This is a genomic window from Mycolicibacterium gadium, from assembly GCF_010728925.1.
Lineage (GTDB): Bacteria > Actinomycetota > Actinomycetes > Mycobacteriales > Mycobacteriaceae > Mycobacterium > Mycobacterium gadium.
In genome coordinates this window covers 230,687-458,654 of sequence record NZ_AP022608.1, presented here as the reverse complement: position 1 = coordinate 458,654, position 227,968 = coordinate 230,687, and the positions used below count along the sequence as shown (strand labels likewise).

The 227,968-nt window shown below is 65.6% G+C and carries 219 protein-coding genes, 1 tRNA gene, 1 other RNA gene and 9 pseudogenes (2 of these 230 cut by a window edge); 104 read left to right on the top strand and 126 right to left on the bottom strand.

Going from position 1 to position 227,968, the window contains the following annotated elements:
• Positions 1-433 carry the 3' end of an AMP-dependent synthetase/ligase gene (locus G6N36_RS02185; protein WP_163690320.1) on the top strand. 1,370 nt of this gene lie to the left of the window's left edge, so the window shows 433 of its 1,803 coding nt (coding positions 1,371-1,803); the start codon falls outside the window, past its left edge; it ends in the stop codon at positions 431-433.
• Here G6N36_RS02185 and G6N36_RS02180 read toward each other — a convergent pair.
• From G6N36_RS02180 to G6N36_RS02165, 4 genes are all read right to left on the bottom strand, one after another.
• The gene (locus tag G6N36_RS02180; protein ID WP_163684558.1) at positions 430-1,557 is read right to left on the bottom strand and encodes a glycosyltransferase family 4 protein; all 1,128 of its coding nucleotides are present in this window, start codon (positions 1,555-1,557) and stop codon (positions 430-432) included. The two genes, G6N36_RS02185 and G6N36_RS02180, sit on opposite strands and share 4 nt — an antisense overlap.
• Positions 1,558-1,577: 20 nt before the next feature.
• A complete protein-coding gene (locus G6N36_RS02175; protein WP_179964698.1) occupies positions 1,578-2,303 on the bottom strand; it encodes an eCIS core domain-containing protein in 726 nt (241 codons plus the stop codon).
• A gap of 143 nt (positions 2,304-2,446) precedes the next feature.
• A complete protein-coding gene (ripC, locus tag G6N36_RS02170; protein ID WP_163684557.1) occupies positions 2,447-3,601 on the bottom strand; it encodes a peptidoglycan hydrolase RipC in 1,155 nt (384 codons plus the stop codon).
• 151 nt (positions 3,602-3,752) lie between these two features.
• Complete coding sequence (locus G6N36_RS02165) at positions 3,753-3,983, bottom strand: hypothetical protein (protein ID WP_163684556.1); 231 nt, start codon at positions 3,981-3,983, stop codon at positions 3,753-3,755.
• Between the two features lie 122 nt (positions 3,984-4,105).
• On the opposite strand from G6N36_RS02165, the pseudogene G6N36_RS02160 reads away from it, so the two are divergent.
• Positions 4,106-5,935 (top strand): annotated as a pseudogene (locus G6N36_RS02160) (DEDD exonuclease domain-containing protein); the annotation flags it as partial.
• Here the strand turns inward: G6N36_RS02160 and trpD are convergent.
• Entirely contained in the window at positions 5,873-6,949 is a 1,077-nt protein-coding gene (gene trpD / locus G6N36_RS02155; RefSeq protein ID WP_234809656.1) for an anthranilate phosphoribosyltransferase, read from the bottom strand. The pseudogene G6N36_RS02160 and the gene trpD overlap by 63 nt on opposite strands.
• 49 nt (positions 6,950-6,998) lie before the next feature.
• On the opposite strand from trpD, the gene ctaE reads away from it, so the two are divergent.
• Genes ctaE through qcrB form a run of 4 tightly spaced genes read left to right on the top strand, consistent with a single transcriptional unit; the run spans position 6,999 to position 11,411 of the window.
• A complete protein-coding gene (gene ctaE, locus G6N36_RS02150; RefSeq protein ID WP_083125452.1) occupies positions 6,999-7,610 on the top strand; it encodes an aa3-type cytochrome oxidase subunit III in 612 nt (203 codons plus the stop codon).
• A gap of 47 nt (positions 7,611-7,657) precedes the next feature.
• Complete coding sequence (gene qcrC, locus G6N36_RS02145) at positions 7,658-8,494, top strand: cytochrome bc1 complex diheme cytochrome c subunit (RefSeq protein WP_163684554.1); 837 nt, start codon at positions 7,658-7,660, stop codon at positions 8,492-8,494.
• Positions 8,491-9,699 carry a cytochrome bc1 complex Rieske iron-sulfur subunit gene (qcrA, locus tag G6N36_RS02140; RefSeq protein ID WP_163684553.1) on the top strand — a complete coding sequence of 403 codons (1,209 nt, stop codon included), beginning with the start codon at positions 8,491-8,493 and terminating at the stop codon, positions 9,697-9,699. Before qcrC ends, qcrA begins: the two co-directional genes overlap by 4 nt.
• A complete protein-coding gene (gene qcrB, locus G6N36_RS02135) occupies positions 9,696-11,411 on the top strand; it encodes a cytochrome bc1 complex cytochrome b subunit (RefSeq protein ID WP_179964697.1) in 1,716 nt (571 codons plus the stop codon). The genes qcrA and qcrB overlap by 4 nt, the downstream gene beginning before the upstream one ends.
• Before the next feature lie 7 nt (positions 11,412-11,418).
• Here qcrB and G6N36_RS02130 read toward each other — a convergent pair whose 3' ends face one another.
• From G6N36_RS02130 to ctaC, 4 genes are all read right to left on the bottom strand, one after another.
• Positions 11,419-12,120: a DUF2561 family protein gene (locus tag G6N36_RS02130; protein ID WP_163684551.1), complete on the bottom strand. Its 702-nt coding sequence runs from the start codon at positions 12,118-12,120 to the stop codon at positions 11,419-11,421.
• Positions 12,120-12,947 (bottom strand): MmpS family transport accessory protein, encoded by an 828-nt coding sequence (locus tag G6N36_RS02125; RefSeq protein WP_163684550.1) that lies wholly within the window; start codon positions 12,945-12,947, stop codon positions 12,120-12,122. Before G6N36_RS02125 ends, G6N36_RS02130 begins: the two co-directional genes overlap by 1 nt.
• 206 nt (positions 12,948-13,153) lie before the next feature.
• Positions 13,154-13,573: a cytochrome c oxidase subunit 4 gene (locus G6N36_RS02120; protein WP_083125446.1), complete on the bottom strand. Its 420-nt coding sequence runs from the start codon at positions 13,571-13,573 to the stop codon at positions 13,154-13,156.
• Positions 13,574-13,588: 15 nt separating this feature from the next.
• Positions 13,589-14,650 carry an aa3-type cytochrome oxidase subunit II gene (gene ctaC, locus G6N36_RS02115; protein WP_443678311.1) on the bottom strand — a complete coding sequence of 354 codons (1,062 nt, stop codon included), beginning with the start codon at positions 14,648-14,650 and terminating at the stop codon, positions 13,589-13,591.
• Positions 14,651-14,728: 78 nt separating this feature from the next.
• On the opposite strand from ctaC, the gene asnB reads away from it, so the two are divergent.
• Positions 14,729-16,672: an asparagine synthase (glutamine-hydrolyzing) gene (gene asnB, locus G6N36_RS02110; RefSeq protein WP_163684548.1), complete on the top strand. Its 1,944-nt coding sequence runs from the start codon at positions 14,729-14,731 to the stop codon at positions 16,670-16,672.
• 17 nt (positions 16,673-16,689) lie between these two features.
• On the opposite strand, the gene G6N36_RS02105 is transcribed toward asnB, so the two are convergent.
• Positions 16,690-17,673: a carbohydrate kinase family protein gene (locus tag G6N36_RS02105; protein ID WP_163684547.1), complete on the bottom strand. Its 984-nt coding sequence runs from the start codon at positions 17,671-17,673 to the stop codon at positions 16,690-16,692.
• A 146-nt stretch (positions 17,674-17,819) separates the two neighbouring features.
• Between G6N36_RS02105 and G6N36_RS02100 the strand changes: the two genes are divergently transcribed.
• Positions 17,820-18,494, top strand: coding sequence for an Rv0361 family membrane protein (locus G6N36_RS02100; protein WP_163684546.1), 675 nt, complete (start codon positions 17,820-17,822; stop codon positions 18,492-18,494).
• A gap of 1 nt (position 18,495) precedes the next feature.
• On the opposite strand, the gene G6N36_RS02095 is transcribed toward G6N36_RS02100, so the two are convergent.
• The gene (locus G6N36_RS02095; protein WP_163684545.1) at positions 18,496-18,858 is read right to left on the bottom strand and encodes an iron-sulfur cluster assembly accessory protein; all 363 of its coding nucleotides are present in this window, start codon (positions 18,856-18,858) and stop codon (positions 18,496-18,498) included.
• 128 nt (positions 18,859-18,986) lie between these two features.
• Here G6N36_RS02095 and G6N36_RS02090 point away from each other — a divergent pair, with 128 nt between their 5' ends.
• The 5 genes from G6N36_RS02090 (at position 18,987) to G6N36_RS02070 (ending at position 22,462) form a co-directional block, all read left to right on the top strand.
• A complete protein-coding gene (locus G6N36_RS02090) occupies positions 18,987-19,676 on the top strand; it encodes a DUF3043 domain-containing protein (RefSeq protein ID WP_163684543.1) in 690 nt (229 codons plus the stop codon).
• Between the two features lie 17 nt (positions 19,677-19,693).
• Positions 19,694-20,239, top strand: a complete 546-nt coding sequence (locus tag G6N36_RS02085; protein WP_163690317.1) for a bifunctional adenosylcobinamide kinase/adenosylcobinamide-phosphate guanylyltransferase — start codon at positions 19,694-19,696, stop codon at positions 20,237-20,239.
• A complete protein-coding gene (gene cobT, locus G6N36_RS02080) occupies positions 20,236-21,288 on the top strand; it encodes a nicotinate-nucleotide--dimethylbenzimidazole phosphoribosyltransferase (RefSeq protein ID WP_163684541.1) in 1,053 nt (350 codons plus the stop codon). Before G6N36_RS02085 ends, cobT begins: the two co-directional genes overlap by 4 nt.
• Positions 21,285-22,016, top strand: a complete 732-nt coding sequence (locus G6N36_RS02075) for an adenosylcobinamide-GDP ribazoletransferase (RefSeq protein ID WP_163684539.1) — start codon at positions 21,285-21,287, stop codon at positions 22,014-22,016. Before cobT ends, G6N36_RS02075 begins: the two co-directional genes overlap by 4 nt.
• Positions 22,017-22,123: 107 nt before the next feature.
• Entirely contained in the window at positions 22,124-22,462 is a 339-nt protein-coding gene (locus G6N36_RS02070; protein WP_163684537.1) for a DUF732 domain-containing protein, read from the top strand.
• A 51-nt stretch (positions 22,463-22,513) separates the two neighbouring features.
• Here the strand turns inward: G6N36_RS02070 and G6N36_RS02065 are convergent, their stop codons facing one another.
• Both G6N36_RS02065 and gcvT read right to left on the bottom strand, forming a co-directional pair.
• The gene (locus G6N36_RS02065; RefSeq protein WP_163684535.1) at positions 22,514-23,620 is read right to left on the bottom strand and encodes a branched-chain amino acid aminotransferase; all 1,107 of its coding nucleotides are present in this window, start codon (positions 23,618-23,620) and stop codon (positions 22,514-22,516) included.
• 22 nt (positions 23,621-23,642) lie between these two features.
• Positions 23,643-24,740, bottom strand: coding sequence for a glycine cleavage system aminomethyltransferase GcvT (gcvT, locus tag G6N36_RS02060; RefSeq protein WP_179964696.1), 1,098 nt, complete (start codon positions 24,738-24,740; stop codon positions 23,643-23,645).
• 45 nt (positions 24,741-24,785) lie between these two features.
• Here gcvT and G6N36_RS02055 point away from each other — a divergent pair, with 45 nt between their 5' ends.
• Together G6N36_RS02055 and G6N36_RS02050 are read left to right on the top strand one after the other, a co-directional pair.
• Complete coding sequence (locus tag G6N36_RS02055; RefSeq protein WP_163684533.1) at positions 24,786-25,871, top strand: adenylate/guanylate cyclase domain-containing protein; 1,086 nt, start codon at positions 24,786-24,788, stop codon at positions 25,869-25,871.
• A gap of 18 nt (positions 25,872-25,889) precedes the next feature.
• Positions 25,890-27,416: a leucyl aminopeptidase gene (locus tag G6N36_RS02050; protein ID WP_163684531.1), complete on the top strand. Its 1,527-nt coding sequence runs from the start codon at positions 25,890-25,892 to the stop codon at positions 27,414-27,416.
• Between the two features lie 98 nt (positions 27,417-27,514).
• Here G6N36_RS02050 and G6N36_RS02045 read toward each other — a convergent pair.
• Positions 27,515-29,265, bottom strand: a pseudogene (locus tag G6N36_RS02045) (SDR family oxidoreductase).
• A 38-nt stretch (positions 29,266-29,303) separates the two neighbouring features.
• The gene (locus tag G6N36_RS02040; protein ID WP_170311102.1) at positions 29,304-29,657 is read right to left on the bottom strand and encodes an oxidoreductase; all 354 of its coding nucleotides are present in this window, start codon (positions 29,655-29,657) and stop codon (positions 29,304-29,306) included.
• A 148-nt stretch (positions 29,658-29,805) separates the two neighbouring features.
• Here G6N36_RS02040 and sucB point away from each other — a divergent pair, with 148 nt between their 5' ends.
• The 5 genes from sucB to G6N36_RS02015 are packed head-to-tail and all read left to right on the top strand — an operon-like array spanning position 29,806 to position 35,030.
• The gene (gene sucB / locus G6N36_RS02035; RefSeq protein ID WP_163684527.1) at positions 29,806-31,632 is read left to right on the top strand and encodes a 2-oxoglutarate dehydrogenase, E2 component, dihydrolipoamide succinyltransferase; all 1,827 of its coding nucleotides are present in this window, start codon (positions 29,806-29,808) and stop codon (positions 31,630-31,632) included.
• Positions 31,633-31,656: 24 nt separating this feature from the next.
• Positions 31,657-32,565 (top strand): TIGR01777 family oxidoreductase, encoded by a 909-nt coding sequence (locus G6N36_RS02030; protein ID WP_163684524.1) that lies wholly within the window; start codon positions 31,657-31,659, stop codon positions 32,563-32,565.
• Positions 32,566-32,582: 17 nt separating this feature from the next.
• Positions 32,583-33,275: a lipoyl(octanoyl) transferase LipB gene (gene lipB, locus G6N36_RS02025; RefSeq protein WP_163684522.1), complete on the top strand. Its 693-nt coding sequence runs from the start codon at positions 32,583-32,585 to the stop codon at positions 33,273-33,275.
• Positions 33,272-34,273 (top strand): lipoyl synthase, encoded by a 1,002-nt coding sequence (gene lipA / locus G6N36_RS02020; protein WP_163684520.1) that lies wholly within the window; start codon positions 33,272-33,274, stop codon positions 34,271-34,273. The genes lipB and lipA overlap by 4 nt, the downstream gene beginning before the upstream one ends.
• Before the next feature lie 4 nt (positions 34,274-34,277).
• Positions 34,278-35,030: a DUF4191 domain-containing protein gene (locus G6N36_RS02015; protein ID WP_083125426.1), complete on the top strand. Its 753-nt coding sequence runs from the start codon at positions 34,278-34,280 to the stop codon at positions 35,028-35,030.
• Between the two features lie 89 nt (positions 35,031-35,119).
• On the opposite strand, the gene G6N36_RS02010 is transcribed toward G6N36_RS02015, so the two are convergent.
• Entirely contained in the window at positions 35,120-35,602 is a 483-nt protein-coding gene (locus G6N36_RS02010; protein ID WP_163684518.1) for an RDD family protein, read from the bottom strand.
• Positions 35,603-35,768: 166 nt separating this feature from the next.
• Here G6N36_RS02010 and glnA (G6N36_RS02005) point away from each other — a divergent pair, with 166 nt between their 5' ends.
• The 5 genes from glnA (G6N36_RS02005) to G6N36_RS01985 all read left to right on the top strand — a co-directional run bounded on the left by glnA (G6N36_RS02005) (position 35,769) and on the right by G6N36_RS01985 (position 40,029).
• Positions 35,769-37,205: a type I glutamate--ammonia ligase gene (glnA, locus tag G6N36_RS02005; protein WP_163684516.1), complete on the top strand. Its 1,437-nt coding sequence runs from the start codon at positions 35,769-35,771 to the stop codon at positions 37,203-37,205.
• Between the two features lie 95 nt (positions 37,206-37,300).
• On the top strand, positions 37,301-37,837 hold the full coding sequence (locus tag G6N36_RS02000; protein WP_163684515.1) for a DoxX family protein: 537 nt from the start codon (positions 37,301-37,303) through the stop codon (positions 37,835-37,837).
• 136 nt (positions 37,838-37,973) lie between these two features.
• Positions 37,974-38,321, top strand: a complete 348-nt coding sequence (locus tag G6N36_RS01995; protein ID WP_163684513.1) for a YciI family protein — start codon at positions 37,974-37,976, stop codon at positions 38,319-38,321.
• A gap of 18 nt (positions 38,322-38,339) precedes the next feature.
• A complete protein-coding gene (locus tag G6N36_RS01990; protein ID WP_163684511.1) occupies positions 38,340-39,581 on the top strand; it encodes an RNA polymerase sigma factor in 1,242 nt (413 codons plus the stop codon).
• A 1-nt stretch (position 39,582) separates the two neighbouring features.
• On the top strand, positions 39,583-40,029 hold the full coding sequence (locus G6N36_RS01985; protein WP_163684509.1) for an SRPBCC family protein: 447 nt from the start codon (positions 39,583-39,585) through the stop codon (positions 40,027-40,029).
• An 8-nt stretch (positions 40,030-40,037) separates the two neighbouring features.
• Here the strand turns inward: G6N36_RS01985 and G6N36_RS01980 are convergent, their stop codons facing one another.
• The 7 genes from G6N36_RS01980 to G6N36_RS01950 form a co-directional block, all read right to left on the bottom strand.
• A complete protein-coding gene (locus G6N36_RS01980) occupies positions 40,038-40,895 on the bottom strand; it encodes a TIGR03619 family F420-dependent LLM class oxidoreductase (protein ID WP_163684507.1) in 858 nt (285 codons plus the stop codon).
• Positions 40,892-41,521 carry a PaaI family thioesterase gene (locus G6N36_RS01975; RefSeq protein ID WP_163690315.1) on the bottom strand — a complete coding sequence of 210 codons (630 nt, stop codon included), beginning with the start codon at positions 41,519-41,521 and terminating at the stop codon, positions 40,892-40,894. Before G6N36_RS01975 ends, G6N36_RS01980 begins: the two co-directional genes overlap by 4 nt.
• An 18-nt stretch (positions 41,522-41,539) precedes the next feature.
• Entirely contained in the window at positions 41,540-44,503 is a 2,964-nt protein-coding gene (locus tag G6N36_RS01970) for a bifunctional [glutamine synthetase] adenylyltransferase/[glutamine synthetase]-adenylyl-L-tyrosine phosphorylase (RefSeq protein ID WP_163684504.1), read from the bottom strand.
• Between the two features lie 45 nt (positions 44,504-44,548).
• The gene (gene glnA, locus G6N36_RS01965; protein ID WP_163684502.1) at positions 44,549-45,889 is read right to left on the bottom strand and encodes a type I glutamate--ammonia ligase; all 1,341 of its coding nucleotides are present in this window, start codon (positions 45,887-45,889) and stop codon (positions 44,549-44,551) included.
• 100 nt (positions 45,890-45,989) lie between these two features.
• On the bottom strand, positions 45,990-46,439 hold the full coding sequence (locus G6N36_RS01960; protein WP_235689950.1) for a GNAT family N-acetyltransferase: 450 nt from the start codon (positions 46,437-46,439) through the stop codon (positions 45,990-45,992).
• On the bottom strand, positions 46,427-47,941 hold the full coding sequence (locus G6N36_RS01955; protein ID WP_179964695.1) for an alpha/beta hydrolase: 1,515 nt from the start codon (positions 47,939-47,941) through the stop codon (positions 46,427-46,429). Before G6N36_RS01955 ends, G6N36_RS01960 begins: the two co-directional genes overlap by 13 nt.
• 45 nt (positions 47,942-47,986) lie before the next feature.
• Positions 47,987-49,378: a WS/DGAT/MGAT family O-acyltransferase gene (locus G6N36_RS01950; protein ID WP_163684497.1), complete on the bottom strand. Its 1,392-nt coding sequence runs from the start codon at positions 49,376-49,378 to the stop codon at positions 47,987-47,989.
• Between the two features lie 157 nt (positions 49,379-49,535).
• Here G6N36_RS01950 and panB point away from each other — a divergent pair, with 157 nt between their 5' ends.
• Positions 49,536-50,372: a 3-methyl-2-oxobutanoate hydroxymethyltransferase gene (panB, locus tag G6N36_RS01945; RefSeq protein ID WP_163684496.1), complete on the top strand. Its 837-nt coding sequence runs from the start codon at positions 49,536-49,538 to the stop codon at positions 50,370-50,372.
• Here the strand turns inward: panB and G6N36_RS01940 are convergent.
• On the bottom strand, positions 50,369-51,148 hold the full coding sequence (locus G6N36_RS01940) for an enoyl-CoA hydratase/isomerase family protein (protein ID WP_163684494.1): 780 nt from the start codon (positions 51,146-51,148) through the stop codon (positions 50,369-50,371). The two genes, panB and G6N36_RS01940, sit on opposite strands and share 4 nt — an antisense overlap.
• 85 nt (positions 51,149-51,233) lie before the next feature.
• Here G6N36_RS01940 and G6N36_RS01935 point away from each other — a divergent pair, with 85 nt between their 5' ends.
• Entirely contained in the window at positions 51,234-52,703 is a 1,470-nt protein-coding gene (locus G6N36_RS01935; RefSeq protein WP_163684492.1) for a CYTH and CHAD domain-containing protein, read from the top strand.
• Between the two features lie 10 nt (positions 52,704-52,713).
• Here the strand turns inward: G6N36_RS01935 and G6N36_RS01930 are convergent, their stop codons facing one another.
• The 3 genes from G6N36_RS01930 to rnpB all read right to left on the bottom strand — a co-directional run bounded on the left by G6N36_RS01930 (position 52,714) and on the right by rnpB (position 54,943).
• Positions 52,714-52,920: a sigma-70 family RNA polymerase sigma factor gene (locus G6N36_RS01930; protein ID WP_163684490.1), complete on the bottom strand. Its 207-nt coding sequence runs from the start codon at positions 52,918-52,920 to the stop codon at positions 52,714-52,716.
• Positions 52,917-53,588, bottom strand: coding sequence for a GntR family transcriptional regulator (locus G6N36_RS01925; RefSeq protein WP_163684488.1), 672 nt, complete (start codon positions 53,586-53,588; stop codon positions 52,917-52,919). Before G6N36_RS01925 ends, G6N36_RS01930 begins: the two co-directional genes overlap by 4 nt.
• Positions 53,589-54,544: 956 nt before the next feature.
• An RNA gene (rnpB, locus tag G6N36_RS01920) (RNase P RNA component class A) lies at positions 54,545-54,943 on the bottom strand.
• Between the two features lie 21 nt (positions 54,944-54,964).
• Between rnpB and G6N36_RS01915 the strand changes: the two genes are divergently transcribed.
• The 5 genes from G6N36_RS01915 to G6N36_RS01895 all read left to right on the top strand — a co-directional run bounded on the left by G6N36_RS01915 (position 54,965) and on the right by G6N36_RS01895 (position 57,682).
• A complete protein-coding gene (locus G6N36_RS01915; protein WP_163684486.1) occupies positions 54,965-55,420 on the top strand; it encodes a helix-turn-helix transcriptional regulator in 456 nt (151 codons plus the stop codon).
• Between the two features lie 10 nt (positions 55,421-55,430).
• The gene (locus G6N36_RS01910; RefSeq protein ID WP_163684485.1) at positions 55,431-55,868 is read left to right on the top strand and encodes a VOC family protein; all 438 of its coding nucleotides are present in this window, start codon (positions 55,431-55,433) and stop codon (positions 55,866-55,868) included.
• A complete protein-coding gene (locus G6N36_RS01905; RefSeq protein WP_163684483.1) occupies positions 55,869-56,387 on the top strand; it encodes a methyltransferase family protein in 519 nt (172 codons plus the stop codon). It begins immediately after the preceding gene.
• Between the two features lie 78 nt (positions 56,388-56,465).
• Entirely contained in the window at positions 56,466-56,978 is a 513-nt protein-coding gene (locus G6N36_RS01900; RefSeq protein WP_163684481.1) for a methylated-DNA--[protein]-cysteine S-methyltransferase, read from the top strand.
• The gene (locus G6N36_RS01895) at positions 56,978-57,682 is read left to right on the top strand and encodes a 2OG-Fe(II) oxygenase (RefSeq protein ID WP_163684479.1); all 705 of its coding nucleotides are present in this window, start codon (positions 56,978-56,980) and stop codon (positions 57,680-57,682) included. The genes G6N36_RS01900 and G6N36_RS01895 overlap by 1 nt, the downstream gene beginning before the upstream one ends.
• Before the next feature lie 49 nt (positions 57,683-57,731).
• Here G6N36_RS01895 and G6N36_RS01890 read toward each other — a convergent pair whose 3' ends face one another.
• Both G6N36_RS01890 and G6N36_RS01885 read right to left on the bottom strand, forming a co-directional pair.
• Positions 57,732-58,367: a class I SAM-dependent methyltransferase gene (locus G6N36_RS01890; protein WP_163684477.1), complete on the bottom strand. Its 636-nt coding sequence runs from the start codon at positions 58,365-58,367 to the stop codon at positions 57,732-57,734.
• A complete protein-coding gene (locus tag G6N36_RS01885; protein WP_163684475.1) occupies positions 58,354-59,310 on the bottom strand; it encodes an NAD(P)/FAD-dependent oxidoreductase in 957 nt (318 codons plus the stop codon). Before G6N36_RS01885 ends, G6N36_RS01890 begins: the two co-directional genes overlap by 14 nt.
• Before the next feature lie 47 nt (positions 59,311-59,357).
• On the opposite strand from G6N36_RS01885, the gene G6N36_RS01880 reads away from it, so the two are divergent.
• The gene (locus tag G6N36_RS01880) at positions 59,358-59,933 is read left to right on the top strand and encodes a helix-turn-helix domain-containing protein (protein ID WP_163690313.1); all 576 of its coding nucleotides are present in this window, start codon (positions 59,358-59,360) and stop codon (positions 59,931-59,933) included.
• Here G6N36_RS01880 and G6N36_RS01875 read toward each other — a convergent pair.
• From G6N36_RS01875 to cobC, 5 genes are read right to left on the bottom strand one after another with little or no spacing between them, the layout of a single operon-like run.
• The gene (locus G6N36_RS01875) at positions 59,930-60,415 is read right to left on the bottom strand and encodes an SRPBCC family protein (protein ID WP_163684473.1); all 486 of its coding nucleotides are present in this window, start codon (positions 60,413-60,415) and stop codon (positions 59,930-59,932) included. The two genes, G6N36_RS01880 and G6N36_RS01875, sit on opposite strands and share 4 nt — an antisense overlap.
• A 60-nt stretch (positions 60,416-60,475) precedes the next feature.
• Positions 60,476-61,564: a bifunctional RNase H/acid phosphatase gene (locus G6N36_RS01870; RefSeq protein ID WP_163684471.1), complete on the bottom strand. Its 1,089-nt coding sequence runs from the start codon at positions 61,562-61,564 to the stop codon at positions 60,476-60,478.
• Positions 61,561-62,298 (bottom strand): zinc ribbon domain-containing protein, encoded by a 738-nt coding sequence (locus tag G6N36_RS01865; RefSeq protein WP_163684470.1) that lies wholly within the window; start codon positions 62,296-62,298, stop codon positions 61,561-61,563. Before G6N36_RS01865 ends, G6N36_RS01870 begins: the two co-directional genes overlap by 4 nt.
• Positions 62,288-63,430: a Nif3-like dinuclear metal center hexameric protein gene (locus G6N36_RS01860; protein WP_163690312.1), complete on the bottom strand. Its 1,143-nt coding sequence runs from the start codon at positions 63,428-63,430 to the stop codon at positions 62,288-62,290. The genes G6N36_RS01865 and G6N36_RS01860 overlap by 11 nt, the downstream gene beginning before the upstream one ends.
• A 26-nt stretch (positions 63,431-63,456) precedes the next feature.
• Positions 63,457-64,479, bottom strand: coding sequence for an Rv2231c family histidinol phosphate aminotransferase CobC (cobC, locus tag G6N36_RS01855; RefSeq protein ID WP_163684468.1), 1,023 nt, complete (start codon positions 64,477-64,479; stop codon positions 63,457-63,459).
• Between the two features lie 37 nt (positions 64,480-64,516).
• Here cobC and G6N36_RS01850 point away from each other — a divergent pair, with 37 nt between their 5' ends.
• Genes G6N36_RS01850 through G6N36_RS01840 form a run of 3 tightly spaced genes read left to right on the top strand, consistent with a single transcriptional unit; the run spans position 64,517 to position 66,496 of the window.
• On the top strand, positions 64,517-65,170 hold the full coding sequence (locus tag G6N36_RS01850; protein ID WP_163684466.1) for an HAD-IA family hydrolase: 654 nt from the start codon (positions 64,517-64,519) through the stop codon (positions 65,168-65,170).
• Entirely contained in the window at positions 65,163-65,669 is a 507-nt protein-coding gene (locus G6N36_RS01845; protein WP_163684464.1) for a low molecular weight protein-tyrosine-phosphatase, read from the top strand. Before G6N36_RS01850 ends, G6N36_RS01845 begins: the two co-directional genes overlap by 8 nt.
• Positions 65,669-66,496 (top strand): SURF1 family cytochrome oxidase biogenesis protein, encoded by an 828-nt coding sequence (locus G6N36_RS01840; RefSeq protein ID WP_163684462.1) that lies wholly within the window; start codon positions 65,669-65,671, stop codon positions 66,494-66,496. The genes G6N36_RS01845 and G6N36_RS01840 overlap by 1 nt, the downstream gene beginning before the upstream one ends.
• Here G6N36_RS01840 and G6N36_RS01835 read toward each other — a convergent pair.
• On the bottom strand, positions 66,450-67,415 hold the full coding sequence (locus G6N36_RS01835) for a cobalamin biosynthesis protein (RefSeq protein ID WP_163684460.1): 966 nt from the start codon (positions 67,413-67,415) through the stop codon (positions 66,450-66,452). The two genes, G6N36_RS01840 and G6N36_RS01835, sit on opposite strands and share 47 nt — an antisense overlap.
• A gap of 87 nt (positions 67,416-67,502) precedes the next feature.
• Between G6N36_RS01835 and G6N36_RS01830 the strand changes: the two genes are divergently transcribed.
• Positions 67,503-67,898, top strand: coding sequence for a VOC family protein (locus tag G6N36_RS01830; protein WP_163684457.1), 396 nt, complete (start codon positions 67,503-67,505; stop codon positions 67,896-67,898).
• On the opposite strand, the gene G6N36_RS01825 is transcribed toward G6N36_RS01830, so the two are convergent.
• The 4 genes from G6N36_RS01825 to G6N36_RS01810 all read right to left on the bottom strand — a co-directional run bounded on the left by G6N36_RS01825 (position 67,891) and on the right by G6N36_RS01810 (position 70,751).
• Entirely contained in the window at positions 67,891-68,961 is a 1,071-nt protein-coding gene (locus G6N36_RS01825; protein ID WP_163684456.1) for a DUF2855 family protein, read from the bottom strand. The genes G6N36_RS01830 and G6N36_RS01825 overlap by 8 nt on opposite strands.
• 10 nt (positions 68,962-68,971) lie before the next feature.
• Complete coding sequence (locus G6N36_RS01820; protein ID WP_235689949.1) at positions 68,972-69,625, bottom strand: nitroreductase family protein; 654 nt, start codon at positions 69,623-69,625, stop codon at positions 68,972-68,974.
• Positions 69,626-70,107: 482 nt separating this feature from the next.
• On the bottom strand, positions 70,108-70,419 hold the full coding sequence (locus G6N36_RS01815) for a hypothetical protein (RefSeq protein WP_163684453.1): 312 nt from the start codon (positions 70,417-70,419) through the stop codon (positions 70,108-70,110).
• Positions 70,416-70,751: an AbrB/MazE/SpoVT family DNA-binding domain-containing protein gene (locus tag G6N36_RS01810; protein ID WP_163684451.1), complete on the bottom strand. Its 336-nt coding sequence runs from the start codon at positions 70,749-70,751 to the stop codon at positions 70,416-70,418. The genes G6N36_RS01815 and G6N36_RS01810 overlap by 4 nt, the downstream gene beginning before the upstream one ends.
• 148 nt (positions 70,752-70,899) lie before the next feature.
• Here G6N36_RS01810 and G6N36_RS01805 point away from each other — a divergent pair, with 148 nt between their 5' ends.
• Positions 70,900-71,529: a hypothetical protein gene (locus G6N36_RS01805; protein WP_163684449.1), complete on the top strand. Its 630-nt coding sequence runs from the start codon at positions 70,900-70,902 to the stop codon at positions 71,527-71,529.
• 193 nt (positions 71,530-71,722) lie between these two features.
• Here G6N36_RS01805 and G6N36_RS01800 read toward each other — a convergent pair.
• A pseudogene (locus G6N36_RS01800) lies at positions 71,723-72,303 on the bottom strand (Fic/DOC family protein).
• A 62-nt stretch (positions 72,304-72,365) separates the two neighbouring features.
• Positions 72,366-72,548: an antitoxin VbhA family protein gene (locus G6N36_RS01795; protein ID WP_163684447.1), complete on the bottom strand. Its 183-nt coding sequence runs from the start codon at positions 72,546-72,548 to the stop codon at positions 72,366-72,368.
• Between the two features lie 517 nt (positions 72,549-73,065).
• Here G6N36_RS01795 and G6N36_RS01790 point away from each other — a divergent pair.
• The 3 genes from G6N36_RS01790 (at position 73,066) to G6N36_RS01780 (ending at position 75,294) form a co-directional block, all read left to right on the top strand.
• On the top strand, positions 73,066-73,551 hold the full coding sequence (locus G6N36_RS01790) for a Het-E N-terminal domain-containing protein (RefSeq protein ID WP_163684444.1): 486 nt from the start codon (positions 73,066-73,068) through the stop codon (positions 73,549-73,551).
• 139 nt (positions 73,552-73,690) lie between these two features.
• Positions 73,691-74,221: a hypothetical protein gene (locus G6N36_RS01785; protein WP_235689948.1), complete on the top strand. Its 531-nt coding sequence runs from the start codon at positions 73,691-73,693 to the stop codon at positions 74,219-74,221.
• A 110-nt stretch (positions 74,222-74,331) separates the two neighbouring features.
• Positions 74,332-75,294 (top strand): AAA family ATPase, encoded by a 963-nt coding sequence (locus G6N36_RS01780; RefSeq protein WP_163684442.1) that lies wholly within the window; start codon positions 74,332-74,334, stop codon positions 75,292-75,294.
• 119 nt (positions 75,295-75,413) lie between these two features.
• Here G6N36_RS01780 and G6N36_RS29720 read toward each other — a convergent pair whose 3' ends face one another.
• Positions 75,414-75,626: a hypothetical protein gene (locus tag G6N36_RS29720; RefSeq protein WP_235689947.1), complete on the bottom strand. Its 213-nt coding sequence runs from the start codon at positions 75,624-75,626 to the stop codon at positions 75,414-75,416.
• A 486-nt stretch (positions 75,627-76,112) separates the two neighbouring features.
• On the opposite strand from G6N36_RS29720, the gene G6N36_RS01775 reads away from it, so the two are divergent.
• The gene (locus G6N36_RS01775) at positions 76,113-77,867 is read left to right on the top strand and encodes a S8 family peptidase (RefSeq protein ID WP_235689946.1); all 1,755 of its coding nucleotides are present in this window, start codon (positions 76,113-76,115) and stop codon (positions 77,865-77,867) included.
• Between the two features lie 204 nt (positions 77,868-78,071).
• Positions 78,072-78,959 (top strand): hypothetical protein, encoded by an 888-nt coding sequence (locus G6N36_RS01770; protein WP_163690309.1) that lies wholly within the window; start codon positions 78,072-78,074, stop codon positions 78,957-78,959.
• A 173-nt stretch (positions 78,960-79,132) separates the two neighbouring features.
• Here G6N36_RS01770 and G6N36_RS01765 read toward each other — a convergent pair whose 3' ends face one another.
• The 6 genes from G6N36_RS01765 to G6N36_RS01740 all read right to left on the bottom strand — a co-directional run bounded on the left by G6N36_RS01765 (position 79,133) and on the right by G6N36_RS01740 (position 85,541).
• A complete protein-coding gene (locus G6N36_RS01765; protein WP_163684438.1) occupies positions 79,133-81,256 on the bottom strand; it encodes a heavy metal translocating P-type ATPase in 2,124 nt (707 codons plus the stop codon).
• A 76-nt stretch (positions 81,257-81,332) separates the two neighbouring features.
• Positions 81,333-81,662 carry a metal-sensitive transcriptional regulator gene (locus G6N36_RS01760; RefSeq protein ID WP_163684436.1) on the bottom strand — a complete coding sequence of 110 codons (330 nt, stop codon included), beginning with the start codon at positions 81,660-81,662 and terminating at the stop codon, positions 81,333-81,335.
• 70 nt (positions 81,663-81,732) lie between these two features.
• Positions 81,733-82,011, bottom strand: coding sequence for a YHS domain-containing protein (locus G6N36_RS01755; protein WP_163684434.1), 279 nt, complete (start codon positions 82,009-82,011; stop codon positions 81,733-81,735).
• 26 nt (positions 82,012-82,037) lie between these two features.
• Positions 82,038-84,320: a heavy metal translocating P-type ATPase gene (locus G6N36_RS01750; protein WP_163684432.1), complete on the bottom strand. Its 2,283-nt coding sequence runs from the start codon at positions 84,318-84,320 to the stop codon at positions 82,038-82,040.
• 40 nt (positions 84,321-84,360) lie between these two features.
• Entirely contained in the window at positions 84,361-85,332 is a 972-nt protein-coding gene (locus tag G6N36_RS01745) for a DUF8832 domain-containing protein (RefSeq protein WP_163684430.1), read from the bottom strand.
• Positions 85,329-85,541 (bottom strand): heavy-metal-associated domain-containing protein, encoded by a 213-nt coding sequence (locus tag G6N36_RS01740; RefSeq protein WP_163684428.1) that lies wholly within the window; start codon positions 85,539-85,541, stop codon positions 85,329-85,331. Before G6N36_RS01740 ends, G6N36_RS01745 begins: the two co-directional genes overlap by 4 nt.
• A 200-nt stretch (positions 85,542-85,741) precedes the next feature.
• Between G6N36_RS01740 and G6N36_RS01735 the strand changes: the two genes are divergently transcribed.
• Positions 85,742-86,491 carry an alpha/beta fold hydrolase gene (locus G6N36_RS01735; RefSeq protein ID WP_163690308.1) on the top strand — a complete coding sequence of 250 codons (750 nt, stop codon included), beginning with the start codon at positions 85,742-85,744 and terminating at the stop codon, positions 86,489-86,491.
• A 1,280-nt stretch (positions 86,492-87,771) separates the two neighbouring features.
• Here the strand turns inward: G6N36_RS01735 and G6N36_RS01730 are convergent.
• The 6 genes from G6N36_RS01730 to G6N36_RS01705 form a co-directional block, all read right to left on the bottom strand.
• Entirely contained in the window at positions 87,772-89,142 is a 1,371-nt protein-coding gene (locus tag G6N36_RS01730; RefSeq protein WP_163684426.1) for a hypothetical protein, read from the bottom strand.
• Positions 89,139-89,360, bottom strand: coding sequence for a hypothetical protein (locus G6N36_RS30200; protein WP_308205938.1), 222 nt, complete (start codon positions 89,358-89,360; stop codon positions 89,139-89,141). Before G6N36_RS30200 ends, G6N36_RS01730 begins: the two co-directional genes overlap by 4 nt.
• 330 nt (positions 89,361-89,690) lie before the next feature.
• On the bottom strand, positions 89,691-90,368 hold the full coding sequence (locus tag G6N36_RS01720) for a YcnI family copper-binding membrane protein (protein ID WP_163684423.1): 678 nt from the start codon (positions 90,366-90,368) through the stop codon (positions 89,691-89,693).
• 439 nt (positions 90,369-90,807) lie between these two features.
• Positions 90,808-91,374, bottom strand: a complete 567-nt coding sequence (locus tag G6N36_RS01715) for an MPT63 family protein (protein WP_163684421.1) — start codon at positions 91,372-91,374, stop codon at positions 90,808-90,810.
• A 390-nt stretch (positions 91,375-91,764) separates the two neighbouring features.
• Positions 91,765-92,484, bottom strand: a complete 720-nt coding sequence (locus G6N36_RS01710; RefSeq protein ID WP_163684419.1) for a DUF1326 domain-containing protein — start codon at positions 92,482-92,484, stop codon at positions 91,765-91,767.
• A gap of 274 nt (positions 92,485-92,758) precedes the next feature.
• Positions 92,759-93,367 carry a TetR/AcrR family transcriptional regulator gene (locus G6N36_RS01705; RefSeq protein ID WP_163684417.1) on the bottom strand — a complete coding sequence of 203 codons (609 nt, stop codon included), beginning with the start codon at positions 93,365-93,367 and terminating at the stop codon, positions 92,759-92,761.
• 20 nt (positions 93,368-93,387) lie between these two features.
• On the opposite strand from G6N36_RS01705, the gene G6N36_RS01700 reads away from it, so the two are divergent.
• Complete coding sequence (locus tag G6N36_RS01700; protein WP_163684415.1) at positions 93,388-94,848, top strand: hypothetical protein; 1,461 nt, start codon at positions 93,388-93,390, stop codon at positions 94,846-94,848.
• A 300-nt stretch (positions 94,849-95,148) separates the two neighbouring features.
• Here G6N36_RS01700 and G6N36_RS01695 read toward each other — a convergent pair whose 3' ends face one another.
• The 14 genes and pseudogenes from G6N36_RS01695 to G6N36_RS01630 form a co-directional block, all read right to left on the bottom strand.
• A complete protein-coding gene (locus G6N36_RS01695; protein ID WP_163684413.1) occupies positions 95,149-95,529 on the bottom strand; it encodes a BlaI/MecI/CopY family transcriptional regulator in 381 nt (126 codons plus the stop codon).
• 325 nt (positions 95,530-95,854) lie between these two features.
• A complete protein-coding gene (locus G6N36_RS01690) occupies positions 95,855-96,157 on the bottom strand; it encodes a rhodanese-like domain-containing protein (protein WP_235689944.1) in 303 nt (100 codons plus the stop codon).
• An 823-nt stretch (positions 96,158-96,980) separates the two neighbouring features.
• Positions 96,981-97,280 (bottom strand): hypothetical protein, encoded by a 300-nt coding sequence (locus G6N36_RS01685; protein WP_163684411.1) that lies wholly within the window; start codon positions 97,278-97,280, stop codon positions 96,981-96,983.
• 427 nt (positions 97,281-97,707) lie between these two features.
• Positions 97,708-98,976 (bottom strand): annotated as a pseudogene (locus G6N36_RS01680) (MFS transporter).
• Positions 98,973-100,082: a PLP-dependent cysteine synthase family protein gene (locus tag G6N36_RS01675; protein WP_163684409.1), complete on the bottom strand. Its 1,110-nt coding sequence runs from the start codon at positions 100,080-100,082 to the stop codon at positions 98,973-98,975. Before G6N36_RS01675 ends, G6N36_RS01680 begins: the two are co-directional and overlap by 4 nt.
• A 114-nt stretch (positions 100,083-100,196) precedes the next feature.
• A complete protein-coding gene (gene lpqS / locus G6N36_RS01670; RefSeq protein ID WP_163684407.1) occupies positions 100,197-100,610 on the bottom strand; it encodes a putative copper homeostasis (lipo)protein LpqS in 414 nt (137 codons plus the stop codon).
• A gap of 1,173 nt (positions 100,611-101,783) precedes the next feature.
• Positions 101,784-102,725 (bottom strand): M56 family metallopeptidase, encoded by a 942-nt coding sequence (locus tag G6N36_RS01665; RefSeq protein ID WP_163684404.1) that lies wholly within the window; start codon positions 102,723-102,725, stop codon positions 101,784-101,786.
• Positions 102,722-103,111, bottom strand: coding sequence for a BlaI/MecI/CopY family transcriptional regulator (locus G6N36_RS01660; protein ID WP_163684402.1), 390 nt, complete (start codon positions 103,109-103,111; stop codon positions 102,722-102,724). The genes G6N36_RS01665 and G6N36_RS01660 overlap by 4 nt, the downstream gene beginning before the upstream one ends.
• Before the next feature lie 343 nt (positions 103,112-103,454).
• Positions 103,455-104,201: a L,D-transpeptidase gene (locus G6N36_RS01655; RefSeq protein ID WP_235689943.1), complete on the bottom strand. Its 747-nt coding sequence runs from the start codon at positions 104,199-104,201 to the stop codon at positions 103,455-103,457.
• Between the two features lie 245 nt (positions 104,202-104,446).
• Entirely contained in the window at positions 104,447-104,620 is a 174-nt protein-coding gene (locus G6N36_RS01650; RefSeq protein WP_235689942.1) for a hypothetical protein, read from the bottom strand.
• Between the two features lie 686 nt (positions 104,621-105,306).
• Positions 105,307-106,212 (bottom strand): M56 family metallopeptidase, encoded by a 906-nt coding sequence (locus tag G6N36_RS01645; RefSeq protein WP_235689941.1) that lies wholly within the window; start codon positions 106,210-106,212, stop codon positions 105,307-105,309.
• Positions 106,209-106,634: a BlaI/MecI/CopY family transcriptional regulator gene (locus tag G6N36_RS01640; RefSeq protein WP_163684396.1), complete on the bottom strand. Its 426-nt coding sequence runs from the start codon at positions 106,632-106,634 to the stop codon at positions 106,209-106,211. The genes G6N36_RS01645 and G6N36_RS01640 overlap by 4 nt, the downstream gene beginning before the upstream one ends.
• Entirely contained in the window at positions 106,634-107,239 is a 606-nt protein-coding gene (locus G6N36_RS01635; protein WP_235689940.1) for a TlpA family protein disulfide reductase, read from the bottom strand. Before G6N36_RS01635 ends, G6N36_RS01640 begins: the two co-directional genes overlap by 1 nt.
• Before the next feature lie 17 nt (positions 107,240-107,256).
• Positions 107,257-107,754, bottom strand: a complete 498-nt coding sequence (locus G6N36_RS01630) for a hypothetical protein (RefSeq protein WP_163684393.1) — start codon at positions 107,752-107,754, stop codon at positions 107,257-107,259.
• 242 nt (positions 107,755-107,996) lie between these two features.
• Here G6N36_RS01630 and G6N36_RS01625 point away from each other — a divergent pair, with 242 nt between their 5' ends.
• A complete protein-coding gene (locus G6N36_RS01625) occupies positions 107,997-108,407 on the top strand; it encodes a cupin domain-containing protein (RefSeq protein WP_179964694.1) in 411 nt (136 codons plus the stop codon).
• Between the two features lie 492 nt (positions 108,408-108,899).
• Positions 108,900-110,312, top strand: a complete 1,413-nt coding sequence (gene ripA, locus G6N36_RS01620) for an NlpC/P60 family peptidoglycan endopeptidase RipA (RefSeq protein ID WP_163684390.1) — start codon at positions 108,900-108,902, stop codon at positions 110,310-110,312.
• A 113-nt stretch (positions 110,313-110,425) separates the two neighbouring features.
• Here the strand turns inward: ripA and G6N36_RS01615 are convergent, their stop codons facing one another.
• Positions 110,426-111,943, bottom strand: a complete 1,518-nt coding sequence (locus G6N36_RS01615; RefSeq protein WP_163690305.1) for a multicopper oxidase family protein — start codon at positions 111,941-111,943, stop codon at positions 110,426-110,428.
• Between the two features lie 351 nt (positions 111,944-112,294).
• Between G6N36_RS01615 and G6N36_RS01610 the strand changes: the two genes are divergently transcribed.
• Entirely contained in the window at positions 112,295-113,038 is a 744-nt protein-coding gene (locus G6N36_RS01610) for a response regulator (RefSeq protein WP_197746623.1), read from the top strand.
• On the top strand, positions 113,038-114,213 hold the full coding sequence (locus G6N36_RS01605) for a sensor histidine kinase (RefSeq protein ID WP_163690304.1): 1,176 nt from the start codon (positions 113,038-113,040) through the stop codon (positions 114,211-114,213). Before G6N36_RS01610 ends, G6N36_RS01605 begins: the two co-directional genes overlap by 1 nt.
• Positions 114,214-114,356: 143 nt before the next feature.
• Here G6N36_RS01605 and G6N36_RS01600 read toward each other — a convergent pair whose 3' ends face one another.
• The 3 genes and pseudogenes from G6N36_RS01600 to G6N36_RS01590 all read right to left on the bottom strand — a co-directional run.
• Positions 114,357-115,010 (bottom strand): DUF305 domain-containing protein, encoded by a 654-nt coding sequence (locus G6N36_RS01600; RefSeq protein ID WP_179964693.1) that lies wholly within the window; start codon positions 115,008-115,010, stop codon positions 114,357-114,359.
• Between the two features lie 202 nt (positions 115,011-115,212).
• Positions 115,213-115,401: a hypothetical protein gene (locus G6N36_RS01595; protein ID WP_163684384.1), complete on the bottom strand. Its 189-nt coding sequence runs from the start codon at positions 115,399-115,401 to the stop codon at positions 115,213-115,215.
• 133 nt (positions 115,402-115,534) lie between these two features.
• A pseudogene (locus tag G6N36_RS01590) lies at positions 115,535-115,678 on the bottom strand (class I SAM-dependent methyltransferase); the annotation flags it as partial.
• 199 nt (positions 115,679-115,877) lie between these two features.
• Here G6N36_RS01590 and G6N36_RS01585 point away from each other — a divergent pair.
• On the top strand, positions 115,878-116,672 hold the full coding sequence (locus G6N36_RS01585) for an alpha/beta fold hydrolase (protein WP_163684383.1): 795 nt from the start codon (positions 115,878-115,880) through the stop codon (positions 116,670-116,672).
• An 11-nt stretch (positions 116,673-116,683) separates the two neighbouring features.
• Here G6N36_RS01585 and ripC (G6N36_RS01580) read toward each other — a convergent pair whose 3' ends face one another.
• A complete protein-coding gene (gene ripC / locus G6N36_RS01580) occupies positions 116,684-117,796 on the bottom strand; it encodes a peptidoglycan hydrolase RipC (RefSeq protein ID WP_163684381.1) in 1,113 nt (370 codons plus the stop codon).
• Positions 117,797-118,239: 443 nt separating this feature from the next.
• Between ripC (G6N36_RS01580) and G6N36_RS01570 the strand changes: the two genes are divergently transcribed.
• The 8 genes from G6N36_RS01570 to G6N36_RS01535 all read left to right on the top strand — a co-directional run bounded on the left by G6N36_RS01570 (position 118,240) and on the right by G6N36_RS01535 (position 125,028).
• Positions 118,240-118,386, top strand: a complete 147-nt coding sequence (locus G6N36_RS01570) for a hypothetical protein (protein ID WP_163683889.1) — start codon at positions 118,240-118,242, stop codon at positions 118,384-118,386.
• Positions 118,387-119,192: 806 nt separating this feature from the next.
• On the top strand, positions 119,193-120,413 hold the full coding sequence (locus G6N36_RS01565) for a L,D-transpeptidase (protein ID WP_163684379.1): 1,221 nt from the start codon (positions 119,193-119,195) through the stop codon (positions 120,411-120,413).
• 90 nt (positions 120,414-120,503) lie between these two features.
• Positions 120,504-121,352 (top strand): F510_1955 family glycosylhydrolase, encoded by an 849-nt coding sequence (locus G6N36_RS01560; protein ID WP_163684378.1) that lies wholly within the window; start codon positions 120,504-120,506, stop codon positions 121,350-121,352.
• Between the two features lie 18 nt (positions 121,353-121,370).
• Positions 121,371-121,619 carry a hypothetical protein gene (locus tag G6N36_RS01555; RefSeq protein WP_163684376.1) on the top strand — a complete coding sequence of 83 codons (249 nt, stop codon included), beginning with the start codon at positions 121,371-121,373 and terminating at the stop codon, positions 121,617-121,619.
• A 340-nt stretch (positions 121,620-121,959) separates the two neighbouring features.
• The gene (locus G6N36_RS01550) at positions 121,960-122,106 is read left to right on the top strand and encodes a hypothetical protein (protein ID WP_163684374.1); all 147 of its coding nucleotides are present in this window, start codon (positions 121,960-121,962) and stop codon (positions 122,104-122,106) included.
• Positions 122,107-122,728: 622 nt separating this feature from the next.
• Positions 122,729-123,748 (top strand): L,D-transpeptidase, encoded by a 1,020-nt coding sequence (locus G6N36_RS01545; RefSeq protein ID WP_163684372.1) that lies wholly within the window; start codon positions 122,729-122,731, stop codon positions 123,746-123,748.
• Between the two features lie 400 nt (positions 123,749-124,148).
• Positions 124,149-124,370, top strand: coding sequence for a heavy-metal-associated domain-containing protein (locus G6N36_RS01540; RefSeq protein ID WP_179964692.1), 222 nt, complete (start codon positions 124,149-124,151; stop codon positions 124,368-124,370).
• Between the two features lie 106 nt (positions 124,371-124,476).
• Positions 124,477-125,028: a DUF8832 domain-containing protein gene (locus G6N36_RS01535; RefSeq protein ID WP_235689938.1), complete on the top strand. Its 552-nt coding sequence runs from the start codon at positions 124,477-124,479 to the stop codon at positions 125,026-125,028.
• Between the two features lie 578 nt (positions 125,029-125,606).
• Here G6N36_RS01535 and G6N36_RS29715 read toward each other — a convergent pair.
• Positions 125,607-125,753 carry a hypothetical protein gene (locus tag G6N36_RS29715; RefSeq protein ID WP_235689937.1) on the bottom strand — a complete coding sequence of 49 codons (147 nt, stop codon included), beginning with the start codon at positions 125,751-125,753 and terminating at the stop codon, positions 125,607-125,609.
• A 680-nt stretch (positions 125,754-126,433) separates the two neighbouring features.
• Positions 126,434-126,907 (bottom strand): hypothetical protein, encoded by a 474-nt coding sequence (locus tag G6N36_RS01525; protein WP_163684371.1) that lies wholly within the window; start codon positions 126,905-126,907, stop codon positions 126,434-126,436.
• A 393-nt stretch (positions 126,908-127,300) separates the two neighbouring features.
• Between G6N36_RS01525 and G6N36_RS01520 the strand changes: the two genes are divergently transcribed.
• The 9 genes and pseudogenes from G6N36_RS01520 (at position 127,301) to G6N36_RS01480 (ending at position 138,473) form a co-directional block, all read left to right on the top strand.
• The gene (locus tag G6N36_RS01520; protein ID WP_163684369.1) at positions 127,301-128,422 is read left to right on the top strand and encodes a tyrosine-type recombinase/integrase; all 1,122 of its coding nucleotides are present in this window, start codon (positions 127,301-127,303) and stop codon (positions 128,420-128,422) included.
• Positions 128,412-128,744, top strand: a complete 333-nt coding sequence (locus G6N36_RS01515) for a helix-turn-helix domain-containing protein (RefSeq protein WP_163684367.1) — start codon at positions 128,412-128,414, stop codon at positions 128,742-128,744. The genes G6N36_RS01520 and G6N36_RS01515 overlap by 11 nt, the downstream gene beginning before the upstream one ends.
• Before the next feature lie 107 nt (positions 128,745-128,851).
• Entirely contained in the window at positions 128,852-130,180 is a 1,329-nt protein-coding gene (locus G6N36_RS01510; protein WP_163684365.1) for a hypothetical protein, read from the top strand.
• A 127-nt stretch (positions 130,181-130,307) separates the two neighbouring features.
• Positions 130,308-130,664 carry a hypothetical protein gene (locus G6N36_RS01505; RefSeq protein WP_163684363.1) on the top strand — a complete coding sequence of 119 codons (357 nt, stop codon included), beginning with the start codon at positions 130,308-130,310 and terminating at the stop codon, positions 130,662-130,664.
• A gap of 2 nt (positions 130,665-130,666) precedes the next feature.
• Positions 130,667-131,218, top strand: a complete 552-nt coding sequence (locus G6N36_RS01500; RefSeq protein ID WP_235689936.1) for a hypothetical protein — start codon at positions 130,667-130,669, stop codon at positions 131,216-131,218.
• Positions 131,219-131,407: 189 nt separating this feature from the next.
• Entirely contained in the window at positions 131,408-137,251 is a 5,844-nt protein-coding gene (gene mobF / locus G6N36_RS01495) for a MobF family relaxase (RefSeq protein ID WP_163690302.1), read from the top strand.
• Positions 137,252-137,482: 231 nt separating this feature from the next.
• Complete coding sequence (locus G6N36_RS01490; RefSeq protein ID WP_163684360.1) at positions 137,483-137,719, top strand: hypothetical protein; 237 nt, start codon at positions 137,483-137,485, stop codon at positions 137,717-137,719.
• 2 nt (positions 137,720-137,721) lie between these two features.
• Positions 137,722-138,002 (top strand): annotated as a pseudogene (locus tag G6N36_RS30195) (hypothetical protein).
• A gap of 297 nt (positions 138,003-138,299) precedes the next feature.
• The gene (locus G6N36_RS01480) at positions 138,300-138,473 is read left to right on the top strand and encodes a hypothetical protein (RefSeq protein WP_179964682.1); all 174 of its coding nucleotides are present in this window, start codon (positions 138,300-138,302) and stop codon (positions 138,471-138,473) included.
• Between the two features lie 127 nt (positions 138,474-138,600).
• Here G6N36_RS01480 and G6N36_RS30310 read toward each other — a convergent pair whose 3' ends face one another.
• A complete protein-coding gene (locus G6N36_RS30310) occupies positions 138,601-138,744 on the bottom strand; it encodes a type II toxin-antitoxin system prevent-host-death family antitoxin (RefSeq protein WP_163684356.1) in 144 nt (47 codons plus the stop codon).
• Positions 138,745-138,894: 150 nt separating this feature from the next.
• On the bottom strand, positions 138,895-139,911 hold the full coding sequence (locus tag G6N36_RS29710; RefSeq protein ID WP_235689935.1) for an EspK C-terminal domain-containing protein: 1,017 nt from the start codon (positions 139,909-139,911) through the stop codon (positions 138,895-138,897).
• Between the two features lie 3,514 nt (positions 139,912-143,425).
• Here G6N36_RS29710 and G6N36_RS01465 point away from each other — a divergent pair.
• Genes G6N36_RS01465 through G6N36_RS01455 form a run of 4 tightly spaced genes read left to right on the top strand, consistent with a single transcriptional unit; the run spans position 143,426 to position 146,179 of the window.
• Positions 143,426-144,298 (top strand): helix-turn-helix domain-containing protein, encoded by an 873-nt coding sequence (locus G6N36_RS01465; protein ID WP_308205937.1) that lies wholly within the window; start codon positions 143,426-143,428, stop codon positions 144,296-144,298.
• 6 nt (positions 144,299-144,304) lie between these two features.
• Positions 144,305-144,487: a helix-turn-helix domain-containing protein gene (locus tag G6N36_RS01460; protein ID WP_163684352.1), complete on the top strand. Its 183-nt coding sequence runs from the start codon at positions 144,305-144,307 to the stop codon at positions 144,485-144,487.
• The gene (locus G6N36_RS30305; RefSeq protein WP_220096923.1) at positions 144,484-144,792 is read left to right on the top strand and encodes an Arm DNA-binding domain-containing protein; all 309 of its coding nucleotides are present in this window, start codon (positions 144,484-144,486) and stop codon (positions 144,790-144,792) included. Before G6N36_RS01460 ends, G6N36_RS30305 begins: the two co-directional genes overlap by 4 nt.
• Positions 144,779-146,179 carry a site-specific integrase gene (locus G6N36_RS01455; RefSeq protein ID WP_235689934.1) on the top strand — a complete coding sequence of 467 codons (1,401 nt, stop codon included), beginning with the start codon at positions 144,779-144,781 and terminating at the stop codon, positions 146,177-146,179. Before G6N36_RS30305 ends, G6N36_RS01455 begins: the two co-directional genes overlap by 14 nt.
• 52 nt (positions 146,180-146,231) lie before the next feature.
• Here G6N36_RS01455 and G6N36_RS01450 read toward each other — a convergent pair.
• The 6 genes and pseudogenes from G6N36_RS01450 to G6N36_RS01425 all read right to left on the bottom strand — a co-directional run bounded on the left by G6N36_RS01450 (position 146,232) and on the right by G6N36_RS01425 (position 151,221).
• Positions 146,232-147,093 (bottom strand): annotated as a pseudogene (locus G6N36_RS01450) (ATP-binding protein).
• Positions 147,093-148,742 (bottom strand): IS21 family transposase, encoded by a 1,650-nt coding sequence (gene istA / locus G6N36_RS01445; RefSeq protein WP_170311100.1) that lies wholly within the window; start codon positions 148,740-148,742, stop codon positions 147,093-147,095. Before istA ends, G6N36_RS01450 begins: the two are co-directional and overlap by 1 nt.
• A gap of 784 nt (positions 148,743-149,526) precedes the next feature.
• Positions 149,527-149,601, bottom strand: a tRNA-Val gene (locus G6N36_RS01440).
• A gap of 45 nt (positions 149,602-149,646) precedes the next feature.
• Positions 149,647-150,111, bottom strand: a complete 465-nt coding sequence (locus tag G6N36_RS01435; RefSeq protein WP_163684347.1) for a peroxiredoxin — start codon at positions 150,109-150,111, stop codon at positions 149,647-149,649.
• Positions 150,112-150,115: 4 nt separating this feature from the next.
• Positions 150,116-150,541 (bottom strand): DUF3052 domain-containing protein, encoded by a 426-nt coding sequence (locus G6N36_RS01430; RefSeq protein WP_163684345.1) that lies wholly within the window; start codon positions 150,539-150,541, stop codon positions 150,116-150,118.
• A 104-nt stretch (positions 150,542-150,645) separates the two neighbouring features.
• Positions 150,646-151,221, bottom strand: a complete 576-nt coding sequence (locus tag G6N36_RS01425; protein WP_179964691.1) for an Rv2240c family protein — start codon at positions 151,219-151,221, stop codon at positions 150,646-150,648.
• Between the two features lie 209 nt (positions 151,222-151,430).
• On the opposite strand from G6N36_RS01425, the gene aceE reads away from it, so the two are divergent.
• The 7 genes from aceE (at position 151,431) to G6N36_RS01390 (ending at position 161,053) form a co-directional block, all read left to right on the top strand.
• On the top strand, positions 151,431-154,220 hold the full coding sequence (gene aceE / locus G6N36_RS01420) for a pyruvate dehydrogenase (acetyl-transferring), homodimeric type (RefSeq protein ID WP_163684343.1): 2,790 nt from the start codon (positions 151,431-151,433) through the stop codon (positions 154,218-154,220).
• A gap of 141 nt (positions 154,221-154,361) precedes the next feature.
• Positions 154,362-155,627, top strand: coding sequence for a PucR family transcriptional regulator (locus tag G6N36_RS01415; RefSeq protein ID WP_163684341.1), 1,266 nt, complete (start codon positions 154,362-154,364; stop codon positions 155,625-155,627).
• 148 nt (positions 155,628-155,775) lie between these two features.
• Entirely contained in the window at positions 155,776-156,684 is a 909-nt protein-coding gene (locus G6N36_RS01410; RefSeq protein ID WP_163684339.1) for an ACP S-malonyltransferase, read from the top strand.
• Between the two features lie 83 nt (positions 156,685-156,767).
• Positions 156,768-157,067: a meromycolate extension acyl carrier protein AcpM gene (acpM, locus tag G6N36_RS01405; RefSeq protein ID WP_083125368.1), complete on the top strand. Its 300-nt coding sequence runs from the start codon at positions 156,768-156,770 to the stop codon at positions 157,065-157,067.
• Positions 157,064-158,314: a 3-oxoacyl-ACP synthase KasA gene (gene kasA, locus G6N36_RS01400; RefSeq protein WP_083125367.1), complete on the top strand. Its 1,251-nt coding sequence runs from the start codon at positions 157,064-157,066 to the stop codon at positions 158,312-158,314. Before acpM ends, kasA begins: the two co-directional genes overlap by 4 nt.
• 27 nt (positions 158,315-158,341) lie before the next feature.
• Entirely contained in the window at positions 158,342-159,595 is a 1,254-nt protein-coding gene (gene kasB, locus G6N36_RS01395) for a 3-oxoacyl-ACP synthase KasB (RefSeq protein WP_163684337.1), read from the top strand.
• 36 nt (positions 159,596-159,631) lie between these two features.
• Positions 159,632-161,053, top strand: a complete 1,422-nt coding sequence (locus tag G6N36_RS01390; RefSeq protein ID WP_163684335.1) for an acyl-CoA carboxylase subunit beta — start codon at positions 159,632-159,634, stop codon at positions 161,051-161,053.
• A gap of 44 nt (positions 161,054-161,097) precedes the next feature.
• On the opposite strand, the gene G6N36_RS01385 is transcribed toward G6N36_RS01390, so the two are convergent.
• From G6N36_RS01385 to G6N36_RS01370, 4 genes are all read right to left on the bottom strand, one after another.
• Positions 161,098-162,063 carry a DDE-type integrase/transposase/recombinase gene (locus tag G6N36_RS01385; RefSeq protein ID WP_163684333.1) on the bottom strand — a complete coding sequence of 322 codons (966 nt, stop codon included), beginning with the start codon at positions 162,061-162,063 and terminating at the stop codon, positions 161,098-161,100.
• Positions 162,064-162,098: 35 nt separating this feature from the next.
• Positions 162,099-162,533 carry a hypothetical protein gene (locus G6N36_RS01380; RefSeq protein ID WP_163684331.1) on the bottom strand — a complete coding sequence of 145 codons (435 nt, stop codon included), beginning with the start codon at positions 162,531-162,533 and terminating at the stop codon, positions 162,099-162,101.
• An 83-nt stretch (positions 162,534-162,616) separates the two neighbouring features.
• Positions 162,617-164,173, bottom strand: coding sequence for a glycerol-3-phosphate dehydrogenase/oxidase (locus tag G6N36_RS01375; RefSeq protein WP_163684326.1), 1,557 nt, complete (start codon positions 164,171-164,173; stop codon positions 162,617-162,619).
• Positions 164,170-164,751: a TetR/AcrR family transcriptional regulator gene (locus G6N36_RS01370; protein ID WP_163684324.1), complete on the bottom strand. Its 582-nt coding sequence runs from the start codon at positions 164,749-164,751 to the stop codon at positions 164,170-164,172. Before G6N36_RS01370 ends, G6N36_RS01375 begins: the two co-directional genes overlap by 4 nt.
• Before the next feature lie 59 nt (positions 164,752-164,810).
• Between G6N36_RS01370 and G6N36_RS01365 the strand changes: the two genes are divergently transcribed.
• Complete coding sequence (locus tag G6N36_RS01365; protein ID WP_179964890.1) at positions 164,811-166,391, top strand: FAD-binding oxidoreductase; 1,581 nt, start codon at positions 164,811-164,813, stop codon at positions 166,389-166,391.
• Positions 166,388-167,290 carry a diacylglycerol kinase gene (locus G6N36_RS01360; RefSeq protein WP_163684320.1) on the top strand — a complete coding sequence of 301 codons (903 nt, stop codon included), beginning with the start codon at positions 166,388-166,390 and terminating at the stop codon, positions 167,288-167,290. Before G6N36_RS01365 ends, G6N36_RS01360 begins: the two co-directional genes overlap by 4 nt.
• A 3-nt stretch (positions 167,291-167,293) precedes the next feature.
• Here G6N36_RS01360 and G6N36_RS01355 read toward each other — a convergent pair whose 3' ends face one another.
• The 6 genes from G6N36_RS01355 to G6N36_RS01330 all read right to left on the bottom strand — a co-directional run bounded on the left by G6N36_RS01355 (position 167,294) and on the right by G6N36_RS01330 (position 172,915).
• Positions 167,294-167,590 (bottom strand): DUF732 domain-containing protein, encoded by a 297-nt coding sequence (locus G6N36_RS01355; protein ID WP_163684318.1) that lies wholly within the window; start codon positions 167,588-167,590, stop codon positions 167,294-167,296.
• Between the two features lie 113 nt (positions 167,591-167,703).
• The gene (locus G6N36_RS01350) at positions 167,704-168,216 is read right to left on the bottom strand and encodes a DUF3145 domain-containing protein (RefSeq protein WP_163684317.1); all 513 of its coding nucleotides are present in this window, start codon (positions 168,214-168,216) and stop codon (positions 167,704-167,706) included.
• 116 nt (positions 168,217-168,332) lie between these two features.
• A complete protein-coding gene (locus G6N36_RS01345) occupies positions 168,333-169,157 on the bottom strand; it encodes a serine hydrolase domain-containing protein (protein ID WP_163684315.1) in 825 nt (274 codons plus the stop codon).
• Positions 169,158-169,166: 9 nt separating this feature from the next.
• Entirely contained in the window at positions 169,167-170,108 is a 942-nt protein-coding gene (locus tag G6N36_RS01340) for a homocysteine S-methyltransferase family protein (RefSeq protein WP_163684313.1), read from the bottom strand.
• Positions 170,105-171,184, bottom strand: coding sequence for a methyltransferase domain-containing protein (locus G6N36_RS01335; protein WP_163684312.1), 1,080 nt, complete (start codon positions 171,182-171,184; stop codon positions 170,105-170,107). The genes G6N36_RS01340 and G6N36_RS01335 overlap by 4 nt, the downstream gene beginning before the upstream one ends.
• Before the next feature lie 117 nt (positions 171,185-171,301).
• Entirely contained in the window at positions 171,302-172,915 is a 1,614-nt protein-coding gene (locus tag G6N36_RS01330; RefSeq protein ID WP_163684310.1) for a response regulator transcription factor, read from the bottom strand.
• Between the two features lie 84 nt (positions 172,916-172,999).
• On the opposite strand from G6N36_RS01330, the gene G6N36_RS01325 reads away from it, so the two are divergent.
• Positions 173,000-174,085 carry an S-(hydroxymethyl)mycothiol dehydrogenase gene (locus G6N36_RS01325; protein ID WP_163684308.1) on the top strand — a complete coding sequence of 362 codons (1,086 nt, stop codon included), beginning with the start codon at positions 173,000-173,002 and terminating at the stop codon, positions 174,083-174,085.
• Positions 174,082-174,708, top strand: coding sequence for an MBL fold metallo-hydrolase (locus G6N36_RS01320; protein WP_163684306.1), 627 nt, complete (start codon positions 174,082-174,084; stop codon positions 174,706-174,708). The genes G6N36_RS01325 and G6N36_RS01320 overlap by 4 nt, the downstream gene beginning before the upstream one ends.
• Positions 174,709-174,723: 15 nt before the next feature.
• Here the strand turns inward: G6N36_RS01320 and G6N36_RS01315 are convergent, their stop codons facing one another.
• Together G6N36_RS01315 and G6N36_RS01310 are read right to left on the bottom strand one after the other, a co-directional pair.
• Positions 174,724-175,455 (bottom strand): SHOCT domain-containing protein, encoded by a 732-nt coding sequence (locus G6N36_RS01315; protein ID WP_163684304.1) that lies wholly within the window; start codon positions 175,453-175,455, stop codon positions 174,724-174,726.
• A 36-nt stretch (positions 175,456-175,491) separates the two neighbouring features.
• Positions 175,492-176,163 carry a TetR/AcrR family transcriptional regulator gene (locus G6N36_RS01310; RefSeq protein WP_235689933.1) on the bottom strand — a complete coding sequence of 224 codons (672 nt, stop codon included), beginning with the start codon at positions 176,161-176,163 and terminating at the stop codon, positions 175,492-175,494.
• A gap of 92 nt (positions 176,164-176,255) precedes the next feature.
• On the opposite strand from G6N36_RS01310, the gene G6N36_RS01305 reads away from it, so the two are divergent.
• The gene (locus G6N36_RS01305; protein WP_163684302.1) at positions 176,256-177,203 is read left to right on the top strand and encodes an SDR family oxidoreductase; all 948 of its coding nucleotides are present in this window, start codon (positions 176,256-176,258) and stop codon (positions 177,201-177,203) included.
• A 60-nt stretch (positions 177,204-177,263) separates the two neighbouring features.
• Positions 177,264-178,352, top strand: coding sequence for a class I SAM-dependent methyltransferase (locus G6N36_RS01300; protein ID WP_163684300.1), 1,089 nt, complete (start codon positions 177,264-177,266; stop codon positions 178,350-178,352).
• 3 nt (positions 178,353-178,355) lie between these two features.
• Here the strand turns inward: G6N36_RS01300 and G6N36_RS01295 are convergent, their stop codons facing one another.
• Positions 178,356-179,318: a GlxA family transcriptional regulator gene (locus G6N36_RS01295; protein ID WP_163684298.1), complete on the bottom strand. Its 963-nt coding sequence runs from the start codon at positions 179,316-179,318 to the stop codon at positions 178,356-178,358.
• A gap of 92 nt (positions 179,319-179,410) precedes the next feature.
• Between G6N36_RS01295 and G6N36_RS01290 the strand changes: the two genes are divergently transcribed.
• Both G6N36_RS01290 and G6N36_RS01285 read left to right on the top strand, forming a co-directional pair.
• Positions 179,411-180,040: a DJ-1/PfpI family protein gene (locus tag G6N36_RS01290; protein ID WP_163684296.1), complete on the top strand. Its 630-nt coding sequence runs from the start codon at positions 179,411-179,413 to the stop codon at positions 180,038-180,040.
• The gene (locus G6N36_RS01285) at positions 180,037-180,351 is read left to right on the top strand and encodes a hypothetical protein (RefSeq protein ID WP_163690298.1); all 315 of its coding nucleotides are present in this window, start codon (positions 180,037-180,039) and stop codon (positions 180,349-180,351) included. Before G6N36_RS01290 ends, G6N36_RS01285 begins: the two co-directional genes overlap by 4 nt.
• On the opposite strand, the gene G6N36_RS01280 is transcribed toward G6N36_RS01285, so the two are convergent.
• The 3 genes from G6N36_RS01280 to G6N36_RS01270 all read right to left on the bottom strand — a co-directional run bounded on the left by G6N36_RS01280 (position 180,333) and on the right by G6N36_RS01270 (position 185,037).
• Complete coding sequence (locus G6N36_RS01280; RefSeq protein WP_163684294.1) at positions 180,333-182,087, bottom strand: acyl-CoA dehydrogenase family protein; 1,755 nt, start codon at positions 182,085-182,087, stop codon at positions 180,333-180,335. The genes G6N36_RS01285 and G6N36_RS01280 overlap by 19 nt on opposite strands.
• 28 nt (positions 182,088-182,115) lie before the next feature.
• The gene (locus tag G6N36_RS01275) at positions 182,116-183,882 is read right to left on the bottom strand and encodes an Hsp70 family protein (RefSeq protein WP_163684292.1); all 1,767 of its coding nucleotides are present in this window, start codon (positions 183,880-183,882) and stop codon (positions 182,116-182,118) included.
• A gap of 66 nt (positions 183,883-183,948) precedes the next feature.
• Positions 183,949-185,037 (bottom strand): NAD(P)H-dependent amine dehydrogenase family protein, encoded by a 1,089-nt coding sequence (locus G6N36_RS01270; protein ID WP_163684290.1) that lies wholly within the window; start codon positions 185,035-185,037, stop codon positions 183,949-183,951.
• A 111-nt stretch (positions 185,038-185,148) separates the two neighbouring features.
• On the opposite strand from G6N36_RS01270, the gene G6N36_RS01265 reads away from it, so the two are divergent.
• A complete protein-coding gene (locus G6N36_RS01265) occupies positions 185,149-185,910 on the top strand; it encodes a 3-oxoacyl-ACP reductase family protein (protein WP_163684288.1) in 762 nt (253 codons plus the stop codon).
• Here G6N36_RS01265 and G6N36_RS01260 read toward each other — a convergent pair.
• The 3 genes from G6N36_RS01260 to G6N36_RS01250 form a co-directional block, all read right to left on the bottom strand.
• Positions 185,900-186,715, bottom strand: coding sequence for a potassium channel family protein (locus G6N36_RS01260; RefSeq protein WP_163684286.1), 816 nt, complete (start codon positions 186,713-186,715; stop codon positions 185,900-185,902). The two genes, G6N36_RS01265 and G6N36_RS01260, sit on opposite strands and share 11 nt — an antisense overlap.
• A 47-nt stretch (positions 186,716-186,762) precedes the next feature.
• Complete coding sequence (locus G6N36_RS01255) at positions 186,763-187,824, bottom strand: glycoside hydrolase family 183 protein (RefSeq protein ID WP_235690209.1); 1,062 nt, start codon at positions 187,822-187,824, stop codon at positions 186,763-186,765.
• A 73-nt stretch (positions 187,825-187,897) separates the two neighbouring features.
• The gene (locus G6N36_RS01250; protein ID WP_163684284.1) at positions 187,898-188,434 is read right to left on the bottom strand and encodes a hypothetical protein; all 537 of its coding nucleotides are present in this window, start codon (positions 188,432-188,434) and stop codon (positions 187,898-187,900) included.
• A 138-nt stretch (positions 188,435-188,572) separates the two neighbouring features.
• On the opposite strand from G6N36_RS01250, the gene G6N36_RS01245 reads away from it, so the two are divergent.
• Genes G6N36_RS01245 through G6N36_RS01225 form a run of 5 tightly spaced genes read left to right on the top strand, consistent with a single transcriptional unit; the run spans position 188,573 to position 194,305 of the window.
• Positions 188,573-190,099, top strand: a complete 1,527-nt coding sequence (locus G6N36_RS01245; RefSeq protein ID WP_163690296.1) for an ABC transporter substrate-binding protein — start codon at positions 188,573-188,575, stop codon at positions 190,097-190,099.
• Complete coding sequence (locus G6N36_RS01240) at positions 190,096-191,064, top strand: ABC transporter permease (RefSeq protein WP_163684282.1); 969 nt, start codon at positions 190,096-190,098, stop codon at positions 191,062-191,064. Before G6N36_RS01245 ends, G6N36_RS01240 begins: the two co-directional genes overlap by 4 nt.
• Positions 191,061-191,936 (top strand): ABC transporter permease, encoded by an 876-nt coding sequence (locus G6N36_RS01235; RefSeq protein WP_163684280.1) that lies wholly within the window; start codon positions 191,061-191,063, stop codon positions 191,934-191,936. The genes G6N36_RS01240 and G6N36_RS01235 overlap by 4 nt, the downstream gene beginning before the upstream one ends.
• On the top strand, positions 191,933-193,540 hold the full coding sequence (locus G6N36_RS01230) for an ABC transporter ATP-binding protein (RefSeq protein ID WP_163684278.1): 1,608 nt from the start codon (positions 191,933-191,935) through the stop codon (positions 193,538-193,540). The genes G6N36_RS01235 and G6N36_RS01230 overlap by 4 nt, the downstream gene beginning before the upstream one ends.
• 24 nt (positions 193,541-193,564) lie before the next feature.
• Positions 193,565-194,305 carry an SDR family NAD(P)-dependent oxidoreductase gene (locus G6N36_RS01225; protein ID WP_163684276.1) on the top strand — a complete coding sequence of 247 codons (741 nt, stop codon included), beginning with the start codon at positions 193,565-193,567 and terminating at the stop codon, positions 194,303-194,305.
• 29 nt (positions 194,306-194,334) lie between these two features.
• Here the strand turns inward: G6N36_RS01225 and G6N36_RS29500 are convergent, their stop codons facing one another.
• The 3 genes from G6N36_RS29500 to G6N36_RS01210 all read right to left on the bottom strand — a co-directional run bounded on the left by G6N36_RS29500 (position 194,335) and on the right by G6N36_RS01210 (position 197,662).
• Entirely contained in the window at positions 194,335-195,999 is a 1,665-nt protein-coding gene (locus tag G6N36_RS29500; RefSeq protein ID WP_179964690.1) for a hypothetical protein, read from the bottom strand.
• 119 nt (positions 196,000-196,118) lie between these two features.
• Positions 196,119-196,310 carry a hypothetical protein gene (locus G6N36_RS01215; RefSeq protein ID WP_163684274.1) on the bottom strand — a complete coding sequence of 64 codons (192 nt, stop codon included), beginning with the start codon at positions 196,308-196,310 and terminating at the stop codon, positions 196,119-196,121.
• 71 nt (positions 196,311-196,381) lie between these two features.
• The gene (locus tag G6N36_RS01210; RefSeq protein WP_163684271.1) at positions 196,382-197,662 is read right to left on the bottom strand and encodes an acyl-CoA dehydrogenase family protein; all 1,281 of its coding nucleotides are present in this window, start codon (positions 197,660-197,662) and stop codon (positions 196,382-196,384) included.
• Between the two features lie 184 nt (positions 197,663-197,846).
• On the opposite strand from G6N36_RS01210, the gene G6N36_RS01205 reads away from it, so the two are divergent.
• Positions 197,847-198,008, top strand: coding sequence for a hypothetical protein (locus G6N36_RS01205; RefSeq protein ID WP_163683887.1), 162 nt, complete (start codon positions 197,847-197,849; stop codon positions 198,006-198,008).
• A gap of 23 nt (positions 198,009-198,031) precedes the next feature.
• Here the strand turns inward: G6N36_RS01205 and G6N36_RS01200 are convergent, their stop codons facing one another.
• Genes G6N36_RS01200 through G6N36_RS01185 form a run of 4 tightly spaced genes read right to left on the bottom strand, consistent with a single transcriptional unit; the run spans position 198,032 to position 200,483 of the window.
• On the bottom strand, positions 198,032-198,607 hold the full coding sequence (locus tag G6N36_RS01200; protein WP_163684269.1) for a carboxymuconolactone decarboxylase family protein: 576 nt from the start codon (positions 198,605-198,607) through the stop codon (positions 198,032-198,034).
• Positions 198,604-198,924: a carboxymuconolactone decarboxylase family protein gene (locus tag G6N36_RS01195; RefSeq protein ID WP_163684268.1), complete on the bottom strand. Its 321-nt coding sequence runs from the start codon at positions 198,922-198,924 to the stop codon at positions 198,604-198,606. Before G6N36_RS01195 ends, G6N36_RS01200 begins: the two co-directional genes overlap by 4 nt.
• 15 nt (positions 198,925-198,939) lie before the next feature.
• Positions 198,940-200,136 carry an RNA polymerase sigma factor gene (locus G6N36_RS01190; protein WP_235689932.1) on the bottom strand — a complete coding sequence of 399 codons (1,197 nt, stop codon included), beginning with the start codon at positions 200,134-200,136 and terminating at the stop codon, positions 198,940-198,942.
• Entirely contained in the window at positions 200,133-200,483 is a 351-nt protein-coding gene (locus G6N36_RS01185) for a YciI family protein (protein ID WP_163684267.1), read from the bottom strand. Before G6N36_RS01185 ends, G6N36_RS01190 begins: the two co-directional genes overlap by 4 nt.
• A gap of 166 nt (positions 200,484-200,649) precedes the next feature.
• Here G6N36_RS01185 and G6N36_RS01180 point away from each other — a divergent pair, with 166 nt between their 5' ends.
• Positions 200,650-201,555 (top strand): lytic transglycosylase domain-containing protein, encoded by a 906-nt coding sequence (locus G6N36_RS01180; RefSeq protein ID WP_163690294.1) that lies wholly within the window; start codon positions 200,650-200,652, stop codon positions 201,553-201,555.
• On the opposite strand, the gene G6N36_RS01175 is transcribed toward G6N36_RS01180, so the two are convergent.
• On the bottom strand, positions 201,556-202,248 hold the full coding sequence (locus tag G6N36_RS01175; RefSeq protein ID WP_163684265.1) for an HAD family hydrolase: 693 nt from the start codon (positions 202,246-202,248) through the stop codon (positions 201,556-201,558).
• A gap of 456 nt (positions 202,249-202,704) precedes the next feature.
• On the opposite strand from G6N36_RS01175, the gene G6N36_RS01170 reads away from it, so the two are divergent.
• The gene (locus G6N36_RS01170) at positions 202,705-203,715 is read left to right on the top strand and encodes a hypothetical protein (RefSeq protein WP_163684263.1); all 1,011 of its coding nucleotides are present in this window, start codon (positions 202,705-202,707) and stop codon (positions 203,713-203,715) included.
• Positions 203,716-204,271: 556 nt separating this feature from the next.
• On the opposite strand, the pseudogene G6N36_RS29705 reads toward G6N36_RS01170, so the two are convergent.
• Positions 204,272-204,610: pseudogene (locus G6N36_RS29705) on the bottom strand (STAS domain-containing protein); the annotation flags it as partial.
• A 94-nt stretch (positions 204,611-204,704) separates the two neighbouring features.
• A complete protein-coding gene (locus G6N36_RS01160) occupies positions 204,705-204,986 on the bottom strand; it encodes a GlsB/YeaQ/YmgE family stress response membrane protein (RefSeq protein WP_083125334.1) in 282 nt (93 codons plus the stop codon).
• 133 nt (positions 204,987-205,119) lie between these two features.
• Between G6N36_RS01160 and G6N36_RS01155 the strand changes: the two genes are divergently transcribed.
• From G6N36_RS01155 to G6N36_RS01145, 3 genes are all read left to right on the top strand, one after another.
• Complete coding sequence (locus G6N36_RS01155) at positions 205,120-205,788, top strand: LuxR C-terminal-related transcriptional regulator (protein WP_163684259.1); 669 nt, start codon at positions 205,120-205,122, stop codon at positions 205,786-205,788.
• Positions 205,789-205,948: 160 nt separating this feature from the next.
• Entirely contained in the window at positions 205,949-206,164 is a 216-nt protein-coding gene (locus tag G6N36_RS01150; RefSeq protein WP_163684257.1) for a hypothetical protein, read from the top strand.
• 141 nt (positions 206,165-206,305) lie between these two features.
• Positions 206,306-208,453 (top strand): SpoIIE family protein phosphatase, encoded by a 2,148-nt coding sequence (locus G6N36_RS01145; RefSeq protein WP_163684254.1) that lies wholly within the window; start codon positions 206,306-206,308, stop codon positions 208,451-208,453.
• A 34-nt stretch (positions 208,454-208,487) separates the two neighbouring features.
• Here G6N36_RS01145 and G6N36_RS01140 read toward each other — a convergent pair whose 3' ends face one another.
• The 5 genes and pseudogenes from G6N36_RS01140 to G6N36_RS30300 form a co-directional block, all read right to left on the bottom strand.
• Positions 208,488-208,955 (bottom strand): glucose-6-phosphate dehydrogenase, encoded by a 468-nt coding sequence (locus G6N36_RS01140; protein WP_163684253.1) that lies wholly within the window; start codon positions 208,953-208,955, stop codon positions 208,488-208,490.
• A gap of 260 nt (positions 208,956-209,215) precedes the next feature.
• Positions 209,216-209,836 (bottom strand): hypothetical protein, encoded by a 621-nt coding sequence (locus tag G6N36_RS01135; RefSeq protein WP_163684251.1) that lies wholly within the window; start codon positions 209,834-209,836, stop codon positions 209,216-209,218.
• 486 nt (positions 209,837-210,322) lie between these two features.
• Positions 210,323-211,639, bottom strand: a complete 1,317-nt coding sequence (locus tag G6N36_RS01130) for a hypothetical protein (RefSeq protein ID WP_163684249.1) — start codon at positions 211,637-211,639, stop codon at positions 210,323-210,325.
• 476 nt (positions 211,640-212,115) lie between these two features.
• Positions 212,116-213,099 (bottom strand): DUF2971 domain-containing protein, encoded by a 984-nt coding sequence (locus G6N36_RS01125; RefSeq protein ID WP_163684247.1) that lies wholly within the window; start codon positions 213,097-213,099, stop codon positions 212,116-212,118.
• A gap of 180 nt (positions 213,100-213,279) precedes the next feature.
• Positions 213,280-213,567, bottom strand: a pseudogene (locus G6N36_RS30300) (restriction endonuclease); the annotation flags it as partial.
• A gap of 448 nt (positions 213,568-214,015) precedes the next feature.
• Here G6N36_RS30300 and G6N36_RS01115 point away from each other — a divergent pair.
• From G6N36_RS01115 to G6N36_RS01100, 3 genes are all read left to right on the top strand, one after another.
• On the top strand, positions 214,016-214,300 hold the full coding sequence (locus G6N36_RS01115; protein ID WP_163684245.1) for a hypothetical protein: 285 nt from the start codon (positions 214,016-214,018) through the stop codon (positions 214,298-214,300).
• 325 nt (positions 214,301-214,625) lie between these two features.
• On the top strand, positions 214,626-214,832 hold the full coding sequence (locus tag G6N36_RS01110) for an excalibur calcium-binding domain-containing protein (protein ID WP_163684243.1): 207 nt from the start codon (positions 214,626-214,628) through the stop codon (positions 214,830-214,832).
• A gap of 984 nt (positions 214,833-215,816) precedes the next feature.
• The gene (locus G6N36_RS01100) at positions 215,817-216,662 is read left to right on the top strand and encodes an ABC transporter permease (RefSeq protein ID WP_163684241.1); all 846 of its coding nucleotides are present in this window, start codon (positions 215,817-215,819) and stop codon (positions 216,660-216,662) included.
• Here G6N36_RS01100 and G6N36_RS01095 read toward each other — a convergent pair.
• From G6N36_RS01095 to G6N36_RS01075, 5 genes are read right to left on the bottom strand one after another with little or no spacing between them, the layout of a single operon-like run.
• Entirely contained in the window at positions 216,659-217,204 is a 546-nt protein-coding gene (locus G6N36_RS01095; protein WP_163684239.1) for a DUF7088 domain-containing protein, read from the bottom strand. The two genes, G6N36_RS01100 and G6N36_RS01095, sit on opposite strands and share 4 nt — an antisense overlap.
• A gap of 5 nt (positions 217,205-217,209) precedes the next feature.
• Positions 217,210-217,980, bottom strand: a complete 771-nt coding sequence (locus G6N36_RS01090) for an ABC transporter permease (protein WP_163684236.1) — start codon at positions 217,978-217,980, stop codon at positions 217,210-217,212.
• Positions 217,977-218,903: an ABC transporter ATP-binding protein gene (locus tag G6N36_RS01085; protein WP_163684234.1), complete on the bottom strand. Its 927-nt coding sequence runs from the start codon at positions 218,901-218,903 to the stop codon at positions 217,977-217,979. The genes G6N36_RS01090 and G6N36_RS01085 overlap by 4 nt, the downstream gene beginning before the upstream one ends.
• Positions 218,900-219,688 (bottom strand): hypothetical protein, encoded by a 789-nt coding sequence (locus G6N36_RS01080; RefSeq protein ID WP_163684232.1) that lies wholly within the window; start codon positions 219,686-219,688, stop codon positions 218,900-218,902. The genes G6N36_RS01085 and G6N36_RS01080 overlap by 4 nt, the downstream gene beginning before the upstream one ends.
• A 14-nt stretch (positions 219,689-219,702) precedes the next feature.
• Positions 219,703-220,659, bottom strand: a complete 957-nt coding sequence (locus tag G6N36_RS01075; RefSeq protein ID WP_163690293.1) for a DUF1259 domain-containing protein — start codon at positions 220,657-220,659, stop codon at positions 219,703-219,705.
• Positions 220,660-220,802: 143 nt separating this feature from the next.
• Here G6N36_RS01075 and G6N36_RS01070 point away from each other — a divergent pair, with 143 nt between their 5' ends.
• The 3 genes from G6N36_RS01070 (at position 220,803) to G6N36_RS01060 (ending at position 223,157) form a co-directional block, all read left to right on the top strand.
• The gene (locus tag G6N36_RS01070) at positions 220,803-221,498 is read left to right on the top strand and encodes a response regulator transcription factor (RefSeq protein WP_163684230.1); all 696 of its coding nucleotides are present in this window, start codon (positions 220,803-220,805) and stop codon (positions 221,496-221,498) included.
• Entirely contained in the window at positions 221,482-222,552 is a 1,071-nt protein-coding gene (locus tag G6N36_RS30190) for a sensor histidine kinase (RefSeq protein ID WP_163684228.1), read from the top strand. Before G6N36_RS01070 ends, G6N36_RS30190 begins: the two co-directional genes overlap by 17 nt.
• Positions 222,553-222,836: 284 nt before the next feature.
• Positions 222,837-223,157: a PepSY domain-containing protein gene (locus G6N36_RS01060; RefSeq protein ID WP_163683885.1), complete on the top strand. Its 321-nt coding sequence runs from the start codon at positions 222,837-222,839 to the stop codon at positions 223,155-223,157.
• 295 nt (positions 223,158-223,452) lie between these two features.
• On the opposite strand, the gene G6N36_RS01055 is transcribed toward G6N36_RS01060, so the two are convergent.
• From G6N36_RS01055 to G6N36_RS01040, 4 genes are all read right to left on the bottom strand, one after another.
• Positions 223,453-223,875 (bottom strand): hypothetical protein, encoded by a 423-nt coding sequence (locus G6N36_RS01055; protein ID WP_197746598.1) that lies wholly within the window; start codon positions 223,873-223,875, stop codon positions 223,453-223,455.
• Complete coding sequence (locus G6N36_RS29690) at positions 223,872-225,995, bottom strand: integrase (RefSeq protein WP_163684226.1); 2,124 nt, start codon at positions 225,993-225,995, stop codon at positions 223,872-223,874. Before G6N36_RS29690 ends, G6N36_RS01055 begins: the two co-directional genes overlap by 4 nt.
• The gene (locus G6N36_RS01045) at positions 225,992-227,500 is read right to left on the bottom strand and encodes a hypothetical protein (protein WP_163684224.1); all 1,509 of its coding nucleotides are present in this window, start codon (positions 227,498-227,500) and stop codon (positions 225,992-225,994) included. The genes G6N36_RS29690 and G6N36_RS01045 overlap by 4 nt, the downstream gene beginning before the upstream one ends.
• Positions 227,501-227,736: 236 nt before the next feature.
• Positions 227,737-227,968: the final stretch of an integrase gene (locus tag G6N36_RS01040; protein WP_179964689.1), read on the bottom strand. It continues 938 nt past the right edge of the window; 232 of the gene's 1,170 nt are visible here — the last part of the coding sequence; its start codon lies beyond the right edge, outside the window — the gene reads right to left on this strand; it ends in the stop codon at positions 227,737-227,739.

Below are 227,968 nucleotides of genomic sequence, written 5' to 3'. Positions count from 1 at the left end.
CGTGGGCCGCAAGAAGGAAATCATCGTGACAGCCGGCGGTAAGAACGTCGCACCGGCAGTGCTCGAGGACCAGTTGCGCGCACACCCGCTGATCAGTCAGGCGATGGCCGTCGGCGACGCGAAGCCGTTCATCGCTGCGCTCATTGCCATCGACCCTGAGGCGTTTGACGTCTGGAAGGCGCATCACGGCAAAGACGCAAAGGCCTCGGTGGAGGACTTGACCGACGATCCCGACCTCGTCGCGGAGATCGACCTCGCCGTCAAGAACGCCAACCAGGCGGTGTCGAAGGCCGAGGCGATCCGCAAGTTCCGCATCTTGCCCGTCGACTTCACGGTCCTCACCGGCGAGTTGACACCGACGCTGAAGGTCAAGCGCAAGGTGGTGGCCGAGAAGTTCGCCACCGACATCGACGGTTTGTACGCGAAGGACTAGAGCAGGTCGGACAACCTGGCGGCCTGGTCCTTCCACTGCCAGTTGTCGACGGCCCAGCGCCGACCGGCCGCCCCCATCCGGGCGGCCCGGTCGGGATCGGCGAGCAGATCGCCGACGGTCGCCGCGATCGCCCCGACGTCCCAGCCGTCGACCACCGTGCCCGTCTCACCGTCGAGCACGGTCTCCGGCGCACCGCCTGACCTGCCGGCCACGACGGGCACTCCGCACGCCGACGCCTCCAGATAGACGATGCCCAGACCTTCGACGTCCAGGCCGGCTCCCCTGGTCCGGCACGGCATCGCGAACACGTCAGCCATCGCATGATGGGCTGGTAATTCCTCGCCAGGCACGCCGCCGGTGAACACCACATGATCGGACACTCCGAAGTCGTGCGCGAGGCGCCGCAGGGATTTTCCGTAGGGGCCACCGCCGACGATCACCAAAGCGGCACCGTGCACACGTTGCCGGATCGCGGGCAGCGCCCGGATCAACATGTCCTGGCCCTTGCGCGGCACCAGTCGCGACAGGCAGACCACGACGGGGCGACCGCCCAGCCCGTAGCGGGCCCGCAGCTGCGCGCGTGCGATCTCGTCCGGCACGAACCGCTCGGTGTCCACACCCGGCGGCAGATGCTCGAGCGCCGCATGCGGACCGAACGCCGATGCGAACCGCCGCCTGGTGTAGCGGCTGACGTATGTCACCGCGTCGGTCCCGGATCCGATGCGCCGCAACGCCGTTCGGGCCAGCGGGAGCATCGACCATCCCACCTCGTGACCATGGGTACTCGCGATCACCCGGGCGGCGCCCGCGTCACGGGCCATTGGCGCCATCAGCGCCAGCGGTGCCGCCGCGCCGAACCACACGGTGTCGGCGTGGTGGAGCTCGATGAGTCGCCGCATCCGGCCCGCGACCGACGGTTCGGGCAGCATCAGCGTGGTCGGATGCCGCACCACCTCGTAGTCGGCGGCCCGGTCGAACTCGTCGGAGCCCTTCCACTTCGGTGCGTACACCGTCAAAGTGTGGGCACCCGCGTCGACCAGGTGGCCCACGAATTCCTGCAGGTACGACTGAATGCCGCCACGTCTGGGTGGAAAGTCATTGGTAACCAGCAGGACCCGGCTCATAGCCCGTCACGTTATTCCCCCTACCTGCCGGGGTGGCGGTGCCCCCAGGTCAGCCACTGCCGCCATGCGGCTAGCACTGCGGTGAGGTCCGTTCCGAGGGCGTCTTGCACCGCAGCGGCGGCGTCGGGGTGGCCGTGTCCGCTGGCCCGCACGTAGAGGTCCTTCAGTGCTGCGGTGCCGTAGGTGTCAGCCACGAACCGGCTGAACCACCAGGCACGGTCGTAGGCCAGCGAGCGGTCGGGTCCGCTGAGCTCCGCGTCGGTCGGCAGTCCTGCCCCTGCCACGGCGTCGGCGTCCTCGGGCAGCGGCGTGGGCGGGCGGGCGACGAAGTCGGCCACGCCCTCGGTGAGCCACTGCGGCGCATCGGCTGCGGTCGCGTCGCGTGCCGCGTAGTGGAACAGTTCGTGGCGCAAAACGATTCGCAGCGATTCATCGCTCATCTGCGCAGCGCCGGGTGCGAACATGATCCGTTCGCCGGTGGTGGTGGCCGCGGTGTGGGAGTCGCCGCCGCCGACCGCGGCGAACTGTTCTTCGGTGCCCGCCGCCACCAGGACGATCTCGCGCGGCCAGTCAGGTCCCCAGAATCCGGTGACGGCGTCCGCCGCGTCGTCCAGCTCCGCGGAGATGCGACGCAGCAGTGGCGCGGTGCGCTCGCCGAGACCGATCAAGCGCACGGTGCGGCCGTCTCGCAGCGTCTGCGGGGTCGGCGCCGAGGAGGGCGTGGCGAATGACTCCGCAGCGGCCATAGGCGGATCGGGCTGAGTTGGTCCGGTGTTGCCGAGTAAAAGCAGTCCGCAGACCAGTTCGGCGATCAGGACCGCGGCGAGAGTGGTTCTCGTCTTTGCGTGCGAGAGGCGATCTGCTACTCGCCGGCGCTGATCCTCGACGGTCAGTAGCGGCGGACGTTGTAGATCGGCGCGTTGTCCACCGGGGCGACGCGCACCGGCGTGCCATAGGTCGAGGCGTGAACCATCATTCCGTTGCCGATGTAGATCGCGGTGTGGGATGCGTCGGAGTAGTAGTTGACGACGTCACCCGGCTGCATCTGGTCGACGGAAACCGGCGTTCCGCCGTTGGCCAGCGCCTGACTGGAGTGCGGCAGCGAGATGCCCGCCTGCTGGAACGACCACTGCACCAGCCCGGAGCAGTCGAACGCGTTGGGGCCGGATCCGCCCCACGAGTAGGGCGATCCGATGCGGCTCAGCGCGGCCTGGATGACGGTGGTGCCGTGGCCACCGACCGGCGGCGCCATGTCACCGGGCGGAATGCCGGGGGCCGGAACCGCGCCGGCGGGCGGCGGAGCGATGCCAGGAGGAGCGGCGGCGAGTATCGCCGGGTCGCCCGGGGGCGCCGCAGCGGGCGGCGGCGGGATCGGGGGCACGGGCGGCATGGCGGCCAGGGCCTCGCGCTGGTTCGGCGTCAACGCCTCGTACTGCGACTTGACGATCGCGATCTCGACCTGCAGCTTGCTCTGCTTGGACTGCAGATCAGCACGGACGGCGGCGGCCTGCTCGGCGGCGGTCTTCGCCTCGGCGGCCGACTTCGCCGACGCTTCCTCGGCGGCGGCGGCCTGTGCGCTGGCCTCCCGGAAGCTCTTCATCTGTGACGACATTTCAGCGGCCATCACCCGCTGTACCGACATCTGGTCGATGAGACCCTGCGGCGACGAGGCGGTCAGCAAGGCGTTCATGCCGTCGGGGCGGCCACCCATGTACTGCGACGCTGCGATCTTGTTGACTCCGGTCTGGAACGTCACCAGTGCAGACCTGGCGGAATCCAGCGCACCCGCGTCGGCGGCGTGCTTGGCCTCCGCGGCCTCTTGCGCCGCCAGCTTGTCGTTCAGATCCAGTTGCGCGGAATGCATGGCCTCGGTGGTCTGCTCGGCCTGCCGCGACAGTTCATTGAGCTTGGCCAGCGCGTCATCGGCCGGATCGGCCTGCACACCCGAGGCGAGAATTCCGCCGAACACCATGAGGCCGGCTATCGCACCGATTGCGGGTCGCTTAAGAACACGAGTGAACCATTGCGTGCGGTCGAGCCTCAAGATTGCGTCCTTCAACTGCCGTGACGGGCCATGTCGAGCTGCGCTTAGGTCTCAGACAGGTTACGAAACGGCATCGCTCTTGTCCAACAGAAGACGCAAATTTAACAGGCGGCGCCACACCTGCAACACCCGGCCCAACTGTGGCGTGTTGTCACGCCACGCCAGAGTTATTGCGGCCGTGGATCGGAACGAGTCGAAGACGTGGCGCCAACCCCACGTCAGCGAGTACCTCGAGCGCCCGACGTTCGTCGTCGAGCAAAGTTTCGGGGACGCCCAGTAGCACGCTGACGACGCAGTCCTGACAGCCGGGGCCCCGCACTGCGCAGTCATCGCAGTCGATGGTGACAGTGCCCGTGTCGGGCACCTCGTCGTTATCAAACATTCCGCAGTCCTCCTGCTCGGTGTTGCCCGCACGGTATCCGCGGGCACCGACAACCGACTTCGGTCGGCGTGGCAAAGCCCAGCCTGGCGGCATTTGTCGGTCCGGTTCCCTACCGTCAGCGCATGGGCCAGCTCAGCTTCGCTGACGTCGTGGGGGAACCTCCCGCCCGATGGGCAGGGGGACCGATGGCTTTCAACACCGATGTGTCATTGCGCGAAACGACGTTCGTCGTCGTCGACCTCGAGACCACGGGTGGCCGCGCCAGCGGCGAGAACCACGACGCCATCACCGAGATCGGTGCGGTCAAGGTGCGCGGCGGCGTGGTGCTGGGCGAGCTCGCCACCCTCGTCGACCCGGGCCGCAGCATCCCACCCCAGATCGTGTCGTTGACCGGCATCACCACGGCCATGGTGTGCGATGCCCCGACGATAGATTCGGTGCTCCCCGCGTTTCTCGAATTCGCGCGCGGAGCGGTGCTGGTCGCCCACAACGCCGGCTTCGACGTCGGGTTCCTGCGCGCGGCCGCCGAGCGCGCTGAGATCGTCTGGCCCCGGCCGCCGGTCTTGTGCACGGTGCGCCTGGCCCGCCGCGTGCTCACCCGCGACGAGGCACCCAGTGTGCGCCTCTCGGCGCTGGCCCGGCTGTTCAGGGCTTCCACCACCCCGACGCACCGCGCGCTCGACGACGCCCGCGCCACCGTCGACGTGCTGCACGGGCTCATCGAGCGCGTGGGCAACCAAGGCGTCCACACCTATACCGAGCTGCGGTCGTACCTGCCCGACGTGTCGCCCGCGCAGCGCCGCAACCGCCATCTCGCCTCGTCATTGCCCCGGCGGCCCGGCGTGTACCTGTTCCGCGGACCCGCGTCGGAAGTCTTGTATGTGGGCACTGCCGTCGATCTGCGCCGTCGGGTCGGCCAGTACTTCAACGGCGCGGACCCGCGTACCCGCATCAAGGAGATGGCGTCGCTGGCCACGGCGGTCGACCACGTCGAGTGCGCGCACGATCTGGAGGCCGGTGTCCGGGAACTGCGACTGCTCGCCGCGCACTCACCGCCCTACAACCGCCGCTCGAAGTTCCCGCACCGATGGTGGTGGGTGGTGCTGACCGACGAGGCGTTCCCACGTTTTTCCGTCGTCCGTTCGCCAAAGCACGCCTCCGCCGTCGGCCCGTTTCGCGCCCGCGCCGACGCGGTACAGACCGCCGCATTGCTGGCCCGCTTCACCGGCGTGCGGACCTGCTCGGCACGGCTGGGCCGCTCCGCGCTGCACGGTCCGAAGTGCCCCGAACACGAAGTCTCACCGTGCCCCGCCCCGCGCGACATCAATGCCGCCGAATACGAAGGCACGCCGACCCGGGCCCGCGACCTGATCGACGGCGCCGACAGCAGCGCGCTGGCCGACGTGCTGTCTCACATCACCGACCTCGCAAGCCGCGGGCGCTACGAAACCGCTGCGCGGTGCAGGGATCACGCCGCTACTGCCATCGACGTGCTCTGGCGTGGTCAGCGGCTACGCGCACTCGCCGACATCAGCGAGATCGTCGCGGCGCGTCCGGACGGCGCCGGCGGCTGGCGTCTCGCCGTCATCCGCCACGGGCAGCTAGCGTCGGCGGGTAACGCAGGCCGCGGCGTTCCGCCCATGCCGGTTGTGGACGCGATATGCGCTGGCGCACAAGCGATTCTGCCTAGTCAGGCGCCACTCGGCGGTGCACTCGTCGAGGAGACCGCACTCATCGCGCGCTGGCTCTCCCAGCCGGGTGTCCGGATCGTGCGCGCGGAAACCGGTTACGCCTCACCGGCGGGCTCGGCGGGTCGATTCGCGGGCTGGGCCGCGGCCGCGCGGTCGGCGCGCGTCGCCGCTGAACAACTGACCGAAACCCGTTCCGAATCAGAGCTTCTGACCGAACCCCACCCAACGCGCGAGCAACTTTTCGGCAGCCCCCGAGTCGATGGTCTCGGCAGCCCTCGCCAGGCCCGACTCCCACGCGGGCACCCATTGGGCGTCGCTGGCTAGCCCGGCATGGGCCACCATCGCGCCAGCCGCATTGAGCACCACAGCATCACGCACCGCGCCCTTGGCGCCGCCGAGCACCGCCCGCACCGACTCGGCGTTCGCCTCCGCGTCACCGCCGACGAGCTCGGACAGTTGCGCGCGGGCGAACCCGAACGCCATCGGATCGAACGTCAGCCGCTCGACAGTGCCGGCCTGAACTCGCCAGATGGTGCTCGTCGTGGTGGTGGTCAGCTCGTCAAGACCGTCATCGCCGTGCACCACCAGCACGCTGGAGCGGCGGGCGGCGAAAACGCCGGCCATCACCTCGGCCAGGTCCGCCCACGCGCAGCCGATCAGACCGGCCCGCGGCGAGGCCGGATTCGTCAGCGGCCCAAGCAGATTGAAGACGGTGGGCACACCGATCTCGCGCCGCACAACGCCAGCATGCCGGTAGGACGGATGGAATTGCGGCGCGAAACAGAATCCGATACCGACCTCAGCGACGCTGCGCGCGACATCCTCGGGACCCAGGTCGATCCGCACCCCGAGCGCCTCGAGAGTGTCGGCACCACCTGAGAGCGACGATGCGGCCCGGTTGCCGTGCTTGACCACCGGCACACCGGCGGCGGCCACGACGATCGCGGCCATCGTCGACAGGTTCACCGTGTTGGAACCGTCGCCTCCGGTGCCGACCACGTCGACCGTCTCGTTGCCGATCGTCTCCGTCGGAACCCGGCGCGCATGTTTGAGCATGATGTCGGCCATCTCGGCCACTTCTGCGGGCGTCGGGCGCTTCATTTTCATGGACACGCCGAAGGCGGCGATCTGAGCTGGAGTGGCCGCACCGGTCATGATCTGATCCATCGCCCAGCCGGCCTGCCCGGTGGCGAGCGCCTGACCTGTGGTTAGGCGGCCGAGGAGTTGGGGCCAGGTGGGGGAATCAGCGGAAGTCACGCGCTGATTATGACCAATTGCTCACCCGGGTGGAGTTCAACAACTACAAAGCGTCATACTTGCTTCTGTGACGAGCGCTGTAGGCACCTCGGGGACCGCTATCACGTCGCGAGTTCATTCCCTGAACCGGCCGAACATGGTCAGTGTCGGAACGATCGTCTGGCTCTCCAGCGAGCTGATGTTCTTCGCCGGGCTGTTCGCGATGTACTTCACCGCCCGCTCGCAGGCCGGGGGCAACTGGCCACCCGAGCCGACCGAGCTGAACCTGGTCCAGGCCGTTCCGGTGACGCTGGTGCTGATCGCCTCGTCGTTCACCTGCCAGATGGGCGTGTTCGCCGCCGAGCGCGGTGACGTCTTCGGGCTGCGTCGCTGGTATGTCATCACGTTCCTGATGGGTCTGTTCTTCGTCCTCGGCCAGGGCTACGAGTACATCCAGCTCGTCCACCACGGCACCACGTTGTCCAGCAGCGCCTACGGCTCGGTCTTCTACCTGGCCACCGGATTCCACGGCCTGCACGTCATCGGCGGGCTCATCGCATTCCTCTTCCTGCTGGCCCGAACCAGGATGAGTAAGTTCACGCCTGCTCAGGCCACCGCGGCGATCGTCGTCTCGTACTACTGGCACTTCGTCGACATCGTGTGGATTGCCCTGTTCGCCGTCATTTACTTCGTTCGGTGATCGGCTCGCCGATGCGTCCGCTGAGGGGTTCGAAGAGAAGGGGTTCGATGACCGAGAAGGCCACCGGAACCGGCAAACCGGCGACGATCAAGCGTCGTCGGCTACGCCGCCGCCTGTCAGCGGCGATGCTTCTGCTCGTCGGGCTGGGGTTCGCCGGTGGTCTGGCGGCGACACTGACCCCGACCCCGCAGGTCGCGGTCGCCGACGAGTCGCAGTCGGCTCTGCTGCGTACCGGCAAGGAACTGTTCGACACCTCTTGCATCACATGCCACGGTGCGAACCTGCAGGGTGTGGCCGACCGCGGACCCAGCCTCATCGGAGTCGGTGAAGCCGCCGTCTACTTCCAGGTGTCCACCGGCCGTATGCCCGCCATGCGTGGTGAAGCCCAGGCACCGCAGAAGCCCCCACAATTCGACGCCGAGCAGATCGACGCCCTCGGCGCATTCGTGCAGGCCAACGGTGGCGGACCCGTGGTGCCACGCGACGAGAACGGGGGTATCGCCAACGAGTCGCTGCTGGGCAGCGACGTCGCCCGCGGCGGTGACCTGTTCCGGCTGAACTGCTCGTCGTGCCACAACTTCACTGGCAAGGGCGGCGCGTTGTCGTCGGGTAAGTACGCACCCGACCTCTCGGGCGCCAATCCTGCCCAGATCTACACCGCGATGCTGACCGGACCCCAGAACATGCCCAAGTTCTCCGATCGGCAGCTGTCGCCGGAGGAAAAGCGGGACATCGTCGCCTACGTCCGGATGGCCAGCACGGCTCCTGACCCGGGTGGCTACGGACTCGGCGGTTTCGGCCCGACGTCCGAGGGCATGGCAATTTGGATCATCGGCATAGTGGCCGTCGTCATCGTGGCCCTGTGGATCGGAGCGCGAGCATGAGTGACGGCGACGGCAGCAACGATCACGTCAAGGGAACCGACACGCCCGGACAGCAGGGCGTCCCCGGACAGCCGACCGACGCCGAGCTCGCCGCGATGTCGCGTGAAGAACTGCTGGCGCTCGGCGGCAAGATCGACGGTGTCGAGATCGTCTACAAGGACGAGCGCTGGCCAGTTCCCGGGACCAGGGCCGAGAAGCGCGCTGAGCGCCTAGTCGCGTATTGGCTTATGCTCGGCGGTCTTTCGGGCCTCGCGCTGCTCGTGGTCTTCCTGTTCTGGCCGTGGGAGTACCGCAGCGGAGCCGACCCCGACCACCTTTGGTACGACCTCGCCACCCCCATGTACGGGTTGACGTTCGGGCTGTCGATCCTCGCGATCGGCATCGGCGCGGTGCTGTATCAGAAGAAGTTCATCCCCGAGGAGATCTCGATCCAGGAGCGCCATGACGGCAGCTCCCCCGAGATCCAGCGAAAGACGGTGGTTGCCAACCTCTCTGACGCCCTCGAGTCGTCAACCATCAAGCGGCGCAAGCTGATCGGCCTGTCGCTCGGAGTCGGCCTCGGCGCGTTCGGCCTCGGCACGCTGGTGGCGTTCGCGGGTGGTCTGATCAAGAATCCGTGGAAACCGGTGGTGCAGACCGCCGAAGGCAAGAAGGCCGTGCTCTGGACGTCCGGTTGGACGCCGCGCTTTGAGGGCGAAACCATCTTCCTTGCCCGCGCCACCGGCAACGGCACCTACGCCAAGATGCGCCCAGAGGACATCGACGCCGGCGGCATGGAGACCGTCTTTCCGTGGCGCGAGTCCGACGGTGACGGCACCACCGTCGAGTCGCATCACCGGCTGGCCGAAATCACCATGGGTGTGCGCAACCCGGTCATGCTGATCCGCATCAAGCCGATCGACCTGCCGAGGGTCGTCAAGCGAAAGAACCAGGAGAGCTTCAACTTCGGCGATCTGTTCGCGTACACCAAGGTGTGCTCGCACCTGGGTTGCCCGTCGTCGCTCTACGAACAGCAGACCTACCGCATCCTCTGCCCGTGCCACCAGTCGCAGTTCGACGCGTTGCACTTTGCGAAACCCATATTCGGCCCGGCTGCGCGGGCGCTGGCGCAGCTGCCCATCACCATTGATCAGGACGGATACCTGGTCGCCAACGGCGACTTCATCCAACCCGTCGGCCCGGCATTCTGGGAGCAAACAAATTGAGTCCGAAACTGCCAAAACCGCCAAGCATGGCCGAGATCGCGGCCGGCCAGGGTAACGCCATCGACTCGCGCTACCACCCATCGGCGGCCGTCCGCCGGCAGCTGAACAAGGTATTCCCGACCCACTGGTCGTTCCTGCTGGGTGAGATCGCGCTGTACAGCTTCATTGTGCTGCTGCTCACCGGTGTGTACCTGAGCCTCTTCTTCGATCCGTCGATGGCCGAGATCGTCTACGACGGTGTGTATCAGCCGCTACGCGGTATCGAGATGTCGAAGGCCTACGCGTCGACACTCGACATCAGCTTCGAGGTGCGCGGCGGCCTGTTCGTCCGCCAGGTCCACCACTGGGCGGCGCTGCTGTTCGCCGCGTCGATCATGGTGCACCTCGCCCGCATCTTCTTCACCGGCGCATTCCGCCGTCCCCGCGAGGCCAACTGGGTCATCGGCTCCCTGCTGCTGATTCTGGCGATGTTCGAGGGTTATTTCGGCTACTCACTGCCCGACGACCTGCTGTCCGGCATCGGCCTGCGGGCGGCCCTGAGCTCCATCACCCTCGGCATGCCGGTGATCGGAACGTGGCTGCACTGGGCACTGTTTGGCGGCGACTTCCCATGCGGTGGTGTGGGGTACCAGTGCGCGCAAGACGGCTACTGGATCCCGCGAATGTACTCACTGCACATCCTTTTGATCCCCGGGATCATTCTGGCGCTCATCGGGATTCACCTCGCGCTGGTGTGGTTCCAGAAGCACACCCAGTTCCCAGGTCCAGGACGAACCGAGTCGAACGTCGTCGGTGTACGGGTCATGCCGGTGTTCGCGGTGAAGTCCGGTGCGTTTTTCGCGATGACCACCGGCATCCTTGGCCTGATGGGCGGCTTGCTGCAGATCAACCCGATCTGGCAATTAGGCCCCTACAGGCCGGCGCATGTGTCGGCAGGCAGCCAGCCGGACTTCTACATGATGTGGACAGAAGGCCTGGCGCGTATCTTCCCCGCCTGGGAGCTGTACTTCCTCGGCCACACGGTGCCCGCACCGGTCTGGGTCGCGCTGATCATGGGACTCGTCTTCATGCTGCTGCCCGCGTGGCCGTGGCTGGAGAAACGGTTCACCGGCGACAACGCTCACCACAACCTGCTTCAGCGTCCTCGAGATGCACCGGTGCGCACCGCGATCGGCGCCATGGCGATCGCGTTTTACATGGTGCTAACGCTGTCGGCGATGAACGACGTCATCGCGTATAAGTTCCACATCTCGCTCAACGCGACGACGTGGATCGGCCGCATCGGCATGGTGGTCCTGCCGGCGATCGTGTATTACATCGCCTACCGCTGGGCCATCGGGCTGCAGCGCAGCGACCGCGCGGTGCTCGAGCACGGCATCGAGACCGGCATCATCAAGCGGCTGCCGCACGGCGCCTACATCGAGCTGCATCAGCCGCTCGGCCCCGTCGACGACCATGGTCATCCGATTCCGTTGGAGTACCAGGGCGCAGCGGTTCCGAAGCGGATGAACAAGCTCGGATTCGCAGGCGCTCCGGGCAGCGGCAGCTTCCTGTCGGCCGACCCGCTGTCGGAAAACGATGCACTCGTCGAAGCCGAGCACCACGCTCACCGCAAGGCGCTCACCGCATTGCGCGAGCACCAGGGCAGCAACGGCTCGTCGAACGGGTCGTCCAACGGCTCGTCCAATGGAGAGACGAACGGGCACCACTGAGCTGAAGTTACGCGCTCTCGCCGTCCAGCAGGGCGCGTAACTCGCGCAGGTAGAACCACGGGATCGCCGGCATTGCCAGCGTGACAAGCCCGCTCAGCACGAAGAAAACCCATGCGGCGGTGTCGCTTTCGATGGCCATCAAGTAGGTCGCCACGCCGATCACGACCATGGCGATGCCGATGGCGCACGCGATAAGGACAGCGCAGCGCAGCCACACCTGGTCGATGGCCGCCACCAGCGGAGCGGGCAGTGACGTGCTGTGCGTGACCGCAGCCGCGTAACCCGGGCCGTTGTGGATACGGCCCACCGGTGCCCCGGAGATGCGCAGCCTCTCACTGCGCGTCGCGTCACCGCGTCCGAGGTCCTCCCGGCCGGGAGCCGGTCGCGATGCGTCACGCGCAGGCGGTTCGGCGTCGGACATCGCGTCGCGGCGCGCGCGAATCAGCAGCGGCACCGCTCCGATGATCACCGCGGCGGAGACCGCGATCACGACGTAGAGCAGCCACGGGGTGCCCGAACTGTCCGCCGACTCCTGTTGGCCGCTCCCCAGATCGACGAGGGCCACCACGGCCGCGACAGCCGTGCCCAGCGCCACGAGCCATATCGCGGCACAGGCGCCCAGCAGGATGCGGTCGGTTCGGTCGAACCCGCCGGCGTCGAGGTCGGGGCGCACATGCAGGCTCCCCACGGGATCAGTGGTGTAGGGCATCAGCAGGCTGTCTGTGCGGAGTTATTGGTGTTGGACGACAACACGGTGCCGTCGCTCGTGGTGATCGAGCAGTTGAGCCTGCTCACGAGGAACAGGCTGGACGCCTGGACCGAGCCCACCTCGGACTGCGAGATCGGCGTCACGGTGAGTGACCACGGGATGTAGACGTTGCGCTGGGTGCGACTGCGGCCGGAAGCGTCGATATAGGTCACCGTGATGATGTCCCCCGGCGCCTTGGTTCCCGTGACCGAGTACGTGACCTGACGTGGTCCCGCGCGGGTGGTGGTCGGCGGTGGCGGCGGCGCGGTCTCAGGAGGCGGCGGAGGCGGCTCCGCGGGTGGCGGGGGCGGTGGCGGGACCGGCTCCTCGGTGACCGTCACGGTCTCCGGCGGCGGGGGCGGCTCGCTCGGCGGCGGTGGGGGCGGTGGCGGAGGCGGAGTGGTGGTGGTGATCTCGTCCTGCACCGGCGGCGGAGGCGATGTGGTCGTTGAGGTTTCGGGCTGCGAGAGGTTGTCGGTGTCGGTCCGGGTCACCAGGACGGACACGGAGACCACCAGCGCTATGGCGGCGACGATGGCCACCACCCCGACGACCCAGGGCCACCTCGGCGGCTCAGCGGGATCCAGCCGGTCGCTGGGCTCGTAGGTGTCGTAGTCGTACAGGCCGGAATCGGCGGGTACGTAGGGGCCGCTGGTGAACTGTTCGGACTCAGGAGCCGAGTAGGCCTGCGAGTAGGCGTCGGTCTCACTGCTCTCCGGCCCACCGGGGCTGCTGCCCTGACCAGGAAGATCGTCCCCTTCGTGATCCGGGGGGTTCGGCCCGCTCATTTGCGCCTATCCTTCTCGACTCACACCTGTGGCGTAATCGGCCGCGTGTCCGCGACAAGCGACTGACCGTGCCTCGGCAACATTATCCAACCACCCGTTCCGGATGGATCTCACAGCACGGATAACGGGCGAAGTAGTGCTCCGATTGTGACCTTGTCCCGGTGCGGCGTTCGCGACGGCCTGGGCCCACGCGAAGCCGGGGAGCGTCAGTGCTTCTCGGCTCCGGTGTAGTACTCGAACACCAGGCCCCCGACCGTCGTCAGCACGAAGCAGACGCCGGCCACGATCAGCCATGGGAGCCAGAGCGCGACCCCCACGGCCGTGATCGACGCCGACAGGGCGATGAAGATCGGCCACCAGCTGTGCGGGCTGAAAAAGCCCAGCTCGCCTGCGCCGTCACTGACCTCGGCGTCCTCGTAGTCCTCGGGCCTGGTGTCCAGGCGCCGAGCCACGAACCGGAAGAAGGTACCGGTGATCAGGGTCAGGCCCGCCGTCAGAATCAGCGCGGTGGTGCCGGCCCACTCGACGCCGCCGTACTGGAACATCGCCGTCAGCACGCCGTAGACAACCGCAGACAGGACGAAGAATCCGGTCAGGAACTCGAACAGCCTGGCTTCGATATGCATGTGGTGTCCCTACCCCTACTTGCTGGCCTGCGTTAGCTCGGGTGCCTGCTCACCGCGGCGGGTGTCGAACGGCTTTGTGGTGACCGCCAGGGGTTCCTGGTTGATCGCCTGCAGCGCCTCGGCGTTGGTCTTGCCGTCGACACGCTGCTCCAGATACGCCTTGAAGTCGTTGGGCGACACCACTCGCAGCTCGAAGTTCATCATCGAGTGATAGGTGCCGCACATCTCCGTGCACCGGCCGACGAACGCACCGTTCTGGTTGATCTCGCTGATTTGGAAGATGTTGTCGGAGTTGTTCGCCTCGGGATTGGGCATCACGTCGCGCTTGAACAGGAACTCCGGCACCCAGAAGCCGTGAATGACGTCCGCGGATGCGATCTGGAACTCGATGCGCTTGCCGGACGGCACCACCAGAACCGGGATCTCGGTGGACGAGCCCAGCGTCTCGACATCGTCGAAGTTCAGGTAGGTGCGGTCTTCGGGGTTCTTGCCTGCGATGGCGCCGAACTCGCCGCCTTCAGGTCCTTCGACGCCCTCCGGCCCCGATGCGAGCGCTTCCTTGCGCTCAGGGTCGGCGCCCTCGTAGCTGAAGGTGCCGTCCGCGTAGTTGACCTTCTGATAGCCGAACTTCCAGTTCCACTGGAATGCGGTGACGTCGATGACGACCTCGGGATTGGGCTCTTTTTGCAGCATCCGTTCCTGCACCACGACGGTGAAGTAGAAGAGCACCGAGATGATCAGGAACGGCACCACGGTCAGCACCAGCTCCAGCGGCATGTTGTAGCCGAACTGGCGCGGCAGCTCGGTGTCGCCCTTCTTGTGCCGGTGAAACGCCGAAGTCCAGAAGATCAGGCCCCACACGATCACGCCGACGACCAGCGAGGCGATCACGGAGCCGATCCACAGCTCGCGGTTCAGATGCGCCTCGGGGGTGATGCCGCGGGGCCAGCCGAGGCCGAGAACCGTAGACCAGTCACACCCGCTGAGCAGCACCGTCATGCTGCCGAGAACGACTGACAACGCCACCACCTTCACACCGCGAGGTGTCACGCTGGCGCCTCCTAGAAGTCGGGACAGAAAGCCGAATACTACGCAGCGTAGACCACCTCCGGACGCAGGTCTCGACACAGGTCAGTCATTAGGCATACTGGCGCGGTGTGCGGACTGCTGGCCCTGGTAACCGACCCGTCCGCTGAGGTGGCCGGCGACCTTGTCGCCGCGGTATCGGGCGCGTCGCACCTCATGCGTCATCGCGGCCCCGACGAACCCGGTACCTGGTCCGACGACGCCGAGCACCCCACCACCGTGCTCGGGTTCAACCGGCTGTCGATCATCGACATCGCCCACAGCCACCAGCCGCTGCGCTGGGGCCCGCCGGAGTCCCCGGACCGGTACGTCCTGGTGTTCAACGGTGAGATCTACAACTACCTCGAGTTGCGGGAGCAACTGAGCGCCGAGCATGGCGCCGTGTTCGCCACCGACGGCGACAGCGAGGCGATCGTCGCCGCCTATCACTACTGGGGCACCGAAGCGCTGACCCGGCTTCGCGGCATGTTCGCGTTCGCGCTGTGGGACACCGTCGAGGGCGAATTATTCTGCGCCCGCGACCCTTTCGGCATCAAGCCGCTGTACATGGCGACCGGTGGGGGCGGCACCGTATTCGGTAGCGAGAAGAAGTGCCTGCTGGATCTCGCCGGGGTCGTCGGTATCGATCTCGGTATCGACGAACGCGCCGTGCAGCACTACACGGTGCTGCAGTATGTGCCGGAACCCGAGACGCTGCACCGCGGTGTGCGCAGGCTCGAATCGGGCAGTTGTACCCGCGTGCGCCCAGGCAAGCCACCCGAGGTCACCCGGTACTTCACCCCGCGGTTCAGCGCGGTCGAGTTCACGTCCGGCGGCGAACGCGCACGCTACGACGAGATCACCGCCGTCCTGGAGGACTCGGTGGCCAAGCACATGCGCGCGGACGTCACAGTGGGCGCGTTCCTGTCCGGCGGAATCGACTCGACGGCGATCGCGGCGCTGGCCATGCGGCACAACCCGCGACTGATCACGTTCACGACGGGTTTCGAACGCGAGGGTTACTCGGAGGTCGACGTCGCCGTTGCCTCGGCCGAAGCCATCGGCGCGCGGCACGTCACCAAGGTGGTCAGCCAGGCGGAGTTCGTCGCGGCGCTACCCGAAATCGTCTGGTACCTGGACGAACCCGTCGCCGACCCGGCGTTGGTCCCGTTGTTCTTCATTGCCCGCGAGGCCCGTAAGCACGTCAAGGTCGTGCTGTCCGGTGAGGGCGCCGACGAACTGTTCGGTGGTTACACGATCTACCGGGAACCGTTGTCGCTGCGCCCATTTGACTATCTGCCGCGACCGGTGCGACGGTCCCTTGGCCGCGCGTCGCGACCGCTGCCCGACCGCATGCGCGGGAAAAGCCTGCTGCACCGAGGATCGCTGACGCTCGAGGAGCGTTACTACGGCAACGCGCGCAGCTTCTCGGACACACAACTGCGCGCGGTCCTGCCCGGCTTCCGCCAGGAATGGACGCACACCGACGTCACTGCGCCGGTGTACTCGGCATCCGACGGCTGGGATCCGGTGGCCCGTATGCAGCACATCGATCTGTTCACGTGGCTGCGTGGCGACATCCTGGTCAAGGCCGACAAGATGACGATGGCCAACTCACTCGAGTTACGGGTGCCGTTCCTGGACCCAGAGGTCTTCGCGGTGGCGTCGCGTCTTCCGCTGGACCAGAAGATCACCCGAACCACCACCAAGTTCGCGCTGCGCCGGGCACTGGAACCGATCGTGCCCGCGCACGTGCTCAACCGGCCGAAGCTCGGCTTTCCCGTACCGATCCGGCACTGGCTGCAGGCAGGCGAGCTGCAGGACTGGGCATATCGGACGGTCGCGACGTCACAGGCAGGCGAGCTAGTCGATCTCTCGGCGGTCACGCGGATGCTCGACGAACACCGCAGCGGCACAAGCGATCACAGCCGACGGCTGTGGACCGTGCTGATCTTCATGCTGTGGCACGCCATCTTCGTCGAGCACAGCGTGACCCCGCAGATCAGCGAGCCGACCTACCCCGTCCAGCTGTAGAAGGAAGCGCGACCCGACTATCTGTCGGCGCCAAGCGCCTCCGAGATCTCCGCGCCTGCCTCGGCGCCGTAGGCATCCGTCAGCCGCTGCACGGCCTCGTCGCGGTCCCAGCTCCACTCCTGCGGTCCCGGCGCCTCGAAGACGAGAACGGCGACCAGCGAGGCCAACTGAGCTGACCGCTCGTCGCTCAGCCCGGCACTGCGGCCGGTGAGGAATCCGGCGCGGAACGCATCGCCGATGCCGGTCGGGTCGGCCTGATGCTTCTCCGGGACGACGTCGACGTGGATGAAGGTGCCGGCCGAGCCGACGAGGTCGACGCCCTTGGGGCCCAACGTCGTGACGCGCATACCGATCTGGCTCATCACCTGAGCCTCGCTCCAACCCGACTTCTGCAACAGCAGATCCCACTCGTAGTCGTTGGTGAACAGGTACGTCGCGCCGTCGATGAGCTTGCGAATCTCCTCACCGGACAACCGGGCCAACTGCTGGGACGGGTCGGCAGCGAACGCCAGACCGAGCTTGCGGCACTCCTCGGTGTGCAGGAACATGGCCTCGGGGTCGTTGGCGCCGACGATCACCAATTCCGGTGTGCCGACCCGCTTCACGACGTCGGCCAGCGAAATGTTGCGTGCCTCCGACATGGCTCCGGGGTAGAAGGATGCGATCTGCGCCATGGCATCGTCGGTCGTACAGACGAACCGCGCGGTGTACGCGGTATCCGAAACGAGCACGCTGCCGGTGTCCACGCCGACGGCCTCGAGCCAGGTGCGGTACTCGTCGAAGTCGCGGCCGACTGCGCCGACGAGCGCGACGTCCCCACCCAGCACACCGATCGCGAAGGCCATGTTTCCCGCGACGCCTCCCCGATGGACCACCAGATCGTCGACCAGGAAGCTCAGCGACACCTTCTGCAGATGCTCGGGCAGGAGTTGTTCGGAGAATTTCCCGGGAAACCGCATCAGATGGTCGGTCGCAATTGACCCGGTTACCGCAATGGTCACGAAACGTCACACCCTTCGTTCGTTAAGCCGTCTACATAAACGTTACTCAGCGGGCCTCCGCCCAACGTGCGCTAACCTGCGTACGAGTGCCCGTTGGGCCACTGTAGACAGACCAATTCCGAAGCACACTTCTGGGGAGCAAATATATGTCCGGTCCGTACCCGCCCGAATACGGCGCTGGACCGGCCGGCCCGCAAATGTATCCGAACACGGGGCCGCAACCATTTCCCCAACAGCCCTTTGCGGAGCCCTATCCGGACAATGCGCAGCCTTCGTACCCGGGAATGCTCCCGCCGCCGGTGCAGTACCGGAAAAGGCGGCGCTGGCCGCTGATCGTGGGCGCGCTGATCGCTGTTCTCGTCGTCGCTGCCACAGTGACGGGGATCGTGCTAGCCGCCCGCGGCAGTGACGGGGCGTCGTCGGCTTCGGGCACGCTGTCCGACGATGCGGCCAAGACCGCGATTCAGCAGTACCTGGATGCGATGACCAACGGCGACGACGAGACCGTCGCCAGGCACACCTTGTGTGGGATGTTCGACGCGGTCAAGGAGAAGCGCTCCGACTTGGCGCTCGCCAGCCTGGCCAGCGACGCCTTCCGGCAGCAATACGGGCGCGCCGAGGTGACTTCGATCGACAAGATCGTGATGTGGTCACCCCATCAGGCGCAGGTGCTGTTCACCATGCGCGTCGAGCCGTCAGGCACCTCGCGCCGTGGCCAGCCACGCGCCGAAGGTGAACAGCAGGGCGTGGCCCAACTGCTCGCCCAGGGCGGCGAGGTGCTGGTCTGCTCTTATCTGCCGCGAACGGCCGGGCAGTACTGAATCAGTTGAACGAATCGCCGCAGGCGCAAGAACCGGTGGCGTTCGGGTTGTCGATGGTGAAACCCTGCTTCTCAATGGTGTCGACGAAGTCGATGACGGCCCCCTCGACGTAGGGCGCGCTCATCCGGTCGATCGTCAATGCCACGCCGCCGAACTCGGCGGTCACATCGCCGTCCAAGGTCCGGTCGTCGAAGAACAGGTTGTAGCGCAGTCCGGCGCAGCCACCCGGCTGCACGGCGATACGCAGGGCCAAGTCGTCGCGGCCCTCCTGGTCGAGCAGCGCCTTGGCCTTGGCTGCGGCGGCATCGGTCAGCTTCGCGCCATGGGTGGCGGTCTCGGTGGCCGACTCTCCCTGAACAGTCATTACGTCTCCTGTAAAGCCTCATCAAATGTGCGGCGTACTAGCTCAACGGTACCTTGTCCCGGCCCTATTCCCGAGTTTGTCCCCAGGTCCCGCCGGCCACGAATGCGGACGGAAGTAATCTGGCAGGCGTGAACCTGCTGGGCCGAAAGAAAGACAACTCGCGGACACTCGATTCGGATGTGTCCGAAGACACCCCCGACGCCGGCCTCGAGGACACTGCCACAGGCTCCGGGGAGTCCGGGACCACCGCGCCCAAGGGCCGTCCGACACCCAAGCGCAGCGAGGCCACGCGCAAGCGCGGGCCGGTGGCGCCTGCCCCGATGACCGCCGCCGAGGCGCGCAAACGCCGCAAGGAAGCGCGCACCAAGCTGAGCAAGGAAGAGCGCAAGGCCGAGAAGCTCACGCGTCGCGCCGACATGGCTCAGCGCCGCGAGAAGATGATGGCCGGCGATGACGCCTACCTGCTGCCCCGGGACAAAGGGCCGGTCCGCCGGTATGTCCGCGACATCGTCGACTCGCGCCGCAACGTGCTGGGCCTGTTCATGCCTGCCGCGCTCGGGCTGATCTTCGTGATGCTCTCGGTGCCGTCGGTGCAGGTGCAGCAGCTGATCTCCCCCGCGATGCTGGTGCTGGTCCTCATCATGGTGATCGACGGATTCATCCTGGGCCGCAAGGCCAACAGGCTGGTTGATGCAAAATTCCCGGAGAACACCGAATCCGGTTGGAAATTAGGCTTTTACGCGGCCAGCCGCGCCTCGCAGCTGCGCCGCATGCGCGCACCCCGGCCGCAGGTGGAACGCGGCGCAAGTGTCAGTTGACGAAACCTGACACCCTGGTGCGCATCCTGGTGCTCGGTGGCATCCGGTCGGGAAAATCGCAATGGGCGGAGTCGGCGATCGCCGAATCGGTCGATGCGACGGCGGCCGTGCGCTACCTGGCCACCGGCCCCGCGGCGGACGGTGACGTCGAGTGGTCGGCGCGAGTGGCGGCACACCGCCGGCGCCGGCCCGCGAACTGGTCCACGGTCGAAACCGCCGACGTCGCAACGCAGTTGCGCGAAGACTCCACCCCGACGGTCGTCGACGACATCGGAGCCTGGCTGACTGCGGCTATGGATCGAACGGGCGCGTGGACTGACGGATCGGTGTCGGCCCACGTCGACGACCTGGTCGATGCGGTGGACTCGTTCGGCTCTGCGTTGGCCCTGGTGTCTCCCGAGGTTGGGCTGACCGTCGTGCCCGCGACGACGTCGGGCCGACGGTTCGCCGACGAACTGGGCGCCCTCAATCAGCGACTCGCCGCGGTGTGTGACCGCGTGGTCCTGGTCGTCGCCGGGCAGCCCGTCACCGTCAAGGACGGCGCGCCGGGGGCAGGGGGATGACGGACTTCGAGACCGTCTCACCACCCGACCCCGACGTCGCCGTCGCTGCGCGCGCCCGCCAGCAGCGCTTGACCAAACCGCCTGGCTCGCTTGGCCGGCTCGAGGACCTCTCGGTCTGGGTGGCGTCATGCCAGGGTGCGTGTCCGCCCCGGCAGTTCGAGCGAGCCCGGGTGGTGGTGTTCGCCGGCGACCACGGCGTCGCGGCGGCCGGGGTCTCTGCGTTTCCCGCCGAGGTCACCGCTCAGATGGTCGCCAACTTCGATGCCGGCGGCGCCGCCATCAACATCCTCGCCGAAGCGGCGGGCGCGACCGTCCGCGTGGTGGATGTCGCCGTCGATTCCGACGAGCCGTTCGCGCCGTCCATCGGTGCACACAAGGTGCGCCGCAGCAGCGGCAACATCGCCGTCGAGGACGCGCTGACCGGCGACGAGGTGATAGCGGCGCTCGACGCCGGGCGCCGAATCGCCGACGAAGAGGTCGACTCGGGCGCGGACATTCTCATCGTCGGTGACATGGGTATCGGAAACACCACGCCCGCAACGACTTTGATCGCCGTACTGACCGACTCCGAACCGGTCGCGGTGGTCGGCCGGGGCACCGGCGTGGACGACGCCGGATGGGCCCGCAAGACCGCCGCCATCAGAGACGCCTTGTTTCGGAGCCGCGGTGCCCGCGATCCCGTTGCGCTGCTGCGGGTCTGCGGTGGGGCCGACCTGGCGGCGATGGCGGCATTCTGCGCACAGGCCGCCGTCCGGCGCACGCCCGTGCTGCTCGACGGCGTCGTGGTGACGGCCGCGGCGCTGGTGGCCGACAAGCTCGCACCCGGCGCCCGGCAGTGGTGGCAGGCCGGCCACCGGTCCACCGAACCCGCGCATGCGCAGGCGCTGTGCAAGCTGGAGCTCGAGCCGATCGTCGACCTGCAGATGCGTCTCGGCGAAGGCACCGGCGCCGCGGTCGCGCTGACGATCGTGCGGGCCGCGGTGGCGACGCTGGCGTCGATGGCGACGTTCGACGAAGCCGGCATCACCCAGGCACCCGCGAAGCAGTGATCCGTTCGGTCGCCGGGGCGCTGGCATTCGGGACCGTGCTCCCGGTGCGTTCGACGGCACCGTTCGGCCGGGGGGCGCTGTCCGCGCTGCCGTTGGTGGGCATCGCGCTGGGGGCCGTAGCCGCCGCAACGGTGTGGGCGTCGGAGTGGGCCTTCGGATCGGCGAATCCGTTGGGTGGCGTGCTCGCGGTCGCGGTGCTGCTGCTCGCCACCCGCGGGCTGCATGCCGATGGGCTCTCCGACACCGCCGACGGGCTCGGCTGCTACGGCCCGCCCGCCACGGCTTTGACGGTGATGCGCGACGGGTCGGCCGGGCCGTTCGGCGTCGCGGCGTTGGTGGTCGTCGTCCTGACGCAGGCATTCGCGTTCACGACCTGCGGCCCCGTCGCGGTGATCGTCGCGGTGACCGCGGGCCGGGTCGCCGCGGTGCTGGCGTGCCGGCGTTCGGTGCCCGCCGCCGCGGGGAGTTCACTCGGCAAGATGGTCGCGGGCACCCAGCCGATCGCGGTGGCCGGGCTGTGGGTGGTGGCGGTTGCGGCGGCGGCCCTCGTGGCCGGTCCGCGGCCGTGGCAGGGTCCGGTGGCCGTGCTGGTTGCGTTGGCCCTCGGCGCCGCGCTGGTCGCGCATTGCGTGCGCCGGTTCGGCGGTATCACCGGCGATGTGCTGGGAGCGGCGGTCGAGATCACGACGACGGTGGCCGCCGTCGGACTGGCGATCGGGCCGTCCTAGCGGCTCCAAGAATCTGTCAAGAATTCGTCAAGCGCGGTATCGGAGTCTCTTCCTACCCCACCGGGAAGATCGACCACCCGTCCGTCCTAAAACGAAGAGGAACCGCAATGCCCACCTTCCGTCACCTCACCGCGGCCATCGCCGCTGCCGCCGCCGCCTCCAGCCTGGGCATCGCCGCGCTCGTCGGCGCGGGCATGGCAGGAGCGACCACCACCGACGACATGTTCGTCAGCGTGCTCACCGACGAGGGCATCCAGCCGCCGTCGACCGAGGAGGCCGTCAGCCTCGCGTACGACGTCTGCGTGATGTTCGATCAGGGCCAGTCGCTGTACGACGCCGTCGGCTCCGTCTCTGACACCACCGACCTGGTGCAGGAGGATTCCGCGTTCTTCGTCGGCGCCGCCGTCGCCACCTACTGCCCCGAACACGAGGCCGCGCTCGGCTGACGCACTCTCAACAGACAGGCGGGGACCCCACGGTGGGGTCCCCGTCTCGTGTCAGTTCAGGCGCGCCATCCAGCCGTGCGTGTCGGCGAACATGCCGCGCTGGATTCCGGTCAACGTGTCGCGCAGCGCCATGGTGATCTCGCCGGGACCACCGTCGGCGATGGTGAACTCACCGTCGGCGTGCTTGACGTGGGCAACGGGTGTGATGACCGCGGCCGTGCCACACGCGAACACCTCGGTGATCTCGCCCGCCGCCACCTTCTTCTGCCACTCGTCGATGTCGATCTTGCGTTCCTCGACGGCAAATCCGGCGTCGCTTGCCAACTGCAGCAACGAATCTCGGGTGACACCGGGGAGTATCGAGCCGCTCAACTCGGGAGTGACCAGGCGCGCCGATCCCCCGGTGCCGAACACGAAGAACAGGTTCATTCCACCCATCTCTTCGACGTAACGGCGCTCCGCCGCGTCCAGCCACACCACCTGATCGCAGTCGTGCTCGACGGCCTGCGCCTGCGCGAGCAGCGACGCAGCGTAGTTGCCGCCGAACTTGGCCGCACCCGTGCCGCCGGGGCAGGCCCGCACGTACTCGGTCGACAGCCACACGCTGACCGGCTTGATGCCACCCTTGAAGTACGCGCCGGCCGGCGAGCCGATGACCATGTACCGGTACTCCTTGGCCGGCCGCACGCCGAGACCCGGTTCGGTGGCGATGGTGAACGGTCGCAGATACAGCGACTCTTCGCCGCCGGCCGCGGGCACCCACTGCTCGTCGACGGCGATCAGTTGGCGCAGCGACTCGATGAACACCTCTTCGGGCAGTTCGGGAATGGCCAGCCGCTTCGCCGAGGTCTTCAGCCGCCTGGCGTTGGACTCGGGCCGGAACGACACGATGGACCCGTCCGCCCACCGATACGCCTTGAGACCCTCGAAGATCTCCTGGGCGTAATGCAGCACGATCGCTGACGGATCGAGTTCGATCGGGCCGTACGGGACGACCCGCGCGTCGTACCAGCCTTTGCCTTCCGCGTAGTCGATCGACACCATGTGGTCGGTGTGGAACTGGCCGAATCCGGGATTGGCCAGTATCGATGCCCGTACCTCGTCAGTCGCCGGAGTTGCGTTGCGCTCTACCGTGAACTCGAGGGGGCCGTCAGTCATGCAGCGATTGTATATCCGCTGACTACCGAGTTTTCGGCTCGACGAACGGCGGCTTGACCACTTCGCATTCCAGCGCGCGCCCACGGACGTCGACCGACACGTGTTGCCCGTCGGCGATCTCGGCGTCGGTGTCGATGAGCGCGAGCGCGATGCCGACTTTCAAAGTCGGAGAGAAGGTTCCCGATGTCGTGACGCCGATCTGGCGGTCTCCGTCGAGCACGGTGAGGTCGGGCCGCAGTACTCCGCGGCCGACGGCCTTCAGCCCGCGCAGCAGCCGTCGCGGTCCGGCCTCCTTTTCCGCCAGCAGCGCGTCGCGGCCCCAGAACGCGTCCTTTTTCCAGCCGATGGCCCAGCCGCAGCGCGCCTGCAGCGGCGACAGGTCGAGCGACAGTTCATGGCCGTGCAGCGGATAGCCCATCTCGGTGCGCAGGGTGTCGCGTGCGCCCAGACCGGCCAGCTCTCCGGAGGCCGAACCGACCGCGTCGATGAGAGCATCGAACACGACGTCGGCACGATCCCACGGCGGCAGCAGCTCGTAGCCGTGCTCGCCGGTGTAGCCGGTGCGGCAGACCCGCACGGGGACACCGCGGAATTCGGCGTCGACATAACCCATGTAGTCCATGTCCGTGGCCAGCCCGAGCGCACCGAGGACCTCGGGCGACTTGGGTCCCTGCACCGCGAGCACGGCATACGACCGGTGCTCGTCGGTGATCGTGAGGCCCGCTGGCGCGCGATCTTTCAATGCGGCGACGACGGCGGCGGTGTTGGCCGCGTTGGGCACCAGGAAGATCTCGTCGTCGGAAACGTAGTAGGCGATGAGATCGTCGACAACGCCGCCGGAGTCGGTGCAGCACAATGTGTATTGCGCCTTGCCGGGTCCGATGCGGCGCAGGTCGTTGGTGAAGGCGGAGTTGACGTACTCGGCCGCGCCAGGGCCGCGCACCAGCGCCTTGCCGAGGTGGCTCACGTCGAAAAGCCCGACGGCGCTGCGCGTGGCGGAGTGCTCGGTGACGGTGCCCGCGTACGAGACCGGCATCAGCCAGCCACCGAACTCGGCAAAGCTGGCACCGAGTTGGCGATGACGTTCTTCGAGAGGGCCCTGCAAGACTTCGCTCGTCACGGAAATCCACCCTAATCGGATCGTCGACGCTGGCAGACTCGGGTAGTGGTCGATTTCGACGCGCTCGAAGCCGCAGGAATCGCCAATGCGCGCGGCCGGGCGGCTTTGATCGATTACCTGAACAAGCTCGGGTTCTCGGCCGACGAGATGGTCGAGGCCGAGCGCCGAGGCCGGCTGTTCGGCCTGGCCGGCGACGCGCTGCAGGGGCCGGGTCGTCCGATTCACAGTCTGCGGACGGCCGCCGACGCGCTGGGCGTGTCGCTGCCAGAGGTGGCGACCGCGTGGACCGCGTTGGGACTGACCATCGCCGACCCGGACGCGCTCACGCTGAGTCAGTTGGACGTCGACGGGCTGTGGACGTGGGTCGCGATCAAGGAGCTGGTCGGCGACGAGCCTGCGCTCGCCTTTCTGCGGACTCTCGGCAACGCGATGGCGCGGGTCGCCGAGGCGGGCGGGACGATGGTGCGGATGGCGCAACCCGACCTGCTGATGGCGATCAGTAACGACGAACTCACCACGGCGATGGCATATCGCGAAATCACGGAGATCACCCAGACCTTCGGCGTGTTGATCGATGCGGTTTTCCGACAGCACATCATCAGTGCCAGAACGCATTTCGAGGGTGTCATCACCGACGCGTCGGCGAGTGTGACATGTGGCGTCGGGTTCGCCGATCTCACCGGCTTCACCCAACTGACGCAGGTGATGGACCCGACCGAACTGTTGGATCTGCTCATGGAGTTCGGCGGCTCGGTGTCGGACATCGTGCATACCGACGGTGGCCGCGTGGTGAAGTTCATCGGGGACGAGGTCATGTGGGTGACCTCGACACCAGAGCTGCTGGTCAAGGTGGCGATCGACCTCGTCGAGCATCCGCGGGCCCGCGAGACCGGCCTGAAGGTGCGCGCCGGCCTCGGATACGGCTCCGTGCTGGGCATATACGGTGACTACTTCGGCAATCCGGTGAACCTGGCGGCCCGCCTTGTCGCGGCGGCGGCTCCCGGCCAGATCCTGGCCTCCTCCGACGTCCGCGACCAGCTGCCGGAATGGCCCGCCATTCCGCAGGAACCGTTGACACTCAAAGGTTTCGATGAGCCTGTCGCGGCCTACGACCTGCACCTTGCCCGATGAGCGATATGGTTATCGCTCGTGAGCCCAGCTAGCACCGGTTTTCAGGTCCCCACCGTCACCGTCAGTTCGTCGCTGCCCAAACGCAAGGTCGACGACTCCGTGCTGGTCGTCGCCGTGATCAGCGGCTCCGATGAGGACGCCAAGGCAACGGTGGTCGGCAACCCGTTCCTCGACGCCGAAGCGGTCGGTGAGATCGAGGTGGCCCTCGAGGCACTCGGCGCGAAGGGCGGCTCCGAACAGGTCACTCGGGTCGTCGCGCCGTCGCTGCCGGTGGCGAGCGTGGTAGCGGTCGGGCTCGGTAAGAACCGCGACGCGTGGCCCGCGGACACGATCCGACGTGCGGCCGGCGTCGCTGCGCGATCGCTCAACGGTGTCGAGAACGTCATCACCACGCTGTCGGACATCGATCTGGGCGCCGCGATCGAGGGGCTGATCCTGGGGGCCTACCGCTTCAACGACTTCCGCAGCGAGAAAACCGCTCCCAAGGACAACGGCCTGCGCGCCATCACGGCGTTGACGGCCGACAGGAAGACCAGGACCAAGGAGGCCGCGGCCAGGGCGACGGACATCGCCAGCGCCGTGGCGACTGCGCGCGATTTCGTGAACACTCCGCCCAGCCACCTCTTCCCCGCCGAATTCGCCAAGCGCGCGGAGGCTTTGGGCAAGGCAGCGGGCCTGGACGTCGAGGTGCTCGACGACAAGGCACTCGAGAAGGCGGGCTACGGAGGAATCATCGGAGTCGGCAAGGGCTCGTCGCGTCCGCCCCGGCTGGTCCGGCTCACTCACCGCGGGGGTAAGGGCAAGAAATCGAAGACGGTCGCGCTGGTCGGCAAGGGCATCACCTTCGATACCGGCGGCATCTCCATCAAGCCGGCCGCGAACATGCACCACATGACCTCCGACATGGGCGGTGCGGCAGCCGTCATCGCCACCGTGGTGCTGGCCGCCAAGCAGAAGCTGCCGATCGACGTCATCGCCACGGTGCCGATGGCCGAGAACATGCCGTCGGCGACCGCGCAGCGACCGGGCGACGTGCTCACCCAGTACGGCGGCATCACCGTCGAGGTGCTCAACACCGATGCCGAGGGCAGGTTGATCCTGGCCGACGCGATCGTGCGAGCCTGCGAGGACGACCCCGACTACCTGATCGAGACATCGACGCTCACCGGCGCCCAGACCGTTGCGCTGGGCGCGCGCACCCCTGGCGTGATGGGCAGCGACGAGTTCCGCGATCGGGTGGCTGACCGCAGCCAGCAGGCCGGTGAGAACGCGTGGCCGATGCCGCTGCCCGAGGAGCTCAAGGACGACCTCAAGTCGACGGTGGCCGACCTCGCCAACGTGAGCGGTTCGCGCTACGCCGGAATGCTGGTCGCCGGAACGTATCTGCGCGAGTTCGTCGCCGACGGGGTCCAGTGGGCGCACATCGACATCGCGGCGCCGGCATACAACACCGGCGGACCCTGGGGCTACACGGGCAAGGGGGGCACCGGCGTCCCGACGCGGACGATGTTCGCCGTCCTGGAAGACATCGCCGAGAACGGCTAACGTCCGAACCTACGGCGACCGTGGGTTACCCGGCAAACAATAGGCCGGTTGGGCGTGACACAACCCCACACTCGAGGCGGTGGCGGACGCTCGACGAACTAGAGAACCTTGCCGCGGGCGGTGCTGCGCATCACCTGCGGCAGCAGACGTGAAACGCCATAGAGGACGTAAGCCTCGGGCGCGACGGGCCGGATCACCTTGTTCTTGCGCACCGACGAGACAATGGCCTTGGCCACCTTCTCCGGGCCGTAACGCCTTGCAGAGAAAGCCTTTTCAATCTGCTTACGGCGCGCTTCGACCTTCGCCGTCTTGTTGGCGGGCACGTCGAACCGGGTCGTGTGGACGATGTTCGTATCGATGACGCCGGGGCAGATCGTCGTCAATCCGACGCCGGCCTGATCGAGTTCAGCGCGCAGACAGTCGCCGAACATGAACACGGCGGCCTTGCTGGTGGCGTAGGCATTCATCGACTGTTGTGGCGAGTACGCCGCCATCGACGAGACGTTGACGACGTGCCCACCTGTACCACGGTCGACCAACCTGCGCCCGAATGACCTGCAGCAGTTGACGACTCCGCCGAAATTGATGTTGAGCACGCGATCGTACTCGCTTCGGGGCGTGTCGAGGAACATGCCCGTGTGACCTACTCCGGCGTTGTTCACAACGACATCGGGGACACCGTGTTCGGCGCACACCTGCTCGGCGAACCGCTCGACGGCGTCGGCGTCGGCGACGTCGAGGGCGTACGGATGAGCCACCCCGCCCCGCGACATGATCGTGGCGGCAGTTTCCTTCACGCCCGCTTCATCGACGTCGCTGACCACCAATTCGGCTCCCAGCCGGGCGAATTCGAGGGCGGTCGCGCGACCGATACCGCTGCCGGCGCCGGTGACGGAAACCAGCGTGTCGCCGAACTCTTCGCGAGGACGGCCGGCCTGCGCACGTAGCAGCTCTCTACTCGGCGGCTTGCCCTCGAGGAAGTCGACGAGCTGGTGGACCGACCGCGCCAGCACCCCGGCATGTGACAGCGGCGCCCAGTGGCCCGACTTGATGTCACGTCGCCACAGTCGCGGCACCCACTTATGGGTGTCGTCGAAGACGTGTGGTCGCACGTGCGGATCTCTCGAGTTGACAATCACCTGAACCGGCACGTCGACGTAGTGGTCGGTTCTGGCGGAAACGATCGTGCGGAAATAGTTCGCCGGGTACACCTTCAGGCTGTTGACTGCATCGGACTTAAAGGTGGCCGAATGGTGCATCTGATCGGCGGGAATGCCATCCCGGGTCATGAGCGCGCGCGTAAGCCCCTCGGCGACGGCGAACCGCACTGCAAGCGGCGCCACCACGGGAATCGAGAACAAACCCATGTACGTGAATCGGGCCAGTTGGCTCAGTGCTTGCAGAAACCGCCGTGGTCGGTACGGCTGTTTGAGATTGCCAATGATGAACCGATTCACATGATCGCCGCTCGGGCCTGAGACAGACGTGAACGATGCGACGCGGTCACTGGCACCGGGGAGCGCAAGGTATTCCCACATACCCGCCGACCCCCAGTCGTGCGCCAGCACGTGCACCTTCTCGCCGGGTGCGAGGGCGTCGGTCACCGCGGCGAAATCGTCGGCGTAGCAAGACATCCGATACTGGGAGGTCGGTTTCGGCACCGATGAGTTCCCGGATCCGCGGTTGTCGTAGCGCAGAATGCGGAACCGGTCGGCCAACAGTGGAGCGACGCCGTCCCACAGCACATGGGAGTCGGGCCAGCCGTGCACCAGCACGATCGTTGGGCCATCGGGATTGCCTTCTTCGTAGACGCGATCTGAACGCCGCCGCTGCTGTCGACGAACTGCATCAAGCCTCCCGCGAGTTAGTGGGACCGCTGGTACCGTATCAGCCCTCGAGCTCCTCGCGGGCGGCACGTTTGCGTTCGATCCGGCGTCGAGCGTCGTAATCGCGCATCCGCTGCGGATACCCGACCTTCTGGACGTCGTAGACCGGGATGTTGAGCCGGTCCGACAGCCTGCGCGCTCCGGCGTCTCCCCCGGCACGTCGCCTCGTCCACTCACCGTCGGCAGCCACCAGCACGACCGTGACGTCGGTGACGGTGGTGCGCGGTTCTACGAATGCTTCGACACCGTGGTGGTCGGCAACCCACTGGCGGAGGTACTGCAGATCCGCGGCCGGGTCGTTCCCGCCGCCCTTTGACTTGCGCGCACCGCGCGCGAATCTGTCGAACATACCCACCTCGGGCCGCACTCCCTTCGTCTACCTCCTTCGATAGTGCCAGAGCATCGGCTCACCGAGTCTGCGGCGAAAGCTTGGTACAGACGTGACAGGATGGGAACAGATAAATCGACCACCTGCGACAGACCGTTCGAGGGAGCCCAAACGCATGGCCATCTCCGTTCAGATGCCCGCACTCGGTGAGAGCGTCACCGAGGGGACTGTCACCCGCTGGCTCAAGCAAGAGGGAGACACGGTCGAGCAGGACGAGCCGCTGTTGGAAGTGTCCACCGACAAGGTCGATACCGAGATCCCCTCTCCCGCGGCCGGTGTGCTGCAGAAGATCGTGGCCCAGGAGGACGACACCGTCGAGGTCGGTGGCGAGCTGGCCGTCATCGGCGAGGCGGGCGAATCAGGCGGCGATGACTCCGGATCCGACTCCGAGCCCGACGAGAAGCCTGCCGAGGAAGAGCCCAAGCCGGCCGAAGAACCTGACGCGCAGGAGGAGCCCGCCGCCGAGGAGCAGGAAGAAGAAGAAGAAGCGCCCGAGCCGGAATCCAAGCCCGAGTCCAAGCCGGCCGCCAAGTCATCGGGCTCCGCCACGTCGGTGAAGATGCCCGAGCTCGGTGAGTCGGTGACCGAGGGCACCGTGACCCGTTGGCTGAAGAAAGTCGGCGACACAGTCGAGGTCGACGAGCCGCTTGTCGAGGTGTCCACCGACAAGGTCGACACCGAGATCCCGTCGCCGGTGGCCGGCACGCTGGTGTCCATCACCGCCGAAGAGGACGACACCGTCGAGGTCGGCGGCGAGCTGGCCAAGATCGGCGACGCGGACGCCGCAGCCGAGTCTGAACCGGAACCGGAACCGGAGCCGGAGCCCGAGCCCGAGCCCGAGCCCGAACAAGAAGCCAAGCCGGAACCCAAGCAAGAAGCCAAGTCCGAGCCCGAGCCGCAACCCAAGCAAGAGGCCGAACCCGAGCCGAAGCCGGAACCCAAACTCGAGCCCAAGCAGCAGGCAAAACCCGAGTCCGACGCGCCGTCGGGTGACGGCTCGCCGTATGTGACGCCGCTGGTCCGAAAGCTGGCCGCCGAGAACGACGTCGACCTGGCCTCGGTGAAGGGAACCGGCGTCGGGGGACGCATCCGTAAGCAGGATGTCCTCGCCGCCGCCGAAGCCAAGAAGGCACCGGCGGCCGAGCCGGCCGCCCAGGCGCCTGCGACCCGCGCCGCCGCACCGCAGCAGCCGGCCACTCCGGCACCCGCGCTGGCGCATCTGCGCGGCACCACGCAGAAGGCCAACCGGATCCGGCAGATCACCGCGAAGAAGACGCGTGAATCCCTGCAGGCCACAGCGCAGTTGACGCAGACCCACGAGGTCGACATGACCAAGGTGGTCGCGCTGCGGGCCAGGGCGAAGAAGGACTTCGCCGAGCGCGAAGGCGTCAACCTCACGTACCTGCCGTTCATCGCACGCGCGGTGATCGATGCGCTGAAGACGCATCCCAACGTCAACGCGAGCTACAACGAAGAGTCCAAGGAGATCACCTACTACGACGCCGAGCACCTCGGCTTCGCGGTGGACACCGAGCAGGGCTTGCTTTCGCCGGTGGTCAAGAACGCCGGGGACCTGTCGCTCGCCGGGTTGGCCCGCGCGATCGCCGATATCGCGGATCGCGCGCGTTCGGGCAACCTTAAACCCGACGAACTGTCCGGCGGCACGTTCACCATCACCAACATCGGCAGCCAGGGCGCGCTGCTCGACACCCCGATCCTCGTTCCGCCGCAGGCGGCGATGCTGGGCACCGGCGCGATCGTGAAGCGGCCGCGGGTGATCGTCGACGATTCGGGTAACGAGTCGATCGGTGTGCGGTCCATCTGCTACCTGCCGTTGACGTATGACCACCGACTGATCGACGGCGCAGACGCCGGGCGTTTCGTGACCACCATCAAGCGGCGTCTCGAGGACGGCGCGTTCGAGGCCGAACTGGGTCTCTAAGACCGGGAAGGACTGCCGTCCGTCGTGTCCGACGCCGTCATTGCGATCGCCGGATCGTCCGGCCTCATCGGGTCTGCTTTGGTGTACGCCCTGCGGGCCACCGATCGCCGGGTGCTGCGGATCGTGCGCCGCGCACCGTCGAACCCCGACGAGGTGTTTTGGAACCCCGACACCGGCGAATTCGACCCGGGCGCGTTGGCCGGGGTCGACGCCGCGGTGAACCTGTGCGGTGTCAACGTCGGCGACAAACGATGGTCGGGGGCGTTCAAGCAGGCCCTGCGCGACAGCCGTATCGGGCCGACCGAGGTGTTGTCCGCCGCGGTCGCGGAAGCCGGTGTGCCGGTGCTCGTCAACGCCAGCGCGGTGGGTTACTACGGCAATACCGGCAGCCGCACCGTCGACGAAACCACACCCCCAGGCGACGGCTTCCTGGCTCAATTGAGCCAGGACTGGGAGGCCGCGGTGGCGGTTGCCGAGCGTAGTGGCGCCAGGGTGGTACTGCTGCGCAGTGGACTGGTGCTGACGGATGCCGGCGGGGTGCTCGGCCGCCTCAAACTGCTGTTCTCGCTTGGCCTGGGCGCCCGGCTCGGCGACGGACGCCAATACATGCCGTGGATCAGCCTGGAGGACGAGGTCCGCGCAATACTGTTCGCTATCAACAAGGACGAGTTGTCGGGTCCGGTGAACCTGACCGGACCCGCACCGGTGACCAACGCCGAGTTCACCACCGCCCTTGGGCGCGCAGTGAATCGCCCCACACCGCTGATGGTGCCCGGCTTCGCATTGCGCGCCGCATTCGGCGAGTTCGCCGACGAAGGCCTGCTCGGAGGCCAGCGCGCCATTCCGGCCGCCCTCGAGCGCGCCGGATTCGAGTTCCACCACAACACGATCGGCGAGGCGCTGGCGTTCGCCACCGCGCCGAAGGCCGGCTAGCGCGTACCGTCAAAGACATGGCGCCAGTGTCCATTCGGTCGGTGACGACACCCATCGACGTGCAACGACTCGGTACCGTCGACTATCGGCAGGCCTGGCAGCTGCAGCGCGAGCTGGCCGACGCGCGCGTCGCAGGCGGCCCCGACACACTGCTGCTGCTCGAACATCCGTCGGTCTACACGGCGGGCAAGCGCACCCTGCCCAGTGAGAGGCCCGGCACCGCCGACGTTCCTGTCATCGATACCGACCGCGGCGGCAAGATCACCTGGCACGGTCCCGGACAGTTGGTGGGCTATCCGGTGATCGGTCTGGCCGAGCCGTTGGACGTGGTGAATTTTGTTCGGCGCCTTGAGGAGTCGCTCATCACGGTGTGCGCTGACCTCGGCTTGGAGACGTGCAGGATCGAGGGCCGCTCCGGGGTGTGGGTGCGTGGGTCGTCCTCGAGATCGGCTGCCGCTCCGGCCCGCAAGGTGGCCGCCGTCGGTATCCGGGTGTCGCGATCGACGACACTGCACGGGTTCGCGCTGAACTGCGATTGTGACCTGTCGGCGTTCTCGGCGATCGTGCCGTGTGGCATCTCCGATGCCGGGGTCACCTCGTTGACCGCTGAGTTGGGCCGGCAGATCCGGGTCGCCGATGTCATCGAGCCGGTGGCCGCAGCCGTCGGTGCCGCCCTCGACGGCCGCCTGTCGGTAGCATTGACGCAGTGACAATCGCTCGCGGGTCCAACGCCGCCGGTCATGCGGCTCCGGAGGGCCGAAAGCTGCTGCGTCTCGAGGTGCGCAATGCCGAGACGCCGATCGAGCGTAAGCCGCCGTGGATCAAGACTCGGGCCAAGATGGGGCCGGAGTACAAGGACCTAAAGGCGCTGGTCCGTCGCGAGGGCTTACACACCGTCTGCGAGGAGGCGGGCTGTCCGAACATCTTCGAATGCTGGGAGGACCGGGAGGCCACGTTCCTCATCGGCGGCGAGCAGTGCACCCGGCGCTGCGACTTCTGCCAGATCGACACCGGCAAACCCGCCGAACTCGACCGTGACGAGCCGCGCCGCGTCGCCGAAAGTGTGCAGGCGATGGGACTGCGTTATTCGACGGTCACCGGGGTGGCCCGCGACGACCTTCCCGACGGCGGTGCCTGGCTGTACGCCGAGACCGTCCGCGCCATCAAACAGCTGAACCCGAACACCGGCGTGGAGTTGCTGATCCCCGACTTCAACGCCGATCCGCAACTGCTGGCCCAGGTGTTCAAGGCGCGGCCAGAAGTGTTGGCGCACAACGTTGAAACGGTGCCCCGCATCTTCAAACGGATCCGGCCGGGCTTCCGCTACGAACGCAGCCTTTCGGTGCTGACCGCGGCGCGCGCCGCCGGTCTGGTCACCAAGTCCAACCTGATACTCGGCATGGGCGAGACACCGGACGAGGTGTGTGCGGCATTGACCGATCTGCATGAGGCGGGTTGCGACCTCGTCACCATCACGCAGTACCTGCGACCGTCGGTGCGGCATCACCCCGTCGAGCGCTGGGTCAAGCCCGAGGAGTTCGTCGAACACGAACGCTTCGCCACCGAGCTCGGCTTCGCCGGTGTGCTCGCCGGCCCGCTGGTGCGGTCGTCGTACCGTGCGGGACGCCTGTATGCACAAGCCGTCGCGGCTCGGCCTGCGGACTCCACCGGAGCCGCGACGTCGGTGGCATCGCAATCCGTATCCTGAACAAATGGCAAAACCCCGCAATACCGCCGCGAACAAGGCGGCCAAGGCCGAGGCCAAGGCGGCTCGCAAGGCGGCCTCAAAGCAGCGCCGCAGCCAGCTGTGGCAGGCCTTCCAGATTCAGCGAAAAGAGGACAAGCGGCTCCTGCCCTACATGATCGGCGCGTTCGTGCTGATCGTGGCGGCCTCGGTGGCCCTCGGGATCTTCGCCGGCGGGTTCACCACGTACCTGATGATCCCGCTGGGCGTGGTTCTTGGAGCGCTTGTCGCATTCATCATCTTCGGCCGCCGGGCGCAGAAGTCGGTGTACCGCAAGGCCGAAGGACAGACTGGCGCGGCGGCGTGGGCGCTGGACAATCTGCGCGGCAAGTGGCGGGTTACCCCCGGCGTCGCGGCCACCGGTCATTTCGACGCGGTGCACCGGGTGATCGGGCGTCCCGGCGTGATCTTCGTGGGTGAGGGTTCGGCGTCGCGGGTCAAGCCGCTGCTGGCTCAGGAGAAGAAACGCACCGCGCGACTGGTGGGCGACGTCCCGATCTACGACATCGTGATCGGCAACGGCGAGGACGAGGTTCCGCTCGCCAAGCTCGAACGCCACCTCAACAAGCTCCCCGCGAACATCACCGTCAAGCAGATGGACTCACTGGAGTCGCGGCTGGCGGCGCTCGGCAGCAAGATCGGACCAGCCGCGATGCCGAAGGGCCCGTTGCCGGCACAGGCCAAGATGCGCGGCGTGCAACGCACCGTCCGCAGGAAGTGATACCGGTGATCGCTCGCATCTCACGCGCCGCACACTGCTGACGGCCGCCGGCGGCACTGTCGCGGTGGCAGCGGCCAGCGCGCGAGGCATCAGCGTTTGACGACCGCCGTGCCCGTGAAGCGGTCCTGGTAGCCGCGCAGATCGCTGTCGGTGAACAGCGCCGGAATCACGAAGAACACCAGGATCCCGCGTACGGTCGCGCGGCCGAGGCCCACGTGAATCCGATTGTCGATGGAGGCCACCCGCACGCCGAGTGCCAGCTGTCCCGGTGTGAATCCGAACAGGCGCACGGAGACGATGCCGAGCACGACCCAGACCACCGCAATAGAGGTGGATCCCAGGGGGGTGTAGAGGAAGGTCTGCTGGTTCATCACACCGACCGCGACGAGCAGACCCACCAGCCCGTACGCAATGAACCAATCGATCAGCAACGCGGCGATGCGCCTGCCGAAGCCGGCGATCGACCCGGGACCGGACGGGGGTAGGCCGAGGCGCTGACCGGGGTATTCGTTGGCTCCTGATTCGCCGCTCGGGTCCGAACCCGACAGCCAGGACCCCAGGGAACGGGTCATACTGTCAGGATATGCGGGAAATCGATGGAGCACAGACGAGCCCGCCGGCCGCGGCCGGAGTCCTCCGGGACATTGCGTAACTTCGGCGCAACATGCGGTTGACGACCGTGCAACATCAAATCCATAGCGTCTACGCGCGGGTTACCAGATATAAGGAGAGTTCTCAGTGGCAGAAAAGACGGCTGACGACGTCATCAAGTTGATCAAGGACGAGGAAGTCGAATACGTCGACATCCGGTTCTGCGATCTGCCCGGCGTGGTCCAGCACTTCTCGATTCCGGCGTCCGCATTCGACGAGAGTGTCTTCGAGGACGGTTTGGCCTTCGACGGTTCGTCGGTGCGCGGCTTCCAGTCGATCCACGAATCCGACATGATGCTCTTGCCCGACCCAGAGACGGCGCGTATCGATCCGTTCCGTGCCGCCAAGACGGTGAACCTCAACTTCTTCGTGCACGATCCGTTCACCCGCGAGGCGTACTCGCGCGACCCGCGCAACGTGGCCCGCAAGGCGGAGAACTACCTCGCCAGCACAGGCATCGCCGACACCTGCTTCTTCGGCGCCGAGGCCGAGTTCTACATCTTCGACTCGGTGAGCTTCGACTCGAAGATGAACGGCACCTTCTACGAGATCGACTCCGAAGCCGGCTGGTGGAACACCGGGGAACCGATCGAGGCCGACGGCAGCGCCAACCGCGGCTACAAGGTGCGCCCCAAGGGCGGATACTTCCCCGTCGCACCGTACGACCACTACGTCGACCTGCGCGACCAAATGTGCACCAACCTCCAGAACGCCGGCTTCGTCCTGGAGCGCGGCCACCACGAGGTGGGCACGGCCGGACAGGCCGAGATCAACTACAAGTTCAACACGCTGCTGCATGCGGCCGACGACCTGCTGCTGTTCAAGTACATCATCAAGAACACCGCATGGCAGGCCGGCAAGACGGTCACGTTCATGCCCAAGCCGCTATTCGGCGACAACGGATCCGGCATGCACGCACACCAGTCGCTGTGGAAGGACGGCGAGCCGCTGTTCCACGACGAGTCTGGATACGCGGGACTGTCGGACACGGCACGCCATTACATCGGCGGCATCCTGCACCACGCACCGTCGCTGCTGGCATTCACCAACCCGACGGTGAACTCCTACAAGCGCCTGGTGCCGGGCTACGAGGCGCCGATCAACCTGGTGTACAGCCAGCGCAACCGCTCGGCGTGTGTGCGTATCCCGATCACCGGCAACAACCCGAAGGCCAAGCGCCTCGAATTCCGTTGCCCGGACAGTTCGGGTAACCCGTACCTGGCGTTCGCGGCGATGATGATGGCCGGCCTGGACGGCATCAAGAAGAAGATCGAGCCGCAGGCGCCGGTCGACAAGGACCTCTACGAGTTGCCGCCGGACGAGGCCGCCAGCATCCCGCAGGCTCCGACGTCGCTGTCCGCGGTGATCGACAAACTCGAGGAGGATCACGAATACCTCACCGAGGGTGGCGTTTTCACCGAGGACCTGATCGAGACCTGGATCTCCTACAAGCGGGAGAACGAGATCATGCCCGTGCAGATCCGTCCTCACCCCTACGAGATCGCCCTGTACTACGACGTGTAAAAAGCTTTACCGAAGGGCCGGTGGCGTTTGCGCCACCGGCCCTTCGGGCATTCAGCTCTCAAATTTTTGTCCGTCCTCACGTAGGGTTGCAGCACATGACGACCAATCTGGACGCCCGCCTCGCCAGCTACTCCTCACCGTTTCTCAGCGTCTTTCGCATCATCACCGGTCTGCTCTTCACGTTGCACGGCACGCAGAAGCTGTTCGACTGGCCGATCGCGGCGCCGATGCCCATCGAAGTCGGCGCATGGCCGGCCTGGTGGGCGGGGTTGCTCGAATTTGTGCTGGGCATTCTGATCACGCTCGGACTCTTCACCCGAATCGCGGCGTTCATCGCATCCGGCCAGATGGCGGTCGCATACTTCTGGATGCATTGGCCGCCGCTGGAGGGTCCGCCGGCATCGTTCTGGCCGATCGCCAACGGCGGTGAGATGGCCCTCTTGTTCTGCTTCGGCTTCCTGCTGCTGGCCGGGATGGGTGCTGGCACCTGGTCGGTGGATGCCCGACGCCGCCCCCGCGGGGGAGGTGTGGCGCCGGGCCGTGTGGTGACCGGAACCGCCGCGCCGGCGGGCTATGCGACCGGTCAGCCCGTCCGCCGGGGCGGACTGCTGAGTCGGTTTCGCCGCCGCTAGCTTCTTCTGATTGCGGCCTGCCATTGCCGAAATGTTTCTTCGGCGAGTTGTCCTGTTGCGGGTTCTGTCATTCGTCCTTGTGATGAGATTCCGGAATCGGTCCGGCTCATGACGTGTGGATAAGAGAGGACTCACCATGCCGCAGTACGCCGCACTCACCTACACCAGGGACGTCGACTGGTCATCGCCCGAGGAAAGCGAGGCGATGGCTGAGTACATGAAGTTCGGGCAGGACCACGCCGCCCAGATCCGGGGCGGTAACGCGCTGTATCCGACGAGTACAGCCACGACCATCCGCGTGACCGGGGCTCGCGGTGGGGACGTCGTGACCAGTGATGGCCCGTATGCCGAGACAAAGGAAGCGTTGACCGGGTTCTACCTCATTGAGGCCGCGGATCTGGACGAGGCACTGCGCATCGCCGCGGAGATCCCGGCCGCGTGGGACGGCGCGGTGGAGGTACGCCCCGTCATCGAATTCGGCTAGGCGCCAACAAACCCGACCATGGTGGACGGTTTCATCGACACCGGGCAGACGCTGGACACGGCGGTGCGGACGGAGGGTGCACGCATTCTGGCTACCCTCATCCGCACTGTCGGATCGGTACAGATTGCCGAGGACGCGGTCCAGGAGGCGGCGGTGCGCGCGCTACGGGACTGGCCGCACAATGGGGTGCCTGACGAGCCGCGTGCCTGGTTGACCGTGACCGCGCGCCGCGTAGCCGTTGACCTGTTGCGCCGGGAGGGCGCGCGCAGCGCGAAGGAACGCGCCAGCATGACACTCGCGGCGCCCCAGTCGCCGGCCGATTCGGTGGTTGCGGATGATCATCTGCGGCTGATCTTCACGTGTTGCCACCCGGCGTTGGCGTTAGACGCCCAAGTGACGCTTGCACTGCGCACGCTCTGTGGCCTGTCGCCCGCACAGATTGCGGCGGTGTTGTTGACGAGTGAGGCGGCGGTGTCCAAGCGGCTCACCAGGACTCGCGCCAAGATCGCTCGCGCCTGCATCCCGTACCGGGTACCGGCCGACGAAGACCTGCCGCTACGGCTTGCCGCGGTGTGTGCGGTGCTGCACACGTCGTACACGATCGCACACAGCGCGTCGGGCGGAGAACACCTCACCGACCCAGACGGTGCCCGCGAGTCCCTGCGACTGGCACGACTCGTACACGGTTTGATGCCCGATGAACCGTCACCGATGGCGGTGTTGGCGCTGATGCTGTTGACCGAATCCCGTCGCGAAGCACGACTTGGCAACGATGGCAATCCGGTACCTCTTGCCGAACAAGACCGCACATTGTGGGACACGAACAGTATCGAGGAGGGCCTGCGGTTGCTCGACGAGTCCTTGCGCCGCACAGGCGGTGTTGCCGACCCCTACCAGCTGCAGGCCGCCATTGCCGCCCAGCACTCACGGGCGGCGTCGTATCAAGAGACCAACTGGTCCGAGATCGTCCGCCTATACGACTTGCTCCTGTCGGTGCAGCCCACCGGACCGGCGGCCCTGGCCCGGGCGGTCGCAGTGGCCGAATCCCAAGGCGCCGCAGCGGGATTACGTGAGGTCGAACAGCTCGAAGTCGATCAGCGATGTCTGGCGGTGCGCGGGGAACTGTTGGCCCGTGAAGGAAGGTACGACGAGGCGATTGCGACGACTCGGGCGTCACTGACGGAAGCGGTCACCGCACCGGAAAGACGGCACCGCGACCGTCGCATCATCGAATGGTCAGCGAAACGATTCCAGGAGTGAGATGACAACCGTGGACGTCGTGAGCGAGATTGTGATTGCCCGTCCCCGAAGCGAAGTCGCCACCTATGCCACCGATCCGGACAACGCCACCGCCTGGTACGTCAACATCAAGTCGGTGCAGTGGGAAACACCCAGGCCCGCGGTTGTGGGATCGCGCTTCTGTTTCGTCGCCCGATTCCTCGGCCGCGTGTTGCGCTACACCTACGAGGTTGCCGACCTGCGGCCGGAGAAAGTATTCGTGATGCGCACCGCGCAAGGACCATTCCCAATGGAGACGACCTACCTATGGGAGGACGGCCCCAACGACACGACGAAGATGACGCTGCGCAACCGCGGCACACCTTCGGGTCTGTGGGGACTCGCAGCGCCGGTGCTGGCGAGGGCGATCAAGCGTGCCAATGCTCAGGATTTGGCTCGACTCAAGTCACTCCTCGAAGCCGGCGGCTAGCGTCGCCGCTAGTCCAGCGCCATGTCCTTGCGGAACTTGCGCATACCGTCGATCTTCTCGTCGAGGGTGGCCAGCGGTCCCGAGTAGAACATCCACGGCATCGTGATGATGCCGTCGATTCCGCCCGCGGTCGCGCGGTCGTAATGTTCGGGGGTGAACGCGTCGGTCAGCGGGGTGATCACGACGAAGTCGTCCATCGACAAGCCCTGCGCGGCCCGCAATTCGCGTAGCTTCTCCACTCGTATCAGCGCCTGGTCGGTGCTGATCAGGTCGCCAATCCAGCCGTCGTGTTTCGCGGCGCGGCGCAGTGCGATGTCGGAGAGCCCACCGACGTAGATCGGAATGGGCGGTGGCGTCGGCTCCATCTCCAGCCGCGGTGTCTGGTAGAACTCGCCGTCGAACTCGGTCCAGCCCGGCTTCCAGAGCTCCTTCATCAGCGCAAGCATCTCGTCCGTGCGCTTACCGCGACGGGCGAACTGCTGTCCCATCAAAATGAACTCTTCCTCGCACCAGCCGACCCCGATACCGAGTTCCAACCGCCCGCCGGCCAACAATGCCGACGTGCCAATCGATTTCGCCGCCGAGTACGGGTCGCGCATCGCGGGCAAGTAGACCGTCGTGACGAACCGCAGCCGCGTCGTCACCATGGCGAGGGCGCCGATCAGCACCCAGGGGTCCGGCCAGTCGGTGAAGGCTTCCCACCGCCGCTTGCCGTCCTTGGTATACGGATACGGCGTCTTCAGCGTCTCGAGGTTGATGACGTGGTCCGGGATGCCCAGACCGTCGTAGCCGAGATCATCGGCGGCCTTTGCGATCTCGACGACTTCGCTGGTGTCGAGGAAGGCAGCGCTCACATAGATTTTCATCCGGCGTCACGCGCCCACGCCGGGCGAATGAACACGCCTTCCGCCTCGACCGTCGGGCCGTCGGCATCCTTCAAATAGCCTCGGGCGAAAGTCTTCACACCCTCGGACCGCTCTACAAAAGCCTCCGCGCGCAGCGGCCCCAGGGGCGTGCCGCGCAAATAGCGCAATGAGATCGTGCCGGTGAACTTCGGTTGGGTCAGCCCCTCGCTGGCCGCCTCGCCGAGCAGGTGGTCGAGCACGAGGGCGCAGATGCCGCCGTGCACCCACCCCGGTGGCCCCTCGTAGGCGCCGCTGAGGGTGAATTCGCTCCAGCACTGTCCGTTGTCCTCGTGGTGGATGATCATCGGTGGCGCGATCGCATTCCGCAGTCCCACAGCGGGATTGGCCCACGCCAGCGGACGCCCGGTGGCCTCGTGGCGCAGCGTCGACGTGACGGCGCGCTGCTTGCTTTCGAGCAGCGCGGTCAACGCGTCGATCTTGTCCTGGGCGTCGCGCACGGTGCCCTCGTCGACCTCGGTGTGCAGACCGGCGTCGATGAGCCTGCGCAGCGATTCGGTCAGTGGGCCGTAGAGCGCGCGTTGGCGCTCGTACTCCGCATCGCTGATCATGTCGAACCCGAAGTCCATACTCACTCGCTGTACCTTCTACTCACCGAAGATCTTTCGTACCACCGCTTTTGCCCTACGCGTGACTCGCAGGTAGTTGTCGAGGAACTCGCCGCCGTCGTCGGTCTCCCAGCCGGCGGCCAGCGCCACCGCATTGAGCTGACGTCCCGGCCCCGGAAGCTGATCGGTCGCCTTCCCGCGCACCAACACCAGCGCATTTCGCGCCCGCGTCGCGGTCAGCCAGGCCTGCCGGAGGAGTTCGACATCGCCCTCGGCGATCAGCTCGGCCGCGCCGATCGCGTTCAGGGCTTCGAGCGTCGAAGTGCAGTGCAGCGCAGGAATTTTATGCGCATGCCGCAGCTGGATCAGCTGCACTGTCCACTCGATGTCGGCGAGTCCGCCGCGGCCGAGCTTGGTGTGCGTATTCGGGTCGGCGCCGCGCGGCAGCCGTTCGGCATCGACGCGCGCCTTGATGCGCCGGATCTCCTGGACCGCCTGCTGCGAAACACCGCCGGCGGGATACCGCGTCTTGTCGATCATCAACAGGAAGCGCTCGCCCAGTTCGGGATCGCCGGCCACCCGGTGCGCGCGCAGCAGCGCCTGCACCTCCCACGTCTGAACGTACTTCTCGTAGTAGGCCTCATACGAGGCAAGCGTTCGCACCAACGGACCGCTGCGGCCCTCGGGTCGCAGGTTGGCGTCGACCTCCAACGGCGGATCCGCGGACGGCGTGCCGAGCAGCGTGCGCACCTTCTCCGCCACCGAGACGGCCCACTTGACCGCGACCGAGTCCTCGAAGCCCGCGTTCGGTTCACACACGAACATCACGTCGGCGTCCGACCCGTAGCCCAGTTCGGCGCCACCGAGACGGCCCATGCCGATCACGGCGATGCGCGCGGGCGCGCCGTCCTCGCCCGTGTTGTCCCGGATCACGGCCTCCAGCGCGGCCTGCAGTACGGCCACCCACACCGACGTCAGCGCCTGGCACACGTCGGTCACCTCGAGCATGCCCAGCAGGTCGGCCGACGCGATGCGGGCCAGTTCGCGCCTGCGCAGGGTGCGCGCGGCGGCGATGGCCCGCACCGGGTCGGCATGGCGCCCCGCCGAGGCGACAAGCGCTCGGGCGACTCCCTCTGGCTCGACTTCACACAGCTTGGGTCCGTTGGGCCCGTCAGCATAGAGCTGGATCACCTCGGGGGCCCTCATCAGCAGTTCGGGCACATACGCCGAGGTGCCCAGCACATGCATCAGCCGCTTGGCCACCGCACCCTCGTCGCGAAGCGTCGACAGGTACCACCGCTCGTCGGACAGCGACTCGCTGATCCGTCGGTACGACAGCAGACCGGCGTCGGGGTCGGGCGTATCCGAGAGCCAGTCCAGCAGGGTCGGCAGCAACACCCGCTGCACCTGTCCGCGGCGGCCGCCCTCGCCCGTCAGCGCCCGCAGATGGGTCAGCGCGCTTTGCGGCCCCTCATAGCCGAGCGCGGCCAGCTGACGCTCGGCGGCGTCGGCACTGAGTCCCTCCGGAATCCCGAAGGCGCCAACCGATTCCAGCAACGGCTGATAGAAGAGCTTGGCGTGCAGCCGCGATACCCGCATGTTCTGCCGCTTCAGCTCTTCACGCAGCACGCCGAGAGCATCGTGGGTGCCGTCGGGGCGGATGTGTGCGGCCCTCGCCAGCCAGCGCAGCGCCTCGTCGTCGTCATCGTCGGGGAGGATGTGCGTGCGCTTGAGCCGCTGCAGCTGCAGGCGGTGTTCGAGCAGCCGCAGGAACTCGTAAGACGCGGTCAGGTTCGCGGTGTCGTCGCGGCCGATGTAGCCGCCGTTGCCGAGCGCGGCCAGCGCGTTGACCGTCGACGCCACATGAAGCGATTCGTCGTGGCGGCCGTGCACCAGCTGCAGCAGCTGGACCGCGAACTCGACGTCGCGCAGTCCGCCGGGCCCGAGTTTGATCTCGCGGGCGCGCATGCCCGCGGGCACGTTGTCGATGACGCGACGGCGCATCGCCTGCACCTCGGGAACGAAGTCCTCCCGCTCGCATGCCGTCCACACCATCGGCATCAACGCGTCGATGTACTGCTTGCCGAGCTCGGCGTCACCGACGGCGGGCCGCGCCTTCATCAACGCCTGGAACTCCCACGTCTTGGCCCAGCGCTGGTAGTAGGCGACGTGAGAGTCGAGCGTGCGGACCAACTGGCCGCGTTTGCCCTCGGGACGCAGCGCGGCGTCCACTTCGAAGAACGCGTCACCGGCGAAGCGCATCATCTCGCCCGCCACCCGGGTCGCGACCGCGAGTTCGGAGTCGGCCGCTCCCCCTACGACAAAGATCACGTCGACATCACTGACGTAGTTCAGCTCCCGCGCACCGCACTTGCCCATCGCGATGACGGCCAACCGTGGCATCTCGCCGCCCACCGACTTGTGCGCGACGGTCAACGCTGCGCCGAGCGCCGCGTCGGCGAGGTCAGACAGATGCTCACCGACGGTCGTGAACGGCAGGACGGCTTCGTTTTCCACGGTCGAAGCCAGGTCCAGACCCGAAAGCACCAGCAGCCGGTCGCGGTACAGGCTTTGCAGCGGTTGCAGCGCATCCCTTGCATCCGTTGCCTTTTCGGCGAGATCGCGGAAGGTTGTGCGCAACTCCTCGGCCGTCGGCAACGTCACCCGTCCGGCCAACAGCTTCCAGCTCTCGGGGTGGGCGACAAGGTGGTCGCCGAGCGTCAGCGACGACCCGAGCACGCTGAACAGCCGGCCGCGCAGACCGCGGTCGGTCAGCAGTTGCTTGTTGAGTTCGCTCCATTCGTCGCCCAATGCGTCGACCAAACGGACCATCGCGGCGAGCGCGGTATCGGCGTCGGGTGCGCGCGACAACGACCACAACAACTCGACGTGGGAATCGGTGTTCCAACCCAACCGATCGAGGTCGGCGGGCGCCGAGGGTTCGACCAGCCCAAGGCGTCCCACGCTGGGCAGCTTGGGTCGCTGCGTCGCAGGTTTGGCCACGGCTCGACGTTAGCGCACCAGCTCCAGGGGCTGGATTACAGACGTCTACAGCGACAAATAGGTCTTGAGCTCGAACGGCGTGACGTGGCTGCGGTAGTTCTCCCACTCGGCGCGCTTGTTGCGCAGGAAGTAGTCGAACACGTGCTCCCCCAACGCTTCTGCGACCAGTTCAGAGCTCTCCATCTCGGTGAGCGCCACACCGAGGCTGCCCGGCAGCTCCTTGTAGCCCATCGCGCGGCGTTCCTCGGGGGTGAGGTTCCACACGTTGTCCTCGGCCTGGGGGCCCAAAACGTAGTTTTTCTCGATGCCGCGCAGCCCCGCGGCGAGCAGGACGGCGAAGGTCAGATACGGGTTGCACGCCGAGTCGGGGCTGCGCACCTCGACGCGGCGCGATGATGCCTTGCGCGGGGTGTACATCGGAACCCGCACGAGCGCCGACCGGTTGGCCGCTCCCCAGCTCGCCGCGGTCGGCGCCTCGCCGCCGTGGACGAGCCGCTTGTAGGAGTTCACCCACTGATTGGTGACGGCGCTGATCTCATTGGCGTGTTCGAGGATGCCCGCGATGAACGACTTGGCGACATCGGAAAGCTGCAACACGTCATCGGGGCTGTGGAAGGCGTTGTTCTCGCCCTCGAACAAGCTCATGTGGGTGTGCATCGCCGAGCCGGGATGTTCGGAGTAGGGCTTGGGCATGAACGTGGCCCGCACACCGTCGCCGAGCGCGACCTCCTTGACGACGTATCGGAAAGTCATCACGTTGTCGGCCATCGACAGCGCATCGGCGTAACGCAGGTCGATCTCCTGCTGGCCCGGGGCGCCCTCGTGGTGACTGAACTCCACCGAGATGCCCATCTGCTCGAGTGCGTCGATGGCGTGGCGGCGGAAGTTCGGCGCGGCGTCGTGCACGGCCTGGTCGAAGTAGCCGCCGTTGTCGGCGGGGACGGGCACGCTGCCGTCGTACTCACCCGGCTTGAGGAGGAAGAACTCGATCTCGGGGTGCACGTAGCAGGAGAAGCCGAGGTCGCTGGCCTTGGACAGCTGGCGGCGCAGGACGTGGCGGGAGTCCGCCCACGACGGCGAACCGTCGGGCATCGTGATGTCGCAGAACATGCGCGCCGAGTGGTGGTCGCCCGCACTGGACGTCCACGGCAGCACCTGGAACGTGGACGGGTCGGGCCGCGCCACCATGTCGGCCTCGGAAACCCGGGCGAAGCCCTCGATCGCCGAACCGTCGAAGCCGATGCCCTCCTCGAACGCGCCTTCGAGTTCGGCGGGCGCGATGGCGACCGATTTGAGGTATCCGAGCACATCGGTGAACCACAACCGGACGAAGCGGATATCGCGTTCTTCCAGCGTGCGCAGCACGAATTCCTTCTGCCGGTCCATGTCCGCAGGGTATGCACCGGCTGTTAAATCTGTGTTACGGCGATGCGAGCTTGCGCGAAGAGCAGGTAAAACGGGCGGCTTCACCTAGCGGTGCGTGCGGTCAGGCGTCGAGTTCGTAGCTCAGCCACGTCGACTTCGCCGCGCCGATTCCGTCGTAGAGCCGTCGCGCCGTCGCATTGTCAGGGGCCGTCTCCCACACCAACTTCTCGGCACCGCGGTCGCGGCACAGCTGCAGACCCCGCTCGATCAGCGCCCGGCCCGTGCCGGTGCCACGGGCCGCCGACTCCACGTACAGATCGTTGAGCACACCGATGCGAGCGGCGTACAACGTCTGCCAGGTCCAGTAGATCGTCGCGAACCCCAGCGGTGTTCCGTCGCCGCGCGCGATCAGCTGCACGCCCTCGTCGGGGTGGTCGATCAGTGCGTTCGACAGGGCCAGCAGGCGCTCATCGGACGGATCCACGCGATAGAAGTCGCAGTAGCCGCGCATCATCGGTAACAGCTCCGGCACGTCCGAAGCCGTGACACCGGTGATGCTCAGCTGCTGCATCGGGTGTCGGGCGGTGGGACCGTGACGTCGATCAGGTAGCGGGCGGCGATCTCGTCGACGCAGTCGTCGCCCTGAAATGCCACGGTGTGCTGCGTGCCTTCGTAGGTCAGCAGCGTGCCCCCCAGCTGACGCGCCAGGTCGACGCCCGCCTCGTACGGGGTGGCGGGGTCGTTGGTCGTCGAGATCACCAGGATCGGCGGCAGCCCGTCGACGTTGATCTCGTGCGGTTCCGTCGTCGGAGGGACGGGCCAGAACGCACACGTGCCCAGCGGAGCGTGCCCGGTGAACTCGCCATAGCTCATGAACGGCGCCGCTTCACGAGCCCGCCGGTCCTCCTCGACGGCCTTGGCGCGGTCCGTCACCGCCGGCTTGTCGACGCAGTTGACCGCGACGCGTACGTCGGTCGAGTTGTTGTAGTGGCCGTTCTCGTCGCGGCCCATGTAAAGATCGGCCAGCGCCAGCATCGTGTCGCCCTCCCCGTCCTTGATCTCCTTGAGGGCCTGGGTGAGGTGGCGCCACAGATTCGGCGAGTACAGCGGCAGGATGGTGCCGACGATCGCGTCGGAGTAGCTCAGCCCGCGCGGATCACGCGTCTTCAACGGGTTCTCCACCAGCGGGTCGACCATGCTGCGGTAGACGTCGACCGCCTTGGCCGGATCGGTGCCCAGCGGGCAGTCCGCGTTCTCGGCGCAGTCGGCGGCGTAATCATCGAAGGCGGTCTGGAATGCCTTGGCCTGGCGGATGTTGGCCTCGGTGGGATCGGCGTTGGGGTCGATGGCGCCGTCGAGGATCATCGCGCGCACGTTGTCCGGATAGGCCTCCGCGTACAGCGCGCCGATGCGGGTGCCATACGAGTAGCCCAGATAGTTCAGCTTCTCGTCGCCGAGAGCCTGCCGCATCGCGTCGAGATCCTTGACGACGCTGGCAGTTCCGACGTTGGCGAGGAATTCGTCGCCCATCTTGTCGACGCAGCGCTGCACGAACGCCTTGGTTTCGGACTCGATGTGCTCGACACCCTCGGGCGTGTAGTCCACCTGCGGGTCGGCGCGGAGCCGGTCGTTGTCCGCGTCGGAGTTGCACCAGACCGCGGGCGTGGACGCCGCGACGCCGCGCGGGTCGAAGCCGACCAGATCGAATCGTTGGCGGACGCTGTCGGGCAGCAGCCCGACCATGCTGGTCGCCGCCGCGACACCCGACTCGCCAGGACCGCCGGGGTTGACGATCAGGGAGCCGATCTTGTCTCCGGTCGCCCTGAACCGGATCATCGCCAGGCGCGCGACCTCGCCCTCAGGCTCGGCCCAGTTCACCGGAACAGACAACCTGCCGCACTCGGCACCGACGGGCGCCGGCTCACCGTCGGAGGACGAGTTCTCGCACTCCCCCCACTCGATCGGCGATCCCGGCGGGGGCACGGCGACCACGCCGCGGCCCTCGACCAGGTTCGTGCAACCGGCGACCAGCAACATCAACGCCGTCACTTGGACGCCGATCTTCAGGCTCATGGCACCACATGCTGCCATGACCGCACATCCGCGCTGGCTAGGCGGCTATCGCGTGGCGCTCAGCAGCTCGTCGAGCGCGGCCTGGAAATCGTCAGCCATGTCCCACAGATCGGGCAGCAACTCCGGGCATGACACGATCCCGACGTCCAATTTCCCGGTCAACGACATCACCGTGATGTTGAGTCCGGAGCCGTGGAAGATCGGCCCCAGCGGGTACATGGCGTCCACCTCGCAGCCCAGGTAGTAGAGCGGAACCTGTGGGCCGGGGACGTTGGAGACGACGAGGTTGTGCACCGGCCTGGCCCCGCTCAGCCGGCTGGCCGCGTAGACCCGCATCGCGACACCGAACACCGCGGGTGCCGCGAACTGGGTCCAGTCCTGTAGCAGGGTCGCCCCGATCGCCGAACTGTGTTGTTTGGCAACCGAATTCGAGTCGGCGATGGATTTCAACCGCTCCGCCGGATCCTCGATGTGAGTCTCCAGCTTGGAGAACATGCCCGACACCTGGTTGCGACCGGGCCGGTCCGACTTGTCGTGCACCGACACCGGCACCATCGCGACCAACGAATTCTCCGGCAACTCACCGCGATCGTCGAGGAATTTGCGCAGCACACCGGACACCAGCGCCATCACCACGTCATTGACCTTGACCCCGAAGTGGTTCTTGACGGTCTTGATGTCCTCGAGGTCCAGCTGCGCGAACGCGACGTTGCGATGTCCGGTGACGTTGCTGTTCCAGGCGGTCTTGGGAGCGACGAACGGGGCCGTCATGGCGTTGCCCCCGCGGGCCCGGCGGGCGGTGTCCACGACAGTCGACAGGGTCGACGGCAGCGCATTGATCAACTTGAGCGGCCGAGTGGCGTACTTGACCGCGCCGGACACCGCGATCTCCAGGGAACTCGCGTCGCCAGAACCATCCACCGGGTCGGGAGGCGGAGCATCGGCTTCGGTGCTGCACAGCTGCGACATCAGGTTGGCCCCCGAGACCCCGTCGACGCCGGAGTGGTGGACCTTCGTCATCACGACGATGCGTCCACCGTTCTGCGGGTCGGTGCCCCCGACGTTCTCGATGACCCACTTCTCCCACAGCGGCCGGCTGCGGTCGAGTTGCAACGAGGCGATGTGCCCACAGATCTCAGCCAATTCGCGGCGACCGCCCGGGACAGGCAGACCGATTCGGTGCAGGTGCCGGTCGACGTCAAAATCCCTGTCCTCCACCCACACCGGATGGTCGAGGTTGAACCGGCTGTCGGCGAGCTTCTCCCGGAATTGCGGCATCGCCTTGATCCTCAGGTCGAACGCGTCGCGGAAACGGTCGAAGGTGTACCCGCCCGGCATGGTCGACGTGTCCAACTCGAGGATCGAACACACATGCAGCGGTTGCTGCGCGGTCTCGAGATAGAGGAAACTGGCGTCGAGTCCGCTTAACCGTTGCATGCCGCCGATGTTAGGCCGGGCTGAGCCCGGTGTGAGGAAATCCACTCAACGCGCCTTTCAACTTCGGCGCCCGAAGTGGCAGACTGAACAGGTCAGACGAACCCGGGGACCCCGATGGGCCTCGAGGATCGACCCGACCAACCCGTGAGGGACAACGATGTCTGAGCAGACTGTCTATGGCGCTGCGGCGGATAAGCCGCGGACCAAAATAAGAACCCTTCACCTGCAGAAGTGGAAGTCAGAAGGCCACAAGTGGGCCATGCTGACGGCCTACGACTTCTCTACCGCCCGTATTTTCGACGATGCAGGCATTCCCGTCCTGCTGGTCGGCGATTCGGCGGCCAACGTGGTTTACGGCTATGACACCACGGTGCCGGTGACCCCCGACGAGCTCATCCCGCTGGTCCGCGGCGTGGTCCGCGGCGCTTCGCACGCACTGGTGGTCGCCGACCTGCCGTTCGGCAGCTATGAGGCAGGCCCGCAGCAGGCCCTTGCGACCGCCACCCGGTTCATGAAGGAGACCGGCGCGGGTGCGGTCAAACTGGAGGGTGGCGAGCGCGTCGCCGATCAGATCGCGACGCTGACTCAGGCCGGCATCCCCGTGGTCGCGCACATCGGATTCACCCCGCAGAGCGTCAACAGCCTGGGCGGCTTCCGCGTCCAGGGCCGCGGCGACGGCGCCGAGCAGACCGTCCACGACGCGATCGCCGTGCAGGAAGCGGGGGCCATCGCCGTGGTGCTCGAGATGGTTCCCGCTGAGCTGGCGACTCAGATCACCGGCAAGCTGACCATCCCCACCATCGGCATCGGAGCCGGACCCAACTGCGATGCGCAGGTGCTGGTGTGGCAGGACATGGCCGGCATGACGAGCGGTAAGACCGCCAGGTTCGTCAAACATTTCGGCGATGTGGGTGCCGAATTGAGCCGCGCCGCAACGCAGTACGCCGACGAGGTCGCCAGCGGGACGTTCCCCGCCGAAGAGCACTCCTTCTAGGAGAACTCCGGCTTCCGCTTGGCCATGAAGGCGTCGACGCCTTCGCGGCCGTCGGCGGAGTTGGCGCGCTCGGCGATCAGCCGGCTCTCGAATTCCATCTGCTCCTCGAGACCGCTGTTGAACGTCGACAGCATCAGTGCCTTCACGGAGCCGTTGGACCCGGCGCAGGTGGCCGCCATTTTCTCGGCCAGCGCGTCGGCACGGGCGGCCAGTTGATCGTCGGGCACCACCTCGGTGACCAGACCCCACTGCGCGGCGTCCTGGGCCGAGAGAGTGCGGTTGGTCAGCATCAGTTCCTTGGTCTTGGCGATACCGATGAGACGCGGCAGGAAGTATGAGGAGCTGCCGTCCGGCGATAGTCCCACCTTGGTGTAGGCCATCGTGAACGACGCCGACTCCGCGGCGAGGACGAGATCGCCCGTCACCGCAATCGAGAAGCCCGCTCCGGCGGCGGTGCCGTTGACCGCGGTGATGAGCACGGCGTCCATCCGCGAGAAGCTCGAGATCGCGCGATGCAGGTCGTTCGCGACACCCTTGATGTGCAGGCCCCGGTCGGGCGCGGGTGCAAAGGACTTCAGATCGCCTCCGGCGCAGAAGAACCGACCCGAACCGGTGAGCACGACCACCTTCGTCGCCGCGGTGTCGCAGCGCCGTGCGGCATCGGCGAGCTCGCGAGTCATGGTGTTGTTCATTCCATTTGCGGCGTCGGGCCGGTTCAGGGTGATCCGGGTGATGGCACCGGACGGCTCGAATTCGAGGGTTTCATAGTCGGTCACCCCTGGACTTTATCGCCGCTGTCGAGCTGCCCGGCCGCTCCCCCAGGCTGCTCGTTTACCTGAATGTGGCAGTCTTGCCCGCACCATGGGCAATTCCACTTCGAACTATCTGGAGGTCGAGCGCAAGTTCGACGTCGTCGACTCCACCGTGTCCCCGTCATTCGACGGGCTCTCAGCGGTCGCGTCGGTGAAGCGTTCTCCTGTGCAGCAACTCGACGCCGTCTACTTCGACACCCCTGACCGCGACCTGGCCGCGCACCGCATCACGTTGCGTCGGCGCACCGGCGGCTCCGACGCCGGATGGCACCTCAAGTTGCCCGCTGGTGCCGACGCCCGCACCGAGGTGCGGGAGCCGCTGGACAGCTCTGGTGACGACGTGCCGGAGGCGCTGCGCGACGTCGTGTTGGCCATCGTGCGGGACCGCCCGTTGGCTCCCGTGGCGCGGATCTCGACCGAGCGCACCGTCGACATGCTCTACGGACGTGACGGCGTGGCGCTCGCGGAGTTCTGTGACGACCAGGTCACGGCCTCCGCCGGGCTGGACGGCGCGGAACAACGGTGGCGCGAATGGGAGCTCGAGCTCGCAGAGGGCGGCGACCGAGAACTGTTGGAGCGTCTCGCGAACAGGCTGCTGGATGCCGGCGCGGTACCCGCCGGCCACGGTTCCAAGCTGGCCAGGGTACTCGAATCGACGGCCGAGTCCGAGCCGTCGGAGCTGCCCGACGACCCGATCCACCGGGCGGTCGCCGGACATGTCGACGAGTTGCTGGAGTGGGATCGGGCGGTTCGCGCCGACGTCTACGACTCCGTGCACCAGATGCGGGTCACGACGCGCAAGATCCGCAGCCTGCTGCAGTCGTCCGAGGACGCGTTCGGGATCACCGACGACGCCTGGATCCTCGACGAACTGCGCCAGCTGGCAGCCGTGCTGGGTGTGGCGCGCGACGCCGAGGTGCTCGCCGAGAAGTACGAGAAAGCACTCGACGAACTGCCCGCGGAATTGATCCGCGGTCCGGTGCGCGAGCGACTGGTCGACGGCGCGAAGAAGCGCTACTCCGCGGGGCACCGGCGGTCGCTGATCGCGATGCGCTCCGATCGCTACTTCCGGCTGCTCGATGCTCTCGAGGCGTTGGTGGCCACTGCCCCGCCACCGCCCCGGCCCGGTGACGAAGAACCCACAACGCTGACCATCGACGCCGCGTACAAGAAGGTCCGCAAGGCAGCCAAGGCAGCGCACACCGCCGAGTCCGACACCGAGCGGGACGAAGCCTTGCACCGAATCCGTAAGCGCGCCAAACGACTTCGGTATACAGCGTCGGCGACGGGTGACGACAAGGTGTCCGACCGCGCGAAGGCCATTCAGTCGTTGCTCGGCGATCACCAGGACAGCGTCGTCAGCCGGGATCACCTCAGCAAGGAGGCCGCCGTCGCGCACGCCGCCGGCGAGGACACCTTCACCTACGGGGTGCTCTATCAGCTTGAAGCCGAAGTCGCACGCCGGGCCGAGGAGAGCCTCGGCGCCGCACTGAAGAAGCTGGGCAAGTCCGTTCGCTAGGAGTGGTGACTCAGACCGCTGCGTGGGCTCCGCGCAGAAGGCGGCGCAGCTCGAGCATCGCGTCGTGCAACTCGGTACGGACGATGGGTTCTGTGGTGCAGTCCTCGGAGGCGATCTGCGCGGTGGTGCGCCCGAGGAAGTACGCCCGGTAGATGAGCGCGCGGTGCGAAATCGACAGCATCGCCATAGCCTGTCGAACCACCCTGCCGTCGGTCATGGTGAGAGCACCGTGTGCGGGTCGAGCGCCGAGGGATGGTCGACGAGGTAGTCGAGTATGTGGTCGTGCGCCTTCACGAGGTGGTCGCCGGTGAGACGCGCCGTGGTGGCGGCATCCCCGCGTTCGACGGCGGCCAGTATCTCCGCATGCTCGCTACCGATGTGCCCGGTCTGACCGATCACCTCGAGGTGCAGGTACACGTAGCGATCGGTCAAGCGCCGCAGGTGCTCGATCAGTTCGATCGTGCGCGGGCGGTTGGACCGTCGGTAGACCGCGGCGTGGAATTCGGTGTTGGCCGCGAGCCAGGTGCGCGCATCGGTTGGCTCCGACATGATCGCCAGCTGCTTTCGCATGTAGATGATCTCGGCGCGGCCGACGTGAGGGACCGCGATCGCGGTGGTCTTCGGCTCGATCGACAGCCGCAGGTCGTACAGCTCCTGCAATTCCTCGATCGACATGCGGGTGACGATCGCGGTGGCGTTGGACAGCGGCTCCACCAGGCCTTCGCCGGCGAGTAGCGCCAACGCGTCGCGCACCGGAATCCGGCTGACGCCGAACCTTTCGGCGAGGCCGACCTGGGCGAGCTTGGCGCCGGGCACGACGTCCCCGTGCAGGATCTCGGCCCTGAGCTGTGAGGCTATGCGTGCTGCGGAACTTTCGGATGCCATAGCGTTGTCCTGTCTACGATCTTGAATTCTTGTATACAGACGCTGGCTGTGAGGAAGCAGGGAAAGAGGATGGGTTGGCCTGTAAGCCGGATTCTGCAATCTGGGCGTTTGCCGCGAGTAGCTGCGTTGGGCGTGTTGTGTATTCGCACGTCGCGGCGTTGGCGGGCCGACCTACGTCAAGCGGTCCCTTTCGTTAGGACCGTTCGGGGACTGGGATGGTCGCAGGCTCGGCCGGGTCGGTGGGTTGGCCCGGGTTCTCCATCGGTGGCGCTGTGATAGGTCCGGGAGCACCGGGTACGCGGGGCTTAGTTGAGGGGTTCGTCTGTCCGGGATTCGACACTGATTGGGGCGCTCGACAGCCATTAAGCGCCCCTATGACGATGTCGCCGCCTTGGATGAGGCAACAGTAGTCATTGCGATGGTCCCATGGCCCAGGAATTTCATGCATGCACTTCCAATATGCCTCGTTGTCAAACGCGGCGGCCGCCGTCGGAACAGACGCAAAGGCGACGCCAACCAGAAGCGCGACCAGCGTAATGCTGTTGAGTCTCTTCGTAATTCGCAGAATCATGGGTCTTCCCCTCGGTTATACGCGACCCATGCGGGGCCGGCGTTGTCGAGAAAATGTTCTCGAACAAGCAGGGCAGCGACCATCGCGTCCAAGCCAGAGTTGTCAGTTAGAGCGGCAACAATTAGCTATCCCGCGGGTAAGGCACGCTGAACTTACTAGAGGAACCACCCGGCCTGATTGACGTCCTACCTATTGTTCGGCCCCGCCCACACTCTCGTAGTGGGCGGGGCCGGTTTCATGTTTCGATGCTCTCTTAGCGAGGTGCTCCGCGTGATTCGGACGACCGGACCCGCGACGCGGTTGATTCGGTACGTGGACTTACTGCGGACGCATTGCGGACGGCGGCGACTCCGAGTGGCTGAACATGCTGTTCAAGGGGCCGGGGCGGATGAGTTGGCCTGTAAGCCGGATTCTGTTCCGCACCGCCGCGAGTGATCACGGCGGTGAGGCGGCGACCATCCATCTGGACACACCGTTGCCGGGTGCCTCAAGCGGCCTACCCGCAGGCTCGGGCGAGCAGCCCTCGGACGCCTGCGCGGCCGCACCAGGTGCGGCCTTCTTGGCCTTGCTTCGGGTGGGGTTTGCCTAGCCACTCCGGTCACCCGGAATGCTGGTGCGCTCTTACCGCACCGTTTCACCCTTACCGCCTCGAGGGCGGCGGTCTGTTTTCTGTGGCACTTTCCCGCGAGTCACCTCGGATTGCTGTTAGCAATCACCCTGCTCTGCGAAGTCCGGACTTTCCTCGAATCATCTCGCGATGATCCGCGGCCGCCCGGCCAACTCATCCGCGCAATAAACTTAGCTCATGTCCCAGGTTCCCCCGGCCCGTTATCTCCTGAGGGCCAAGGATCTGGTCGACGCACGCTATGCGGATCCCATCACCGTCGACGACCTCGCCGCCGCGGCGGGACTGTCGCGGGCCCATTTCAGCCGGATGTTCACCCGGACGTTCGGGGAGTCTCCCCGGGCATATCTGCAGACCAGGCGTCTGGAGCGCGCGGCGTCATTGCTGCGCCACACCGACCGCTCGGTGGCCGACATCTGCGTGATGGTGGGACTGCAAAGCGTCGGGTCGTTCACCACCAGCTTCTCGCGGGTGTACGGCATGCCTCCCGCGGCGTATCGGGCCAGCATGCCGCCGGCAGCGATCTACGCGCGAGTGCCCAGTTGCATCCTCGCGCGCGACACCCGGCCGCCCGCCGACAGCCGCGTGCGCAAGACAGCACACGGGGAGAAGACGGGCGACGGCGACCGACCGTAGCGTCGTTCGCATGATCAAAGTTGCAAGCGCCCACCTGTGGGTACACGACCAGGACGTCGCACTGAAATTCTGGACCGAGAACGTCGGAATGGAAGTGCGCCAAGATGTTTCGCTGCCCGATATGGACAACTCGTTTCGGTGGCTGACGGTCGGTCCGCCGGGCCAGGACGACGTGTCGATCGTGTTGATGGCGGTCCCCGGCGAACCTGTGATGGATGAGGTCACGCGCAAACAGGTGCAGGAGCTCACCGCCAAAGGCTTCGCCGGCACCGTGTTCCTGACGACCGAAGACATCCAGTCCGACTACGACGAGATGAGTGCTCGTGGCGTCGAATTCACCGAACCGCCACATCAGATGCCATACGGCATCGACTCCGGATTTCGTGATCCGTCCGGCAACAGCGTGCGATTGACCCAATTAGCGCCGCCGCCCGCCAATACTGTCTAAGTGCGAACCACTACCGCAGCACTGGGTTCGGCGGCGTTCTTCGTCGTGGCGCCCGGCACGTTCGTCGGGCTGGGCCCGTGGCTGATCACCCGCTGGGAGATCCCCGAGTCCAGCCCGCCCTTACGCCTGGCGCTCGGGGCGGTGTTCGTCGTCGCAGGCCTGATCCCGCCCATTCACGCATTCGTCCAGTTCGCCAAGGCAGGCGGGACGCCGATGCCCGTCGCGCCGACGGAACGACTCGTCGTCGGAGGGTTCAATCGCTTCGTCCGGAACCCGATGTACGTCGGCCTGTTGACCGCGATCCTGGGTCAGGCGCTGCTCTTCGACAGCCTGTGGTTGGTGGTCTACGCGGTGATCGGGTGGCTTGTGACGGCGTCATTCGTGCACTGGTACGAGGAACCGACGCTGGTGCGCACCTACGGCGAGCAGTACGAGGAGTACCGGCGCAATGTGCCCGCATGGACTCCACGCCTGACGCCGTGGCGGCCTAGTGTGCAGCCAGATCGCAAAATCCGCTGAAAACGGTCCACATCGCGATCTCAGCGCACACTAGAGGCCCGAATCTCACATCTCGCCGACCCGCGCCGTCTACAAGGTATGAACACTCGACATTGCATCATCGACAGCCGGCTGGGCGAGCTCAGCCTGGTCGCCGACGGCAACGCCCTCATCGGCGTCTACTTCCGGCATCACTGGCACCGCCCCGACCCATCCACGTTCGGAGCGCGGGTCGACGTTGACACCGATGTCCTGCTTGCCGAGGCCGAGGTCCAATTGACGGATTACCTCGCGGGAGACCGGACCGACTTCGACCTGCCTGTCAACCCAGACGGCGACCAACGTCAGCTGCGCGTCTGGAAAATGGTGTCCGACATCCCCTTCGGCGGCACCGTCACCTACGGGGAGTTCGCCACTGCTCTTGCCGACGGAACGACGCCGCAGGAAGTCGGCCAAGCGGTCGGCCGCAATCCGTTGTGCATCGTCATCCCCTGCCACCGTGTGGTCGGAAGCAACGGTCAGCTCACGGGCTACGCGGGCGGGTTGAAGCGCAAGCAGTTCCTTCTCGAGCTCGAGGAGACCGCCGACGTCAAGGCGGCGAGGCTGTTCTGATGCATCGGAAGCGGGTCGACTCGGGTGATTGGGACGCGATCACCGCGGAGCTCAACGACTTCGGCGGAGCGTTGCTACCCCGGCTGCTCACCGATGCCGAGGCTGAGGCGATCACGCGGCACTACCCCGACGACCGCATGTTCCGCTCGACCATCGACATGCGCAGATACCGGTTCGGCGAGGGTGAGTACCGGTACTTCCACCAGCCTTACCCCGCGCCGATCGAGGCACTCAAGCAGGCGCTGTACCCGCGGCTGTTGCCGATCGCGCGAGACTGGTGGGCCAAGCTCGGCCGCCCATCCCCGTGGCCGGACACCCTCGACGACTGGCTCGACATGTGCCACGCGGCCGGCCAAACGAAGTCGACCGCGATACTGCTCAAGTACGGCGCGGGAGACTGGAACGCGCTGCATCGAGACCTCTACGGCGAGTTGGTCTTTCCACTGCAGGTGGTGATCAACCTGAGCGAGCCGGGCGTCGACCACACCGGCGGCGAATTCCTGCTCGTCGAGCAGCGCCCCCGGGCCCAGTCGCGTGGCACCTCCATACGGCTGCCACGCGGTCACGGGTTCGTGTTCACCACCCGGGAGCGACCGGTCCGATCGGCGCGCGGCTGGTCGGCGGCGCCGGTCCGGCACGGCGTCTCGACGGTCCGATCAGGCCGGCGATTCACGCTCGGCCTGGTGTTCCACGACGCGGCGTGAGAGATGCAGCGCGGTGCCCGCCCGTCCGCATCACGAGTGGATCGAGCGTCTAGCCCGCTGGCCGCCGCCGCAGCACGATCACGTTGTCGTGCCAGATGAAGGGCTCCCTGTCGGGCCAGTTCACCTCTCGCTCCACCACTTTCGTCTGCGCCGGCTCCCACTCCGCAGCTGAGAGATTCAGCGAGGCGACGACCTCCTCCGGACTCAGGAAGATATGGCGGTGCTGATCGAGCTTCGAGTCGCCCGGCGGAGGGGCGCTGTGGTCCACGATCAGCAGCGTGCCGCCCGGTTTCAGGGCTTCGGCCGCCCGCTGGAAGATGCGGGTACGGTCCAGCGGCAGGGTGGAGTGCAAGAAGTGGGCACTCACCAGGTCGAACTCACCGTCCGGAAATGTCTCTGACAGGTCGTGTTGCTGGAAGTCGATCCGGTCCAGCACGCCGCGCGTCTCGGCTGCTGAACGAGCCCGCTGCAGCGCGGTATCCGAGATATCCACGGCGACCACATCCCAGCCACGCTCTGCCAGCCACACCGAGTCCGCTCCCTCGCCGCAGCCGAGGTCGAGTGCTCGACCGATCGGCAGTCCGGGAACCACCTCGGCGAGGCGGAGGTTGACCCGTCCGCTCCACACTCGGTCGCGTTCGCTGTAGTGCTGCTCCCAGTGCTCCTTGGCGTCAGGCGTTGACACGTTGTCTCCCTTCAGGAACGGCCAGACCGTATTCGTCCGCCATCAAACTCTGCACTACTGCCGCGGCTGCGTGTGAGCCGCTCGCGATCGCGGCCGCCACCTGTGGCATCTGCACGCTCAGGTCGCCTGCGGCGAACACCCCGGGCGTCGTCGTCCGGTAGAAGCCGTCCACCGCGATCGGGTTCTGAGCGACGGGGGTCGGGTCGGCGGGCTCGGCCCCCAACTGGTCGGCCAGCGTCGAGCGCTGATGCAGGGTGGTGGCGACGAGTAAACCCTTGCGCGCCAATCGGGTTCCGTCGGTGAACACGACGGCGCTCAATTCGCCGTTCTCGGAGTGCAGTTCGGCCACGCGTCGCTCGTCGATGGCGATGTTCGCATCGGCCAGCCGGACGCGGTCGTCATTCTCCAGACCGTCGGGCCCGTCGGTCAGCACGACGATGTCGTCGCTCCAGCCGCGCAGCAGGAGCGCCGAATGGACCGCACGCGGACCGCGCGCCAGGACGGCCAGCGGTTGGTCCCGCATCTCCCAGCCGTGGCAGAACGGGCAGTGGAACGCCGATCCGCCCCACAGCTGCGCCAGTCCGGGCAACTCCGGTGGGCGGTACTCCATGCCGGTGGCAAGCAGTACGCGTCGGGTGCGCTCGCGCGTGCCGTCGGCCAGCTGCAGGACGAAATCGCTGTCCGCCCGTTCGCCGGTCACCACCTCGCCGCTGCGCACCTCGACACTCGGATATGCCGACAGCTCATGCCGCCCGATCTCGTATAGCTCGGCCGGGCTCCGTCCGTCGTGTCCGAGCAGGCCGCCGATGCCGTGAGCAGGCAGATTGCTCTGCGCTCCGGCATCGACCAGCAGAGTGCGGCGGCGAGCCCGTCCGAGCACCAATCCAGCACTCAGGCCGGCCGCACCGCCTCCGACGATGATGCAGTCCCAGATGTCGTCCATGACTCCACCTTGCAGGCGCCATGACAGAAGTGCCAAGCTTTCTTGCCATGCAGGCAAATGACGAAGAGAGTGTCGATCTGCGGGTGCGCAAGCGTCTGCGCGATCTGCGGATGCAGCGCGGCCTCACCCTCGAAGAGGTTGCGAGCCGGTCGAGCATCGACGTGTCGACCCTGAGTCGTCTGGAATCCGGTAAAAGGCGGCTGGCTCTTGACCATCTCCCCCGCCTCGCCGCCGCACTCACGGTGAGCACCGACGAACTACTGAGGGCGCCCGAAGCCGAAGATCCACGGGTGCGGGCGAACTCGCACACCAGCCACGGCGTCACCTACTGGCCGCTGACCCGTCAAGCCGCCGCAGGCGGACTCCACGCGTACAAGATCCGCATCAGCGCGCGCCGACGTACGCCGCCTCCCGAGCTGCCCGTGCACGAGGGCCAGGAGTGGATGTACGTGCTGTCCGGTCAGGTACGGCTGATCCTCGGCGAGCGCGATTTCATCGTCAAACCCGGTGAAGCCGTGGAGTTCTCGACATGGACCCCGCATTGGTTCGGAGTTGTCGACGGGCCCGCGGAGGCCATCACGATTTTCGGCGTACACGGCGAACGGCTGCATCTACACGGCTAACGGCTCACCCGATCTTGTGCCAGCTCGGCGAGGTGCTTGAGCGAGTTGTCGAGGTGCTGCCGGTCGAATGGCGGGAACCCGATCTCTTCGCGAATGGCCTGCGGCACCGCCGACCAGTCATACGTCAGCGTGACCTCCGTCCGGTCGTCGGCGACCGACTCGAGGTCGTAGCGCCAGATCCAGCCGCCGAAGTCGAGGTTGCCGTCGTCGGTGCGTTGGCCCGGAAGCCATGCGATCGCGTGCGGCGGCTCGAAGACCTCGACTCGATTCGCGATCTCGTAGTGCATTCCCCCGTAGTTCGAGTGGTACATCGCCATCCGGAAGACCTGGCCCACTTCGGTCAGCCGCTTGCCGTCGAGCGACTCTCGGACCCAACCGGTGCCGTCGATCGCGTGATGAGTGTTCGGGTCGGCCAGCACGTCGAACACGGTTGCGGCAGGCGCATATACCGCACGCGTCGATTTCATCGTTTCCTCAGTCATGTCCGTACCGACCGGTGGCGGCTCAGAAACTCATCGCCAGAACGTCCGACCGGCCGTCACCTATCCCAGGTAGGCCGTCTGGTTGACCAGCCGCACCGAGGCCGCACCGTCGGGGTAGAACTCGGCGATCGATAGCGACGCCAGGTCTAGATGCATGCGGTACAGGACGCTCGGGCCCGCATCCAGCGCCATGCGCAGCAGCGTCTTGATGGGCGTCACGTGCGACACCACCAGCACCGTCTCCCCCGGATGCTCGGAGATGATGCGCGCCCGCGCCCTGCCGACCCGCTCAGCCGCGGCGTCGAAGCTCTCCCCGTCGGGCGGCGCCACACTGGTGTCGCGCAGCCAGCGCTTGTGCAGCGCCGGATCACGTTCGGCCGCTTCGCCGAACGTCAGCCCCTCCCAGCCGCCGAAGTCCGTCTCGATCAGGTCGGCGTCGACGCTGACGTCGAGGCCCAGCGCTTTGGCCGCTGCATCGGCGGTGTCGTGCGCACGCTGCAGCGGCGAGGTGATCACGGCCGAGATGCCGCCCCTGTCGCCCAGGAACTGCGCGGCCGCGTCGGCCTGGCGACGGCCGAGTTCCGTCAGCGCCGGGTTGCCGCGGCCCGAATACCTACGTTCCACCGACAGTTCGGTCTGCCCGTGTCGCAGCAGGAGGAACCGGGTCGGCGCACCCCGCGCACCCGTCCAGCCGGCGGGGTTGGTGACCTGCTCCGTTTTCGGTTCCGCCGTGGACGTTTCCAGTTCGGCCGCCGCATCCATCGCCTCGTTCGCCAAGCGGTCGGCATGGCTGTTCTTCTCCCGCGGAACCCAGGTGTAGGTGACGCGGTCGAATCGCGTCGACAGCGCGGTGGCCTCCTGATGCAGCGGCACCATGTCCGGATGCTTGACCTTCCAGCGTCCCGACATCTGCTCCACGACCAGCTTGGAGTCCATGTTCACGTCGACCTCGGAGGCACCCAGGTCCGCGGCCTCCTCCAAACCGGCGATCAACCCGCTGTACTCGGCGACGTTGTTGGTGGCACGGCCGATCGCCTGTTTGCGCTCGGCGAGCACCGTGTTGTGATCAGCGGTCCACACGACCGCACCGTAGCCAGCCGGGCCGGGGTTGCCGCGCGATCCCCCGTCGGCTTCGACGACAACCTTCACGCGCTGGTCCCCTTGACCCGCAACAGAATCGCTCCACACTCGGGGCACCGCAGCACTTCGTCGTCCGCGGCGGCGGAGATCCTGGCCAGTTCGCCACGGTCGATCTCGATGCGGCATGCGCCGCACCGGCCGCCCTGAAGCAACCCGGCTCCCGCGCCGCCGCGGGTGCGCTGACGCTCGTACAGCGCCACCAGGTCGGGGTCCAGGCCGGCGACGAGTTCGTCGCGCCGCGAAAGTGATTGGTCGCGTTGGCGGTCGAGTTCACCGCGCGCCTCGTCGCACGCTCGCTGCGCCTCCCCGAGGTCCTTCTGCAGCTCGTCGATCTTCGTCAACTCGGCGGCCTGCTCGCCCTGCAGCTCCTCGCGGCGCTCCATGATCTCCAGCAGCGAGTCCTCCAGCGAGGCCTGCCTGCGCTCGAGTGTCTCCAGTTCGTGCTGTAACTCGGTGAGCTGTTTGGCATCTGTGGCCCCCGAGTCCAGCAGCTTGCGGTCGCGATCCTCTCGCTGGCGGACCGAGTCGATCTCGGCCTCGAACTTGCTCACCTGCTCGTTGAGGTCGTCGAGCGCGATCTGCAGTACGGCGAGCCGGTCGTTGGCTTCGCGGTGCGTCGCCTGGATGGTTTCGAGCCGTTGCAACTCGGCGAGGTGGCCCGCGCGATGTTCGATACGGCCTCGTTCGGCGTCCAGCTCGGCCAGTTCGAGCAGCGAACGTTGTTGAATCACTTCAGCTTTCATGCCTCGTTCTCTCCACGTTCCAAGGGTCAGTACGAACCGCTGACACCCGCACGGGTAACGCTTCGCCGAAACGGTCTCGCAGCAGGTCGGCGGCCTGTGTGCACCACGGGTATTCGCTCGCCCAGTGCGCGACGTCGATGAGCGCCACCTCGGATGCCCGCCGGTGCTCGTCGGCGGGATGGTGCCGAAGGTCTGCGGTCACAAAGGCCTGCACTTCGGCGCGCGCGACGGTGTCGAGCAGGGAGTCGCCTGCACCGCCGCAGACCGCCACCCGCGACACCGTCGCCTCGGGATCGCCGGAGGCGCGAATCCCCCACGACGTGCCTGGCAGGGCGTCGTGCACCCGTGCCACGAAGGCCGACAACGGCTCCGGCCGCGCCAGCGCGCCCACCCGGCCCAACCCGACGTCGCCCGGCAGGGGTGCCAGCTCGAAGACGTCGAACGCGGGCTCCTCGTACGGGTGCGCCGTGCGCATCGCCGCCAGCACTCGGCCGCGAATCCGCGACGGCGCGATCATCTCCACGCGCTCCTCGGGCACCCGCTCAATCATCCCGACGGCGCCGATCGCCGGCGTCGCACCGTCGTGCGGTAGGAATTGGCCGATACCCGTCGCGGTCCAGCTGCAGTGCGAGTAGTCGCCGATGTGTCCGGCGCCGGCGGCGAACATCGCTTCCCTTACCGCGTCGGCGTTTTCGGGGCTTTCGGTGGGGACGAAGACCACCCACTTGTCCAGGCCCGCCCCGGCCGGGATGGGCGCCAAGACTTCTTCGACCGTCAGGCCCAGCGCGGCGGCCAGGGCGTCCGATACTCCAGGCGATGCCGCGTCGGCGTTGGTGTGCGCGGTGAACAGGGCCCGGCCGGTACGGATCATCTGGTGCAGCAGCGCACCTTTGGCGGTGTCGGCGGCGACGGTGTCGACCCCGCGCAACAGCAGCGGATGATGCGCGAGCAGCAGTCCCCGGTCGGGCACCTCGGCGACGACGGCGGCGGTGGCGTCCACGGCGACCGTGACCGTCTCGACGATCTCCGACGGGTCGCCGCAGACCAAACCCACCGAATCCCAGTCCTGGGCCAGGTTCGGCGGGTAGGCCGTCTCGAGAACGTCGATGATGTCGGACAGCCGTGGTCTGATGTCGCCGGCCGAGCGGCTCCGGGCGCTCACCGGATCACCTCGGCCATCGCCTCGACCAGGACCGGCCACTCGGGCCGCACCGCCGCACGCAGGAACTGGCCCTTCAGTCCCACGAAGGTGTCGCACCGGCGCACCGCAATGCCCTTGCCGTCGAGGTGTTTTCGCATCAGTTCAGCGTCCTCGACGGCGAAGAGGACAAAGGGAGCGCATCCGTCGACGACATCTAAGCCGATGCTAGTCAGCCCGTCGACCATCTCTGCGCGCAGGCGGTGCAGGCGTTGTGCGCCACGTTCGGCCTCGGCCACGGCGTGCGGTGCGCTGCAGGCGGCGATCGCCTCGAGCTGCAGCGTACCCAGCGGCCAGTGCGGGCGTCGCGCGGTCATCCGATCGAGCAGGTCGGCGGGTCCGAGCGCATAGCCCACCCGTAGGCCGGCCAGCGCCCATGTCTTGGTGAGGCTGCGCAGCACCACCACATCCGGGAGCGGTACGGCCGCCAAAGACTCCGCCTCACCGGGCACCGAGTCCGCAAACGCCTCGTCGACGACCACGATCCGGCCCGGTCTGCGCAGCGCGGCCATCTGCTCGCGCAAATGCAGCACCGACGTCGGGTTGGTCGGATTTCCGACGATGACGAGATCGGCATGGTCGGGCACGGCCGCCTCGGCGAGCTGGTAGGGCGGGCCGAGCACGACGTGTTCGAATGGCACACCGGCCGCGGCGAGGACGGCCTCGGGCTCGGTGAACGACGGCGCGATCAGCGCCGCGGACTGTGGCTGCAGGGCGGGCAACAGCGCGAACCCTTCGGCGCCCCCGGCCAGCAGGGCCACCTCGGCGGTCTCGCGGCCGTGCCTGGCGGCGACGGCGGCGCGGGCACGCTGCTCATCGGCGGCGCTGGGATACCTGCCCAGGTCGGCCATCCGCGCCGTGAGCCGATCGACCAGCCACGACGGCGGCACGTCAGCGCGGACGTTGACGGCGAAGTCCAGCATGCCCGGACCTGCGGCCTGGTCGCCGTGATAGCGCGCTCCCGGGCGGGATTGGCTTGCCACATCACGACACTAGTGGGCCGTCGGGGACAATGAGTTTGTGACGGCGTCCCCGCAATTGGTGATCTTCGACCTCGACGGCACCCTGACCGACTCGGCTCAGGGCATCGTGGCGAGCTTCCGTCATGCGCTAAACGCCGTGGGCGCCGTCGCCCCCGAAGGCGACCTGGCCGGCATGGTCGTCGGCCCGCCGATGCATCACACGCTGCGCGACATGGGCCTCGGTGAGCAGGCCGACGCTGCGATCGCCGCCTACCGGCAGGACTACCTTGACCGGGGTTGGGCGATGAACCGCCCGTTCGACGGGATCCCCGCGCTGCTCGCCGACCTGCGGACCGCGGGAGTTCGGCTGGCGGTGGCGACGTCCAAGGCCGAGCCGACGGCGGTCCGGATCCTCACCCACTTCGGGCTCGACGGGCATTTCGAGGTCATCGCGGGCGCCAGCGTCGACGGTTTGCGCGCCACCAAGTCCGAGGTCGTCAAACGCGCGTTGGCCCAGCTCGAGCCGCTGCCGGACCGCGTGCTGATGGTCGGCGACCGGTCTCACGACGTCGAGGGCGCCGCCGAGCACGGCATCGACACCGTGGTGGTTGCCTGGGGATACGGTCGCTCGGACTTCGAGGGCCCCGACGCCGTCGTCCCCCACGCACGGGTCACGACCGTGGACGAGCTGCGGACGGTGCTCGGTGTCTGAGTCAGCCGACGCGCCGCTGCACGTCACCTTCATCTGCTCGGGCAACATCTGTCGCTCGCCGATGGCGGAGAAGATGTTCGCCCACCAGCTCAGCGAGCGTGGTCTGACGGGTGCGGTGCGGGTGACGAGTGCGGGTACCGGCGGCTGGCACGCGGGCGAGCCCGCTGACCGCCGGGCCAGTCACGTACTTCGCGCGCACGGATACCCCTCGGCGCACCGTGCTGCACAGATCGACGACGACCATCTGTCCGCCGACCTCGTCATCGCGCTGGGACGCAACCATCTGCGGATACTGACGGATATGGGCGTCGATGCGGACAGAGTCCGGATGCTGCGCTCGTTCGATCCGAGGTCGGGGGCGCATGCGCTGGACGTCGAGGACCCCTATTACGGCGATCACGACGATTTCGAGGACGTCTTCTCCGTGATCGACGCGTCTCTGCCCGGCCTGCATCAGTGGGTCGACGAGCAGCTTTCCGCGCGTGGAATCGCGAGCTGATGAAGCGCTGGACCTTCTTGTTCAAGCCGTCCTGGCTGGCGCTGGCGGTGGTCGTGGTCGCGTTCGCGTACCTGTGTTTCACCGTGTTGGCGCCGTGGCAGCTCGGCAAGAACACCAAGACGTCGCGGGAGAACAACCAGATCTCGCACTCGGTGACCGCCGATCCGGTGCCGGTGACAACGCTTTTGCCGCAACAGAATTCGTCGGCGCCCGATGACCAGTGGCGCCGGGTCACCGCGACCGGGAAGTACCTGCCCGACGCGCAGGTGCTGGCGCGGTTGCGGTCAATCGAGGGCGAGCCGGCGTTCGAGGTGCTGGTGCCCTTCGCGGTCGACAGCGGTCCGACCGTGCTCGTCAACCGCGGTTACGTTCGCCCCGAGGGCGGGTCGAAGGTCCCGCCGATTTCCGCACCGCCGGCGGGGACGGTGAGCATCACCGCGCGGTTGCGCGACTCCGAAGGGCTGGTGCGGGACAGGGAGCCGTTCCGCCAGGACGGTGCACTGCAGGTGTATTCGATCAACGTCGAGCAGGTCTCCACGCTCACCGGCGTGCCGCTGGCGGGGTCGTACCTGCAGCTGGTCGAGGATCAGCCCGGCGGGCTGGGCGTGCTTGGGTTGCCCAACCTCGACGCCGGTCCGTTCCTGTCGTACGGCATCCAATGGATTGCGTTCGGGATCATCGCGCCGATCGGCCTCGGCTACTTCGTGCGCGCCGAGATCCTGCAGCGTCGGCGGGACAAGGCGGCCAAGGAAGCCGCGGACGCCACGCCGGACGCACCGGTCACGACGGAGGCGAAGCTCGCCGATCGCTACGGCCGACGCCGCTGAGAAGCACTGCGAGGAGTGCGGTCGCTATCTGAACCGCGCGCGACAAGCGGACGGCGCGGCTGAGGTCGGCGATCCGCGGTGGCGGGCCGTCGCCGAGCGTCGGCCGAATCTCGAGTTCGTGGGCGTACTGGGTCGGACCGCCCAGCCGCACGCCCAGCGCGCCGGCGAAGGCGGCCTCTACGACGCCGGCGTTGGGACTGGGATGACGTGCCGCGTCGCGGCGCCACGCCCGCCACACGTCGAGCGGTGACCCGCCGACCACCGGTGCGCACGCCGCGACCATCACGGCGGTGGCGCGGGCCGCGACGAAGTTGGCGGCGTCGTCGAAACGAGCTGCGGCCCAACCGAATCGGCTGTAGCGCGGTGTGCGGTGACCGATCATCGCGTCCAGCGTGTTGGCGCCGCGGTAGACCAGAATGGCGGGAACCCCGCCAATGGCGCCCCACAGGATCGGGGCCACCTGCGCGTCGGAGGTGTTCTCCGCGACCGATTCCAACGCCGCGCGGGCAAGGCCGTCGGCGTCGAGGACCGACGGATCGCGTCCGCAGAGCGACGGCAGGAGCGCCCGAGCGGCATCGACGTCACCTACAGCCAGGTGGGCGGCCATCTGATTGCCGGCCCGCGTCAACGACGTCCCGCCCAGCGCCACGAAAGTCGCCGCGGCCATGGCCGCCGGCGCTCCCACACGCCCCGCCACCCGCTCCATCAGTACGCCCGCCGCGCCGAGGGTTCCGAGCAGAGCGGCGGTGTGGACGGCGCCGGCGGCGCGGGTGTCGGCGTAGCTCAGCCGCTCGAAAGCCGCTGCGCCGCGCCCGAAAAACGCCACCGGATGACCCCGGCGGGGGTCGCCGAACAGCAGGTCGGCCAACCATCCCACCGCGATCCCTGCGGCGCGGCCGCAGCCATGTGGCGCAAACACTCCGGCAGCGTCTCACAAGGTGGTTCGCTCACAATCGGCTGGCCGGAGGTCCATGATCACAACAGACACAACAGCGAGGAGTCCACGATGACGTTCCCGGCCCTTAACCATGTCGCGCTGACGGTGCGTGACCTCGAAGTCAGCGGCCCTTGGTACCGGGCCTTGCTCGAGGCCGAACCCGTCCTCGACGAGCACACCGATGCCGGTTTCCATCATCTGGTGTGGGCTTTCGACAACGGCACCTTGTTCGGCATCCATCAGCATGATCAGCAAGCACCCGATGAGCGATTCACCGAGTTCCGCGCCGGGTTGGACCACGTCGGCTTCGGATGTGCGGACCGCGCCGCGCTGGAACAGTGGGTGAAACGGCTCGACGCCCTAGGTGTCGAGCACAGCGGCATCGTCGACGAGAGCTACGGGTCAGGGCTGAGTTTCCGGGATCCCGACGGGATCGCGTTGGAGTTCTTCGCGCCGCCTAGCTGAGCGTGACGATGATCCCCGTCGCCGGGTCGACCTTTCCGTCGAGCAGGTCGAGGTAGGCCCGCTGGATCTCGTCCTGGGTCGAAATGCGCTTGACCCGAAGCCAGCCGGCGGCCCACTGCGCGAACGGTGCCCACGACTCGGCGACCTTGCGGTCGAGCTCGGCGGTCCCCCAGTCGTTGCCGCGCTTGGTGATTCGATCCGGCGCGAAGAAGAACACCGGGCTTGGGCCGGCGAGTTCGACTGCCCCCGATGTCATTTCGGTCCAATGGGTGGCACCGACCGTCGAGCTGTGGGCCAGCCGATCCCCGTAGTGGGCGTGCACTTCGGTGCGCACCACACCGTCGCCGGAGATGTCGACATAGACCGCGCGCTCGCCGGGCAGTTCGGACACCGTGTCGTACAGACACACCGAGTCGTAGACGTTCAGTCCCTCGACGAACTCCCGGTTGCCCCGCGATGTCAGTCCCACCACCTCGATGCCGTCGCGCTTGGCGAGCAGGTAGGCCGCGATCAGCGCCGTCTTCGACGACGCGCTGGAGATGACGATCGTGTCGGCGCCGAAGAAGTCTTCGTCGGCGAGGAAATCGTCGATGAGGAAGGACGTGAAGAACAGCGGGAAGAACAGGATGTGTTCGGCCTCGCGGTCGGCCGAGTAGACGGGATCGGTCTCGATGTCGCGATAACCCTGGTAGGCGGACGGTAGATCCGCCCGATGCGGTGCCGCGTCGAAGAAGCCCTTGTCGTTGACGCGCGACGGGACGACCACCAGGTGGCTGGCGCACGGCAGGTAGCCGTAGACCCGCATGCCCTCCGGCAGGCCGGAATTGCGGGACTCCTCGACGTGGGCGTAACCCCAGACGTTGAGCTTCCCCCACTCGGGATCGGACGCCGGGAAGAAGCCCCAGTAGTTCATGGCGTCTCCGAATACGGCGTACGTGATGTTGTTGGCGGTCAGCCCGAACGATTCGATCCGGAGCAACGCCTCGCCGTCGGCAGGCGACGGCGGGTCACCGTTGACGATGCGGGTGTCGTGAAGGTCCTTGCGATTCAGCTCCAGGTTCACGCGGCCAGCCTTACATAAAGGCGCGATTTCCAAACCGGTCGAGCGAAACCAGTTCTCCGACAGGACGACGCGTCGTGGGGCCGTACTTGCCGATCGGCCAGCCCATCGGGATCACCGCGCACGGGGTGACGTTCCACGGCAGGCCGAGGACACGGCGGGCCAAGAACTTGCTCCACAGCGGAATGGTGATCAATGCCGCGCCCAGGCCTGCGGCGCGGGCCGCCAGCAGGAGGTTCTGCACTGCGGGGTAGATGGAACCGTACGCACTGGTCACCGCGACCGGCGGCCACGGCGGGACGACACCTTTGAGGCACGCCACGATGACCACGGGAATCTCGTCGAAATGGTCGGCCTGCCACCGCACGGCCTTCTCGTTGCGGAGCATCTTGTCGTCCATCCGGCCGCCGAGCGCGCGCTTGTAGAGAGCGCCGCCGAGCTTGATGGCCGTGCGGTTCAGGCGGCCGAGTTTCGCGACCACGTCACGGTCCTTGACGACGATGAACTCCCAGTTCTGCGCGTTGGAGCCGGTCGGCGCCTTCATGGCCAGTTCGAGGATGTGCAACAGCAGTGCGTCATCGACCGGGTCCGGTTTGATCCGACGGATGGCCCGCTGCGTGCGCATCGCCTCTTCGAGCGACATGGTCAAGGCTTCTTGGTGCGTCATGTCTTCGATCCCAGCACGGCCAGCGACGGGGTCAAGAGGCAAGGGTGGGCGCGGACGGTATCGAACCGCCGACCGCTGGTGTGTAAACTCCCTGACCAGCGTCTATAGCGTCTCAGTGGGCCTACGATGTTCGCGTTGTCCCAGCTCAGCGTGATGGCGTGTTGCACGGCGTCTCCACTATCTCGGCCGTTGCTGCGCGTCATGGCACACTCTTGGCACAGCGGGGGTTTGGCTTCCGGCGGATGGAACGCGCACCGTGTCGTTTCAGCTGGCCAGGTGGCGGCCCGGCGCCCTTGAAGTAGCTATCGGGCCGAGCGGGTTCGCTACGTTCGTCCGCGGACATGGGCGAACGCTACGACTCGTGGCTAGACCCGCGTGAAGTGCGCAAGTCAGACGACACGCGCGAGGTGTGTCGTTCCGTCGCTGCAGTATCGATAATGCGGCCTACTGATGCGGCGAACGGGCACTCTCCGACTCCCGGCCTAGGGGGATTTGAAGACATCGTGGTCTCCGACGCGGCGCCACCGACAGCGCAGTTCGAGGTTGACGGTGACCAATTCGAAAGTGGCTCGCCCGTCGGGACTGGCGAACGACCACGTCATCTCCAAGATGCCCGGCGCGCCGTGCACGGCCTTGACGCGCAGCGACCGCGGCCATGGGGTCGCCGGATCGGCGGCGTAGGCATCGCAGGCTGGGACGAACTTCGTCATCACCACGTCGCGGAAGGCCGTTCGGTGCTCAGCCTTGAGCTTGCGGTAGTCCGCGTCGAACGCCGGGGTTGTCTCGAACTTCACGACTTAGGGTCGGCCTTGGCCCGCGCTTCGTCGGCCTGGGCGTCAAGCTGATCGAGATGGTCCAGCAAGGCGTCGCCGTCGTCGTGAACGGTGACCCGCCCGGCCGCCACGTGCTCGTCGACTTCCTTCTCCCGCTGCTGCCAGCGATCCTGCCAAAACCAGCGTTGATCAGCCGGGATCGGGAGCACCGCCCGAAGCTCAAGCACCCCGTCCTCGCGCTCGGTGATCTCGACTTGAGCCCCCGATTCATCGAGGTGCAGCCGGCGCCGAACCTCGGCGGGCAGAGCAACGACACCGCGGCCCTGGACCGCGACGAAACCATGGAAAGCCATAGCTCCATCATCCCGCAATGCCGTAATGCTGTAAAGCAGTAAACCAACAAAACGGCATTACCGATAGTAAGCGTTTTGTCAGGTATTCTTGATGCTTGGCGCAATTCATATCAGGATACCTTGACGGATACGGATTACCCTGTTCTCCATGGGATGGGAGTACTCCACCGGCGATCGCGGCGGCGACTGGCACGAGGGTTACCTGGTGGCCGAGTTCGAAGACGGCCTACGCGCCCTAGGAATCAGTGGTACAGGTATTCCGCCAGGGCACCTGGCCGTCGACCAGTACGGAGACGGCACATTCGGACAGGAAGCAGTCAGAAGCCACGGCGGACAGGCCGAGTTTGCGACCAGGCCGGCCGGTGCGGTCATCGGCTGGCGCGCCACCTGTAATTGTTACGGCGCCGGTGACACAATGCCCACAAAACACTGGTTCAGTCAACAACTTTGGACACGGGTGCCATCACCTGTGCGGCACGACCCCGCGGCGTTTCGAATCTACGCGGCCGATGAAGACGTACTCGACGTGATCAGCGGCGACGGCAATACAGCCGCGCACGACGTCTGGTGGAACGAACACATCAACGATGTCGACGCCGTGGCGGCCATCAAGGCCGCACTGGCTACCATACGCGCCGGCGAAGAACAACTCGACCAGGCAGTCGTGCGGGGACGCCAGAATCGGTTGACCTGGGCCAAAATCGGTGCAGCAGCAGAGATGTCGGCTCAAGCCGCTCACGAACGCTGGGCCAAACGAACCCCAGGAGCATCGTTATAGGTGGGAGCCGTTCACGCTCACTAACATTCGCGGCGTGCGTGTAGCCGCATTCGCACGGGCGCTCGCGGGAGACAGCCGGCTGGCCTTACTTGAGCACCACCAGCACAGCCCAGGGATGCGACTCCCCCGCCGCGTCGGCGGCACATTGTCCTCGACTTGCATCTCTGAATTCCTTGTCTCACCGAGGGTGTGACTAGTAGTGGTATGCGGGCTCGTCGTCGAGGATCTTCGCGAACATGGCGGTCAACCCGGAGAGGTCGTCGTCGGCTCGTGCTGCATGGCACGCGCAGTAGAGCTTCGCCTGGTCGGTCTTCACCCAGTCGAGTCCGGCGCCGCGTTCGGAGAGCAGGAGGTCGAAGAATTCCCGCGTGGCGCGACCATTGCCCTCACGGAAGGGATGCGCGAAGTTCGTGTAGTCGTACAGGTAGGCGACGGTCTGCGCGAGATCTGCCTTAGCCACAGTCTTGAGCCGCTTGAGGCGGTGAATTTCTGCGGCGACGTGGTTCATCGGCTGGCTGATACTTTTTGGCGGGCAAAAGGATTCGTCACCTTTCTCGATCCCGACGGTGCGCAGGTCTCCTGCCCATAGGTAAACGTCTTGGAACAGCTGGCGATGGATCGCGCTCAGGTAGGCAAGGTCGTATGCGCGGTCGCCCAGGAGTTCGGGTGTCTCGCGAAGTCGATAACACGTGCCTCGACGAGATCGTTTCGGCGTTCTGTATTTCGTCGAGGGTTTGGGCGAACGCGGTTCTTCAACACGGCTGTGCCCGGGATGAAGTAGCCCTGCCAGTTGCGTTCGAGGTCGCCGGTGTCCCAGGGGTGCGAGGCCTGCTCCCCTACTTGACGTTGTAGCGGCGGCGCACGCGCTCACCCAGCTCTGCGGCCGTGATGCGGCCGCGCGCGTATGCGTCCTGGTCGGCACGCGTGGCGGCGGTGCTGCTCGAGCCCTCCAGCTCGGTGCTGCGGCGGATCGCTCGGACAGCCTTGACCCGGCGCTTGAGCTTCTTCGACTCGGTCACCTAGGCAACATCTCCTTCCAGCGGTCCTTCAAGATTAGTCGACAAACGTGACATCACGTGGAAGGTCGATTCGGTCGATGCGACCTCTAAGTTATGAGCCGGTCAGTAGCAATCCGACACGGCTATCTGCGTCTCGTAAGTGCTGTTCAGGGGCCCTCGATGGGTTTCTACGTTGCGCTCCATCCCATCTGATCTCGTGCGTTTCGCACTGTTTCGTTCACAGATCCGTTCACAAGTGATGGTCCGCGCCGACTGCCTACCATGCCGGACGTTCTGTCGTGCGCCCTCACTTGCACCCTTGGCATACCAACGCGACTCCCGGCCGATACATCGCGCCAGCGGGAAGGGATTTGCCGGCGGCCACCTGACTCCCAGCCGCGTGTGCTGTCGTAGCCCCAGGTCGTCGATTTTCAGGTGGCTCCCGGCTCTCGCCGGCGTTCGCCGAGTCTGTCGGAATCGACGCCTAGATTAGATCAAACCCCGCGTAGCTATGTGGGGCCGGAGCTGGAGGTTGCCGATGGATCCCGTAACCCTGATCGTCGCGGCGCTCGCCCTTGGCGCGTGCGACGGCGCCCGTGACACCGCGAAGCAGGCGATCGGTGACGCGTACTCCGCGGTGAAAAGCCTGGTCACAAAGCGCTACGCCTCGGTCAGCGCAGACGTAGAGGGGCTGGAGCAGGAGCCGGACGAAGAGCTTCGCCGCGCGCTGCTCGAGAAGAAGCTCACCCAAGCCGGGGCAGGCGACGACGTGGAGCTGTACGGCCTCGCGCAGGCTCTCCTGTCGGCCGTCGAGGAGCAGGCCCCGGATCTCCCAGCCACCATCGGCGTGGTGATCCGCCGCGCCGCGGTCGGAGGCAACATCGAGGTCGAAGACGTAGCCGTCGACGGCGGAACCGGTGTTGCAGCGGAAGACGTCGCAGCTGGCGGCGATCTTCGGATCAGTCGAGTCGCTGCGCGTGCCCCGCAGGCGCCGCCCCACCCTCCCCAGGCGCGGGGGCAGTAGACGATTCGTCTGCTTCCGCGCCATCTCTTAGCACCACGCAGAAGAACGTGCTCGTGGGGCGTGACAACAACACCTACTCTCCATCGGCGCCACGGAAACTGGGAACAGCGGTGGCCGAATCCGCGCGGTGCCCGCCTCCGTGAAACCCGTGCCCATCGGTCAGGGACTGTGGACCGTGACCGTGACCAACGCGAGTTCCGGTCCGATCACCGACCTCGAAGTCGACGTGTACGGCGTCGACAGGGACGGCGATCGGCTGGAAGACTCGTGTTACCCGGCGAAGGGGAAGATCTCGGTACAGGAGCTCTCCCGCGAGATTCTGTCGGGCGGCATGAGCGGAACTCTCGATGCAATCGGCTCCCGCGCCCCATCGCTGTACCCGCCCGGAATAGTGGCCATGCCAGCGAACCTCGGTGCGTACGGCGGAATGGTCACCGACCACATCATGACTGCCCCAGGTCTTTCCTCGTTTCTCCGCAACGCGCAGCAGCAGATGGTCGATAAGTACCCCCAGGTCATCTCGCGAGACCAGTCTGCTGAGGTGCTGTACAGCGCACCAGGGGCGGTAGAGGTGCGCGTCGATCTAGAGTTCGCCGACGACGTCGGCAACCTCTGGCGTCGACGGCACGGTCGGCAGCCCGAGCCGGTGATGGAAGGCGAGGACAGCTAACTGTTGGCTGTTGGCGCTGCTAGCGGGCGCGACACTGCGCGGAGCTGTACCGCGGTGGTGAGCGCATCTGCAATGATCGAGCGAGCGGCATTGTGCAAGGAGGGGGCCACATGGCGAGGTCTGACCTGGTGATTGATCTGGTCGAGGCCCAGCAGAGTGGCGACGTCGCCCGCTTTCGCATGCTGGTGGAGGCGATCATCGCCGAGGAGCGCAACAATCAGCATCATCTTGTGGCCGATCGTCTGTCTGAATTGATCACCACCGCTGGTGCGCGCAGTCTGCTCGCCCGTGATGACACTGCTCGGCAGGTCGCTGATCTGGTCACCGAAATAGTGCCTAAGCGGCGATTATCGGAGGTGCATTTGGCGCCGGCCATCACGGCTGCGGTGGCCGAGGTCATCGAAGAGCATCACCGTAGCGAGCTCCTGCGCAGCCACGGCTTGGAACCCCGTAACAGAATCCTCTTGGAAGGACCGCCTGGCAACGGCAAAACCTCGCTTGCTGAAGCACTGGCGGCGGAGTTGATGGTGCCGTTCTACGCCGTTCGTTACGAGGGGGTTGTGTCCAGCTTCCTTGGAGAGACCACGAGTCGAATCGATCACGTTTTCGAGTTCGCGCGGACTCGGCGCTGCGTGCTCTTTTTCGACGAGTTCGACACCATCGCCAAAGAGCGCGCCGACGCGCACGAAACCGGCGAGATTAAGCGCGTCGTTTCGACGCTGCTCCTCCAGATCGATCGCTTGCCTTCCCACGTCGTTGCCGTGTGCGCGACCAATCATGGCGAACTGCTCGACCGTGCCGCATGGCGCCGCTTTCAGGTGCGGTTAACACTGCCTCCCCCGTCGCGCACACAGGCTACGGCTTTTCTGGAGCAGCTGCGTATGCGGCTCGGCGGGAACCTCGGTATGGCGCCGCGCACCCTCGCCGACAAGCTTGCCGGCGCCAGCTACGCAGACATTGAGGAGTTCGCGCTGGATGTCATGCGGCGCTATGTGTTGTCCCTCCCCGATGGGCGTGTGGAGAATGTTGTGCGGGAGCGGCTAAAGCAGCGCAACGCCATGAGGGAGATGTGACGGCTCCGCGTCAACCGCTGTCCTTCGGCGTCCCCGTCACCGGGCCCATACCTACCGGCGCGCCCCGCTTCCCTGGAAATCGCATCGCCGGACCGGAACCGGCCCGGCAGGGGCAGCGGCTAGCGCCACAGTTCGCCGCTCTCCAAGAGGCTCTGCAGGCAGGCCGAGTCGACGTGGACGGTGACACGACTGAAGCCGACCCCGAGCTTGTGGTGGTCTTCGACCTCGCCGCGCCTGTAGCCGAGTTCGCGCGAGCCGCCGCCCGTGTGCCGGGACTGGAGTTCCTCCTCGAAGTTGATGGCGACGAGTTCGCCGCCGACGACGACTTCCACGCCGTACGCGATGACGAACCGAGCGACGATGCCGTGAGCGACAGCCTCTACGTTGTGATGTCGAACAATCAGGCCGTCGTCGAGCTCCTCACCCTCTTCGCGCGATGGCAGGAGAACCGCGATGCGGCAATGCCTTTCGGGTTAGCGCCCTTACGCGAGGTCTTTGCTTTGTTGCGTGAGGTGAGGCGCTGGGGACCCCAGGATCGGGTCCGCGAGACTGGTCTGCTGGAGCACTGGCGCGAAGACGTCGCCGTCGTGGGACAGTCAGCCACCACGGCCCGCGTCGAAGTCGAGCTGTGGTTCCGCCGCGATGCCGCACGCCGGGCGGTTGCCGAAACGACTGTACGAGAACTCATCGCCGCAGCCGGCGGCCAAGTCATCACTCGATCGACGATCACCGGCATCGGCTATCACGCCATTCTCGCCGACATCCCCTACAGTCAGGTCGAAGCGGTCCTCGATCGCGGGCCCGACGCGATCGCACTGTTGACCACCGACACCATCATGTATGTGTCCCCGGCACGGCCGATGACCATTCCGTCAGCAGCGCCCTCCGACGAACCTCTTGAACCCGAGGCGTTTTCGGTGAAGCCCGCCGACCGACGTCCACGGATCGCCCTGCTCGATGGCCTGCCGATGGCCAGCCACATCGCCCTCTCCAAACGATTAGTCATCGACGATCCAGACCAGATTGCCGCGTCCTATACCGCATCACAGATGCAGCACGGCACCGCCATGGCGTCACTGATTTGCCACGGCGACCTCAGTACTGCCGGCGAATCGACGCAGCGCAGCGTGTACGTGCGGCCGATCATGCAGCCACACCCGTTCAACGGCCAAGGGGAAACCGTGCTGAGGGACCGACTTTTAGTCGACCTCATTCATGAAGCCTTCCGACGCCTATTCGAGCGACAAGGGCAACACGACCCTGCGGCTCCCAGCGTGAGAATCGTCAACTTGTCGATCGGCGATCCCATCCAGATGTTCGTGCGCCGCACCAGCCCGTTGGCGAAATTGTTGGACTGGCTCGCCCACACGTACAACGTGCTCATCCTGGTCAGCGCGGGCAACCATCCCATCGATGCCGACATCCCCGCAGCAGCGCTGTTCGATGTATCCGAATTACGGCGCGCGGTGGGCACCGCCATGTACGCGCGGGCGCGCCGTCGACGGCTCCTCTCCCCTGCTGAGGCAGTGAACGTGATCTCCGTGGGGGCCTTGCATGCAGACGCCGCGACCACCCCAACCAGCGACACGGTGCTCGATACCGCCGACATGGGAATGCCCGCGCTCTACAGTCCCGTGGGTTTCGGCCACCGCAACTCGGTAAAACCGGAAATACTGCTGCCCGGCGGTCGGAGTCTGCACCAGCGTCCGCCTTCGGCCGAAGGAACCACGACCTTGTATCCGGCGGAAACAACGATCACCGGCCCCGGTATGCGCGTGGCCGCACCCGGACACGGCGGCGCACTCAACGGAACTGCCTATCAGCACGGAACCAGCAACGCCACCGCCCTCGCGACACGCACCGCCGACCACATCTTCGATGTGCTCGAAGCCCTACAGCCCGGCGACGGCGAACCACCGTTCGCCACCGCCGAATACCATCCTGTGCTCGCCAAGGCTTTGCTTGTTCACGCCGCATCCTGGGGCGCCATGCGCGAGGGGCTGGCCCGCACGATAGACGGCGGCGCCGATCTCAACCGTCGCGCCATCTCTCAGCTACTTGGCTACGGCGCCGTCGACGCCGAGCGGATCGTCACAGCCGCAACCAACAGAGTTCTCCTGCTCGGCGCCGGGTCCATCACGGCCGACCAACGCCAGACGTTTGCACTGCCTCTGCCGACCAGCCTGGCTGCGACGACCGACTGGCGACGGCTGACGCTAACCCTGGCCTGGCTTTCCCCGGTCAACACAGCGACGCGCAAACATCGTATGGCCCGCTTATCTTTTGAGTCGCCGCGTCAGCAACTGGGAGTCGAGCGCCTGGAAGCTGAAGCGCGCGTGTCCCGCAACGGTACGGTTCAACACGAGATTCTTGAAGGTCAGCGGGCCGTCGCGTTCACAGCGAGCGATGCGCTGGAGATCAACGTCGACTGTCGCGTCGACGCAGGACGCCTGGCGGCACCGGTTCGCTACGGACTGGCGGCGACACTTGAAGTTGCCCCAACCATCCGTGCTGATATTCACCAGGAAGTTCGTCAACAACTGCAAATACGACTGCGGACCAGGACACGGTGACGCGCGTAGTCCCGTCGACAATCTGAGCCTTTTCCCGACGCGAACAGCGAGTGCGCTACCGCCGCATCGGCGAGGCCTCGGGAGGGGCCGATGTTGGTTATCGCCGAACGGCGGTAGTTGAGACTTGCAGACGAAGGGTCGCACCGATTCATTTACGTAGAACGGCAGTAGTTGATGACGAATGAATCTCGTTCGTATTCAGATGTGGCCTCGTGCAACCAGTGTCGAGGGTGGCGCTGGCATTCTGAGTCGGTGGCCGCCAGGACAGCGAAGAAGACCGACAGCCGCTTGGCGGCTCGGCTTGCCGCGCTCGCCTCACTAGGCGCTTCTGTCATCCACTTCGCCGTCGTTCCCACCCACTGGCAGGAGTGGATCCCAGCGGGCCTGTTTTTTGCGGCCATCGCGCTGTTCCAACTGTTGTGGGCGCGGCTAGTACTGACACGAACCACCACCCCGGTGCTGATCCTTGGCGTCATGGTCAACCTTGCCGTCATTGCGCTTTGGTCTGTGTCGAGAACTGCTGGCGCGCCGTTCGGTCCCCACGCGGGTGAAGCGGAACTGATCCAAGCCGCGGACCTTTGCGCGCTGTTGCTGCAGATTTATGTTGTCATGGGCGCTGGCTGGGTCTGGTACCGCGGGCTGCAAGGAGAACCGGTGCCGACCTTCGGCAGCGCCATGGTGCTAATGGGCGCGATCGGGGTCATCACGCTGGCGTCCACCGTGGGTGCTGCCTCTGGTCTGCGACACGGCCACCACGCCCCAGCCGGTGCTGAAGCAGTGGGTCATCACCACGGGACCACCGGTGCCGAACAGACCGACGACCATCACAGTCACGCAGAGCCGTCTCCTGCAGCGCCCACTGGGAAGCCAGGATCCGATGATCACGCAACTGACGCAGAACACGCCGACGACCATCACAGTCCTGATCCGGAGCCGACCTCTCCCCCGCCGGCCGTCCAACCGGTCGAAGCTCCTGCGCCCGTCCCCGGCGGTGGCGGTGCGTCTGAGGGGGCCACGCCCGCGCCGATCAGTGAGCCGCTTCCTGCGGCGGAGCCGCTAGACGACCACCAAGACCATGACCATGTGCATTGACGTATGCCCGCAAAATCGCCAACTGCGCGTCTGGGCCTCGTAGTTCCACCCTGTCAGTGCGACGGAGAAGTCACGCGGCATGGAATGCCTATCGTGCATCGCGTGAGGGCCGTCGCTCGGGATTCTCCGTCGCCCACGATGGTCGGCAAGGTGCCCGCATGGTCGACCGTCCCCTAACGGTTGAGGACGGCACGGGTGCTGGCCTCGGGCGTCAGGTCGAGGCGGCGCAGAAGTTGCGCGTTGAGCGCTACGACGATCGTCGACAGTGACATGAGGATGGCGCCGACCGACATGGGCAGCACGATGCCGATGGGTGCCAGGACACCGGCAGCCAGGGGCACGGAGATGAGGTTGTATCCGGCGCCCCACCAGAGATTCTGTTTCATCTTGCGGTAGCTGGCGCGGGACAGTTCGATCACCGACAGCACCGAGCGGGGGTCGGAACTGGCCAGGATGACGCCAGCAGAGGCGATGGCGACGTCGGTGCCCGCGCCGATCGCGATGCCGACGTCGGCTTGCGCCAAGGCGGGGGCGTCGTTGACTCCATCGCCGACCATGGCAACCTTTTTGCCTTCATGTTGCAGCGCAGCCACTTTCGATGCCTTGTCTTCGGGGCGCACCCCGGCGAACACCCGGTCGATGCCGAGTTCGTGGCCGACCGCGTTGGCGACGGCTTCGGCGTCGCCGGTGATCATGACGACTTCGACGCCGAGCTTGTGCAGCGCATCGACGGCTTCGCGCGATTCCGGGCGGATCTCGTCGGCCAGACGCAGGCCGCCGAGCACCACCCCGTCGCGGATGACGTGCAAGATGATGGCGCCTTCGCCGCGCCACGCGGTGGCCGCAGGGATCTCCTGGGCGCCAACTTCTTCGAGTAGGCGGGGGCCGCCCACGCGGATTTCGTGCCCGTCGACTGTGGCGGTCACACCGACGGCGGGAGAGGACGAGAAGCCGCTGGCGCGGGGCACGGCCAGACGCCGGTCCTGCGCGGCTTTCACGATCGCGCGCGCTAAGGGATGTTCACTGTCAGTTTCGGCGGCGGCGGCGAGCGCGAGCACGGTGTCGCCGTCGTAGTCTGCGGTGGTCTCGACGGCGGTGACGGTGGGTTCGCCTTTGGTCAGGGTGCCGGTTTTGTCGAATAGCACGGCGTCGACGGTGCGCATCCCTTCCAGGGCTAGGCGGTCTTTGATCAAGACGCCGCCTCTGGCGGCGCGTTCGGTGGCGATCGACACGACCAGTGGTATCGCCAGGCCAAGGGCGTGGGGGCAGGCGATGACGAGCACGGTGATCGCTCGTACGACCGAGGCGTCGGGGTTGCCGACGATCGTCCATGCTGCCGCGGTGATGGCAGCGGTGACAAGGGCGAACCAGAACAGCCAGCCGGCGGCGCGGTCGGCGAGGCGCTGGGCACGCGACGACGAGTTCTGCGCTTCGGTGACCAGGCGTTGGATGCCTGCCAGGGCGGTGTCGTCGCCGGTGGCGGTGATTTCGACCCGGAGTCCGGAATCGGTGGCGACGGTGCCCGCTGTCACGGGGTCTCCGACGGTGCGGGTGACGGGGCGGGATTCGCCGGTCACCATGGATTCGTCCATGTCGGCGCGTCCGTCGACGATCTTGCCGTCGGCGGGGATGCTGCCGCCGGGTCGGACGACAACGAGGTCGCCGACGTGCAGGTCGGACGGCGAGACGGTGATGGTGTGGTCGCCGTCGATCTTCTCGGCTTCGTCGGGCAGCAGTGCGGCCAGTGAGTCCAGCGCTGAGGTGGTCTGCGCCAGCGAGCGCATTTCGACCCAGTGGCCGAGCAGCATGATCACGATGAGCAGGGCCAGTTCCCACCAGAACTCCAGCTCGTGGTGGAGCAGGCCCAGGCTGGCGCCCCAGGACGCGAGGAAGGCGACGGTGATCGCCAGTCCGATGAGCAGCATCATTGCTGGTTTGCGGGAACGGATTTCGCTCACGGCACCGGTGAGGAACGGGCGGCCGCCGACGACGTACATCACTGTCCCCAGCAGGGGTGCGATCCAGCGGGTGCCGGGGAAGTCGGGGATGTCGTAGCCGAGCAGCATCGCGAACATGGTTGAGAACGCGACGACCGGGATGGCGATGATCAGGTTGATCCAGAACAGCTTGCGGAATTGCCCCACGTGATCACCGCCATGGCCGCCGTGGCCGCTGTGACTTTCATGCCCCCGGTGGCCTGTGTCTGGGTCGGGTGCAGGGTGTTCGTCGTGCGCGTGGTGGTCGTCGTGTCCGGTGATGTGGGATGTTGCGACGCCGTGGTCATCGCGGTGTGTCATGTTCTTTCCTTAAGGGGCTTGGCGTTATCGGTCGACGCGCATTGACGGTGTGGGTCGCAGCTGCCCGCACTGGGCGTTACGAGCGCACCAAGCGGGCGATGGCTTCGGAGGCTTCGGTGAGTTTGGCGTCGGCGGCCGGTCCGCCGGTGGCGGCTGCGTCGCGGACGCAGTGTCGGAGATGGTCGTCGAGCAGCGCCAGCGCGACGCCTTGGAGGGCTTTGGTGAGCGCGTCGGTTTGGGTGAGGATGTCGATGCAGTAGCGCTCCTCTTCGATCATTCTGCTGATGCCGCGGGCCTGGCCTTCGATGCGCTTCAACCGCTTGAGGTATTTGACTTTGTCGGTGATGTAGCCGTGATGGGTTGAGCCTGTTGTCGGGCAGTGCCCGGTGTCGTCTGCGTGGGTCATGGCAGATTCCTTGTGCGTCGTGGTGAAGGAGTTGGCGTGTCCGGCGCGTTCCGCGCGACCAGGATGGCGGTCACGCGACGCCGGCATACTTGTCGGGGTCGCGATCAAAGCGTGGTCCACATCCCTTGCAGCAGAACCAGTAACGCTGGCCGCGGTAGTCACGGAACAGTCCCGCCGCCTCGGCGACCGTCTTGTTCACCGGCGTCCCCGGCATCACGGGGCAGGTGGTCTCGTTCTGCGGGCCGAGGTCGAGCAGGTTCCTAGCCGTCGGGTCGATCGCTGAGGTGTCGATCTCGACGGACGCGCCGCTGCAGCAGCAGCTCGACGAGGACAACTGATGGTCGGACATAGGGTCTCCTTTGAGGTGGCGGTGATCTAATCGCGGGTGTTGGACGTGGTGGTGAAGCCGCGCAGGCGCAGACTGTTGCCCACCACGAGGACACTGGAGAACGCCATCGCGGCTCCGGCGAGCATCGGGTTGAGCATGCCTAGTGCCGCGACCGGTATCGCTGCGACGTTGTAGGCGAACGCCCAAAACAGGTTGGTCTTGATCGTCGACAGTGTGCTGCGGGACAGCCGGATCGCGTCGACGGCGCTGCGCAGGTCACCGCGCACCAGGGTGATGTCGGAGGCCTCGATGGCGACGTCGGTGCCGGTGCCCATAGCCAGACCGAGGTCGGCCTGGGCCAGCGCGGGCGCGTCGTTGACTCCGTCGCCGACCATGGCGACCGTTTTGCCTTCGGCTTGGAGGCGGGCGATGACGTCCACCTTGCCCTCGGGCATAACCTCAGCGATCACCTCGTCGATGCCCACTTCGGCAGCGATCTGTCGAGCGACGGCTTCGTTATCACCGGTGAGCAGCACGGGGGTCAGACCGATGTCGCGCATCTGCGAGATCGCTTGTGCGCTGGTCGGTTTCACGGTGTCGGCGATGACGAGCACGCCGCGAGCCTGCCCATCCCACCCGACCGCGACCACGGTTTTGCCCTGCGCTTCCGCGCTGGCCTTGACGCGCGACAGGTCCGGACTCAGGTGTTGCGCCCAGTCGGCCAGCAGTGCTTCGCGCCCGACGACGACGGCGTGTCCGTCCACGACGCCCTGGACACCTTTGCCTTCGACATTCGCGAAGTCTTCAGGGACAGGCAGGGTTTCGAGTTCCTCGGCGGCCGCGGCGGCGACGGCTTGGGCGATGGGGTGCTCGGAGGCGTTCTCCAGAGCCCCGGCCAGCCGCAGCAGCTCCGCACGTTCGGTTCCCGGCGCCGCGATGATGTCGACCAGGGCCATCTTGCCGGTGGTGACAGTGCCTGTCTTGTCCAGCACCACGGTGTCGACCTTGCGGGTCGATTCCAACACCTCAGGACCTTTGATCAACACACCCATCTGGGCGCCGCGACCGGTGCCCACCAGCAGGGCCGTGGGGGTGGCCAATCCAAGTGCGCAGGGGCACGCGATGACCAGGACCGCGACCGCTGCGGTGAACGCGGCGGTCACCGAAAACCCCGCGCCCAACCAGGCACCGAGGGTGATCACCGCGATCGCGATGACGATCGGCACGAAGACACCGGAGATCCGATCGGCCAGGCGTTGCACTTCGGCCTTGCCGGTCTGAGCGCGTTCGACCAGCGCAGCCATTTGCGCCAGCTGTGTGTCCGAGCCGACCCGACTGGCCCGCACCACCAGCCGACCGCCGGCGTTGACGGTGGCACCGACCACGGTGTCGCCGGAAGCGACTTCCACGGGTACCGATTCCCCGGTCAGCATCGACGCATCGACAGCCGAGGTACCGGACACCACCACGCCATCGGTGGCGATCTTCTCCCCCGGGCGCACGACGAACTCATCCCCGACCACCAGTTGCTCAATGGCAATCTTGGTTTCCACCCCGTCGCGCAGGACGGATACGTCTTTGGCGCCCAGGTCGAGCAGGGCCCGCAGCGCGGCCCCGGCTTGGCGCTTTGACCGCTTTTCGAAGTAGCGGCCAGCCAGGATGAAGGTGGTCACACCGGCAGCGACTTCGAGGTAGATGTTGGCGGCGCCATGCGACGGCGCCAAGGTGAACTCGAAGGGATGCGTCATGCCCGGCGTGCCGGCACTACCCAGAAACAGTGCGTACAGCGACCACAGGAACGCCGAGACGGTTCCCAGGGAAATGAGGGTGTCCATGGTCGCGGTGCCGTGGCGCAGGTTGGCCCAGGCGGCCCGGTGGAACGGCCAGGCTGCCCACACGATGACCGGTGCGGCCAGCGTGAGCGACGCCCACTGCCAGTAGGTGAACTGCAGCGCCGGGATCATTGCCATCGAGATGACCGGCACCGTCAGGACAGTCGAGGCCCTCAGTCGGTGTCGCAGCGAGGCCAGGTCGGGGTCACCGATACCGTCGGCGTCCGGGGCGTCGACGGATGGGTCGGATGGCGGCGGTGTGCGCGGTGTCGGGAGCGCGGCGGTATAGCCGCTCTTTTCCACCTCCGCGATCAGCAGCGCCGGATCGTAGCCGTTAGGCACCGTGACGGTGGCCTTCTCCGTCGCATAGTTGACTGTCGCGGCCACGCCGTCGAGCTTGTTGAGCTTGCGCTCGATGCGGTTGGCGCAGGAGGCGCAGGTCATTCCCCCGATGCGCAGTTCCACGCTGGGGCCGGACACCGGTGTCGATGTCGTCATAAGAGCCACTGCCTTTCAGTGTCTAGGTCGGGCGAAGTCGTCAGTGCCCGCCGGCATGGCCGGCGTCGCGCGACGGTTGCGGCGCGGGCTGAGCTCGGCCGCCGGGGGCGGCGTCGACGACGAACGTGGCGGTGTGCACGGTGTCGTCGACTTTGAAGTCGAGGTAGAGCAGGTATCGACCGGCCGTAGGTGCGGTCGCCGCGAACGGCACCGCAGGCCCACCGGTGCGGCCAGGGACCGGCTCGGCTCCCTCCGGGTGCACATGCAGATACGCCAGGTCGCCCTCACGCAACGCGACGAGGTGCCCATAGGCCCCCAAGTAGGGCTGCAATGTCGTCACCGGCCGACCGTCGCGCGTGACTGTCGCGGTGAGCTGCTTGGCGACGCCCGCGGTGAGTGCGCCGTCGAGTTTCACGGTGTAACCAGCGACTTCATCCGCGGTGCGTGTGATGCTCGGCGCCACTGGGGCGAATGCGCCGGCCACCTCCACGGTGCGGGTGAGGGTCAGTTTGGCGCTGCTGGCCCGGGCCGGCTGGAAGTCGGCGAACACGCGGTAGGTGCCGGCGGCCGTCCACGTCCACGGCGTGGACCACGTGCCGGTGGCCGGGTCCAGCCTGGGGTGCACATGGGCGAAGTGCTGGCCGTCGGAACGGACCACGATGAGGTGCAGCTGCTTGTCGTGCACAGTCGCGTAGTCCCGCAACGGTGTGCCGCCCGGGTCGACAATGCCGAAGCTCAACGTGCCCCGATCATTGGGCGCACCGGGTGCGCGCACCGAGCCGAGCACGTATCCGTCTGCGGCGAGCGACAACCCCGGCGGATCGGCGGACACAGCGGCTAACGGCGGCGCCTGCTCCGTCGACGCACGGTGAGCAGCTGCGCCGTCGACGCCGAGGGCCTGGGTAGCGGCAGGCGCGGCGTCGGGGACGACCGCCGCGGCAGTGACGTACGCAGCCGTGAACGCCACCGTCAGTGCGGCACCGAACGCAGCCAACCGTCCCGCAGCGTTCATGCGACCCGCACCGCCGAGTACCCGGCCTCGCCGACGGCGTTGAGGATCTGCGCGTCATCGACGGGACCGCTGGACGTCACGACCAACGTCCCGGTCTTAGCGCTGACCTCAACGCCCTCAACACCGGCGACCTCGCCGACCTCCTCGCGCACCGACAGCTCGCAATGCCCGCAGGTCATCCCTGTGACCGCATACGTGCTCGTGCTCATTACCGCTCTCCCATCCTCGACTCGTCCATATACCCCTACCGGGTATGTGTACACCAGCGTATACCCCCTGAGGGTATGCTTCAAGGGTCAGTGTCCGGGGGCCGCTGGTGTCGTGTCGACGCTTGTCGCGCTTCCCCGAGCGAGGAGGGATCGGTGGTGTGGTGCGCACGTTGCACATCGGCGATGACGGTTGGCCGCTCATGGGCGAGGTCGTCGGCCGCGGCGAGCTGATCATCATGCTGCACGGTGGCGGGCCTGATCACTACAGCATGCGGCCACTCGCCGACCGGCTCGCTGATCGGTATCGCGTTGTGCTGCCTGATATTCGAGGGTACGGAGCATCGCGGTGCCCCGACCCGGCGTTGCACCGATGGGATCAGTACGTCGCCGACGTCATCGCGATCATGCACGCGCTCGACGCCCCCTCCGCCCACCTTGTCGGCGCCGGCCTGGGCGGCACAATCGCCTTGCGGACGTGCCTCCAGCACCCCCGCACCGCCCGGTCCGCGGTCGTCATCAGTGCTGAAGCGATTGAGGACGACGCGGACAAAGCCGCAGACACCGAACTGATGGATCGCTTCGCTGAGCGTGCCCGTTCATGCGGTCTGCACGCCGCCTGGGCGCTGTTCGTTCCCCATCTTCAGCCGCTCATCGCCAACCTGGTCACCGAGGCCATTCCGCGCGCTGACGCCCACAGCGCGGCTGCCGCAGCGGCAATCGGTCATGACCGCGCCTTCGCGGCCGTCGAAGACCTCCGGTGCATCGACACTCCGACGCTCATCATCGCCGGCGACGACACCCGTCATCCCACGCAGTTGGCGCACAGCCTCGCCGAAGTCCTTCCACGAGGAGTCATCGCCGAAGCCTCGATGTCCTACGAGCTCGTCGACGCTGAAGACATGGCGAACGCTTTCGGCCCAGCGATCGAAAAATTCCTTCAACAAACGTGAGACAGGAAACCCGGCCCAACACGACTTGGTGCGCGCAAGTCCGCAACACAGCGCTGGGAAACCTCACGCTGCGGTAGCAGCGCCCCGAGGGCAGCACGTCGCGGCGCGGTCAGCCGCAGCAGGACTTTCCCCCGCCGGCCTTGACGGGGCGCCACCCACTGGTGACGCGGCCCACCGCGCACAACGCGAGGCATTTGGCAATCGACCGTGTGATCTGACTCTGGACGATCCGCCGGAATTTCTCTTGTACCGTCACCAGCGATACGCCTTTCGCGTCGTCGAGCTACCCGCAGTGGATACAGCCAGGCCAGGCGCTGAAGAACAAGCTGACTTGCCAACGCGACACACTCGATGTACACCGCGTCTCACTCCTATCCCCGAGGCGTCGACTTCTCCCCAAGCCGGCAAAGAAGCCGAGATTGCCGACTATGTCAGGCCTTGAGAGTCTCGGATGCACGGGAGATCCTGAGTCTCGGCTCCGTCGTCGAACCGTCGGGCAGTTTGTTCCGGGCATCGTCGGCAGGAGCCTCAGCCCACCAGCGCACGACTCCTCGATGGATTGGCAAGCACGGCCAGCTACAGGCCACGTTCGCGCTTCGGTTGGGATTGGTCCGTGATCTACGGAGTAGGATAGTATATGGACGACGGCTGGGGCGTTGATCCACCCCCTAGCTGGCATCGACGCCTCAGTCGTTTCCGTTGATCAGTAGCGCCATCACGCCGACTCGGCAACGGTGGGGGGCTAACCAGAGTCGCCACGACAGTACGGTTGACAGAACTGCCAGTCTGGCTCGCTTACCTTCGGGGCCACGATAGAGATTGAAAGTTCTGCGTATAGCCTTGCGGCGCCGATCATTCAACGAGCAAGAGCTTAGCCAGAACAGCTTTGTCGACACCGGCGCCTTGAGCCCGAGATACCGCCATTTGTTTCTGGGAGAGCGTCCAAGATCTCTTGATCACCCGGGGCCCCGGGAGGCCAGATGCTTCGTCATCAGCGGCGCCAGCGATCAAGAGTATCTAACTGATTCGTCAATTCTTGACTGTTAGCAACGCCCGCCGTTTCGACGAATGAAACGGTCAACCCTCTTGCCTGCCAAATCTGCCGCAGTCGATCAATATCGCGATTCGGACCGTTCCTTGTTCGCTCAAGATAGTGAGTTCCTGCGCACCAGATGCAGGAACATGTACGGTCGCACTTCTTGCGTGCCCAGCGTCTGAACGCCTACCACCATTCGCAGCCAAGCTGCGACTGTATAAGTCGCGGAGACGCTTGGCAGACCTTAAGCCCCGAACAGTAGGTAAAGGCCGGCGAAGGTGTAGCCGACCATTGTCAGCATCATCGCGAGCTGGCCCGTCAGTTGATGGCCTACCGGAAGCACTCGCAGCGCTTTGTCGTGTGCCGCGATCACGGCCAACATATGCCCGGTGACAACGGAGGCGACCTTGATGGTCCACAGCAACGTCGGATTCAGCGATAGGAAGTACTGCACGTCGTCGGAGTTCAGGCCAAGTAGGTGCCAGCCCCTGCCAAGCGGGTCGGCAAGCCGCACGATGGTCTCCTGGCCGCGCTCGACGAGGTAGGAGAGGTAGTGCGCGAAGATGTATCCCACGACGATCGGAATGAGACTGTGAGCGAGCAGCGCCGGGAGCTCACGACGCTGCTCGCGACTGACGCCAGCGGTCGCGCGAGCCGCGGCAGAGAATGTCACGCCCACGGCGAGCACGAAAAGTATGAGTCCGAGGGATCGCAGCACCGTGCCGCCCGCGGAGATACCGACCAGAGGGATGCTGGCGGAGTTGCGTGCGACGAAGTTGTTGAAGGTGGCGGACTGGGAGAAACTGTCGAACGCGGTCGATCCGAGCAGAACGGCCATCACCGCGACGGTGCCTGGACGTACCGGCATCGTGGGCAGATGATCGAGCGGATTCCCGATGACGATGCGTCCTGTCGCGCGACTTCTTCTGAACGGTGCGAGCCGCGAGACTGTCACGCTGTACACCTCAAACGGATCGGCTCGAGCGAACCATGTCGTTCCGAAAACCGCTGCGCCGACCAACATCGCGGCGGCATAGACGAGAATCCAGATCTTGATCGCCGTCAGCGAGCCAGGATCGGAACTCGCGAGCTCCAGCCAGACGAAAGCGAACAGCCCGACCACTCCCGGCCAGTATCCCCACCCGTGCCGATACCGGATGCGCCCCTCTGAGGGGGTCGCACCGCGCCGCCTGATGTGCAACAGCCGCCACACCGTGCGCACCGGCGAGATCAGCCGCCAAACCGGGCCGATGACAACCGATATGGCGACTAGCCCAACCCACAACAGCACATAGAACGCACCCGGCAACGCGTTGTCACTGCCCTGGGGACCCCAGATAGCAGCGACACCCACCCACGCGGTAAAGACCGCGGCGGCAATCGCGACGAACCACCGGACAGCCGGGGAGTCGACGACAGCAGATACCCACGTCGGCAGCTCTCGTCCCGGCTTCGCCGGGTCAAACCGCGGCGTCCTCCACGCCACAGCCACCACGGCAAAAGTCGCAGCTAACGCCCATGCGGCCCCAATCAACGCGTACGACAGCGGCACTGGAAGATCGGTCGATCCCCCTACGCCATGCGCTAGGAACGTCTCAGCGGCTTCGCGCGTCAAGGCCGGACTTCGATGGTGACGACTGTGACATGCAAGTCGTGCAACTCCACTGCGACACGACCGGGAATGTCGACGGTGAACTCGAAGCGCTGACCTGAGGTGGCCGCAACGTCGAAGACGTGTTCGGGCACCGAATGCACGTGCAGGCTGTCGACAGCGTCGCTGATCACTTGGAGCACTATCGGTTGCCCGGCGACCGCTTGAGTCTCCGCGTTCATGGGTGTCACCGTGCCGTTGGCGACTGTGACATCGATGACCGTCCCGGCTTCAGCACTCGCACTTGTCGGGGACGTGGTCGCAACTGGTTGAGCGGAGGTCGCCGGCGCAGCGGAAGAAGCATCCGTAGAGGACGGTGGCGAACCACACGCGGCCAAGGCGACGGCAGCCGCCCCAATTGCGCTCGCTCTCAACCAAATACCGCATTCAACCATCGATTTGTCCGTCCAATCGTCATGCCGAGAATTGTGCCCCCGCGCTGGTACAGCACATCAGCGCGAGACCAGACGTTTCACAGCAGCTACTTCTCTGATGGAGTATCGGTTACGTTGCTACTCGCTGACCGCGGATTGCTCGGGAGGCGCCGCAGCACTCACCGAGCCGGCATCAGCGGACCGACGGGCTCGGTCGATCGCAAAGATGCCGAGTGCCACCGCGATCACAGCAAACCCTAGAGCAGTCCAGGCGATCACCGAAGTCATGGCGCTCCCCCCGCTAGCACCAGTCTCCGCACTCGACCCGAGAGTCACTGTCGGCACGGGAAACTCGGGATCACTGCCTTCGGGCGCGGGTTCAGTCCAAGCGTCGGCGGTGCCGTCGGCGAAGGTCTGAATGGTTGGCAACGCAAGCGTCTCGACATCCGGCAGCGGACCCGCTTCGAGGACGAAGTCATCGAATTGACCAGGCAGGATTCCCTGGCCGGTGGCGGTCCACGTCACCGAACTGACCACCTCATCGACTGGTGTGCCGTCGTCTCTGTAGATCGGCGGATTCGTCTTCTTCTTCGTTATGTCGAGTTGCCAGCCTGCAACCGGTTGAGCCCGCACGGTTCGGATCTGGATGCCGTCAGGGATCCGCACTTCCACTTTGGTGGTAGCCGGGTTGTCCGACTCTGCGGGGACCCGCAGGGTGATCAGACCCGTCTCCCCTGGCACCCCACCGTCAATGTATGCACCGACATGGGCGGTCGCCGCCGGGCTCGCAAGCAGTGCCGCCACTCCACTGATCATGAGAACTCCAACAATGCGCAGCAAGACTTTCAGCACCGGCCACCTCCATATAGGGATTGCAATCTTCGCTCGGCTTCGAGAGGGCTTCCCGCAGTTCAGCATTGCGTGTCACAAGCGCCGGCTGGCACGCCGACACCGCTTCGGTGGCAGTATACGGGGTGAGACCGTAGACGCGGGCACTAGGGGTTCCGGCGCGTTGCGTTTGCGTCGATTAACCGCGCTGGCTGGTGCATCATCGCTTGCTCGTGAGTTGGTCAGGTGAAGGGCTGCGGAACGCCGCGCCATGGTGCGGTTATTGAGCGGTGGAGGCGGCGGCTTAGTGCGGTCCATCATCGTCGACCACGGTGGTTCGAGTCATGGCGGCATCCCTACCCGATTCTCACATCGGTGGCCCAAGTCAATCTAGGCGCTGATCTGATTCGTCGCGCATGAGGGGCGGCTACATGGAATCTCGGCAGTGCGGGCAGGGTCGGCTCATGGTCGCGCACATGGGGCAGTTGTCCATCGGCATAGGCATCGTCATGCCGTCGGTACAGCACCACATCAGCGGTGCGCCGCTGCCGTTGTCATAGATCACGGCCATCGGTTTTGCGTCGACAACGTCGAAATACACTTTTCCGCTAGCGGCTTGCCCTTGGGCCAGCGTTCCACCCGGGAGTCCTTGCGGGTTGGCGATCTGCCATATCACTGGCCACCGCTGACCGCCAGCGGTGACCGCGTGAAGGTTTGGGATGATCGGCGTCACAGTGCCGGTGACCGCCCGTACTGTAGCCGTGGCTTCCCAGAGCTGGCCTCGCGCAGCGTATCCCGGAAGCGCGGCCGTCGACCTCTGCAAGCCTGTGACAGTCCACTCCTGCACGACGGCCCCGCCGGCGTCGACAAGTTGCTGAGGCGTCCCGAACTGATGGTGGGCGTGTTCGCGGGCTGAGGCGGGTACCGCCACTGCTGTGGCCACACCGATGAGCGCGGCCAGGGCTGTGGCGATGAGCAAAATATGTCGTCGCATGGTGACTCCTTCTCGAAGGTTTGTGAGGTGGTTGACCGCTCGCAAAAGCAATGTGCGGCAGCCTAGGCGATGATTTATGTAGTTGAATAGTAGATGAGGGACGCCGGTGGCTATGCGATGTGGAGTTTGTCCCCCGCTGTGACTGCCTCGGCGAAAGGCGAGAGCCTGTGTTTTTGCTACTCGGCGAACGACGAGAGCTGCACGAGAGGCGCGAGCCGGTGTAGCGGAGGCACCATCGGATGCGTCCCTTGGGAAATGCGCCATCGGTGGCCTTTGTCCACGCGTATTCGAAGCCTGCGCGGCGGCTGAGCCACCGGCGGCCAGCTCAGAACCGTCGATGTCCTGGGCGGCCACCCGACTTTGGGAGATGTTTTCAGGCGGTAACAGCGCTCAGGCGTGGCACTGGCATGAGGACGCCTTGTCGGAAGTGGCTTCTGGCGTGACCGCGGATTCGCCTACGCTGTCGGGCCGCCAGTCGAACGGAAAATGCTTGCTCGAGCCACCGCGGTGATCGTGGGACCAGTCAAAGCCCACAGCGTGGTCCCGCTCCACAACACCCCAGGTCGCGATTTGGCCGGGGCCGACTTCGGCACCGGGCGCGTTGGCGGTGGTCACACGGTGATCGGGATCCGAGGTCGGTCCGGTCAGCGCAGCCACACGAAGGTCGACCTTCCCCGGGATTTCGGCGCGCCAGAAGCCGAGGTCATCGGCTGCCTCGAACGTGATGGGTGCGTACTCGATCGCCCGCAGATCTTCGATGAGACTGGCGAATTGGGCCGGCCAGCCGCCCTCCTTACCGGTGAAGATCCGCTCCAGGGCGTCGCGCTGGGCGGGATCGGCGCTGGAATCGATGTAGAACATCAACCTCATCATGGCGTCAGGGTCGCCGACCCACATGTTGCCGGTGAACTCGCCGAGCGAAACCACGTTCAACCCGTCGAGATCCACCTCACCGAAGTGTCCGTCTCGGATATGCCAGACCAAGGTGAAAAGGCAGTCGCCGTGGGTGGGTTCCTGTGCGAAGCTGCACGGGCAGGGCAGCTTGCAGCTGCATACGTCGAACCAGTCACCACGAAGATGCCAGTCGACCGTAGTCGATATTGCAGTCATCAGATCTCCTCTCATATACCCCCATGGGGTATCTAGGAGGCTAGCGCTGCGCACCGCTCTGCGCAAGTACCCCCCGGGGGTATTCTGGGCGCACGATACCCCACCGGGGGGTATGTAGCGCAGTTGAAGCTCGCTGCCCCCAGTCGCCTGCTCTGTGCGCATCCGGCTCGATACGTGGCGAGTGAGCCTCATTCATGTGTTCGGTCAATCGGGTGCAGGCCGCCGCCTGCATTCCTACTGAAGCGCAGGCGCACAATGCTTTTAGTCCTGAAGATCACCCATCGTCGTGACGTGCGACCAAACCGTGTAGCGCGAGTTCAATTACGTTGCGTCGGGCGGCTTCCTGACTCCAGTGGTGACTTGCACGCAGGTGGATGTAGCCCCAGCCGACCATATTGAACAGCACCGTCGCGGTGACCGTCTCTGGCAGACGGCGCAGCGTCCCATCCCCCGCGCCGTCGATAAGCAGCCGCTCAAAAGGCTCAGCGAAGATGTCGACCGTCAACGCCTCGGGTCCCGGCTGATGGAAGATCTCGCCATGTGCCAGAAACATGCCAGCGAGCAGTGGTAGGTATTCGTCGGCGGCCGAGCACATCGCCTCGAGCGCGGCCTCAAGCCGCTGCGCCGCCGTTCCGCGTCCGGTGATGGCCGGCCATATCGCGTTGCGGAAGGTTTGTCCGGCACGTTCGGTCAGCGCAGTGACCAGCTGATCGCGGGTCACATCGCGCCGGTAGATCGTGGCTCGAGACACCCCGGCTTCGGCGGCGATCCGCTCTCGGGTTGTGCCTTGGAGGCCCCAGCGGGCGATCGCGGCGGCTGTCGCGTCGATGAGCCGCGGCTCGATATGGCCTGAACTCGTCGGCCGGTCTTGACTGTGCGCCACGCGGTCATCATAGTTGAGACATGTCCGTCTCATATATGAGTACGCCTCATATCACTCTTTCGCCGGCCCTGGGCGCAGTGGCCGCCGCCGCCGGATCGGCAGCGTTGTTCGCGACCTACTGGGACGACGCCTGGCACACCGACATTGGCCGGGATACGGCCCTGATCGCGCCGCATCTGGTGTTGTACGGCAGTGTTGCCGTGGTGGCTCTCGTGGTCCTCAGCTGGGGACTAGTCGCAGTTTGTGGCACTCGGTCGCTACGGGGAGCGCTCAGGCAACCGGGGTTGCTGCTGGCCGGATTGGGGAGTGCGGTCACCTTCGCCGCGGCGCCGCTGGACGCGTTTTGGCACGACGCCTTCGGGCGTGACGCCGTGTTGTGGAGCCCTCCACACATGCTTGTCGTGTTCGCCTCCACAACGATGGCTATCGGGCTTCTGGCCGGCGTGCGACCGACACGGCACGGCGTCGTCGAGGCTGCCCTGTCCGCGTTGGTGCTCGGCAGCGCGATGATGACAGTCCTCGAGTACGACACCGACGTTCCGCAATTCAGCCAAGTCTTCTATCTTCCAGTACTTCTTGCTTCTGGCCTACTCAGCGTCTTCATCATCCGCGCGCTAGTCCCCACACCATATTCCGTCGGGCGCAGCGTCCTTCTCTACGTCACACTGCGTCTCATCGTCATCGTGGTGCTCATCGCGCTGGGCCGCAGTACCCCCGACATTCCCTTAGCAGTGCTGGGCCTTGCCGTGGCCGATCTGCCCTGGCGCGGACCTGCTGCACGATATGGGGCTACCTGCGCGGCCGTGGCCGCATTGTCTTGGATCGCCTCAGCGCTCGGCACGGCGAATATGCCACCGGGAGAAATCGGCGTGGTCGCCGTACCGATCATTGCCGTGGGCCTCGCGCTTGCGGCGGCCACATCCCTTCGCGCGCACAGGATTGGGGCAGCAGCCGTTACGCTGCTGGCCGGCGCCACAACGTGGATCCTGGGTCCCGCGCCCCAGGCGATCGCCCACGATCCTGGGCAAGGACAACACATAACGTCAGTGCGATGGAGCGTAAGCGGCGATGGCCGAGGAAACATCCAACTCGAGGCGATCACGGCGGAGTCCACCCCGGGACTGGTAGCCGAAGAGGTGGTAGCACGTCGGGGTGGACAAGCACTCACCGCACCGCTCAATCACGTTGGCCCAGGCCGGTTCACCGGCGCGATTCACCTTCCCCAAGCAGGGCGCTGGTTCATCTACATCGAACTTGACCGTGCCGGCGAAACGGTCGAATCGTGGATACCGATTGACGCGCAATGGCAGGGAAGCAGTTCGGTCGAGCGTGAGGTCTATGTGCCCGCCGGACTGCGCTCACCCACCACGGCGCAGATCGCCAGCGGAGCTGCGATCTACTGTCTCGGGTTCGCGCTACTGGGACTAGCACTCATCCAGACACGCCGATTCGCGCGGGCACTCAGATTCAAGACCCAGTGAGCTGACGGCTGTGTGGTGGTTTTATGCCCATCACAGACCGGCGCAAGACTTCGGCGCCAGGTATGCCCTAACGATCACCAGCTCGCGGGTGGCGCTCTCCTATCGGCAAACGGACAATGACGGTGAGTTTGCGGCTGCTCGTCACCGAGGGAGACGGCGAGCCGAACGGGTGCCTTCAACTCTTGCTTCACCTCGCAGAAGCGGTGTCGCGCACGGGCGTTGCCATGGGCTCAACCGAACCGCCGTGCGGCCACCAGCTGATGTCGATATCGAGTGATTTAGCTGGCAGCCGGGCGATGTCTATTTCTTGAACCGCTTCGGGGGCCGTCGCAGCGCAGCGCGCAAGCGCGCCGATCCTTCGGGTCCGATCTGCTCAACGAAGTAGCCGAGCACCAGTTCGGGCCGCCCACCACCATCGAGAGCTTCTTGCATCACATCAGCGCTATGCTCCTCCCGCGTCAGCGTCGGCCAGTACCGGTAAGCCTTTCCGTCGCGCTCGCGCGCCAACCAGCCCTTGGTATGCAAATTGTCCATCGTGGACATGACCGTCGTATAGGCGATGTCGCGTTCTGCGATGAGTTCGTCAAAGACGGCCCGTACGGTTGTCGATGTGTCGGGACCGAGGTTCCACATGCGGTCCATGATGACCGACTCGAGCTCACCGAATCCGCGCGCGCCCATTCTCGGCCGCCCAACTGCCCGCCTAGAGCCTCCGTCGCGCATGAGGCGCCCTCCAGCGGATTCGTACTATCTACGTACGGGCATCGTAGCGCTGCGGCACCCGCACGGCGACCCGAAGCGGAATTCGCGAGAACTTCGCCCGGGCGGGTGCTCTGGTTCTCCCCGCAGACAGGCCGCATCAAGGAGCACCTTGCCGTGTTGCCGGGTCGGAGGTGATCCAGACGAACTCAGATGGATGTTTGGGCATCGTTTGTCATTCCCTCAGCCCGTTCGGCTACCGCGTTGGCCGAGACATGTTGCGCCGCAACTCCCGCGGCGCCGATGCTCATCTGAACACCACGGGCCTGCCACTTTGTTGCCAGGCCTGCATGCCGCCGGCGAGTTCCACGACGTCGTGGTAACCCAACTCGGCCAACGTCGAAGCGGCGATGCGGCTCATTCGGCCCGAACGGCAGTAAACTGCCAGCGGAGTGCTGCGCGCCGTCGGCAACGCGGTGATCTGTTCGCGGAGCTGGTCGAACGGGACGGTGAGATCTGTCCCGGCGATGTCGCCCTCGTACGGGATATGCACATTGATCGTGACCACAACCGCCGTCTCGATGGCGTTGGCGAAGTCCTGCGGTCCCACAGACCGTGGCCCACCCGATGCAATGCTTGGTTGCTCCTCGAAGTGCAATCCCGCCGATGATGTCGCGGTCGGCGACACAGCGGCAGAACCGCACCCAGCGAGCATTAACACCGCACCGATTGCGGCGAAAACCTCACGCGTATGAAGGCACGACATCGCACTCATTGTCGCTCCGACACAGAATTCCGACAACAGCCACCGAATAGAAATCTCTGCAACCGGCCAACGATCGTCGCACCTTTGTGTCGATACTCAGCTAGCTGTCATGACGGAAGATGACGCAGCTATCCGGGAAGGCCGGGGGGCACCGAGTCCGGAGGTAGCTCCTCGGCATCGTAGACGTTCTTAGAGCGCTCGGCTCTGAAGCAGTCCGTCGATCCAACGAACGGATCGCGCGACGGCCGCGATTGATTGATCGATCGCTGATAGCGGGCCGTGGCGCAGTCTGCGATTCGGCGGCGGTCATCGCCTCTTCACGAAACATCGCGAGCCGTTTCACCTTCGACAAGAGCGTTAATGATCTGTGCACGCGGGGTGAGAACCGATACCCTATGGGGGTACTCCATTCGAGGAGGATGAATGAGTAGGGATCCGAATTCCAAGACAGCCAAAGTGATCCGTCTTGCACGGCACCCGATGGTTCTCACCGCAGCCAAGTGCGCGCTGACCTGCGCGCTGGGTGCTAGCTCGCCGAAAGCCCGACGCGCTACAAAGCGCGGGAAGACCTGCTGCGATTGAGCAGCTTAAGCGATCGGCCTGGCATCGCAACCTCGGCGACCCCGGGCGGGTAACCGTCCGGTGATGCGAGCACCCACCGGCCTGTTCAGCAGGCAGCGTCGACGTAGACGGTCTCGTATAGGACGCGCTCGACGAGCTGATCTCGCCGGTTCTGGCGGTATTCGGTAACTTCGCGTCCCGGTCGGATTCCGCTCACGGTGCACTGATCTAACGGTGCTGATCCGACCTTGTTGAGAATTACCTTATAACCATTCGATTCCAGGCGGTTGATCGTGTCTTGCACTGGGCGTGGGCCGGTCGGTGCAGCGGCGGCCTGTGCCGTCGCACCGATCGCAGCCGCGGCCAGGGCGGAAGCGACAATCGTTGCTAATCCGGTCGTCCTCATGATGTTTCTCCTTCTGCGCTGCGCTGGTCCGAAGAGGTCCGCCATCTGGCGGACACATCTACTGGTCCATACAGTACGTAGCTATTTAGTAGATGATTCGATGGTACATGACATGCGGGCAAATCCAAGGTTAAAACAACACGAGTGCATAACGAGTTATCGCACTATGCTGCAACATTTTTCGACTCCGACCGTGTCTCAGAAGCACAGCCAGTGAGGGCACCTCGAATGGAAGTTGGTGAACCGACTTCAGCAAACCCCGGTCGCACATTTTGTGCTGGCCGTCGCGCCACTTCCGGATCGGGAATCGCTTGTGACAGAGGTTCTTATTCGGCGGTCGCCCCCACGGTTGTGACACTGTCTTGGCAGCGTCGACACGATCGCATCGAGTGGCGGTGTCGTGCCGGCGGGCCGAGCAAGTCTCCGATCAGCTCAAGGTTTGCCTCGATGCGGAAAGTGCCGAAGCGGGCGTCAGGTGCCCGCGTCGATCCAGCCGGTACAAAGCCATCGCCGCCAACAACCCGATCAATGCCAGTCCACCCCACAGCAATTCGTCCGCGCCTGCGTTGCGAGCGGCTTGCAGAAGTGCTCCGGTCGCCAGGTTGCCGGCCAGGATTCCCACCCCCACGATCGTGGCCTAGAACCCGTAGTGCGTGGCGACTAGACGGTTGCCGGCAAGGGATACGATGGTGTCCATCTCGAACGGAAAGACAGCCGCCGACCCGACAGCCAAAAGCCCGGCCGACAGCAACAGCGCGGCGATGGCCGCGATCGACCCCAAACGCGAGCTATTGGGTATGGCGAAAAGCGGCGCGAACGACACGGCGAGAATAAGCATGCCGATCGTCAGTGATCGTCCGGCGCCCCAGCGGGCCGCGAACCAGCGGGTGATGCGCATCTGCCCGCCCACTGCGATAAGACCGGATACTACGAAAACAGCTGCGACAAGCAGCGATTCGTGATGCGGTGCCAGCGCTGCCGCATGCAACGGTAGGGCCAGATAAACCTGGAAGCTCAACACGTAGGAACCGATCATCGCTGCGGCGAACCACAGAAACGACCGGTTAGCTACGACGGTACGCCAGTCATCGAGTACTGCCGTCTTCTCGATAGGTGTCTCGGCGCTGTGCTGGGGCAGGGCGAATAACTGGGCCACGGTCAACAGCGCGAATACGGCTGCAGCGACCGCAGCCGCGATGCGAAAGTCCAGCATCATCAGCGCCAGCCCGGCAAGAGGACCGGCCAGAATGCCGGCCTGATAGAAGACGTTGAACAGCGCGAATGCCTCAACTCGGCGGGGCCCGGAGTCAGCGGCCAGATAGGCACGCACCGCCGGGTTGAACAGTGCTCCGGCGAATCCGGTTGCCGCAGAGGCGATCAGAACGGCGGGCAGCGAATCGGCGAAGATTAGCAGGGCGAACCCAGCGGTCCGCAGCAGACATCCGGCCACGATGAGCGGCTTGTAACCTAGCCGGTCGGCGAGGGTGCCGCCGATGATGAACATGCCTTGCTGGGAGAAGTTGCGCACACCCAGCACCAGACCGACCGCCCAGGCCGCTAAGCCAAGTGGTCCGGCCAGGTACCCGGCCAGGTAGGGCATCAGCATGTAGAAGCCGAGATTGATGCCGAACTGGTTGACCATCAGCATCCGGCTCGGCCAACCGAAGCTCGCGAACTGCCTCAGAGCGCCGATCATCGGCCGCTCCTTACAGGGTCGACCACCTTGAGGCACCGCGTCCAGGAGCTGACGACCTGTTCGCTCGGATGTGAAATGACAGCCGGCTCTTCGGGCGGCGGCCCATTGAGGAGGTGATGCTCTCGGCAATAATCGTCGTTGTAGACGGTATCGAAATAGCGTTGCGGGCCGTCGGGAAAGACCGCGGCGATCGTGGTGTCTGTAGAGTGGTTCCGGGCAACCCATCCTGCGACGAGTGCTACGGCGCCCACACTCCATCCGCCACTGGCGTAATGCGTTGCCGCCAAGGTGCGGCATGCCCACACCGCCTCCGCTGGCCCCACCCAGTGCACCTCGTCGAAGGCCGCGTAGTCGACGTTACTTGGATAAATACTCGAGCCTAAGCCGCGCATCAGGCGGGTTGCGGCGGGCTGACCGAAGATGGTCGATCCGATGGTATCCACGCCGATCAACCGCATGTCAGGGTTGAATTCGCGTAGCACGCGCGCTACTCCGGCCGAATGTCCGCCGGTGCCCACCGAACAGACCAGCACGTCGATGGCGCCGAGCTGGGCGTGAAGTTCCAGTGCCAGGTCTTGGTAGGCGTCGACGTTGTCGGGATTGTTGTACTGGTCGGGGTACCAGGAGTGTGGGTACTGAGCCAAGAGTTCGGCGACCCGCTCACGGCGGGCCTGTTGCCAGCCGCCTTCCGGATGTGGTTCCGACACGACCTGAATGTCGGCGCCGAAGGCAGACAGCATGCGGTGCATGATCGGCTCCATCCCTGGATCGGCGACCAGCGTTACGGGATGCCCGTACACGGTGCCGGCCAGCGCCAGCCCTAAACCCAATGTGCCACTGGTTGACTCGATGACGCGCGCTCCGGGACGCAGGTCGCCGCGGGCACGACCACGTTCCACCATGTACATGGCTGGCCGGTCCTTCATGCCTCCGGGATTGAACCCCTCGAGTTTGGCCCAGAAGCCGCTCTCGTCATCACAGAATGGCTGGGAGATCCGCAGCACCGGGGTACGGCCGACCATCGTTCCCGGCCGGTGGTTTCGGCCTAGGCCGCGGTAGCGAGAGGATGTTAGGTCGGTGGAATGAATCGACAGAACATTGTTCATTGAGGTGTCGCCTCTGCATAGGAGCCGCGACGTGAGGGCGCGGCAGCTGACAAGGATGGGCAGCGTTGCCACCGGCCATGCCGTGAAGGCACAGTCGGTCCGGCGTTGCCCGGATCAGCGCCGCGCGATGCAGAGGCGCGCCAGAAGTTGGCGGCCCGACAAGAAGAGGTAGGCGCGTTTGGGCGGTCCGCGTATCGTCTGACCGGCCGCCCATCGGTCGAAGGCCCAGCTGGCTGTGACGCCGAGAGCTAACACCAGGGTGGCGAGGATCGTCGCGGTCCGCGGCGATACGGCCAGGGCCAGTACGTCGTGGGCCGTGTGTGTCGCCGCCTGGCGAGCATGTGAGTGATCGAGGGCTACAGCAAAGTGATCAGCGAGCGACGTGGCGATCGGATGAGGTCCATGGTTGTCTGGCTCCGCCGGTGACGCCCACAGCGCGTCGGCGCCGATGATGAGCACCCAGACGACAACAGCGAGGGCGACTGCCTGTCGCAGTCGTCTACTCGAGCGTGCGTCTTTGTAGCTCACAATGTTGCCCACTGTAGCAGCTCCTACGGCCGATCCCCGTAGGTGGCGAAGTCGAGTCTGTGTCGTTATCGCGTCGCGACTCAACTCCGCAGCGGTGAAGGCCAATCAATTCATTGTTCCCTGTCAGTAGTGGGTTTTTTGCACTGACGCAAGTGAATTCGCTGCCGGGAGGTTTCCCAGCCGCGGCCTCCGCGAATCGGTGCAGCTCAGTTACTATTCTGATAAGTAGATGTGATTGCTAACCGGCTTGCTCGGTCGCTGTGCACTTTAAAAGCCCTCACCGGGATTCGGCACTCCTGCTTAGACAATCACTCGTGTAACGCAGATCACATCAGCAGCAGCGCTTCGAGATCTCGAATTAGCACCGGCTGGCGGCTCGATGCGGCGTTTCGGTGCGCTTCGGCTGCCACGGCGACCCGATCGACCACCCGACAAACCGCGCTCGGCGACTCCGACCCAACCCGTCCCCCAGTCTCCAGCTAATACTGAGCCAGGCAGCAGACAGGCATCGCTTCCGGAGTTCTCCGTCTTTACACTTCGGGCCATTCAGTGGGTGCCGTCAGTCCCGGTGGATAGTGAGTACTTATGGCGCGGATGACGTCTCGACATCGGCGGGGACAGCTTGCGCATGTCCGTGAGTGCACGCATGCAGGCGCCACAATGACCCGCAGGACTTGAACCGAGGAGCCGACCGGCTTCGATTATCGCGGCCGATGCTGTCAGGAGCAGCACCCTGCGGTACCGGACCGGCTCCGCCGGCGGCGAAGTCGCACAGTAGTTCTATGCATGCGACGAATGAGCCGCGTTGCTGCCGGTGAGCGACCACATGGAGAACGAGTAGTGCCGCCACGGGTCATCCAGGTCAGCAGCACAATGCCGATCGCGACCCGCCAGACTGCGGCGGGGCAGGACTGGCACGGCCGAGGACGTGCGAAAGCCCGGCACGCAGCGATGTTCACCGCCTCTTTGCCTTGCTCGATTGACTCGCCAATCGTTGCAGCGCTGCGCACAACGTTCAGAATGTCCGTCGGAAACGAACCCGGTTCTCGATGGTGTGACATCGGCGCGCGCCGGCATCGTTCAGACTGCAGTCACCCGGGATGAGCGTCGGCGGTCATGGTGTTGCTCTGCACCTTCGGCCGCAAAGTGGTCTTGTCAGAGCTCCGATAACACCTACCTGCACATCAGCACGCCAGATACGCCGAGCATAATGGTACCCAGCGGAGCCAAGGCAATTAGCGTCGACGCGCTTGTCAGGGCAGCCTGTGCACGGACCCGGACATGATGTGCCGGCGGAAGGGCAAGGCGTTCAGCGCGATTCAATACTGCGACATCGGCAGCGCCCAGCGCTGCTGCGGGCGCACCGCCAGCCAGAGCCATCAACCCGGTGAGCAGTGCACGGTTTCCATGCCGGCGGGCGGCGGCATCATCGGCGCACATTTCCAACAGCCGTGAGACCTCCGCGGCACCGCGTGTCATCAAAGCAAAGCGGGGAAAGACCAGCGCCAAACTGCGCAACGCCGTGACCGTTCTGGGGTGATGGCCATCGAGATGCGCGCGCTCATGTGCGATCACGGCTCCCAATTCCCGCTCATCTAGAGCCGCTACGGCTGCGGTAGTGACCACGATTGCAGGTGGCTTGCCCGAGACGCAGTAAGCGGTGCGCTCGGCGGCGTCGACGACGAACACATCACGTTCGGTCCTCGGGCGCCCCACCAGTCGGACAGCTTGTGCATGGCCGTGGGCATGCGCACGTAGCCGCCCGATGGTGCGTACAAGCCGGATGCCGATGACGGCGACTGCGCCGACTGCGCCGGCCGACCCCGCCAGGAGCATCAATTGCGGTGCGCTACCGGCTTTACCGGCCGCCAGGTCACACAGCATTTCGAAGCACGACTCCACAAATGAGCCGCGCTGGTGCCAGTGGGCGAACACGTCGAGGATCACCAGCACGGCAATGGTCGCCCAGGTGAGCAGGACGGTAACGATCGCGATCAGCCAGGCTGCCACCCCGCACCTGGGTGCATGCCCGCCCCGGGTGAGGAAGCCCAACACCGGCGGCCCCAACACGACCACCGCCACGCTGTAGAGCAGCAGGCACGCGGCGATGCTCACCGCCTCTTCGCCTTGGTCGACCGCCTCGCCAGCCGCCGCAACGCCTCTCGCAGCCGCTCGGATTCCTTCGGCCCAATCTGCTCGATGAAGTAGCTGAGAACCAATTCTGAGCGGCCGCCGCCGTCGAGGGCTTCACGCATCAGCTGGGCAGTGTGCTCCTCGCGCGTCATGATGGCCCAATACCGATAGGCCCGGCCGTCGCGTTCCCGCTCAAGCCAGCCTTTGGTGTGCAGGTTGTCCATCGTCGACATCACCGTCGTGTAGGCGATGCGCCGCTCGGCCGAAAGTTCCTCGAAAATTTCACGCACTGTTACCGTCTCGGGATCGCGATTCCAGACGCGATCCATAACGACGGCTTCCAACTCCCCGAAACCACGTACCCGCACCGTTTCACCCTTCAGCGTTGTTGCTGCTGAGCCTACATCGCACGGGAGCTTAGGCGCGGCGCGGCGCGGCAACGTGGCATGCCCGGGCAGAAACTATTCCCGCTTCACCAGTGAGTCATGACCGCCAGAAGCGAGCGATGGCTGCTCTGCGGCTGGGACTCCGAACCGCACAGGGCCGTCAAAAGCCAGCGGCGGTCACGAATCATCAGGCATATCCGGTATTTGCCAATCGGCACGGATCTCAGCGGCCTAGAACGCTTTCACCGAATCGCCAGTCGCCGAGTGCAATTAGCCGGACCGAAGATTGGCATCCGCGCCGTCGCCAACGTTCAGTGTGTGGCCGCTAGCTTCGCACAATTACCGGGTCGCCAACGTGCACGGTGTTGAAATACCATTCGGCGTTTTCCGGGCTGAGGTTGATGCACCCGTGGCTGACGTTGGCCGAGCCCTGCGACCCGACTGACCAGGGCGCCGAATGCACATACACCCCGCCCCACGTCACCCGCACGCCGTACTCGCCGTCGATCAGATAGCCCTCGGGGTCGTCGAGCGGAATGCCAATGGTGCGAGAGTCGAACACCACGTTGCGTTGCTTCTCCAGCACACTGAAGGTGCCCACGGGCGTGTCGAAGCCCGGCTTGCCCAGCGATGCTGGCATCTCGCGCACCACCTGGTCATCGATGCTTACAGTGAACGTGTGGGCCGAGATATCGGCGACGCTCACCACCGCCGCTCCGGTAGTGAACTCGCTCTTCATGCCACCTACACCCACAGTGATCGTCGAATGCGCGGGCCAGAAGCCATCCGGGTTCCACTCCAAGAAGCTGTCGCTGACCCAGGTGAATCGACCCGTCACCGGCTGTGATGCGGTGACTTTGATGCTGCGCTCGACTGCCGTGCGGTCTTTCACCGGGGTGGTGAATGCCACTAGCACCGGATGGGCAATCCCCACCACCTGTCCAGGTTGCGGACGCAGCAGCGCGACACGGTTGTCCACGCTCGATGAGGCGGCCGCGCCCGAACCCGCGGCCGGTGCGCCGAAAACCACCGCTGCGGCGGTGACGGCCCATACCACTAGCCCGCGAAGCATACTGCCCATATCCGCCTTTCGCCGCGATGTGCCATCAACACCATTCTACGTAACTACTGCGTATCCGGCTGCTCGGTGCGCTCGGGTCCGAGTCGATATCGATGAGCGTTTGCAGCATTCTTGCTCCCTGCGGTCTCTGGGCGCTCAAGGCGGCGCAACACCCTCTGCCACAAACAGACGCTCTGCATCGTCCCCGCGCAGGCGCTGGCGCAGCGAACAGGCAGTGCGATCCGATGAAGGGACCGCTATTCGCGCAGTGAATGCAGCCCGATCAACAACAATCCGATGATGACCAATATGGCGGCCATCGGAAAGCCGATCAGCAGGTCCTGTACCCCAATAACCCGCATGTTCGCGAGATGAGCGATCAGGTGCGCAACGGCCATAGCCGCGCCGACCACAACAAGCAGCGATCCCACGGCGCGGCTGACGCCTGCTCGACGGTGCAGGTGTCGGTTGACCGGCCGGCGGTCAGCCCTTGATGAATTGCCTTGCCCCATAGCGCTCCTCTCAATTCGGGCCCATACCCACTGTCTACTATGCAGATTAGTACGTACTGTTGTGTCGACAGGGAAGCGTCGCGGCGAGTCGGAAGTAGAGCCCTACCGCGAGTAACCGTCATCGCGTCTTCGGTGCCAGCGCCGTCGCTGATTTGGGTGCACAGCCGGTCGCTGATCAAAAGCGACAACTGATTGCGCGCCAGCGTGATTAGCCGCTCAAGGTGCGCGGCTGCATCTGAAGCCAGACGACTTCGCCCGAACGAACCGCCGGGCTTGAATGCCTGCGAAAGTTACGCTTATCGGGTCGGCGCGGTCGGATGACCTCAGCCGGCCCACCTTCACCAACACCGGGACCGCCCAGCCCCCGGAGCCCCTGCGCGCAAGCGACGGTGCCGGACGTCATCGGTGAAGGCGTTGCGGCTAACGCCCTAGTAGCAGCATGTGGCAGCGACGTTTCCGCCGGCTTCTCAGGGTGAAGCAGCACCCGCCAGGCGCGATTCGCTTCGCCTGAACCGATCGTGTTCACTCCAAACACATTTAGCCATACGGCTCCTTCCATCAGGAGCCCAAGCTGTCAACAACGCAATCATTTCCAGAACTAGCCGTTATCCCCCGGTGCAGGACGCCAGTCCGATGAGCGCGGTGAAGGTCAATAGCATCGTCATGCCCAGCACTAGCGCCGCGCCACATCCGGCGGTGGAGTCGGAGAAGCGGCGTGAGTAGGACGAGCTGCGCCCGTCGAGACGGGCCAGTCGTAGCTGGGTGCAGTCGCCGACAATGCCCAGCGCGGCTGCCGGCGCAGGGGCGGTCTGCAATGTCTGCAGCGCTCGGCGTAGGCCGTGATGGCCGTGCGTGTGGGCGGCGACCGCGTCAGCGTCCAGTTCCACCAGGGTGCGCACCAGCGACGGTGAATGCCGCATCAGCGGCAGCCATCCAAGGCCCGCAGCAGCGGCCTGCGCGACGGTGATCAACAGGTGGTGGCGTCGCCGCACGTGAGCGTGCTCGTGGGCCGCAACAGCGTTGACCGAAACCCCGTCCAAGCACTGCCGCAATCCAGTGCTCATCACCACCAGCGGCGGATCACCAGCCAGGCTGTAGGCCAGCGGCTCCGTGGCGGGTAACCACAGCACCGTGCCGCTCCGTGGGCCGCTACCGGTCAGCAGCCAGGCCAACTCCGCGTGTTTGTCGTGCAAGCGGCGCCGATGCCGGCTGGTCCGACCGACCCGCCAGCCACCGCGTATCACGGCAACGATCAGCGCGACGGCGCTGAGGGCGCCCGCGACGGTGTCGAGGGGACCGGGTGCACCGGCATGCAACGCCAGCCAGCAGCGGTGCAGCAATTCGGCCAACGCTGGCAGCGCGACCGCGGACAGCGTCAGGCACACCAGCACCCCCCAGACCACCAACAGCACCGCGGCGTCGGTTCCGCGGCGCATCAGGGCACGCAGTATCGGCGGCGCGAGGACACCAATAGCAATGCCGCCAACCGTCCACCACACCACCACAGTCACCGCCGACGGTCCCGTTCTCTTAGGCCGCGAGTCATCGCCTGCGATTCGGCGTGGGTCGCGCTTCTCGCGAAGTGCAGCAGCGCTTCGGCCGGGTCGCCGCTGTCAGCGAGCAACTCGCGCAGCGCATCGGTGGCCGCCTGAAGGCGGTCGCGGGTGGCGCGATAGCTATAGGCGCGGCCGTCGAGCTCGCGGCTCAACCATCCCTTGCGGTGCAGGTTGTCCATCACGGTCATCACCGTCGTATAGGCGGGCTGGCGGTCGGGTTCGAGGCTGTCCAGCACATCACGGACCCGCACCGCGTCATGAGCGGCCCAGACCACCTCCATAATCGCAGCCTCCAACTCGCCCAGCCCGGGCAACGGCCGGCGCTGGCGCGGCGGCTTGCGGCGCGCAGCCCGGCCGGCCGATTCGCGGGCTGTCATCATTCCTGCCTTTCCCGCAGCGCAGCGGCCACCGATTCGGTGACCTGAGCGACATCGCGAAACACCAGCACATCCTGCAGGCGGCGCACTGAACCGTCGGTACCGACAACGTAACTCAGCGGCAGCAGCGGCGGCGCCACCAACGCGCCGGCCACCTCATCAGCGTCGGTGAATGAGGGATAGCCGATTTGTAACGCGCGGACCAGCGACGCCGCCGAGGACGGGCGGTCGCGCACATTGACACCCACAACCCGCACCGCCCCGGGCGTCGCCGCATAGGCGTCGAGCACCGGCATCTCCTCGCGGCACGGCGCGCACCACGAGGCCCACAAATTCAGCACTGTCGGCGCACCGGCCACCGCGGCACCGACATCCACCGGCTGCGAGGACCCGAGGCAGCGGGCCTTCGCGCCGGCCAATGTCGGCACCGGCGCGCTACCGGGCGCCGGCAGCGGACAAGGAACCGCGCTGGCCCCGGCCTCGGTGCCTGCCGGCAGTGCGTCGGCCGCGACATCGTGAGATGGCAGCCCCCGCCCCGCCGGTGGGTCGTGGCTCACGAGCACACCTGCGATCGTGGCGGCCGCAGCGGCGACAAGTACGGCCAACGGTCGACCCCGCACTCTTAGCGCTCACGCTCTGGCGCAGCCGGCGCCAACGTCGCCGGCGCCGACGCTGGCACCCCGCCGACAGCGGGGCAGGATCGCAGTGCCACCAGCCGCCGCCGCAGCGCCCAACCCAACAGCACCAGCGCGGCGGCCGCGATCAGCGACTGCAGCGGCGCCCAGACGCCCAGTGCCCCACTGACTCCGATCGCGGCCACCACGAGCTTGTTGCACACCGGGCAGCCCACCGCCAGCAGAGACCCGATGTTGGCGAGGATGCCGGCGCGTCGTGGGAACGAGGACGCTGCGGCGGGGCGACCTACATAGGTGGCCGCTAACACCCCGCTGAGCACCGCGGTCAGCACCCACACGGCATAGCTCCACCACGGCGCGGGGGTCATGCGCACGAAAATCGGATTGACCACCAGCGCGCTAGGGATACCCACCGCCAGCGCGACCAGCGCCGCGGCCGCTACGGCGACGACCAGTGGCCGCCAGATCAGCCGGCCCACCATCATTTATCCACCACCCTCGACGCCTTGCCACGAAACATTCTCCAGCTTAGTACTAACTGACATAGTAGGAAATCGATGCGCCGCTGACTCCGGCAGCTCCGCGGCGCAACAACATCGCATCGGGTCGGGAAGAGCCGCCGCGCACTACGGATTGACTACGCACTTCCAAGGGGGTCGACTAGCGGCCATCTGCCCGAGACTGGATTCACCAGTCGATCACGGAATCCATGAAGAGAGGAACGACGATGTCGAAAACTACGAGCGAGGCCTGGAAGACGGCCTTAACGGTCGTGCAGGATGTGCGGCCGCCGTTCATCCCGGAGAACGCGGCAGCGATGACAGTTGTCGTCGAATACCCGCCGGGCGACCCGGGCGCACCTCCGCACAGGCACCCGAGCGGGCCCGCATTCGGCTACATGCTCGAGGGCGAGATGCTCTTCGAGCTCGAAGGCGAACCGCCGCGGGTGATTCGCGCCGGAGAGGCCTTCTGGGAACCAGGCGGCGACGTAATCCACTACCAAGACGGCAACAATCGCACCGATACTCCCAGTCGCTTCGTCGTGACAATGATGTGCGTGCCCGGACAGCCGATGCTTGAACTCGTCGACGACGCAGAGTTGGAGCGGCGCAAGGCGCGGCGCGTACCGAAACCGTGAACGTTGTCAGCGACGACTGACTTTGGACGGACGGTCGGTTGAATGCAGACGTCGAAGGAGTTCGCACTACCTAGACGACCCTACCTACCGCCCTCATGAGGCGAATTCGACACGCGCAGGTCGTAGCGGTACGGCGCTATCACCCGCGGTGAGAAGCCGACACCATCTACTACTACGTAGTTGATACACAGTATTTCCCGGAGGGCATGAAACGTCGCGGCATAGCTGCTGCGGCAACGCATCTAGCGGTAGGCGAGAGGGGCCTACGCCGCCCCCGATGACAGCAAGGTGGCTCAACGTCGTCCGGAAGCGTTCGCGAAGAGACTGTTACGACAATGAGACTGTGTCGCATGTTTCCTGTGGGACTGCAGTGATGTACGTTGCGTGTACGTACTATATGGCTGCGTACTGAGAGTCCGTAGATGTGCCCGGAGAGTCCCGACCGACCTGCAATGGTGACGCGCCCGCGCACCCCGCTGAGGGAGATCTTTGATGAGGCTTGGACGCCACCCCGTCACGCGCCTCACGGCTGCGGTCGCCATCAGCGCAACGGTGCTTACCTTCGGTGGGGGCACGGCACACGCCTCCCACGACGGAACCGTCCACTCCGGAGGCTCCGAGGTCTCCACCTTGGTCGCCGCCCTCGCTGAGACCCAACAGCGTGTCACCGATATCGGCGCTGAGATACAGGGCCTGCAGGAAGGTGTGAACAAAGCGTTGGTGGAAGTGACGAATGCCCGTGACGCCGCGGCGTCCGCGCGCCGCGACGTAGAATCCAGCGAGCAAGCGCTGACCGACGCTAACGCGGCGATCACCGCCGCACAGCGGCGCTTCGATGACTTCGCCGCTGCGACTTACGTTAACGGCCCATCGCAGGCGCTGCTGTTCGCGTCCAGCCCCGAAGACATCATTTCTACTGTCAGTGCCGACCAGGCCTTGACGCTCAGCGCCCGCAACGCCCTGACTGATCTGCAGCGCGCCCGCACCGCGCAGACGAATCGCGCCTCGGCGGCGCGGGCTGCCCAGCAGCGCGCCGATGAGGCGGCCGCCGACGCTGAGCGAAGCCAACAGGCCGCGGTGAGCGCGCTGACCCAGGCGCAGCAGCAGTTCGGTGCCCAGCAGGCCGAAGTCGATCAGCTGGTCGCCGAGCGTCGCGCCGCCCAGGCGCGCCTCGACGCCGCCCGTCCTGCGCCCCCACCAACCGCCACGCCGGCGATCGCCGCCTCGCCGACCCCGGACCGGTGGGATTCCCCGGGCCCGGCGGGGACGCCGGCACCGACCAACACCAGTCAGTGGGACACCACCCTGCCGATGGTCCCCAGCGCCAACGTGGCCGGCGATCCCGTCGCCATCGTCAACGCGGTGCTGCAGATCTCGGCAACCTCAGCGCAGCTGACCGCCGACATGGGCCGAAAGTTCCTCACCCAACTGGGGATCCTGCCCCAAGCGTCTGCACCCGCCGATCCCGGTATCACCAACGGGCGCATCCCGCGGGTGTACGGCCGCCAGGCATCCGAGTTAGTGATCCGCCGCGCCATGTCACAACTGGGCGTGCCCTACTCATGGGGCGGCGGCAACGCCAACGGCCCCTCGCGCGGAATCGATCAGGGCGCCAACACCGTCGGATTCGACTGTTCTGGCCTATATCTGTATGCCTTTGCCGGGGTCGGCATCAAGCTGGACCACTACTCCGGCTCACAGTACAACGCCGGACGCAAAATTCCGTCGTCACAAATGCGCCGCGGCGATCTGATCTTCTACGGCCCCAACGCAAGCCAGCACGAAGCAATGTACCTGGGCGACGGGCAGATGCTCGAAGCGCCCTACACCGGGTCGGTGGTCAAGATCTCGCCGGTGCGCACCAGCGGCATGACGCCCTACGTCACCCGGCTCATCGAGTACTGACTCTTGCGAGATGGACCGACCGGCGGGGCCCCGGCGACTCAGTGCCCGACTGGACTACCCGTTCACCGCGGTCGCAGGCTGCGAGACGCGTTACCGGTCACCTCCGGCTGGACTCAGCCGATGTAGTTGAGGCTGGTCATCATGCCCGCCTCCTGGTGGTAGGTGTTGTGGCAGTGCAGCATCCACTCTCCCGGGTTGTCGGCGTCAAACGTGACCCGCAGCTGCTGCATCGGCAGCACGATCACGGTGTCTTTGCGCGCGCCTGGGCGCCCATCGGCCGTGAGCACCTCGAAAGTGTGACCGTGCAGATGCATCGGGTGCCACATCATCGAGGTGTTCCTGAAGGACAACGTAATGCGTTGGCCCTGATGCACTTCCAGCGGCCGGGTGGTGGAGAACGGCATGCCGTTGATCGACCAGTCATAGTTCATCATCCCCCCACCCAGTTCGGCCGGGAGGTCGGCGTCGGCGCGCGCCTTCGGCAACGCCGCACCCGGCGCAGCCGCGAACGTCGCAACGGTGCCAACACGCCCCTGCAGCTCGGGAGGTACGTAGTCGGTGGCCGGCGGTGTACCCGAGCCGCTCACCAACAGTGCACGTGCCGATGCGTTCTTGCCTTCCGCGGCGGCAACCAGCGGGAACACTCCGTCGCCGGCGGTGACCACCACGTCGTAGCGCTCCCCCATGCCTATCAGCACTGCGTCAACGTCGGTCGGCACCACCGCAAACCCGTCGGTGTGGGTCACCGTCAGCTTGTGCCCGGCCAACGCGACCCGAAACGCCGTGTCGGAGCCGGAGTTGATCAACCGGATCCGCACACGATGACCAGGCTTGACTCGAAAGGTACTGGGCGCCTGCGGAATACGTCCGTTGACCATATAGTAGGGGTAACTGACATCCCCGGCGTCGCCACCGAGCAGCGTGCTGGTTCCCGCTCCGCCGACCCCCGGAACGGTGCCCATGCCCGACATGCCCGGCATGTCCATCCCGGGCATGTTGTGTCCGCCCGGAGAATTGCGCAGCCCGTCATAGATCTGGGCCGGGCTGGATCCCACTCCGTCTGTCCAGTCATCCAGCATGACCACCCATTCGGCGTCATAGCTGCCCGGCTCGTTCGGATCGTCGACGATAACCGGGAAGTACAAGCCGGTGTCGGCGTCCAGACCGGTGTGGGGGTGTGCCCAATAGGTGCCCGGATGCGGAACCGAGAACCGGTAGGTGAAGTCACTGCCGGCGACGATGTCCGGTGTTGCCGGTGATGCCCCGTCCATGTCGTTGCGCAAGGCGATGCCGTGCCAGTGCACCGACGTGGTGCGATCAAGCCGGTTGCGCACCGTGACAGCCAGCTCGTCGCCCACCGACGCGCGCACCAGCGGCCCGGGAACCGTGCCGTTGTAGGAGACCGTCTCGGCGACGGTGCCGCCAAGGTCTACCCGCGCTCGATCGGCGGTCAGCGTGGCCGATACCGTGCGCCCGCTGTGCGGGCGGCGCGCCTCAGCGTCGGCAATCGCGTTGTTGGGCACGACGACGCTACTGTCGCGCGCGCACGCCGCTAGTGTGACGCTGGCGGCTGCGGTAGCGGTAAGGAAGCTGCGTCGGCTCCACTGTCCGCGTCCGTGCATGTCAACCATTGCCGATGCCCGCTTGCGGTGCATGGTGATCCAGTGGCTTTTTACTGCCGGCAGCACCCGCATGACGGGCTGCTTCCAGGGGGCGACCGTGGCGCCCGCCGGCCGGGCGACCGAACAATGTCGCTGTGGCGGCAACGACGAGCCCCCAGCACAACACCACTACACCGGTCAGCGCCAGCCAGAGGTGCCAGTCGCCGGCGGTTTCGAACGCCGCGGGCGCCCATCCCATACCCATATCGTTCTCCTTCGCTCACCACCATGAAGGCGGCACACCGGCGAGCCGATAAGGGTCGTGTGAAGATTCGTTGAAGAATGGTGCGGGGCGTCAACACGTCGCGCTCACCGGGCACGATGAAGGCCATGAACAACACATCAGCGCCCTCCGGTGGCGCTGCGCGAGGCTATCGGGCACTCGTCGTTGATGATGAAGCGGCGCTGGCCGAGGTCGTGGCGAGCTATCTCACCCGCGAGCACTTCGCCACCCGCATCGTTGACAACGGTCCCGATGCTGTCACCGTGGCCCGCGACTTTGATCCCGACGTAGTGGTTCTCGACCTGGGGCTACCGGGCATGGATGGGTTGGAGGTGTGCCGCAAGCTGCGCACCTTCTCCGACGCCTACGTAGTCATGCTCACCGCCCGCGACACCGAGATGGACACGATCGTGGGGCTCACCGTTGGTGCCGATGATTACGTCGCCAAACCTTTCAGTCCGCGGGAGCTGGTGGCCCGAATCCGCGCGATGCTGCGGCGCCCCCGCGCTGCACCCGACCGCGGCGCCGATGAGGCGGCTCCGTTGTGCTTTGGGCCGCTGCGTATCGATGTGGCGGCGCGTGAAGTGTCCCTGCAGGGTGAACCGATTCTGTTGACCCGCACCGAATTTGACATTCTCGCCGCCTTGTCAGCGCGTCCGGGCGTGGTGTTGAGCCGGCGTCAGTTGCTCGAGACGGTGCGTGAGGGACCCTGGGTCGGTAACGAACACCTCGTTGATGTCCATGTCGGGCATGTGCGACGCAAGCTGGGTGATGATCCGGGCGCGCCGCGCTACGTCATCACCGTTCGTGGGGTGGGATACCGCATGGGAAGCGGGCAGTGATGGGCTCGCCGATGCGCCGCCGGCCCGGTATCGGCATGCGACTGCTGATCGCCCAAACCATGGTGTTGCTGGCCGGCGCGATCACCACCTGGGTTGTCGCCGCGATCGTCGGGCCGCCGCTGTTTCGTGAACACCTGCACCGAGCCGGCGTTTCCGCCGGTTCCGCCGAGCAGTTCCACGCCGAAGAGGCCTACCAGTACGCCACAGTGTTATCGGTCGGCGGCGCTGTTGCGGTTTCGGCCGTAACCGCGTTCGCGGTCAGCTGGTACATCAGCCGCAGACTGCAGCGCTCCATCACTGAAGTGGCCTCGGCGGCCACCGCCGTCGCCGAGGGCCGCTATGACATCCGGGTATCACCGCCGCATCTCGGTGAGGACTTCGACTCGCTGGCAGGCGGGTTCAACCAAATGGCAGCCCAGCTGCAGGCCGTCGACGCAACACGCCGCCAACTGTTCGGTGACCTCGCCCACGAAATCCGTACGCCCGTAGCGGTTCTGCAGGCCTACATCGAGGCCATCGAGGACGGCGTTCGGTCTCTTTCGCCCGACACCACCGCGATGCTGCGCGACCAGACTCAGCGCCTGGTGCGCTTCGCTGAGGACGTTGCGGCCCTGGCGCAGGCTGAGGAAAGCTCCACCTCGATGGCGTTCGCCGACATCGACATCGCCGCACTTATCGCCCGGACCTCGGCCGCAATCAGCGAGCGCTACCGGACCAAACAGGTGACGTTGTCGACGCATCTGCCCTCCACCCAGCTGCCACCGTTGCGGGGCGACGGCCAGCGACTAACCCAGGTGCTGGCCAACCTGCTCGACAACGCGCTACGGCACACACCCCCGCACGGGCAGGTCGACGTGTACGCCCACACCGATGGTCACCGACTCCTGCTGCGCGTCACTGACACTGGCGAGGGCATCGCTGCCGAGCACCTCCCGCGTGTGTTCGAACGGTTGTACCGTGCCGATGCGGCGCGCGCCCGCGACCACGGCGGCTCGGGGCTTGGCCTGGCCATCGCAAAGGCGCTCGTCGAGGCCCACGGCGGCCAGATCAGCGCCAGCAGTCAGGGCCCGGGAACCGGGACAACGGTCACCATTGCGCTTCCGCTCCGCGCTGCGTCGCCGCCGCGCACGCCAGCACCGCCGCCCAGGCATAAGGAACGTTCACGTACCCGATGACAGCGCGCCGGTGGCGGGTGCTCTTCGATAGCGATCGCGCACATTCTGCCTTGCTACAACTTGCCATGGCGCTCACTCGTTGGGCGCCCCGCACCGGCAGTCAATACCGGCACGGGGACACCTAGGCCCAACAGCTCTACGGCCTACAAGGAGGTGAGCATCTGCTGCATCGTGTCGATTTCCTTCTGCTGCGAGGTGATGATCGACCGTGCCATCTCGACCGCGGGCGCGAATTTTCCACCGTCGACCTCGGTCTGCGCCATGGTGATCGCGCCTTTGTGGTGCTCGATCATCTGCGTTAGGAACAACCTGCTGGCGTCCACACCTTGGGCGTCGCGCAGATCGGCCATGTCCTGCTCGGACATCATGCCCTGGCCGCCCATATCGCCCATGTCATGGCCCGGCATGCCCGGCATGCCCCCACCCGGAGCGGTCGTCGTGGCCACACCCCAATCGGCCAGCCAGCCCCGCATCTGCTCGATCTCGGGACCCTGAGCCGCCTTGATCTGGTTGGCCAGCGACACCACGCCGGGGTCTATTCCCTGCTTGGCCAACAGCATGTCGCTCATCTCAATCGCCTGCTGATGATGCGGGATCATCCCCTGCGCGAACATGGCATCCGCGTCGTTGTGGGCCTGCGCCCGCGTATCGCCGCCGGCCGATGTCGATGGAGGCGACCCCACCGCCGACGTCGTCATCGACGACATATCGTGGTTGCTCGCCGAATCGTTGCTACAGGCACCCAAAACCGCCGTGGCTGCGATCGCAGCAGCGGCGATGCCAACTAACCGGTTCATTTGCACGCGAATTTCCTTTCATCGTGACGCGCATACCAGCGTGTAGCCAGGACCTAAGGGTCGGCTCCATATTCGATGAAGAATCGGTAAAGACCGTTGACTGCGTTGTGAATCTTCTCGATGTCGCCTGGTGTCGCGGACACGTCTCGTCGGGCTCTCGGGTTATGCGTCCCGCCGCGACGTAGGCGCTCCCGACCAGCGCTCAGCGGACCCATACATCCGTAACGAATTCCGTCAGATGGCTCCACGGTGCGTCGAAGCCCTCAAGCGTCGTCATGTAGCGGCGGGCGATGGTCTTGACGACCACGTTGACCGGAAATGCCATGCGGTGGGTGGCGCGCACTGCGCCGAAGCCACAACTCGAGCGCCTGGGCGCCCGCGGCCGCGGCACGTTCCACAGCCCTAGGTAGGCGCGTCAGGTCATGCACGAGGAAGAACAAGACGGCATCGACCCCGGTGAGGAACGGGACCACCGTGGAATCTCCGACCACAACCTCGACGTTGTCCCAACCTTGATCGTCGATTCACCTGCGTGCCACGGCGGCCATCTCCTCGCCTGTCACGCGACCGGTCGGCCCAACCGCCTCACGCAAAGCTGCGAAGCTGGCGCCGGTGCCACACCCCGTGTCCAACACCTGATCGCACGGCTGTAGACGCAGAAGTTCTGACGCGACGCCGCATCGGTGCGATCAACCGGATCGGTTTGTCGTAAGCCTCCGCCAGACCGCGGTACTTGCGCCTGGCCTCACCGCTGTTTGGGACTTGCGTCGGCCATTCCTCCTCACCACCCGACTGCCGCTCTGAGGCCGCCGTACCCGTTCCGGCGGCAAGATATACCCTATAGGGGTATCCTATAGGGAGGGTTCGATGGTGGCCGAAGCGCTATACACCACACCGGACGAGGTCACGATCGCCTATGAGGTAAGGGGCGACGGACGGCCATTCGGCTATGCCCATGGCATTCTGCTCAGCAGGGCGGCTGTGCGGGAGTTGGGCCTGTTCGATATCGACGCCATCGCTGCAGATCGCCGACTGCTCGCCTACGACCAGCGCGGGCACGGACGCTCCACCGGCCGGTCGAAACCTGCCGACTACCGCTTCGAACAAGCTGCCGACGATCTTCTCGATCTCCTCGACGCCGCCGGCATCGACGAACCGATCGACTTCGCCGGCTCCTCCCTGGGAGCAGCCGCGGCACTGTACGCGGCGCTGACCGCTCCCCACCGATTCAGGCGACTGGCTCTTCTCATTCCTCCCGTGGCATGGGAGTCAGGCCCCCACCAGCTCCGGCAGTGGTACTTCGACACAGCTGATCTCATCGACGATATCGGCGCCGCCGCGTGGCGCCGACAGTGGGCTGACGCGCCGTCGCTACCGATTTTCGCCGAGTATCCGCAGGGCAAGTTCACTCCGGACGTTGACGATGTCGTGGTGTCGTCAGCGCTGCGCGGAGCGGGACTGTCCGACCTGCCTGAGCCCGCGAAGCTGGCCTCACTGCCGCATCCCACCCTGATACTTGCGTGGGACACCGACGCGCTGCATCCGGTGTCCACCGCACAGCGACTCGCGCAGTTAATCCCGAACTCGACACTGCACATCGCCCGCACCGTCGACGACGTCAAAACCTGGACTCAGCGCACCGCCGACTTCTTCAGCGGCTGACCATCGCACTGCTAATAGCGGCGCGCATTGTGGATCGGAGCGTTCCCGATGGGCGCCACCTTCACCGGTGTGCCGTACGTCGAGGCGTGCACCATCATCCCGTCGCCGATATAGATACCGGCATGAGACACGTCCGAGTAGAACGTCACGATGTCACCAGGTTGAAGGTCCGAGACCGCCACCGGTTGACCTCCCTGGGCCAGCGCCTGGCTCGAACGCGGTAGCGACTTTCCATTCTGCAAAAAGGCCCACTTGATGAGCCCCGAGCAGTCAAAGGCATTCGGCCCGGTCGCGCCCCACGAATACGGCGAGCCCACGCGCGACAACGCTGCCTGCACCACAGCAGTCCCCTCGCCGCTGGGCGCCGCCGGCGGCACTGCGCTCTCGACGGGCGGCTGGCCGGGCATGGCGATAATCGCCGGGTCAGCCGGGGCCGGCGTAGCCGGTAATGGCGGGGGTGGCGGGCCCGGATCGGCCAACGCAGTGCGCTGATCAGGAGTCAAGGCTTCGTACTGCGCCTGGACCGCGGCGATTCGACGCTGCAGCTCACTCTGTTTGGACTGCAACTCCGCGCGCACCGCCGCCGCCTGCTCCGCCGCCGAACGCGCTGCTTCAACCGACGCCGTTGACGCCCGCGTCGCCACGACCGCCCGCTCGTTGGCCTTCTGGAAGGCCCGCATCTGGTCGGCCATCTCGGTGCCCATCGCCCGCTCCACCGAAAGTTGATCGATCAGCTGTTGCGGCGAGTCGGCGGTCAATATCACCGTCAGTCCATCGGCGCGACCACCCATGTACATCGTCGCCGCCACCTCATCGACGACGCCTTGATACTTACTCAATTCTGCCCTGGCCGATTCCAGTGCCGCCTGATCGGCGGCCTTGCGCTCCTCAGCCGCTTGCTGCGCGGCCAGTTTGGCGTCCAAGTCCAACTGTGCCGAGTGCATGGCCTCGGTGGTCTGTTCGGCCGTGCGGGACAACTCGTTAAGCCTGGCCAGCGCATCGGTGGCCGGATCGGCGCTGACATTGCCGGCCACCATCGAGCCCACCACCGCCACAGCCGCAACGGCTCCGAAAAGCCACCGCTTCAACGAGTGAACCGTTCGATGTGCGCGGGCGAGTTTCAAGACGGACGATCCTTAACTGCGATGGCCGAAGTCCGGTGAAAGTACGTAGATCTCGAATAGGTTACGAAATGGCATCGACATTGTCTATGCGAACGGACAACTCGGGCAGAGCACTTCTGGTCTCAAGCCACCAACAGAGCGATAGGCGCGGCGGCAACGACAACGCCACGCCGCGACCCAATCGCTACTGGCCATGGCGACTGAACTGTGTGTGTCGGATAAACACAGTTCAGGATTCGATGATGCCTACCAGGTACGGCGACATGCCGCGGGTGCGCAGTGAATGAACGCCGACCTAGCCGTAGCTGCTGGCTGACTCCAGTACCTGCCCGTCTGGGTCGATTCCCACATGCTGCTTACCGCCGGGCCGCGGTGGACAGCGTCCCCGACACCGCGACCCGTGGCCGCCATGACAGCATGCTCCGCCCAGCGTCGAGCGCTCGGTGGCAGTTTCACCTGTGGACCTCGACATCGCTCGACACGACATCGCGCAACGCGAGCTGTGCGGGAATCGCGCCCAGCTGTTTCATCAAGCTCTGCGCTCCGGGGCACTGCTGGGTGTCAATGGCGAAGAGGATTTGGTCTGGTAATCGTCAGGATCCTTATCACCGCGTCGGCGTCGTTTGCATAGACCAGCTGTTCAGTGAAGTCGCGGTCGACCCTCGCTCGCATGTGCCAGCAGGGCTGCGATCCTGATCAGCGCAACGGTTTGAAGGGCAGGCGGTCAGCGTCGCGCGCCGCCCGGGAGCAGGTTTTGGCGAGCGCCGTCCGCCTCCCAGGATCTATGTTCGCCCAGGCAATTCAGTAGTCGGCCGCAATCACCGCACTTCACCGCCCGGCGTGAGTCGGCGCACTAGAACTTTTCTCCTCATCGCCACTCCCCCACTGCGTCATACACAACACGAAGCAGTGAACCGCTACCCATATGAGCTCCCTCAGGCATACGGTTCCGTTACATACTATCCTTCATAGTAGTAGCTGGACCCTCTGCCACGGCCGCAGTGGGGCCCAGCTCTTCTGCACGAATCAACGCGAGATGTTCGGCGGATCGACAGGAGGCCACTTGACGACGAGCCGCCGCGAACTCGCACACTAATCCGCCTAGCGACGACGGGCTTTCAACCGGCCTGCTGTGTATCGAAGACCGCTAGTATGTACGTACGCAGATAGTAGACGCTGGGTCGGCTCAACATCAGCGGAGTCAACATTCGGCGCAGGCAGCGGCCCATCTGGCAAGACTTTACCGAATCTTTAACGAACGACTAGTTGAGCCATATACGGGGCAGCAACTCTGGAGGTGACCATGGCCGAGTTGGCAAGCGCGACGATGGTGGCGATGACAGGAGCTCGGCGCCTGCCGCTTACTTCGAGCGGGAGGACAGAAGGGGGAAGTGAAATGCTGCGGTCTGATTCGGTGACCGGACGGCGTAGATATCGGTTCGGCCTGATCGGTTTTGCGGTGGCTTCCACTGTGGCGTTGGCGCTCAGCGCCTGCAGCAGCAACGCGGTAGCACCGTCGCCTCACGTGATCACGGACAAGGGCGACCCGTTCAGCGACCTGCTGGTGCCCACGCTGCAGTCGTCGGTAACCGACGGCGACGTCGGCGTTCCGGTGGATTCCCCCGTGACTGTGAGCGCTGGTGAGGGCGTTCTGGGCGCGGTCACCATGGTCAACGAAGAGGGCGATCCGGTCGACGGCCAGATGAGCCCCGACGGACTGACCTGGGCAACGGCCGAGCCGCTGGGCTACAACAAGGAATACACGCTGACCGCCGAGGCGCTCGGACTCAGCGGCGTTGCGCGCAACAGCATGACGTTTCAGACGCAGTCACCCGAGAACCTGACGATGCCCTACGTCATGCCCAATGAGGGTGAAGTGGTCGGTATAGGACAGCCCATCGCGGTCCGCTTCGATGAGGACATCCCCAATCGATTAGCGGCGCAGAACGCCATCACGGTGACCACCAACCCGAAGGTCGAAGGTGCGTTCTACTGGCTCAACAGCCGCGAAGTGCGTTGGCGCCCAGCCGAATACTGGAAGCCAGGCACCACGGTCGAGGTGGCGGCCAACACTTACGGTGTGGATCTCGGTGACGGCCTTTTTGGCCAGGAGGACATCACCACGCGGTTCACCATTGGCGACGTGGTCATCGCCACCGCCGACGACAACACCAAGACGCTGACCGTGCGGCGCAACGGTGAAGTCGTTAGAACCATGCCTCTATCCATGGGCAAGGACAGCACGCCCACTGACAACGGCGCCTACATCATCGGTGACCGGTATTCACACCTGATCATGGACTCCTCGACCTACGGTGTGCCCGTCAATTCGCCAGAGGGGTACCGCCTCGAGGTGGATTGGGCCACGCAGATGTCCTACAGCGGTATCTATGTGCACTCGGCACCGTGGTCGACGGGCAGCCAGGGCAGCACCAATGTGAGCCACGGCTGCCTCAACGTCAGCCCGGCCAATGCGATCTGGTTCTACGACAACACCAAACGCGGCGACATCGTCGAGGTCGTCAACACGCTAGGCCCGACGCTGTCGGGTACCGACGGTCTCGGGGACTGGAACATCCCCTGGGAGCAGTGGCGGGCGGGCAACGCAAACCTCTGACGCCGCCGACTGTATGGGCACGAACACGGCGCGCCGGACGACAACGATCAGGTTCCTAGCGGCGAGTTGCGGGCATGAAACGAGGAGAGCATGCGGTCTACGCTGATTGCCCTGCTCGGCGTAACGGTGCTGTCGGCTGGCGCGTGCTCGAGCAGCGCCACCACCTTGAGCCAGCGCGACACCAGGGGTCTGGCCCACATCCACGGCCTCGGCGTCAATCGAGCCGACGGCGCGCTGTATGCCGGGACGCACTACGGCGTATACCGGCTCGCCAACGAGCGTGAACCCGAACTTGTCGGCGACATCGTGCAGGACTTCATGGGCTTCACCGTCGCCGGACCCGACCACTTTCTCGGCAGCGGACATCCCGGCGAAGACGACCGAGATGATCCACCGAATCTCGGGTTGATTGAGAGCATCAACGGCGGACAGTCGTGGTCCTCGCTATCGATGAAGGGCCAGGCCGATTTCCATTCGCTCGATTACCGGCACGGCATCGTCTACGGACTCGACAGCGGAAGCCGAACCGTCATGGTGAGCCCAGACAAGCGCACGTGGGATCGACGCGCCGCCATCAGCGCAATCGACATCGCGGTCTCACCCCAGAATGCGAACGAGATCCTGGCGGCGACCGCCGATGGACTGGCACGCAGCATCGACCAAGCAAAGACGTTCACACCAGTCGGCGCTCAAGCTCAACTGGTATTCCTAAGCTGGCCCGACGACGGCCCAGTGATCGGGGTCAATGCCATCGGGACGGTGTATGTCAGCGAGGATTCCGGCGCGACGTGGCAGGCGAAGCATGCTTTGGGCCAGCGACCGCAGGCTGTGCTCGCTGCGGGTGGCGGACAAGTGTTCGTCGCAACCGAATCGGAGATACACCGCTCGACCGACAACGGAACGACGTTCGAGGCCTTCTATGCCTTCGAGGCGCAATGAACTCGACCAAGCCGCGCAGTGAGCACACGCCCCGAACACGGCCATCGCACCAACCCCACGCTTGCCGGATCGGTGCCCTGGAGTCTGGACAAGCTCGCAGCGCTCGCCGGCGAAACCGAGGCCCACATCCGTGGGTACGCCGATGCCGGCCTGCTGCACCGACAACCGGATGGACAGTTCGAACCCGACTCACGGCACCGGCTGCGACTGATCCAGTTCGCGCGCAGCGCGGCGTCAGCGAAGACCACCTGGCGTCCGCGAGCGTAGCCAGGGCGATCTGTTGGGCATTTTCGACGAACTGGTCCCCGAAGGCATGCCACAGTGAACCTCGTCGGCCTCGCCCTGAAGCTAGGTCTCGGCGACGCAGTGATCAGTGAGCTGGCCGAGAGCCTGGGAGTGGGACGACGTCGGCGCCGGAACAGAATCTGACGTCGCGGCTTTGGACGTACCTGTCAAAGCGCTGGCACTGGGGATGCCGAGAGATGCTCTGATGTAGCTGATCCGCGTCTTCTGATGCCACCGATCGCCTGGCCGACGCCATCGTGCGCACCATCACGAAGACATCCATGAACGCTTCCGCGCCCAGGGGCTTACCGGCCCAGCTCTGATGGCAGCCAGCGAGGGCCTCGGCAACCCACTGCTGGACGCCCAAGCCGCCCACGCCATCGCGTTCGGCTTGGCGGTGGACCGTTTCGGCGACGCCGAACTACAGTCCCCGGCGCTGCACATCGGCGCGCACAGCGGCACGGTCTGATCCCGTGAAGGCGATTATGTCGGCGGCACAGTCAATCTCGCGGCACGGGTAGCGTCGGCCGGCGCCGCAGGCCAGTTTCTGATTACCGACGATCCTTCAGACGCCGCCAGACGTTCAACCGGACATGGACTTCGCTGCTTTGCCCCCCGCAGCGACTCAAGGGGATAATCCCCCATCTGTCTTGTCGGAGTCCGCCGGAATGTCCCGAACCGTTCGAACCGCGAAACCGACCCTGTGTGCGGTATGCTCCTCTACCTCAGCGACGTCGCCGCCCAAACATGCTGGACCGGAATCACATTCATGTTCTGCAGCCTGACACGCCGACGCGCTTTCGCCGATGACCCCATCGTTTCGTTACCGTACAGCCAAATTGGATGTGCTGGACCTATTGTGCGTCAGAAACTCCCGCGCAGTGTCGCCCCGCGTGGAGCTCGCCGTCTGGGCGCGCAGCATCCCGTCAAACATAGTGGGCATTACACAGCTCGGTGTGGCCTGCCGCCGAAGAGGCGATCATGCCGTCTGACCTACTGGCCATGTACGTACACAGTAGACTGTTGCTGAGGGACCTCGCCTACACGCCGGGTGACACTCAAACAAGAGTTCGTGTGACCGGAGGTGAGCAATGCGCAAGCAGACCAGGGGCAGGCTGATCACAGCCTTGATCGCGGCCGGGCTGGTTGCAGGTCTGGCGCTTGGCAACCCATCTGCGCTGGCACAACCCGATGTCCCACCACCGCATCCGGGGCCCCTCGATCCGGCGGCCGCGACCCCATTGCCGGCGGATCCGTTCGTTTTCCCGCCGCCACCTCCGCCGGCGGATCCGCTCGCGCCCCCGCCACCGAATCCATTCCTGCCGGCAACGTTGGCGGCGACGCCTCAGCCGGTTCCGGAGGGCACCCCCGTGGGGCAGAACCCGACGCCGTACGTCGGGGAGCCGGTTTTCGCGCCGCCGTCGTTCAACCCGGTCAACGGGTCGATGGTGGGCGTCGCAAAACCGATCTACATAAACTTCGCCCGACCGATCGCCGACCGGGCAATGGCCGAGCAGGCGATCCACATCTCGTCGAACCCGCCGGTGCCCGGCCGGTTCTACTGGACGAGCGACACCCAGGTGCGGTGGCGGCCCCAGGACTTCTGGCCCGCGAACGCCACCGTCAACATCGACGCAAGCGGCGCCAAGTCCAGTTTCCGCACCGGCGAGTCGCTGGTGGCCACGATCGATGACAAGACGCACCAGATGCAGATCCACCGGAACGGGAAGTTGGAAAAGACGTTCCCGGTGTCATTGGGCAAGAAGGGTTACGACACCAAGAACGGGACCTACTACGTGCTGGAGAAGTTCGCCGACATGGTGATGGATTCCTCGACCTATGGCGTGCCGGTCGACTCCGCGGAGGGCTACAAGCTCAAGGTCCAGGACGCCGTCCGCATCGACAACAGCGGCATCTTCGTGCACAGCGCGCCGTGGTCGGTCGGCTCGCAGGGTGAGGAGAACGTCAGCCACGGCTGCATCAATCTCAGCCCGGCCAACGCGCAATGGTTCTTCGACAACTTTGGCAGCGGCGACCCCGTCGTGATCAAGAACACCACGGGCGGCCTCTACAACCAGCCCGACGGCGCCTCGGACTGGCAGATCTTCTGAGCCGACGTCCGCGTCCTCACCTCTGCCGCGATCCAGCAATATCGTGCTGCCAATGCTTTTGGACCGTGACGGCCGCGTGTTGTAGTCGGCCCCGACGCTATTCCGGGCCAAGCGAAATGCGGGTGCGGAGGTCGGATTCTACGTGCGCGCGGCACACCGGATCGGCCGCGCGGACACTATCCAGGCATCCAGAGCAGCGTCATATCTTGCCGCGTCCCTCGAGCGGACATCCATGGGCGACCGCAGCGACCCGCTCGACGATCGGAGTTCGGGGTTGCGGACGGGCACCACTCAAGCATCCTTACATACCCTAGGGGGTATGGCATGCATGATCTGCGCGGCGTATATGCGAGCGATCGGTACAGCCGTGGCGGTTGATGGATCGATTGAGCAAATCATATTGAGCGCAACGACTTTCAACGTCGCAGAGATGCGCTGCGGAGGCTGCGTCCGCAGAGTCAGCGGGGAACTCAGCGAAATCGACGGCGTTCGCGACGTTGCGGTCGATCTGGCCAGCGGTCAGGTAGCGGTGACCAGCGCCGCACCCATGGATCAGTCCGCATTTCGCGCTGCAGTCGAGTCGGCCGGCTACCCCGTCGCCGGCTCCGATGCCGCCACTTAAGGAGAAGACTTCATGAACACGTCGATCAAGCTCGGCGGTTCCGCCGTGGTACTCGCGGCTGTGTTCGGCGGCGCGATCGCGGTCGGCAACGCCGCCGGCTCGTTGGGTGCCCCGCACTGAGAGCGTCGAGCACGATGTTCATGGCGAAACGTCAACCACACCCGTCGGCCCGCCGGCAGAGTCCGGTGCGGCTCACGCCCCAGTGGTGTCCGGCGGTAGCGAGCCTGCGGCGACGATGGCCGATACCAGTCCAACAGGACTGACCGAGACCGACGGCGGCCACACATTCCTCCCGAAAGCAACGTCGTTGCCGTCCGGCAAAAACGTTGGCGTGACGTTCCGGATCAGGGGGCCCGACGGCCAGCCGGTCACCAACTACGAGACGACACACGCCAAAGACCTGCATTTGATCGCCGTCCGTCGCGACATGACCGGGTTCCAGCACGTCCACCCCGCTCTCGAGGCGTCCGGCCCCTGGCACACACACCTGGACTTGTCGGCGGGGCCGTGGCGGTTGTTCGCCGACTTCAAACTGCCGGCGCCGAAGATCTCACGCTGGGCACCGATGTGTCGTGACCGGCGACTACCAATGGCAGGCACTGCCGCCGTCGTCGAAGACCACGACGGTCGACGACTACACCGTCACCCTGACCGGTGATTTGTCGGCGGGCAGCTCATCGAAGCTAACGCTGTCGGTTTCGCTCGGGGCGCGCCGGTCACCGTGGAAGCATGCGAATCTCTGATTACGTCGGCGCCCAGAATCACACTCGCTATGCACGCACGTCCACGGCCAATGACAACGCCTGAGGATTACGAAATCGTGGATAATATTCGTATCCATGAAGACTGCCGGTGAAACGCGTCCTTCTGGTCCTCCGATCCTAGCCGTAAATCGTCGATCACGTTTTTCGCGGCGCTGTTGCAAGCTCCTGAGCTAGAGCGACCCGCTACGCGTCTACATCAGCGGTCAGGGACGTCGCGAAACGATCGGCCAGCACCGCGTCCGCTGGGCCGCGCAGCCGACGTCTCTGCGGTGCCTGTGTGGTTCGACGCCAGAACTGTGACTCCGCCACGCGACGCGGTGCTCCTGCAGCGCGGCTAAGCGCCCGCGGCCAATCCCCCACTGCCGCACCCTCTCAGCGCCTTCAGCTCGCCGCTGCGACACCGCGCCCCACACCGCCCAGCTCGCCACATCCGACCACATGCTCACCGACCTTCAACGGGCACTGACGGATCTCACCACAAGGTGGGCTGACCACCCAGCAGCACCGCCTGCACCGCAGCGTCATCCCAGCCGTGGCGCACCGCTTCACGCAACGCCACCGACCGTTCGCGCCGCAGGCCCCGTGTCGAAGCGTCGCACCGCATATCGGCCGCCGCCACGGCGCATCCGCGCCATGCGGTCCATGATGTCGCCCTGCGAGCCCGAAACGACGTGCTGGCGGGGATCTGTCGCCACGGCGACCTTGACGCACACCGGGTTGTCGCACTCGTGAAGCCCGAGCACCCCAACGGACCACACCGGACACGATCGCCAACGCGTAGCGGTGGCGGGCGAACGCACAACCCCGCCCCCTCTCGGGTGCGATAAAACCGGCCGTAGCCATCGGCGCCGTCGCGCCGGCCCAGATGTTGCAGTCCGAAGCCGTTGACCCGCAGTCGACGTGGCTCGGAAAGCGGGCGATCTCCGCAGCGTGCACACGCCGATCAACGATCAACAACTCCGCGCTTCCCATTGCCCGTTGGACCTAACCGTCAGAACTGACATTCAGAGCGTTCAGCGCGGCCAGCTCCCACCGGTGCTGTGAACGCACTCCCAGGTCCTGTGTGGTCCTGCAACCGCCGACACACCGAGCACCCAGAGGACAGCTGGCCAGACGCCTTGCAGGCGCCCGTCGAGCGCTTGTTGCCGCACGATGCTGAACCGGCTTGTGTGGCCCCATCCCCGACCTGCGTCGCGGCGCACGGGCATGACAGCGCACGCACGGGCCGACCAACGCCGCCAGGCCCGCTCATCCCGCGCACCCGACGTCGCCTCACCACGCCTCAAATCCCGCCGCACATCACGCCGACGCCGCGTCGGCCGGCGGCTCACTGATGTAAGGATCAACAACCCCTATCGGTCCACCGGCCACGCCACCCGCACCTAGTGCATGCGAATCAACACTGGCCGTGGGCTTCTCAGGCCTCGGTCCGTGCCGCAGCATGGCACGAACGATTCCGATCCCCAGATCGGTGCGCGCGGCGATCGTCGTCAGCGTCTCGCCGCGGCCCTGCATACGCATGACCGCCGCGCCGCCCCTGGCGCGCTGCGCATCCACCTTCTTGGCGACTTCTGCGTCGAGCTGTTGGCGCAGCTGGGCTAGGCGCTGCTTCTTCCAGGTTTCGATTTCGGCGATCTTGCCGACAGCGACGAGAATCTCCGCGGCATCGTCGATGTTCGCCTTCTCCTTCGCGACGCGGGCCTCGTTGGCCCGGCGGAACGCTCCATGGGCGCGCTTGCGGGCCTCAAGCTTCGATATCCGTGGCGTTGTCATGGTCGGGACCTTAGGAGCCTGCGAGCCGGCCGGGCCACCACCACAGCCACATTCGCGGTTCACCAATTTTTTCGCCGCCGCTCCTGCCGCACCACCGTCTCTGCCCACACCCCACCGCTGCCCACTCCTCTCACCACCGCCGCTCAGCCCCCCAGCTGCCTGCCCCACGACCCCCTTTCGTAGCCCAACGACAGACCACACACCTCTTGCACTCAGGAAAAGAAGATCGCGAATCAACTTAAAGTTGACGCACGCGAGTGGCGTGGAGGGCGAGAGCCGCCAAGCCGCCATTGAACCATTTCCCGTTTGTGCTGATGAGCGAGTTCGGGCCAGACCGTGGTAACTTACCGTTGACATTGACAACTTGCAGTTGACCGTCGTGGAGGCCTTCAGTTGAGCGTTCCAGGTTCGGCGCACCTCGTTCTCGCCGCGGGCGTGGTCCATCTCGATGAAGCGTCCGCGGTCTTTGAAGCGATGCTGTCGGGGTGGGGACGCCAGCAGAAGTCGCGGCTGCTTGCCGAGGCCACGATCGAATCGCGGTTGGCGTTCGTGCGACGGTTCGCTGCGTTCGCCGAGACGCATCCGTGGGACTGGACGGCCGGCGATGTCGAGGACTTCACGGCGGCTCTGATGTCGGGAAACAACCGCAGGGCGCCCTCTACAATTCGCGGCTACCACATGACGTTGCGGTTGTTTTGTGACTACCTACTCGACGGCCGTTATGGCTGGATCTCGCAGTGCGAGGAGCGGTTCGGAAGGATCCCGTCGCAGGTCTGCCATGACTTCAACACCGCGGCGCATCTGGTCGAATACGAGGGCAAGCCCGCCCGCCGGCCGTTCACCTACGACGAGGTGGAAACGTTGTTCGCGTTCCTTGCCGATCGAGTGGACATCATTGCGCGTTCGGGTCGCAAAGGCGCGTTGGCGGCGTTGCGCGACGCGCAGATGATCAAGACGGCCTACGCCTTCGGCTTGCGCCGTCGAGAGCTGTGCTACCTCGACGTGGCCGACCTGCGTCCCAACCCGCGGATGCCGGCGTGGGGAACCTTCGGCGCCGTCCACGTCCGGTATGCCAAGTCCAGCCGCGGCAGCGCCCCTCGGCGTCGCACGGTGCTGGCCGTTCCAGAGTTCGACTGGGTGATCGACGGACTGCGCCAATGGGTCGATCAAGCCCGGCCGCTTCTGAGTCCCGGCAGTCGACAAGAGTTGTGGCTGACTGAGCGTCGGCAGCGGGTGGCGACCAAGCAAATGGACAAGCGATTCGCCTACTTGCGGGCGGAGGCCGGTCTGCCTCAAGAACTCACCCTGCACTGCCTGCGGCACTCCTACGTGACCCACCTGATTGAGTTCGGTTACCCCGAACGGTTCGTCACCGAGCAGGTCGGACATTCTTACGCCTCGACCACCGCGATTTACACCTCGGTGTCCAACGACTTCAAGACCAAAACGTTGCAGGCGGCGCTGCGCCGCGTCTACGGAAACACGACGACAAGTGAAGGCAGAGATGACGACTAGAACCGTGCTTCGGTGGAACCTGCGCCAGCTGATGGCCCAGAACGGCATGTTCGCCACCACCGACCTCGTCGCACCGCTGCACGAGCGTGGCGTGGAGATCTCCCGACAGATGGTGCACCGGATCGCTACCAAGCCCCCGCAGCGCATCAACCTCGACCTGCTGGCGGCGCTGTGCGACATCCTGGCGTGCACACCCAACGATCTGCTCGAGCTCGTCGCCGAACAGGTCCGTGAGGCGCCCGCGGTCAACGACAGCGGGCCCGGGATCGGCGACCTGCGACCGATCCGCGCCAGGATCCGCCGCCCCGGCGACAACAAGTGAATCGACGAGCCTGTTGGGAGTGCGCAAGCACCAACTACCTGACCCGGCTGACGCATGGGTGTCGCATCTGTGTCGCTTGCCGTCGCAGGCGGCACTACCACCCCAAAATGTGTCCGGCTTGCCACGTTGTGCGGCCGCTGGCATGGCCACGCGGCGAGACGGTGGTGTGCGCGTCCTGTGCAGGTGTCGAGTCGATCTTCGCGTGCCGCGAATGCGGCCGCGAAGACCATCCCTACGGGCACACTCGGTGCGCGCGATGCTTCTTACGTGAACGCCTCGCCGACCTGCTCACCGACCCGACGACCGGCCAGATTCACCGTCAATTGGAGCCGGTCTTCGACGAGCTGGTGAACTCCGAACGCCCACAAACAGGGCTGTGGTGGCTGCGCAAGAAACCTGGCATCGGCCCCCAACTTCTCGGGCAAATGGCCTGCGGCGCGGTCGACATCAGCCACGAGACCTTCCGCACCCTGCCCTCGGATCGTGCCCACGACTACCTTCGCAGTCTTCTCATCGCGGTCGGTGTTCTGGAACCGTTCGACATCCGCATCGAACGGATGCTGCCCTGGATCGAAGACATCGTCGCCGAACTGCCCGCCGAGGACGCCGCCTTGATTCGCCGATTCGCGCACTGGTACGTGCTGCGAGGAATGCGCAAGGCCGCCCGTGAAGGCCGATTGACCAAATCGATGGCCGATGCGTGTCGACGGCGCATCCGCGTCGCGATCGAGTTCGTGGGCTTCCTCGCCCGCCATGACGCCAGTGCGGCGACCGCGACCCAGGATCTGTTGGAGCGCTACCAAGAACACGTCGGCAGGATGCTGAACAATGAGTACGCCTTCATCGTCTGGCTACGCCAATCCCGCACCAACACCAAACTCCGAATCCTCGACGTCCCGCAGTCACCGCCCCCAGTAACCGTCTCCGATACGCAGCGGTGGGCGGCCGTAGAGCGTCTACTGCACGACGCGACTCTGCGCCGCTACACCCGCATCGCTGGTCTGCTCACTTTGCTGTTCGCACAGCCTCTTTCGCGCATCGTGGCTATGCGCACCAGCCAGGTCACCGTCACAGCCCGCGTCGTGCAAATCACGTTTAGCGCAATTCCGGTCCAAATGCCTCCCATCCTCGACGACCTGATCCGCGAGCATCTTAATCACCGCGGCAAAAGCCTTTACGCCTCCCGCGAGACAGGCTGGCTGTTCCCTGGCGGAAACCCCGGCCGCCACCTGGCCACCGAGAACATCCGGTGCCAGCTCGTCGCGATCGGCGTCAAGCCCTACGAGAACCGCAAGGCCACCCTCTTCCAACTCGCCAGCGACATGCCCGCACCCGTGCTCGCCGAACTGCTAACGATCACCAACAAGAACGCCGCCGCCTGGGCCAAGCTCGCGGCCCGCGATTGGACCGACTACATCGCCGAACGATCTCGTTGAGCGCCGGCACAGTCAGTGAGTTAAACGTCGGCGGCCCCCTAATTCCAAAGTCACCACCGTCGATCTACCTGGCAGGCATCCGGTGCGCCTCATAGCCCCTATCGCGGCGTCATGCCAAGGTCGAGAGGTGACGCGCACCGGTTCCTCTGGCAACGAGCCAACGTCGGAACAGATTGTTGCGGCTCTGCGTTCGGCTGGCTGGTTGCTTGAGCAGGAAACGGGTGCGGCACTGCAACGGCGCGGCTATAGGACTCAATTGGGGTGGGCGTTCCCAGACCCTGATGATCAAACAAAGTCCAGGGAACTCGACGTGATGGCGTACAAGCGTCTTTACGACAACGCCGATCTGCGGATGACAGTCAGCATCCGTTGCCTCATCGAATGCAAGCAGAGCAGTCAGCCCTACGTGCTGATCGGCGGCCCCACCGATACTGCTCAGTCGGGCCGCACCCGCTTGGAACAGATCTACGATTCGATCCGGTAGTGGTGAAGCGCGAGCCTCTCGGGAACGGTGCGACACGCCTGCAAAGCGAGGACGCCCGCGACTACCTCGGTCTGAGTGATCTACGCGAAGCGCCGTGGAATCACGGATTCCTGGCCACTCAAATGACCAGGCTCGAACGGAAATCCGAATGGGTCGCCGACAACAGGGGCATTTTCGACAGCCTTGTGTACCCATTGGCCAAAGCCACGCAGCACCACCGAAACCTCCGCAGGACAAGCAAGGTGAATCACGACCGAAACCACGATTGGGCGGTCACAGAGTTCCTCTACCCGATGGTGGTAACGTCCGCTCCCCTATATAAGGTCGACGTCAGCCAGGAGCCTTACCAACCAGAGAAGGTCGGCTGGACTCCCCTTGTTCGAGAGATCCGGACCAAGACGCTCAACGGCCACTACGTCGTGGATGCCGTCTACGCGACGGCCCTCGACGACTACCTCGATACGCACGTCCAACTCTTCGCAGACCAGGTTCAACACCTGGCAGAAGAAGACCCCGAAAAGTTCGTCACGTCGGGAAACGAGTCCGATACATAAACGACGGCGACGGCCGGTGCTGCCAATACTCGAAAATTGCTGCCGACTGGGGCATTCGACCCACTGCAATACGGCACCTTCGCCACTACCGGCCGTCTGAGACTTTTCTAAGAACCTCCGGTTTGGTGGTGGCTTCGCCAACCGCCAAGTTCGTAGCGTGCGGCGCATGCGGACGCCTGCGTGCGCGTCATGGTGATGACGCTGCACAAGCTGACCGCTGGGGACGGATACCTGTACCTGGTGCGGCAGGTCGCTGCCGCCGACAGCACCGAGCGTGGCCGCTCCACGCTGGCCGACTACTACTCAGCCAAAGGTGAATCGCCCGGTCGGTGGATGGGTCGGGGCTTGGCCGCTTTGTCTGACGCCGGCCGCTGCGAAGCCAGTCCGCAAGCCCGCGAGGCGATTTGGACCGTCGATGAGGGATCAGGCGTCAGCGAGGCGCAGATGCGCGCCCTATACGGATTGGGTCTGCACCCCAACGCCGAGCGCATCGAGACCTACGTCATCGGCCGGAGCATGGGCTCGGGGCGGGCGGCCAGCCGACTCGGTCGTGAGTTCCTGGTACGCGACGGCGAACCGGAGTACGCGCGGCGTCTGGCGGTGGCCTTCCGCGACCACAACGCCGAGAACGGCGCACACTGGAACGCCACCATCGCCCCGGAGATCCGCGCACAGATCCGCACCCGCGTGGCTGTGAAGCTGTTCGCCGAGGAGTACGGCCGCCCACCCGCCGATGACCGCGAACTGTCCGGATTCATCGCCCGCAACACCCGCGCCCGCACGACCGCCGTCGCCGGATACGACCTGACGTTCTCGCCGGTGAAATCAGTGTCGGCGCTGTGGGCCATCGCCCCGCTATCGGTGGCCGAGCAGATTGAGGCTGCCCATGATGCGGCCGTCGCCGACGTATTGGAGTGGCTGCAAGATCAAGCCACCTTCACCCGCACCGGCGCCGGCGGCGTCGCCCAGGTCGACGCCGAAGGACTCATCGCCGCAGCGTTCACCCACCGCGACTCTCGCGCCGGCGACCCCGACCTACACACCCACGTCGCGATCTCCAACAAGGTGTCCCACGTGGACACGGGCGGCGTGCGCCGCTGGCTCGCCCTGGACGGTCAACCGCTGCACCGGGTGACGGTCGCGGCCTCTGAGTTGTACAACACCCGCCTCGAAGCCCACATGATCGACAGGCTCGCGGTGTCGTTCGTCGAACAGTCCCGCGGATTAGGGAAGCGGCCGGTCCGCGAGATCGACGGAATGTCACCAGAATTGATGACGCGGTGGTCGAGCCGGCGGGCCGCGATCAAGGCGCGTATAGCCGAGCTGGCAAAGCAGTTTCAGGCCGATCACGGCCGCGAACCAACCAACACCGAAATCATCGCTTTGGCCCAGCAGGCGACGCTGGAATCGCGCGAGGCCAAACACGAGCCGCGCTCGCTGGCCGAGCAGCGCCACGTGTGGCGCACCCAAGCCGTAGAAGTCCTCGGACGGGACGGGCTGCACCGCATGTTGGCCGGTGTCCTGGCCGGTCGGAACCGAACCCGCACCACTCCCGTCGTCGATCATGAATGGGTCGCGTCGCGTGCTGGCGAACTGATTGCCACTGTGTCGGAATCGCGGGCCACTTGGCAGCGTCACCACGTGCGCGCCGAAGCGTTGCGAATCGTTCGAACCCACGGCGTGGCGCACGATGTCGCATTGGTCGAACGACTCACCGATACCGCTCTGTCGGACGCGTTTTCGGTGCCGCATGCCCGAATCGCCGACACCGAATTGGGCGAGCCTGTAGCGTTGCGTCGCCGCGACGGTGCCAGCGTCTACTCCCGCCACGGCGTGGCGCTCTACACCAGCCGCGACACCCTGGCCGCCGAGCGGCGCATTTTGGCCGCGGTGCATCGCTGCGACGGCCGCGCCGCCACCGCCGCCGATGTCGAACTGGCGCTGGCAAATTCGGCGGCGCGCGGACGCATACTCAACCCCGGCCAGGCCGCTTTGGTCTCGGAGATGGCGAGCACCGGGCGCCGTGTCGCGCTCGCGCTCGCACCCGCTGGAACCGGCAAGACCACGGCCATGGCGGCGTTGGCCCATGCGTGGCGCAGCTCGGGCGGACATGTGATCGGTTTGGCCCCCACAGCCGACGCGGCGATCGTGCTCGGGGCCGACCTGGGCGCCACCACCGACACCCTCGACAAGTACGTCTGGTTAGCCGATCCGGACAAGGCCGCGATCTCCGGAGTGCCCGACTGGTTTAAGCGGGTCGGTCCCGACACGCTCATCATCGTTGACGAGGCCGGCAAGGCCGCCACGGCCGGCCTGGACGCGATGATCACCGACGCGCTGCGCAGGGGCGCGAGCGTGCGCCTGGTCGGTGACGACGGCCAGTTGTCGTCCATCTCGGCAGGCGGTGTTCTGCGCGACATCGCCGAAGCCACCGACGCACTCACCTTGAGCGAAGTCGTGCGATTCAAGTCACCGGCGGAAGCCGCCGCCGGGCTCGCGCTGCACGACGCCGACCCGGCCGGCATCGGCTTCTACATCGACCACCACCGCATCCACGTCGGCACCGAGGAGACCGCCGCTGACATGGCCTATCAGGCATGGCGGGCCGACCTGGCAGCAGGCGCCGATTCCATCCTTCTCGCACCGACCAACGATGTCATCAACGAGCTCAACGCCCGCGCCCGCAGTGACCGGCTGGCCGCCGATCCCGACGCGGCCAGCGCGGCCACGGTGGTGCTGGCAGATCAGCTGCACGCCAGCGTCGGAGACACCATCCGCACCCGGAAAAACAATCGCCGAATCACCATTGGGCGCAGCGATTTCGTGCGCAACGGCTACCGCTACACCATCACCGAAGTCCTCACCGATGGCAGCGTGAAAGCCCGCCACCTGCGCAGCGGACGCATCGTCACGCTGCCCGCCGACTACATCGCCGAACACGTCACGCTGGGCTACGCGGCCACCATCGACTCCGCCCAAGGCCTGACCGCAGGACGGCGCGATACCAAGGGCACCTGCCACATCGTCGGCTCTGACATGCTGACCCGCCAGCACCTCTACGTCGCGATGACCCGCGCCACCGACGAAAACCACCTGTACCTGTCCACCGCCGAAGGCGATCCCCACCGACTGCTCTCCCCCAAAGCCACCCACCCCGACACCGCCGTCGATGTCCTGACCCGCACCCTGGCCCGCGACGGCGCCCAGGTGTCGGCCACCACCGAAGCCCGCCGCGCCGAGGACCCGGCCACGCGGCTACAGGCTGCGGCCGACATGTTCTACGACGCCTTGGGCGTGGCAGCCGAAAACCAGCTAGGAGCAGGTGCGCGGGATCGGTTGGACGCCATCGCTGATGACGTCATCCCCCGGCTGAGCCAGCGCGAGGCCTGGCCGGTGCTGCGGCGCAACCTGTCTGTCCTGACGCTCGGCGGCGCAGATCCCCGCGAGCTGCTGACCGACGCGCTGGCCAAGGGCAGTGTCGATGACGCCACCGAACCCGCCGCGGTCCTCGATCACCGCATCGACCCCGCTGGCACCCACTCCGCCGGCATCGGGGTGCTGCGCTGGCTTCCCGCCATCCCGCCGGCGCTGGCCGACGATCCGCACTGGGGCGCCTACCTGGCCCGCCGCGAGCAACTGGTCCAAGGCCTGGCCGACCAGATCCGTGAGCGGGCGCGGGCATGGACCAACGCGACCGCCCCCGCCTGGGCGCGGCCGCTGATCACCGTGAATCCGGCACTGACCGCCGAGATCGCGGTGTTCCGTTCCGCCACCGGCGTGGAAGACGCCGACACCCGTCTCACCGGCGCGCGCCAGTACCCCGTGCGGACCCGCGCCGTACAGGCCAGCCTGCAGCGCTACGCCGCGGCCGACATCGGCCGGCGCAGTGCGGACACCACCCGCTGGAACGACCTCATCGACGCCATCGACCCGCGCCTGCGCGCCGATGCCTACTGGCCACAGCTGGCCGCCCAACTCGCCCAGGCCACCCGCACCACCGCCGACCTGCGGCAGATCATCACCACCGCTGCTCGGCAAGGCCCCCTGCCCGAGGAGCTGCCCGCCGCCGCGCTTTGGTGGCGCATCGCCGGCGCCCTGTCCCCGACCGCCACACTGGCCACCACGCATTCGCGGCTGCGTCCGGCCTGGATCACCGATGTCGAGGCCGCGTTCGGGGCCGCGCTGACCGAAACCATCACCTCCGATCCGGCCTGGCCCGGGCTGGTCGCGGCTATCAGCGCGGCAGATCCGGCCACCTGGACCCCGCGCGACTTGCTCCACGTCGCCGCCGAACACCTCGCCGACGCCGCCGACGCCGACCACCCAATCCCCCCGGGCGACTACGCACGCTTGATCACCTACACCGTCGATGCGTTCACCCACCGGCTGCAAGCGCGTCTCGGCATCGACGTCGAAGACCTGCCCACCCCCGAGGACGCCCCACCGCACCCCGACGAGGAAGCACTGTTCCCGCCCGACCCTGATAGCCCCTTCGCCGACATCGACCAAGCCCCACCCTTCGACGACCACTTCGACGCCGCCCCGCCCGATGGCTCATGCGAATACACCTCCCAAGAATTCGGAGATTTGCAATTCGAAGACCTCTCAGCAAACCGCCCTGTCCCCGAATTAGGCATCACCATGAATTTGGTAACCACACTGCAACAGGAATACCGCGACGTTTGCGAATCAATCAAAACCTTGGATGCAGAAATTCGCGCAGGAAATGGCCCCGCTATGCGCGCTGCGGCCGACGAGCTGTTGCGGATGCGCCGCCAAGTCGACGCCGATCGACCCTACGGCCACGCCGTCGCCACAGTGATGGAGCAATGGGCCGATGCCGACGCCGCCTACAACGACACCCTGCGCCTGATCGAGCACGCCCGCACTCAGCTCGACCTCCTACGGACCAACCCCGATGCCGACGAACTCGACATCGCCTCAGCGCAAGCCGATCTGGCCTTTCACACCCGCCGCCTGCCTCAGCCACCGTCGCATCAGTTTCACCAGGCCTTCGCCGAGGCGCAGGCTGCGCGCACCGCGGCCGCCGGCGGCCACAAGATCGTCACCGAGCACGACATCGCCGCCGCACGCGGCGACGCCGAGCGCGCGGACCTGGCCGCCCGCGCGCTGCTGCGCGACCGCCGCCAGGCGCTGCGCCGCGAGCTCGACCGCGCTGAGCGCGACGTCGCCGGTGCCTTTGCCGCGGCCCAGACCGCCACCTCCGACACACTCGAGCAGCTGCTGAAAACGGCGCACTCCGAAGTTGCCCTGCTCCAGGTGGCCGGCGACGCCGACCTGACCCGTACGCCGTTGCTCATCCCCGCGGCGGCCCTCGCAGCGCACGAGCCCCACACCGCCGACCGGCTCAAATCCTTGGCCGCGCAGCCCTATCGGCTCAGCGTGGTGCGCGCCGACGCCACCGACCGCGAAACCGTCGCGGCGCTCTACACCCTGCGCAGCACGGCCAACGCCAACGACCGCAAAGTGCTCTGGCTCTCGACCACCGACGCCAGCGCGGCGCCCGCCCGCGAGGCCGAGCTGGCCGACACCATCACCACCGCTTCTCGCGCCGAGCGCCAAATCAGCGACCACCAGTGGGCGCTACCGCCCGGAGCAATCGTCATCATCGATGACCCCGCAGCCGCCGAACTCGACCAGCTGGCCACCATCGCCCGCCACGCCGACGCCGCCGACGCCCGAGTCATCCTCCTCGACCCCAGCAACAGTCGCGGCCCCAGCTCGTCGGCGCTGCGGTTGCTCACGAACTCCCTGCCGTGGAACACCACTCTTGGAGCCACCCCGTCAGGTTCCATAGATCCGCTGCTGGACGCCACTCCAGCCGTCACCTTGGCCGATCGCCTCGGCCGCACCCACCTCAGCGAGTGCTGGCGTCACGTGCTCAGCCAGTACGACAACGCCGCCCGCGGCGTGCGCGCCGCTCAGCGCCGCCACCTCGCCGTGGGATGGCGCACCCCCGAGGCCGCGTTGGAGGCACCCGAACACACCCTCGGCGCTGGCATCGATGACTAGCTCTTACTACTCCATAACCGTGAGGTCGTAGCCCGGTTTGGTTGCACCACAGCAACTATCAGCTGGTTCTGATCGAAATTGAGCGTCATTTGATCGCGAATGTTGGCATCGCCATGGAGTCTGACTCCACGGCTCAGCGCCAGAGTTTGGCGCCTTCGACCTGGAGTTCGTAGCCGAGGACGCGAGAGCTTACCCTTTGGGGGTGTAACCCACTAAGGGTAGGACGGTGCTATGAGCGAGATGATCCGCACCGACAGCCGCGGCCGCGTCACGCTCGTGGGCCACCCGGACTCGACTTACTTGCTCCGCGAGGAACCTGATGGGGTGCTGGTGCTGGAACCGGCGGTGGTCATGTCGGCGGCTCAGGCGAGCTACTTAGCGCTGCCGACTGCCGACCGCGCGCGTATCGAGGAGTTCGTCGACGACCCGTCCACCGCGGTGAAACGCAGCTATAAGCGGCGCCAGTAACCGTGCCCATCGAGTACGCACCGGAGGCCGCCGCGCAGCTCGACGCGCTGGAGCAATCTGCCGACGATCAGACTTGGGACGCGATCTGCGATGTACTCGAACTGATCGACCAGCACCCGGAGAGTGCACAGGCCCGGCGGGAAGAAATCACCGGGTCGAACGGCGCGAGGATGTGGAAGGTGTCTGCGCGATCCGCATCCGTCGATGATCTCGCCGTCCTGTGGAGTCGCGGCTCCGCTGGCGACTATGTGTGTTCGTCGGCGCGATGCCGATCGCGAGGTAGTAGCGCAGCCGCCGAACCGCACGGGACTTCTCGACACGGCGCAACGCCAAGGTGATCGACGCAGAGATTCGCGCTAAAAACCAGGCTTTACGTCAATTCAGGCTCCGATAGAGGGGGCCAGCATTGCCCAGACGTTGTAACCGGTGGGCTCATCGAGGCCGCGCGAGAACGGTTCACAACTGTTTGAGAAGAGATTCGCTAGATGCTTACTCAGCGTGGCCAACGCATCCGAGGAATCGTCCCAACCGCACGTCATTGTCACGATCAGTTCGACTGCGGCGGTCTATTATTGCACGCATGGCGACGCCGACTCCCAATGAGTCCCGGCAGCCCGGCCGTCAGCCCGAGGCGCTCGACGAACATCTCCTCGACGCGGGATATGCCTACCTGGCCGCCGTGTTCAAGAATGAAGTTGCCAACACAGAAAGACGCACGGCCCGGGGGAATCACACCAGCCGCCGCGAACCGTAGATCTCGTCCTCAGCTCTCGCGTAAAGAACAGCAGAGAAGATCACAACGTGGCACCTCAATCCTCGGCCCAGCCTGCAATCCGGGCACTCCGATGCGTGCCTCACGGTATCGTTAGAAGCGCCGGGATCTACTCACTCGCCTCCGCTAACCGGCTGTACACCTCGGCTGGGACGAGCATGGCGACCTCGCTTCCGCGCCTGGTAATTACGAAGATCTGTCCCTTTTCCACTTCATCGAGAATTTGGCCGAAATGGCGGCGTAGTACCGTCATGCTTATCCGCGGCAACGACTGATCAATCATCGGGTACTGCAATTGATATCCATGACCGTTCGCACCTCCGCGATTAATCCAGTCTCACGCAACTCGGCCAGATCTACCATTAACGCGGGTCCTCTCGTCGAAGCTGCCACATCGACGAACTCATCCGCCAACGTCGAGGTCGGCTTCCACGCTGGCGAGTGCAGCAACGATCGATTCCCGAAGATCCAGGTTGCCGACCGCTGCCGCGGCGTAGCACATATCGGGAAGGGGTAATGGACGTGTTGCCCACCCACCGATGTGCTCCGCAGTGCGAGCCACCAACCAGTGAGCCCGATAGTTTGCCAGCTCCCCGCGGGTGTCGTTAGGGTCGGCGGTGGAGCCGCTGACGAACGCCGGCCGGCAGATGGACGTCACCGTATTGAAGTTCTTGGCATCCTCGTCGTAGATCGCCCACTGCTGAGGGCTGGGATCGCAGTCGCCGCCGCGGGCCATCCAGACCTGCCGGATCGAGTAGGGAATACCTCCATCCACCGCATGAGTCTGGTCAGCTGCTGCGTTGATAAGCGACGCGCTCGCCGCTGAAACAATCCTGTCTTGAAACAAGGGCGCGGCATCCATGATACGAAGCAGCCGCGTGTACACGTCGGGCCAAATCACCGCTAATCGGTGCAGATGCATCCTGTCCAGGACGGGGGCGGCGACCTGAATGCCGGGTTGCAGTAACGGATTCGTTTGGCGCGTGCACGAGGGCGGGTGTTCCACCCCGGCGTTCCGCAACGTACTCGCGTTGAGTGTGGTCGCTGCCGCGGTAAGCCGCCAGCCAGTTGCGGAGCGCAGCTGCGCATACTCGAGCAGAACGCGTGCAGGATCGGCCCAGCCAAACCACACCTGCCGAAAGTGGCTGTCCAGCAATGGATCTGTCGCCAGCACACGAACCGAACGCGGAATGAAGACGCCAGCAGGGATGTAGCTTGCTCCGTCATTAGACGTGACGACTGTTTCCATGCCGCTCGTCGAGCGGAAAATCCCTACAGCCCACTCAATTGGGTAGCTGACCGTCTGCGCGGCATGCTGGAGCTTCCACGCCAGCTCCTTGGCGGCCGCCGCATCGGCCGATTCCCGCCGCTCGCGTGCAGCATCGGTCCGACCCGCGGCCACCACGCTTGCCGGAATCAACGTCGGGCCCGCTCCACCACCGGAAAACTGCGCCGCTGCCGACGGGGCATGGCTTTGGTTACCGGCTGGCGCACCTGTGGGAACAGCCGCAGGAGGTAGGGACACGGTGCCTGCTGGCGGTCCCATTGCACCGGGCGGAAGCATGATCGGCGCACCCCCACCAGCACCCGTTCCAGCCCCAGAAGCGCCAGCCGAGATGTTTGGGGCTGCTATGCCTGCCTGCGCGCCCGCGGGAATCCCACCGCTGCCAGTCGCTGCAGATATCGACGTTCCAGGAATAGCATGCCCTGCCCCAGGCAAGGCTGCCGGTGAACTCGATGGCGCTCGGGGTGGCGCCGACACCCCACCGCTGAGACCAGTCGTCGTCGTAACTCCCTGAGTGAACGCAGACAACGGGGACTCAGCACTTGCGCCAGGGCCTGGAGTGCCATCCGCGCTGGGCGATCCGCCTACCGAGCTCGGCATCTGCGCGGTGGCTCGACTAAGTGGAGTGAAGCCCATCTCGTGTATGCCGGTACGTCCCAGGCTGCCAGGCATCTTCGACCCGGTACTGATAACACTGCCACCGCTGCTACTAATACCGCCCATCGACGGCATACCGCCACCGAGCGGTGAAGGCGTTTGCAGCGGCGGGGTCGCCTCAGTCGCCTGCGTTTTCGGTCCGGCAACTGTAGTAATTCCCTCGTCGACTGAATCAGGGTCTCGCGGACCAATCCCAGCCTGAGTGGATGACGTACCTGTTCTCGAGTTGTCCGGCGGCGTGGCGGGATGAGACTCGTCGCTACCGTTTTCACGTGAGGTGTTCCAAGGACCATCTTCTTGCTCGACGCCCGATGACGTGTTGTCGACGGGCTGTATCGGCGGCGCGGTGGAAATTCCGCCCCACTTCGTCAGAAGACCTATAGCCCTCGTGTTTTCGGCGCTCCGCTGAAACGAAGCATGAGAAGCCATTGCGGCGGCCACTCCGGCCTCGGTCTGGTACCGCGCAATACCGTGATAAGTGGAAACCAGACCTTCGACTTCCCCTGGTAGCTTTGCTTGCGCGATCTTGACATCAGCTTCACGGACCAGTTGCTCTTGTCCTGCTCTCGTATTGCGTAGCACCGAGGCGATATCAGCGCACTTGTCGGCGACTGCCCCGTGCCATTCGGCGATAGTTATGGCCTCTTCGGCCAACACCGCTCCGGCCCGGTGCGCTTCGTCGAAGCCCCGCGAATCGGCGGCACCGCGAAATACCGCGTTGTCGCGAAAGATTTGCTGGTGGACTCCCTTCCACGCCGTCGCGCCGTTTCGATACGACCGTTCTAGCGCATCCCAGTGGGAAGCGTCCGGCGGCTCCATCTCCGACGTGACAATCAGTCGCCCATATGATCCTGTAGACGTTCTGGTCGCGGCCATCAACGCAACCCACATTCGCTCACGATCGTCGCAACGAGTGCATTGGCTCGGTCAGCAGCATCGTTGGCTGCCTCCCAATCACGCATGTTCACTGAATGCAACCTGTCGATCTGCGTTGCCATCCAGCTCTTGACGGGTGCCAATACTGCCGGTGGCGCGGCTGGCTCGACCTTCGATCGAAGAAACGCAATCGAAGTCATACCAACTCGCTTCTCATCGGTACGTGCGCGACGTGCTTCTGGGCTGGAGCCATCAGGCTCGGCGGTTGTCGCTCGCAGCTTGCCTGCTGAAGCGAGCGCCCGCGCGGCTTGATCCCACGCGGTGCAAGTTGCGCCACCAGCGGCCTCGATCTCACCCTTGCTGTAAACGGCCGCCGAGGGGGGTACGAGTCTCACCGTGTGCGGCGCCGGTTGAGGGTGGTCGGCCAAGGCTAGGCCGGTATTCGCCACGGCGCCTGCCGCGAGCCCGAATGCCGCCGCGGCTACGGCGAACCCGTCGCAGTGGCTACGCCGGCGCCTCATGGTTGTTCGGTCCGTTCGTCACGTCTAGCGGAAATTTCGGATGTGGCTGTCATGTGTGCTCGGGCCCGGGTCACAAGTTCCTTCACAGCTGGGTCCAAAAGCCGTGCGACAGTGACGTTGAGGCTCTTGGCGTACGCAACCACCAGATCGTGGTCCTCTTGGCTGACACGCTTCGCCAATAGCTTTGTGCTTGCACGGTTTTCGCGATGGCGCCAATTGCGCTGACGACCGGGAGCATCTTTTGACATTCGATGACTTGCAGATCTGGTTTCACTTATACCTGCGGGAACCAGGCACTCCTGTTGCTGAGGCAACAGCTGACAGCCACAGGCGACGCCCTTTCAAGGTCGCGCAGTTCGAAGGCACACTCGTCAAAACTCAGCCCTGCGTCAACGAGCGCTCTCATCCACGCGATCAGTGTGCGTTCCTCGTCGGCTGGCGACGCGCGCGCCCATAGTCGGCCGTAGGTCGCTGCGACGGCCTCTACATACGCTTCGCGCACCACGTCCCGAGCGTCATCGAACAGCACCTGCGAAATCGCGGCATACCGTTCCAGCCCGACAGTATCTATGCCGCAAACACTGAAATACAGCGAAGCGTCTGTCACCTCCGCGCGCCACAGGTCCTGCAGTGTGGCACCGTATGGACTTGTTGACTGCAGGAGGTGTACGAAATCTGCGCCACGCACATACGTCGTTGACCGGCTTATTGGTCCATAACAAGACGGCCGCACCAATGCACTTTTCGTACGCAGGCCTTCATTGAGCGACGAGGCAAGGCCAACGCATGCGCCTCCAAGACGATTCCATAGCTCATCCAGGTAGGCAGCATGACGCATGAGCGGGGTCGTCACGAACGCAGAGTCATCGGGCAGAAGGTCCGAGGTTACAACCCTAAACGAGCGGGCCCAGGATGCCGCATGTCCAACAACCTCTGAAAGATCGGCATGTCTTCTACCGAGTTCGAATCCTCGATTATTGGCCTGTCTCAGTTCATCTTTCACAGTCACCTCCGCGTTTTCGACAGCCCCATAGGGTAGTGGCTTCACATCCACCACGACGACGCTCGTTCGTACAGCGGACGCACATACCTGCCGCAAGAATCACTAGTCAATGTTGCGTCGTACATACCCATACGGTACCGCCGCCATGCGTCTATTGACTAGCAGCCGAAAACACATTGCGCGCAGCACGTTCTGGCGGTCTGCACCGCGGGTCCGTTAGTGGACAACTCACACACAACTAATGGCCAAGTAGTGCCCAACTAACGCTCAATTTCAGTTTGAAACACTTGACCTGGACTCAATGTCCGCGCGCACGGATGCCGGAGGGCGTGTGCTCGCTGTCCAGACTTTGCGGACTTCGCGACCGGTGGGTCGCCCGAGAACGCCGATCATCGTGAGTCTTCCGCGCGGTGGGAATCGCTTGCATTCGCCCCAAGATGGCGACACGCGTTGAATTTCGACTCAAGTCGCTCAAGGTGGTGGACGCCGTCTCGACTGTTCATCTACGTTCCGACCATCGAGATGGGGAGCTAGGACTCGTGAAAGCCGGAGTACATCGTGCGGCGAAGGCTTAAGCAATCGGCTGCTTTCCATGATTCGAGACGAATCCAGATGCCAAGAGACGATCAAAGCGGGAAGTAGGAGACATCAGCCGATGAGTTGGAAAGCACTCGACTGGTCCTTAACCGTCGAGGTATCGACTCCAATAGAGCGCCTAATCCTTATGTTGCTGGCGAACCGGGCAGACGAGAGCCTATCCTGCTACCCGTCAACCAAACGACTCGTGACGGAGTCTTGCGCCGCGCGTAGCACCGTCTTCAAAACGCTTCGCAAGCTCGAGGACGACGGGCTCATTCTTCGAGTTGCCCAGCATCACGAATCCGGAGCCAGGCGCTCGAATCAGTACCTTCTCAATCTTTCCGATGTGCTCCACGAGCGCCGTAGTCCGGAATTCGCACTCCCTCGGTCCACCATCACGACGCTCCCGGTCCGATCTTCGGACAACGACGGTCTACCTCCAGTACGTCTGTCGGCCCGTGGTACGGACCCCTTGAACCCCTCCAAAGAACCTTCTTCCGAACCAGGCTCAGCCTCCTTATTAGATTCTCTTCCTCGACCATGGCGGGTAAGTGGTGAGGACGCACGGAAACTGACACCTGCAATCGAGGCGGCTTTCGCTGCGGGCTGGACATCACAGACGTTATTGGCTCATCTTTCATCTCGGCCCGACGGAGTCCGCCACGCCGCTGCCGTTCTGGCTCGACGCCTATCCGAACTGCCGCCGCCACCGCGCTGGTCAAAAGCCCGGAGAGCACCATGGTGTGGCGAATGTGAGGACTCGCTGTCGCGCACGATCACCATCACACAGTCCGATGGCACCGAGGCCGCAACATTCTGCCCCCGATGTAGCCCGCAGATGCAGAACGCGTCTACCGAAGCAACTATTGATAGCGAAAGGAGGTGAGATTCGTTGCAGAACAATGTATTTGATCAGCTTCCGCTGCTCCTGGCAGTACCGCATGCAGCCAAGATTTTGGGTATCAGTCGCGCTGCGGCTTACCGGCTCGCGGCGTCCGGTGAGCTCCCAGTGCGCAAACTGGGCGGGCGTGTGTATATCGTCACGGCCGAACTGCGTGAGCTGGTCGCATCGTGAGAGGGTCTGTCTACCGATGTGGCAACACATGGACGTACCGATTCCGAGCACCCGAGAAAGACCCGATTACAGGCGGCTACCCGACGATTTCAAAAGGGGGCTTCGCGACTGAAAATGAAGCCTGGAAAAGTTTGTCGCGATGCTATGCGAGAGGCCGATCAGGGCCGCGTTGCGCCCTCGACCCGCACTGCGGCTCAGAGGCCGACCACTTCGTCGTGTCCACCTGTCACACACGTGAGGCAACATGGGATGAAATCACTCGGGCTCAGACCTGTGTCAGCAGGAGGGCAGATGACTACCACTGACGAGCCGGGTGCCAAACGCACCCGTCGCGCCGAGCCGATCACCAGGCACACCGCAAAGAACGGCGCGGTCAGCTATAGGTTCCAAGTCGACGTCGGCATCCGGCCCGACGGCACCCGCGACAGGCAGCGATTCACCTTTTCCACGCTGGCCGAAGCGCGTCGCGAGTACCGGAGGATCACCACAGAAGTGGCAGCCGGCGCATTCGTGAAACGCGATTCGACCACTGTCGCGGAGTACCTGACCCGGTGGCTCGACAGCAGACGCGACGTGCGCCCCAACACTCTTGCCGGATACCGGCATTCCTTGAAGCCTGTCATTGACGCGCTCGGCAGCATAGGTCTTCAACAGCTGCGTACCGCTGACATCGACGCCCTGGTGACTGTGCGACTGAGCGGCACACCGATCACTCAGCGCGACAAGAGAGGTCGTCGCGCAGTTGAAGTACTCAGCTTCTTGCGAGGACGGGCCGAAGGGGCGCAGTACAACGAGATCCTGACCGCCCTCGGTGAATCAGGCATCAGATCCCTCGGCCGGCTCGTGGCCTCTGGGGGGGTGGTGCGGAAAGGACGTGGTCGCTACGTCGCCGCCGAGCCAAGCGCTCCACAGCGCCCCCCGGTTCCCGGCAGTGTCAGTCCCCGGACTGTTGTCACCATGCTTGTCGTGCTGTCGTCTGCCCTGGACGACGCCATGCGAGAAGGTCTGGTGGCGCGGAATGTTGCGCGCTTGGTAAAGCGTCCGACGGTCGAACATCATGAGATGCGAAGCTGGACGCCAGAACAAGCTGGCCAGTTTCGGCATCACGTACGAGACGACCGTCTGAACGCTTGCTGGTTGTTGACTCTCGCCGGACTTCGCCGGTCGGAAGTGCTCGGGCTGAGATGGTCCGACGTAGATTTCGATGCCGGCACTGTGTCCGTCGCTCAGGGCCGCGTGGTGGTTGAAGGCACAGGGACAGTCACCGGCGATCCGAAGTCCAAGCGCTCGCGCCGGGCGTTGCCGATGCCCCTGGACGTCCTCGCAGCGCTCCGGACCTTCAGGCTTCGTCAAGCTGAGGAACGGCTCGCCCTCGGATCGGAGTATCCCGACACCGGACTTGTTGCCGTCAACGCAGACGGCTCCCTCATCCGGCCGGAGACCTACTCATCCCAGTTCGCTCAGCACGCGAAAGACGCTGGCGTGCCCGTCATTCGGCTACATGATGTGCGGCACACCGCCGCCACCATGCTGCTCGACGGCGGCACCACACCGTCGGCGACGGCAAAGTGGCTTGGCCATGATCCGGCGATCACGCTGCGGGTGTATGGGCACGTCTATGACGATGCTCTCGCCGCGGCGGGTGATGCGCTGATGGGGCGGTCGCGCAATAACGGAGAACAGAAACGTTAGCTTCCCGTGGTCGGGCGGTCGTTCGGGCTACATGCTAAATTCCCGCGTACTGTCATTTGCCACGGTGATGGGACCACCGGTTCGCCAGCGGGTAGGGACCACCTGTTTGGCTCAAGGGGCATGATCTTTCGTCTTGGGTCAGCTGTCAACTGAGGGTTTCTGGCGTCGGCGGTAGGACTGGCCTTCGACGACGAGTTCGTGTGCTGTGGAGGTGAGCCGGTCCACGGCGGACTGGGCCAGCAGTGGGTCGGTCATGACGGCCAGCCATTCGTCGGGAGTTCGGTTGGATGTCAGCACGGTGGAGGCCTTCTGGTGGCGGGCCACGACCAGCTCGTAGAAGTCGGCGGTCGCGGTGGCGTCCATGGGCTGCAGGGCGAAGTCGTCGACAATCAGCAACCGGACTTGAGCGAGCCGCCGCATCTCGGCTTCGGTGCTGTTGTCGAGTCGAGATGCCCTGAGCCGCTTGAACATCGAGTCTGCTCGCAGCATCAGGGTGGGGATCTTGCGGCGCACCGCGATATGGCCGAGCGCGGTTGCCAGATGGGTTTTGCCGACCCCGACCGCACCCAGCAGTAGCGCCCCGTGCGGTCCGTCGAGGAACCGCAGGCTGGTCAAGTCGGCCCATAGTGTGCGGTCGTAGCGCACGGCCGCGGTCTCGTCCCACGCCTCGAGGTGCATGGCCGGGTCCAGGCCGGCGTCGCGGCGCGCCGGGCGGCTGAGCTGGTGTCTCTGCGGGTGGCCTCATCGGCCAGGACGAGTTCGAGGAACGCGGCATGGGACATGTGTCGTTGCCCGGCCAGGATGAGCCGCTCGGGCAGGGTGTCGAGCATGCGGCCGAGTTTGAGTTGACGCATCACGTGTTTCAGATCGGCCGAGACTGGATCAATGACAACGTCTTTGGTGGGTCTGGGCATCACAGTTGCTCCTGTCCGGGCTCGTCGAGGACGCCGCCGTCGATGACGGTCAGCCAGTCCGGCCTGGTCGGCTTGGCCGGCGTGGGTGGGCTGGTGCGGTATTCGTCGGGGTCGCGGGCGAACCGTGCCGGGGCCAAGCCGGACGCGGCGCGTGGTGGCGGCTGTTCGGCGTTCTCGGTGGCTTTGGCCAGCATGGCCGCGATCTTGGTCACCGAGACGACGTCGAGGTCCAGGGCACGCCCACAGGCGGTATCGGTGGGATCCGGGCCGTAGCGTTTGACCAGCCCCAGCAGTCGGTACACCTGACGCATCCGGGTCCACGGCAGGTCGTGATCCAGCAGCCGTTCGGCGTAGATGCCGATGTTGGTTCCGTGCCCGGCGGCGGTGGCGATCAGCCGGTTCAGGTCGCGCATGGCGTAGCCGGTCTTGGCCGCGGGCAGATCGACCGGGTCTGTGCTGCGCCCACCGGGGGGTTGTCGTGGGTGGGTCTTGACCAGCTGACCGCGGTGGAACATCTTGACCAGTTCACCGTCGGCTCGGGCTGAAATCGTCTGTCCCCGATACTGTTCGGGTATCGAGTAGAGTGCTTTGCCGACTTGAACGTGGTAGTCGCGGTGCACTTTGACTTGGGCGTAGATCGGTACCGCGTAAGGTGCGGCGGGCGCCTCGACCAGCAGTGCGGCTTCGGTCTCGGCGAACACCACCGCCGGGCGGGCACAGGTGGTGCCGTGGATGCGTTTGCCGGCCTTCTCGGCGCACCACGCCTGGGCGCGGGCCTGGGCGTCGGCCAGATCGGTGAAGTCCTCCCCGGCGAAGAAGTTGTTCCGCACGTACTGGACCATCCGCTCGACCCGCGGCTTGTCCTGCGGGTGGGCCACCCGGGCCGGGTCGGTGAGGAACCCGCGGGCCTGACTGTATTCCAGCCAGCCGACGGTGAACCTCGGATTCACCGAATCGGCGTGGGCCACAATAGTACTCATATTATCGGGGATCAGGACCTTGAAGACTCCGCCGAAGAACCGCCACGCCGCCTCACAGCCATCGATGACCGCTTGCAACGTCTGGGAGAACGTCAGCCACACGAACATGTGCCGCGAATACACCGCGGTGAAGATCAATGCGTGCACCACCCGGCGGCGCCCACTGACCGAGTCGAACAGCATGCCCATCCGAGCGAAGTCGATCTGGCACTCCACGCCGGGTTCCCCGTCGACCACGGGCACCGTGCCCCCTCGGCCCCGATAGTCGGTGCGCTCAGCGCAATAGCGGTGCAGGGTCCGCTGAGGCACCACCACCCCGCGGCGGGCCAGCAGATCACCGATCTTGACCACCGTCAAACCGTCCTTGACCCAGTCTTTGATCTGATCATGGTTGGCGCACAACGATTCCCACGCCACACCATGGCCTTGCGGACGGTCCGGGCGGACCGCGGCTACCACCGCGCCGATCAACTCGTCACTGAGCTGGTCGACACCACACTCACGATCCAACCCCGCCGCCACTGCGGCATCGACGTAGCGTCGCGCCGTCTTGCGGTCCACCCCAGCCTGGGCAGCCACCGTCCGATACCCCGAACCCGACAGCCATGCCCGCAGCACCTCACGAATCTCGATCACCGAAACCTCCCGATACACAGCGGACCTCCACATCGATTGACGTGAAGCAATCCGACCCAGCAATCGAGCGACTCCAGGCGCGACGCGCCGGGTGGTCCCATTACTGGCAAACGGGTGGTCCCATGACCGTGGCTAAACCCAGCTCAAACCGGTCCCATCACCGTGGCGGGCGACACGCGTACCTCAACGGATTTGATCAGTCGTCGGCGGCGTTCTGCGATGCACTCAGGATTCTGCTCCGCGTCACGCTCGGCTCGGCGGAAGGCCGCTGATCTCTGCATCCGTGCCTGCCTGATCCAACATAGAGGGCTGGCGCAACTTATCGGTGGTCCACAGCATGGCTCCATTGACAGCAGGGAGGTGCGTGCGACTCCACCTTCAGCGCCTGGTCCAGGGAGATCCGCTTCTCCTCTCGCTGGCGCTTGAGCGCACCTTCAATTCTGAACTTGAAGAAACCGACGACAGCAGTCAACACGGCAAGGCACGCGGCCAGGACGCGAATCCGACGAGCCAATACCGGGGTTGGATGAGACTGATCGCGAAAGTTGCCGCAGCGGCCAGAACAGTCAACATTGTGCGCCCGACGTTGAAGGGCAGCCGCGTAGTCCTCGACAGCTCTCGTTTGCTCCGTCCCCAGTGCGGCAGCATCTCGCACCAAATCGCTGTGCCCGGTAGTCAGCGCCCTGGGCTTAGCGTCAGAAGGTGCACCAGCCTTTTGGGCTCAACCTTTCGAAATCTCTTGGCACACTCTTGGCACAACGGAGGTTTTGAGAATCGCTGAGAAACGCAGCTTCAAGCCTCTGAGCTGGGGTTTTGATGGTGGGCGCGGACGGTATCGAACCGCCGACCGCTGGTGTGTAAAACCAGAGCTCTACCACTGAGCTACGCGCCCTCGTCAGGGCAAATTACACGCCGACGAGGTCAGACACGAAATCCGTCAATCCGACCGAAGCGCCGCCAGCGCGTCCGTCCACACGGCCTGATCGCGCGGCTCCCCCGGCTGCTTCATCTCCGCGAACCGGACGATGCCGCCGCGATCCACGACGAAGGTTCCCCGATTGGCGAAGCCAGCGTCCTCGTTGAACACGCCGTAGGCCTGCGCCACCGCACCGTGCGGCCAGAAGTCCGACAGAACGGGAAACAGGAAGCCGCTTTCGGTGGCCCAGACCTTGTGGGTCGGCGGCGGGCCGACCGAGATGGCCAACGTCGCGGTGCCGTCGTTCTCGTAGTCGGGCAGGTGATCACGAATCTCGTCGAGCTCGCCCTGACAGATCCCGGTGAACGCCAACGGAAAGAACACCAGCAACACGTCTTTGGCGCCGCGGAAGTCGCTCAGCGTGACCGGCTGGCCGTTCTGGTCCTTGAGCGTGAAGTCCGGCGCCTCGGTTCCGACGTCGATCAACGGCTCATCTCCTGCCAGCGGCTTTGGATTTCGGCTGAACCAGCCGGCTGGCGATCCAGCCGCCGAGGTTCGCCGACGAGGTCTGCATCAGCCCGGCCGTCGGCGCCGACTCGGCGATTTCCGCCGGCTGCACGTGTCCGGGCTGCCCCGTCTTGGGGGTGACGACCCAGATGACGCCGTCGTCGGCCAGGGGCGTGATGGCGTCCATCAGACGATCGACGAGGTCGCCGTCGTCATCGCGCCACCACAGCAGCACCACGTCGATCACATCGTCGGCGTCTTCGTCGAGCAGCTCACCGCCGCACGCTTCCTCGATGTCGGCCCGGATGTCGTCGTCGACGTCCTCGTCCCAGCCCAACTCCTGCACAACCTGATCTTTTTGGATGCCCAGTCGTTGGGCGTAGTTCGAGGCGTCCTCCGCCGCGACCACCGTCGGTCCTCCTTCAGCCAGCTGGCGCGATGTGCGTCCAGCCCTATCGTCGCACGCCGGGGTCCACTAGCGACTCACCGGCAGCAAGGTTGGGCCGAACTAAATCAATATGCGGCATCGCAGCGGTTCAGCGCGGTGGTCTTCGCATCGTTGAGCTTGGTGATCGCGGCGTTGAATTCTTCGGGGCCGTAATTGCCCTCAATCGCCACTGCCACGCCCCTTGCGGCGTCGACCCAGGTGTTCATCGAATCCTTCAAGTCCGGCGGCAGCGGATCGGACACGCTGCGGGCGACCAGGTCGGCGCTGTGATTGAGAGCGTCGATCGCCGGGCGCGCCTTCGCGTCGGCGTCGGCGGCGCTCTGGTTGAAGGCGTCGACGTAGGCGTTGACCGCGGTGATCGCGTCCACGCTGGTGGTGCTCAGCGACTCGCACGACGTATGAACCGCCTCCTGGGTGAGCGACGCCTGCCGTTCGGACTCGCGGGCACTGGAACTGGCCGCGGACTCCGCGATCGACGCCGACACCGACGCCCGGTACACGGGTGCATCCCCGGAATCGACCGACGCGGTGCCCTGGGTGACACTGCTACAGCCCACGATGATCATCGCCGCGGAAGCGGCACTGCCGACCGCGAGAGCGGCGATCCGCAGGCGTCTCGGAAACAGCCAACCGGTCACCACGGTCTGCAGAGGTTACCGGGTCCATTCGCCACCGCGGGTTCATTCCAGTCCCGCACCCCCACCGGTGCATGTCGTGCAGGATTGGAGAAGGATGGAGAGGCAGGAACGAGATCGAGCACACAAGAGCGCAAAGTGACCACAGGTGAGAGGTGCGGAAAACATCCACACCAACCACCGCAGCACGTATACCGCCTAACAAGGAGCGGAAGTTGACCACCGAGTTCGCGCGCCAGGACCTGGCCCAAAACTCCAGCAGTGCAGCCGAACCCGACCGCGTTCGGGTGATCCGCGAAGGTGTCGCGTCGTATCTGCCCGACATCGACACCGAAGAGACCGGCGAGTGGCTGGAGTCGTTCGACAAGCTGCTCGAGCGGTCCGGGCCCGCCCGCGCCCGCTACCTGATGCTGCGGTTGCTGGAGCGCGCCGGCGAACAGCGGGTGGCCATCCCTGCGCTGACGTCCACCGACTACGTCAACACCATCCCGACCGAACTGGAGCCGTGGTTCCCCGGCGACGAGGACGTCGAACGCCGCTACCGAGCCTGGATCCGCTGGAACGCCGCGGTCATGGTGCACCGCGCACAGCGACCGGGAGTCGGTGTCGGGGGGCACATCTCGACATACGCATCGTCTGCGGCGCTCTACGAGGTCGGGTTCAACCACTTCTTCCGCGGCAAGGCACACCCCGGCGGCGGCGACCAGATCTTCATCCAGGGCCACGCCTCGCCGGGTATCTACGCGCGCGCGTTCCTCGAGGGCCGGCTGACCGCCGATGACCTCGACGGCTTCCGGCAGGAGCACAGCCACCCCGGCGGCGGGCTGCCGTCGTACCCACATCCGCGCCTGATGCCGGACTTCTGGGAATTCCCGACGGTGTCGATGGGCCTCGGCCCGATGAACGCGATCTACCAGGCCCGCTTCAACCACTACCTGGACGACCGCGGCATCAAGGACACCTCCGACCAGCACGTGTGGGCATTCCTCGGCGACGGCGAGATGGACGAACCCGAATCACGGGGCCTGATCCAGGTCGCGGCCAACGAGGGCCTCGACAACCTGACGTTCGTCATCAACTGCAACCTGCAGCGCCTCGACGGCCCGGTCCGCGGCAACGGCAAGATCATCCAGGAGCTGGAGTCGTTCTTCCGCGGCGCTGGCTGGAACGTCATCAAGGTCGTGTGGGGCCGCGAATGGGACACCCTGCTGCACGCCGACCGCGACGGCGCGCTCGTGAACCTGATGAACACCACGCCCGACGGTGACTACCAGACCTACAAGGCCAACGACGGCGCCTACGTCCGCGACCACTTCTTCGGCCGCGACCCACGCACCAAGCAGCTCGTCGAGAAGATGTCGGACGCCGAGATCTGGAACCTCAAGCGCGGCGGCCACGATTACCGCAAGGTGTACGCCGCGTACCGCGCAGCGATGGATCACAAGGGCCAGCCGACCGTCATCCTGGCCAAGACCATCAAGGGTTACTCGCTGGGCGCGCACTTCCAGGGCCGCAACGCCACCCACCAAATGAAGAAGCTCGCGCTGGCCGACCTCAAGTATTTCCGTGACGCACAACGCATTCCGGTCAGCGACGAACAGCTCGAAGAGAACCCCTACCTCCCGCCGTACTACCACCCCGGCCCGGAGGCGCCCGAGATCCGCTACATGCTGGAGCGGCGGCGGGCATTGGGCGGCTTCCTGCCCGAGCGACGCACCCACGCCAAGGTGCTGCCCCTTCCTCCGCGCGACACCTACAAGGCGCTGAAGAAGGGCTCGGGTAACCAGGAGGTCGCCACCACCATGGCGACGGTGCGGACGTTCAAGGAACTGTTGCGCGACAAGGAGATCGGGAAGCGCATTGTTCCGATCATCCCCGACGAGGCACGCACGTTCGGCATGGACTCGTGGTTCCCGAGCTTGAAGATCTACAACCGCAACGGCCAGCTGTACACGGCCGTGGACGCCGAATTGATGTTGGCGTACAAGGAAAGTGAGATCGGCCAGATCCTGCACGAGGGCATCAACGAGGCGGGTTCGACGGCGTCGTTCACCGCGGTTGGCACCTCGTACGCGACGCACAACGAGCCGATGATCCCCCTGTACATCTTCTACTCGATGTTCGGCTTCCAGCGCACCGGCGACAGCTTGTGGGCTGCGGCCGACCAGATGGCACGCGGTTTCGTGCTCGGCGCCACCGCGGGGCGCACCACCCTCGTCGGCGAGGGCCTGCAGCACGCCGACGGGCATTCGTTGCTGCTCGCCGCGACCAATCCGGCCGTGGTGGCCTACGACCCGGCGTTCGCCTACGAGATCGCCTACATCGTGGAGAGCGGCCTCGCACGGATGTACGGCGAGGACCCGGAGAACGTGTACTTCTACATCACGATCTACAACGAGCCGTACGTGCAGCCGCCCGAGCCAGAAGGGGTCGACGTCGACGCGTTGCTGCGCGGCATCTACCGGTATCGGCCCGCGCCGGAGAAGAGGTCGCACACCGCTCAGATCCTGGCGTCCGGTGTCGCGATGCCCGAGGCGTTGCGCGCTGCGCAGCTGCTGGGCGACGAATGGGACGTCGCCGCCGATGTGTGGTCGGTGACGAGTTGGAATGAGCTCAATCGCGACGGCGTGGAGATCGAGAAGCAGCGACTGCGCCACCCCGACCGGGAAGCCGGCACGCCGTTCGTGACGACCGCCCTGGCCGACGCGGTCGGGCCGGTCATCGCGGTGTCGGACTGGATGCGCGCAGTTCCCGAGCAGATCCGGCCGTGGGTGCCCGGCACCTACGTCACGCTGGGAACCGACGGCTTCGGCTTCTCCGACACCCGGCCTGCCGCTCGCCGCTACTACAACACCGACGCCGAGTCGATTGCGGTCGCGGTGCTCGAGGGACTGGCGCGGGACGGCAACATCGATCAGTCGGTCGCGGTCGACGCGGCGAACAAGTACCAGATCGACGATGTCCTGGCCGCGCCCGAACAGACGTCGGATCCCGGCGTCGCCTGACCGCGCTCCCCCTCTCTCCTCGCGACCAGACGCGAGAACCCCCTTTTCGAGGCCGAACTGGGGGTTTTCACGTCTGCTCGGCAGTGAAGATTTTCGGCATCGTTGGAGGATTCCTCCAGAAGCATGGCGTAGTCTTTATAGATGCCCGACAATCGGTACGTTCCGCCGAAGTCCACGGTCGAGGTGCTCGAAACCGTGCCGGACGTGGTGCTGCGGCGGCTGAAGCAGTACTCGGGCCGACTGGCCACCGAGGCTGTGCGCGCCCTCGAGCAACGGCTGCCGTTCTTCGCCGAGCTCGAGGCCTCGCAGCGGGCCAGCGTGCAGTTGGTCGTGCAGGCCGCGGTGGTCAACTTCGTCGAGTGGATGCGCAATCCGCAGAGCAATGTCAGCTACACCGCCCAGGCGTTCGAGGTCGTCCCACAGGATCTCCGCCGCAAGATCGCGCTCCGGCAGTCGGTCGAGATGGTTCGCGTCACCATGGAGTACTGCGAGGAGGTGGTGCCGCTTCTGGCCCGCTCCGACGAGCAGCTGACCGCGCTGACGGCCGGAATCCTGCGCTACAGCCGGGATCTCGCGTTCGCGGCCGCCACCGCGTACGCCGACCAGGCCGAAGCGCGCGGCGCGTGGGACACCCGGATGGAGGCCAATGTCATCGACGCGGTCGTCCGCGGGGACACCGGACCGGAGTTGCAGTCGCAGGCCGCGGCATTGAACTGGGACGCGACCGCCCCGGCCACCGTGATCGTCGGTCTGCCACATCCGGACCGGAACGACCTCGCCGGGGACGACGTGCACGATGTCGCCGGCCGTCACGGCCGCGCCGCGCTCTCCGACGTGCACGGCACCTGGCTGGTCGCGATCGTGTCGGGCGGACTGTCCGCGACCGACCGCTTCCTCACCGACCTGATGAAGGTCTTCGCCGACGGTCCCGTGGTGATCGGCCCGACCGCCACCACACTGGCGGCCGCGCATCGCAGCGCCACCGAGGCGATCGCCGGCATGAACGCCGTCGCCGGCTGGACCGGCGCGCCGCGGCCGGTCGCGGCCCGCGAGTTACTGCCCGAACGAGCACTGCTGGGCGACATCTCGGCGGTCGCGGCGCTGGAAGCTGAGGTCATGCGGCCCTTGGCAGACGCGGGTCCGGCGCTGGCCGAGACCCTCGACGCTTATCTGGACTCGGGCGGCGCCATCGAGGCGTGCGCGCGCAAATTGTTCGTTCATCCAAATACCGTGCGCTACCGGCTCAAACGGATCGCGGACTTCACCGGTCGCGATCCGACGGTCCCGCGGGACGCCTATGTCCTGCGGGTAGCATCCAGCCTGGGCCGACTGAGTCGGCAAACGCACCTAGCCAGCACGCGAAACACCGCCCCTAGCCAGGTGACAGAGGTCACTTCGTCGGCCTAGGTCAAGATCACGGGTGCCAATAATGTCGCAGACCGGTATCGATGGCGTCGCATCACATGCGCTTTTGTGGAGTACCTACAAAAACCTAAGACGAGGTTCATAATCTCTTACACCGCGCAAATGAGGTTTCACAGTGTTCTCTTAGAGAGTGCTTGCGTTGCTTGCGCCCGGACAGGGCTCTCAAACTCCCGGCATGCTCGCCCCGTGGCTCGAGCTGTCGGGTGCCGCTGACCGCCTCGCAGCGTGGTCGGCGATCAGCGGCTTGGACCTCGCGACGCTGGGCACCACCGCCACCGCCGAGGAAATCACCGATACCGCCGTCACGCAGCCACTGGTCGTGGCGGCCACCCTGCTCGCCCACGAGGAACTGACCCGGCGCGGTTTCCTGGACGGTAAGCAGACCGTGGTCGCCGGCCACTCGGTCGGTGAGATCGCGGCATACGCGATCGCAGGCGTGATCTCCGCGGACGACGCGGTCAAGCTGGCCGCGACCCGCGGCGCCGAAATGGCCAAGGCCTGTGCACTGGAGCCCACCGGGATGGCTGCCGTGCTCGGCGGGGACGAGGCCGAGGTGTTGGCCCGTCTCGAGGCGCTCGATCTGGTGCCCGCCAACCGCAACGCGGCCGGTCAGATCGTGGCCGCGGGCAGCATCGCGGCCCTGGACAAGCTCGCCGAGGATCCGCCCGAGAAGGCGCGGGTGCGCAAGCTCGCGACCGCAGGCGCGTTCCACACACACTTCATGTCGACCGCCGCCGAGGGGTACGCGGCCGCCGCCGAGGGTGTAACAGCGTCCGAGCCGACAACGACGCTCTTGTCGAACGCCGACGGTCAAGCAGTTGCCTCGGCCGCGGACGCGATGGCCAAGTTGGTCGGTCAAATGACCAAGCCGGTGCGTTGGGATCTATGCACCGAAACCATGCGTCAACAGAATGTGACGGCGCTCGTCGAGTTCCCGCCTGCCGGGGCCCTGACGGGGATCGCCAAGCGTGAACTTCGGGGGGTACCGACGCACGCCGTCAAGTCCCCCGCTGACCTGGACGGGCTCGCCGAGCTCTGACAGGGAATGCTTCCCGGTCCGTCGGAAGCAACAACCACATACCAACACCAGTTGGCAGTAACAACCAATTAGAAGGAGCCATCGTGGCAACCACCCAGGACGAAATCATCGCCGGCATCGCCGAGATCATCGAAGAGGTCACCGGTATCGAGCCCTCCGAGGTCACCCCGGAGAAGTCCTTCGTCGACGACCTGGACATCGACTCGCTGTCGATGGTTGAGATCGCCGTGCAGACCGAGGACAAGTACGGCGTGAAGATCCCCGACGAGGACCTCGCGGGCCTGCGCACCGTCGGTGACGTCGTTGCCTACATCCAGAAGCTCGAGGAAGAGAACCCCGAGGCCGCTGCCGCGATCCGCGCCCAGATGTCGGACAACAAGTGACCAAACCTTCCACTGCAAACGGCGGTTTCCCCAGTGTTGTGGTCACCGCCGTCACTGCGACGACGTCCATCGCACCGGACATCGAGAGCACGTGGAAGGGCTTGCTGGCCGGAGAAAGCGGCATCCACGTCCTCGAGGACGACTTCGTCACCAAGTGGGACCTGCCGGTACGTATCGGCGGGCACCTCAAGGAGCCCCTTGACCCACTGATGACGCGGTTGGAATTGCGCCGCATGTCGTATGTCCAGCGCATGGCCAAGTACCTTGGCAACCAGCTGTGGGAGACCGCGGGTAGCCCGGAGGTCGACCCCGATCGCTTCTCGGTCGTCATCGGCACCGGGCTCGGCGGCGGCGAGAAGATCGTCGAGACCTATGACGCGATGAACGAGGGCGGCCCCCGCAAGGTGTCGCCGCTCGCCGTTCAGATGATCATGCCCAACGGTGCCGCCGCGGTGGTCGGGCTTGAACTCGGCGCGCGCGCCGGCGTCATCACCCCCGTGTCGGCCTGTTCGTCGGGCTCGGAAGGCATCGCGCACGCGTGGCGCCAGATCGTCATGGGCGACGCCGACATCGCCGTCTGTGGCGGTGTCGAGGGTGGCATCGAGGCGCTGCCCATCGCGGCGTTCTCGATGATGCGCGCCATGTCGACGAACAACGACAACCCCGAAGGGGCGTCGCGGCCGTTCGACAAGAACCGCGACGGGTTCGTCTTCGGCGAGGCCGGGGCACTCATGGTCATCGAGACCGAGGAGCACGCCAAGGCTCGCGGCGCCAAGCCGCTGGCCCGCTTGCTCGGTGCGGGTATCTCGTCGGACGCGTATCACATGGTGGCACCGGATCCGAACGGTGAGCGAGCCGGACACGCGATGAAGCGTGCGATGCAGCAGGCTGGGTTGTCTCCCAAGGACATCCAGCACGTCAACGCCCACGCCACGGCCACGCCGATCGGCGATACCGCCGAGGCCAACGCGATCCGGGTGGCCGGCGTCGAGCACGCAGCGGTGTATGCGCCGAAGTCAGCGCTCGGGCACTCCATCGGAGCGGTCGGGGCCCTGGAGTCGATCTTGACGGTGCTCACGCTGCGCGATGGCGTGATCCCACCGACACTGAATTACGAGACCCCAGACCCCGAGATCGATCTCGATGTCGTCGCGGGCGAGCCACGATATGGCGACTACCAGTACGCCATCAACAACTCGTTCGGCTTCGGTGGACACAATGTCGCCCTGGCGTTTGGGCGTTACTGAGTTACGGAAGGAACTCCCAGAGCAGTAATGGCAGCGTTGGCTACGGGGAATGGCTTCCCCAACGTAGTCGTCACCGGCTTTGCGATGACGACCGCTTTGGCGACCGATGCGGACACCACCTGGCAACGATTGCTGGAGGGGCAGAGTGGCATTCGGCTGCTCGACGACCCGTTCGTCGAGCAGTACAACCTGCCGGTCCGTATCGGCGGACATCTGCTGGAGAACTTCGAAGAGGAGTTGACACGGGTCGAACTGCGTCGGCTGTCGTACCTGCAGCGGATGTCGACGGTGCTGAGCAGACGGGCGTGGGACCACGCCGGGTCACCGGACGTCGATCCACGACGCCTGATGGTGTCGATCGGCACCGGCATGGGCTCGACCGAGGAATTGCTCTACGCCTACGAAGCGCTGCGCTCGAAGGGCCTTCGGGCGGTGTCGCCGCTTGCCGTCCAGATGTACATGCCCAACGCGGCCGCCGCCGCAGTCGGGCTCGAGCGCAAGGCCAAGGCCGGGGTCAGCACGCCGATCTCGGCCTGCGCCTCGGGTTCTGAAGGCATTGCGCAGGCGTGGCGACAGATCGTGCTCGGCGAAGCCGACGTGGCGATCTGTGGTGGCGTCGAAACCAAGATCGAAGCGGTGCCGATCGCCGGCTTCGCGCAGATGCGCATCGTGTTGTCCACCACCAACGACGATCCGGCCGGAGCTTGTCGCCCATTTGACAAGGACCGCAACGGTTTCGTCTTCGGTGAGGGCGCCGGGTTGATGGTGATCGAAACCGAGGAACACGCCAAGGCTCGCGGTGCCACCATCCACGCACGGCTGATGGGCGCCAGCATCACGTCCGACGGGTTCCACATCGTGGCGCCCGATCCCAACGGTGAGCAGGCCGGCCACGCGATGACGCGGGCTATCCAGCTCGCAGGCCTGTCCCCCGCGGACATCGACCACGTCAACGCGCACGCCACCGGCACCAGCGTCGGCGATGTGGCCGAAGGCAAGGCCATCCACAATGCCCTGGGCACTCACAGGGCCGCGGTCTACGCCCCGAAAGGGGCGCTGGGCCACTCGGTCGGCGCAGTCGGCGCCGTCGAGTCCATCCTCACCGTGTTGGCGTTGAAGAACGGCGTCATCCCGCCGACGCTCAACCTCAAGAACCTGGATCCGGAGATCGACCTGGATGTGGTCGCCGGCTCGCCGCGACCGGGCAACTATCAATACGCGATCAACAACTCGTTTGGATTCGGTGGGCACAACGTCGCGCTCGCATTCGGCAAGTACTGACGTCCCGCCGACAACCTCGGCGCTACAGGAGGATTGATGACCATCATGGCCCCAGAGGCCGTAGGCGAATCGCTCGATCCACGCGATCCGCTGTTGCGCCTTAGCACGTTTTTCGACGACAACACTGTCGAGTTGCTGCACGAGCGGGACCGTTCCGGCGTGCTGGCCGCGGCGGGAACCGTCAACGGCGTGCGCACGATCGCGTTCTGCACCGACGGCACCGTCATGGGCGGCGCCATGGGCGTGGAAGGTTGTGCGCACATCGTCAACGCGTACGACACCGCCATCGAGGAACAGAGCCCCATTGTGGGCATCTGGCACTCGGGCGGCGCACGATTGGCCGAAGGCGTAAAGGCGCTGCATGCAGTCGGTTTGGTCTTCGAGGCCATGATCCGCGCCTCCGGGTACGTCCCGCAGATCTCGGTGGTGGTCGGCTTCGCCGCCGGCGGCGCCGCCTACGGACCGGCACTGACTGACGTCATCGTGATGGCGCCGGACAGCAAGGTTTTCGTCACCGGTCCCGATGTGGTCCGCAGTGTCACCGGTGAGGACGTCGACATGGTGTCGCTCGGCGGCCCCGATGCCCACCACAAGAAGTCCGGCGTGTGCCACATCGTTGCCGACGACGAGGTCGACGCTTACGAGCGTGGCCGTCGTCTGGTCGGATTGTTCTGCCAGCAGGGCCATTTCGATCGCACCAAGGCCGAGGCGGGCGACAGCGACCTGCACGCCCTGCTGCCGGAATCCGCACGCCGAGCCTATGACGTGCATCCGCTCGTCGAGGCCCTGCTGGACGAGGGTGTGCCGTTCGAAGAGTTCCAGGGCAAGTGGGCGCCGTCCATTGTCGTGGGCCTGGGTCGCCTGGCCGGGCGCACCGTCGGTGTGATCGCCAACAATCCGCTGCGTCTCGGTGGTTGCCTGAACTCCGAAAGTGCCGAGAAGTCAGCACGTTTCGTGCGCCTGTGCGACGCCTTCGGTATCCCGCTTGTCGTGATCGTCGACGTGCCCGGCTATCTGCCCGGTGTGGACCAGGAGTGGGGCGGCGTCGTGCGCCGTGGCGCGAAGCTGCTGCACGCGTTCGGCGAGTCGTCGGTTCCGCGTGTCACGCTGGTCACCCGCAAGATATACGGCGGCGCGTACATTGCGATGAACTCGCGGTCGCTGAACGCCACCAAGGTGTTCGCGTGGCCCGACGCCGAGGTCGCCGTCATGGGCGCCAAGGCCGCGGTCGGCATCCTGCACAAGAAGAAGCTGGCCGCAGCGTCGGATGACGAGCGCGAGGCACTGCACGAGGAGCTGGCCGCCGAGCATGAGCGGATCGCCGGTGGCGTGGATTCGGCCATCGAGATCGGCGTGGTCGACGAGAAGATCGATCCGTCGCACACTCGCAGCAGGCTGACGCAGGCGCTGGCCGAGGCGCCCGCGCGCCGCGGTCGGCATAAGAACATCCCGCTGTAACTCTTCAGCGATTTCGGTGCGCTTACGTTCGCTCACGGGCGTTGTCAAGCTGCGTGGAGTCGGTCGGGGTCGTTTTCGGGTGGGAGGTTGATGCCCACAGTGGCCTTGGGTGATTCGGTGTGCGGGCGTGCGCGGAATCGTTCGGGGTGGGTGTCGTAGTAGGCCTGGAGGGCGTGGTCGCGTTGGAGCCACCGCTGCGTCCATTGCCCGTCGTGGACCTCGGCGGGGGTGAACAGTGCGATCCCGCTGTGGCGGTGGTGCTGGTTGTACCAGGAGACATAGGAGTTTACCCAGGCCCGCGCGGCATCGAGATCATCGAAGATACCGGGATAGTTCGGCCGGTATTTCATCGTGCGGAATTCCGATTCGGAGAACGGGTTGTCATTGCTGACCCGTGGCCGGTTGTGGGTCTGAGCGATGCCGAGATCGGCGAGGAGGTCTTTGAGATCCGTCGAGCGCATCGCCGGCCCAGAATCGGCGTGCACGACTGCGGGCGACCCGTGGGTGGTGATCGCGGTCTGGAACATCTGCGTGGCGAGATCGTCGCTCTCGCGTTGCTCGACGCGCCAGCCCACGATCTTGCGAGAGAAGATGTCAATTATCGAGTACGCCTTGAACGCCACGCCCCGCCACGGGGTGCGCAGGTCGGTGATGTCCCAACTCCAGATCTGTTGCGGGCCGGTCGCTTTGAGTACTGGTGCCGGCCGCGGAATCTTGTTCGTCGAGCGGGTCGGGCAGATCGGACGAGCGCTTTGATCGACGATCGCGGCCGCGATACGCCACCAGGACCGCCGTGAGGCCAGCATCACCCCGTCATCCCAAGCGGCGGCAAACGAATGGTCCACCGACGTGCCCGCCTGCCAGCCGGTGATGATCTTGTCCTGGATCACCACGCGGTCACCCGCGCAGATGCGCGCGGGGTAGGCCCGATCTTTCTGCGGCACCGGGTTACTCACCCGCGGCCGCGGCTTGCGGCGGTAATGCCACGTCGAACGCGACAACCCGATCATCGTCAGCGCCTGGCGCTGGGATCTGATCGCGGCGCTCAGCTCGGCGACGAGTCCGTTCTCGCGCTCGAGGAATCGTCGAGATCGGTCATCGTCAGGGCTGCATCGGGCTCTTCGGCGTTCATCGCATGCAAGAGCCCGATAGCTTTTCCCAGGGCCTCGTTGGCGTGTTCGAGCTCGCGTACCCGCGCCTGTAGTCGAGCCACTTCGGCCTCGTCGCGCTCCTGTTTCGCCGTCTGCGCCATCGCCAGCGCCGATCGTTTCGCCGGGGGAACCGTCACACCACTACCTTCTCGCGGAATAAGCCCCCGGTCGAGATCACCGGCGAACACCGTGGCTTCCCACCGCCTCAACTGGCGCACCGATACCCCCTGAGCAGCACGCCAGGATCCCTTCTGACCATGAGGCAACAAGTGATACTCAATGACGAACTCATGAATCTCGGCAGAGCTGAACCCCGCACTGATCGACACAACCCAACCCCTTCACACTGGCCCAAACCGACTCACAACCAGCGTGGCAAAGAGGGTCAGCGGTCGTAAGCGCACCGAAATCGCTAATCGATGAATTCCTCGGCCACATCGACGACCCGGTCGCGGTCCGCGGCGACCAAACCGACGCGAGTGCGGCGGTCAACGATGTCGTCGGCGGTCAGCGCGCCCTCATGTGTCACGGCGTATTCGAACTCCGCGCGAATGACGTCGATCCCCTCGGCCACCGGCTCCGTGGGCCGGTCGCAGCTCGCGGCAGCGATCACATTCGGCGCTTCCGCACCGTAGCGTGCGACCAACGAGCCGGGCAGTTCGATCGGCGAACGCAGTGTCGCAACAGGATTCGACGGTGCACCCACCAGGGGCAGGTTTCGAGTGCGGCAATCGGAGGCCGTCAGCCTCCGCACAGCGACCGCCCGATCCAGCACGTCTTCTGCCATGTACCGGTATTCGGTCAGTTTGCCACCGATCACACTGAGCACACCGGACGGCGATTCGACGATCCGGTGCTCGCGCGATACGTCTGCCGTCCGAGCTTGGCCCTTCTTCGTGCTCCTCTCGTCCGCGCCTAGGTCGATCAACGGCCGCAGACCGGCATACGCGCCAATCACGTCACCAACGCTGAGCGCGACGTCCAATGCGGTGTTGACCGTGTCCAACAGGAACTTCGTCTCCTCGGCCGTGGGCTCCGGCACGTCGGGTATCGGACCGGGCGCATCTTCGTCGGTGAGCCCCAGGTACACGCGACCCAGCTGTTCGGGCATCGCGAACACGAAGCGGTTGATCTCGCCGGGTATCGGGACCGTCAGGGCGGCAACCGGATTCCCGAACGCCTCGGCATCGAACACGAGATGCGTTCCGCGACTGGGACGCACGCGAACCGACGGGTCCACGTCACCCGCCCATACACCGGTGGCGTTGACGACCGCCCGGGCCGACACCTGAAACGACTCCCCGGAAAGCTGATCGGTCAACGTCACCGAGGTACCTGTCGCATTGGATGCCGCGACGCGCGTCAGGATCGTGGCGCCGTGCTGGGCGGCCGTGCGGGCCACCGCGGTGACCAGGCGTGCATCGTCGATCAGCTGTCCGTCGTAGGCGAGCAGGGCGCCGTCGAGGCCGTCGCGACGCACCGTCGGTGCGAGGTCGACGGCCCGGCTCGGATCGATCCTCCGCGACCGCGGCAGCGTGGACGGCGGTGTGCCCGCGAGCTTGCGCAGCCCGTCGCCGGCCATGAATCCGAACCGCACGAGTGCGCGCGACACAGTGTTCATCGACGGCAGCAGCGGGACCAATTGGGGCATGGCCTTGACGAGGTGAGGGGCGTTGCGCGTCATCAGGATTCCGCGTTCTACCGCACTACGTCGCGCGATGCCGACATTGCCGGTCGCCAGATACCGCAGACCGCCGTGGACCAGCTTGCTGCTCCACCGGCTGGTGCCGAACGCCAGGTCGTGCTTCTCGACCAGTGCGACGCTCAGCCCGCGCGTCGCGGCGTCCAAGGCGACGCCGACACCGGTGATGCCGCCGCCGATCACGACGACGTCGATCGTGCCGCCGTCGGCCAGCGCCGCGAGTTCGGACGCGCGACGGGCCTCATTGAGTGCCGTTGAGGTGGTCACGGTTTCAGGTATCCGTTCAGTGAGTGGGCGAGCTCGGTGGCGAGGGCGTCGGCATCGAGGATCGGCGCGACGATCTGGCCGGACTGGATCGCCGACTGGGTGATCAGCAGGCACATCGCTCCGAGTTGACGTGGATCGCCGGGGCGCACGCTGCCCTCTTCCTGCGCCAGCTTGATATCGGCGGCGACGGCGTCGAGCAGGACCTGCTGGCTGGTGCCCAACCGCTCGGCGATGTAGATCATCGCCAGATCGGGGGTGCTGCGCAGCACCGACATGACCACGTCGTCGCGACGCAGCAGTTCGGCAACCGTCACGATGCGCTCGACCAGTGGTCCGCGCCCGACCTGTCGGCTCGGCACAGTGTCGAGCACGCCGATGACCCGCGACGTCAGCAGCGCCGCCAGCACCGACCGCGTGTCGGGCCAGCGCCGATAGACCGTGGGCCTGCTGACACCGGCGCGGCGAGCGATTTCGGCAAGCGTCACCCGGTCCACCCCGAAGGCCAGCACGCATTCGGCCGCCGCGGTGAGGATCCGGTCTCCGATCGTCTGCGGCGAATCGTTACTGATTGACAGCATGTGTAATACTGTAACTCATGATGCGTCCGGATGACCAACAGACCGCACTGCTGCCCCCGATGAAGTGGAACGCCTGGGGCGATCCGGCAGCGGCCAAACCGCTGTCCGACGGGATAAAGACCCTGCTGAAGCAGGCGCTCGGCGTCGACGGTGCCGCGACGTCCGATCTCGAGGCCGAGGACGTCACCCTTCGCCCGTCCGCGCTGTCCGACGCCGACCGTGACGGGCTGGCCGCCATCGTGGGCGCCGACTACTGCCGTGTCGACGACCGCGGCCGACTCCTTCGCGCCGGCGGCAAGTCCACCCTGGACCTTCTGCGCCGCAAGGACTCCGGTGTGCAGGACGCACCCGACGCCGTGCTACTGCCCCAGCGCGACGACGAGATCGCCGCGATCCTGCGGTACTGCTCCGAGCACGGAATCGCGATCGTTCCGTTCGGCGGCGGAACGAGTGTGGTCGGCGGCCTGGACCCGATCCGCGGAGGCTTCAGCGCGGTCATCTCGCTGGATCTGCGCCGCCTGACCGAACTGCATTCGCTCGACGAGGTCTCCTGCGAAGCCGAACTCGGCGCCGGCCTGACCGGGCCCGAGGCCGAACGCCTGCTCGGCGAACGCGGCTTCGCCCTTGGTCACTTTCCGCAAAGTTTCCAGTACGCGACGATCGGCGGGTTCGCCGCCACCCGGTCGTCGGGCCAGGATTCGGCGGGGTACGGCCGCTTCAACGACATGGTGCGCGGGTTGCGCACGGTGACCCCGGCGGGCGTGCTCGACCTCGGCCGTGCCCCCGAGTCGGCCGCCGGTCCAGACCTGCGCCAGTTGATGATCGGTTCGGAGGGCGTGTTCGGGATCATCACCCGGGTGCGGGTCAAGGTGCACCCGTTGCCCGCCGCGACGACCTACGAGGCGTGGTCGTTCCCGGACTTCGCGACCGGAGCCGACGCGCTGCGCGCCGTCGTGCAGACCGGTGCCGGGCCGACCGTCATCCGACTGTCCGACGAGGCCGAGACCGGGGTGAACCTGGCGACCACCGAGAGCATCGGCGAAGATCAGATCACCGGCGGCTGCCTGGCGATCACCGCGTTCGAGGGCACCGCCGCACACGTGCACAGTCGCCATGCCGAAACGCGCGCAGTGTTGCAGGCCGCCGGTGGCACGTCGCTGGGCGAGGGCCCGGCCCGCGCCTGGGAGCACGGCCGGTTCAGCGCGCCCTACCTTCGCGACTCGTTGCTGTCGGCCGGCGCCTTGTGCGAGACGTTGGAGACCGCGACCAATTGGTCGAACGTGCCCGCGCTCAAGGCGGCGGTCACCGAAGCGCTGACGAAATCTCTCGGCGAATCGGGTACACCGGCACTGGTGCTGTGCCACATTTCGCATGTGTATCCGACGGGAGCCTCGTTGTACTTCACGGTAGTCGCCGGGCAGCGCGGCAATCCGATCGAGCAGTGGCACAAGGCGAAAACCGCGGCGTCGGAGGCGATGATGCGCACCGGCGCCACCATCACCCACCACCACGCCGTCGGTGCCGATCACCGCCCGTGGATGCGCGACGAGGTCGGCGACCTCGGTGTCGCGGTGCTGCGGGCCGTCAAGGCCACGCTGGACCCGGCGGGAATTCTCAACCCCGGCAAGCTGATTCCGTGACAGAGCTCGGCCGCGTCACGATGCTGACGAATCCGGCATCGGGCCACGGGAGTGCCCCGCACGCCGCCGAACGTGCCGTCGCGCGGTTGCACAAGCGCGGCATCGACGTCGTCGCCATCGCGGGCACAGACGCCGAGCACGCGAGACGGCTCGTCGAGGGTGCACTCGAACGCGGGATGGATGCGCTGGTCGTCGTCGGCGGTGACGGCATCGTCTCGCTTGCGCTGCAGGTGCTTGCGCAGACCGACATCCCGCTGGCCATCATCCCGTCGGGCACCGGCAACGACCATGCCCGTGAATTCGGCATTCCGGCAAAGGATCCCGAGGCCGCGGCCGACGTCATCGTCGACGGCGTCGCCAAGAGCGTCGACCTGGGTCGCATCACGAGCATCGACGGCGCCCAGAAGTGGTTCGGCACTGTGATGGCCGCCGGCTTCGACTCACTGGTGACCGACAGGACCAACCGGATGAAGTGGCCGCACGGCCGGATGCGTTACAACGTCGCGATGGTCGCCGAGTTGTCCAAATTGCGGCTGCTGCCGTTCAGCCTGACGTTCGACGGGCGCGAACTGGACACCGAATTGACGCTGGCCGCCTTCGGCAACACCAAGAGCTACGGCGGAGGCATGCTGATCTGCCCGAAGGCCGACCCCACCGACGGACTGCTGGACGTCACGATGGTGTCATCGGCGTCGCGCACAAAGCTGATCCGCTTGTTCCCCACGGTATTCAAGGGCACGCACGTCGACCTCGACGAGGTCCGCACCGAGCGTGCCCGCACCATCACCGTCGACTCGCCGGGCATCAACGCCTATGCCGACGGCGAGTACGCCGGCCCGCTTCCCGTCGAGGTGTCGGCGGTGCCGGACGCGCTGAAGATCCTGACGCCGGCCCCGTAGCGACTACCGCAGCGGGCAGTAGACCGCGAGGCTGATCCCGACGAACTGGTTCGCCTGACCCGGGTCCAGGCCGAACTCGCTGGAGATCCGCGATGCGATCAGATCGCGGGCCAGTCCGCTGGTAGAGGAATCGCAGGCCAGATTGCCCGCCGTGACGACGGCGGGTCCCGATATCGGCAACCCGAGCCCGTCCAGAGCGCCGAACAGCGCGTCGGTCGCCGGTGATGCCGATGCGGTTGCAGCGGTGAGCAGTGCGCCGGTGGCGAAGGCCGCTGCGGTGAGTACGCGGATCGTGAACATTGTCGCCTCCTGGGGAGATGACGACAGTGTCCCGCGTTCTTAACGCGACCAGACGCAAAAGTGCCTATTTGCGCGACGAAAACGGCACTTTTGCGTCTCCTCGCCGAGAAAGGCTAGCCGACTCCCCGGGTCAGCCAGCTGACCTCGGCTGCGTCGCCGCCGTCGCGGTAAGGCTCGAGCGCCTCGTCCCATGCGGTGCCGAGCACCGAGTCCAGTTCGGCCGCCAGCATGTCGGCCCCCGATTGCATCAACGTCCGCAGCCGCATCTCGCCGACCATCACGTCGCCGTTGGCGCTCATCGCGCCGCTCCACATGCCCAGTTGCGGGGTGTGGCACCAGCGATGACCGTCGACACCGGCGCTGGGGTCCTCGGTGACTTCGAAGCGCAACACCGACCAGGACCGCAGTGCGTTCGCCAGGGCCGCCCCCGTGCCCACCGGCCCGATCCAGTTGGTGACGGCGCGCAACTGCCCGGGCATGGCGGGCTGGGGCGTCCACTTCAAATTTGCTCTCGCCGAGAGAGTCGACGACAGCGCCCATTCGACATGAGGGGCTACCGCCGCGGGAGAAGCATGGATGTACACCACGCCAGTCGCCGCGTCGGCGAATTGGTTCGCTGCACGCATTTGCTACTCCTTCGGCTCCACGAGGGACGTCTTCCCCAAGCGACCTGGCGGTTCCGAATTATGTGCAAATGTATGTGTCGTGCGTGTCTATTGTGCCCTGTGAGGCGCCTGTTGCGCTAGTCTGCGCCGAATTCTCTCAGGATGGCATCAGATAGCGCGGGCCAGCGGGAATAGGCCCAGTCGCCGAAGTCGCGGTCCGTGAGCACCGCGAGCGCCAGGTCAGCCTGCGGGTCCACCCACAAAAACGTTCCTGACTGGCCGAAATGCCCGTAGGTGGCGCCCGAGTTCGCCGAACCTGTCCAGTGCGGCGACTTGTCGTCCCTGATCTCGAAGCCCAAACCCCAGTCGTTGGGACGCTGCGTCCCGAAACCGGGCAGCACCCCCGACACGCCGGGGAACTGCACATGGGTGGCCTCGGTGTGCATCTGTTCGGACACGGTCAACGGGCGCAGGAGGTCGCCGGCGAAGGCGACGAGGTCGGCGACGGTCGAGGTGGCCCCGAATCCGGCCGCCTCGGCACCGCCCGCCAGCGTCGTGTCCGACAGGCCGAGCGGCTCGCAGATCGCCTCGGTCAGGTACCGCCCGAACTCGATGCCCGCCGCCCTTTGGATCGTCTCGGCGAGCACCCCGAATCCGTAGTTCGAGTACACCCGGCGTTTGCCGGGCTCGGCCATCAGATCCGCCGAGTGCATCGAGTACCCGGACGTATGGGCCAGCAGGTGACGCACCGTGGAGCCGGGCGGACCGGCTTCGGTGTCGAGGTCGACGGCGCCTTCCTCGACCGCGATCTGCGCGGCCCGGGCCACCAGCGGCTTGGTCACCGACGCCAACTTGAAGCGCTGCCGGACGTCGCCATGCTGGGCCAGGATTCCGGATGGTCCGACGACCGCGGCTGCGGCCGTCGGGACCGGCCACTCTTCGATCGCATCAAGCGCTGCCACATCAGCAGCCTATTGGGCGCTCCACGCCTCGCAGATGGCCGCCACATGGCGCGCGTCGGTGCCGCAGCAGCCGCCGAGCACGGTCACCGCGGGTAAGCGATCCTGCAGAGCGGCGTGCCGCGCCCCGAGGTCGTCGGGGTCGCCCTCGTCGAGCTCGGTGGACTCGTCGAGTTCAGCGTGGCTCTTCGACGACGCGTTCGCGCGCAGACCGACGATCCGCGACCGCCACGCCCCGTCGCGGCCGAGCGCATCCGCGAAATGCGTCGGATGAGCGCAGTTGACCATGAAATACGCTGCACCGCCGTCTGTTTCGGCATCAACCTGCTCGATCGCCTCGTGCAACGGCTGACCCGTCGGCAGCCGGCCATCGGTTTCGACGGTGAACGAGACCGCCGCGGGAATGCCCGCCGCGGCTGCGGCCCGCACCACACCGATTCCCTCTGCGACGTTGGTCATCGTGATCGCGGTGACCTGGTCGGCGGTCGTATCGGCGAACGTCGCGATCTGGACCGCGTGATACCGCTCGGCATCCTCGGCCGTCATCGCGTCGCGCGGGTCGTAGCCGTCGCCGCGCGGGCCGACACAGCCGCTCACCACCGCGGTGAGGCCCTCGGCCGTCGCGGCGGCACGGACCTCCTCGGCGAGTTCCACCGCCGAACGGTTCAGCGCGTCGAGCCGCTCGGGCGAGTATCCGAGCTGTGCAGCCCAGTCGCGATTGGCACGCCACGTTGGTGTTTCGACGACGAAGCCGGCGCCGTGCCTGCGCGCGATCGCCAGGTAACCGTCGTAGTAGCGCCGCAGCCGGTCCCGGGTGTCCGGAGTGTCGAGCAAGGGGAACGCCGCGAAGGCAGGCAGGTCGATGCCATCATGGAAGACGAGTTCGGTCTCGAGTCCGCCGTCGGTCACGAACATGCCGCCGCCCAGCTGAGGAAGACTCCCGCGCCGGCTCATGATTTGCGCGCGATGTAGTAGTAGTTGAACACGTCGGATTCGATCTCGCGGACCGTGACGTCGCCGAAGCCGGCGTCGGCGAGCATCGACGTCGCCAGTTGGCGGCCCCAACAGGTGCCTAGTCCGTCGCCGCCCAGACCCAGCGACACGCTCATGCAGTGCATCGTCGACACCGTGTAGAGGTACGTCGCCAAGGGCGCGCCGACGTTGTCTTCCAACTGAGTCGACGCCTTGATGTCGACCATCAACAACACGCCGCCCGGCCGCAGTGCGGAATAGATGTTCTGAAGCACCTGCGCGGGGTGGGCCTGGTCGTGAATCGCGTCGAAAACGGTGATGACGTCATAGGTTTCGCTCATATCGAGCGCGGCCACATCCATGGCGGAGAACGACGCGTTGGGCAGGCTCAGCCGCTGGGCTTCGGCCCGGCCGACAGCGAGGCCTTCGTCGGAGAAGTCGATCCCGGTGAAGCGACTTTCCGGAAACGCCTGTGCCATGACATTGATCGCGTGGCCACTGCCGCAGCCGATGTCGGCCACGTCGGCGCCGGCACGCAGCCGCTCGGGCAGGCCGTCGGCCATCGGCAGGATGACGTCGACGAGTGCGGCGTCGAACACCTCACCGCTCTCCTCGGCCATCAGCTTGTGGAAGCGAGGGTAGTCGCCGTACGACAATCCACCGCCGTTGTGGAAGCAATCGACAACCTTCTGTTCCACCTCGCCGAGCATCGGTAAGAACTGCGCGACGCGGGCCAGATTGTCCGGGCCCGCCGCCCGCGTCAGCACGGCCGCGCGGTGCCGCGGGAGGGTGTAGGTCTGCGCGGCCGGGTTGAATTCGACGACGCGGCCGGCCACCACCCCACCCAGCCATTCCCGCACATAGCGTTCGTTGAGCCCGGCGGCATCGGCGATCTGCGCGCTGGTGGCCGGTGGAAGTTCGGCCAGCGTGTCGAACAGTTTGGTCTGGTGCCCGATCGACAGCAGGATCGTCAAGCTGGCGCTGTCGATGGCTCCGGCGATACGACCGGCGAATTCTCCTGTGGTGTCGGTGAATTGCTGTTCTTCGATTCCGGTCATCGTGCTCCTTGAGAGGTAGTCGGGAATCACTTGAAGTAAACGCCTGGCGTGCACCGCCCGCATCGGCCAAACCATGCATTTCTTCGGACACCCGTGTGGTGCATTCGATGCAGTTACTCATTGCAGGATGTCGTTGTCGTACGCCCACGCCACCGCGGCCGTGCGTGAGGAGACGTCGAGTTTGGCGTAGATGTTGGCCAGATGACGGCCGACAGTCTTCTCACTGATGCAGATCTGCTCGGCGACCTGTTTGTTGGTCGCGCCCCCCGCGATTCGTTGCAGGATCTCGATTTCGCGTTTGGTCAGACCCCGGGGTGCGCCCGTGACGCAGATCTGGGCCGACTCCAATCCCAGCTGAGCGTAGATGTTCTCGGCGGTCGCCGAGTCCGCGGCGGCCAAATGTTCGTCGCCGAGGCCCTTGTGCGCGAGGGCCATCCACTCGTAAATCTGCGCAGTTTCGTACCGAGATTGCTGAGTTCGATATTCGCGCAGCGCCGCTTCGAGCAAGCGCAGTGCGCTCGCGTGCTGCCCCTGCTGTGTCAACAGCGCGCCGCGGGCGTGTGCCGCCCACGCCCGGAACCCAGGGGTGGCAAACGCTTCGGCGCCGGATTCGAGTTCGGCGCAGTATCTTTCCCCTTCGTCGAAGCTGCCACGTGCCAGCGCGACCTCGACCGAGGCGCGCAACAGTCGCATGCGGCCCGGCCGGTCGGCTCCGGCAAGCGCCAGCCGCAAGTCGGTCCACGCGGTCTCGCGGTCACCCAGCCGGCAACGCAGCAACGCCTCGCCGGGTTGCGGCTCCACGCCAAGGGCCCGGGCGCGCGCAAAGGCCGCCAATGCGCCATCGGCATCGCCGCGCAGCCGCCGCACCTCCCCCAGTTGGAAGTAACCCTCACCGGCGGCCCAGGTGTTGACCTCCTCCAGCGCCCGGCTGGTTTCGACAAGCCTGTCCTCGAGCTGGCGGTAGTCCTCGGTAGCAGCCGACAGCTGCAATCGATGCACATCGCAGACCCCGCCGTAGTTCGACGACGCCGCAAAGTCGTTGCACCACCGCTCCATTGATTGGGTCCATGCCCTCATCCGGGGCAGGTCGGCCAGCCGGTGACATTGGTTGAGGACGACGCAGTAGATGTCGCCTGCCCAATCAATGGGCACCTGGTCTGCAAGGATCGGCAACATTGCCTCGTCGATCAGTCCGTACGCGTCGGCGACCCGGGCCTCGCTGATCGCGGTCAGCGCCTCGGCGACCCGGCACAGCGCGTTGAGCGCGGGCATGTCGAGCCGCTGAGAGACTTCTCGTAGCTTCTGCACCCGCGCGGCGAGCGCGTCGGCGTCAGTCATCACCACGAGCGCCTCGAGATATGCCAGGTAGCCGTCGGTGGGCCCCTCCGGGGCGCCGTCGAGCAGTCGGCGTGCCCGGTTCATCCAGCCCTGCGCGATGACGAAGTCCCCGCGGGTGAACCACGCCAGGCCGAGTTCGACGGCTTTCATCGCCGCCGACGGCGGGTCGGTGCGCGACAACTGCCCGAAGACACGTTCGGCGATGCGCACGGACTCCTTGCCGCGGCCCAGCTGCCAGGCCGCCGTGGCCATCGCATCGAGGTCGTCGGTACCCAGCGGCGTGTCCTGCCCTGCCCGTGAGAACGCCGAGTAGGAGGCATGCCAGTCTCGGCGGACGTGCGCGGTGCGCGCCGTCAGCAGCAGGTCGCCGTGAGTGCCTACGCCGGTATCCATGTCACTGAAGTACAACGGTATCCGGCGGGAGAAGTTCAAATGCCCCTTCGGGCATGAATTGATTGAGGACGTTATGTTGTCCCCATGACTCAGACGGTGCGGGGCGTGATTTCGCGTAAGAAGGGTGAGCCGGTCGAGGTGGTGGAGGTGGTCATCCCCGATCCGGGTGCCGGTGAGGTGGTGGTCGACATCATCGCTTGCGGGGTGTGCCACACCGATCTGACGTATCGCGAGGGCGGGATCAACGACGAGTTCCCCTTCCTGCTGGGTCATGAGGCGGCGGGCACGGTGGAGTCCGTCGGCGCGGGTGTGACGAACGTGGAGCCCGGCGACTTCGTGATCCTCAACTGGCGTGCGGTGTGCGGACAGTGCCGGGCGTGCAAGCGCGGTCGCCCACATTTGTGCTTTGACACATCCAACGCCGAGCAGCCGATGACCCTGACCGACGGCACTCCGTTGACGCCCGCGCTGGGCATCGGCGCGTTCACCGACAAGACTTTGGTGCACGAGGGCCAGTGCACGAAGGTCGATCCGGCCGCCGATCCCGCGGTCGCGGGCCTGTTGGGGTGCGGGGTGATGGCCGGTATCGGCGCGGCGATCAACACCGGAGCGGTCAACCGTGACGACACCGTGGCCGTGATCGGCTGCGGCGGGGTCGGTGATGCCGCGATCGCCGGCGCCGCCCTGGTCGGGGCGCGGCGGATCATCGCGGTGGACACCGACAACAAGAAGCTGGACTGGGCGCGCGGGTTCGGGGCCACCCACACCATCAACGCCAAGGAGCTCGACCCGGTGGCGACGATTCAGGATTTGACCGACGGCTTCGGCGCGGACGTGGTGATCGACGCGGTCGGCCGGCCCGAAACGTGGAAGCAGGCCTTCTACGCCCGAGATCTGGCCGGAACCGTTGTGCTGGTCGGTGTTCCGACCCCGGACATGACGTTGGAGATGCCGCTGATCGACTTCTTCTCCCGCGGCGGATCGCTGAAATCGTCCTGGTACGGCGATTGCCTGCCCGAGCGTGACTTCCCGACATTGATCAGCCTGTACCTGCAGGGCAGGCTGCCGTTGGAGAAGTTCGTCTCCGAACGCATCGGCTTAGAAGACATCGAGTCGGCATTCCATCGCATGCACGCCGGCGAGGTTCTACGTTCGGTGGTGATCCTGTGAGCGACAACATCTCCCGCGTCGTCACCCACGGCACCTTCGAACTCGACGGCGGATCTTGGGAAGTCGACAACAACATCTGGCTCGTCGGCGACGACAACGACGTCATCGTCTTCGACGCAGCCCACGACGCCGGACCGATCGTCATGGCCGTCGGCGGCCGCAACGTGGTGGCAGTCGTGTGCACCCACGGGCACAACGACCACGTCACCGTCGCCCCTGAGCTGTCGGATGCGCTCGACGCGCCGGTGCTTCTGCATCCGGCCGACGACGTGCTGTGGCGAATGACCCACCCCGACCGGGATTTCCGTACCGTCAGCGATGGCGAGACGCTCGCTGTCGGGGGCATCGAGCTGCACGCGCTGCACACTCCGGGACACTCGCCGGGCTCAGTCTGTTGGCATGCGCCCGCGTTGAACGCGGTCTTCAGCGGCGACACCCTGTTCCAGGGCGGCCCCGGGGCCACCGGACGGTCGTACTCGGACTTCCCCACGATCCTCTCGTCGATCTCGGGCCGCCTCGGCAAGCTGCCCGACGACACCGTCGTCTACACCGGCCACGGCGACACCACCACCATCGGTGACGAGCTGGTGAATTACGACGACTGGGTCAAGCGCGGCAGCTGAGTAATCCCCCGGCGATCAGTCGCCATCGAGGATGCGGCGCTTCTCGGCCGCGTACTCGTCTTCGGTCAGCGCCCCGGAATCCCTCAGCGCGGCCAAATGCCGGATCTGTTCCAGCTGCACACCCTGATCGGTGGGCGTAGTCGCCGCGGGGATGGACCCGGCACTCCACGTCGGCGTCTCGGCCGACAGCTCATGGGGTTGCAGAAGTCGCGCCTTCTTGGCCGCACGCGACGACCACAGGAACGAGACGACGAGCGCCAGCAGGCCGAGGCCGAAGAGACCGCCGAACACGAACAGCAGCCAGCCGCGGGAGTCGTCATGTCCGAATGCCAGCCTCGGTGCGATGTAACCATCGACGGATCCGTTTGCCTCCACCTCGTAGGTACCTGCTTGCGGAATCTGCACTGTCCAGATGCGCACTCGTACGTCGCTGTTTACCGAGGTTGTCCCACCGACGTTTTCGGTGACCGTCGGTTCCGGGCGTCCCTCAGTCGGGGTGATGCCGAAACTCAGGTCGGGGATAGGAAATCCGCTCGTCGGCGTGCCTGTCGTCACCGTATGGAAACTCACGGTCATCTCGCCCGCGGGGAGCTCCAGGGTGGTCGACCCGGGAATCGGCAATTCCCCGTAGGCGTCGTACTCATCGAGGACGAAGGTGTTCAGTACGAGCGTCGCGACGAAGCCCAGAACCGACACGACCAACGTGAGAACAGAAACCACGATCGCGATCCGCGGCGCGCGCTTCATGGCCGAAAGTGTGTCACGACTTCGGCCGTATGTCTGTCACGCCTCGGTCTGTGCAGCCGCGCCGATCAGCCATGTCCGCAGACCCAGTCGCAGTCCATCGCTGAATCGCTGACCTGGGTCGGGAAGTCCGATCTCGGCGATGGCGGCGCGCACTGGTTCGGTGGGCACCGAGAACGGATACGCCCCGGCCGTCAACATCAGCGATCCCTCGGCGAAGAACGCGGTGAACTCTTCGGGTAGCCAGGGCAGATGGCGGTGTACGAGGGCCGCCAACGCCGCGATCCGCCCCATCGCGCGCGCCTTGAAGTCACGGGCGAAGCGGTGCGAGATGTTGCGTTCCAGTACCGAGGCCATCGACCCAAGGAGCTCGCCGAGCAGCGGGCGCGCCATCACCGAATCCGCGACGACTGTCGCAACCCGGATCTCGTTGGCGTAGCCCGGTTTTCTGGTACGTGGTCGCCCCAGCCGATCCTCGATGTCACCGAGCCACATCGTGAATTCCTCGTCGAGCACCTCGAGGAAGATCGCCTCGCGGCTGTCGAAATATCTCAGTACGTTCGACTTGGCCAGTCCGACCCGATCCGAGAGTTCCCGCAAGCTGATGTCGCCGACGGTCTTCTCGGCAAGCATGTCGCGCGCGACATTCATGATCGCCATCCGGCGGGCCGCCATCTGCTCCGGTCGGCGAGCGCGCTGAAAGGACGTCACAAAACATCGACATTATCAGACCATCGGGCTCTTGTTATCAGACCGATGGTCCGTTACTGTTCGGTTATCCACCCGACGTAGAGGAGAAACTCATGGTCCGTGTGCGCACAGTGACGGTCCCCGATCAGTCCGGAAAGCTCGCGGTCGTCACCGGCGCCAACTCCGGGCTTGGGCTTGGCATCGCGACCCGACTGGCCGGCGCGGGCGCCGACGTCGTCATGGCGATCCGCAACCGCGCGAAGGGCGAGGCCGCGATCGAGCAGATCCGCGCCACGGTTTCCGACGCCAAGCTGTCCATCAAGGCGCTCGACCTGTCCTCGCTGGCCAGCGTCAAGGCGCTCGGCGACGAACTGAACGCCGAGGGGCGGCCAATCGACCTCCTGATCAACAACGCGGGCATCATGCAGCCACCGCAGCGGGAAACCACCGCCGACGGATTCGAATTGCAGTTCGGCTGTAACCATTTGGGCCACTTCGCGCTCACCGGCCATCTGCTGCCGCTGCTGCGTGCCGCCGACAACCCGCGGGTGCACTCGTTGAGCAGTTCCGCAGCGCGCTTCGGTGGCATCCGGTTCGACGATCTGCAGTGGGAGAAGCGATACAACGCCACCCAGGCGTACGCGCAGTCCAAGTCCGCGAACCTGATGTTCGCGATCGAGCTGGACCGCAGGAGTCGCCACGGCGGGTGGAACATCATGTCCAACGCGTCGCATCCCGGCTTGTGCAAGACCAACCTCCAGCTGAGCGGCCCCTCCCACGGTCAGGCCAACCCGACGCTGCTGGAACGCTTCTACCGCGTCAGCCGGTCCGCGCTGCCGTTCATGTGGCAGGAGATCGACGAGGGAATTCTGCCCAGCTTGTACGGCGCTACCGCCCCCGAGGCGCAGGGTGGCGCGTTCTACGGACCGCGGGGCATCCTCGAACTGGCCGGCGGGGGCGTCACCGACGCCAAGATCCTTCCCCGCGCCAGTGACGAGGCCGACGGACGCAGATTGTGGGAGATCTCGGAGCGACTGACTTCGGTGACCTATCCCGGGTAAGGGGACTACGGTCGTGGGTACGCCCCAGCTACCCGTTGCCCACACGTCACGGAGGTCGCGATGCCTGAGTCAAGCATCGTCGTGCGGCCTGAACCGATGGAAAGCGGTACCTACACGGCCAGTTCCCGGCTGCAGGCCGCCGGACTGCCTGCGGCGATGGCGATATTCGAGAAGGCGGCCGACGCGGTACCGCTGCCCAAGCAACCCGGGCCGATCGTCGTCGCCGATTACGGCGCAGCCAACGGCCACAACTCTCTTCTGCCCATGTGTGCGGCTATCGCCGTGCTGCGCAAGCGAACCCGACACGACCATTCGATCCTGGTCGTCCACACCGACCTGCCGGACAACGACTTCACGGCATTGTTCAAGACACTCAGCGACGACCCGGACAGTTACCTGCAAAAAGACGCGGCGACATTCGCCTCGGCCGTGGGTCGCTCCTTTTACGCGCAGATCCTTCCGTCCAACAGCGTCAACCTGGGCTGGAGTTCGTGGGCGATCCAATGGCTCAGCCGCGTGCCCGCGCCGGTCCCCGACCACATCCACGTCGCCTACAGCAGCGACGAGCGCGTCAAAGCCGAGTATGCGCGCCAGGCCGCCCACGACTGGCACGAGTTCGTCGCGTTCCGTGGCCGAGAGTTGGCGCCGGGCGGACGGATAGTGGTGATGACGCCGGGGATCGATGAGTCCGGCGACTTCGGGTACCACCCACTCCTCGACAGCATGTACGACGCGGTAGCCGAACTCACCGCGGCCGGACTGATCACCGAGGACGAGAAACAGCGGATGGTACTGCCGATCGCCGGACGCAGCGCTGCCGACTTCCGCGCGTGCTTTGCGCCTTCCGGGCGGTTCGAGAATCTCGAGATCGAGCAACTCGAGCTGTTCGACGCCGAGGACCGTTTCTTCAAGCAGTACCAAATCGACAAGGACGCCAAGGCTTTCGGCGCTCAGTGGGGGGCGTTCTGCCGAGCCGCGGCGTTCCCGACGTTCGCGAGCGCGCTCGAAGGAGGCCACGCCGACCCACGCAAGACGGAGTTCTTCGATCGGCTCGAGGCCGGGGTGGTCAATCGGCTGGCGGCGTCGCCGGAGCAGACGCAGATTCCGATGGCGCATGTGGTGCTGGTCAAGCGGCAATCGAAGACGTAACCGTCAGCTTGCCATCCGCTCACGAAAGGTGTTGCGGTAGTTCACCGGTGCTACTCCAGTCAGCCGTCGGAACTGCTCGCGAAAATTGGCCGGGGACGTGAAGCCGACCTCACGACCGATCCTTTCGACCCCGTATGCGGTGCTCTCGAGCAGCTGTTGAGCATGGCGGACTCGCACTCCCGTCAGCCACTGCATCGGCGTCTGACCCGTCTCGGACTGGAATCGCCGGTTCAAGGTTCGCACGCTCACCGCGGCGCGGGCCGCGATATCGTGCAACGTCACGTCGCGGTGTGCTTCCTGCTCGATCCACGCGAGCACGTCGTCGAGTTCGGTGCGCTCGGCAATGTGTTTGACAGCGGCCTGATTTCGGATGATGAACTGCGCCTGCCCCCCACTGCGATGCAGGGGTGCCACGGCGAGTCGGGCCGCGTCCGCCGCCACTGTGGCTCCGTAGTCGCGAGCGATCATGTGCAGGCACAGGTCCAAACCGGCCGATGCCCCCGCCGATGTCAGCACCTGGCCCTCGTCGACGTAGAGCACATCGGGATCGAGGTCGACGGCGGGAAAGCGCGCGCGAAAGTACTCGGTGGCGATCCAATGGGTCGTCGCGCGCTTACCGTCCAGCAATCCGGTGGCGGCCAGCGTGATGGCCCCTGAACAGATCGACGCAATCCGCACTCCGCGGGCATGGGCGGCGGTCAGGGCCGACAGCACCTCATGGGAGGTATCGACGGTGGGGTCGTTACGTCCGGGGACGACGATGGTGTCGGCATCGGCTAGCGCTTCGAGGCCGTGGTCGGTGGCGATGCGGAGCGGCCCGGCGGTGACCTCCGGTTGCGACCCACACACCACGACGCGGTATCCCGGTGCGCCAGAGGGCAACTGGACCCGACCGAAGGCTTCGACCGGGGTTGCCAGATCAAACGCGATGGTGTCTGGCAGCGCCAGCACAGCGACGACATGCATCCCGGCACCATAACAGAGGGTGGCAATATCTTGGCGATACGTGGCGATCTGGCCACTGGCGACGGGGCCCGGCGTGGGTCGACGATCAGGGTGTGTATGCGCAGATCGTGTTGTTCGACGGGTTCGATCCGCTCGACGCCGTCGCACCGTTCGAAGTGCTCGCCGCCGGCAGTGAGTTCGCCGGAGACGAACTCCAGGTCGAGCTGGTGTCGGCCGAGGGGCCACGGGAGGTGCTCAGTGGGACCCTGGGAATGGTCTTGCACGCCACCGCGCCCCTCGATCCGTCGAAGCCCGGCTTCATCGTCGTGCCCGGCGCATCCGGGCCGGTCGACGGCGATCCCGACGTGGTCGACACCATCCCCGTCCTGCTTGCACGGTTCGCCGAATCCGCAGCCATTCCGCTGCTGCGCACGGCGATGGAGAATCCAGACGTCACTGTGGCCACGGTGTGCGGAGGCTCCCTCGCCCTGGCGATGGGTGGGCTACTGGAGGGCCGCAACGCGGTCACCCATCACCTCGGCATGGACCTGCTCGAGGCTACCGGCGTGACCACGGTGAACGCCCGGGTCGTCGACGACGGCGACCTGGTGACGTCCGGAGCCGTCACTTCCGGTTTGGATCTCGCACTCCATCTGCTCGACCGCACCTACGGAGCGTCCGTCGCCCTCGCGGTCGAGGACTTGTTCGCCTACGAACGACGAGGGACGGTGTGGACAGCATAGGCATTGCCGGAGATTGGGACGTCACGATCAAGACACCGATCGGCTCGCTCGCCGTGCGCTACACCTTCACCGAACAGGACGGCGCCCTCATCGGTTCCGCGACCGGCCAGGACGAAACGGTTGCGCTGCAGGACATCGTGGTTGACGGACAACGGATCACGTGGAGGCAGTCGGTACGCAAGCCGATGCGGCTGAACCTCGACTTCGAGGCCACCGTCGACGGCGACCGACTCGTCGGCCATGCTCGCGCGGGTCGCCTTCCGCGGTCGGCGGTGACGGGTAAGCGCCGCCGTCAGGGCGCCATCTCGTAGGCGCCGTCGTAGGCCTTGACCCGTTCCCAGACCCGATGGAACCGTTCCGCGTCGGGAACGGGCTTGCGGATCGCGCTCAGCGCCCAGTCCTGCTGGACCGTCGTTGCGGTCGGCTTACCGTGCAGCGCAACGGCATACATATTGAAGTCGCGGATCTGGAAGTCGAAGATCTGGTCCAGCATGTCAGCCGGCTTGTCACCGTCCAGGCCGGTAAGCGCGGCCTGCTCCAGGATCAGCTGCCCGTACACGATCAACGAAAACAGATGCCCCACGTTGAGCAGGAAGTCGAGATCCTGCTGCTGGTCGGCGTCGGGCGCGGCGGTCAGGAGAAATTCCCGGAATGCCTTGGCTTGGTCGTAGAACACCGCGACGTTTGGGATGTCAGCATGTTCCTCGTACACCGGAGTCCAATCGGCGAACTGCACCTTGCCGGCACCCCGCGTCGGCCCCTGGTTCCAGAAGAATGTGTCGTCCGCAGCGTCGTTGCGCATCGGGATCGCCGGATATTCCTTGGGATTCAGCATGTAGTTCGGCATGAACTTGAGCACCAAGCCGACGTTCACGTGCACGGTGCCCTCCAGTCGCGGCAGGGTGCCGATGAACTGTGCGACCTCGCGGAACATCGTGTTCTTCTCGTATCCCTTTGCGGCGATCACGTCGTGCAATGCCCGCAGCACGGTTTCGCCCTCCATGGTGACCTTGGCCTTGGTCATGGGGTTGAAGAGCAGATACCGGCGGTCGTCAAGGCTCGCGGACCGGAAGTAGTCGACGGAGCGCTGGCTGAACAGCTTCATAGCGATCAGGCGGGAGTACGCATCGACGAAATTGGTTCTCACGTGGGTGAATTCGGTGACGGGGTTGCCGTACAGGATGCGGTTCTGCGCGTGGGTGATCGCCTCGTAGAAGGCATGCTCGGTCATGCCGATCGAGCAGGAGCACAGATTGAATTTGCCGACGTTGACCGTATTCAGTGCCGCGGCAAAGGCTTCCACGCCGGTGTGCAGAATGTCCTCCTCTCGCACCGGATAGTTGTCCAACCGGAAGGTGCTGACGTAGATCTGCATGTGCACGACGTTGTCGATCAGGTGGTAGTCCTCGTGCTGACTGTCGGCGACGAACCACATGTACGCTTCTTGGCCCTCGACGTCGCCGCGCCGTCCGAAGACCGACACCATGCTGGCGACGTTGCCGTTGCCGATGTAGTACTTCTCCCCCGTCGCCCGGTACAGGATGCCGTTGGCGCGGTCCTCGTCGCTTGCCGGCGTCAGCACCATGTCGGTGTTGTAGACGTCGGCGCCGCGGGAGCGTTCGGACAGGCCGAAGGCCATCACCTCGCCGGCGTCGAGGTCGTCGGCTGCCCTCAGCTTGGCGTCCTTGTTCTCGCTCTGCCAGATGGGTCCCAGCCCGAGAATGGTGACCTGTTCGGTGTACCAGTACGTCAGCCCGTAGAACCCGAGGATCTCCGAGAGGGCGGCGTTGCGAGCGGCATCCCAGCGCTTGTCCGGGTTGCCGGCGGCGAACTCCGACGGTGTCAGGAACGTCGCGAACAGTTTCTCGCGCTTGACGAAGTCGACGAAGTCGGCCGGCCATTGCGCGGCCAGATCGTCATCGAGGAGGCGCTTCTTGCCCTGACCTTCGAACCAGTCGATGGTGGCACGCAACAGCCGCCGTGTTTCGGCATCGAACTGCGGTGGGTCGTAGGTGTTGGGGTCGAAAAGCAGGCCATCGGTCGTCATGGCCGTCAGCCTAGGACCGCCGCCGACGCTAAGGCGCCGGTTGCGGCGGTTGGATCGGGTTCGGGACGAACGGCAGACCGGGAATCGTCTCGTAGGGCAGCGTCGGGACGGTCGGCGGCGGCGGTGGTGTGCTTGCCGGCGGCTGTGTCGTCGTGGGCGGCGGCGCTTCGCTGGTCGGCGGAGGGCTCGGCGCTGGTTCGGTCGGAGGCGGGCTGGGTGGAGGCGGTTCGCTCGGGGACGCCGTCACCGTCTCAGTCACCGGCGGCGGCGCCTCCTGCGGGACGGGCTCGGGTTGCGGGGCCTGCGTGTCCGACGGTGGAGGCGGTGCCACGCTGGTCATCGTCATCGGCTCCGGAGGCTGCGAGGGGGCCGTGGTCGACGCCGTCTCCGGCGGGGTCTCGCCGCCGCGCATCACGAAGATGAGGGCCGCAGCCAGTGCGACCAGCACCACGAGCACGCCCGCTCCCAGCGCCACCGCGGGCCGGCGGTACCAGGGCAGCGCCTTCGCGGAGCGTTCGTCGTCATGCTGGTCGGGCTGGAACTGGATCTGTGGCCGCACGTCGTCGGGGTCAGCTGGCGAGTCGTACTCGTAGTGACCGGCCGGCGCCACGTCGGGAACGTCGTTGGCGTCCGACCATGCCAGTGCCCCGAACGAGCCCGACGGAGCCATCTCGTCGGCCGGCGGAACCACTTCGGGCGCCAGCTGCGTGGCTGGCGCCGCCGCAGCGGCGGCTGCGGCCATGGCTGTCTGGTCGTCGTCGACGGTCCCGCGCACGGCCGTCAGGCCGCCACCGATGGCCGCTGTCAGCTCGGGTTGACCGTTGGTGATTATCGGTACCCGGAAGCGGTCGGACAGCGTTGTCGTGATGATCGGGATTCGCGCTCCTCCGCCGACGGTGGCAACCGCGGCCAGCTCGCGAACGCCGTTGCGCTCCAGCGTTTCCTGCAGCACACCCGCGAAGTCGGTTACCGGATGACGGATCGCGTCGTCGAGTTCGTTGCGCGTCAGCCGCACCTCGCCACGGTGTCCGGGGACATCGGCCATCAGCGAGGTGACGCTGGCGGTGGACAGCCGCTCCTTGGCGTTGCGGCACTCGGCCCGCAGACGCGTGAGCGAGCCAATCGCCGACGTACCCGACAGGTCGATGCTTCCCGCCGCCGACAGATCGTTGATCACGTGGGTGAGCAAGGCCTGGTCGACGAGATCGCCGGAGAGATCGGTGTGGCGAACGGTGGGAGCCAGCTGCGCGTAACCCGCGTCGGCGTCCAGGAGCGTGACGCTCGTCCCGGTGCCGCCGAAGTCGCACAGCGCGATGACGCCGCGTGTCGGCACGCCCGGGTCGTCCTGCAGCGCTCGCACCGCGGCGGTGGCGTCGGACACCAGCGGTGCGGGGTCGGGCTGACCGAGTTCCGGCACTGCGGCCAGCGCGTTGCGCAGGCTTTCGACGGCCGCCGGCCGCCAATGTGCGGGGTAGGTGACCGCGACCGGGTCGACCGGTGGCCGGCCGCCCGTCAAGGTGAGCAGCAGGGCGCGCAGCGCGTCGGCGAGCACACCGTCGGCGAGATGGGTGGAACCGTCGGCCGCGACGATGCCGACCGGGTCACCGACACGGTCGACGAAGTCGGTGAGGATCAACCCGCGTTCGTTGAGGTTGGGGTTCTCGCTGGGCACCCCGACCTCGGGCGGCCGGTGCCCGAAGCGCGTCAGGACCGAGGTGCGCGACAGCGCCGCCCGGCCCACCACCACGGCGGCCAGGCGGGTGGCCCCTACCGAGAGCCCTAACCCGTCAGACATCTCTTCCCGTCTCGATCTTCAACGTTGTCCGGAGATGTCCATCTGATCAGACGGCCAAAATGTTACTCAGCGGATGGTCCCCATCCCTGGAATCAGTGGTAGATCGAGTGCGGTGAGCCAGCCGGGGGACAGGTCGTTGACGGCGGGCACCGCGTTGAGCGCGCGCATACCGGTGGCGAGGCATCCGGCGGCCGCGGCGTCGCGCCCGGAGCCGTCGGTGAACCTGAAGGCGGTCTCCTGGAAGATGCTCGGCGTGCCCTCGATATCGACGCGGTAGACGTCGTTCTGGTTGCCGGTCGGCCAGTCGGGTGCGGCGTCATCGCCGATCCGGTTGACATGTTCGAGCTGGATGCGGGTCTCGCCCTGGTAGAGGCCGTTTATCGTGAACCGCACCGCCGCGACGTTCCCCGCGGGGATGACGCCCTTGGCGGACTTGCGTTCGTTGGGGGTCACCCACTTGTCATAGGTCGTGGTGATCTCGTCGAGCATGATGCCGGCGGCGTGCGCGATCATGGGAACTGTTCCACCCCAGGCGAAGACGAGGATGTCCGGGGTTTCGAGCATGGCCTTCTTCTCGGGGGGCCTGCCGATCCCCATCTCACGCTCGTAGTCGCCGGTGTAGTTGGTGTAGTCGAGCAGTTCGGAAGCACGGACCGTACGGACCTCCGAGCACAGCCCCATCAGCGTCATGGGGAACAGGTCGTTGGCGAAGCCGGGATCGATGCCCGTGGTGAAACAGGACGCCTCGCCGAGTTCACAGGCCGCGGTGATGGGTTCGATCCAGTGGGGCGGGTTGAGGTGCATGGTCGGCCACACCCACGGGGTCATCGCTGTCGAGCAGACGTCGATCCCCGCCCGTAGGAACCGGGTGATGAGGTTGATGTTCTCCTCGGCGTGCGCGGCGGTGGGTCCGTAGTGCACCAGGGCGTCGGGTTTGAGCGCGATCAGCGCGTCGATGTCGTCGGTGGCGGTGATTCCCAGGGTCGTGCCGAGACCGCAGACCTCTCCGACGTCACGGCCGACTTTGTCGGGGTTGCTGACGCCGACGCCGACCAACTCGAACAACGGGTGCTTGACGATCTCGGCGATCACCATCTGGCCGACGAAGCCAGTGCCGTAGATGACGATCCGCTTCTTCTGAGAGTCCACAGTCACGCGTCAACCGCACCTTTCAATCGGCCCCCGCCATGACCCTAGCCGTGGGGCGATCGGCGTCGCGCGAATGAGGCCGGGAATGTTTACCGCTTCTGCGGCATTATCCACGCCATGACAACAGCAAGCGGAAGCGTCAAGCCACTCGCGGGACGACGGGCACTGGTCACCGGTGCGTCACGGGGAATCGGGGCCGAGATCGTGCGTCGGCTCACTGCCGATGGTGCCGCGGTCGCATTCACCTATGGCGCCTCCAAAGCCGAAGCCGAGAAGCTCGCCGCCGAAGTCGCCGCCGACGGTGCGACGGTCGTGGCCATCCAGGCCGACGCCGCCGACCCCGAGCAGGTGACTCGTTCGGTCGAGGAAACCGTCGCCGGACTCGGTGGCCTCGACATCCTGGTCAACAACGCGGGCATCGCGTTCCTCGGCGACGCGGCGACATTTCCGCTCGAGCAGTTCGACAAGCTGGTCGCGGTCAACATCCGCGGCATGTTCGTCGCGATCCAGGCCGCGCTCTCGCATCTCGGCGAGGGCGGTCGCATCATCAACATCGGCAGCATCAACGCCGACCAAGTCCCGGGACCCGGCCTGGCCGTGTACGCGATGACGAAGGCCGCCGTCGCGGGACTGACCCGCGGCCTGGCTCGCGACCTGGGACCCAGCGGCATCACCGTCAACAATGTCCAGCCGGGACCGATCAACACCGACATGAACCCGGACCAAGGCGAATTCGCCGAAATGGCAAAGAAAGTCATGGCCGGCGGGCGCTACGGTCAGCCGAGCGATGTCGCAGGTGTGGTCGCCTACCTGGCGGGCCCCGACACCGGCTACATCACGGGCGCACACTGGAACGTCGACGGCGGATTCACCGTCTAGCGTCTTCCCGCCTACCGCCCACCGGACCTGGGTGGTCAGTGTGCGCGGGGAAACGCCGCTCCTCGCTCCCGTCGTTGTGCACGGTATCCGCGAGCCGTTTGATCTCCGCCCGCAGCTCGTCGATCTGCGCCGAGGTAGCCGCCTGATTGGCCTCGTCTTCTTCGGCGACCCGCTGCACGATCCACGACGCCAACGTCGCGGTGACAACACCGACCAGGCTGATGCCGCCGATCATCAGCAGGACGGCGATGACCCTGCCCGTGACGGTGACGGGCGAAAGATCGCCATAACCGACCGTGGTCACGGTCGTGATCGCCCACCACACCGCGCGGCCGAACGAGGTGATGTCGGAGCGCGCGTCCACTCTTTCGGCATCAAGCACCGCTAGCGACGCGACGTAGATCAGCAGCACGGCGCTGCAGGCCGTGTAGACAATGACGCGGCCGCGGATGGCGTCCCCGGCCGCTCGCTGCAGAACTTTGAACAGCACGACCAATCGCAACAGTCGCAACGGGCGCAGGAACGGTAGCGCGACGATCGCCAGGTCGGCCAGGTGGCCGATGAACCACCGCACACGCCGGCGCGCCAGGCACAGCCGCACCACGTAGTCGATGACGAACGCCAGATACAGGGTGGCGTTCACCGACTCCAGCACACGATCGACATGCTCGGGCGGGCGAGCCAGCACCTGAACCGAGTACGCCACCAGGAACAGGGCCGCGATCCCGGCCAATGGCCACTCGACACGCTGTTCCCAGCGTTCCAGTCGGCGATTGTGCGTTCGTTCAGGGGGAGCGGACGACATCGCCGGTCTGCATACCCATCGCAGCCCGGGACTTAACGTCGCGGCCGCTACAGGTTGATCGGATCCGACGGATCCGGCGTCTTCGTCGTATCCCGCAACCCTGCCTTGAACTGCATCGCACGGTACGGCCACCCGTCGGCGGTGTTCCACTGCGAGACCACCAGTCCCACACCGCCTTCGATGTCGAGTCGAGATCCGGGCAGCACGTAACCGCCGTACAGCTGCGCGACCCGATTCGCCACGTGGTCCTCGCCATGCCACGCCGAGCCGAGCACCGGCGTCTGCAACGGCGTCGTATGCAGGTTGGCCACAGGCGATTCCACGACCCGGTAGCCCAGCGCATACTTCGATGCGAGAAACCCGCCGAGAATCCACTTGCCCCGGGCCACCCGGCGGAACGTCAGCTCTCCCCACTTCTCACCGACCGGGGTGATCGGCGTGGCCACCTCACCCCACCTCCAATGTCCGCCGGCCAAACCCCAACTCGCGTAGCGCGTTCGGTCACCGATGTTCGAGGGCCGCACGCGCATCAGGATGATGCCCTTGTCGCGCTGAAAACCCGTGGCCACGACATAAACCCAGCCGTCGTCGGGGTCGAAGTCCCACGACCAGCACTGCGCATGGCCGTCGTGGCGCGCGGCCGGGAACTTCGCCTGGCGCCCCATGGGCGCCCACGAGACACCGCTGTCGTCGGAACGCCAGATCTCCGTCCATGCGACGTTGCCGAAGCCGCGGTTGACGATGGCGTGCAGATAGATCGAGTCGTCGACACGAAGCAGATCGGAGGGGATAACGGTGCTGACGCCGCCGCGGGTCCACCCCGTGGACGCGTCGTCGTGGATGTAGTGCCACAGCTGTCGGGCGTAGTCGGGGTCGGCTCCGCCGGCCCGCTCGTACACGATTTCATGGTCGGCGTCGCCGGTGCCGATCAGCACGACTGGTGAGCGCCAGTCCCCCTCGCCGACCTTGCGACCCGAGAAGGTGTCGCCGAAGACGGACACCAGCTTTCCGTTCGGCGCGACGACCGATGCCCCGAGATCGGCGCAGGTAACCCCCCAGCGCTCGGTAAGGCCCGGACCGGTCAGGTCGACGACCTTCCCGTTGAGCAGCGGAACTACCGCGCGCGTGCGTGGGCCGAGACCGCGACCCGCCTGCCGGCCGATCGAGGACTCGCCGGCCAACTCAGAAACAGCGGCGCAAGCCGCCCGGCTCACACTGCAGCGGGTACTGGGTGACGGGGATCGACAGCGGCCGGTTGAACTTCAGAGTCAACGGCGCAACGACCATCGCGGGCGAGTCGCGGCACTCATCGCCGTGCAGCACCTTCATCTCGCCGGTCAACGAATACCCGTCGAATCGGAAGATCATCTGTTGCGGTGCTGTGCTGCCGTCGGGGCAGGTGCGCTTGGAGTCGTTGTAGACGAATTGCCACATACCGTCGACCATGCGTGCATCACGGCCGGCCAGGTTCGACGGCCCCACCTTCAACGTGCACGCGACCGGCAGCAGCAGCGGATCACGCAGGTCGCCCACCGTCGGCACGCAGATCGGCCAGATCTCCCAAGTGCTTTGCGCCTGCCCGTCGATGTTGACGTCGTAAACGCCCTCCGGAGTGCCCGGCGCCCTGGCTGCCGGGCCCTGCGCCTGAGCCGGTGCAACGACCCCGAGGGCGGTGGCAATCCCGAGGAGGGCCACGACAAGCCCCTTTACGAACCTCACGATGGCACCCCTTCACACGGCAACAGACCTTGAATCCCGTGCAGTATTCCAGTGCGCAGGCTGGTCCGTCACCCCTTTCACCACGCCCGGCGTTTCAAGCCCCGCGCCGAGCGGGTAGATGCGTTCGGGGTGATGGCGATGAGACGACTGGCGGTGTGGGTCGCTGTCGTCGCCCTTTTGTGCGGCCTTACTGCGTGCTCGACCGGCCAGCGGGTGGATCTCGGCGGTGAGTCGTCCGGCAACCTCATCGCCGCCATCGCGGGCGAACCCGATCAGCTCGACCCCCACAAGACCAGCGCATACTTCTCGTTCGAGGTCCTCGAAAACGTCTTCGACACGCTGGTCGAACCGGATGCCAACCTCGAGATGCGACCGGCACTGGCCGAATCGTGGACCGTCAGCCCCGACCAGCTGGTCTGGACGTTCCGCCTGCGGCCGCGTGTCACCTTTCACGACGGCAGCCCGTTCACCGCGGACGATGTCGTGTACTCGTATCGCCGCATCATCGACGAGCAGCTGACCAACGTCGACAAGTTCAGCGCAGTCACCGATGTCAGCGCCCCCGACGCCGAGACCGTCGTGATCCGTCTCGAGCAGCCGACACCGAACCTGCTGACCAACATCGGCGGCTTCAAGGGCATGGCGATCGTGCAACGTGCCAATGTCGAGAGCGGCGAGATCGCCACGCATCCGATTGGTACGGGCCCGTTCTCGTTCAGCGGTCAGAAGAGCGGCGATTCCATCACCCTCAAGGCGAATCCGTCGTTCTGGGGTGGCCCGCCGAGCGTTTCGGGGGTGACGTACCGCTTCATCTCCGAGCCGACGACGGCGCTTTCGGCGCTGCAGGCCGGCGAGGTCGACTGGACCGACTCGATCCCGCCTCAACGGGTGGCGCAGCTACGCGACGACGACTCGGTGAACCTGGCCGTCACCGCAAGCAACGATTACTGGTATCTCGCGCTCAACGAGGCGCGCAGACCCTGGAAGGACGTGCGGGTCCGTCAGGCCGTCGCCTTTGGCATCGATCGGGACGCGATCGTGACCGCCACCAGTTACGGCACCGCTGCGGCGAACCAGCTCGCGATCCCCGAGGGCAATCCCTGGTACACCGACTATCACCGCTACGGCTACGACATCGAGAAGGCCAAGGGTCTGCTGCAGGAAGCTGGGGTGACCGACACCGACCTCGACATGCTGGTCACCAGCGAATACCCGGAGACGGTGACGGCCGCGCAGGTCATCGCGGACAACCTTGCGCCACTTGGCATCACGGTGAGCATCCGCACCGTCGACTTCGCCACCTGGCTGGACGAGCAGAACAACGGCAACTTCGACATGCTCATGATGGGCTGGCTCGGCAATATCGATCCCGACGACTTCTACTACGCACAGCACCACACCGACGGCACCAGCAATGCTCAGAAATTCTCCGATCCGGAGGTCGACCGACTGCTCGACGCCGGACGGGTCGAGACTAATCGCGAAGCGCGCGGCGATGTTTACGCCCGCGCGGCGACGAAGATCGCCGACGAGGTCAGCTACATCTACCTCTACAACCCATCCGTGATCCAGGCGTGGAACACCAACGTCTCCGGCTTCGAGTCACGGCGCGACGGCGCAGTCCGGTTCCGCCACGTCGAACTCAATCAAGGCCAGACACAGTGACCCGCTTCGTGACTCATCCGATCGTGCGTTTCCTGGCGCGCCGGCTGGCCTACTCGGCGGTCGTCCTGCTCGGCGTGCTGATCGTGGTCTTCGCGTTGGTGCACCTCGTACCTGGAGACCCGGTGCGTATCGCGTTGGGCACGCGCTACAGCCCGCAGGCGTACGAGGCCTTACGGTCGGCGAGCGGTCTCGACAAGCCCATCGTCGAACAATTCTTCGGCTACGTCGGTTCGGCGCTGACCGGAGACCTCGGCGTGAGCTTCCGCAACGGCGACCCGGTGACGGTGATCCTGTTGGAGCGACTGCCCGCGACGGTATCGCTCGCCGTGGTCGGCATCGTCATCGCGCTTTTGATCGCACTGCCGGCGGGCATCTGGTCGGCACTGCACGAGGGTCGCGTCAGCGACGCGATCATCCGGGTCGCCAGCCAGTTCGGAGTGTCGGTGCCGGACTTCTGGATGGGCATCCTGCTGATCGCGCTGTTCGCGACGACGCTCGGCTGGCTTCCGACGTCGGGGTACCAACCGCTGCTGGACGATCCGGGTGGCTGGCTTCGCCACATCGTGCTGCCCGCGCTGACGGTGGGGCTGGTCGCCGGCGCGATCATGACCCGGTATGTGCGCTCGGCGGTGCTGGAGGTCGCGTCGATGGGATACGTCCGCACCGCGAGGTCGAAGGGTCTGTCGCCGCGGGTCGTGACGTTTCGGCACACCGTGCGCAACGCGCTCATCCCGGTGCTGACGATCACCGGCATCCAGCTCGCGACGATCCTCGGCGGCGTCATCGTCGTCGAGGTGGTGTTTGCGTGGCCCGGCCTTGGCCGCCTCGTGTACAACGCGGTGGCGACTCGCGACTACGCCGTGATTCAAGGCGCGGTGCTGCTCATCGCCGCGCTGTTCCTGCTCATCAACCTGATCGTCGACGCGCTGTACGCGGTCGTCGACCCGAGGATCCGGCTGTCATGACCGCCGACACCGATACGCGGGTGTCCTCGTGGCGCCTGCTGCTGGGCAACCCCGTCACCGTTGTCAGCGGGGCGATCCTCATCGTCATCGCCGTCGTAGCGCTCACCGCGAATTGGATTGCGCCCTTTGGCGTCAACGATGTCAATGTGCCTGACGCGCTCCAGGGTCCCAGCGGCGCGCACTGGTTCGGCACCGACGAACTGGGCCGCGACGTGTTCTCCCGCGTGCTCGTCGCAACGCAGGCATCGCTACGGGTTGCGGTGATCAGCGTCGCGTTCGCTGTCGTCGTCGGCGTGACCATCGGCGTCGTGTCCGGTTACCGCGGCGGCTGGCTGGACACGATCTTCATGCGCGTCGTCGACGTCATGTTCGCGTTCCCCGTCCTGCTGCTAGCCCTCGCGGTGGTCGCGATTCTGGGCCCCGGTATGACGACCACGATCCTCGCGATCGGCATCGTCTACACGCCGATCTTCGCCCGAGTCTCGCGCGCCAGCACGCTGAGTGTTCGTGTCGAACCCTATGTTTCGGTGTCCCGCAGCATGGGCACCGGTCACCTCTTCATTCTCGGCAGGCACATCGTGCCGAACATCGCCGGACCGCTGGTAGTGCAGACGTCGTTGTCGCTGGCGTTCGCGATCCTGTCGGAGGCGGCACTCTCGTTCTTGGGTCTCGGCATTCAGCCCCCGCAGCCGTCGCTGGGTCGGATGATCTTCGACTCGCAGGGGTTCGTCACCATGGCGTGGTGGATGGCGGTCTTTCCCGGCGCCGCGATCTTCGTGACGGTGCTCGCGTTCAACCTACTGGGCGACGGTCTGCGTGACGTCCTCGATCCCAAGCAGCGCACCATGATCGAGGCACGGAGACAGCAGTGAGTGATCCGACCCTGACCGTGCGCGATCTACGGGTGCGCATCGGCAGACGCGAGATCGTGCACGGCATCTCATTTGACGTGGCACCCGGGCAGACGCTGGGCATCGTCGGCGAGTCCGGATCGGGCAAGACGATGTCGGTGCTCGCGGCGACCGGACTGCTGGACGCCCCTGGCGCCTCGGTGTCCGGTACGAGCACTCTGACCGGGGACGTCGAACTCGTCGGCGCATCTGATCGGCTGTTGCGCAGCGTGCACGGCGGCCGGATCGGCTTCGTCTTCCAGGATCCGGGCACGTCGCTCAATCCCCTGCTCACCCTCGAACGACAAATCACCGAATCCCTTGAGACACATCGTCGTATGACGCGCAGGCAGGCCCGTGACCGGGCCATCGAACTGCTGGAGGCGGTCGGACTGCCCGACCCCGAGACGCGTCTGCACGCCTACCCGCATCAGCTGTCCGGCGGACAGAAGCAGCGCGTGATGGTCGCGATCGCCATGGCGTGCGATCCAGAACTGTTGGTCGCCGACGAACCGACCACCGCATTGGACGTGACGACGCAGGCGCAGATCGTCGAGCTGGTGCGGGATCTGCAGCGCGACTTCGGCACCGCCGTAGTGTGGATCAGCCACGACCTCGGCGTGATCGGCCAGATCGCGGACGAGGTCACCGTGTTGCAGGACGGCTACGCCGTGGAGCAGGCACCCGTGCTCGAGGTATTCGATCGCCCCCAGCATCCGTATACGCGCGAACTGTTGCGGGCCCGCCCCGTCGTCGGCGCCGACGGTCCCCCACCGCCCGCCGACGACGCCGAAACACTGCTCAATGTCCAGGGCCTCGATGTGCGATTCGAGGTGAACACGCCGGTCGGAGCGTCGGTGGTCCAGGCGGTGAAGGGGCTGTCGTTCGCGATCCGCCGCGGCACGACCCTCGGCCTCGTCGGTGAATCGGGTTCGGGTAAGTCGACGGTCGCCGCCACGCTCACCGGCCTCGTCAAACCCGATGCGGGCACAGCGAAACTAGGCGACTCCGACATATTCGGTGTGCGGGGATCCGCCGAGAAAGCACTGCGCAGGCGGATCAGTCTGGTGTTCCAGGATCCGTTCTCGACATTGAATCCCCGCAGCCGGGTCGGCACGGCGATCGAGGAACCACTGCGGGTGCACCGCGTGGTAGAGGGCAAGAGGGCGCGCCGGGCACGTGTCGACGAGCTGCTCGAACTCGTCGGACTGCCAACGTCGTTCGCGTCCCGGTATCCGCACGAGCTGTCCGGCGGTGAACGACAGCGGGTCAGCATCGCGCGGGCCTTGGCCGGCGAACCCGAGCTGCTCGTCCTCGACGAAGCGACTGCGTCGCTGGATGTTTCGGTGCAGGCGCGGGTCCTGGATCTGCTTGCTCGGCTGCAACAGGATTTGGGATTGACGTATCTGTTCATCGCCCACGACCTCGCCGTCGTACAGCAGGTCAGCCACGACGTCCTGGTGCTGCGGGGCGGTGAGGCCGTCGAGTACCGTTCCGCCGCCGAGCTGTTCAGCGCCCCCGAACACGACTACACCCGAAAGCTACTCGCCGCGGTGCCTCCGGAGCGACCCCGGGCCTGCACCTGACCCGCCTGTGCCTAAGGTGTCGCCATGACTCAGCTCAGCGACAAGGTCGCATTGATCACCGGCGTCTCGTCCGGATTGGGCGCCGTCGTGGCGCAGGTCTTCGCGGAGCGGGGGGCGAAAGTCTTCGGCATCGCGCGCCGGGCGGACGAGATGGCGACGGTGTTCGAGACGGTGCCCGGCGGCAAGTATGCGTCGGTCGACATTTCGTCACCGGAAGCCTGCCGGGATGCCGTGGCGCAGACCGTCGAGGAGTTCGGCCGGCTCGACGTGCTGGTGAATGTCGCGGGCTTCCACCAGATGCGGCACACGACGACAATGACCGACGAGGAGTGGAACCGCGATCTCGCAGTGAACCTGAACGGGCCGTTCTACCTGTGCCGCGCGGCGCTGCCCCACCTTTTGGAGACCGGCGGCAACATCGTCAACGTCACGTCCATCGCCGGCGTGGAGGGCGAGGTCTACTCCGCCGGCTACTGCGCGGCCAAGCACGGACTGGTCGGGCTGACCCGTGCGCTGGCCGTCGAGTACACCAAATCGAACATCCGGGTCAACGCGCTCTGCCCGGGCGGCATGCCGACCCCGCAGGCGACGGAGTTCACCGCGCCCGAGAACGCCGACTGGGATCTGATCATGCGCATCGCGTCCCCGCGCGGCTTCATGGAACCTTCCGACGTCGCGAAGGCGATCGCGTTCCTCGCCAGTGACGACGCCGCCGCCATCCACGGTGCGGTGTACCGGATCGACAACGGAAAGGGCGCCGGCTGAACCGGCGCCCTTTCGCAGTCGAACTCGGATCAGATGCCCTGGTTCCTTCGGCGGCCGAGGAACCATGCCAACCCGATCGCACCGAAGCCCAGCGTCCCGATGACGCCGGCCGACACCATCAGGAAGATGTCGCGACCGGACAGGCCTCCCGTCGACGTGTCGTCGGACGCCAGTCGCAGGCGGTAGTCACCCGGCAGCGGGCCTTCGGCGGGCGCCTCGAGGCCGGGGAACTGCTGGGTGCGGTGCACCTCGAATTGCCGTTCACCGGTTGGTGACTGGTTCCAGACACCCCACGCGGGGGTGACACCGTCGAGCAGCACCTTGCGCTCACCGAATTGCGGGTCGTCGCCCACATCGACGATGCGGTTGACCCGGAACGGCTCATACCGTGCGTTCGAGTAGTTCACGAAGACCGGCACATTGTCGTAGCGCATCACCGGCGGCGGGGGCGGCGGCGGAGGCATTCCGACACCGGGGTAGTAGCCACCGCCGAAGAAGCTTCCGACCGCGATGTTGGACACGGCTTGCGCGACGTTGGCGGCCGCGACGACCGGGGCCAGCAGGGCGGCGGTGAAGCTGTACGCCGCGTACTGGGCGGCCTCGAAGACCATCCGGCCCAGCGGCGGGACGACCATGATCCGCGGCGTCATCTCGTACATGTAGACGATGCGCACCGGGTTCCGATACGGGTTCAGGATGATCGGCCGGTAGTACTCGTCGTACTGCACCCAGTCCGGTCGCCACTGCCGCACCGGGCTGATCAGCTCAACCGGCGGGTCGACGGCGAAGTTCGTGGTCGCGCTCGTGTTGACGTCGAGGCCGGGGAGCTTCAGGCTCGTCGAGATCTCGCTCGAGAACGACGCGAGCTCCGGCTCGGGCGCCGGCGCGGGGATCTTCTCGTCGACCGGCGCTGCCTTGCTGGCGAGTTGGACATCCTCGACGGGCGCGTCCAGCTGCTGAGGCTCGACGGTCTCGATTTCCTTGGCGGTCTGCTCGATGGAGACCGTCGGGGTCTCGGACTCGTCGCTGCTCGTCTCGGACGCAGTCGTCTCGGCCGACTCACTCGTCGAGGTCTCGCTGGGCGAGGTCGTTCCGCTGGTCTCCGTGCTCGACTCCGCTGCCTCCGACGACGGAGTGGAGGTCGACGCGGACGACTCCGCCGCCTCGCTCGGGCTGGTGGCCGTGGTAGCCGCGGTCGAGGACTCGGGCGACTCGGCCGCGGTGGTGGCCTCGGCCGACGATTCTGGCGTCGACGTGCCCGGCGCGGGCGTGATGGGGGCCTGAGAGGCCGTCGTCACGTCTTCTTCGCTCGGCTCGGCCGGCGCGACAGTCGTCACCGGAGGCACTGTGGTCACCGGGGCCTGCGGCTCGGGCGTCGACTCGACCTCGGCGGGCGCCTGAGTCTGCGGTGCCTGAGTCTGCGGTGCCTGAGTCTGCGGTGCCTGGGTCTGCGGTGCCTGGGGCACCACGGGGGCCGGCGCCTCGGCGGGGGCCTGCGGGGCCTCCTCGACGGGCTCGGGCGCCGAAACCTCAGGCTCGGGGGCGACCACGGTAGTGGTCACCCCGCTGTCGTCACCGGGCTGGGCGATCGCTGGGGCCAATCCCCCAGTCAGTGCGGTCAGTGAAATGACGACGCCAGTCGCCAGCACAGCGACGACGCCTCGCTTCGAGCAAAATTCGAGGGGTGCACCCACGTTTATCGACTCCTTCAATTCCCCCGACGAGTTGCCTGGACCAGGAGCGGTCGCTGCGCTGATCTCAGAAGGTTCATCGCTCGTCCGACTCAGGTGTTACACACCGGCCCAAGACGGACCTACGGACGTCGGCGGCGCGCGGCGAAGACGGCCAGGGCAATGCCGATGATCGCGATGATCGGCCCGAGGACCGACCAGGTGGTGGTGTTGGTCATCGGGCTGTCGCTGACGATGACGCCGAAGCCCTGCAGGGTGAACACGATCCCGAAGAATGCGACGAGCAAGCCCAGCACGATGATGGCGATCCGCATGACTTTACCCTACGGTTTCCATCCAGCCGGATACGCAGATGGTGGCCGCCGCGCTGGCGCGAGAGACGCGGCTAGCGGCGGCGCGCCAGGTACTTCTGGTATGCCTCGGCCGCCGCGGCCAACTCCGGCCGCGCATCGAGCAGCGGCTGCATCTTCCTGCGTGCCTCTTCCCGCTTGTAAGGCAGGAACTCGGTCGGGAAGTTGCCTTCGTGGCGGGTATAGCCGCCCAGCACGCGGCGGGCGACGGTCGCCTTGTGCACCTCGTCGACACCGTCGGCGATGCCCATCGTGGGCGCGGCCGCATACATGGCCTGGATCGGGGTGAGGTCGGTGGTGCCCAGCGATCCGAGGATGTGCAGCGCGTTGAACGACACCTCGCGCAGCACCTTGGCCATCGTGAACTTGACGGCGGCGATCTCGGTGCGAGCCTCCTGGGTGGAGGTGTTGTCGATCTTCCACGCCGTCTCCAGGACGAAGAGGCGCAGCATCTTGATCATCGCGTAGGACTCGGCGATCTTCTCCTGCACCATCTGGTGGTCGGAGATGAGCTTGCCGTGCGACTCGCGCGACAGCGCCCGCTCGCACATCATGTCGAAAGCGAGGTTGCACTGTGCGATGGTGCGCATGGCGTGGTGTATACGGCCGCCGCCAAGACGCCTCTGCGCCAACGTCTTTGCGCCATCTTCGGGACCGAGAAGATGGTCCAGCGGCACCCGGACATCGCGGTAGATGATGTGGTTGTGGTTGCGTGGCTCGGGCATGATCTCCACACCCGGCGTGTCACGGGGAACGACGAACATGCCGTTGGTGCACATCACGAAGAGGATGTCGGCGACCCGGCCGGCCGACGTGAACCACTTCTCGCCGTTGATGACCCATTCGTCGCCGTAACGGACGGCGGTTGTCTTGAAGAGGTTGGGATCGCTGCCGCCCTGCGGTTCGGTCATCGAGTAGGCCGAGAAGATGTCCTGATGCAGCAGCGGTTTGAGCCACCGCTCCTTCTGCTCGTCGGTCCCGTAGGCGGCAAGCATCTCCATGTTGCCGGTGTCCGGCGCGGAGGCACCGAACATGTGTGGGGCTCCGGCGTAGCGACCGATGACCTCGTTGAGCAAACCGAGCTTCAGCTGGCCGAAGCCTGGGCCGCCGAGCTCCTCATCGAGGAAGATCGCCCACAGGCCCTGATCCTTGACCTCCTGTTGCAGTTCGCGCACATAGGCTTTTATCGCGGGATCAGGCAGACGCACGGCGTGCGGGAAGATGTGGTCGAGCGGCTCGACCTTCTCCTCGCAGAATTCCTTGACCCAGTCGAGCTTGCGCTGAAACTCCGGTTCGGTGCTGAAATCCCAGGCCATTCAAATCCCCTCGACATCTGTTCCGCGCCGCCGACATCAGTAGTTGTCCACGAGACGCTACGCCGCACCGATCGGGCCAATCGACGGCGCTCACACGTACCTGCAAGGGCCGGAGGTTTGAAATTGACGGATCGGGCAAATCACATGTGCGTTAGTTCCAACGCGATACATACAAGAGAAGAGCGTGAGCATGATTATCCTCGGCATCATCCTGTTGTTGATCGGCTATTTCACCAGCCTGTCGATCCTTTACACCATCGGCGGAATCCTCGTGGTGGTTGGTGTCGTCCTGTGGATCCTCGGTGCAGTTGGTCGCCCGGTCGGCGGCCGAAAAGTTTGGTTCTAGCGCAGGAGGCATAGGGGCGGCGCTCAGCGATATCCGCGCCGCAGGAGATGTTTGGCGCCGGCATTCATCGCGGCCGGCGTCGCCATATCGAAGTCGAACGCATTGGCCAGTCGGGCGGTGATTCCAAAAGCCAGACCGACGGCCAATGCGTCTTCGATCTGTGCCCGGGTGACGCCGGCGTCGAGCGCATTCCGCATGTCGTCTATACCTATCGCCTGCCCGCCGCTCAGCTTGGCGAGCATACGCAGCGTGGCGCGAAGGGGTTCGTCGATCGGCGCGGTGTCCAGATCCGCAAGGCTGGCAGCGACTTTCGTGGCGTCGCCGAACCACAGGGTCGACGTAGCAGAATGCGCGGCGACGCAGAACGGACTATCCACGCCCTTGGCGACCACAGCCGCCATCAGTTCCCGGTCGCCAACCGACCAGTCCGACGGCCCGCGCATCGCCTCATGGGTGAGGGCGCCGGCACCGTAGAAGTCGGGACGGTAGAACGCCAGCTTGACGGCGTCGACCGCGGGATGCCCACTGACCACCCGGATGATGGCGAGCAGGGCTTTCGTCGGCAGGCGGTGGCCACGGTCGAGGATTTCGAGCCTCATCGGGAGCCGCCGGTTTCGCCGGTCGCGGCCGCCAACGCCGCGAGCGCGCCGGTGTATTCGCGGTCCGCCTGGCCAATCGCGGCGCACACCACGATCTCGAAAATTTGGTCTTCGCTCAGTCCTTGGGCGCGGGCGGCGTCGAAGTCGCCGTCGCTGACGAGGTCGGCGTGGCGAGCCACCTTGTCGACCAGGGATTGCAACGGCTCGTCCAACCCGGTGGCCTCGTATGCCGCGCGGCGCATCGGCAGCGGCGCGGTCCCGCCGCTGCCGAGGACGCGATCGACGAGCTCGTCGTGCAGTCGTGAGATGTCGGTCATCGTCGCGATCTCCTTTCAGTGGGTCGACGCGATACGGCGCTGGAGCAGTTCTTGTTCGGCGGGGTTCGCGGTCAGCCCGAGGGCGCGACGATCGGAATCCCTGGACTCCTCGAACCGGCCGAGTTCGCGCAGCAGGTCGGCGCGGGCCGCGTGGTAGAGGTGAAAGCGGTCGAGTTCGCTTGCGAGCGCGTCGAGTTCAGTCATCGCCGCCTCTGCCCCCGACAGATAGCGAAGCGCGATGCTGCGGTGCAGCCGGGTCACCGGCGACGGAGCGAGGTGAAGCAGCATGTCGTACAGGAGCACGATCTGTTCCCAGTCGGTGTGCTCCCACGATTCGGCTTCGGCATGGCAGGCGATGATCGCGGCCTGCAGTTGATAGGGGCCTGCGCGTTGCAGTTTGGCGGCGCGGGTCAATATTCGGGTCGCCTGTGCGATCGCGGCACCGTCCCACAACGAGCGGTCCTGCTGCGGCAACAGGACAAGGTGGCCGTCGACGTCGAATCGCGCCGCCGCGCGCGCACGGTGCAGCCGGATCAGCGCCAGCAGACCCGCCACCTCGGGCTCGGTGGGCATCAGGGTGTGCAGCAGTGCGGCCAGCCACTCCGCATCGTCAACGAGGTCACGCGAATGCACCTGCTCGGCGGTGCCCAGATATCCCTCGTTGAACAGTAGATAGATCACCGCGAGGACGCCCGTCAGGCGCGCTGCCAACTCGTCGTCGGCCGGGATACGGTACGGGATCCCAGCCTCGGCGATCTTTCGCTTGGCACGCGTAATCCGTTGTGCCATTGTCGTTTCCGGTACCAGGAACGCACGTGCGATCTGGGCCGTGGTCATACCGCAGACGGCCCGAAGGGTGAGGGCGATCTGCGCCTCCTGCGGAAGTGCAGGGTGACAACAGGTGAAGATCAGCCGCAGCCGCTCGTCGGACTGCGGCTGGATCGTCCACTCCAGCTGCGCCAGCTTTCCCAGGTAGTTGGCATCGCGCCGGAGCGAGTCGAGGCCCCGGCGCCGCGCAACGGTGAACAGCCAGGCATCGGGACGCTCAGGAATCCCGTCGACCGGCCAATGTCGCAGTGCCGCAAGCACGGCGTCCTGCACCAGATCTTCGGCGGCGGCGAAGTCGCCGGTCACGTGCATCAGCGACGCGGCCAGCCGGCCCGCGTGTTCTCGCACCACACCGGCCAACCTGGCCGTTACCGCCTCACTCACACGGCCTCGAATTCGATGGGACGGATCTCGACGACGGGGCACCCCGGCCACGTCTTGACCACGCGCAGCGCCTCGTCCAGATCCGTGACCTCGATCTCGAGGTAGCCGCTGACGACCTCTTTGCCCTCGACGAATGGCCCGTCGACGATGACCGGTTCGCCGCGATCGAATCGCACGGTCGTGGCGGTTTCGGGCGACTTGAGTCGGCTGCCACCACGCAGCTTGTCTGCGTGGGTGGCGAACCATTCGTTGACGCGAGCGTGCGCCCGCTCACGCTCGGTGGCGCCCAGGGCCGCCATCTCGTTGGCGAATTCTTCGGTCTCGACGAACAGCAGCACATATTTCACCGCTGACTCCCCTCGTTGTCGGGATGTCCTTCATTCCTACAACCAAGACGATCGGCGGCACCGCCGATACGACATCCGCGCAGCCGACACGGTCGACATCGATTCCTGACAGACTCGGGCGGTGATCGGACACCGGCTACGGACGTTACTCAGCCTTGCGGCCGCAATGTGCGTACTCGCCGGCTGCACGCCGAGCCCTCCACCGGAGCCCTCACCTGTACCGACGTCCGCACCCACCACCGTCCCCGTGCAGCCGATGGACCAGCCGACATCGCCGGGTCCGCCGGCAGCGCCCGCCGGAGCGCAACCGAAGATCTCGTCCGATCCGGCGCAACTGGCCGACGACCTGGTGGCCGACGAGCGAACGCTGCGAAACCCGTCGACGCCGGAGCCGGCGCTGACGTCGGCCGCCCGCCGTCAGCAGGCCGCCTATCGCGCGATCGGACGCAACCCCGACTGGGATCCGATCATCCGTCCTCGGATTCCGCCGGAGCTCGTCGCGACGTATGACCGCAACGTCGACGCTCGGCGTCAGCTGTATCCGATGACCGAGGTGAACGACACCGTTCCGGCGTGGCGGATCGTCGCGCCGGCTCCGGCGGACGCGTTGTTGGCTCACTACCGCAAAGCCGAGGCGGCCACCGGCGTCCCCTGGAACTACCTGGCTTCGATCCATCTCATCGAGACCCGGTTCGGCAGCATCGAAGGCACCAGCACCGCCGGCGCACAGGGTCCGATGCAGTTCCTGCCGTCCACGTTCGAGGCCTACGGCGACGGCGGCGACATCCACTCACTGCGGGACAGCATCATCGCGGCGGGCCGCTACCTGGCGGCCAACAACTTCGCCGGCAATCCGGACAACGCGATCTTCCGGTACAACAACTCGGATCGGTACGTGCGCGCAGTGCATGACTACGCCGAGGTCTTGGCGGCCGACCCCGCCGCGTTCGCCGGCTACTACCGATGGGATGTCTACTACCGCACGACCGCCGGTGACGTCCTGCTGCCGATCGGCTACGTCTCGACGACGCCTATCCCGGTCCAGGCCTACCTGGCCGACCACCCGCAATAGCTAGACGACCATCAACGGCCGCCGCCGATGCGCGGCGAGCGGCAGGTCTCCCTCGAGCATCGTTGGTAGCGCGGACATCTTGCCGAACAGTCGTACTTGCCCAACCCAGCAGTTCGAGCCGCGAAAGCTCGGCTGATACCAGTAGACCCGCAGTCCTGCTTCGACGGCGGCTTGCACACCGACCCTGCTGTCTTCGACCGCGATCGCCGCATCCGGCTCGAGTCCGAGGTCTTGGATCGCGGCTAGGTACAGATCGGGTGCGGGCTTCCAGGTTCGGTACTCGTAGGCAGAGAAATGCGCTCCGGGAAAGTGGCGCAACAGCTTTGTGCGTGACAGTCGGTCGTCGATCGTGTCAACCGGCGAGTTCGACACCACGAATTTCGGGTGATCGATCCGGCCCAGCGCGGCGTCGACACCGGGGACGCATCGCAGACGTCGCTCCAAAAAATACTCGGCGAGCTGGCGCACACGAGGGTATGCGTCCGCAGGCACGTTGACGCCGATGTGGGCGCAAAGCATGTCGATCGCTTCCTGCATGCGCCGATCGGTGACCAGGTCGTGGATGTCCGGCGCGAGGATTGTGCCTCCCAGCTGTCTGGCGAAGCATTGCATCGCAAGCGCTTCCGCGTCTTGGGAGTCGACGAGAGTGCCGTCCAGATCGAAGAGGATGGCGACATCGGAATAGTTGCTCATGTCATTACCAAATTTCTATTAGTTGATGGATGTTCAGACGAGCGCAGGCGCACCGATGTCGATGTGCGTACCGCTCGTATTTGGCTCTGAGCTCGGTCACTGCTTGCCGCACGTCGGTGACGTGCGGGCCATCGTTGGGAGTCGTTGGCGGCGTAAAGATCACGTCGGTGTGCTGTTCCGTCATGGGGTAGAACGCTATGAACGTTGCGATCACGTCGGTATAGGCCGATCGGCCCATCAGCCTGGTGAAACCGCTGTCCCCCAATCGGTGGACACGGGCCCTCTCCGCTGCGACGGCCGATCAGCGGATATCCGCCAAGCTCGCGGGGGCGAACGCGCCTGCTGCGAGATTGCTGCCGTCAAACGGGCGTTATACCGAGCACGCTGCGACGACGTACGTCACAATACGAAGGCCAACGTCTCCCCCGGAGGGATCGGATCGTGGGGTCTTCCAGGATGGCCGCTACTAGGCCAGATCTCAGCGAGCGGTCTTCTTCGGCCACGATGATCGTCGCGGTGCCGCTCGCGATTGCCGGTTTCGGAGGGATGGCCACGCGCCCATCGCTGTTCGCGCCTCTGCTCGCGCTGGCCGCGGTTCTCTTAGTCGTCAGCGAAATGATCGTGGACAAGCAAAGGATCCGGAAGCACCGTAAGCGGGGCGGGGGTCGGCAACAGCAGCGTCGCGGCGACCGAGGATGGCGGGCCAAGCCGAATCTGCCCCAGCGCGAACGGGAAACGCGGGCGCGGGCCGAAGCCGCCGAAGCCCAAGCCCTGGCTGCCGAGACGCGGGCGCGGGCCGAAGCCGCCGAAGCTCAAGCGTTGGCCGCCGAAGCCGACGCGCTCGCCGCCGAAGCCGAAGCGCTGGCCGCCGAGGCGCGAGCGCAGGCAAAAACCGCCGAGGCCGAAGCCCTCGCTGCCGAAACCGAAGCGCTGGCCGCCGAGGCCAAGGCGCAAGCAGAGGCCGTCCAAGCTCAAGCCCGCGCCGCCGAAACCAAGGCTCACTCGCGCGCACGGACAGAGGCCGCCGAAACCGAAGCCCGCGCCGCTGAAGCCAGGAGAAAGGCAGAAGCCGCCGAAGCCCAGGTCCGCGCCGCGGAAGTCTGGGCACAAGCAGAAGCCGCCGAAGCGCAAGCCCGCGCCGCCGAGGCCAGAAAGCAAGCCGACGCCGCCGAAGCGCAAGCTCGCGCCGCCGAGGCCTGGGCACAAGCAGAAGCCGCGGAAGCGCGAGCCCGCGCCGCCGAGGTGGGTGCCTGCTTGCAGACTCAAGCAGAAGCCGCCAGAACCGAAGCCTGCGCCGCCGAGGCCAGGAAGCAAGCCGAGGCCGCCGAAGCCGAGGCCCGCGTCGCCGAGGTGTGGGCGGCGTCGGAAGCCGCCGAGGCCCGTGAGCGGGCGGCCGAGGCGCGGGCTCGGGCTTCGCAGCTGCGGCTGGAAGCCGAAGGCAGGACACGCTTTCGCCGCACGGACTGAGCATCGTCTGAGTTCCGTACGCCTGGAGCGTTCACGCCTACCTGGCCTACCATTCGCAGTGTCCAGCCACCATCAAAGGCCCTCAGCGGCAGGCGATCTGCGGCAACTCCTCGCGAGCATCGCGGGTAGCGCGGACATCTGGCCGACCCAGCAGTCCTCGACCGCGATCGCCGAGTCGTCGAGGAAACTGTGCAGCCACACATAGGGGCTGGCCTGTTGACTACCGAGCAGCGGGCGCAGAAGCCTTCAGCTGATGAGCGATAGGGCAGGTGCACTCCACGGGGTTTGGATATTGGCGAAATTCGATGAAAACGGGCCGCTACCCCCTGTGGTTTTGGCCTGCCAGACGCTAGCCTTGAGCACAGCACGGGATGGGGCAGGTTGCGTCCAATGGACTTCGAGTCGGTCCGCTGTCCCCTGTTAGACGGCCGCTGGTGCAACTGTGGTGTTAAACAGCCAGCACCAGGCTGGCCGCCGTCGAATCGCTGTGAGCACAGACGCAGCACTCGGGTTCGGATTCGGCGCGCGCGCCGACCTCAGCTCGATGCGAATTCATCAACGCGTCGTCGAGGGTGCGGTACACGTCGACGATGGTGTCGATCCCGATCATTTTGAGCGGCCGACCGGTGGAAGGACCATCCGCAACGACGCCGAATCGCGCTGACGGTGCGATCTCTCGGTGCGCGGTGACCAGCACGGTCATTCCCACTGAGGCCAGAAAGTCGACCCGCGACAGATCTACGATCAGCGCCGCCGGCTTTTTTCGGGCAGCGGCCTCGATCGCGTCGGCCAGTTTGTGCGCGGTAGCCAGGTCCAGGTCTCCGCATACCGCCACTACGACGCCACGGCCTACCCAGTGCTCTGCGACGCCGAACTCGATCGTCGGTGGATTCACGCTTAACCCTCTCCATGCACGAGTAAAGGGGTCGGTGACAACAGAGACCGGCCTCGGAGTGCTTTGAAGCCGATCCCTGTTGTGCATCAACCGATTAGCGGCTACGGACCGAGCTGCGCCGTCCGACGCTGATCCAGATCAGCAAGACAACGACGGCGCCGATGACGGAGCCGAGGATTCCCGAGGGCTGGAGGAAGCCCTCTGCGCCGTCCTTACCGAAGAGCAGGTAACCGAGGAATCCGCCGACGAAGGAGCCGACGACACCGAGGACAATGGTCATCACGACCGATATGTTCTGCCTGCCGGGGACCAGCAGGCGCGCCAGAGCGCCGGCAAGGAGCCCAATGACGAGAATGCTCAGGATGAGTCCGATCATGGCGATGAGCCTTTCTATTGAGCGCTGACTGCGCGCTTGGACCGGTCGGTCGAGCGGGGTGCTCGACGCTGCTATCAATGCAACACCCTTAAGGGGGGTGCTGATACACCCCTAAGTAGGTAATCTCAGGCCGATGGCATCGCCGCCGAACACTCCGATCACCGTCGCTCTCGTCGACGACTACGACGTCGTGCTGATGGGCGTGGCCAACATGTTCGACCGATACCGCGACCGTGTGGTCGTCGCGGAGATCGACTCCAACATGGGTCTGGAAGACGCGGTGGACATCGTCCTGTACGACTCCTTCGCCCAACCAGAATCCGATCACGAGGAGATCGCACACCTGGTTGCCAACCCGAGGGCACGCCGAGTTGTGGTCTACACGTGGAACTTTCACCCTGAACTCATCGAAAGCGCTCGACAACACGGCGCCCACGGCTACCTCTCCAAGACGCTGCCCGCGAGAGAATTGGTCGCCGCGCTGGAGGCCGTGCACGCCGGAGAGACGGTCATCAGCGACGTCCCGCCACGCGCCCGTAGCGCAGTCGGGCTTGATTGGCCAGGTCGTGGCGAGGGGCTCAGCGACCGGGAATCAGAGATTCTGGCACTCATCACCCAGGGCAAGAGCAACGCCGATGTCGCGACGTTGACGTATCTGAGTCCCAACACCATCAAGTCCTACATTCGGACGATCTACCGCAAGATCGGCGTCTCCAGTCGCACGCAGGCCGTCCTCTGGGGTGTCAATCACGGCTTCACGCCTGATCACAACCGCATCGAGCATTGGAAAGGCGGCCCTTAGCCCGATTCATCGGGCCTAGGCTTGCGTCGCGTTAAGAAACCTCCAAGATCACCGAACAACACTGCTCGTAACGGTTCCCGCATTGCGGAGCCAACCAAAAGTCCGAGCAGCGACGTCACGGTAATCGAATCGCCGCTCACCGAGGCGAGAGGACAAAGTCATGAGTGGTTACTGGAAGTCCGTCGAAGTCGCGGTGCCGGTCAACATGCATCCCGTGCACATCAACAGTTTCATCACCGCCGAGATTCACATCCTGGCCCGGCGAGACGGAGAGGCCGTTGCCAACGTGCGGATCGGCGCGCCCCGCGAGCCCCGCGGCGACTTCATCGCGTGGTCGGCGTCGTACCTGCCCGAACCGAAGGTGATTGCTGCCTGACGATGCCTCGCGGCAATTTCGACGAGAAATCCCTGCCGCGGTGAACAAGATCAATATCGGTCGCCAGCAGTCGAGCAGCACCCATTTTGTCGGCCGGCCGTAAGTACGCCGCGTCGAGAACGGTATCGATAGGCTCCTGAGGTGTCACGGGCAAGCCTGACGCGAAGCGAGCGTTGGACCAGCGCGGTCGCTCTGTTTGCTTGCGTGGCGTTGTTCTATGCGGCAGGTGCCGTGCTGTCCTGGGAATCCTTCGGTGCCGGGATCACCCCGGTGTTCTTCCCGCCGGCCGGCGTCACCTTGGCCGCGATGTTGCTGACGCCGCGCTCGCGGTGGCCAGTCGTCCTCGCCGCGATCATCGCCACAGAGTTGATGGTGGATCTCTACTACGGCGTCGGCATCGAGGTGGCGTTGGGCTACACGTTGGCCAACGCGGTGGAGCCAGTGATCGGGGCCTCTCTGGTATTGGCCTGGTGCAAAGGTCCACCCGACCTGCGGGTGCGCGGTGATCTAGCGAAGTTCATCGCCGGTGGCTGCGTGGCGGGTCCGCTCGTGGGTGGAATGATCGGCGGTGCGGTCGGCGCGGCATCCAACAACACGTCGTTAGCCACAACCGTGGTGCACTGGTGGGCAGGCGACGCAATCGGCGCTCTGGTAGTGGCTTCTCCGATCCTGCTGTGGGGCAAGCAATCTCACTTGCTGCGGAATCGACTCACCGAGACTGTGCTTGTGCTTGCGGTCGTCGCGGTGGTGTCGGTATTGGCGGCGTGGTTTGAAGTTCCACCGGCGCTGCCGCTGCTGCCGGTCATGGCGTGGGCGGCGTTGCGACTGGACGTGATCGGTGCGGCACTAGCCGGCGCGGTGGTGGGGTTCACTTTCAACTACGTGACAGGCACCGGGATCGGCGCGTTCAGACAATTCGACTTGGCGCCCTCGGCCGGATTGGTCGTAACGCAAATCTTCGTCGCGGTCATCGTGTTGACTGCCATGGTCATCGCCCAGGAAGCGTCAGGACGCATCGCGGCGGTCAGCGCGCGGGAAGCCGAGCGTCGCGAGCGCGACCGGCTTCAGATTCTTGCGGAATTGGCACAGCAACTCTCCGCCGCACTGACGCCGAGCCAGATCGGTGAGGCGGTCGTCAGGCAATTGTTCAATGACTCTGGGGCGCAGGCTGTGGCGGTCGGGCTGGTGAGTCCGGATGAACGCCGGCTGGAGTGGGCGGGCACAGCCGGATACCCGGAGATAGCACGCGAAAGGTTCGGCGCTGGAATTCCACTCGGTGAGCTGACGGCTGCCACTGAAGCTCTCGATACCGGACGACCCGTCGTCATCGGCAGCCCATCGGAGTACCAGCGGCGCTACCCCGACTATGGGGACCTGATGATTTCATCGGAGGCAGAGGCTCTCGTGAACTGGCCGCTGACTTCGGGCGACAAGTCGATCGGCGTGCTGGGTCTGATGTGGACGCGACCGCAACCGTTCGATGCAGCGCAGTTGGCGTACATCTCCGCGGTCGCGACCATGGTGGGGCAGGCGTTGGTGCGCGCGCAGGTCTACGCCGACGAGCATGCACGGGCAGCGGTCCTACAAGCTGCGGTGCTGCCGACCGAACCGGTCGACACCGCTGCCCATCTGGACGTGGCCGTCATCTACCAACCGGCTGACGTCCAACACGGGCTTGGAGGTGACTGGTACGACGTCATGAGTATGCCCAAGCAGCAGACGTACCTCGCTGTGGGTGACGTGGTGGGGCACGGCCTGCCTGCCGTCGAAGACATGGCTCAACTGCGCAGCGCTGGACGGGCAATGGCTTTGCAGGGGTTAGCCCCTTCACGAATACTCGCCGAGCTCAACACCTTCACCGCTCACGCGTGCCACGGCCGGTTCGCCACGATGGCTGTCATGATCGTTGACCCCACGACCAACTCCTTGTCGTACGGCCTGGCTGGGCACCCATTCCCGCTGCTACGTCGCGCGCGCGACGGGGAGGTCGTGCAGCTTGACAACGCAGCAGGGCCGGCGCTGGGGCCCGTACGTGACGCCACATACGTCGAGTGCCGGGTGACGCTCGAGCCCGGTGACATCCTGGTCCTCTTTACCGACGGCCTCGTCGAGTGCCGTGGCATGAGCATCGAGACAGGCATCTCGCGGGCGCGGCGTTTGGTGGCAGGCTGGCAATCAGACTCCAAGCTGGGCGACGGATGCCGACAACTCACCGAAACGCTGGCCTCGTCGCCTCGTCAGGACGACGTATGTGTCTTGGCCGTCCGCCTCTTGCCCTTCGGTGACTGAGGCGACGAAAGTCGAGACCTAAGGAAGGAAATCGCTACGCGGGCAGATCCACCCGCAGCGCTAGGTGCTCATCAAGTATCCGGCGCAGCGCGGCGTCCATAGGATGCGCGGATGCAAGGTCGCGGCCGAACCGGCTGTCCACCACGACTATCGCGCCCTCCCGCGGTTCGGCCGTGTCGACCTGATCGACGAACGGATCGAACAGCACGCGCGGCGTGGCCAGGTAATACAGCGCCCGTCGAGGCTCATTCAACCCAGCGGCATATATCAGTCCATGTTGGGTGATCACGAAGAGTTCCGAGGTGATCCTCGCGTTCGCGGTCTCGGCCGTGCCCCACGCCAGTGCGGCGCGCCGGCTCTGTACCAATCGATCCGGGACATCATCAGTCAGCGCGAACAGCCTGCCGACTAGTGCTCCGCCGTTTCGCGGATATTCATCGATGGCGGGCCTGAAGTACCGCTGGAAAATCTCACCGAAAAAGTCGTACAGTTGCTCGCTCATGGCGGCTCCCTGGTTTCAGACGTACACCTTCATTGTGCGCCCGAACCGTCAGCCGGGCACGGATTTGGCAGGCGGAATTGAACCCACGACGGGCAGATCCTGTGTCGTGGCACGCGGTAGTTGGCGCGCAGAGCAAACACAGATAACCGACGCGGCGCCGGAGCCGCCGAATGAACCTCTCGCGCAGACGCATTCAGGCGGGAGTTCTTAGCTTTCGGATTCTCCTTCCGGAGCGACGGGAGATATGCGGCAGTTGGTCGTCAGGCCATCTCGGGGACGTGCAGGTGGGCGATCGCCAATTCGAAGCTGCACTCGTCGAGGATCTCAGCAGAGGCTTCCCGGGCGCTTGCGGACCTCAGTTCCTCGATCTTGGCCATGTTGTGCTGCAGCGCTTCGGAGCTGTCGTAGGCCACCGAAGACACTCCGCGCCCCGTCGCGCGGTTGACCAACAGGCTTACGCTGCAAAGCCCTTCGTGTTCGTCGAGTGCGGGCAGCACACCCATCTTGAAGATGTCGATGCCCCGCTCGATCTGGTCGGGCTCCACCTTGACCCAGGTGACACGGACGCAGGCACCCTCGCGGGACTGATGATCACGGTGTAGGACCGCGATTTCCCATTCGGCGACGTCCGGTTCGCCGCCGAACGCCTCCGCGGCGCGTTGACGAATGTCCCGTACCGCCCCGTCGCTGGCGCGCATCGCCTCTTCGGTCTCCCAGGCGGTGGTGGCGATGCAGCGGCCCGATGCCCGGTCGACCAACAGCGAAAGACCGACATAGCCGTCGATGCCCTGCAGCTCGGACATCACGTTGTCGCGGACATTGGCGATGCCGGCGTCGATGGAATCCGTGTTCGATTGAAGGGTGGTCGTGCGTGCGTACATAATTCTGCCTCCTCGGGATGACGGGGCAGCGTCTCGACGGCGCTGCCGTCGGGATTCATCGTCCTCCGCCGGGCAGGGTGCGGCAAGGTGCAATCGGACCAAAAAGCGCCATCTACGGTGCGCCTGTTCAGAGTGGGGCGGTTCAGAGTGGGGCGGGCGGGGCTCGAACCCGCGACCAATGGATTAGCGATCACGATGTCTCGTTAGATTCCGATGAATCCCAGTAGATCACGAAGCTCCCTGCGAGAGAACCTCTTTCGCGTCCGTATTGTTCAGTTGGATCTCACCGGATCACACGGAATCACGGTCATATTCGATGAATAAGCGATGGCTCGATCTCGCAAGGCTCTGGCCTGCCGGAGCCAGACAAACCCGGCCATTTCGACTCGGAGGAGAAGTCGTGGTTCTACTTCACCTTAGGCAACCGCAGTTAACTGTGACCGTGTGCAAAATGTGGGCACCGGAGCCCCGGTTCCCACTTCGCCGTCAGGAGGGAAACCAACGAGGCGCGCCTGATGGATTGACGTGACGCACCCCGTAGAGCATCTCGATCCGCGATACCGAGCTGCCGAGCGCCAGAGGGCCACAGATTTCTGACAACACCGTCGACGCGCCACTATCTATATTTTTCAGGCCGAAGCTCCGGATCGGGGTCACGTGTGCGAGGTTGGCGGGGTCGCCAACTGCCAGCACGGTCCAAAGCTCAGAGTCTTTCGGATCACGAACGGGTGCGGACGAGTGCAACTCGGCGAGTGTGGCATGGGAAGGAATCGGGTGCATTTCGTCCGTCCCGCCCTCCGAGTTGGCGTCTGCCACCACCATCTTGTGCTGCTGAAGCACGGTTTTGGCCATTGCGTCGATGGTGGCGCGGGGAAAACTGCTCTTTGAGTGCCTGACCCCCAGGCGCTCCTCAATGAGACTCTCGACATAGTGCCAGAGTCGTCCAAGTGAATCGGTCAGCTCCTTTCTGCGCGCAGAGTCGTGGGGAAGGCGGTAGTCCTCACCCTGTTTTGCGTGCATCAGTGCTGATCTCTCGTCTTGATACATGTGCCGGTATATCCACTTCTTGGCGTTCAGATTCGTTACGTGGGGCGGCAGAAGATTACGCACCGACACAAATTTGTCCGCTTCGTCCAGCGCGTCCATGAACCATTTGCGTTCGCTTTCCCGTCGACCAGCAGCAGCGTTTCGCTTTAGCCCGATCCACAACCACTTTCTGCGCGGCTGCCTCTGTCGAGGACGGATCTCACTGAGCAATACTTCGAAGGCCAAAAACAGGTTTCGATAAGCATCGAATAAGTCGGTCGAGGTCCGAGACATACGGACAAATCGAAACGCATCGTGAGTGACGGCAGTCGGAGGAGGTGGAGGAGGTGGAGGAGGCGGCACATTTCCGTCCGCATCCGTCACATGCCCCGTCATGCTCAGCCTGGGCGACACGTTGATTACTACCTTGCACCGCATGACGGTTCCGCCGCACTCAGGATCAGGCCACCAGACGAGGCAATCATCTGGCGCTTCACGAATCGCGTGATCAGACTCTCCTCCAATGGACCAGAAGTCCAGCGCATGGTTGGCTGCCTCAAGCGCCTCTGCGAACGTATCGTCAAAGCTCGTTGCCACCGAAGGTCCACAGACAACAACAACGTTGGTGCGGTCGACGACGCTCACAAGCCAGCCATTCGGCAGTAGCACGGTCGTCGACCTCCTCGCCGCTGACTTGCGCAGCAAGAACACCGCGCCGTGTCGCCAGGTGTCGTCGGAGTTCTGCAACGGCACGCCTGCGTACTCACCCACGGTCATAGTCGCCAGTATGCGGCCGCCGGTCCTTGACATGAGGCACAAACCGGAGCCTTGCGCAGTGGCACAGCCCCAGTTCCTGCGGGTGGTGCGCGGCGATTCACCATTCATTACGGCTTTGTGGTGCTGACGATCTTCTCGTTGCCCGGAACGCTCTTCTTCGCCATATTCTGGCTGTCTACGTCGGGTGACGCCGAAGGAGACGTCTCCTGGATAGGCGAGCTCTGGCCTATGTGGGGTGGAATGTGGACGATCATCTGGGCCGCGTTCGCTATGCAGCACACCCCGAAAAGCCGTCGAGGATAGGCACGCACACAACTTTCGCTGGGTCGGTGCCCACCCTTGACGAGGTTGGTGCCGAACTCCGGCCTGATTGCCGTCGTGCGTTAAGCGATCAGGTCTCAGGGCGGCAGCCTTCTCCGCTGGTAATTGACCGGCTCGGCTCCTGGATGAACGTGGCCGGATTCCGAACGAAATGCCTATCGGTACGTAACTTTTGAGGACCGTACAACCTTGGGCTCGTGGTCGGTGCCCTTCAACAGCTCTCTAGCAGCCACTACTTGTTCAGCCTGTTCTGGTCCTGGGCCGACCACCAGATCAACAATGGTGGGATGTTCTTTGTGGTGTGCTTCGTGTTCCGGTGCCGTCGCTTTCCATGAGACATTGACCGCGATGTTCTTATAGGGCAGTAGGCCACGTGCTCGTGCACGGACATCGACGGGCCAGCGAAACTCACCCATGGTAAACAGTCGCCACTCTTTTTCTTCCTTGAAAGCGTCATCCTTGATGATCGCCACAGCGCGGACAAGCATCGTGAACAGAAGGAGTCGGGCCTGCTGACTGTGTTGGGGACGCCGGTCTGTGATAATCGACGTCCAATTGGTTTTCATGAGATCTTCGATGTGCTCGTCAATGGCCGCTATTCCCGCATCCTCGCCGTAGACAACACGCTTCAAGGTCACCTTCGCCGGTGCTTCGCGGTCGCCTGGCCATCGGTCCCGCCCGATTGAATAAGACCGGTTCTCCAGACCGTCCCGGTCGAGACCAAGGGCGAAACCGCCTGTACCACCGGCATATCCACGCCATTGGCTGAGTAAGTCACCCTTAACGCAAAAGGATGTGGCATAGCAGCTCACCGGCCAATCCAACGTTCCCTCAGGGAAGAAGTACGGCGCGATATCGGCGAATGCCGCTCGAAACTCCGGCGAGATCGAGGGATCGACCGCCAAAGCCTCCAGGTGATTACGAAGAAGGCGGGTACCGAACTTCAGCTCCTCAGTGTCGTTCATGAAGCGGATATCTGACGCTTGAAGTTTGATGGTCTTATGGCGGCCGATCTCGTTCTCCGGCTTCAAGATGGCATAGTCCCGCCAGGACGAATCGACAATCCCTACCACGCCGTAGGCGTCGGTGTAGTGATAGAGAATCGACGGATCATCGTTGTCACCATGTTCAACGCTCATCGTGAGCAAACATAGGCCATTCACTGCCCCGAAAGTGCTTGTTGATGAGGCTCAGCTCTTCTAGCTCGACGAGGCGCTCCAGAAGTCGGCGGAAAGCATACGTCCTCCGGCGACAGTTGAGCCTCATAGAGTTGGCTTTGAAGTTGACCCAGCCCAATCCCAGCAAGTTTGGGCGTGCGCCTATACGGCTGGCGTGGCAGCGAATGTAGCCTCTAGCCAGGCGTTGACAGTCGCGACATCGCCATATCCCTTGTCGCGCAATGCCTCGATGATGTCCCGGACACAAATTACCGCTATCGGGTGGCCGTCTTGCCGGACTTCGTCATGAACTTGTGCGTTGAAGTTCGACAGCGTGACGAATACACCAAAGTTCCTATGCCGCAGCCTGGAAATCAGCCTACCGACATCGCGAACCCCCACCACTGTCGTCGGCGCGTAACACTTCGCCTCAAACGCGAAATCAATCTTGACAGGGTCTGCCTTCGGTCCAAGTACATACTCGCAGACCGCGTCACGACCGCCGCACGACTAGGCCGAGTCACGTCGACTGCGCCTGTCGAGGGAGCAATGAGCCCGCCAGATGTCGACGGCGCACTTCTCGAAGTCGGCGTGGCGGCTTTGGAATGGGTGTGGATCGCCGCCAGCATTGCGTGACCCCGCTGATCGCGAGGGGTCTGCTCTGTGATGTGCGGATCATGGCGGTGGACGGTGCCGTCAGCCGATGTGGTCGGTTCGGTCGCCGCACTCGGTCACCAACGGCAGGAGCCGTGACCAGACCTGGTAGCCAGGCTTGAGGCCGACGTGCTCTGTTAACTGGTCATGCGCGAAGAAGCGTCCAGCCATTTCACAGTGATCATGGTTGCCGTGTGTCAGCATTTGCTGCGTGAGGAGAAAATTGTCGGTTGCGATGATAGGGATGTCGATTATCGGTGCACTGGCAACGCTGGCCGGAACACCGGTGTCTGCCGCCGATTGTTGTGAGGACGAGTTCGCCTGGGCCGATCCGTACGCGGACGCGCTCAGGAACCACGATCTGGGGTATCTCATCGAGGATCGCGGCATTATGACGGCTCTGGCAGCCGAGGCGGTATGCAAGGGGTCATCGGCCAACGGAATCGCCAGTGAATACAACTTCGGATTGGCTACTGCCGAGCAGATCGCGCTCGCTGCCTACGACGTCTGCCCGGAGATGAAGCCTTGAGGGGGCCGTTGATCCTTGGGTTAGCTCTGGCGGCCTTGCTCGGGTCCTCGGCTCAAGCCAACGCTGACATCACTCCAAACCACGACAGCATGATCACCACCAACGCCTGCGAGGACATCTTGTTGGGTTGGTCCGATGGTCAAATCATCGACAACCTGTCGAACAGATATGGAGTTTCCAGCCAGCAGGCGCTTCGAGGTCATAACTGAGATGCGCATCTCCGGCAACTGTGAGTACGACGAGAACTTTTGATGACCAAACTTGTAGCTGCCGTCGCCGCCCCCGTCGAGGGTTGGGGGACCACACCAAAAATAGGAGCTTTTCGATGTTTCGTGCCCTATTTGTCGCTGCCGCAGCAGCAGGAGCAATCGTCGGGACTGCAGTGGGTACGTCACCCTTGGCTACAGCATTTGCACCCTACGAGAACTGCAGCGAAGCCCGTGCGAACGGAGACACCGACATTCCATCGAGCAGCGACAAGTACGGACCGTGGCTGGACCGCGACGACGATGGCGTCGGCTGCGAGTCTTGATTAAGCGCTCACTTAGTTGCGCCGTGTCAGTGCTCGCCGCGCTTGTAGTCGCCCCGGTCGCACGTGCCGAGCCTGGCGTACAGACACAGGCCGATGAGGGGTTCTACCGTAGTCTCAGGGAAGGTGCTGAGGGCATTGCTGGGATGGTCTTGACGAGCCCGCCGCTCGTGCGGCAGCGTATGGATGACGGCGTTGACAAATTGGACGCAATCGACATACTGATGGCCGAAGGCCCCTACGATTTCGATGCAGCCAGCAATATCGTGGCGAGGCCCGTGGTGTACTGCTCAGAGCACCTCGGCATTACATGAAGCTGATTCGAAGGCTTGCCCCCGCCCTGGGACTGCTAGCGCTGGTTGTTCAGGGAATGCCTGTCATTGTTGCCACCGCTGAACCAGTAGTCACCACTGCCGAGGTGCTCAGGGTGGTGGATGGCGACACCATCGACGTCCGGGACGATGTTCGTGGACGGCTTCGCATTCGAGTGCTCGGCATCTTCCCTGTCAAGTACGCGTGTTGAGGCAGACTTGGTACCGCTGTTGACCGGAATTATCCGTTGAACGAGTTAACGGTGCGAGGCCATAGCTATGCAATCGCTGACAATGTCAGGCGGCTTCTTTTCCGTTGCCAGCGATACGGGGCATCGGTGGCGCTGCGAGCAGGTGTGGATCATCTTCGATCGCAGAGGCGCAGATGCGCTTTCGTGCCGCGCATTAAGCTCGTGATATAGCGGCGCGAATAGCCACCCATAGGCACGCCAACGCCGCTCTTCCTTAGTGGTCGTCTGCTGCGTTGCGTCCGTCTGCCGGTGCAAGTTCTATTGGCAGTGTAGGTTCGCAGCTTCGATTTCATCCGAACGACCATGACCAGCACCGTGCCGGGTTGTCTCATCGCGGGCAACCGGCAGTCTGTCTCACGAGTCGCTGCATTTCCTACAACGCGCCGTCTACGTGTACTAGGACGAGCGACCTGTACTAAGGGGGCATGCAGTCCTCACAAGTTGTTCTCGGCCCGGCGTTGATCGTCGTCTGTGTGGTGATGGCAGCCGCCGCCGCGGTGATCTACAGGTTGACCGCGCTCGGCTCACCGTGGACGGTGCCATGGGCTGGCATTCGCGCTGCGGTGCAGCTGGCCGCTGCCGCTGCGATCCTGGCCGCCGCCATCACGCGGTTGTGGTCATCGGTCCTGGTGCTGGCCGTGATGTTCATCGTGGCAAGCGTGACCGCCGCCCGACGCAGCCAGGCAAGCCTGGGATCTTCCTGGCTCACCGTGTCCTTAGCCCTTGGCATGCTCGCGGTGCTGCCATTGTTGCTGCTCTCGCGCGCGGTGCCGATGACTGGTGTGGCCGTCGTCCCGATCGTCGCCATCGTGCTCGGCAACACCATGACCGCCGTCGCCGTTGCGGCGCGTCTGGCGCTTGACGCCTTGACGCAGCGTGCTGGCGAGGTCGAGGCGGCGCTGAGCCTCGGTATGAGCGAGCGTGACTCGAGGATGGAAATTATCGGTGCAACGTCCACGAATGCGCTGCTGCCCAACCTCGATTCGACCCGGACCGTCGGCCTTGTGACGCTGCCGGGCGCTTTCGTCGGCGTGCTGCTCAGCACCGGCTCGGCCGCGCAGGCCGGTGCCGTGCAGATCCTCATCCTGATCGCCCTGCTGCTGTCGCAGACCTGCGGCGTCGCCGTTACCGTCGAGCTCATCGCCCGCGGCCTCATCACGCGCGCACAACCACCTCAAGCCCACACGCCGAACGCGAACAGGCTTTTCCGCAGGTGTCACCGCCTGATGCCACGCTGTTGGTGGCCGACGCGCGGCGCACGGATGGATTAGCCGCGCCGGCGCCGGTAGGCGACGGCAAGCCCGCCTATTGCGGCGACGGCCGGCGCGGCGACGGCGGGCAGCCAGAGCAGCAGTGCCCGCCCGAGCGTGGTGGGGTAAAGCGGCTGGCTGGGCGCGGTATTAGGGGTGGCTTGCGGCTCTGGCAGACTGCTTGCCTCGGCGAGGGCGGCGGCCAGCTCTTCCTCATCGGGGATGCGTACCACCGCCTGGCCGCCGCTTTCGGTGCTGACCACCACGGCGCCGCTGGCCACGTTGAGCGCGAATGCCTGCTCACCGTTTGGATCCTGAAAGGTGATCCGGACGTTGTCGCCGGTGTCGGCGAAGCGGCGGGCGAGGTCGGCGACGTGGTTGTAGCCGGGTTGTTCGCGGGCAAAGAACAGCGCGATCGTGACCGGATCATCAACGCGGCCAAGGAGTTCCCGCGTCTCAGCGCTCAGGGTGAAGGTGCGGCCGGTGGAGAGGTCGATCCGCTCGTCGTCGAGCGTGACGGCCGCAGCGGCGAGTGCTGCGAGCGCCATGAGCGCGACCAGCATTACCCTCATCCGCGCCGCCTGTCTGCCGCGAGGGCCAGTGCGGCGGCCGTGAGCCCGGCGAGAGTCGCGGCGAGGTAGTAGGCGACCGAGCCGAGCTCGACCAGCCCGCGCGAGAACGAGTCGAGGCGCGCGATCGGCGAGAGGTTCGCGATCAGGCGGGCGATGCCGGTGGCGCCGGGGTGGATCGCCTGGTCGGCGACGACCAGCCCGACGAAGAGCGCCAGCGTCGCGCTGGCGGCCACGACCTGAGAGGGTGCGAGCGCGCTGATCGTGACCCCCACCGAAACCAGCGCCGAGAACAGCAGGAAAGCGCCGAGGTAGCCCGCCGCAACCTGCGACCACGTGATCGGGGCGGCAAGTGCGAGCACGGCGGGCTGCACGAGGCTCGCGGCCAAGATCAGCGCCGCCACAGCCAGCGCCGCCAGGTACTTGCCGGCGGCGAGCGCGAAGTCTGAGACCGGCAGCGCGCGCAGCAGCTCCAGTGAGCCCTGCCGACGTTCCTCGGCGACGGCGCGCATCGTCAGCAGCGGCAGCACGAACGCTGCGACGACACCGAGAGTGGCGATCGCGGGCTGGACGACGGCCTGGGTCGCGTTGAGGGCGGCGCGGGTGAGCGGATCGGCTCCCGCGCGGACGGAGAAGTCGGCGAAGTTGCGCGCGTCGATCCAGAACAGCAGACCGGTGAGCAGCAGAAACGCCGTCGCCGCGGACCACGGGGAAACGCTGGTGAGCAGCGCGACAAACTCGCGGCGCGCGACCGCGCGTATCCCCCTCATCTACGGTCTCCGCCAGCGAGCTGAAAGAAGAGGTCCTCAAGCGTTGGTTCCTCGACACGCAACTCCAGCAGGCGTCCCCCGGCCTCGATCACCGCGCTGGCGATAGCGGGCGCCACGTTCGGATCGGCACGCAGCACCAGGGTTGCGCCCGCCGGTCCGCCATCGGTGGCTTCGACGTCGAGCCCCCGCGCTAGCTGCATCAGACGGTCGCGGTCGAGGGCCTCGACGCGTACCACGACGCGTGGGAGCGTCTTAAGCCGACGGGCGAGTTCGTCGCGGGTCTCGAACGCCACGCGGCGCCCGGCACGCATCACCACGACGCGCCGACAGAGCGCCTCCACCTCGCCGAGCTGGTGGCTGGAGAGCAGCACCGTCTTACGCTCGCCGAGCTCGCGAATCAGCGCCCGGACCGCGGCCACCTGTTCGGGGTCGAGGCCCGCGGTGGGCTCATCGACGATGACGACCGGAGGGTCCGGCAGCAGCGCGAGCGCCAGTCCGAGCCGTTGGCGCTGGCCACGCGAGAGGGTGCCGACCAGCCTGCGCTCGCTGCCCGCAAGCCCGACGCGCGCAAGCAGATCGCCAGCCGTGGCCTGCCGCTCGGTACGGCTAAGGCCATGCGCATCGGCGACGAACCGCACCAGCTCGCAGACCCGCGCCTCCCGCGGCAGCGGAACCTCCTCGGGCAGGTAGCCGACCCGCCCGCGGGCCCGCAGCGGCGAGGTCCGCACGTCGAAGCCCGCCACCTGGGCCGTTCCCGCGCTCGGCGTCAGCGTGGTGACGAGCATGCGCATGGTGGTCGTCTTGCCAGCACCGTTGGGGCCGAGCAGTCCAAGCACCTCGCCGCGGTCGGCCTCAAAGGTCAAACCCTCAACCGCGTCTCGCTCGCCGAAACGGCGCGAGAGCCTCCGCGCGACGATCGTCACCTGGGCTCGACCTGAAACCCATCGAAGTTGGTAATCGCATCGGCCTTGGTCCACAACCCGACCCGGCCCCGGGTGGAGGTGTCGCCGAACTCGTCGTCCATCAGCTCACGCTCGTCGAGGAAACCGCGGATCCGGTTGCCCTCGGCGACAACCCGGATCTGGCGCCACTGCCCGACTTCGAGCGGGACGTCGGCCTGGAAAACCGACCGACGCTCCCCGTTTTCGTAGACGTACAGCTCGCAGTTCTGCTCGAGCACGTTGCAACGCCAGATGTAGTAGTCCTTGGGGCTCACGACACGAAAGATCAGCCCCCCGGATTGATCGACCTCACCCGAGATGGGCTTGAGGTAGACCGACGCCTCGAAATCTCGGTAGGCGCCACCGGAGTAGGCCGTCGACGGGAACACCTGATACGCGCCGATCTGGTCCAGGTACTCCTGGTAGTCCTTGCCGAACAGCCGCTCCGCGCCGGTGTCCGGTGGCTTGATGTCCTGCGTGCTCGTCTGCGCATACACGGTAGGCCCGGCCAGCGACGAGGGATCCTGACGGATAACCCACTGCCCAAGCAGCGGCTCGAACTCGCTGGCCCCGCCGCCCTCACGCTCACCTTCGAAGTCGATCGTCACCGGCTCGCCGTCGGGTACGCCCTCGCTGCGGTCGCGCTGATCGGCGCGCGCACCCTCGCTGTCGGCGACCGTCGGCGGCCCCTGCTCGCGGGTCGCGCCGCAGCCAGCGAGAAGGGTGGCGACCGACAGCATCGCTACGGCGATGCGGTACACGCCCACTCTCAGGCTTCTCCTCACTTGACTGCGGTGGCGTCCAGCGCGGTGCGCAGCGTTCTGGCCAGCGCGACCGCGTCGTCAGTGGCCCAGAAATGGGTATAGAACAAGCGCGGCTGGTCCTCGAGCGCATGGTTGTGCAGCGACACCACGGTAATGCCGCCGGCGCGGAGCGCCTTGAGCACGTTTTGCACCTCGCCGGCCGTCATGACGAAGTCGCCATTGACGGCGGCGCGCCCACCACCCACGGGTTGAAAGCCGATGGCGGTGGTCACACCCATCGGCGGCCGCAGCACCATCCCGGTCTCGGTGATCTCCTCACGGCGCGGCACCGAGAACTTGTAGACCCCGCCGTCCACGCTGCCCTCACGGCCCAATGCGGCATCGATCGCGGCCGTGTCCAGATCCACCGCAGCAGGCGCAGCGGGTGCCGGCGCGGGCGGCGGCGTGGCGGTCACGTCGAGGGCGGCGCGCACCCCGCGCGCCAAATCCTGCGCATCGCCGTGCCCGCCGATGTGACACCACCAGATCGGCGGGGACTCATCCAGCAAGTGTTTGTGGATCGCGGTTTGGCTGATGCCGTTGGCCTGCAGCGCATCCATGACGTTCGGCAACTCGGTCTCGGTAACCACCAGATCGCCCATCACCATCGCCGACCCGTCAGGATAGCGCGCGAACGCCGCATACGAACCCAGCGACAACGCCGGTCTCACCGTCACGTCCTGAGTCACCACCGTGAGGTCTGATCGGGGAAAGCCGACCCGATACACGCCGTCACTGAGCTTTCCGGGCCGACCCAGAATCTGCGCGACCGGCTGCCAGTCGGCCTCACTGGTCGCGGCCGGCGCGACCGCGCCGGGATCTGCAACCCCCGGGGAGTCGCCGTTGCCATTGCCGTTGCCGCCGCCGTTGCCGCCGCCGTTGCCGCCGCCGCATCCGCCGAGTATCAGCGCGGTCACCGCCACCAGCCCCACCATCGCCCTGGGTGTTCGCATCGTTGGATGTCCTCCTCCACGGGTCAGGGGTCGCCTGCGTGCATGTGCAAACGGTAGTGCCCGCAGATGAAAGGTCGATGAGAATTGTTCGCGCCCGTCATCCCCGGTGTCGCACAGTGGTGGTCATGCACGTGCTGGTGGTCGAGGACGAAGCGAAGATGGCCGCACTGCTGGCCCGGGCGCTCACCGAGGAGGGCCACACCGTCGTGGTGCTCGACGAGGGCCGTGACGTGTTGCCCGCCGCGGAGGCCAGCGAGTTCGACGTGATCGTGCTCGATGTGATGCTGCCGGGCCTGGACGGATTCGGCGTGTGCGCCGCGCTGCGCCACCATCAGGTGTGGACACCGGTGTTGATGCTGACCGCCCGTGGTGCGGTCGATGACCGGGTGCATGGGCTGGACACCGGCGCCGATGACTACCTCACCAAACCCTTCCAGCTGGCCGAAATGTTCGCCCGGCTCCGTGCTCTGGCGCGACGCGGACCCATCCCACGTCCGCCGCAGCTGCGCGTCGGGGACCTGCACCTGGACCCCGCCGCCCATCGGGTCTGGCGCGGCGACACCGAAATCTCGTTGAGCAACAAGGAATTCGCGGTTTTGGAGACCTTGATGCGCCGGCCCGGAATGGTGCACACCCGCGCCCAGATCCTGCAACGCTGCTGGGACCTAGCCTTCGAGGCCCGCTCCAACGTCGTCGACGTCTACATGCGTTACCTACGTGACAAGATCGATCGCCCGTTCGGCGTCACCTCACTGGAAACCATCCGCGGTGCCGGCTACCGGCTGCGTGAGGACGGAGGACGCGATGGCGTTTCTGGCTAGATGGCCAATTCGATGGCGCCTCACCCTGGTTTTCGCTGTGGTGATGGCCGTCGTCCTCACCGCGGCCGGTGCGGCCACGGTGTTGCAGTTCCGCGATGCGGTCGCCGAGGGGGATCCCACCGGCGCGCTGCGCGAAGCGACCGACGACATCACCGCCGATCTCACCGCCGAACTCGCCGTCATCCTGCCTGCCGTGTTGGCGGTTGCGATCCTGGCCGCCTATCGGCTCAGCCGCGCCGCCCTGGCACCGGTCGACCGGATGCGGGCGGCAGCCGAAACGATCAGCACCGCACCCGCGGCATCCACAATCACGACGCGACTGCCCATGCCGACCACCAATGATGAGATCGCCCGGCTCGCCGACACCCTCAACACCATGCTGGCCCGGCTGCACACCGCCCTCGACCGGGAGCGGCAATTCGTCGCCGACGCCAGCCACGAGCTGCGCACCCCACTCAGCCTGCTCACCACCGAGATCGAACTCGCACTACGCCGCCCCCGCAACAGCGACGAACTCCGCGCCGCGCTGCACTCCGCACTCGACGAAACCAAACGCCTCACCGGCCTCGCCGACGACTTGCTCACGCTCAGCCACGCCGAGCTGTCGGCGACCCGCGACGAGACGACGACCATCCTCCCGGTCATCGACGACATCGCCGCCCGGTTTGCCGCCACCGGCGCACACGTCACCGTGCACGCCACTCCCGAACTTCGCGTCGCCATCAGCGCCGACGATCTGCGCCGGGTTCTCACCGCACTTCTCGACAACGCCACCCGCCACGGCGGCGGCGACATCACCATCACCGCAACCGAACACCACGACAGCATCAGCATCCACGTGCAAGACCACGGCCCAGGATTCCCACCCGAGTTCCTGCCGGTCGCATTCCACCGATTCACCCGCGCCGACACCGCCCGCACCAGCGCAGGAAGCGGACTCGGCCTAGCGATCGCCGCGAACCTCGCCGCCGCCTACGGCGGCCAGGCACACGCGTCCAACAAACCCGACGGCGGCGCCGACATCTCCATCACACTTCCGACGTCGTCGGGCTAACCAGGGCCAACCAGCAACCGCCACACGCGTCGTCTAACACTTGCACTTCGACGACCCCCGACGACTCAAACTATCACCGAAGCGCTTGCCGTGCCGTAGCCACTCGCAGTCGACGTGCATGCCACCAAACGGAATGCCGAACACCAGAATTCTCAATCGATCTCATGCGCGCAGATACTTCCGTGGGCATGGGGCTGAGCTAAGAGCGACGCATTCTCATCGCCGTTTCATTTGGCATCCCTACCCTCGGCTCCGCAACCATCCGACCGAACAAGGAGATCGAGATGAACCGCAGGGCGAAGTTCGCCACCACCACCGCCGCCGCCGCAATAGCGGTTGCGGCCGCAGCCGGGATCGGCATCGGGCACGCGTTCGCCGACGATGACGGCCACGAGGTGACCGGTCCAGTCGCCGAGCAGGCCCGCACCGCCGCAACCTCGGTGGTACCCGGTGGTGCAGCCGGTGAGGTAGAAACCGAAACTAACGAGGGCGTGGCCGCCTACGGTGTCGATGTCACCAAGCCTGACGGCACCGTCGTGGAGGTCCACCTCGACAAGGACATGAAGGTCCTGGGCACCGAACCGGCGGACCAAGACGAGGAGTGATCCGCCCGACCATGACTACTCGGACGTGTGGGTGGCCTTAGCTGGCGCTACGGTCACCCGCCCGCCGGGAGTCCGGAGAGCCGATTTGCGTGGAAGGACGGTGCCATTCCAGCGAATTCGTCGGGGAGGCAACCCACCGGAGTTGAGCAAACGCGAAGCCTAGACCTAGAACTACCCAAACAACGCGATCGGCCTGAGGCGTTACAGGTAAGCCGTGCGCGGCGCTGCATACTGACCGCTAGCACAACCTGCATATCCAACGCACCTGCTCGCTGACTACGAACAGCACCCCGATTTAGCGAGGTCGGTCGTCGCGATTCGTTCTGGGAAACGGGATCACCGTGCCGTGCGGATTTGCGAGTGCCTCGCGGAGTTGCTGGTTTTCCAGCGTCAGCTGGTTGACCACTCGTACGAGTGCGGGAAAGTCGGTTTTGAACTGGGCGAGTTCACGGTTCTTGTTAGCGATGGTCGCCTTCAGCTTGGCGATAGTGGCACGTAGCTGCGATTCAATGTCTAGTGTCGCGCCGCGTTCGGCGATCGACTCATAGAACTCATTCTTGAGGTCGGGGTGGCGCTGGGTCAGTGCGTTTCTGGGGACGTCGGCTTCCAGGGCGAGTGCGACCACGGTGAGCGCACCGTTGGACCGTTGAGGCATACCATCGAGGATCCGTTGCATAGCGGCACGGATCTGGTCGCGTTCGTCGGCGGCGGGGGTCATTCAATGTCCTCATCCTTGAGAGTGATCCGGGTTTTGTCGTGTGTGTCGGCGTGGTTGCGGAGCTTGGCGGCGGTCGCGCGAAGCCGATCACCGAGCGGCCCTGGCGTGTGGGCGGCCTGGTCGTCGAGCGTGTCGGCTCGGCGGCGAAGTGCGGTGGCGTGCTCGTCGGTGCGGATAGCGTTGCCACAGCTAGGAATGCACCGGTCGAGGCTGGGCGTGTCCTTGGCGCCGTCGCGATGACACAGAGCGCGCTCCCGCTTGTAGTGGCACAGCAACAGAGCCTGTGGGTTGTCGTAGAGCACAGCCTGCTCGTTGGCGAGCAGCAGACGGGCCGTGCGGGCGGTGATCGTCACCCCCTCGAATCGGGCCGCAGTTATGGCTGATTGGATGGCCCGACGCGCTGCTGGACCGGACACACCGCTACCGGCGTCGAGATCGTCGCGCAGCTTGGCGGCGGTGTCGGCGACGGCACGGGCGGTTTCGATGTCGACGAGTTCATGGATGCCGCCGCGGCCGCGGGCTGCGTAGCCTTCGGTGACGATCGTGCGCATGTGGCCGTATTGAATAGCGAGCGCGACCAGGCCGTTCGGTCTTCGGGCGATGTGCCAGGCCAGGCTTCGGCGGAATCGACCGATCCCGATCGGTCCGTGGGGGTCGGCAGGGACTACCTCACTGGAGCGGTGGTGGCTAGCGGCCTCGGCGTTCGCAAAAGTCACGAAATCTTCGATTCTGGTTCGCAGTCCTTGGGATTTGAGGGAGCCAGTGTCCGGCCGATTGAAGAGGTCGTGGGTGTTGTGGTCGAACAGCAGTGCCCCGGCGGGCACCATCCGTTCGAGGACACGGATGGCATTGACGACTGGGGTGATCGCGACCCACGGGACCTCGCGTTCGACGCCTGCGGAGTGGTGGTTGCCGTCTTCATCGGTTGCTGTCTTGTATTGGTGGCTGCGAATCAGGTGACGGCTCACCAACCCGGTGGCGTCGGGCGCGGGATCTGGGCAGCACCCTGATCGCAGGCCGAGAATCTCCCCGATGCGCATCCCGGTCAGATACGCACACACTATGAACGCCGCCGTACCGAGATGGCGTACGAGCGAGGGTGTTTCGTTGAAGTCGAGCCTGTCGCGCCACAGTTCTCCGGCGAGGCGACCCTTCACGGTTATGTCGAGCGGACAAGGCCCGGGGCGCGACACTGCGGCTTCCGTCAGTCCCAGGCGTTCGTTCTGTTGTTGGACCTGCCGCGTCGAGGCTCCGGTCAGCGCGGCCACGTACGTGATGGCTACGCCGGCGCGGCCAGCGTTGACCGTGGCGGGCAGGGGCAGATCCTCGCTGATCAACCTGTCGAAGTATGCCCGGACCGCGGTCGCTCCTTGTGGCGTGGACGTGTTCGTCTTGGCTTGGGCCTTCAGGTTTCGCCACTGCGTCCATGCCGCGAGGATGTCGTCGGCGAAGTCGTCCACGACACGCATCGCCCAGATCAGCAGCGGACCGAGGGTCTGTTCCGACAGTGGTTCGGTAGCGTTCTCTCCGCCGGTTGCGCTTTCGGCGGGCAGATAGTCGTCGATCCCCTTGCTGTCCCAGGGTGGTCGTCGGACACCCACCGGGCATGCGGACAGTTGATCGAACGCCCACAAGCGTGTCAGGGCTGCGAGCACCGAACGGACGATGTCGCGGCTCGCGTATCCTCGGGCCAGCACGTGCTTGCTGAAAAACTCCCAGGTGCTGTCATCGCAGTCGGCGAGTGTTTCGATGCCGCGCTCCGCGAGCCATCGGGCGAGTTTGAACCACTCCAATATCGTTACGTTCATGGCGGCGGCACTCAGTCGTGAACGCAGAGCGGTCCTGCGTTCGGCGAGAAAACTCGGCCGCAGCTGCCCATTGATCATGGTCCAGGCCACCAACCGCAGTTCCTCGCGCAGCTCCTGCGGCGCGTTCTTCCAATGGACTGCCGACTTGTGTGCGCTCGGATTGTTGGTCAGCGGCGCCAGCGACCACACCATGTCCCGGTAGTGGCCGCTGATGTGGGTGTTGAGATCACCAGCGCGATCGGCCAGGACGACTGGGCTGTGCGGTGTGGGTGGCGGAACCAGATACGGGTCTTCATTGGGCGCAAGGGTCACGTATCGAGGTTTCCCGTCAGTAGGTGGTCGATCAGGCCGCGATCATCGGCACGCACCCTGGACAGCGCCTGGTTCCAGATCGGTTCGCCGAGTGAGTGTTTGAGATGCTCTAACCGTGCGTGCGCATCACCCCAGTCGGCGACCCATGTCGGTGGAGGCATGACCGATCGCAGGTTGCTCAGGGCATGGTGCAGGTGTGCCAGCCGTGGATGATGACCAGGGTGTATGTGCGCGTTGGTACATCCCAAGCACATCAGAAACGACGCGCCACAGCTACCGTCAGAGCGCGGGTAGGGGCTCGAATCGAAGCCACCGCAATCTGCAGTGACCGTAGGGACATCGCCTGCGGTGGGAGCGCTACGCAGTTCGGCTTGTAGGACTGCCTTCCTGGCGTGATCGGCGGCATCTTCAGCGCCGACGGCGATCACTTCGATGGCCTCGTTCTGCGCACGCTTGTCCACCAGCGTGTAGTCGCGGTCGTGGCTGTTCTGGGAGTGCTGGGCAGGTTGGCGACGATTGAGTGCGACGACGGTGCGCCGCCCGCGGCGAAACGGTGATCCGCTCAGGCCGATTGCTTGTCCCCATTCCAACGCGGCGGCACTGGTGATGCCGAAGTCGAACGGGCCTACAGGGGGTTGTCGATCGTGGTCGGCGCGCGGCCGTGTCGGAGCCGAACTGCGCCAGACCAGAAGCCGGCCGGTGTCCGGCGCCTGGGTTTCGACAAGGACGCGGGCGAATCGGGTTGCATGAAGTGCGTGACTGATCAACCTGCCTGGCGATGATGCGCCGTCGTCGGTGACATTGCGGGTTTCGTGATGGTTGCCCGAGCCCCGGCGAGGTTTGTCCAACTCGATGCGGTAGGTAGGTTGCTGTCCCGGGTCCGGGGACGCTCTCGGCACTCGCAGGCGATCGATAACCGACAGGTTCCAGCCGAACTCGGCCATCAGCAGCACTCCCAACGCTGTGATCTCCAAGCGCGACGGGAACAACAGCAGATACCACGGAACCTGCACTTTCTTCTCGCGTAGGACCGCAATGTAGCGGCTGGCCAACTGTTTTCGCCCATCGGGCGCCGTGTAGATGCATTTCGTCGCCGAGCCAGTGCGCGCGAGGCAATCGAGAACTTCGCCGAATATCCAATCCTGGCTGCCCTCCGTGAATTCGCCGTTGCGCCACGTGCGCAGGTGCTCGGCGTTGCCATCGATTCGTTGCAGTGCCGACCGGAACATCTTCTTGGCGGTGCGGGTGATGTGTGTGAATTCGGCCTCGCTGTAGGACTGCGTGCCACTGTTCGGGATCTTGACGCGTCGCAAGAGCTCGTCGGCAACCGGTCCGGTTCGTAGTCGGGGATCGTCTCGCAGCAGCGCCATGGTGGCGTGGACGATGCGATACGGACTGATTGTCACGGTGTGCTGGCGCCATCGTTTAAGCAGGTCGACGGTGAGCCCATCGAGATCGCGTGGCGGGTGCTCCTGGTCAGCGATGAACTTCGCGAATCCCTGCACGCAGAACCAGATTCCTGTGGACGTGGAGTGTGCCGTCCAGCGAGCGGGTACGCACCGTTCGGCGAACAGTGCAGCCAGAGAACGTTGCATGGGCTCGGCGACCGGAAGGGTAGCGAAGTCATAGTGTTTGACGCGTCCCGCGTGGTTGTGATGGCTCACCACCAAGCCGTCCGGCGACACATACTCGGGGCGGCTGTGATCGTTAGACGGTAGTGCAGCGCGGCGGCCCCGGGCATTCATCGCAGACCACCCGATGGTGGTGCCATGCGCATGTCGACGTCCTGGATGCCCACTGACTCCTTGGCGATCCGCGCGAATGTCCTGTCCAGCTCGGGCATCGGCGCTGGAACCGGCTCGGATGCGCCGGCGAGCATAGACCGTAGTTGCAGGTCCGCGACAGGTGCGAGATACCGGTCGACAGTCGTTTCGCGCGATGCGTGGCCCAGCAACGTCTGCACCATAAACCAC

Bases quoted from the DNA above. Each gene is read 5' to 3' on its own strand.
- G6N36_RS02180 (WP_163684558.1), bottom strand. From the start codon at position 1,557: ATGAGCCGGGTCCTGCTGGTTACCAATGACTTTCCACCCAGACGTGGC.
- G6N36_RS02175 (WP_179964698.1), bottom strand. From the start codon at position 2,303: ATGGCCGCTGCGGAGTCATTCGCCACGCCCTCCTCGGCGCCGACCCCG.
- G6N36_RS02165 (WP_163684556.1), bottom strand. From the start codon at position 3,983: ATGTTTGATAACGACGAGGTGCCCGACACGGGCACTGTCACCATCGAC.
- qcrC (WP_163684554.1), top strand. From the start codon at position 7,658: ATGACCGAGAAGGCCACCGGAACCGGCAAACCGGCGACGATCAAGCGT.
- qcrA (WP_163684553.1), top strand. From the start codon at position 8,491: ATGAGTGACGGCGACGGCAGCAACGATCACGTCAAGGGAACCGACACG.
- G6N36_RS02130 (WP_163684551.1), bottom strand. From the start codon at position 12,120: ATGCCCTACACCACTGATCCCGTGGGGAGCCTGCATGTGCGCCCCGAC.
- G6N36_RS02125 (WP_163684550.1), bottom strand. From the start codon at position 12,947: ATGAGCGGGCCGAACCCCCCGGATCACGAAGGGGACGATCTTCCTGGT.
- G6N36_RS02120 (WP_083125446.1), bottom strand. From the start codon at position 13,573: ATGCATATCGAAGCCAGGCTGTTCGAGTTCCTGACCGGATTCTTCGTC.
- G6N36_RS02100 (WP_163684546.1), top strand. From the start codon at position 17,820: ATGTCCGGTCCGTACCCGCCCGAATACGGCGCTGGACCGGCCGGCCCG.
- G6N36_RS02095 (WP_163684545.1), bottom strand. From the start codon at position 18,858: ATGACTGTTCAGGGAGAGTCGGCCACCGAGACCGCCACCCATGGCGCG.
- cobT (WP_163684541.1), top strand. From the start codon at position 20,236: ATGACGGACTTCGAGACCGTCTCACCACCCGACCCCGACGTCGCCGTC.
- G6N36_RS02070 (WP_163684537.1), top strand. From the start codon at position 22,124: ATGCCCACCTTCCGTCACCTCACCGCGGCCATCGCCGCTGCCGCCGCC.
- G6N36_RS02065 (WP_163684535.1), bottom strand. From the start codon at position 23,620: ATGACTGACGGCCCCCTCGAGTTCACGGTAGAGCGCAACGCAACTCCG.
- sucB (WP_163684527.1), top strand. From the start codon at position 29,806: ATGGCCATCTCCGTTCAGATGCCCGCACTCGGTGAGAGCGTCACCGAG.
- lipB (WP_163684522.1), top strand. From the start codon at position 32,583: ATGGCGCCAGTGTCCATTCGGTCGGTGACGACACCCATCGACGTGCAA.
- G6N36_RS02015 (WP_083125426.1), top strand. From the start codon at position 34,278: ATGGCAAAACCCCGCAATACCGCCGCGAACAAGGCGGCCAAGGCCGAG.
- G6N36_RS02010 (WP_163684518.1), bottom strand. From the start codon at position 35,602: ATGACCCGTTCCCTGGGGTCCTGGCTGTCGGGTTCGGACCCGAGCGGC.
- G6N36_RS02000 (WP_163684515.1), top strand. From the start codon at position 37,301: ATGACGACCAATCTGGACGCCCGCCTCGCCAGCTACTCCTCACCGTTT.
- G6N36_RS01995 (WP_163684513.1), top strand. From the start codon at position 37,974: ATGCCGCAGTACGCCGCACTCACCTACACCAGGGACGTCGACTGGTCA.
- G6N36_RS01990 (WP_163684511.1), top strand. From the start codon at position 38,340: ATGGTGGACGGTTTCATCGACACCGGGCAGACGCTGGACACGGCGGTG.
- G6N36_RS01985 (WP_163684509.1), top strand. From the start codon at position 39,583: ATGACAACCGTGGACGTCGTGAGCGAGATTGTGATTGCCCGTCCCCGA.
- G6N36_RS01980 (WP_163684507.1), bottom strand. From the start codon at position 40,895: ATGAAAATCTATGTGAGCGCTGCCTTCCTCGACACCAGCGAAGTCGTC.
- G6N36_RS01975 (WP_163690315.1), bottom strand. From the start codon at position 41,521: ATGGACTTCGGGTTCGACATGATCAGCGATGCGGAGTACGAGCGCCAA.
- glnA (WP_163684502.1), bottom strand. From the start codon at position 45,889: ATGGACCGGCAGAAGGAATTCGTGCTGCGCACGCTGGAAGAACGCGAT.
- G6N36_RS01960 (WP_235689950.1), bottom strand. From the start codon at position 46,439: ATGCAGCAGCTGAGCATCACCGGTGTCACGGCTTCGGACGTGCCGGAG.
- G6N36_RS01955 (WP_179964695.1), bottom strand. From the start codon at position 47,941: ATGAGCCTGAAGATCGGCGTCCAAGTGACGGCGTTGATGTTGCTGGTC.
- G6N36_RS01950 (WP_163684497.1), bottom strand. From the start codon at position 49,378: ATGCAACGGTTAAGCGGACTCGACGCCAGTTTCCTCTATCTCGAGACC.
- panB (WP_163684496.1), top strand. From the start codon at position 49,536: ATGTCTGAGCAGACTGTCTATGGCGCTGCGGCGGATAAGCCGCGGACC.
- G6N36_RS01935 (WP_163684492.1), top strand. From the start codon at position 51,234: ATGGGCAATTCCACTTCGAACTATCTGGAGGTCGAGCGCAAGTTCGAC.
- G6N36_RS01930 (WP_163684490.1), bottom strand. From the start codon at position 52,920: ATGACCGACGGCAGGGTGGTTCGACAGGCTATGGCGATGCTGTCGATT.
- G6N36_RS01925 (WP_163684488.1), bottom strand. From the start codon at position 53,588: ATGGCATCCGAAAGTTCCGCAGCACGCATAGCCTCACAGCTCAGGGCC.
- G6N36_RS01915 (WP_163684486.1), top strand. From the start codon at position 54,965: ATGTCCCAGGTTCCCCCGGCCCGTTATCTCCTGAGGGCCAAGGATCTG.
- G6N36_RS01910 (WP_163684485.1), top strand. From the start codon at position 55,431: ATGATCAAAGTTGCAAGCGCCCACCTGTGGGTACACGACCAGGACGTC.
- G6N36_RS01900 (WP_163684481.1), top strand. From the start codon at position 56,466: ATGAACACTCGACATTGCATCATCGACAGCCGGCTGGGCGAGCTCAGC.
- G6N36_RS01895 (WP_163684479.1), top strand. From the start codon at position 56,978: ATGCATCGGAAGCGGGTCGACTCGGGTGATTGGGACGCGATCACCGCG.
- G6N36_RS01885 (WP_163684475.1), bottom strand. From the start codon at position 59,310: ATGGACGACATCTGGGACTGCATCATCGTCGGAGGCGGTGCGGCCGGC.
- G6N36_RS01880 (WP_163690313.1), top strand. From the start codon at position 59,358: ATGCAGGCAAATGACGAAGAGAGTGTCGATCTGCGGGTGCGCAAGCGT.
- G6N36_RS01875 (WP_163684473.1), bottom strand. From the start codon at position 60,415: ATGACTGAGGAAACGATGAAATCGACGCGTGCGGTATATGCGCCTGCC.
- G6N36_RS01865 (WP_163684470.1), bottom strand. From the start codon at position 62,298: ATGAAAGCTGAAGTGATTCAACAACGTTCGCTGCTCGAACTGGCCGAG.
- G6N36_RS01840 (WP_163684462.1), top strand. From the start codon at position 65,669: ATGAAGCGCTGGACCTTCTTGTTCAAGCCGTCCTGGCTGGCGCTGGCG.
- G6N36_RS01830 (WP_163684457.1), top strand. From the start codon at position 67,503: ATGACGTTCCCGGCCCTTAACCATGTCGCGCTGACGGTGCGTGACCTC.
- G6N36_RS01820 (WP_235689949.1), bottom strand. From the start codon at position 69,625: ATGACGCACCAAGAAGCCTTGACCATGTCGCTCGAAGAGGCGATGCGC.
- G6N36_RS01810 (WP_163684451.1), bottom strand. From the start codon at position 70,751: ATGGCTTTCCATGGTTTCGTCGCGGTCCAGGGCCGCGGTGTCGTTGCT.
- G6N36_RS01805 (WP_163684449.1), top strand. From the start codon at position 70,900: ATGGGATGGGAGTACTCCACCGGCGATCGCGGCGGCGACTGGCACGAG.
- G6N36_RS01790 (WP_163684444.1), top strand. From the start codon at position 73,066: ATGGATCCCGTAACCCTGATCGTCGCGGCGCTCGCCCTTGGCGCGTGC.
- G6N36_RS01780 (WP_163684442.1), top strand. From the start codon at position 74,332: ATGGCGAGGTCTGACCTGGTGATTGATCTGGTCGAGGCCCAGCAGAGT.
- G6N36_RS01765 (WP_163684438.1), bottom strand. From the start codon at position 81,256: ATGACACACCGCGATGACCACGGCGTCGCAACATCCCACATCACCGGA.
- G6N36_RS01760 (WP_163684436.1), bottom strand. From the start codon at position 81,662: ATGACCCACGCAGACGACACCGGGCACTGCCCGACAACAGGCTCAACC.
- G6N36_RS01755 (WP_163684434.1), bottom strand. From the start codon at position 82,011: ATGTCCGACCATCAGTTGTCCTCGTCGAGCTGCTGCTGCAGCGGCGCG.
- G6N36_RS01750 (WP_163684432.1), bottom strand. From the start codon at position 84,320: ATGACGACATCGACACCGGTGTCCGGCCCCAGCGTGGAACTGCGCATC.
- G6N36_RS01745 (WP_163684430.1), bottom strand. From the start codon at position 85,332: ATGAACGCTGCGGGACGGTTGGCTGCGTTCGGTGCCGCACTGACGGTG.
- G6N36_RS01740 (WP_163684428.1), bottom strand. From the start codon at position 85,541: ATGAGCACGAGCACGTATGCGGTCACAGGGATGACCTGCGGGCATTGC.
- G6N36_RS01735 (WP_163690308.1), top strand. From the start codon at position 85,742: ATGGGCGAGGTCGTCGGCCGCGGCGAGCTGATCATCATGCTGCACGGT.
- G6N36_RS30200 (WP_308205938.1), bottom strand. From the start codon at position 89,360: ATGAACGCGGAGACTCAAGCGGTCGCCGGGCAACCGATAGTGCTCCAA.
- G6N36_RS01720 (WP_163684423.1), bottom strand. From the start codon at position 90,368: ATGATCAGTGGAGTGGCGGCACTGCTTGCGAGCCCGGCGGCGACCGCC.
- G6N36_RS01715 (WP_163684421.1), bottom strand. From the start codon at position 91,374: ATGCGACGACATATTTTGCTCATCGCCACAGCCCTGGCCGCGCTCATC.
- G6N36_RS01710 (WP_163684419.1), bottom strand. From the start codon at position 92,484: ATGACTGCAATATCGACTACGGTCGACTGGCATCTTCGTGGTGACTGG.
- G6N36_RS01700 (WP_163684415.1), top strand. From the start codon at position 93,388: ATGTCCGTCTCATATATGAGTACGCCTCATATCACTCTTTCGCCGGCC.
- G6N36_RS01695 (WP_163684413.1), bottom strand. From the start codon at position 95,529: ATGGGCGCGCGCGGATTCGGTGAGCTCGAGTCGGTCATCATGGACCGC.
- G6N36_RS01685 (WP_163684411.1), bottom strand. From the start codon at position 97,280: ATGAGGACGACCGGATTAGCAACGATTGTCGCTTCCGCCCTGGCCGCG.
- G6N36_RS01675 (WP_163684409.1), bottom strand. From the start codon at position 100,082: ATGAACAATGTTCTGTCGATTCATTCCACCGACCTAACATCCTCTCGC.
- G6N36_RS01655 (WP_235689943.1), bottom strand. From the start codon at position 104,201: ATGCTTCGCGGGCTAGTGGTATGGGCCGTCACCGCCGCAGCGGTGGTT.
- G6N36_RS01640 (WP_163684396.1), bottom strand. From the start codon at position 106,634: ATGACAGCCCGCGAATCGGCCGGCCGGGCTGCGCGCCGCAAGCCGCCG.
- G6N36_RS01630 (WP_163684393.1), bottom strand. From the start codon at position 107,754: ATGATGGTGGGCCGGCTGATCTGGCGGCCACTGGTCGTCGCCGTAGCG.
- G6N36_RS01625 (WP_179964694.1), top strand. From the start codon at position 107,997: ATGTCGAAAACTACGAGCGAGGCCTGGAAGACGGCCTTAACGGTCGTG.
- ripA (WP_163684390.1), top strand. From the start codon at position 108,900: ATGAGGCTTGGACGCCACCCCGTCACGCGCCTCACGGCTGCGGTCGCC.
- G6N36_RS01615 (WP_163690305.1), bottom strand. From the start codon at position 111,943: ATGGTTGACATGCACGGACGCGGACAGTGGAGCCGACGCAGCTTCCTT.
- G6N36_RS01610 (WP_197746623.1), top strand. From the start codon at position 112,295: ATGAAGGCCATGAACAACACATCAGCGCCCTCCGGTGGCGCTGCGCGA.
- G6N36_RS01605 (WP_163690304.1), top strand. From the start codon at position 113,038: ATGGGCTCGCCGATGCGCCGCCGGCCCGGTATCGGCATGCGACTGCTG.
- G6N36_RS01600 (WP_179964693.1), bottom strand. From the start codon at position 115,010: ATGAACCGGTTAGTTGGCATCGCCGCTGCTGCGATCGCAGCCACGGCG.
- G6N36_RS01585 (WP_163684383.1), top strand. From the start codon at position 115,878: ATGGTGGCCGAAGCGCTATACACCACACCGGACGAGGTCACGATCGCC.
- G6N36_RS01565 (WP_163684379.1), top strand. From the start codon at position 119,193: ATGCTGCGGTCTGATTCGGTGACCGGACGGCGTAGATATCGGTTCGGC.
- G6N36_RS01560 (WP_163684378.1), top strand. From the start codon at position 120,504: ATGCGGTCTACGCTGATTGCCCTGCTCGGCGTAACGGTGCTGTCGGCT.
- G6N36_RS01550 (WP_163684374.1), top strand. From the start codon at position 121,960: ATGGCAGCCAGCGAGGGCCTCGGCAACCCACTGCTGGACGCCCAAGCC.
- G6N36_RS01545 (WP_163684372.1), top strand. From the start codon at position 122,729: ATGCGCAAGCAGACCAGGGGCAGGCTGATCACAGCCTTGATCGCGGCC.
- G6N36_RS01525 (WP_163684371.1), bottom strand. From the start codon at position 126,907: ATGACAACGCCACGGATATCGAAGCTTGAGGCCCGCAAGCGCGCCCAT.
- G6N36_RS01515 (WP_163684367.1), top strand. From the start codon at position 128,412: ATGACGACTAGAACCGTGCTTCGGTGGAACCTGCGCCAGCTGATGGCC.
- G6N36_RS01510 (WP_163684365.1), top strand. From the start codon at position 128,852: ATGTGTCCGGCTTGCCACGTTGTGCGGCCGCTGGCATGGCCACGCGGC.
- mobF (WP_163690302.1), top strand. From the start codon at position 131,408: ATGGTGATGACGCTGCACAAGCTGACCGCTGGGGACGGATACCTGTAC.
- G6N36_RS01490 (WP_163684360.1), top strand. From the start codon at position 137,483: ATGAGCGAGATGATCCGCACCGACAGCCGCGGCCGCGTCACGCTCGTG.
- G6N36_RS01480 (WP_179964682.1), top strand. From the start codon at position 138,300: ATGGCGACGCCGACTCCCAATGAGTCCCGGCAGCCCGGCCGTCAGCCC.
- G6N36_RS30310 (WP_163684356.1), bottom strand. From the start codon at position 138,744: ATGACGGTACTACGCCGCCATTTCGGCCAAATTCTCGATGAAGTGGAA.
- G6N36_RS01465 (WP_308205937.1), top strand. From the start codon at position 143,426: ATGATTCGAGACGAATCCAGATGCCAAGAGACGATCAAAGCGGGAAGT.
- G6N36_RS01455 (WP_235689934.1), top strand. From the start codon at position 144,779: ATGACTACCACTGACGAGCCGGGTGCCAAACGCACCCGTCGCGCCGAG.
- istA (WP_170311100.1), bottom strand. From the start codon at position 148,742: ATGTGGAGGTCCGCTGTGTATCGGGAGGTTTCGGTGATCGAGATTCGT.
- G6N36_RS01415 (WP_163684341.1), top strand. From the start codon at position 154,362: ATGCCCGACAATCGGTACGTTCCGCCGAAGTCCACGGTCGAGGTGCTC.
- kasB (WP_163684337.1), top strand. From the start codon at position 158,342: ATGGCAGCGTTGGCTACGGGGAATGGCTTCCCCAACGTAGTCGTCACC.
- G6N36_RS01390 (WP_163684335.1), top strand. From the start codon at position 159,632: ATGACCATCATGGCCCCAGAGGCCGTAGGCGAATCGCTCGATCCACGC.
- G6N36_RS01385 (WP_163684333.1), bottom strand. From the start codon at position 162,063: ATGATCGGGTTGTCGCGTTCGACGTGGCATTACCGCCGCAAGCCGCGG.
- G6N36_RS01370 (WP_163684324.1), bottom strand. From the start codon at position 164,751: ATGCTGTCAATCAGTAACGATTCGCCGCAGACGATCGGAGACCGGATC.
- G6N36_RS01365 (WP_179964890.1), top strand. From the start codon at position 164,811: ATGAAGTGGAACGCCTGGGGCGATCCGGCAGCGGCCAAACCGCTGTCC.
- G6N36_RS01355 (WP_163684318.1), bottom strand. From the start codon at position 167,590: ATGTTCACGATCCGCGTACTCACCGCAGCGGCCTTCGCCACCGGCGCA.
- G6N36_RS01350 (WP_163684317.1), bottom strand. From the start codon at position 168,216: ATGCGTGCAGCGAACCAATTCGCCGACGCGGCGACTGGCGTGGTGTAC.
- G6N36_RS01340 (WP_163684313.1), bottom strand. From the start codon at position 170,108: ATGAGCCGGCGCGGGAGTCTTCCTCAGCTGGGCGGCGGCATGTTCGTG.
- G6N36_RS01335 (WP_163684312.1), bottom strand. From the start codon at position 171,184: ATGACCGGAATCGAAGAACAGCAATTCACCGACACCACAGGAGAATTC.
- G6N36_RS01330 (WP_163684310.1), bottom strand. From the start codon at position 172,915: ATGGATACCGGCGTAGGCACTCACGGCGACCTGCTGCTGACGGCGCGC.
- G6N36_RS01325 (WP_163684308.1), top strand. From the start codon at position 173,000: ATGACTCAGACGGTGCGGGGCGTGATTTCGCGTAAGAAGGGTGAGCCG.
- G6N36_RS01315 (WP_163684304.1), bottom strand. From the start codon at position 175,455: ATGAAGCGCGCGCCGCGGATCGCGATCGTGGTTTCTGTTCTCACGTTG.
- G6N36_RS01305 (WP_163684302.1), top strand. From the start codon at position 176,256: ATGGTCCGTGTGCGCACAGTGACGGTCCCCGATCAGTCCGGAAAGCTC.
- G6N36_RS01300 (WP_163684300.1), top strand. From the start codon at position 177,264: ATGCCTGAGTCAAGCATCGTCGTGCGGCCTGAACCGATGGAAAGCGGT.
- G6N36_RS01295 (WP_163684298.1), bottom strand. From the start codon at position 179,318: ATGCATGTCGTCGCTGTGCTGGCGCTGCCAGACACCATCGCGTTTGAT.
- G6N36_RS01280 (WP_163684294.1), bottom strand. From the start codon at position 182,087: ATGACGACCGATGGCCTGCTTTTCGACCCCAACACCTACGACCCACCG.
- G6N36_RS01275 (WP_163684292.1), bottom strand. From the start codon at position 183,882: ATGTCTGACGGGTTAGGGCTCTCGGTAGGGGCCACCCGCCTGGCCGCC.
- G6N36_RS01265 (WP_163684288.1), top strand. From the start codon at position 185,149: ATGACAACAGCAAGCGGAAGCGTCAAGCCACTCGCGGGACGACGGGCA.
- G6N36_RS01260 (WP_163684286.1), bottom strand. From the start codon at position 186,715: ATGTCGTCCGCTCCCCCTGAACGAACGCACAATCGCCGACTGGAACGC.
- G6N36_RS01245 (WP_163690296.1), top strand. From the start codon at position 188,573: ATGAGACGACTGGCGGTGTGGGTCGCTGTCGTCGCCCTTTTGTGCGGC.
- G6N36_RS01235 (WP_163684280.1), top strand. From the start codon at position 191,061: ATGACCGCCGACACCGATACGCGGGTGTCCTCGTGGCGCCTGCTGCTG.
- G6N36_RS01225 (WP_163684276.1), top strand. From the start codon at position 193,565: ATGACTCAGCTCAGCGACAAGGTCGCATTGATCACCGGCGTCTCGTCC.
- G6N36_RS01215 (WP_163684274.1), bottom strand. From the start codon at position 196,310: ATGCGGATCGCCATCATCGTGCTGGGCTTGCTCGTCGCATTCTTCGGG.
- G6N36_RS01210 (WP_163684271.1), bottom strand. From the start codon at position 197,662: ATGGCCTGGGATTTCAGCACCGAACCGGAGTTTCAGCGCAAGCTCGAC.
- G6N36_RS01200 (WP_163684269.1), bottom strand. From the start codon at position 198,607: ATGAGGCTCGAAATCCTCGACCGTGGCCACCGCCTGCCGACGAAAGCC.
- G6N36_RS01195 (WP_163684268.1), bottom strand. From the start codon at position 198,924: ATGACCGACATCTCACGACTGCACGACGAGCTCGTCGATCGCGTCCTC.
- G6N36_RS01180 (WP_163690294.1), top strand. From the start codon at position 200,650: ATGTGCGTACTCGCCGGCTGCACGCCGAGCCCTCCACCGGAGCCCTCA.
- G6N36_RS01175 (WP_163684265.1), bottom strand. From the start codon at position 202,248: ATGAGCAACTATTCCGATGTCGCCATCCTCTTCGATCTGGACGGCACT.
- G6N36_RS01170 (WP_163684263.1), top strand. From the start codon at position 202,705: ATGGCCGCTACTAGGCCAGATCTCAGCGAGCGGTCTTCTTCGGCCACG.
- G6N36_RS01160 (WP_083125334.1), bottom strand. From the start codon at position 204,986: ATGATCGGACTCATCCTGAGCATTCTCGTCATTGGGCTCCTTGCCGGC.
- G6N36_RS01155 (WP_163684259.1), top strand. From the start codon at position 205,120: ATGGCATCGCCGCCGAACACTCCGATCACCGTCGCTCTCGTCGACGAC.
- G6N36_RS01150 (WP_163684257.1), top strand. From the start codon at position 205,949: ATGAGTGGTTACTGGAAGTCCGTCGAAGTCGCGGTGCCGGTCAACATG.
- G6N36_RS01140 (WP_163684253.1), bottom strand. From the start codon at position 208,955: ATGAGCGAGCAACTGTACGACTTTTTCGGTGAGATTTTCCAGCGGTAC.
- G6N36_RS01135 (WP_163684251.1), bottom strand. From the start codon at position 209,836: ATGTACGCACGCACGACCACCCTTCAATCGAACACGGATTCCATCGAC.
- G6N36_RS01130 (WP_163684249.1), bottom strand. From the start codon at position 211,639: ATGACCGTGGGTGAGTACGCAGGCGTGCCGTTGCAGAACTCCGACGAC.
- G6N36_RS01125 (WP_163684247.1), bottom strand. From the start codon at position 213,099: ATGAGCGTTGAACATGGTGACAACGATGATCCGTCGATTCTCTATCAC.
- G6N36_RS01115 (WP_163684245.1), top strand. From the start codon at position 214,016: ATGTCGATTATCGGTGCACTGGCAACGCTGGCCGGAACACCGGTGTCT.
- G6N36_RS01110 (WP_163684243.1), top strand. From the start codon at position 214,626: ATGTTTCGTGCCCTATTTGTCGCTGCCGCAGCAGCAGGAGCAATCGTC.
- G6N36_RS01100 (WP_163684241.1), top strand. From the start codon at position 215,817: ATGCAGTCCTCACAAGTTGTTCTCGGCCCGGCGTTGATCGTCGTCTGT.
- G6N36_RS01095 (WP_163684239.1), bottom strand. From the start codon at position 217,204: ATGCTGGTCGCGCTCATGGCGCTCGCAGCACTCGCCGCTGCGGCCGTC.
- G6N36_RS01090 (WP_163684236.1), bottom strand. From the start codon at position 217,980: ATGAGGGGGATACGCGCGGTCGCGCGCCGCGAGTTTGTCGCGCTGCTC.
- G6N36_RS01075 (WP_163690293.1), bottom strand. From the start codon at position 220,659: ATGGTGGGGCTGGTGGCGGTGACCGCGCTGATACTCGGCGGATGCGGC.
- G6N36_RS01070 (WP_163684230.1), top strand. From the start codon at position 220,803: ATGCACGTGCTGGTGGTCGAGGACGAAGCGAAGATGGCCGCACTGCTG.
- G6N36_RS30190 (WP_163684228.1), top strand. From the start codon at position 221,482: ATGGCGTTTCTGGCTAGATGGCCAATTCGATGGCGCCTCACCCTGGTT.
- G6N36_RS01060 (WP_163683885.1), top strand. From the start codon at position 222,837: ATGAACCGCAGGGCGAAGTTCGCCACCACCACCGCCGCCGCCGCAATA.
- G6N36_RS01055 (WP_197746598.1), bottom strand. From the start codon at position 223,875: ATGACCCCCGCCGCCGACGAACGCGACCAGATCCGTGCCGCTATGCAA.